The sequence below is a fragment of the Balneicella halophila genome (assembly GCF_003096835.1).
Classification (GTDB): Bacteria; Bacteroidota; Bacteroidia; order Bacteroidales; family Balneicellaceae; genus Balneicella; species Balneicella halophila.
Map to the genome: position 1 here is coordinate 403,700 of NZ_QENZ01000003.1, position 230,686 is coordinate 634,385.

At 36.2% G+C, this 230,686-nt stretch carries 196 protein-coding genes, 4 tRNA genes, 2 pseudogenes and 1 riboswitch (1 of these 203 only partly in view); of the genes and pseudogenes, 107 read left to right on the top strand and 95 right to left on the bottom strand.

What is annotated here, in order from left to right; translation table 11 throughout:
- A protein-coding gene (rfaE2, locus tag C7377_RS01875; RefSeq protein ID WP_116495644.1) for a D-glycero-beta-D-manno-heptose 1-phosphate adenylyltransferase crosses the window boundary here: on the bottom strand, window positions 1-119 show its 5' end (the start). The gene continues 382 nt to the left of window position 1, outside the view; 119 of the gene's 501 nt are visible here — the first part of the coding sequence; its start codon is at window positions 117-119; its stop codon lies beyond the left edge, outside the window.
- Window positions 120-258: 139 nt separating this feature from the next.
- Here rfaE2 and C7377_RS01880 point away from each other — a divergent pair, with 139 nt between their 5' ends.
- The 5 genes from C7377_RS01880 to C7377_RS01900 all read left to right on the top strand — a co-directional run bounded on the left by C7377_RS01880 (window position 259) and on the right by C7377_RS01900 (window position 4,238).
- Window positions 259-1,269 (top strand): NAD-dependent epimerase/dehydratase family protein, encoded by a 1,011-nt coding sequence (locus C7377_RS01880; RefSeq protein ID WP_116495645.1) that lies wholly within the window; start codon window positions 259-261, stop codon window positions 1,267-1,269.
- Between the two features lie 20 nt (window positions 1,270-1,289).
- Window positions 1,290-1,715, top strand: coding sequence for a DUF2141 domain-containing protein (locus C7377_RS01885; protein WP_116495646.1), 426 nt, complete (start codon window positions 1,290-1,292; stop codon window positions 1,713-1,715).
- A gap of 18 nt (window positions 1,716-1,733) precedes the next feature.
- Window positions 1,734-2,573 carry a DUF4349 domain-containing protein gene (locus C7377_RS01890; RefSeq protein WP_116495647.1) on the top strand — a complete coding sequence of 280 codons (840 nt, stop codon included), beginning with the start codon at window positions 1,734-1,736 and terminating at the stop codon, window positions 2,571-2,573.
- Window positions 2,574-2,665: 92 nt separating this feature from the next.
- On the top strand, window positions 2,666-3,004 hold the full coding sequence (rbfA, locus tag C7377_RS01895) for a 30S ribosome-binding factor RbfA (protein WP_116495648.1): 339 nt from the start codon (window positions 2,666-2,668) through the stop codon (window positions 3,002-3,004).
- Window positions 3,005-3,017: 13 nt separating this feature from the next.
- Window positions 3,018-4,238, top strand: a complete 1,221-nt coding sequence (locus C7377_RS01900) for an FtsX-like permease family protein (protein WP_116495649.1) — start codon at window positions 3,018-3,020, stop codon at window positions 4,236-4,238.
- 1 nt (window position 4,239) lies between these two features.
- Here C7377_RS01900 and C7377_RS01905 read toward each other — a convergent pair whose 3' ends face one another.
- From C7377_RS01905 to C7377_RS01915, 3 genes are all read right to left on the bottom strand, one after another.
- Entirely contained in the window at window positions 4,240-4,812 is a 573-nt protein-coding gene (locus C7377_RS01905; protein ID WP_207778383.1) for a pyridoxamine 5'-phosphate oxidase family protein, read from the bottom strand.
- 76 nt (window positions 4,813-4,888) lie between these two features.
- Window positions 4,889-5,680 (bottom strand): ferredoxin--NADP reductase, encoded by a 792-nt coding sequence (locus C7377_RS01910; RefSeq protein WP_165806829.1) that lies wholly within the window; start codon window positions 5,678-5,680, stop codon window positions 4,889-4,891.
- A 20-nt stretch (window positions 5,681-5,700) separates the two neighbouring features.
- A complete protein-coding gene (locus tag C7377_RS01915; RefSeq protein ID WP_207778384.1) occupies window positions 5,701-6,696 on the bottom strand; it encodes a dihydroorotate dehydrogenase-like protein in 996 nt (331 codons plus the stop codon).
- Between the two features lie 283 nt (window positions 6,697-6,979).
- Here C7377_RS01915 and C7377_RS01920 point away from each other — a divergent pair, with 283 nt between their 5' ends.
- From C7377_RS01920 to C7377_RS01935, 4 genes are all read left to right on the top strand, one after another.
- The gene (locus C7377_RS01920; RefSeq protein ID WP_116495651.1) at window positions 6,980-8,614 is read left to right on the top strand and encodes a S41 family peptidase; all 1,635 of its coding nucleotides are present in this window, start codon (window positions 6,980-6,982) and stop codon (window positions 8,612-8,614) included.
- 5 nt (window positions 8,615-8,619) lie between these two features.
- On the top strand, window positions 8,620-9,891 hold the full coding sequence (locus C7377_RS01925; protein ID WP_116495652.1) for a peptidase U32 family protein: 1,272 nt from the start codon (window positions 8,620-8,622) through the stop codon (window positions 9,889-9,891).
- 64 nt (window positions 9,892-9,955) lie between these two features.
- A complete protein-coding gene (locus C7377_RS01930) occupies window positions 9,956-12,940 on the top strand; it encodes a PEP/pyruvate-binding domain-containing protein (RefSeq protein WP_243408286.1) in 2,985 nt (994 codons plus the stop codon).
- Between the two features lie 112 nt (window positions 12,941-13,052).
- Window positions 13,053-13,988, top strand: coding sequence for a YeiH family protein (locus tag C7377_RS01935; RefSeq protein ID WP_116495654.1), 936 nt, complete (start codon window positions 13,053-13,055; stop codon window positions 13,986-13,988).
- Window positions 13,989-14,063: 75 nt separating this feature from the next.
- Here C7377_RS01935 and C7377_RS01940 read toward each other — a convergent pair.
- From C7377_RS01940 to C7377_RS01950, 3 genes are all read right to left on the bottom strand, one after another.
- Window positions 14,064-14,137: transfer RNA gene (locus C7377_RS01940), tRNA-Cys, on the bottom strand.
- 71 nt (window positions 14,138-14,208) lie between these two features.
- Window positions 14,209-15,663: a glyceraldehyde-3-phosphate dehydrogenase gene (locus tag C7377_RS01945; protein ID WP_116495655.1), complete on the bottom strand. Its 1,455-nt coding sequence runs from the start codon at window positions 15,661-15,663 to the stop codon at window positions 14,209-14,211.
- 79 nt (window positions 15,664-15,742) lie between these two features.
- Window positions 15,743-16,978, bottom strand: coding sequence for an ABC transporter permease (locus C7377_RS01950; RefSeq protein WP_116495656.1), 1,236 nt, complete (start codon window positions 16,976-16,978; stop codon window positions 15,743-15,745).
- A gap of 233 nt (window positions 16,979-17,211) precedes the next feature.
- Between C7377_RS01950 and ybeY the strand changes: the two genes are divergently transcribed.
- From ybeY to uvrC, 3 genes are read left to right on the top strand one after another with little or no spacing between them, the layout of a single operon-like run.
- The gene (gene ybeY, locus C7377_RS01955; RefSeq protein WP_116495657.1) at window positions 17,212-17,643 is read left to right on the top strand and encodes an rRNA maturation RNase YbeY; all 432 of its coding nucleotides are present in this window, start codon (window positions 17,212-17,214) and stop codon (window positions 17,641-17,643) included.
- Window positions 17,636-19,507 (top strand): tRNA uridine-5-carboxymethylaminomethyl(34) synthesis enzyme MnmG, encoded by a 1,872-nt coding sequence (mnmG, locus tag C7377_RS01960; RefSeq protein ID WP_116495658.1) that lies wholly within the window; start codon window positions 17,636-17,638, stop codon window positions 19,505-19,507. Before ybeY ends, mnmG begins: the two co-directional genes overlap by 8 nt.
- A gap of 27 nt (window positions 19,508-19,534) precedes the next feature.
- Window positions 19,535-21,346 carry an excinuclease ABC subunit UvrC gene (gene uvrC, locus C7377_RS01965; protein WP_116495659.1) on the top strand — a complete coding sequence of 604 codons (1,812 nt, stop codon included), beginning with the start codon at window positions 19,535-19,537 and terminating at the stop codon, window positions 21,344-21,346.
- Here the strand turns inward: uvrC and C7377_RS01970 are convergent.
- A complete protein-coding gene (locus C7377_RS01970; protein WP_165806830.1) occupies window positions 21,330-22,268 on the bottom strand; it encodes a lipoate--protein ligase family protein in 939 nt (312 codons plus the stop codon). The genes uvrC and C7377_RS01970 overlap by 17 nt on opposite strands.
- Before the next feature lie 123 nt (window positions 22,269-22,391).
- On the opposite strand from C7377_RS01970, the gene topA reads away from it, so the two are divergent.
- The 8 genes from topA (at window position 22,392) to C7377_RS02010 (ending at window position 32,779) form a co-directional block, all read left to right on the top strand.
- Window positions 22,392-24,677 (top strand): type I DNA topoisomerase, encoded by a 2,286-nt coding sequence (gene topA / locus C7377_RS01975; protein ID WP_116495661.1) that lies wholly within the window; start codon window positions 22,392-22,394, stop codon window positions 24,675-24,677.
- A 99-nt stretch (window positions 24,678-24,776) separates the two neighbouring features.
- Complete coding sequence (gene porK / locus C7377_RS01980) at window positions 24,777-26,129, top strand: T9SS ring complex lipoprotein PorK/GldK (protein ID WP_116495662.1); 1,353 nt, start codon at window positions 24,777-24,779, stop codon at window positions 26,127-26,129.
- Between the two features lie 12 nt (window positions 26,130-26,141).
- A complete protein-coding gene (gene porL / locus C7377_RS01985) occupies window positions 26,142-26,972 on the top strand; it encodes a type IX secretion system motor protein PorL/GldL (RefSeq protein WP_116495663.1) in 831 nt (276 codons plus the stop codon).
- A 4-nt stretch (window positions 26,973-26,976) separates the two neighbouring features.
- Window positions 26,977-28,503 carry a type IX secretion system motor protein PorM/GldM gene (gene porM / locus C7377_RS01990; RefSeq protein ID WP_116495664.1) on the top strand — a complete coding sequence of 509 codons (1,527 nt, stop codon included), beginning with the start codon at window positions 26,977-26,979 and terminating at the stop codon, window positions 28,501-28,503.
- 18 nt (window positions 28,504-28,521) lie between these two features.
- The gene (gene porN / locus C7377_RS01995) at window positions 28,522-29,460 is read left to right on the top strand and encodes a type IX secretion system ring subunit PorN/GldN (RefSeq protein WP_116495665.1); all 939 of its coding nucleotides are present in this window, start codon (window positions 28,522-28,524) and stop codon (window positions 29,458-29,460) included.
- 84 nt (window positions 29,461-29,544) lie between these two features.
- Window positions 29,545-31,341, top strand: a complete 1,797-nt coding sequence (gene ispG / locus C7377_RS02000) for a (E)-4-hydroxy-3-methylbut-2-enyl-diphosphate synthase (protein WP_116495666.1) — start codon at window positions 29,545-29,547, stop codon at window positions 31,339-31,341.
- Complete coding sequence (locus C7377_RS02005) at window positions 31,331-32,035, top strand: hypothetical protein (RefSeq protein WP_116495667.1); 705 nt, start codon at window positions 31,331-31,333, stop codon at window positions 32,033-32,035. Before ispG ends, C7377_RS02005 begins: the two co-directional genes overlap by 11 nt.
- 72 nt (window positions 32,036-32,107) lie before the next feature.
- Window positions 32,108-32,779 carry an META domain-containing protein gene (locus tag C7377_RS02010; protein WP_116495668.1) on the top strand — a complete coding sequence of 224 codons (672 nt, stop codon included), beginning with the start codon at window positions 32,108-32,110 and terminating at the stop codon, window positions 32,777-32,779.
- Between the two features lie 74 nt (window positions 32,780-32,853).
- Here C7377_RS02010 and priA read toward each other — a convergent pair whose 3' ends face one another.
- From priA to cmk, 4 genes are all read right to left on the bottom strand, one after another.
- Window positions 32,854-35,256: a replication restart helicase PriA gene (gene priA, locus C7377_RS02015; RefSeq protein WP_116495669.1), complete on the bottom strand. Its 2,403-nt coding sequence runs from the start codon at window positions 35,254-35,256 to the stop codon at window positions 32,854-32,856.
- A 166-nt stretch (window positions 35,257-35,422) separates the two neighbouring features.
- Window positions 35,423-36,400 (bottom strand): 6-phosphofructokinase, encoded by a 978-nt coding sequence (gene pfkA / locus C7377_RS02020; RefSeq protein WP_116496199.1) that lies wholly within the window; start codon window positions 36,398-36,400, stop codon window positions 35,423-35,425.
- Between the two features lie 8 nt (window positions 36,401-36,408).
- On the bottom strand, window positions 36,409-37,266 hold the full coding sequence (locus tag C7377_RS02025) for a 4-hydroxy-3-methylbut-2-enyl diphosphate reductase (RefSeq protein ID WP_116495670.1): 858 nt from the start codon (window positions 37,264-37,266) through the stop codon (window positions 36,409-36,411).
- Complete coding sequence (gene cmk, locus C7377_RS02030) at window positions 37,263-37,949, bottom strand: (d)CMP kinase (protein WP_207778416.1); 687 nt, start codon at window positions 37,947-37,949, stop codon at window positions 37,263-37,265. Before cmk ends, C7377_RS02025 begins: the two co-directional genes overlap by 4 nt.
- A gap of 97 nt (window positions 37,950-38,046) precedes the next feature.
- On the opposite strand from cmk, the gene ung reads away from it, so the two are divergent.
- Window positions 38,047-38,709: a uracil-DNA glycosylase gene (ung, locus tag C7377_RS02035; protein ID WP_116495672.1), complete on the top strand. Its 663-nt coding sequence runs from the start codon at window positions 38,047-38,049 to the stop codon at window positions 38,707-38,709.
- A 37-nt stretch (window positions 38,710-38,746) separates the two neighbouring features.
- Here the strand turns inward: ung and lpxA are convergent, their stop codons facing one another.
- From lpxA to rimP, 6 genes are read right to left on the bottom strand one after another with little or no spacing between them, the layout of a single operon-like run.
- A complete protein-coding gene (gene lpxA / locus C7377_RS02040; RefSeq protein ID WP_116495673.1) occupies window positions 38,747-39,544 on the bottom strand; it encodes an acyl-ACP--UDP-N-acetylglucosamine O-acyltransferase in 798 nt (265 codons plus the stop codon).
- A gap of 30 nt (window positions 39,545-39,574) precedes the next feature.
- Complete coding sequence (locus C7377_RS02045; RefSeq protein WP_116495674.1) at window positions 39,575-40,963, bottom strand: bifunctional UDP-3-O-[3-hydroxymyristoyl] N-acetylglucosamine deacetylase/3-hydroxyacyl-ACP dehydratase; 1,389 nt, start codon at window positions 40,961-40,963, stop codon at window positions 39,575-39,577.
- Between the two features lie 33 nt (window positions 40,964-40,996).
- Entirely contained in the window at window positions 40,997-42,034 is a 1,038-nt protein-coding gene (gene lpxD / locus C7377_RS02050; protein WP_116496200.1) for a UDP-3-O-(3-hydroxymyristoyl)glucosamine N-acyltransferase, read from the bottom strand.
- Between the two features lie 7 nt (window positions 42,035-42,041).
- Window positions 42,042-44,858: a translation initiation factor IF-2 gene (gene infB / locus C7377_RS02055; protein WP_116495675.1), complete on the bottom strand. Its 2,817-nt coding sequence runs from the start codon at window positions 44,856-44,858 to the stop codon at window positions 42,042-42,044.
- Window positions 44,859-44,896: 38 nt separating this feature from the next.
- Entirely contained in the window at window positions 44,897-46,156 is a 1,260-nt protein-coding gene (gene nusA / locus C7377_RS02060) for a transcription termination factor NusA (protein ID WP_116495676.1), read from the bottom strand.
- Between the two features lie 13 nt (window positions 46,157-46,169).
- Window positions 46,170-46,637: a ribosome assembly cofactor RimP gene (rimP, locus tag C7377_RS02065; RefSeq protein ID WP_116495677.1), complete on the bottom strand. Its 468-nt coding sequence runs from the start codon at window positions 46,635-46,637 to the stop codon at window positions 46,170-46,172.
- A gap of 243 nt (window positions 46,638-46,880) precedes the next feature.
- Between rimP and C7377_RS02070 the strand changes: the two genes are divergently transcribed.
- Both C7377_RS02070 and mutS read left to right on the top strand, forming a co-directional pair.
- Window positions 46,881-46,952 (top strand) — tRNA-Arg (locus C7377_RS02070).
- A 16-nt stretch (window positions 46,953-46,968) separates the two neighbouring features.
- Window positions 46,969-49,575: a DNA mismatch repair protein MutS gene (gene mutS, locus C7377_RS02075; RefSeq protein WP_116495678.1), complete on the top strand. Its 2,607-nt coding sequence runs from the start codon at window positions 46,969-46,971 to the stop codon at window positions 49,573-49,575.
- 3 nt (window positions 49,576-49,578) lie between these two features.
- On the opposite strand, the gene C7377_RS02080 is transcribed toward mutS, so the two are convergent.
- Window positions 49,579-50,943, bottom strand: a complete 1,365-nt coding sequence (locus C7377_RS02080) for an MATE family efflux transporter (RefSeq protein ID WP_116495679.1) — start codon at window positions 50,941-50,943, stop codon at window positions 49,579-49,581.
- Window positions 50,944-51,112: 169 nt separating this feature from the next.
- Here C7377_RS02080 and C7377_RS02085 point away from each other — a divergent pair, with 169 nt between their 5' ends.
- On the top strand, window positions 51,113-53,179 hold the full coding sequence (locus C7377_RS02085; protein ID WP_116495680.1) for a S9 family peptidase: 2,067 nt from the start codon (window positions 51,113-51,115) through the stop codon (window positions 53,177-53,179).
- A gap of 75 nt (window positions 53,180-53,254) precedes the next feature.
- Here C7377_RS02085 and C7377_RS02090 read toward each other — a convergent pair whose 3' ends face one another.
- The 10 genes and pseudogenes from C7377_RS02090 to C7377_RS02135 all read right to left on the bottom strand — a co-directional run bounded on the left by C7377_RS02090 (window position 53,255) and on the right by C7377_RS02135 (window position 64,230).
- Window positions 53,255-53,716 carry a DUF302 domain-containing protein gene (locus C7377_RS02090; RefSeq protein WP_116495681.1) on the bottom strand — a complete coding sequence of 154 codons (462 nt, stop codon included), beginning with the start codon at window positions 53,714-53,716 and terminating at the stop codon, window positions 53,255-53,257.
- Complete coding sequence (gene trxA / locus C7377_RS02095) at window positions 53,716-54,012, bottom strand: thioredoxin (protein WP_116495682.1); 297 nt, start codon at window positions 54,010-54,012, stop codon at window positions 53,716-53,718. The genes C7377_RS02090 and trxA overlap by 1 nt, the downstream gene beginning before the upstream one ends.
- A 27-nt stretch (window positions 54,013-54,039) precedes the next feature.
- The gene (locus C7377_RS02100; protein ID WP_116495683.1) at window positions 54,040-54,264 is read right to left on the bottom strand and encodes a YgaP family membrane protein; all 225 of its coding nucleotides are present in this window, start codon (window positions 54,262-54,264) and stop codon (window positions 54,040-54,042) included.
- A 16-nt stretch (window positions 54,265-54,280) separates the two neighbouring features.
- Window positions 54,281-54,586, bottom strand: coding sequence for a hypothetical protein (locus C7377_RS02105; RefSeq protein WP_116495684.1), 306 nt, complete (start codon window positions 54,584-54,586; stop codon window positions 54,281-54,283).
- Window positions 54,587-54,609: 23 nt separating this feature from the next.
- Entirely contained in the window at window positions 54,610-57,825 is a 3,216-nt protein-coding gene (locus C7377_RS02110; RefSeq protein WP_116495685.1) for an efflux RND transporter permease subunit, read from the bottom strand.
- 24 nt (window positions 57,826-57,849) lie between these two features.
- Window positions 57,850-58,923 (bottom strand): efflux RND transporter periplasmic adaptor subunit, encoded by a 1,074-nt coding sequence (locus C7377_RS02115; RefSeq protein ID WP_116496201.1) that lies wholly within the window; start codon window positions 58,921-58,923, stop codon window positions 57,850-57,852.
- 28 nt (window positions 58,924-58,951) lie between these two features.
- Window positions 58,952-60,271: a TolC family protein gene (locus C7377_RS02120; RefSeq protein WP_116495686.1), complete on the bottom strand. Its 1,320-nt coding sequence runs from the start codon at window positions 60,269-60,271 to the stop codon at window positions 58,952-58,954.
- A gap of 84 nt (window positions 60,272-60,355) precedes the next feature.
- The gene (locus tag C7377_RS02125) at window positions 60,356-60,982 is read right to left on the bottom strand and encodes a Crp/Fnr family transcriptional regulator (protein WP_116495687.1); all 627 of its coding nucleotides are present in this window, start codon (window positions 60,980-60,982) and stop codon (window positions 60,356-60,358) included.
- A gap of 38 nt (window positions 60,983-61,020) precedes the next feature.
- A pseudogene (gene feoB / locus C7377_RS02130) lies at window positions 61,021-63,215 on the bottom strand (ferrous iron transport protein B).
- Complete coding sequence (locus C7377_RS02135; protein ID WP_116495688.1) at window positions 63,208-64,230, bottom strand: metal-dependent transcriptional regulator; 1,023 nt, start codon at window positions 64,228-64,230, stop codon at window positions 63,208-63,210. The pseudogene feoB and the gene C7377_RS02135 overlap by 8 nt, the downstream one beginning before the upstream one ends.
- Before the next feature lie 165 nt (window positions 64,231-64,395).
- Here C7377_RS02135 and hutH point away from each other — a divergent pair, with 165 nt between their 5' ends.
- The 3 genes from hutH (at window position 64,396) to C7377_RS02150 (ending at window position 69,608) form a co-directional block, all read left to right on the top strand.
- Window positions 64,396-65,904: a histidine ammonia-lyase gene (hutH, locus tag C7377_RS02140; RefSeq protein WP_116495689.1), complete on the top strand. Its 1,509-nt coding sequence runs from the start codon at window positions 64,396-64,398 to the stop codon at window positions 65,902-65,904.
- A 21-nt stretch (window positions 65,905-65,925) separates the two neighbouring features.
- Window positions 65,926-67,158: an imidazolonepropionase gene (gene hutI, locus C7377_RS02145; protein WP_116495690.1), complete on the top strand. Its 1,233-nt coding sequence runs from the start codon at window positions 65,926-65,928 to the stop codon at window positions 67,156-67,158.
- Window positions 67,159-67,337: 179 nt separating this feature from the next.
- Window positions 67,338-69,608: an aconitate hydratase gene (locus C7377_RS02150; RefSeq protein ID WP_116495691.1), complete on the top strand. Its 2,271-nt coding sequence runs from the start codon at window positions 67,338-67,340 to the stop codon at window positions 69,606-69,608.
- A gap of 176 nt (window positions 69,609-69,784) precedes the next feature.
- On the opposite strand, the gene lgt is transcribed toward C7377_RS02150, so the two are convergent.
- The 3 genes from lgt to C7377_RS02165 all read right to left on the bottom strand — a co-directional run bounded on the left by lgt (window position 69,785) and on the right by C7377_RS02165 (window position 74,652).
- On the bottom strand, window positions 69,785-70,654 hold the full coding sequence (lgt, locus tag C7377_RS02155) for a prolipoprotein diacylglyceryl transferase (RefSeq protein ID WP_116495692.1): 870 nt from the start codon (window positions 70,652-70,654) through the stop codon (window positions 69,785-69,787).
- Window positions 70,655-70,678: 24 nt separating this feature from the next.
- On the bottom strand, window positions 70,679-73,966 hold the full coding sequence (gene secA, locus C7377_RS02160) for a preprotein translocase subunit SecA (RefSeq protein WP_116495693.1): 3,288 nt from the start codon (window positions 73,964-73,966) through the stop codon (window positions 70,679-70,681).
- 158 nt (window positions 73,967-74,124) lie between these two features.
- Complete coding sequence (locus C7377_RS02165; protein ID WP_116495694.1) at window positions 74,125-74,652, bottom strand: hypothetical protein; 528 nt, start codon at window positions 74,650-74,652, stop codon at window positions 74,125-74,127.
- 126 nt (window positions 74,653-74,778) lie between these two features.
- Here C7377_RS02165 and C7377_RS02170 point away from each other — a divergent pair, with 126 nt between their 5' ends.
- From C7377_RS02170 to C7377_RS02180, 3 genes are all read left to right on the top strand, one after another.
- Window positions 74,779-75,165, top strand: a complete 387-nt coding sequence (locus tag C7377_RS02170; protein WP_116495695.1) for a DUF805 domain-containing protein — start codon at window positions 74,779-74,781, stop codon at window positions 75,163-75,165.
- A gap of 108 nt (window positions 75,166-75,273) precedes the next feature.
- Window positions 75,274-76,389, top strand: coding sequence for an LOG family protein (locus C7377_RS02175; protein WP_116495696.1), 1,116 nt, complete (start codon window positions 75,274-75,276; stop codon window positions 76,387-76,389).
- A 3-nt stretch (window positions 76,390-76,392) separates the two neighbouring features.
- A complete protein-coding gene (locus tag C7377_RS02180; protein ID WP_116495697.1) occupies window positions 76,393-77,880 on the top strand; it encodes an oligosaccharide flippase family protein in 1,488 nt (495 codons plus the stop codon).
- 57 nt (window positions 77,881-77,937) lie between these two features.
- Here C7377_RS02180 and C7377_RS02185 read toward each other — a convergent pair whose 3' ends face one another.
- Entirely contained in the window at window positions 77,938-78,690 is a 753-nt protein-coding gene (locus C7377_RS02185) for a DUF3223 domain-containing protein (RefSeq protein WP_116496202.1), read from the bottom strand.
- A gap of 179 nt (window positions 78,691-78,869) precedes the next feature.
- Here C7377_RS02185 and C7377_RS02190 point away from each other — a divergent pair, with 179 nt between their 5' ends.
- The gene (locus C7377_RS02190; RefSeq protein WP_116495698.1) at window positions 78,870-79,805 is read left to right on the top strand and encodes an alpha/beta fold hydrolase; all 936 of its coding nucleotides are present in this window, start codon (window positions 78,870-78,872) and stop codon (window positions 79,803-79,805) included.
- 86 nt (window positions 79,806-79,891) lie between these two features.
- Here the strand turns inward: C7377_RS02190 and C7377_RS02195 are convergent, their stop codons facing one another.
- Window positions 79,892-80,731 (bottom strand): pirin family protein, encoded by an 840-nt coding sequence (locus tag C7377_RS02195; protein ID WP_116495699.1) that lies wholly within the window; start codon window positions 80,729-80,731, stop codon window positions 79,892-79,894.
- 217 nt (window positions 80,732-80,948) lie between these two features.
- Between C7377_RS02195 and C7377_RS02200 the strand changes: the two genes are divergently transcribed.
- The 11 genes from C7377_RS02200 to C7377_RS09775 all read left to right on the top strand — a co-directional run bounded on the left by C7377_RS02200 (window position 80,949) and on the right by C7377_RS09775 (window position 93,718).
- Window positions 80,949-83,393, top strand: coding sequence for an ABC transporter substrate binding protein (locus C7377_RS02200; RefSeq protein WP_165806831.1), 2,445 nt, complete (start codon window positions 80,949-80,951; stop codon window positions 83,391-83,393).
- 14 nt (window positions 83,394-83,407) lie between these two features.
- Entirely contained in the window at window positions 83,408-84,859 is a 1,452-nt protein-coding gene (locus C7377_RS02205) for a sigma-54-dependent transcriptional regulator (protein WP_116495701.1), read from the top strand.
- 235 nt (window positions 84,860-85,094) lie between these two features.
- Window positions 85,095-86,750 carry an L-lactate permease gene (locus tag C7377_RS02210; protein ID WP_116495702.1) on the top strand — a complete coding sequence of 552 codons (1,656 nt, stop codon included), beginning with the start codon at window positions 85,095-85,097 and terminating at the stop codon, window positions 86,748-86,750.
- 69 nt (window positions 86,751-86,819) lie between these two features.
- A complete protein-coding gene (locus C7377_RS02215; RefSeq protein ID WP_116495703.1) occupies window positions 86,820-88,055 on the top strand; it encodes a hypothetical protein in 1,236 nt (411 codons plus the stop codon).
- Between the two features lie 24 nt (window positions 88,056-88,079).
- A complete protein-coding gene (locus C7377_RS02220; RefSeq protein ID WP_116496203.1) occupies window positions 88,080-88,817 on the top strand; it encodes a (Fe-S)-binding protein in 738 nt (245 codons plus the stop codon).
- The gene (locus tag C7377_RS02225) at window positions 88,811-90,202 is read left to right on the top strand and encodes a lactate utilization protein B (RefSeq protein WP_116495704.1); all 1,392 of its coding nucleotides are present in this window, start codon (window positions 88,811-88,813) and stop codon (window positions 90,200-90,202) included. Before C7377_RS02220 ends, C7377_RS02225 begins: the two co-directional genes overlap by 7 nt.
- A gap of 5 nt (window positions 90,203-90,207) precedes the next feature.
- Entirely contained in the window at window positions 90,208-90,789 is a 582-nt protein-coding gene (locus C7377_RS02230) for a LutC/YkgG family protein (RefSeq protein WP_116495705.1), read from the top strand.
- 282 nt (window positions 90,790-91,071) lie between these two features.
- Window positions 91,072-91,284 carry an FAD-binding protein gene (locus C7377_RS09760; protein WP_317045652.1) on the top strand — a complete coding sequence of 71 codons (213 nt, stop codon included), beginning with the start codon at window positions 91,072-91,074 and terminating at the stop codon, window positions 91,282-91,284.
- Between the two features lie 29 nt (window positions 91,285-91,313).
- Entirely contained in the window at window positions 91,314-92,528 is a 1,215-nt protein-coding gene (locus tag C7377_RS09765) for an FAD-binding oxidoreductase (RefSeq protein WP_317045653.1), read from the top strand.
- Between the two features lie 126 nt (window positions 92,529-92,654).
- Window positions 92,655-93,188 (top strand): hypothetical protein, encoded by a 534-nt coding sequence (locus C7377_RS09770; protein WP_394336352.1) that lies wholly within the window; start codon window positions 92,655-92,657, stop codon window positions 93,186-93,188.
- A complete protein-coding gene (locus tag C7377_RS09775) occupies window positions 93,167-93,718 on the top strand; it encodes a hypothetical protein (protein WP_317045654.1) in 552 nt (183 codons plus the stop codon). Before C7377_RS09770 ends, C7377_RS09775 begins: the two co-directional genes overlap by 22 nt.
- A gap of 10 nt (window positions 93,719-93,728) precedes the next feature.
- Here the strand turns inward: C7377_RS09775 and C7377_RS02240 are convergent, their stop codons facing one another.
- Window positions 93,729-95,027, bottom strand: coding sequence for a cobyrinate a,c-diamide synthase (locus C7377_RS02240; protein ID WP_116495706.1), 1,299 nt, complete (start codon window positions 95,025-95,027; stop codon window positions 93,729-93,731).
- Between the two features lie 116 nt (window positions 95,028-95,143).
- On the opposite strand from C7377_RS02240, the gene cbiE reads away from it, so the two are divergent.
- Window positions 95,144-96,334: a precorrin-6y C5,15-methyltransferase (decarboxylating) subunit CbiE gene (gene cbiE, locus C7377_RS02245; RefSeq protein ID WP_116495707.1), complete on the top strand. Its 1,191-nt coding sequence runs from the start codon at window positions 95,144-95,146 to the stop codon at window positions 96,332-96,334.
- A 26-nt stretch (window positions 96,335-96,360) separates the two neighbouring features.
- Window positions 96,361-98,181 (top strand): precorrin-4 C(11)-methyltransferase, encoded by a 1,821-nt coding sequence (gene cobM / locus C7377_RS02250; protein WP_116495708.1) that lies wholly within the window; start codon window positions 96,361-96,363, stop codon window positions 98,179-98,181.
- Between the two features lie 871 nt (window positions 98,182-99,052).
- Here the strand turns inward: cobM and cobJ are convergent.
- Genes cobJ through C7377_RS02265 form a run of 3 tightly spaced genes read right to left on the bottom strand, consistent with a single transcriptional unit; the run spans window position 99,053 to window position 103,016 of the window.
- Window positions 99,053-100,459, bottom strand: a complete 1,407-nt coding sequence (cobJ, locus tag C7377_RS02255) for a precorrin-3B C(17)-methyltransferase (RefSeq protein WP_116495709.1) — start codon at window positions 100,457-100,459, stop codon at window positions 99,053-99,055.
- The gene (cbiD, locus tag C7377_RS02260; RefSeq protein WP_116495710.1) at window positions 100,456-102,300 is read right to left on the bottom strand and encodes a cobalt-precorrin-5B (C(1))-methyltransferase CbiD; all 1,845 of its coding nucleotides are present in this window, start codon (window positions 102,298-102,300) and stop codon (window positions 100,456-100,458) included. The genes cobJ and cbiD overlap by 4 nt, the downstream gene beginning before the upstream one ends.
- Window positions 102,300-103,016, bottom strand: a complete 717-nt coding sequence (locus C7377_RS02265; protein ID WP_116495711.1) for a precorrin-2 C(20)-methyltransferase — start codon at window positions 103,014-103,016, stop codon at window positions 102,300-102,302. Before C7377_RS02265 ends, cbiD begins: the two co-directional genes overlap by 1 nt.
- 573 nt (window positions 103,017-103,589) lie before the next feature.
- Window positions 103,590-103,781: riboswitch (cobalamin riboswitch) on the top strand.
- A gap of 21 nt (window positions 103,782-103,802) precedes the next feature.
- On the opposite strand from C7377_RS02265, the gene C7377_RS02270 reads away from it, so the two are divergent.
- Genes C7377_RS02270 through C7377_RS02300 form a run of 7 tightly spaced genes read left to right on the top strand, consistent with a single transcriptional unit; the run spans window position 103,803 to window position 108,626 of the window.
- Window positions 103,803-104,390, top strand: a complete 588-nt coding sequence (locus tag C7377_RS02270; protein ID WP_116495712.1) for a precorrin-2 dehydrogenase/sirohydrochlorin ferrochelatase family protein — start codon at window positions 103,803-103,805, stop codon at window positions 104,388-104,390.
- Complete coding sequence (gene cobA / locus C7377_RS02275; RefSeq protein ID WP_116495713.1) at window positions 104,391-105,161, top strand: uroporphyrinogen-III C-methyltransferase; 771 nt, start codon at window positions 104,391-104,393, stop codon at window positions 105,159-105,161.
- A 1-nt stretch (window position 105,162) separates the two neighbouring features.
- Window positions 105,163-106,080, top strand: coding sequence for a sirohydrochlorin chelatase (locus tag C7377_RS02280; RefSeq protein WP_116495714.1), 918 nt, complete (start codon window positions 105,163-105,165; stop codon window positions 106,078-106,080).
- 1 nt (window position 106,081) lies between these two features.
- Entirely contained in the window at window positions 106,082-106,855 is a 774-nt protein-coding gene (locus tag C7377_RS02285; protein WP_116496204.1) for an energy-coupling factor ABC transporter permease, read from the top strand.
- 12 nt (window positions 106,856-106,867) lie between these two features.
- Window positions 106,868-107,158 carry an energy-coupling factor ABC transporter substrate-binding protein gene (locus tag C7377_RS02290; protein ID WP_116495715.1) on the top strand — a complete coding sequence of 97 codons (291 nt, stop codon included), beginning with the start codon at window positions 106,868-106,870 and terminating at the stop codon, window positions 107,156-107,158.
- Complete coding sequence (locus C7377_RS02295; RefSeq protein ID WP_116495716.1) at window positions 107,142-107,909, top strand: CbiQ family ECF transporter T component; 768 nt, start codon at window positions 107,142-107,144, stop codon at window positions 107,907-107,909. The genes C7377_RS02290 and C7377_RS02295 overlap by 17 nt, the downstream gene beginning before the upstream one ends.
- Before the next feature lie 3 nt (window positions 107,910-107,912).
- Window positions 107,913-108,626, top strand: coding sequence for an energy-coupling factor ABC transporter ATP-binding protein (locus C7377_RS02300; protein WP_116495717.1), 714 nt, complete (start codon window positions 107,913-107,915; stop codon window positions 108,624-108,626).
- Between the two features lie 145 nt (window positions 108,627-108,771).
- On the opposite strand, the gene C7377_RS09470 is transcribed toward C7377_RS02300, so the two are convergent.
- From C7377_RS09470 to C7377_RS02310, 3 genes are all read right to left on the bottom strand, one after another.
- Window positions 108,772-109,203 (bottom strand): alkaline phosphatase family protein, encoded by a 432-nt coding sequence (locus tag C7377_RS09470; RefSeq protein ID WP_207778385.1) that lies wholly within the window; start codon window positions 109,201-109,203, stop codon window positions 108,772-108,774.
- 102 nt (window positions 109,204-109,305) lie between these two features.
- Window positions 109,306-109,575 (bottom strand): hypothetical protein, encoded by a 270-nt coding sequence (locus C7377_RS09475; protein ID WP_207778386.1) that lies wholly within the window; start codon window positions 109,573-109,575, stop codon window positions 109,306-109,308.
- A gap of 517 nt (window positions 109,576-110,092) precedes the next feature.
- Window positions 110,093-110,166, bottom strand: a tRNA-Met gene (locus tag C7377_RS02310).
- A gap of 100 nt (window positions 110,167-110,266) precedes the next feature.
- Here C7377_RS02310 and C7377_RS02315 point away from each other — a divergent pair.
- The 3 genes from C7377_RS02315 to fmt are packed head-to-tail and all read left to right on the top strand — an operon-like array spanning window position 110,267 to window position 113,141.
- On the top strand, window positions 110,267-110,653 hold the full coding sequence (locus C7377_RS02315; RefSeq protein WP_116495718.1) for an START-like domain-containing protein: 387 nt from the start codon (window positions 110,267-110,269) through the stop codon (window positions 110,651-110,653).
- Between the two features lie 43 nt (window positions 110,654-110,696).
- Entirely contained in the window at window positions 110,697-112,163 is a 1,467-nt protein-coding gene (locus C7377_RS02320; protein ID WP_116495719.1) for an LptF/LptG family permease, read from the top strand.
- A gap of 24 nt (window positions 112,164-112,187) precedes the next feature.
- Complete coding sequence (gene fmt / locus C7377_RS02325) at window positions 112,188-113,141, top strand: methionyl-tRNA formyltransferase (RefSeq protein WP_116495720.1); 954 nt, start codon at window positions 112,188-112,190, stop codon at window positions 113,139-113,141.
- Here the strand turns inward: fmt and C7377_RS02330 are convergent.
- The 5 genes from C7377_RS02330 to C7377_RS02350 are packed head-to-tail and all read right to left on the bottom strand — an operon-like array spanning window position 113,133 to window position 117,895.
- Complete coding sequence (locus C7377_RS02330) at window positions 113,133-114,044, bottom strand: glycoside hydrolase family 73 protein (RefSeq protein ID WP_116496205.1); 912 nt, start codon at window positions 114,042-114,044, stop codon at window positions 113,133-113,135. The two genes, fmt and C7377_RS02330, sit on opposite strands and share 9 nt — an antisense overlap.
- A gap of 5 nt (window positions 114,045-114,049) precedes the next feature.
- On the bottom strand, window positions 114,050-114,499 hold the full coding sequence (locus C7377_RS02335; RefSeq protein WP_207778387.1) for a 6-pyruvoyl trahydropterin synthase family protein: 450 nt from the start codon (window positions 114,497-114,499) through the stop codon (window positions 114,050-114,052).
- An 18-nt stretch (window positions 114,500-114,517) separates the two neighbouring features.
- Window positions 114,518-115,411, bottom strand: coding sequence for a deoxyribose-phosphate aldolase (gene deoC / locus C7377_RS02340; RefSeq protein ID WP_116495722.1), 894 nt, complete (start codon window positions 115,409-115,411; stop codon window positions 114,518-114,520).
- 40 nt (window positions 115,412-115,451) lie between these two features.
- Window positions 115,452-117,296, bottom strand: a complete 1,845-nt coding sequence (locus C7377_RS02345; RefSeq protein ID WP_243408288.1) for a NupC/NupG family nucleoside CNT transporter — start codon at window positions 117,294-117,296, stop codon at window positions 115,452-115,454.
- A gap of 5 nt (window positions 117,297-117,301) precedes the next feature.
- A complete protein-coding gene (locus tag C7377_RS02350; RefSeq protein WP_116496207.1) occupies window positions 117,302-117,895 on the bottom strand; it encodes a bifunctional nuclease family protein in 594 nt (197 codons plus the stop codon).
- A gap of 203 nt (window positions 117,896-118,098) precedes the next feature.
- Here C7377_RS02350 and C7377_RS02355 point away from each other — a divergent pair, with 203 nt between their 5' ends.
- Both C7377_RS02355 and C7377_RS09355 read left to right on the top strand, forming a co-directional pair.
- Complete coding sequence (locus C7377_RS02355; protein WP_116495723.1) at window positions 118,099-119,088, top strand: aspartate-semialdehyde dehydrogenase; 990 nt, start codon at window positions 118,099-118,101, stop codon at window positions 119,086-119,088.
- Window positions 119,089-119,142: 54 nt separating this feature from the next.
- Window positions 119,143-119,295, top strand: coding sequence for a hypothetical protein (locus tag C7377_RS09355; RefSeq protein WP_165806832.1), 153 nt, complete (start codon window positions 119,143-119,145; stop codon window positions 119,293-119,295).
- 1,187 nt (window positions 119,296-120,482) lie between these two features.
- Here C7377_RS09355 and C7377_RS02365 read toward each other — a convergent pair.
- The 15 genes from C7377_RS02365 to C7377_RS09360 form a co-directional block, all read right to left on the bottom strand.
- On the bottom strand, window positions 120,483-120,905 hold the full coding sequence (locus tag C7377_RS02365) for a DoxX family protein (RefSeq protein WP_116495724.1): 423 nt from the start codon (window positions 120,903-120,905) through the stop codon (window positions 120,483-120,485).
- A 107-nt stretch (window positions 120,906-121,012) separates the two neighbouring features.
- On the bottom strand, window positions 121,013-121,342 hold the full coding sequence (locus tag C7377_RS02370) for a translation initiation factor (protein ID WP_116495725.1): 330 nt from the start codon (window positions 121,340-121,342) through the stop codon (window positions 121,013-121,015).
- Window positions 121,335-122,210, bottom strand: a complete 876-nt coding sequence (locus tag C7377_RS02375) for a nucleoside phosphorylase (RefSeq protein ID WP_116495726.1) — start codon at window positions 122,208-122,210, stop codon at window positions 121,335-121,337. Before C7377_RS02375 ends, C7377_RS02370 begins: the two co-directional genes overlap by 8 nt.
- A 12-nt stretch (window positions 122,211-122,222) precedes the next feature.
- Window positions 122,223-123,275, bottom strand: coding sequence for a tRNA preQ1(34) S-adenosylmethionine ribosyltransferase-isomerase QueA (gene queA, locus C7377_RS02380; protein WP_116495727.1), 1,053 nt, complete (start codon window positions 123,273-123,275; stop codon window positions 122,223-122,225).
- Between the two features lie 42 nt (window positions 123,276-123,317).
- On the bottom strand, window positions 123,318-124,031 hold the full coding sequence (gene truB / locus C7377_RS02385; RefSeq protein WP_116495728.1) for a tRNA pseudouridine(55) synthase TruB: 714 nt from the start codon (window positions 124,029-124,031) through the stop codon (window positions 123,318-123,320).
- 5 nt (window positions 124,032-124,036) lie between these two features.
- Entirely contained in the window at window positions 124,037-124,831 is a 795-nt protein-coding gene (locus C7377_RS02390) for an undecaprenyl-diphosphate phosphatase (RefSeq protein ID WP_116495729.1), read from the bottom strand.
- Between the two features lie 3 nt (window positions 124,832-124,834).
- The gene (locus C7377_RS02395) at window positions 124,835-125,086 is read right to left on the bottom strand and encodes a DUF3098 domain-containing protein (protein WP_116495730.1); all 252 of its coding nucleotides are present in this window, start codon (window positions 125,084-125,086) and stop codon (window positions 124,835-124,837) included.
- 166 nt (window positions 125,087-125,252) lie between these two features.
- Window positions 125,253-126,269, bottom strand: a complete 1,017-nt coding sequence (locus tag C7377_RS02400) for a dihydroorotate dehydrogenase-like protein (protein ID WP_116495731.1) — start codon at window positions 126,267-126,269, stop codon at window positions 125,253-125,255.
- Between the two features lie 113 nt (window positions 126,270-126,382).
- Window positions 126,383-127,648: a dicarboxylate/amino acid:cation symporter gene (locus C7377_RS02405; RefSeq protein ID WP_116495732.1), complete on the bottom strand. Its 1,266-nt coding sequence runs from the start codon at window positions 127,646-127,648 to the stop codon at window positions 126,383-126,385.
- A gap of 32 nt (window positions 127,649-127,680) precedes the next feature.
- Window positions 127,681-129,195, bottom strand: a complete 1,515-nt coding sequence (locus C7377_RS02410; RefSeq protein ID WP_116495733.1) for a GH3 auxin-responsive promoter family protein — start codon at window positions 129,193-129,195, stop codon at window positions 127,681-127,683.
- A 47-nt stretch (window positions 129,196-129,242) separates the two neighbouring features.
- Window positions 129,243-131,240 (bottom strand): HD family phosphohydrolase, encoded by a 1,998-nt coding sequence (locus C7377_RS02415; protein WP_116495734.1) that lies wholly within the window; start codon window positions 131,238-131,240, stop codon window positions 129,243-129,245.
- A gap of 200 nt (window positions 131,241-131,440) precedes the next feature.
- Window positions 131,441-132,019: a TMEM175 family protein gene (locus tag C7377_RS02420; protein ID WP_116495735.1), complete on the bottom strand. Its 579-nt coding sequence runs from the start codon at window positions 132,017-132,019 to the stop codon at window positions 131,441-131,443.
- Between the two features lie 156 nt (window positions 132,020-132,175).
- Entirely contained in the window at window positions 132,176-132,475 is a 300-nt protein-coding gene (locus C7377_RS02425) for a GNAT family N-acetyltransferase (RefSeq protein ID WP_116496208.1), read from the bottom strand.
- A 50-nt stretch (window positions 132,476-132,525) separates the two neighbouring features.
- Window positions 132,526-133,128 carry a nitroreductase family protein gene (locus C7377_RS02430; protein ID WP_116496209.1) on the bottom strand — a complete coding sequence of 201 codons (603 nt, stop codon included), beginning with the start codon at window positions 133,126-133,128 and terminating at the stop codon, window positions 132,526-132,528.
- 171 nt (window positions 133,129-133,299) lie between these two features.
- Window positions 133,300-133,437 carry a hypothetical protein gene (locus C7377_RS09360; protein ID WP_165806833.1) on the bottom strand — a complete coding sequence of 46 codons (138 nt, stop codon included), beginning with the start codon at window positions 133,435-133,437 and terminating at the stop codon, window positions 133,300-133,302.
- Window positions 133,438-133,578: 141 nt separating this feature from the next.
- Here C7377_RS09360 and C7377_RS02435 point away from each other — a divergent pair, with 141 nt between their 5' ends.
- Window positions 133,579-135,108 (top strand): PepSY domain-containing protein, encoded by a 1,530-nt coding sequence (locus C7377_RS02435; RefSeq protein ID WP_116495736.1) that lies wholly within the window; start codon window positions 133,579-133,581, stop codon window positions 135,106-135,108.
- 42 nt (window positions 135,109-135,150) lie between these two features.
- Here C7377_RS02435 and C7377_RS02440 read toward each other — a convergent pair whose 3' ends face one another.
- The 5 genes from C7377_RS02440 to C7377_RS02455 all read right to left on the bottom strand — a co-directional run bounded on the left by C7377_RS02440 (window position 135,151) and on the right by C7377_RS02455 (window position 140,305).
- Window positions 135,151-135,693, bottom strand: coding sequence for a type 1 glutamine amidotransferase domain-containing protein (locus tag C7377_RS02440; protein ID WP_116495737.1), 543 nt, complete (start codon window positions 135,691-135,693; stop codon window positions 135,151-135,153).
- A gap of 178 nt (window positions 135,694-135,871) precedes the next feature.
- Window positions 135,872-139,060, bottom strand: a complete 3,189-nt coding sequence (locus C7377_RS02445; protein ID WP_116495738.1) for an Eco57I restriction-modification methylase domain-containing protein — start codon at window positions 139,058-139,060, stop codon at window positions 135,872-135,874.
- Window positions 139,061-139,125: 65 nt separating this feature from the next.
- A complete protein-coding gene (locus C7377_RS09820) occupies window positions 139,126-139,296 on the bottom strand; it encodes a hypothetical protein (RefSeq protein WP_207778388.1) in 171 nt (56 codons plus the stop codon).
- Window positions 139,244-139,660, bottom strand: coding sequence for a DUF488 domain-containing protein (locus C7377_RS02450; protein ID WP_207778389.1), 417 nt, complete (start codon window positions 139,658-139,660; stop codon window positions 139,244-139,246). Before C7377_RS02450 ends, C7377_RS09820 begins: the two co-directional genes overlap by 53 nt.
- Before the next feature lie 12 nt (window positions 139,661-139,672).
- Window positions 139,673-140,305 carry a uracil-DNA glycosylase family protein gene (locus C7377_RS02455; protein ID WP_116495739.1) on the bottom strand — a complete coding sequence of 211 codons (633 nt, stop codon included), beginning with the start codon at window positions 140,303-140,305 and terminating at the stop codon, window positions 139,673-139,675.
- A gap of 72 nt (window positions 140,306-140,377) precedes the next feature.
- On the opposite strand from C7377_RS02455, the gene C7377_RS02460 reads away from it, so the two are divergent.
- The 3 genes from C7377_RS02460 to C7377_RS02470 all read left to right on the top strand — a co-directional run bounded on the left by C7377_RS02460 (window position 140,378) and on the right by C7377_RS02470 (window position 142,387).
- A complete protein-coding gene (locus C7377_RS02460; RefSeq protein ID WP_243408289.1) occupies window positions 140,378-141,001 on the top strand; it encodes a type I restriction endonuclease subunit R, EcoR124 family in 624 nt (207 codons plus the stop codon).
- Window positions 141,002-141,315: 314 nt separating this feature from the next.
- Window positions 141,316-141,849 carry a hypothetical protein gene (locus C7377_RS02465; RefSeq protein ID WP_133241449.1) on the top strand — a complete coding sequence of 178 codons (534 nt, stop codon included), beginning with the start codon at window positions 141,316-141,318 and terminating at the stop codon, window positions 141,847-141,849.
- On the top strand, window positions 141,833-142,387 hold the full coding sequence (locus tag C7377_RS02470; RefSeq protein WP_116495741.1) for a PepSY-associated TM helix domain-containing protein: 555 nt from the start codon (window positions 141,833-141,835) through the stop codon (window positions 142,385-142,387). Before C7377_RS02465 ends, C7377_RS02470 begins: the two co-directional genes overlap by 17 nt.
- Window positions 142,388-142,550: 163 nt before the next feature.
- Here the strand turns inward: C7377_RS02470 and C7377_RS02475 are convergent.
- Window positions 142,551-142,624: transfer RNA gene (locus C7377_RS02475), tRNA-Ile, on the bottom strand.
- A gap of 89 nt (window positions 142,625-142,713) precedes the next feature.
- Between C7377_RS02475 and C7377_RS02480 the strand changes: the two genes are divergently transcribed.
- From C7377_RS02480 to rsgA, 3 genes are read left to right on the top strand one after another with little or no spacing between them, the layout of a single operon-like run.
- Window positions 142,714-143,325 carry an HAD family hydrolase gene (locus tag C7377_RS02480; protein WP_116495742.1) on the top strand — a complete coding sequence of 204 codons (612 nt, stop codon included), beginning with the start codon at window positions 142,714-142,716 and terminating at the stop codon, window positions 143,323-143,325.
- Window positions 143,322-144,020 (top strand): ComF family protein, encoded by a 699-nt coding sequence (locus C7377_RS02485; RefSeq protein WP_116495743.1) that lies wholly within the window; start codon window positions 143,322-143,324, stop codon window positions 144,018-144,020. Before C7377_RS02480 ends, C7377_RS02485 begins: the two co-directional genes overlap by 4 nt.
- A 10-nt stretch (window positions 144,021-144,030) precedes the next feature.
- Window positions 144,031-144,963 (top strand): ribosome small subunit-dependent GTPase A, encoded by a 933-nt coding sequence (gene rsgA / locus C7377_RS02490; protein WP_116495744.1) that lies wholly within the window; start codon window positions 144,031-144,033, stop codon window positions 144,961-144,963.
- Window positions 144,964-145,016: 53 nt separating this feature from the next.
- Here the strand turns inward: rsgA and C7377_RS02495 are convergent, their stop codons facing one another.
- The 4 genes from C7377_RS02495 to C7377_RS02510 form a co-directional block, all read right to left on the bottom strand.
- Window positions 145,017-145,610, bottom strand: coding sequence for a DUF937 domain-containing protein (locus tag C7377_RS02495; protein ID WP_116495745.1), 594 nt, complete (start codon window positions 145,608-145,610; stop codon window positions 145,017-145,019).
- Between the two features lie 41 nt (window positions 145,611-145,651).
- Window positions 145,652-146,338 carry a zinc metallopeptidase gene (locus C7377_RS02500; protein ID WP_116495746.1) on the bottom strand — a complete coding sequence of 229 codons (687 nt, stop codon included), beginning with the start codon at window positions 146,336-146,338 and terminating at the stop codon, window positions 145,652-145,654.
- 69 nt (window positions 146,339-146,407) lie between these two features.
- Complete coding sequence (locus tag C7377_RS02505; RefSeq protein ID WP_116495747.1) at window positions 146,408-147,052, bottom strand: YiiX/YebB-like N1pC/P60 family cysteine hydrolase; 645 nt, start codon at window positions 147,050-147,052, stop codon at window positions 146,408-146,410.
- Window positions 147,053-147,132: 80 nt separating this feature from the next.
- On the bottom strand, window positions 147,133-148,008 hold the full coding sequence (locus tag C7377_RS02510; protein WP_116495748.1) for a hypothetical protein: 876 nt from the start codon (window positions 148,006-148,008) through the stop codon (window positions 147,133-147,135).
- Window positions 148,009-148,233: 225 nt separating this feature from the next.
- On the opposite strand from C7377_RS02510, the gene folB reads away from it, so the two are divergent.
- From folB to C7377_RS02525, 3 genes are read left to right on the top strand one after another with little or no spacing between them, the layout of a single operon-like run.
- On the top strand, window positions 148,234-148,593 hold the full coding sequence (gene folB / locus C7377_RS02515) for a dihydroneopterin aldolase (RefSeq protein ID WP_116495749.1): 360 nt from the start codon (window positions 148,234-148,236) through the stop codon (window positions 148,591-148,593).
- Between the two features lie 5 nt (window positions 148,594-148,598).
- Window positions 148,599-149,126, top strand: coding sequence for a PH domain-containing protein (locus tag C7377_RS02520; protein ID WP_116495750.1), 528 nt, complete (start codon window positions 148,599-148,601; stop codon window positions 149,124-149,126).
- Window positions 149,113-150,591 carry a PH domain-containing protein gene (locus C7377_RS02525; RefSeq protein ID WP_116495751.1) on the top strand — a complete coding sequence of 493 codons (1,479 nt, stop codon included), beginning with the start codon at window positions 149,113-149,115 and terminating at the stop codon, window positions 150,589-150,591. Before C7377_RS02520 ends, C7377_RS02525 begins: the two co-directional genes overlap by 14 nt.
- Before the next feature lie 7 nt (window positions 150,592-150,598).
- Here the strand turns inward: C7377_RS02525 and C7377_RS02530 are convergent, their stop codons facing one another.
- Window positions 150,599-151,834 carry a hypothetical protein gene (locus tag C7377_RS02530; RefSeq protein WP_116495752.1) on the bottom strand — a complete coding sequence of 412 codons (1,236 nt, stop codon included), beginning with the start codon at window positions 151,832-151,834 and terminating at the stop codon, window positions 150,599-150,601.
- Window positions 151,835-152,101: 267 nt separating this feature from the next.
- On the opposite strand from C7377_RS02530, the gene C7377_RS02535 reads away from it, so the two are divergent.
- A complete protein-coding gene (locus tag C7377_RS02535; RefSeq protein ID WP_116495753.1) occupies window positions 152,102-153,790 on the top strand; it encodes a S41 family peptidase in 1,689 nt (562 codons plus the stop codon).
- On the opposite strand, the gene C7377_RS02540 is transcribed toward C7377_RS02535, so the two are convergent.
- The 3 genes from C7377_RS02540 to C7377_RS02550 are packed head-to-tail and all read right to left on the bottom strand — an operon-like array spanning window position 153,787 to window position 156,941.
- The gene (locus C7377_RS02540) at window positions 153,787-154,365 is read right to left on the bottom strand and encodes a non-canonical purine NTP diphosphatase (RefSeq protein WP_116495754.1); all 579 of its coding nucleotides are present in this window, start codon (window positions 154,363-154,365) and stop codon (window positions 153,787-153,789) included. The genes C7377_RS02535 and C7377_RS02540 overlap by 4 nt on opposite strands.
- A 6-nt stretch (window positions 154,366-154,371) precedes the next feature.
- Window positions 154,372-155,205: a DUF3108 domain-containing protein gene (locus C7377_RS02545; RefSeq protein ID WP_116495755.1), complete on the bottom strand. Its 834-nt coding sequence runs from the start codon at window positions 155,203-155,205 to the stop codon at window positions 154,372-154,374.
- An 11-nt stretch (window positions 155,206-155,216) separates the two neighbouring features.
- Complete coding sequence (locus tag C7377_RS02550; RefSeq protein ID WP_116495756.1) at window positions 155,217-156,941, bottom strand: Ig-like domain-containing protein; 1,725 nt, start codon at window positions 156,939-156,941, stop codon at window positions 155,217-155,219.
- A gap of 226 nt (window positions 156,942-157,167) precedes the next feature.
- On the opposite strand from C7377_RS02550, the gene C7377_RS02555 reads away from it, so the two are divergent.
- The 3 genes from C7377_RS02555 to dcm all read left to right on the top strand — a co-directional run bounded on the left by C7377_RS02555 (window position 157,168) and on the right by dcm (window position 162,219).
- Window positions 157,168-158,853, top strand: a complete 1,686-nt coding sequence (locus C7377_RS02555) for a glutamine--tRNA ligase/YqeY domain fusion protein (RefSeq protein ID WP_116495757.1) — start codon at window positions 157,168-157,170, stop codon at window positions 158,851-158,853.
- 157 nt (window positions 158,854-159,010) lie between these two features.
- Window positions 159,011-161,035, top strand: a complete 2,025-nt coding sequence (locus C7377_RS02560) for a dipeptidyl-peptidase 3 family protein (protein WP_116495758.1) — start codon at window positions 159,011-159,013, stop codon at window positions 161,033-161,035.
- A 131-nt stretch (window positions 161,036-161,166) separates the two neighbouring features.
- Complete coding sequence (gene dcm, locus C7377_RS02565; protein ID WP_207778392.1) at window positions 161,167-162,219, top strand: DNA cytosine methyltransferase; 1,053 nt, start codon at window positions 161,167-161,169, stop codon at window positions 162,217-162,219.
- Window positions 162,220-162,294: 75 nt separating this feature from the next.
- On the opposite strand, the gene C7377_RS02570 is transcribed toward dcm, so the two are convergent.
- Entirely contained in the window at window positions 162,295-163,008 is a 714-nt protein-coding gene (locus C7377_RS02570; RefSeq protein ID WP_116495759.1) for a peroxiredoxin, read from the bottom strand.
- A 305-nt stretch (window positions 163,009-163,313) separates the two neighbouring features.
- On the opposite strand from C7377_RS02570, the gene C7377_RS02575 reads away from it, so the two are divergent.
- A complete protein-coding gene (locus C7377_RS02575) occupies window positions 163,314-164,729 on the top strand; it encodes an MFS transporter (protein WP_116495760.1) in 1,416 nt (471 codons plus the stop codon).
- A gap of 75 nt (window positions 164,730-164,804) precedes the next feature.
- Here the strand turns inward: C7377_RS02575 and C7377_RS02580 are convergent, their stop codons facing one another.
- Window positions 164,805-167,183 (bottom strand): TonB-dependent receptor, encoded by a 2,379-nt coding sequence (locus C7377_RS02580; RefSeq protein ID WP_116495761.1) that lies wholly within the window; start codon window positions 167,181-167,183, stop codon window positions 164,805-164,807.
- A 117-nt stretch (window positions 167,184-167,300) separates the two neighbouring features.
- Between C7377_RS02580 and C7377_RS02585 the strand changes: the two genes are divergently transcribed.
- From C7377_RS02585 to C7377_RS02600, 3 genes are all read left to right on the top strand, one after another.
- The gene (locus C7377_RS02585) at window positions 167,301-167,963 is read left to right on the top strand and encodes a metal-dependent transcriptional regulator (RefSeq protein ID WP_116495762.1); all 663 of its coding nucleotides are present in this window, start codon (window positions 167,301-167,303) and stop codon (window positions 167,961-167,963) included.
- A 30-nt stretch (window positions 167,964-167,993) separates the two neighbouring features.
- Window positions 167,994-169,025 (top strand): Holliday junction branch migration DNA helicase RuvB, encoded by a 1,032-nt coding sequence (gene ruvB / locus C7377_RS02590; RefSeq protein WP_116495763.1) that lies wholly within the window; start codon window positions 167,994-167,996, stop codon window positions 169,023-169,025.
- 465 nt (window positions 169,026-169,490) lie between these two features.
- Entirely contained in the window at window positions 169,491-169,892 is a 402-nt protein-coding gene (locus C7377_RS02600) for a DoxX family protein (RefSeq protein WP_116495765.1), read from the top strand.
- Here the strand turns inward: C7377_RS02600 and C7377_RS02605 are convergent.
- Window positions 169,889-170,860 carry a GSCFA domain-containing protein gene (locus C7377_RS02605; protein WP_116495766.1) on the bottom strand — a complete coding sequence of 324 codons (972 nt, stop codon included), beginning with the start codon at window positions 170,858-170,860 and terminating at the stop codon, window positions 169,889-169,891. The two genes, C7377_RS02600 and C7377_RS02605, sit on opposite strands and share 4 nt — an antisense overlap.
- Window positions 170,838-171,779 carry a tRNA epoxyqueuosine(34) reductase QueG gene (gene queG / locus C7377_RS02610; RefSeq protein WP_116495767.1) on the bottom strand — a complete coding sequence of 314 codons (942 nt, stop codon included), beginning with the start codon at window positions 171,777-171,779 and terminating at the stop codon, window positions 170,838-170,840. Before queG ends, C7377_RS02605 begins: the two co-directional genes overlap by 23 nt.
- 83 nt (window positions 171,780-171,862) lie before the next feature.
- Here queG and C7377_RS02615 point away from each other — a divergent pair, with 83 nt between their 5' ends.
- Together C7377_RS02615 and C7377_RS02620 are read left to right on the top strand one after the other, a co-directional pair.
- Window positions 171,863-172,660, top strand: a complete 798-nt coding sequence (locus C7377_RS02615; protein WP_116495768.1) for a C40 family peptidase — start codon at window positions 171,863-171,865, stop codon at window positions 172,658-172,660.
- A complete protein-coding gene (locus C7377_RS02620; RefSeq protein WP_116495769.1) occupies window positions 172,660-173,103 on the top strand; it encodes an NUDIX domain-containing protein in 444 nt (147 codons plus the stop codon). The genes C7377_RS02615 and C7377_RS02620 overlap by 1 nt, the downstream gene beginning before the upstream one ends.
- 81 nt (window positions 173,104-173,184) lie before the next feature.
- On the opposite strand, the gene C7377_RS02625 is transcribed toward C7377_RS02620, so the two are convergent.
- The 3 genes from C7377_RS02625 to dtd all read right to left on the bottom strand — a co-directional run bounded on the left by C7377_RS02625 (window position 173,185) and on the right by dtd (window position 176,733).
- Window positions 173,185-175,173: an OmpA family protein gene (locus C7377_RS02625; protein WP_116495770.1), complete on the bottom strand. Its 1,989-nt coding sequence runs from the start codon at window positions 175,171-175,173 to the stop codon at window positions 173,185-173,187.
- A gap of 29 nt (window positions 175,174-175,202) precedes the next feature.
- A complete protein-coding gene (locus C7377_RS02630; RefSeq protein ID WP_116495771.1) occupies window positions 175,203-176,117 on the bottom strand; it encodes a PorP/SprF family type IX secretion system membrane protein in 915 nt (304 codons plus the stop codon).
- A gap of 163 nt (window positions 176,118-176,280) precedes the next feature.
- Window positions 176,281-176,733 (bottom strand): D-aminoacyl-tRNA deacylase, encoded by a 453-nt coding sequence (gene dtd, locus C7377_RS02635; RefSeq protein WP_116495772.1) that lies wholly within the window; start codon window positions 176,731-176,733, stop codon window positions 176,281-176,283.
- Window positions 176,734-176,879: 146 nt separating this feature from the next.
- Here dtd and ileS point away from each other — a divergent pair, with 146 nt between their 5' ends.
- From ileS to C7377_RS02700, 13 genes are all read left to right on the top strand, one after another.
- On the top strand, window positions 176,880-180,221 hold the full coding sequence (gene ileS / locus C7377_RS02640; RefSeq protein WP_116495773.1) for an isoleucine--tRNA ligase: 3,342 nt from the start codon (window positions 176,880-176,882) through the stop codon (window positions 180,219-180,221).
- Between the two features lie 102 nt (window positions 180,222-180,323).
- Window positions 180,324-181,352 carry a glycosyltransferase family 9 protein gene (locus tag C7377_RS02645; RefSeq protein ID WP_116495774.1) on the top strand — a complete coding sequence of 343 codons (1,029 nt, stop codon included), beginning with the start codon at window positions 180,324-180,326 and terminating at the stop codon, window positions 181,350-181,352.
- 55 nt (window positions 181,353-181,407) lie between these two features.
- Window positions 181,408-181,785 carry a TraR/DksA family transcriptional regulator gene (locus C7377_RS02650; RefSeq protein ID WP_116495775.1) on the top strand — a complete coding sequence of 126 codons (378 nt, stop codon included), beginning with the start codon at window positions 181,408-181,410 and terminating at the stop codon, window positions 181,783-181,785.
- 6 nt (window positions 181,786-181,791) lie between these two features.
- Entirely contained in the window at window positions 181,792-182,400 is a 609-nt protein-coding gene (locus tag C7377_RS02655) for a lipoprotein signal peptidase (protein ID WP_116495776.1), read from the top strand.
- Window positions 182,401-182,465: 65 nt separating this feature from the next.
- A complete protein-coding gene (locus C7377_RS02660; RefSeq protein ID WP_116495777.1) occupies window positions 182,466-183,611 on the top strand; it encodes a PSP1 domain-containing protein in 1,146 nt (381 codons plus the stop codon).
- Complete coding sequence (locus tag C7377_RS02665; protein ID WP_116495778.1) at window positions 183,601-184,077, top strand: gliding motility lipoprotein GldH; 477 nt, start codon at window positions 183,601-183,603, stop codon at window positions 184,075-184,077. The genes C7377_RS02660 and C7377_RS02665 overlap by 11 nt, the downstream gene beginning before the upstream one ends.
- An 11-nt stretch (window positions 184,078-184,088) precedes the next feature.
- Complete coding sequence (gene trmB, locus C7377_RS02670; protein WP_116495779.1) at window positions 184,089-184,811, top strand: tRNA (guanosine(46)-N7)-methyltransferase TrmB; 723 nt, start codon at window positions 184,089-184,091, stop codon at window positions 184,809-184,811.
- Window positions 184,812-184,822: 11 nt separating this feature from the next.
- Window positions 184,823-185,149: an MGMT family protein gene (locus C7377_RS02675; RefSeq protein WP_116495780.1), complete on the top strand. Its 327-nt coding sequence runs from the start codon at window positions 184,823-184,825 to the stop codon at window positions 185,147-185,149.
- Between the two features lie 7 nt (window positions 185,150-185,156).
- On the top strand, window positions 185,157-186,248 hold the full coding sequence (locus tag C7377_RS02680) for an Mrp/NBP35 family ATP-binding protein (protein WP_116495781.1): 1,092 nt from the start codon (window positions 185,157-185,159) through the stop codon (window positions 186,246-186,248).
- Between the two features lie 63 nt (window positions 186,249-186,311).
- Window positions 186,312-189,452, top strand: coding sequence for a type IX secretion system periplasmic lipoprotein PorW/SprE (gene porW / locus C7377_RS02685; RefSeq protein WP_116495782.1), 3,141 nt, complete (start codon window positions 186,312-186,314; stop codon window positions 189,450-189,452).
- A 5-nt stretch (window positions 189,453-189,457) separates the two neighbouring features.
- Complete coding sequence (porX, locus tag C7377_RS02690; protein WP_116495783.1) at window positions 189,458-191,020, top strand: T9SS response regulator signal transducer PorX; 1,563 nt, start codon at window positions 189,458-189,460, stop codon at window positions 191,018-191,020.
- Window positions 191,021-191,455 (top strand): tRNA (adenosine(37)-N6)-threonylcarbamoyltransferase complex ATPase subunit type 1 TsaE, encoded by a 435-nt coding sequence (gene tsaE / locus C7377_RS02695; protein WP_116495784.1) that lies wholly within the window; start codon window positions 191,021-191,023, stop codon window positions 191,453-191,455.
- A gap of 9 nt (window positions 191,456-191,464) precedes the next feature.
- Complete coding sequence (locus C7377_RS02700) at window positions 191,465-192,496, top strand: endonuclease/exonuclease/phosphatase family protein (RefSeq protein ID WP_116495785.1); 1,032 nt, start codon at window positions 191,465-191,467, stop codon at window positions 192,494-192,496.
- A gap of 1 nt (window position 192,497) precedes the next feature.
- On the opposite strand, the gene C7377_RS02705 is transcribed toward C7377_RS02700, so the two are convergent.
- Window positions 192,498-193,196 carry a 3'-5' exonuclease gene (locus C7377_RS02705; protein WP_116495786.1) on the bottom strand — a complete coding sequence of 233 codons (699 nt, stop codon included), beginning with the start codon at window positions 193,194-193,196 and terminating at the stop codon, window positions 192,498-192,500.
- 3 nt (window positions 193,197-193,199) lie between these two features.
- On the bottom strand, window positions 193,200-193,808 hold the full coding sequence (udk, locus tag C7377_RS02710) for a uridine kinase (protein WP_116496212.1): 609 nt from the start codon (window positions 193,806-193,808) through the stop codon (window positions 193,200-193,202).
- 72 nt (window positions 193,809-193,880) lie between these two features.
- Between udk and C7377_RS02715 the strand changes: the two genes are divergently transcribed.
- From C7377_RS02715 to pth, 5 genes are all read left to right on the top strand, one after another.
- On the top strand, window positions 193,881-194,858 hold the full coding sequence (locus C7377_RS02715; protein ID WP_116495787.1) for a type I phosphomannose isomerase catalytic subunit: 978 nt from the start codon (window positions 193,881-193,883) through the stop codon (window positions 194,856-194,858).
- A gap of 1 nt (window position 194,859) precedes the next feature.
- A complete protein-coding gene (gene yihA, locus C7377_RS02720) occupies window positions 194,860-195,456 on the top strand; it encodes a ribosome biogenesis GTP-binding protein YihA/YsxC (protein WP_116495788.1) in 597 nt (198 codons plus the stop codon).
- A gap of 81 nt (window positions 195,457-195,537) precedes the next feature.
- Complete coding sequence (locus C7377_RS02725; protein WP_116495789.1) at window positions 195,538-196,482, top strand: ribose-phosphate diphosphokinase; 945 nt, start codon at window positions 195,538-195,540, stop codon at window positions 196,480-196,482.
- Between the two features lie 102 nt (window positions 196,483-196,584).
- Window positions 196,585-197,223: a 50S ribosomal protein L25/general stress protein Ctc gene (locus C7377_RS02730; RefSeq protein WP_116495790.1), complete on the top strand. Its 639-nt coding sequence runs from the start codon at window positions 196,585-196,587 to the stop codon at window positions 197,221-197,223.
- Between the two features lie 85 nt (window positions 197,224-197,308).
- Window positions 197,309-197,893: an aminoacyl-tRNA hydrolase gene (gene pth / locus C7377_RS02735; protein WP_116495791.1), complete on the top strand. Its 585-nt coding sequence runs from the start codon at window positions 197,309-197,311 to the stop codon at window positions 197,891-197,893.
- A 5-nt stretch (window positions 197,894-197,898) separates the two neighbouring features.
- Here the strand turns inward: pth and C7377_RS02740 are convergent, their stop codons facing one another.
- Window positions 197,899-198,426: a gamma carbonic anhydrase family protein gene (locus tag C7377_RS02740; RefSeq protein WP_116495792.1), complete on the bottom strand. Its 528-nt coding sequence runs from the start codon at window positions 198,424-198,426 to the stop codon at window positions 197,899-197,901.
- Window positions 198,427-198,592: 166 nt separating this feature from the next.
- Between C7377_RS02740 and ftsY the strand changes: the two genes are divergently transcribed.
- Window positions 198,593-199,540: a signal recognition particle-docking protein FtsY gene (gene ftsY, locus C7377_RS02745; protein WP_116495793.1), complete on the top strand. Its 948-nt coding sequence runs from the start codon at window positions 198,593-198,595 to the stop codon at window positions 199,538-199,540.
- A gap of 8 nt (window positions 199,541-199,548) precedes the next feature.
- On the top strand, window positions 199,549-200,853 hold the full coding sequence (gene rimO, locus C7377_RS02750) for a 30S ribosomal protein S12 methylthiotransferase RimO (protein WP_116495794.1): 1,305 nt from the start codon (window positions 199,549-199,551) through the stop codon (window positions 200,851-200,853).
- 2 nt (window positions 200,854-200,855) lie between these two features.
- Here rimO and C7377_RS02755 read toward each other — a convergent pair whose 3' ends face one another.
- Genes C7377_RS02755 through C7377_RS02770 form a run of 4 tightly spaced genes read right to left on the bottom strand, consistent with a single transcriptional unit; the run spans window position 200,856 to window position 207,923 of the window.
- Window positions 200,856-203,300: an SLBB domain-containing protein gene (locus tag C7377_RS02755; protein WP_116495795.1), complete on the bottom strand. Its 2,445-nt coding sequence runs from the start codon at window positions 203,298-203,300 to the stop codon at window positions 200,856-200,858.
- A 21-nt stretch (window positions 203,301-203,321) separates the two neighbouring features.
- Window positions 203,322-204,599, bottom strand: coding sequence for a cation:proton antiporter domain-containing protein (locus tag C7377_RS02760; RefSeq protein ID WP_116495796.1), 1,278 nt, complete (start codon window positions 204,597-204,599; stop codon window positions 203,322-203,324).
- A gap of 10 nt (window positions 204,600-204,609) precedes the next feature.
- Window positions 204,610-204,987 (bottom strand): RidA family protein, encoded by a 378-nt coding sequence (locus tag C7377_RS02765; protein WP_116495797.1) that lies wholly within the window; start codon window positions 204,985-204,987, stop codon window positions 204,610-204,612.
- 53 nt (window positions 204,988-205,040) lie between these two features.
- Entirely contained in the window at window positions 205,041-207,923 is a 2,883-nt protein-coding gene (locus tag C7377_RS02770; protein WP_116495798.1) for a putative LPS assembly protein LptD, read from the bottom strand.
- A 258-nt stretch (window positions 207,924-208,181) separates the two neighbouring features.
- On the opposite strand from C7377_RS02770, the gene C7377_RS02775 reads away from it, so the two are divergent.
- The 8 genes and pseudogenes from C7377_RS02775 (at window position 208,182) to C7377_RS02810 (ending at window position 217,623) form a co-directional block, all read left to right on the top strand.
- Window positions 208,182-209,237, top strand: a complete 1,056-nt coding sequence (locus tag C7377_RS02775) for an N-acetylmuramoyl-L-alanine amidase family protein (RefSeq protein ID WP_165806834.1) — start codon at window positions 208,182-208,184, stop codon at window positions 209,235-209,237.
- A gap of 79 nt (window positions 209,238-209,316) precedes the next feature.
- Complete coding sequence (locus C7377_RS02780) at window positions 209,317-210,528, top strand: MlaD family protein (protein ID WP_116495800.1); 1,212 nt, start codon at window positions 209,317-209,319, stop codon at window positions 210,526-210,528.
- A gap of 78 nt (window positions 210,529-210,606) precedes the next feature.
- Window positions 210,607-212,394 (top strand): translation elongation factor 4, encoded by a 1,788-nt coding sequence (gene lepA, locus C7377_RS02785; RefSeq protein WP_116496213.1) that lies wholly within the window; start codon window positions 210,607-210,609, stop codon window positions 212,392-212,394.
- 465 nt (window positions 212,395-212,859) lie between these two features.
- Window positions 212,860-214,266, top strand: a complete 1,407-nt coding sequence (locus C7377_RS02790) for an Ig-like domain-containing protein (protein ID WP_116495801.1) — start codon at window positions 212,860-212,862, stop codon at window positions 214,264-214,266.
- A gap of 60 nt (window positions 214,267-214,326) precedes the next feature.
- Window positions 214,327-214,437 (top strand): annotated as a pseudogene (locus C7377_RS09825) (hypothetical protein); the annotation flags it as partial.
- A gap of 168 nt (window positions 214,438-214,605) precedes the next feature.
- Window positions 214,606-214,941 carry a T9SS type B sorting domain-containing protein gene (locus C7377_RS02800; RefSeq protein ID WP_116495803.1) on the top strand — a complete coding sequence of 112 codons (336 nt, stop codon included), beginning with the start codon at window positions 214,606-214,608 and terminating at the stop codon, window positions 214,939-214,941.
- Window positions 214,942-215,075: 134 nt separating this feature from the next.
- Window positions 215,076-216,551, top strand: coding sequence for a cysteine--tRNA ligase (gene cysS, locus C7377_RS02805; RefSeq protein ID WP_116495804.1), 1,476 nt, complete (start codon window positions 215,076-215,078; stop codon window positions 216,549-216,551).
- A 31-nt stretch (window positions 216,552-216,582) separates the two neighbouring features.
- Window positions 216,583-217,623, top strand: coding sequence for a glutaminyl-peptide cyclotransferase (locus C7377_RS02810; protein WP_116495805.1), 1,041 nt, complete (start codon window positions 216,583-216,585; stop codon window positions 217,621-217,623).
- Between the two features lie 1,844 nt (window positions 217,624-219,467).
- Here C7377_RS02810 and C7377_RS02825 read toward each other — a convergent pair.
- The gene (locus C7377_RS02825; protein WP_116495808.1) at window positions 219,468-220,349 is read right to left on the bottom strand and encodes an ATP-binding cassette domain-containing protein; all 882 of its coding nucleotides are present in this window, start codon (window positions 220,347-220,349) and stop codon (window positions 219,468-219,470) included.
- 67 nt (window positions 220,350-220,416) lie between these two features.
- On the opposite strand from C7377_RS02825, the gene C7377_RS02830 reads away from it, so the two are divergent.
- Window positions 220,417-221,838 carry a CCA tRNA nucleotidyltransferase gene (locus tag C7377_RS02830; RefSeq protein ID WP_116495809.1) on the top strand — a complete coding sequence of 474 codons (1,422 nt, stop codon included), beginning with the start codon at window positions 220,417-220,419 and terminating at the stop codon, window positions 221,836-221,838.
- A 338-nt stretch (window positions 221,839-222,176) separates the two neighbouring features.
- Here C7377_RS02830 and C7377_RS02835 read toward each other — a convergent pair whose 3' ends face one another.
- On the bottom strand, window positions 222,177-223,715 hold the full coding sequence (locus C7377_RS02835; protein ID WP_116495810.1) for a YifB family Mg chelatase-like AAA ATPase: 1,539 nt from the start codon (window positions 223,713-223,715) through the stop codon (window positions 222,177-222,179).
- 91 nt (window positions 223,716-223,806) lie between these two features.
- On the opposite strand from C7377_RS02835, the gene C7377_RS02840 reads away from it, so the two are divergent.
- A complete protein-coding gene (locus tag C7377_RS02840; protein WP_116495811.1) occupies window positions 223,807-224,817 on the top strand; it encodes a lysylphosphatidylglycerol synthase transmembrane domain-containing protein in 1,011 nt (336 codons plus the stop codon).
- Window positions 224,814-225,995: a hypothetical protein gene (locus C7377_RS02845; RefSeq protein ID WP_116495812.1), complete on the top strand. Its 1,182-nt coding sequence runs from the start codon at window positions 224,814-224,816 to the stop codon at window positions 225,993-225,995. Before C7377_RS02840 ends, C7377_RS02845 begins: the two co-directional genes overlap by 4 nt.
- Window positions 225,996-225,998: 3 nt before the next feature.
- Here the strand turns inward: C7377_RS02845 and C7377_RS02850 are convergent, their stop codons facing one another.
- The 4 genes from C7377_RS02850 to C7377_RS02865 form a co-directional block, all read right to left on the bottom strand.
- A complete protein-coding gene (locus C7377_RS02850) occupies window positions 225,999-226,829 on the bottom strand; it encodes a mechanosensitive ion channel family protein (RefSeq protein WP_116495813.1) in 831 nt (276 codons plus the stop codon).
- Between the two features lie 94 nt (window positions 226,830-226,923).
- Window positions 226,924-227,688, bottom strand: a complete 765-nt coding sequence (locus tag C7377_RS02855) for a succinate dehydrogenase/fumarate reductase iron-sulfur subunit (RefSeq protein ID WP_116495814.1) — start codon at window positions 227,686-227,688, stop codon at window positions 226,924-226,926.
- Between the two features lie 4 nt (window positions 227,689-227,692).
- The gene (locus tag C7377_RS02860; RefSeq protein WP_116495815.1) at window positions 227,693-229,633 is read right to left on the bottom strand and encodes a fumarate reductase/succinate dehydrogenase flavoprotein subunit; all 1,941 of its coding nucleotides are present in this window, start codon (window positions 229,631-229,633) and stop codon (window positions 227,693-227,695) included.
- Between the two features lie 20 nt (window positions 229,634-229,653).
- Window positions 229,654-230,337, bottom strand: a complete 684-nt coding sequence (locus tag C7377_RS02865) for a succinate dehydrogenase cytochrome b subunit (protein ID WP_116495816.1) — start codon at window positions 230,335-230,337, stop codon at window positions 229,654-229,656.
- Window positions 230,338-230,686 lie beyond the last annotated feature (349 nt).

Sequence of the window (230,686 nt, forward strand, 5' to 3'; positions counted from 1 at the left end):
AAACATCCGTTAGTAAATACAATTTTTTTGTCATTAGATTTCCAGCCTTTTACAATTGATTTTGCTGATTCTGACGAGTCAAATATCTTAGCTTGAAGTTTAGTTAAAGGAGTTTTCATAAATTGGGACTTAATCGTTGTATAGCTACAAAAATACGAATATCTAAAGGATTTCTACCACTTTGTTAAAAAGTGTTGTTTTTCAATCATTTACGTTAGGTGGCATTACTTTTGTTTTTTTTAATTGAAAAAAGATAAAATGGAGAAAGAGAAAATACTCATAACTGGAGCATCAGGAACAGTTGGATCGCAGGTTTTGGATCAATTAGTTGCTAAAAATCAATATGCAATTACGGTGTTTGATGTAAACTCTGCCAAGGCTGAAAAACGTTTTGCACCTTACTCTGATAAGATTGAAATTATTTATGGTGATATCAGAAACAAAGCGGATGTTGCTAAAGCCACTAAGGGGAGAAAGAAGATTATTCACTTAGCGGCGATTATACCTCCATTGGCTGATGAAAAACCAGAATTGGCTCAGGCAGTCAATGTTCATGGAACAAAGAATATTTTAGAAACAATGGATAAAGATGCTTTCTTCCTCTATTCATCATCAATTTCAGTGTATGGCGATAGGATTGAAACTCCTTATATTACAATCGAAGATCCATTACTCCCCTCTCCACACGACGAGTATGCTGTCACTAAAATTGCTACAGAGAAATTGATAAGAGAGAGCAATTTAAATTGGACGATTTTCCGTTTAGCAGCAATTATGGGCTATGGTAATCATAAAATTTCTGCCTTAATGTTTCATATGCCACTAAATACTCCCATGGAGGTTTGCACTCCCGAAGATACAGCAAGAGCGTTTGTGAATGGAATAGAACATCAGGAGGAGTTGTTGCATAAAACGTTTAACTTAGGAGGCGGAAAGCAAAATAGAATACTTTATAAAGACTTTTTACAACGTTCTTTTGATGCATATGGCTTAGGAAGTGTTGATGTTTTTCCTGACCATTCCTTTGCTGAGAAAAATTTTCATTGCGGTTATTATGCCGACGGTGATAAATTAGAGAATATTGTACACTTTAGAAAAGAAACACTCGACACTTATTTTGCAAAAGTTAGGGCTGGAATTTCTCCGATAAAGCGTTTTTTTGCCAGTTTATTTAAAGGAATAGTAAAAAGAGTGCTTTTAAAGAAATCAGAGCCTTATGAGGCTTATAAGAAACAAGATGCAGCCTTAATGGTTCGCTTTTTTAAATAATTAATTAGGAAATAGATACAATGAAAATTAAATTAATAACATTTTTTATTTTTTGTGCACTGGGCTTTACTGTGCAAACACAAAATCATAAAATTACGCTAAAAATAACCAATATAGAGTCAACCGAGGGAAAAGTTTTTGTCTCTTTATTTAATAAAGAAAAAGGCTTTCTTGAAGATGGTGGTTCTATAAGTAAAGAACTCATCAATATTAATGGTAGCAAAGCATCACATGTTTTTGAAAATCTACCTGACGGTGATTATGCCATTGCTATATATCATGATGAAAACATGGATGGTAAATGTAACAAAAACTGGATGGGAATTCCTAAAGAGGGTTATGGTTTTTCAACGAATTTTAAGCCAAAGTTAGCCGCCCCTTCATTTGATCAGATAAAAGTAAAAGTTGTTGGTGACACTGTTGTTGAAATAAAAATGTTAAATTAACAGCTTAAAATCGAATCTATGAAGCCCATTATCTTATCATTTTTAGTGAGTTGCTTAGCCATGTGCAGTAACCCAAAATCAGAATTCATATCTGTTGAGGATAAAGAAGTCTATGAAACAAGTGTTGCTGAAGCTGATCAATCATATCCTGAAAGTAGTGTAGATGCTGAGGTGCAACCTAGCAACCAGAAGCTAATTAAGAACGGAGATCTTTATCTGGAAACAGATGCTCTTGATAATACAAAATCACATTTAGACAGTTTAGTCAAAAAGTTTGATGGTTATTCTTCTAATGAGGATTTTAAAGATACAGATTATCAATCTTCACTCAACTATACGGTGCGTATTCCTTCCGCAACTTTTGATAATTTTCTTCGTAGCCTTGATAAAATTGAAGCCACAGTAGTTCGTAAACAAATCAATACACAAGATGTAACCGCTAAGTTTGTTGATTTAGAGATGCGCCTGGCAAATAAGGAACGCTATCTTGAACGGTATAAAGAACTGCTGAATAGGGCAAATTCAATTAAAGATATTTTAGAGATTGAAAATCATATTAGAACCATTGAAGAGGAGCTTGAAAGCACAAAAGGACAGTTGAAGTATTTGTCAAGCCAAGTGAATTACAGTACTTTAAATATCCACATAACACAAGATAAAAATTATCAGTACACACCGAAAAGAGATAGCTTTGTAAAGCGTCTTTTTAACTCTATAAGTAAAGGGTGGTATGTTTTTGTTGAGTTCCTTTTAGCCATTATTGTATTATGGCCTTTTTGGATTGTTTTAATCGTGTTTCTTTATTTTCTTATTAGGCATAATAGACGTAGAAGACGTAAAAGAGTTCAAAATTATTAATCATTTAGCTTTTAGGAAGAATTTTCTTCCTAACTTAAATGCTTAAAGTCAGTGAAATGTTTTGTACTTTTGGATTTAGAAAGCAGATACTAATGGAATCAAATAGACAAGAAAAAATATCAAGATTATTGCAAAGAGAGCTTAGTGAATTATTTCGTAAGGATGGATATGTTTATGCCCCAGGACGAATGATTACGGTTTCTAAGGTGAATGTATCACCTGATTTAGGTTTAGCAAAAGCTTATTTGAGTATTTTCCCTTCACAGACTTCCGAAGAAGATTTGAAGAAAATTCAGGAAAATACGAAGACTATACGCTACAATTTAGGAAAAATAGTCGGTAAGCAGTTGCGTATTGTTCCTGATTTGGCTTTCTACTTAGATGATACCTTAGATTATTTAGAAAATATCGATTCGCTTTTAAAAGAATAATTAGACTCTTGAATTGAAACTTCCTTTACAAATCGCCAAGCGTTATTTGTTTTCCGAGAAGAAGACGAATGTTATCAATATTTTATCCTTATTATCGGTGATTGGAGTATTGCTGAGTACTGCGGCGCTCGTTATTGTCTTATCAGTTTTTAATGGCTTTGAAGAGCAGATTTTAGATGCTTACAATCCTGTAAGTCCAGACGTACGAATAACTCCGAAAGAGGGAAAAAGATTTATACCTTCGCAGGAATTACTCCAAAAAATTAAATATACCGAAGGGGTTGAATTGGTAGTCCCCATAATTACAGAACGGGGTGTTTTGCAATTAGAAGAGCGCACGGCTATTGCTACATTTATCGGTTTGCCTGATGAAGGTACTGCTATTTACAATTTTGATACACTGATGGTTGCAGGAAGTTTTTATACCCAACACGACGAACAAGAATTTATTGTTTTGGGTTATCCTATCGCAGCACAGTTACAAGCTAACTTATTTTCTTTAGAGCCTATTGGCATTTATGCAACGAAAAGGGGAAGACGTTCTACCACACAACTTTCTCAATCATTCAAAAAGGAGCTCATTCGCCCGGCGGGTATCTATGAGGGGATTGCAAAATTCAGTTCAGAGTACGTGATTGTAAGTTATGATTTTGCGAAGGAGCTGTTTTCCATGGGGGAAAGTGTTTCCATGTTAGAGATTAAAACCTCAGCCAATGAGTCCCACACAAAAGTACGTGATCGTTTACAACGTTTATTGGGAGATGCATTTGTCGTAAAAGGGCGCTATCAATTAGATGATACTTTATTCAAAATGCTAAAGATGGAGAAGTTTTTCGTCTTTGCGACTTTGGCTATTATCCTTTTAATCGCGGCATTTAATATTGTGGGGTCGCTTTCCATGATCATCATCGACAAAAAAGAGGATATCGCAGTTCTTAAGAGCATGGGAGCTACAAGAACACTCATAAAGCGAATATTTGTCTTAGAATCGCTGATGATTAGTCTATTTGGTGCATTCATTGGACTTTTGATAGGGCTAGGTGTCAGTTGGCTACAATGGCAATACGGTTTGGTGCGTATGCAAGGCAGTTATGGATCTATCCCATTCCCAATTTCGGTTCAATGGAAGGATATCGGATTGATTGCTCTCGTAGTGCTCGTTATCGGTTTTCTTATTGCAATGTTTACCGTACGCAGTATTCCCAAAGAGCTTAGGATTGAGAATATGCATTAAATTATTTTTCGAATAATACCGATGGAGGTTCCCAAGTAGTCGTTTCACCTAATAGTTTATGTGGATAACTTACGACTTCCATTTTCTTGGGAGTTACTTTTATCAATAAATAGTCCTCTTTTTGGTTTGGATAAAAGTCTGTCCATTCTTCTTTCCAATATTTCTGTTTCAAATCCTCGTCGTTAATAAGTTCTGCAACACCTTGTAGCGATACATATCCCTCATTATTCTTAGCCACATAATACAATGTTACATTAGCGTTATTCCTTATTTGGCTCACTTTTCTGCTGTTAGGATTTGTCCCAAACCATACCGTAAAATCTTTTTCAGGTTCAAAAGCATCCATTTCCCTTACTCTTGGTTGATTATATCCATCTACAGTTATCAATGCACAATTAGGTGCTTTACGCATGATGTCTCTAGCAACTTCATAGATAAGTGAATCATTTTCTGGAGACCTCTTGTCAATATTTTCATTTAGAGTATCCTTAGTTTGATTGGTACAAGCCATTAGAAAAACAATTGAGATTATACTGTATCGAAATAGTTTCTTTAGTTGCATTTTAATACTCATTTATAGTGTTGGTTGTAAGTACAAAAATCCCCTTACTCTGATAAGCAAGGGGAGCTATATTTAAAATTGAAATTTATTAGAAAGATTCAATATGGATTTGACCAGGAGTTTTCGGCTTATGTTTTACAAATCCTTCACCCTCTAAGATACCTTGCATGGTTTCTATCATTTTAGGATTACCGCAGATGAAAACGTGCGTATTTTCAGGCGTTGGCTTATATCCCATTTTCTTTTCAATAGTCCGATCTGTCCATAAGTCTTGAATGAATTTTGTTTCGCCTTTCCATTCGACAGGTTCCTTGTCTGGCTCCGTAATCGTTGGAATATAAGTAAGCTTTCCGGTAACACTTTCCAATAAACGCAACTCGGATGAGTAGCCCAAGTCCCAGGAGTTTGCCGCACCATGGATTACAGTGATTTTTCCTTTACGAGTAAGCGCATCAGTACGAAGCATACTCATATAAGGAGCTACACCTGTACCTGTCGCTATCAATATAATATTTTGGTCAGGAGAGATAGAATCTAAAGTAAACATACCTACAAAACGCTTTCCTACTTGGATAGAGTCTCCTACATTTAGATTAAACAAACGTGGTGTTAATGCACCAGAGTGTACTAAAGTGATATAAAACTCTAACTCATCAGCAGATGTAGCTGAAGCAATAGAATATGCTCTTTTTAACATTTTGTCTGGAGCAAATTCTTCATAGTCTTCAGTAGAATCTGCACATCGTGGACTAGATGCAGGTAAGCCTAATGCACAAAACTGACCTGGTTTAAATTCTGGAAGTTCCCAACCCACAGGCTTTATTTTAAAGATTTTCATAATAGGAGAAATCTGTTGTACCTGTGTTATTATTCCATTCATTTCATTCATGTTATAAAATTTTATATGTTTTTGTTGTCGCTAAAATATTTCAAGAACTGAAGACGCTCAAAAACCGTAGCGTCATATGATTTTGTGTAATGCAATTTGCCTCTAAACTGATCTACTGATTCAAAATTATGGCGTTTCATCCAATCTTTCAGACCATCTAAAACTTCTGTTAAGTAATCAGGACCTTTTTTATACAATGCTGAAACCATTTGGACAGCCTGTGCACCCACCCAGAGTTGTTTGATGACAGCAGCGCTATCATGTATTCCTGTAGAGGCAACAATTGGAACTTCAACTTGTGGAGCCATTATAGTCACCCATCGCAAAGATGTGCCAAACTCATCAGGTGTGCTTAAAACATTCGTAGATAGCGGTTTCCCGGTTTCAATATCAAAATCAGGACTATAAAATCGATTGAATAAAACAAGACCAGCCACCTTTTCTGTCCAAGCAATGCGCTGTATAAGATTTGCCAGTGAAGCTGAATATTGCCCTAATTTAATAATTAGTGGCAATTCAACAGTTTTGCTAACAGCATCAATGATTTTAAAATAATTCTGTTCAATCTCCTCGCTTGTGCGTTGCATATCTGAGGCGAGTAGCGCAATGTTCAACTCAAGAGCATCAGCACCAGCATCTTCAATTTGATTTGCAAAATTCGTCCACTCGTTAGCATCAATACAGTTAATACTTGCTATCACAGGAATATCTACCGCAGCTTTAGCATCTTTTATTAGCTTTAGATACTTAGCTATGGAGTTCTGTTTCGTATAGTTTCTCACATACTCATCCAGCTCGGGTGCATCCATAGAGTTCTGTGAATGAGTCTCACGAATATCCTCTAGGATCTGCTCTTCGAAGAGAGATTTTAATACTACGGCTCCCGCCCCATTGGCTGCAAGTTGCTTGATTTTGCTCACTGAGTCTGTAAGTCCGGAACTTCCAACAATTATTGGCGTTTTTAGCTGTAAACCTGCAAAGGTAGTTTCTAATCGTATCATACTCATAACGTTAAACTTAGCAGTATATTTTAGTAGATAGCAAATGTACTAATTATCACAATTATCATAAGAATTTTCGCAACTTCTAAAACTATTTGCTTGTTCCTAATGCTTTGATTAGTAGAATGTTTGCGTGTATTTTGAGAGTTGTATAAATTTGTAATTTAGAATGATTTTTAATAATTTATATAATGAACTACTTAGTCTTTTTTTATTGTACTCTAATTCTTTAGTATCTTTGTAGCCTATTTAGGCTATATCTGCCTAGGGATATATAAAAATAAAGAAGATGAATACAAAGACGAAGATATGGCTTCCTTTAATAATTGCCATAGCTATATTGGGAGGATATGCATTACATTATTTTACAGCATCTCCAAGAAAAAACTACATGGTTTTTCCTCAAAAAGATGAGGTCTCAGGTAAATTAAATGCAATTCTTCAGCGTTTAGATAATTCCTATTATAAGCCTTTAGCTATTGACTCTATCGAGGAGGCTGTAATCAATGATATGCTCAAAGGCTTGGATCCGCATACAGCCTATATTTCTGCAGAGTATATGCAACAGGTTCGTGAGGATATGCAAGGACATTTTAGTGGTATTGGAGTACAGTTTATTGAATATGAAGATACCGTGATGGTTGTACGACCTATCCCTGGAGGACCTTCTGAGCGAGTAGGGATTATGGCAGGTGACCGTATTGTCACTGTAGATGGTGATACTATTGCAGGCCGACAAGATGTGAGCACCGACAGTATTATGAAACTGCTCAAAGGAAAAGCAGGTACATTGGTAGATCTAGGAATCAAGAAACCCACTAGCGATGAATTAAAAGTAGTACAGGTTACCCGAGGCGATGTGAATGTTTCTACTATTGATGTTGCTTATATGCTCGATGAACAAACAGGATATATTAAAATTAATCAATTTGGAGGGCAAACTTATAATGAATTTTTAGCTGCTTTGTCTGAACTTAAAGACCAACATGCTGATCGGTTTATTATTGATTTAAGAGGCAATGCAGGCGGTTTACTAGATGTATGCGTAGGTATGGTGAATGAGTTTTTGGATAAAAATGATTTAATTGTTTATACGAAAGGATATAACACCTCCCGACTAGATCGAAGAGCCAATGGGAAAGGCAATTTTAAGGATGTTCCTTTAGTGATATTGATAGATTCTTATTCAGCCTCTGCAAGTGAGATTTTTGCAGGAGCTATTCAAGACCACGATAGAGGAATTGTGGTTGGGCGTCGTTCTTTTGGAAAAGGCTTAGTACAGGAACAAGTAGAGTATGGAGATGGTTCTGCACTTCGATTAACTGTGGCGGAATATTTCACACCCTCTGGTAGAAATATTCAAAAGCCTTTCAAAATGGGCGATAGAGATGCTTATGACCAAGATTTAAATGACCGCTGGGAGCATGGTGAATTTGCTATTGCTGACAGTATCCAATTTGTGGACTCGCTAAAATATGAGACAGACAACGGACGTACTGTTTACGGAGGTGGAGGAATTATGCCTGATGTTTTCGTTCCTTTAGACACTACGGCTTACAGTACTTATTTTGAAGAGTTGCAACGAAAAGCTGTTGTTCGTGATTTTGCTTACTATTTCACAGATCATCATCGGGCAGAATTAGCAGCCTTAGCAAACTACAAAGCGATGGCAGAATACATTGAAAACCAAAACTATATGGAACAATTTGTAGATTATGCTGTAAAAAAGGGAGTTGCAAAGGATGCTAAAGGTTACGAAGTGTCAAAGAAAATTTTAGCCAATTCTGTCAAAGCACTCATTGTACGAAACATGATAGATAACGAGGGATTTTACCCTATTTATCATCAAAATGATGAAATATTGAAGGCTGGTCTTAAGGCTTTTGATAAGGAATACAAAGAACTAACGACACAATTAAGATAGCAAAGATGAGCGATGTAAACTTTACACGAGAAGATATAGAAATAATGGCGCCGGTAGGCTCTTACGAGTCTCTGATGGCTGCTGTAAATGCTGGCGCTAATTCTATTTATTTTGGAGCTTCCAATTTAAATATGCGTGCCCGCTCTGCCAATAATTTCGACTTGGATGATGTCCGAAAAATAGTTGGTATTTGCAATGAGAATAATGTGAAAAGTTATCTTACCGTCAATACGATATTATATGATAATGACTTGAATAAAATTCATAAATTAATAGATGTAGCTAAAGAGGCAGGAATTACTGCTATTATTGCATCAGACATTAGTCCTATTCTATATGCTCGGCAGAATGATGTAGAAGTACATATATCTACACAATGCAATATCAGCAATATCGGTGCTGTAAAGTTCTATGCGCAATATGCTGATGTTATTGTTTTAGCCAGAGAGTTAACGATGCGACAAGTCGCAAAGATTTATCGACAAATTCAAGAGGAAGACATCCGCGGACCCAAGGGAGATTTGATTAAGATTGAAATGTTTTGCCACGGTGCTCTATGTATGGCAGTTTCCGGGAAATGCTATATCAGTTTACACGAGCAAAATTCTTCAGCCAATCGGGGGGCTTGCTTACAATCGTGCCGTAAAGCCTACACCGTTACTGAAAAGGAATCAGGCAATCAACTTGAAGTAGATAATGAATATATCATGTCACCAAAAGACTTATGCACGATCGACTTCTTAGATTTGTTGTTGAAATCAGGTGTCAGGGTGCTTAAGATTGAAGGTAGAGCGAGACCTGCTGAGTATGTAAAAACAGTTGTTGAGGCTTATGATAAAGCAGTACACGCTGTTATAGACGGAACCTACAATGAAGAGTTTGCTTTAGCTCAGAAAGTAAAATTAGAGAATGTATTCAATCGTGGCTTTTGGGATGGTTATTATCTTGGAAGACGTGCAGGAGAATGGGCTACAGCCTATGGTTCACAAGCGAAGAAGCGTAAAGTATATATTGGAAAAGGCACGAATTATTTCTCAAAATTGAAAGTCGCGGAGTTTTTGGTAGAAAGTCATGATTTGTCGGTAGGTGATGAGATTCTTATCACTGGTCCTACCACGGGGGCAGTACAAACTACTGTTAAGGAAATTCGGGTTGATTTGAAACCTGTACAAACCGCAGTAAAAGGAGAGTCCTTTTCAATGCCTTTAGATATCGTCGTCAGACGTTCAGATAAACTGTATAAACTAGTAAAAGCGACACCAGATTTCTTACAATAGTTTTCTTTTTTGAATTTGATAATGGTTTCATAGATATTTTTAACTTTGTTGTACTGATAAAACAATGTCTATGAACCGAATCGAACTTTCTAAGCTCTATAAAAGAACAAAGAGCGACCGTGATATCTTTCATGAGTTAATGCCTTATAAAGTAAAAGATATCTTATTGGTCGCCACCTATTACGATGCCTATTCTATTGTACGTGAAGGACAATTTTCTGATAAAATTAACGGTGAATACCTCCAGTTAAATCTATATTCAGCACCTCGTTTTGTAAATGCAACGACAAATGAAGAGGCAATGGAACTCTTAAAAGAACGCCATTTTGATATGATTATCATAATGACAGGGATGGATAAAGAGCAACCACTATCACTAAGCCAAAAAATTCGTAAATTCAAGCCTGAGATTCCACTTGTTCTTCTGGTTAATAATAATAGCGATTTAGCATACTTCTCTCAAGCATCAGATATTGTCAAAAATAATATTGATCAGGTATTCGTGTGGAATGGATCTACACGTATTTTCATGGCAATGATAAAGTATATTGAAGATAAAATGAATATCGAAGCAGATGTAAAGCTGGGTGACGTGAGAGTTATCCTTCTTGTTGAAGATTCTGTTAGGTATTACTCTAGATACTTACCGATGCTTTACACGATGATTATGAAACAAACACAAAATATTATCGATGATGAGGATGATAATATTAGTGAAACCCAAAAAATCATCAAAGTACGAGCACGACCAAAGATTATACTCGTAAGCAATTATGAAGCTGCTCAAGAAGTCATTGATAAATACGATGAAAATTTACTTTGTCTTATTTCAGATGTTCGTTTCCCTCACAATGGAGTAGAGGACGACCAGGCTGGCGTGAAGTTGATAGAATATCTAAGGGAGCAACAAGTTGATGTACCTGTAATGATGCAGTCAACAGAAGTTGCTAATGCACTAAAAGCCAGTAAACTAAATGCACATTTTATCAATAAAAATTCTGACACATTAGCGACAGATGTTACCAACTTTTTAATTGATAATTTGGGTTTTGGAAATTTTATTTTTAGAAACCCAAGTGGTACTAAGATAGCTGAAGCTCATTCTATTGAGGAGTTTGAAGAGATGCTGAGAACGATACCTGATGAATCATTGATATATCATGCTCAGAAAAATGCGCTATCCACGTGGTTGATGGTAAGGGGTGAAGTCTATGCCGCGAAACTATTGCGTAAACATAACGTGGAGGATTATAAGACGGTAGCTGAAATGAGACAATATATCATGGCGGTTTTCGAAAGATCACGATTGAAGCAGCTGAATGGACGTATTATTCCCTTTAGAAAAAACTTGATACCTTCCAATCATTATATTCTCCGCTTGGGTAAAGGCTCTTTGGGTGGCAAAGGGAGAGGTTTAGCTTTTATATCAAATTTTATTTCCAATGTCAATTTCAGCAATCTAATTCCTGAGATGAAAGTAAGAATCCCTAGAACTGCAGTTATTGGGATCGAAGAATTTAGGAACTTTCTAGAAATTAATGATTTTGAAGCTAAGGTGTATTTAGAACAGAGCTATGAAGAAATTGAGGAATTATTTTTAGCAGCACCCCTTCCAGAAAAACTGAGTAGCAAGCTTTATCATTTCTTGGAAACTACAAAAGTTCCCATTGCTGTTCGTTCTAGCGGTTTGTTTGAGGATTCCCTTAAACAACCTTTTGCAGGAGTCTATCGCACTTATCTGCTTTCCAATAACCAGATGATGATAGAAGAACGTTTGGAGAAACTGGAAGAAGCCATTAAGTTGGTCTATGCGTCTATATTTACTGATACTGCTCGCTCTTACTTTAAAGCGGTTGATTACAAAATTGAAGAAGAGCAAATGGCTGTTGTTATTCAGGAGGTAGTTGGTAATAACTATAATGGAAAATTTTATCCAACTATCAGCGGTGTTGCTCAATCTTACAATTACTATCCATTTTCCTATATGAAACCTGACGATGGTTTTGCTGTGATGGCAGTAGGTCTTGGTATGGCTGTAGTGGGGGGTGAGCCTGCTCATCGTTTTTGTCCTAAATATCCTAAGCTTGATAATAAATCTCTGAAGGATCAGATAAGAGACTCTCAAAAGTATTTTTATGCAATAGATATGAACAGAACTTCTTTTAATCTAGAAAGAGATGGAGAAAATGCCTGTATTGGTAAATATACGATCAAAGAAGCTGAGGAAGATGGAAATTTGAGATTAATCGCCTCGACTTATGACGCACAAAATGATAGATTAGAGCCTGGTATTACAGCTAAATATGGTCCTAGAGTTATCGATTTTGCTAATATCTTGAAATATAATGCTCTTCCTGTAGCTAAATCGCTTGAACTGTTGTTGCATATCTTTAAACAGGCTATGGGAACACCTATCGAGATAGAGTTTTCTATTGATTTGGATACAAAAGATAGACCTACTATTTACTTGCTACAGATAAAACCGCTATTGAGACAGAATGATATTCTTGAGATAGATTTAGATAGCGTCAGTAGGGATAATATTATGATGCATGCTTCTAATGGTATGGGTAATGGTGAGATCGAAGACATAAAAGACGTTATTTATGTGGATTTAGCTAAATTTGATAAGTTAAAAACTGAGGATATGGCTCAAGAAATTAGCCAGCTCAATGATAAGATGAAAAAGTTGGATAGAAATTACATCCTTGTCGGTCCAGGACGTTGGGGTACCCGTGACAAAACCACGGGGATTCCTGTAAGCTGGGCTTCTATTTCCAATGCCAAAGTTATCGTAGAGCAAGGTCTCGAAAACTTTCCACTAGATGCATCTTTAGGTTCACATTTTTTTCATAATGTTATCTCAATGAATGTTGGTTACTATTCTATGCAACCCAATTCCGACGAAGGCGATTTCGATTATGACACTTTAGATAATATGCAGGCTGAGGAAACAATAACTTATTTTAGACATATTCACTTTGATAAACCATTGCGTGTATTGATGGACGGCAGATCACAAAAAATGCTGGTAACTTATCCTGATTAAAGTGTTACTTAAAGATTTTACCATAACTTTATGTTATGGTTTATAATTATTTCGTATTTGGTTTGGTTATGCTGGAGTCTTATTTTTGTCACCAAATTTAATTGGTACGATAATGAAACACAGATTGGCAGTAAATCAAAAACAGTTGGGCTTTATTTATGGAGCATTAATGGTCTTCTGTATGTTCCCATTTATTTCTCCCGCCATTGCTTTATTTATAGGTATTGGCTTATCTTTAGTTGGACTTAAGCATAAGAAAATAACCAATTACACATCATTTGCATTGAAAGCTTCCATTGTTTTGATGGGTTTTGGGATGAGCCTTACTCAAGTAGTCAGTGTATCAAAAACAGGCTTTATTGATACGGCAATTTCAGTAATCAGTGTAATGATTGTTGGCTATTTTTTAGCCAGGTTAATGCGCATTGAAGGTAAGATAGGTACGCTTATCTCTGCAGGAACTGCTATATGTGGAGGTAGTGCTATAGCGGCTGTTGCATCAATAGTTAATCCCAAAAACTACCAAATTTCTTTTTCTTTGATTGTTATTTTTATTCTAAATGCATTGGCCCTTGTGTTATTCCCACTAATCGGTCACTATTTCAATTTAAGCCAAGAGATTTTTGGACAATGGGCTGCCATTGCCATTCATGATACGAGTTCTGTCGTAGGTGCTGGCGCTACATACGGACCGGAGGCTCTACAAGTTGCTACTACCGTAAAACTAATTCGTGCGTTGTGGATTATTCCCTTATCTCTTTTAATTGCTTTTGTGCAAACCGATAAATCTCAAGGAAAGGTTAAGATACCTTGGTTTATTCTCTTTTTTGTAGTGAGCATTATTATAGCCTATTTATTCCCTGCTGGTGAGACTTTGTATTCAGGACTTAGCTGGATGGGAAAGAAAGGAATGGTTATAGCACTATTTCTTATTGGATCTAATATTTCCGTCAAAGAAGCTCAAGAAGCAGGCTTAAAAAGCTTTATTTACGGTATTTTGCTATGGATATTCATTGGAGTTAGCTCTTTTCAACTCCTTACGATGTGATATTGAACCAGAGTTTAAGAATCTGGTAGAACCAAAAGTCCCGAAAGGAAATTAATCCTTTCGGGACTTTTAATTTGGAGGTCTCGAGCGGATTCGAACCGCTGTACAAGGTTTTGCAGACCTCTGCCTAACCGCTCGGCCACGAGACCATCTCTTGAGCTTTGCGGTTGCAAATATACATCATTTATTTTAAAATTCTAAAATCTTAAGCTATTTCCTGTTAATAATGGTGAAAGCGACGCACCTTACCTATATATTTTGCTAAGCGGATAACTTGTTGTGTATAACCATATTCATTATCATACCATACATACAGTATTGCATCCTCACCATCTTCGGTAACGATGCTTGCATTGCTATCGAAGATAGAAGCTGCAGAAACCCCAACAATATCTGACGATACTAGTTCATTGCTCACGGCATATTTTATTTGCTCTACGAGTTTACCATTTAGTGCAGCTTGTTTTACTGTATCTTTCAAATGTTCTAGATCAGTCTTTTTCTTAAGCTTGATATTTAAGATTACTAAAGACCCATTGGGGACTGGTACACGAATGGCATTTGAAGTAAATTTTCCTGCTAACTCAGGTATTGCTTTTGCAACGGCTTTGCCCGCTCCAGTTTCTGTAATTACCATATTCGTTGCAGCTCCTCTACCTCTACGATATTTCTTATGATAATTATCCACTAAATTTTGATCATTCGTATAGGCATGTATGGTTTCTATATGTCCTTTTTCAACCCCATAGGCGTCTTCTATGACTCTAAGAATAGGGATGATGGCATTGGTGGTACAGGAAGCTGCTGAAAAGATATCTGTATCATCAGGAGAGAAGTCTAAGTGGTTTACTCCATATACGATATTAGGAATGCTGTCTTTTCCTGGAGCAGTTAATATGACTTTAGCTACACCTTTCGATTTTAGATGTTGTGAAAGTCCCGTAGTATCTCTCCATACTCCAGTATTATCAATTACTATGGCATCATTAATTCCATACTCAGTATAGTCCACTTCATCAGGACTGTTAGCATTAATCAAATATACTGTCATACCATTGATAATCAATGCTCTTTGTTCTGGTACAGCGACAACAGTTCCTCTGAAATCACCATGAACGGAGTCATTTCTTAATAATGAGGCTCTTTTATGAATATTTTCGGGAGTTAATTCTCCTCGTATCACAATAGCACGCAGGCGCAGTTGATTTTGATTGTCAACTTTACTTGCTAAAATTCGGGCAGCTAAGCGACCGATACGTCCAAAACCGTACAATACGACATCTCTGGGAGTGGGCTTTGGGGTATCATGAATTCCTCTTAGCTCTTTTTTCACAAAATCAGCCATTTTTTCACCTCCTTTTTCTTGTTGCTCAAGATATTCGTAAGTGAGTTTTCCCACATCCAATCTTGCAGAAGGTAGGTTTAATTCTTTAATGGTCTTTGCCATATCCAACACATCTTGGATAGTAATTGGTTTACCAATGAATTTTGTGGAATAATCAATAAGTCCGTGGATTTCTGCAACACTCTTATCTATTAATTGGTTGCGAAAAAGGATGAGCTCCGTAGAGTCCTCGTACCATAAATCATTCACAATTTTAATAAACTCAACAGCTGCTTGGTTTTTCTTGCGCTGTGACTGAATCTCATTTTGTAACAGGTCTTTATCCATCATGATATTTGAGGTTTTTTGAAAACTATACAAATATAGCTTCATTTCGATGAGAATAGTAATTTTACTCGTTAAATTTTAATTATTCAAAACGAATAACCTTTGCGGGTGCTATACGAGTGATAAGTATAGTTGGAAAAATCATAATGCAGGTTGTTACTACCAAAACACCTATGTTAAGGAATAACCATGCAAAGAGGTCTATTTTAATCGGTACAGAAGTCAAATAATAGGTCTCAGGATTTAATCTGATAAAACCGAATTTTTGTTGTAAAACAGCTAAGCTGATACCGATAATATTTCCCCAAAACAATCCTTTCCCAATAATATAGGCGGCTTTATAAAGAAAAATCTTCCGAAGCATGTTATTATCTGTACCGAGAGCTTTTAAAACTCCTATATGTCTTGTTTTTTCTAAAATAATTACCAATAAAGCCGATATCATATTAAAAGCTGAAACTATGACAATCAAAAACAATACAATTTTCACATTCATATTCATTATATCTAACCAATCAAAAATATGAGCAAAACGTCTTTTGGCACTCACAGCTTTTAGATGGCTCTCATTTTTACTCAAAGCTATAGTAGCTTTTTGCTGTAATTTATTGGTAATTTCTTGCTGTTGGTCAAAATCTTTGAGCGTAAGGCTCACTCCCGAATATTGATTTTCATCCCATTTATTGAGTTTTTGCACATGCTTAATATCTCCCAAAATAAAAAGCTTATCGAAATCAGCAACTCCGGTATTATAGACACCTGCAATTTTAAAAGCTCTGGAGCGTGGTGGCTGTTGCAAGTAGTGTGTATAAAGTTTGTCGCCAACTGATAACTTTAATCTGTTGGCAAGTGTTTGTGAAATAAGAATTTCATTAGATTTTTTTTCGGAAATAAAATTAGGAGTAACACCTTCAACGATATGTTCTCTCATAAAAGTCCAGTCGTAGTTTTCATTAACACCTTTTAATACGATGGCTTCAGTTTCCTCGTCAGTACTTGCTACACCGCCAATGATGGCATAGGGTTCCTGTTTCATTATAGCTTTTATATTTTTGGTGATTGATTTTACATCGGTTGCTTTCACCGGTGTCGTTTGATAACTGGAATTATTATCAAAATTTACGATATCAATATGGCGATTAAACCCTAAAATTTTTGTATAAATGGCTTGCCGATAACCTAAGACGATAAAAATTGATAAGAGCATAATGCAAGTTCCTAAAATAATTCCGCCCGTTGCAATATCCACAATAGGAAGTTTCTTATGCTTTGAAGAGGATACCGATAATCGCTTAGCAATAAAATGTGGAAAACTCATAAAATGTAAAATTTAGGATAAAGATACGATATTTATAAACTGTAACTGCTCATTGTTAAATGTTGCTTTATTATTGTCTATAATCTTTGTATTTTTGCAAGCAAATATCTGTTAGGCTTTTCAATAAGTAAAGAAATCTCTAGATATTATGTTAAATTCTGCTTAAAAGCACTGGTATTTAAGCTATTATGAGTTTTGTTATGTATATCCTTTAAAAATGAAGTAGAACGAAAATGATAACATTTGAGCAAATAAATACTACAAATCCTCTTCAAAGTCCTAAATTGATTGAAATTTGGCTTACAGAGTTAGTTGAGTCAAGAAATCTTAAAATTGGAGAATTAACATATTATTTTTGTGATGATGAAAAAATTTTAGAGGCGAATCGTAAATATTTGTCACATGATTATTTCACAGATGTAATTACATTTGATGCTACTGTTGGAGAGATTATTGCAGCAGACATATTGATAAGTTTAGATACTGTAGAGTCCAATGCTAAAAAGTTTAATGTCTCATTTCAGGAAGAACTTTTCCGAGTAATGGCACATGCCGTTTTACATCTTATTGGATATAACGATAAAGATGACGAAGAGCAAAAAATGATGAGAGAGGCAGAGAATGAAGCATTAGCTTTATTGAAAAAAATTGAAAACGATGCGTAAAGAATATGATATTATAGTAGTTGGTGCAGGACATGCCGGGTGTGAAGCAAGTATGGTGGCTGCGAATTTAGGCTCTAAAGTTTTGTTAATCACTTTAGACCTAAATCGTATAGCACAGATGTCATGTAATCCTGCTGTGGGGGGTATTGCTAAAGGTCAAATTGTACGAGAAATTGATGCTCTCGGGGGTGAGATGGCTAAGATAACTGATGCATCTACTATTCAATTTAGAATGCTAAATCGTTCTAAGGGACCGGCAATGTGGAGTCCTAGAGCACAGTGCGATCGCTTTGTGTTCTCAACAAAGTGGCGTAAGGCTTTAGAAGACAATTCAAATGTCTCTCTATGGCAAGATAATGTAGTTTCATTACTTATTAATGAAACTGAAGTGGAAGGTGTTAAAACACAACTAGGGCTTGATTTTTTTGCACCAAAAGTTATTTTAACGACGGGGACTTTCTTGGATGGACTTATCCATATTGGTCAGCAAAAATACAAAGGAGGGCGTCTGGCTGAACCAATGTCCTTGGGCATTACAGGGCAACTTAGTGATCTTGGTTTTACGACAGGGAGGATGAAGACAGGGACTCCTCCACGTATTGATGCCCGTTCTGTAGATTTTTCACGATTGCAAAAGCAAGACGGAGATGCTGAAGAACGCAGTTTTTCGTTCGAGAAATCACAAGATAATGATTTGAAACGTCTGCCATGTTATATTTTGTACACAAATCAGGAAGCTCACGATGTGTTGATAAAGAGTTTTGATGCATCGCCTATGCATAATGGAACTATTGATTCTATAGGACCCCGATATTGCCCTAGTATTGAATCCAAATTGACGACTTTCCCTGATAAGGACTCGCATCTTTTGTTTTTAGAACCTGAGGGAGAAGACACTATTGAATATTATTTAAATGGTTTCTCATCAGCCCTGCCAGTAGAAGCACAATTTGGAGCTCTAAAAAAACTCCCGGGTTTTGAGAATGTTCAATTATTAAGACCTGGTTATGCTATCGAATATGACTTTTTTCAACCTACGCAGTTGCATCATACATTAGAAACAAAAAGGATTAATGGCTTGTTTTTGGCCGGACAGATTAATGGAACTACAGGTTATGAAGAAGCGGCTGCACAAGGAATTGTTGCTGCTATAAATGCACACCACCAATTAAATGACAAACCTGAATTTATTTTGAAAAGAGATGAAGCATATATTGGTGTTTTAATTGACGATTTGGTAACAAAAGGAACGGATGAACCCTATAGAATGTTTACTTCCCGTGCAGAATATCGTATTCTATTGCGTCAAGACAATGCCGATGAGCGTCTAACTCCCAAAGCTAGAGAATTGGGTTTGATTGATGATGATCGATGGAGTGCTTATTTACAAAAGTATGAGCGCATTAGTGAATTGATCTCTTTTTGTGAGCGCTTTAGTGTTAAGCCAAAACAATTAGAGTCATTCTTATTGTCTGTAAATTCTACCCCGATGAAACAAGGTGCTAAGCTTAAAGATGTTTTGGTTCGACCTCGTGTTTCGCTTCGTGCTTTGTCTGAACATTTAACCGGATTGGCTGATTTTTTGTACGAACATAATTACACTGATGTGGAAATTGAAGCCACTGAAATTCGTATTAAGTATTCTGGATACATTTTACGCGAACGTGAACTTGCTGATAAAATGAAGCGTTTAGAAGATTTGGTTATTGCTGATAAATTTAATTATGAAGACTTGTCATCGTTAACCATCGAAGCTCGTCAAAAACTAACTGCAATTCAGCCTCGAACTATCGGTCAAGCCTCTCGTATAGCTGGTGTTTCACCAGCCGATATAAACGTTCTTTTGGTACTTATGGGGCGTTAATGTTTCACGTGGAACAAAAGGGATTTTATGAGCACATCTGAAATTAATTTATCGCCAAAAGAACAAGCTAGACAGTTGCCGTTGTCTCCTGGAGTATATCAATTTTATGATGCCAAAGATATAATTATTTATGTCGGAAAGGCGAAAAGTCTTAGAAAGCGTGTCTTATCATATTTCACTAAAAAACCTGATAGTGGAAAGTTGCGTGTGCTTGTTTCAAAAATTGTTCAAATACAACATATAGTTGTGCAGTCCGAACAGGACGCGCTTCTGCTGGAAAATAGCTTAATTAAGGAGTATCAGCCACGTTATAATATTCAACTGCGTGATGATAAAACCTATCCGTGGATATGCATAAAAAATGAGCATTTCCCAAGGGTATTTATGACACGTAGAAAGGTCAATGATGGGTCGATCTATTATGGACCCTATACTTCGGTGAAAATGGTTCGTTCTATTATGGATGTGGTTCGTTCGCTATATAAATTGCGTACATGTAAGTTGGATTTGTCGCCACGTAAGATTGAACAAGGTCGCTACAAGGTTTGTTTGGAGTATCATATTGAAAACTGTAAAGGACCTTGCGTTGGTTTACAGTCTGAAGCTGATTACTTGAGTGCTATAGATGAAATTAAAAAGTTGCTTTCGGGAAATCTGCATAGTTTAATGTTAGAGGTGAAGCAACGTATGCTAAATTATGCTGAGAATTTCGACTTTGAGAAAGCACAATTGATGAAAGACAAATTAGACTTTTTAGAACGTTATCAAAGCAAGTCTGTAGTGGTAAGTTCACGATTGACCAATCTAGAAGTATATGCAATTGTAGATGATGAAAAGGTTGCTTACGTGAACAGACTTTTTGTTGTTGAAGGTCGGGTTTTGAGTTCTCATACTTTAGAGATAAAGAAAAAGTTAGATGAAACTAAGGAAGACTTGCTCATTTCTGCTATTGTTGAGTTTCGCTCACAAGCACAGCAAACTATGTCGGAAATTGTTTTGCCTTATCCAGTAGAGTACGAGTTGGACAATGTTAATATTACTGTTCCGCAAAGAGGAGAGAAAGTTAAGCTTTTAGAGTTTTCCAAAAGAAATGCACTCTATTTTAGAAGAGAAAAGTTAGAACAAGCAACAAAAAGGAGAGAAAATACACGGGATAATGCTCTTATGAAAAAGATGAAGCGGGACTTAAGGCTACCGGTTCAGCCAAGACATATTGAGTGTTTTGACAATTCAAATATTCATGGTACTAATCCTGTTGCTTCTTGTGTTGTATTCAAAAATGGGCGTCCATCGAAAAAGGATTATAGAAAGTTTCATATAAAAACTGTAGTAGGTGCTGATGATTTTGCATCTATGAATGAGGTTCTAAATAGAAGATATGGGAGAATGATTCAGGAGGGTGATGACTTGCCAGATTTGATAGTCGTAGATGGGGGTAAGGGGCAGTTGTCTTCTGCAGTTGAAGCGCTGAAAGCACTTGGAATCTTTGAAAAGGTTAGTGTAATTGGGATAGCAAAACGATTAGAAGAATTGTATTATCCTGGTGATAAAACACCGCTCTATTTAGATAAGAGATCAGAAACGTTACGCGTTTTGCAACATATGAGAAATGAAGCACATCGCTTTGCAATTTCTTTTCACCGTGATGTGAGGTCAAAGAATTCTGTGGGCTCAGAATTGGAGTCCATTGATGGAATTGGGTCGAAATCTGTGCAGGCATTGTTAGGGCGTTTTCATTCCGTGGAGGGTGTTAAGAGTGCATCATTAGAGTTGCTTGTAGATACGATTGGGAGATCAAGAGCTCTAAAAGTTCATGATTATTTTAAAAAAAGAAACTAAGGATTTCTCTACTGCTAAAATACGGTGATAGTGCTTTCGTGAAAGAAAATGTTTCATGTGGAACATTTTGTATAACTCTCTCAATATCTTTACATAAAGTGTGGTTTGTTTTTGCTGTTTCACAAACTCCTTTTTTAATTTCCAGTGTGATGTTTACTATTTTTCCGTTATGCAAAAATGAATTTGTGAAAGTGTAATTTGCGTTATAGCCCACGTTCCATTCTACTGACGAATATTTTTCTAATGCAAGATTTTGGATTGCACAGGTTGCTTCATCTGATAGTTCTTCTGAAGAGTTGATTGAGCCGAACTCATAGAGGTATTCAATAAATTTTTGAGTAAAATCACTGAAAGAAATAGCTGAATTTAGGTGTGTTTTTATATTGGTGACAATGCTACGTCGTGAGTTTACTACTTTCTTTTTATAACATGTCGGTCTGTTTTTTAAACAACTAGTAAGCTCATCTAGGGCAGTAGCAAAAAGAATGCTTCCATGATGCATCACTCTACTTTTAAAAATATGGGAAGCGTTTCCACTGATTTTTTTACCTGCCAAGCGAACGTCGCTCTTACTGCGAAGTTCTGGATGCAGATCTAAACTTTTCAAGAAATGAATAAATGGCTTGGTAAATTCATCAAAATTTACCCAAGCCTTATTTTCTGAGGTTATGATGCTATAGTTTAAATTCTGTTCATCATGATAAACACTGCCACCACCAGATATTCTTCGAATTACAGGGATGTTTTTTTCAACAATATGCGGAATATTTACCTCTAAATGATGGATTTGGTGTTTCCCAATAATAACTGAAGGAGCATTTTTATAAAGAAAGAGAATGTTTTCTTCTCTGTTTTTGAGTAAGTATTCTTCAGTAGCTATATTAAAATAAGGGTTTGTAGTTTTACTTTCAATCAGTAGCATAATGCAAAGAAATAAAAAGTTTAGCATAGTTCACTCAGGTCTAAATAATAAAGTGTAGTTAAAAACAAATTTGCTCATTGCATTTTTAATCTATTACTTTGCATCAAATTTTTATAAAAAGATATGGCAAAGAACCTGCTCATTGTAGAGTCTCCTGCGAAAGCAAAAACGATAGAGAAAATTCTTGGAAAAGATTTTATTGTAAAATCTAGTTTTGGTCACGTGCGTGACTTAGCAAAGAAGAACTTAGGAATTGATACTGAAAATGCATTTGAACCGAACTATGAAGTCTCAGCAGATAAAAAGAAGGTCGTTTCCGAATTGAAGAAGTTAGTAAAAGATGCAGAAGTTGTATGGCTTGCTACTGATGAAGACCGTGAAGGAGAAGCCATTGCCTGGCATTTGTACGAAGTGTTAAACCTACAGAAGAAAGAAACTAAGCGAATCGTATTTCATGAAATTACGAAAAATGCTATTCTAAATGCAGTAGAAAATCCTCGTGAAATAGATATAGATTTAGTTAACGCTCAACAAGCACGTCGGGTACTCGATCGCTTGGTGGGTTTCGAAGTTTCCCCAGTTCTTTGGAAAAAAGTAAAACCATCCCTGTCAGCTGGGAGGGTGCAGTCAGTAGCTGTGCGCCTTATTGTAGAGCGAGAGGAGGAAATAAAGAAATTCGAAAGAGAAGCATTTTATAAAGTATCAGGTGTTTTTGAAGTCGATGGTGAAAAAATTAATGCGACTTTAAACAGTAGATTAAACGATGAAAAAGAAGCTAAAAAATTCTTAGAGGCGTGTATAGGGAAGAGTTTTACTGTTGATGCAGTCACTAAAAAACCATTAAAGAGAAGTCCATCTGCACCGTTTACTACTTCTACATTGCAACAGGAGGCAAGTAGAAAGTTAGGATTTTCTGTTTCTAGAACAATGTCCGTAGCGCAGAAGCTTTATGAAGCTGGTCATATTACTTATATGAGAACTGACTCTGTGAACCTTTCTAATGATGCTTTGTCTGAGATTGCCAATACCATTAAGTCCACAAAAGGTGAAGAATATCTTAAAGTAAGAAAATTCAAAACAAAAGATAAGTCTGCACAGGAAGCTCATGAAGCTATTCGTCCTACGAGTATCCAAAAAGAGAGCGTTGGTGGAGATGCTGGCCAGAAGCGATTGTATGATTTAATTTGGAAGCGTACCCTTGCAAGTCAGATGGCAGAGGCAAAGTTAGAAAAGACTACTATAAATATAGAAGCTCCTGATAATAAGAAGTTTATAGCTACAGGAGAGGTGGTTTTATTTGATGGTTTCCTTTCTGTATATCGTGAATCTTCTGATGATGAAACACCAAAAGAAATTGATGGATTGCTCCCCCCAGTAAAGCAGGGGATGGTATTGCCTCTACTAAAGGCAGAAGCTCTGCAAGGATTTACATTGCATCCACCTCGCTACAATGAAGCTTCGCTAGTTCGAAAGCTAGAGGAATTAGGGATTGGTCGTCCGTCAACCTATGCCCCAACGATTACTACAGTACAGACTCGTGGCTATGTTGTTAAAGAAACGAGAGAAGGTGAGAAGGTAAAAACAGCTGTATTTACACTAGAAGATGAACATGTTAAAGAGTCATCGAAGACGATAAATGTAGGGGCTGAGAAAAATAAATTATTCCCAACAGATATTGGTAAAGTTGTAACTGAATTTCTTTCGGAGAATTTTAATCAGATTATGGATTATAATTTTACTGCAAAAGCTGAACAGGATTTTGATGAAATAGCAGAAGGAAAGATTGAATGGCAAAAAATGTTAGCTGATTTTTATAAACCATTTCATGAAAATGTAGAAAATACTTTAGAACATGCTGAAAGAACTACTGGAGAACGAATGTTGGGCGAAGACCCTAAGACAGGAAAGCCTGTGAGTGCGCGTATTGGTCGTTATGGACCTATGGTGCAATTAGGTTCAGCAGACGATGAAGAAAAGCCTAAGTTTGCAAGCTTGAAAAAAGGACAACAACTTGAGGATATAACTTTAGAAGAAGCTTTGGATTTGTTCAAATTGCCTCGAACATTAGGAGAGTACGAAGGGAAAGTTGTTACTGCAAATATTGGTCGTTTTGGCCCCTATGTTCGTCATGATAGCAAATTTGTCTCTTTGAAAAAGGAACAAGACCCTATGGATATAAATCTAGAAGAATCCATAGAATTAATAGAGGCGAAGCGAAAAGCTGATAAAGAAAAAATCGTTAAAACTTTTGAAGAGGATAAAGACCTGCAAATCTTGAAAGGTCGTTATGGCATATATATTGCTTACAAAAAAAAGAATTACCGTATTCCTAAGGGTGTTGATGGAGCTAAACTAACCTATGAAGAATCTAAAGAAATTGTAGATAAGGCAGTTGCGAAGAAGAAATAGGAATTTTTGATTTTTATTTTTTATGAAATGATATCCAAATAAATTTTGTAGTTTTGCCTTATAATATGGCTTTTACTAAACTGAAGACACATTTTTAATATGAAATTTCGACATATTTTATTCATTTTTTTATCACTTAGTTTATTCATCAGTTCTTGTGGTGGATTTGGAAGTAATAAGAGCGGGGAACTAAGAGGACAACGCAATAAAAAAAGAGGATGGGCAGAAAGCAAGCCCTACGGAATGGTAAAGGTAAAGGGAGCAAGTTTTGCAATGGGAATGAATGACGAAGACCCTTTTGGCGGACTGAATGCTAATACAATTCCTATTTCAGTAGAATCTTTTTGGATGGATGAAACTGAAATTACAAACGATGAATATAGACAATTCGTGCATTGGGTGATAGATTCTACAGCACGTACAATGTTAGCAGAAACTGATGATCGCTTTCTTATTATGGAAGATGATAATGGCAATCCTATCGATCCACCAATTCTTAATTGGGATGAGGATATAGACTATGGAGACCCTGAAGTTCAGAGTGCTTTAGAGGAACTCTATTATCCACCGCAAGAGCGATTTGACGGCAAACGCAAAATTGATGTTCGTAAACTAAAATATGGCTGGGCTGATGTGGATTTACTTCAGGCAGCTTTTGTCAATTATAATGCAGAAGAAGGTAAATACGAAGGGTTTATATACGATAATGAGGGAAATTATCGAGAAGTAGAAGATCGTTCGGACTTTATTCTTTCAAGCGGTACCTATATCTATCCAGATACTTTAGTGTGGCTTAGAGATTTCACATACTCCTATAATGAGCCTATGGCTAAGCGGTATTTTTCACATCCAGGTTATGATGACTATCCTGTAGTTGGAGTAACGTGGAAACAAGCAGAAGCATTTTGTAAGTGGAGAACACAATTACTTCAAAATTCAATAAAAGGAACAAAACGTCAAGATGTTTTTGAAGTCCAAGAGTTTCGTTTGCCTACTGAAGCAGAATGGGAATTGGCCGCAAGAGGTAAAATCAATTTAGGTATGTATCCTTGGGGAGGACCTTATACACGAAGCAATAAAGGTTGCTTTATGGCAAATTTTAAACCCTTGCGAGGCAACTACGCTGCTGATGGATTTACAATGACAGCGCCGGTCGGCTCATACAAACCCAATGATTATGGGCTAAATGATATGGCAGGGAATGTTGCAGAGTGGACATCTTCAGCCTACAGCGAAGTGGCTTATGATGTTGTTCATGATTTGAATCCAAACTATCAATACAATGCGATAGAAGGTGAAGACGATGCCATGAAAATGAAGGTGGTAAGAGGAGGTTCATGGAAAGATGTGAAAACATATCTGCAAGTAGGAACACGAACATACGAATATCAAGACGAACCCCGTTCGTACATAGGATTTAGATGTGTAAAAACTTATATTGGAAAAAATTAATACTTTAAAAATATGACAGGTTTCTTTGGAACAAAAAAATGGAAGCGCCTATCACACATTATTTATAGTGTTGGAGCAGCAATCGTTATTTTAGGTGCTTTATTTAAACTGAATCACTATAGTTTTGGACCTTTTACTGGGGAAACAATGCTATTAGTAGGACTTGGAACAGAGGCAATTATTTTCTTTATCTCAGCATTTGAAACCCCACATAAAGAATATGATTGGAGTTTAGTATATCCTGAATTAGTTGGCTTAGAAGCTGGATCAGCGAGACCAAAATTGCAAACAAACACTGATGGTTTTGCGCAATTGAATGAACTTTTTGCCAGTGCCAATATAGACTCAGGCGTCATGGAAAAGCTGGGTGCCGGAATTAATAAACTGGAAGTAACAGCGTCTAGACTCAATGATATGTCTGATGCCTCTATTGCAACAAATAATTATGTTCAAAGCATGAATACTGCAACGGAAGCAGTTAAGTCTCTAGCAGAGAATCACAATTTAAATTTGGAGTCTTACAAAAAGATGTCTGAAACTTTTAATACTTCAATTTCTAAGATGGAGGAGAACAGTGGAGAATATAACAACCAAATGAACTCATTCAATAAAAATCTGTCTTCACTCAACTCGATGTATGAGATACAATTAAAAGCTACTAAAGAGCGGTTAGACAACCAAGAAAGAGTAGGTAAAGGAATGAATGATGTGATGGAGAATCTTTCTGTAAGTCTTGAGAACTCTAAGAAATTCAAAGAACAATCAGATGAATTAGCACAAAACCTAACCGCACTAAATAAAGTGTATGGAAATATGTTGAGTGCAATGAATGTAAGCAAGTAATAATATGGCAACAAGTAATTGTCCCGAAACTCCTAGGCAGAAGATGATAGGTATGATGTACCTGGTATTGACTGCGATGTTAGCACTCAATGTTTCCAGCGAAGTACTTGACGCTTTTGCTAAAGTAGATAAGGGATTACACAAGACCAATCAGGTCACAAAATTAAAGAATAAAGAAATCATTATGGCTTTGGAAAAAGCCTATAGTGACAATCCTGTTAAGGTAAAACCTTTTCTAGAAAAGGCAAACCAAGTTACACGTGTTACGAGTGATATTATTGAAAATATTCGAAAAAATAAAGAAGATATAGTTAAATATAAAGACGGAGAAGATTTCGATATCCTGAATATTGAAAACAAGGGAAATAGAGAAGCTGCCGCTTTGGTTATGCTAAACAGTGGAAAAGCTACTGCATTAAAGAATGATGTGCATGACTATAGAGACCAATTACTTAATATGCTTACTAATGCACCTACATCTTTAAGAAACTCTATTGATGAGAATTTGACACTTTCTGATGTGAAGAAGAACGGTAAAACAATCTCTTGGGAGAAAGCAACCTTTGAAGAAATGCCTTTGATAAGCTCTGTGACTTTATTATCACAATTAGAGGCAAATGTTCGTAATGCTGAAACAGATGTACTGAATTATCTATCGCGCCAAGTTGATGCAGATTCATATAAAGTAACTGATGTCATTGCATCTATTACGGGACCTACAAATACCATTTCTGGCAGTAATGTTACTTTTCAAATTTTTCCAACAGCCATAGATGCTACTCAAGAATTTGAAGGAGAAGTAAATGGAAAACCATTTAAATTGGAAGGTGGAAAATATGAATATTCATTCCCTGCTAATAGAGTAGGAACAACTTTAATTAAAGGGTTTATCAATATCCTGAGTCCATCTGGAGAGATTGAGAAGAAGGAATTTGAACATAAGTTAGAAGTATCCTCACCAAGTGCGGTGGTTTCTCCATCAGCAATGAATGTGTTTTATGCGGGAATTAAGAACCCGATTACTGTAACAGCTGCAGGAGTTAAGCAATCAGATATCAGTATTAGCGTGGCTGGTGCTAGACATCAGCGGACTAATGATGGTTACGACATCACACCCACTGTGGCGCCAGGACAGAAAGTTAATATCACTGTTACTGTGAATGGAAAGAATATGGGGACTTCAGAATTTCGTGTGAAAAGTGTTCCCCCACCTACACCAATGGTAGGTAGTAAAAGAGGTGGTCGTGTCTCCATAGCCGAATTGAAAGCTAATGGCGGTGTTGATGCTATTTTAGAAAACTTTCCTTTTGATGGGTTGAAATATAAAATCTCAGGATTTACTGTAACAACAACGGGTAAAGGAGGATTTTCCAATGAAATGAGAAGTAATAGTAGAAATTTTACTTCTGCCCAATTGAATGCGATTTCTTCAATGCGACAAGGCAGCCGTGTTATTATCGATGATATTGTTGCCGTTGGACCTGATGGAAAATCAAGGACACTGCCTTCTTTGGTTTTTAGAATTAGATAATTTGAAAATAAAATTTGTATGAAAAAGATATTAGCTGTTATATTATTCTTTGGAGTTGCCACTTCTATGCTGAGTGCGCAAGCAAATGCTCCATGGAATACTAATAACTATAAAAAACTAATTCTTAATCCTAATAGTGCTTATACTAAAGATAATATTAAGAAGCGTAAGCCAGTAGTACTACCCCCTATTCGTGAGGCAGATGCTGTTTGGAGTAAGTTAGTTTGGCGTGTAATAGATGTAAGAGAAAAAATGAATCAGCATTTTTATTTTCCTCAATCGCCGACTACACAGCGTAAAAATTTGATGAATATCCTTTTAGAAGGCATTCAAAATCAAGGTTTAACTGCCTATGATGTCAATGATGATGAGTTTACCACGCCTATTTCTTATCAAGATATTATGAAGAAGTTAGATGCTGGTGAGCAAACCATTCAGGTACGTAATCAGCTAACTGGTGAATTGGAAGAGCAGACTGTTGCTAGTCAAGGGACTGGAACCTCAGAAGTACTTCAGTTTATGTTGAAAGAGCAGTGGTATTTTGATAAAAACAGTTCAAGACTACAAGTTAGAATTATCGGGATTTGCCCAATTCGTGTTTATGAGAAGCAAGCAGACTATGTACAACCGCTTGATGAAGATCCTGAATCAACGATTGCCTACGAGGACGAACTGCAAGATGCGAAGCTGAGGCAACAATTATTCTGGGTGTATTTCAATGAAGCACGTCCGATTTTAGCTACGCAGGAAGCCTTTAATAGGAAGAATGATTCACATCGCTTATCTTATGATGATATATTTATAAAACGTTATTTCAGCAGTTTTATTACGCAGTATAGTAATGTATATGATAATAGAGCTATTGCTGATTATACAACAGGTATAGATCAGATTATAGAATCAGAACGAATCAAAGAAGAAATTTTGAGATTTGAAAATGATCTCTGGGAGTACTAAAAGACTTTTAACTATTAGAAAATCAGAATAGCGACTAGGCAGGTCGCTATTTTTTTTATCTTTGCTTTGCATCAATGATTACTTATGAAATACACAACTACACAAACTAAAGTCGGAGATATTCTTATTGGGGGAGACTCCCCTATCGTGATCCAATCTATGACTACCACCACTACCACTGATGTAGATGCTACTGTTGATGAAGCCATCCGTATTCACAAAGCAGGAGCCAAATTGGTAAGGATAACTGCTCAAGGTGTGAAAGAAGCAGAAGCTTTGAAAGATATTAAAGAAAAGCTGAAAGAAAGAGGCTACAATTTTCCGATTTCAGCTGATATTCATTTTAATTATAAAGCCGCTTATACTGCAGCAAAATATGTGGATAAAGTGCGAATCAATCCAGGAAACTTTATCAAACATGGAAAAACTGAAAGTTTTGAGGAAGGAGTGGACAAGATCAAAGAGCGCTTTATTCCACTTTTGGATTTATTAAAAGAAAATCATGTAGCTCTACGTATTGGCGTCAATCATGGTTCTCTTTCTGAAAGGATGATGGTGAAATATGGGGATACCCCAAAAGGTATCGTTGCTTCATGTATGGAATATCTTAACATTTGCCGGGAGGAGAATTTTCACAATTTGGTGATTTCCATCAAATCGAGCAATACTGTTTTAATGATTAAAGCTGTTCGTCTATTAGTCACAGAGATGCGTAAAGCAGATATGGCTTATCCGTTACACTTAGGCGTTACAGAAGCGGGAGAAGGTGAAGACGGTAGATTGAAATCAGCCGTTGGGACAGGTACTTTGCTCAACCAAGGAATAGGGGATACTATACGGGTGTCATTGACTGAGGATCCTGAATGCGAACCACCTGTAGCACAAAAATTAATCGACTTTACAGAGAAAGGCGACCTCTCAGAGAACCTCAAATTAGATTTTGAACCTAGAAAAATCCTAAAAAGAGGCGATTTTAGCAATGCTAATGCTCCTAGGGTGCTAGTTGATGCAAGAGGGAAGAAAAGCTTCTCTACAGAGGATTTAGGCTATAAACATGGAGAAAAAGGAATTCGTGCCTGCGATTACGTTATCGTAGAAAAGTATAGTGATGACCTGCCAAAGACATTGAAACAAATAATTCCTATTGAGGAGTATGAAGAAGGTAAAGGATTTGCATTATATAATGAGGGAAATTACCAAAAAACTTCAGAAACTGAAGACCTATTCTTTATAGAAGTTGATGTAGTAGAAAGCCTCGATATGGTCAACAAGCTAAACAATGATGATAGTATTGTGCTTATAGCAAAATTGAATGAGAACAAACCATTTCAAAAAATAGAAAATTTCTTTAAAGTGCTAAATAATCTTAATCTGCAATTACCAGTAGTTGTAAACTTACAGAGTACTGCAGATAGTTTAGAAGACCTACAAATACAGGCTGCAGCTAACTTAGGTAACAGCTTTGTTGATGGTTTAGCATCAGGAATTCTTTTAACAAATAGCAACTTGCCTCTGTCACACGTAAGGGAAACAGCATTTGGGGTGCTTCAAGCCTCACGTGCTCGCACAACTAAGACAGAGTTTATTTCCTGCCCTGGGTGCGGACGTACCTTGTTTAGTCTTCAAGAAGTTACGGCAAAAGTAAAAGCACACTTCAATCATCTGAATCATCTAAAAATCGGGGTGATGGGATGTATTGTGAATGGACCCGGGGAGATGGGTGATGCACACTATGGATACGTGGGAGCAGGACCAGGAAAAATAAATCTCTACAAAGGGACAGAGGTAATGAAACGAAACATCCCTTCAGGGAATGCTATTGAAGCACTAGAGGAATTAATTAAAGAACATGGAGATTGGGTAGAGCCAAATGAATCTTAAACCGCATCAATATTGGGCTATTAATGTTACATTGTTTTTCCATGTAATTCTATTTTGGTTTCTTTTTTTTGTAGAAATGAGGAAGTCTGCAGAAAGATTAGAATATGAACTTGAATTGGCTCCAGAACCCAACAAAGAATCAGAGCTTGAAGAAAAAATTAAAATTGAAGAAAGAGCAGATGCTGAACTTAAAGAAATGATGACAAGTGAAGCATCGAAAAGACTAGTACGAGGAGAGCAAACGCACGAAGAAGTTACGACAGAAGTCTTACAAGAAGAATTTGCAGAGCTCAAAAAAGAACAATTAAAAGTCTCGAAAGAGGAGAAACCCCAACTAACGTTTGAGAAAACACAAGATACGATAGAGCGTAAAACAGAACAAAAGGAAGAAAGACAAACGATATTCTATGTTGGAAAAAGTCGGGTAGAATATTTTTTAGCAGAACGATATCGGGTCAAATTACCTATACCTGTATATCAGTGTGAAGGAGGAGGTACGGTAGAGGTTGCTATTGCTGTAAATAGAAAGGGAGTAGTTGTAGGTGCTGAAGTCGTTAAACATCGTTCTCGTTCAGCATCTGATTGTATGCATGCAGCGGCGTTGCATGCAGCTTTGGCATCAGTATTTAGTGAACGACCAGAAGCTCCAGTATCACAACAAGGCAGAATTGTTTATAAATTCGCACCTCAATAATGTTTTTTATAAATATCTTATAGGCAAGGTTTTTGTTTTACTTATAAAAGTTACATTTAAAAAATTTCAGATATGATAAAAAATACTAGATTGTTTGGAATTGCAACTATTGTCTCACTTTTGTTTCTAATTGTTGCATGTACGCCAGAGGAAAAAACAGAAACCTTTTGGGTAAATAGTTACAAAACGACTGTAGATAATGATGATAATTATCAGTTATTAGTTTCCGAGAGTGATAATTTGGAAGATGCTAACTGGGATAAATTTGAAAATTCTATTGAAGGATTTACATTTAAACCTGGGTATTTTCAAAAAATTGAAGTGAAAGTTGAGGATGTAGAAGGTCAAGAAACAAAGAAATACACTCTAAAAGATGTATTGGAAGAAAAATTGGATATGCGTTATCGTTTAAACGATACTTGGGTAGTTGTAGCTATCGATGGCAAAGATGTAGAGAAAAAAGAAGATCAAGAACTTCCACAACTTGAAATGAACCTTTCAAAAGGTCAGGTTTCTGGTACTGATGGATGTAACCGCATATTTGGTCAAATTACAGAAATTAAAGAGAATACAATTAAGTTTGACAAAATGGGTTCTACTCGTATGGCATGTCCTGATATGGAAACTCCAGATGCTTTTATGAGTGCATTTGCAAAAGTAAAACAGTATAAACTAAATGATTTAGAATTAGTACTTCTTGATGAAAATAATAACGAAGTATTGAAGTTTAAGAAAGTGGACTAAATAAGAGAAAGGTCTTTTAAAAACAAAATATTAGATTACAGCAAGAGCCGAACAAATCGTTCGGCTCTCTGCTTTTAGAAAACATCTACATCTGCACCTATATGGATACTGCTAAAACCCTTAGTTTGCTTTACGCGACTGATGGCCTCAGATGTTAATTGTTTCGCTTTAGCGTAGGAGCTTTTTCGTTCAATCTTAAGTATTATCTCTTGCAAATAGAAATTTTTAACACGAGAGACAAGAGGAGTATGGGCTCCGTAGGTTCTTGCGCCAAAGATGTTTTTCAAATCCTCTCCTAGTAAGTACGCGGCTTCTTCTACTTTTTGTTTGTTCTTATGTTTGAGCTTAATTTTCATCATATAATAAACCGGCGGATAATGGAAGGCATTTCTTTCTCTTATTTGTTGATTATAGAGAGGGGTGTAGGCACTTTCTTTCACGAGTTTTAGAACAGGGTGCTTAGGTTTATAAGTCTGAATAAGAACTTTTCCCTGTTTTTTCTTTCTCCCTGCACGCCCACTTACTTGTAGTAGCAACTGAAAACTCCGTTCATAAGCTCTAAAATCTGGATAATGCAATAATAAGTCAGCGTTGAGAATAGCAACCAAACCTACATTATCAAAATCTAATCCTTTAGCAAGCATTTGCGTACCTATTAGAATTTTAGTTTCTCCATTTTTAAATTTTGAAAGAATTTTTTCATAACTATGTTTGCCTGTCGTAGTATCCCAGTCAATGCGGTCGCTGAGGTAATTTGGGAAAAGCGCTGTTGTTTGCTCTTCTATTTGTTCTGTCCCAATACCAATCGTTGAAAAATCCTCTCCTTGGCATTCTCCACATTTATGCTTTGCATATGAGATGGAGTAATTGCAGTAATGACAATCTAAGGTGTTCGCGTATTTATGAAGGCTTAAACTCACATCACAATTTGGGCAGTGTGGAATGGTGTCACAATTCTCGCATTTCACAAAATAGGAGTAGCCCCTTCTGTTTTGGAAAAGAATGACCTGTTCACCATTCTCTAAAGTTTCATTCATTGCTTTGATGAGCTCAGGCGTAAATAATCCCTTCATTCGTTTTTTACGACTTGCCTCTGTACTATCAATGAGAATGATTTCCGGTGGTAGAATATCTTGATACCGTTGGAATAACTCCACTAAGCCATATTTGCCAAGCTGTACATTGAAATAACTTTCTAAAGATGGCGTTGCTGAACCCAAGAGAACTTTACTGTTTTGTAAATAAGCTAGGTATATAGCTGCATCTCTGCCATGATAACGTGGTGCTGGATCTTGCTGTTTAAAGCTCGGCTCGTGCTCTTCGTCAACAACTATGAGTCCTAAGTCGTGAAAAGGCAAGAAAATCGCTGAGCGGGCTCCTATGACCACGTAAGGTTTATCTTTAGCTTGTAATTTCCTCCAAACTTCAACACGTTCGTTTGTACTGTATTTAGAATGATAGACTAAAAGTTGTTTTCCGAAAAATATGGCTAAGCGCTCTGCAAGTTGTGTTGTCAATGCAATTTCTGGTAACAGAAATAAGACAAACCTTCCTTTCTCTAGTTCTTTAGCAATAAGATGTGTATAAATCTCTGTTTTTCCACTTGAGGTAATTCCATGTAGTAAAACTGTAGAATGTGTTTCGAATTGCTTTTTGATTTCTCCATATTTTTGTTGCTGTATCTCAGAAAGTTCATAAAGAGGTTTTGTTTCTTTTGGATATTTAAAACTGTGTCTATAAACTTTTTCTTTTTGACTAATAATGAACTCTTTTTTTATCAATGTCTTTATGGGAGATTCAGTTACACCCTCTTCTTCTAAGAATTTTGATTTGCTAACTTTTTCTGTTTTAGATAAATCTATGAGTCTAAGTAAAACATGACTTTGTAGTTCCGAGAGCTTATTAATTTCTTCTGTGGTAATATTCTCTCTTGGGTAAAGAAAAACGACTTCTTTCGGCTTAAATCTTTGATTGTGTTGCGTATGTATTTGTACAACTTCTTTCTCTAATAATGCTTTAAGAACCTCTAATTTCCCTCCTAATGATTCATCTAAGGTTTTTAAATCTAATGCACCATGTTGCAAAGCGTCTATTATTAATCTTTCTGTTTCTGAATCAGGGATATAGTCCGTTTTTGTAAGATGCACTTTATGTTCACTTTCAATGCGAAAACCTGCAGGGAGAGCTGCTGTCATAACTTCCCCAAGAGCACACATATAGTAGCTAGCCATCCATTTCCAAAAAGCGATTTGTTCACTGCTTACAATAGGTTTCTTATCCCATATTGAGATGATTGATTTGGTTGGATATGAGGGTTTATCTTCACTAAGTTTTAAAACAATGCCACCATAAAATTTTCTCCCGAGAGGCACCACAACTTGCTGACCTATCTGTATTTCTTTCTGAAAAGAGACAGGAACTTCATAGGTATAACATGATTGCTGGGCTATGGGCAAGACTATAATTGCATAGGGCATATTTTAGAGATCTTTAGTAAGTGGTTATTCAAATGTAGAGAAATATTTATAAAAAACAGTCTTTCTTACTTGGCAGATTTTAGAGTTTTTGGAAAAGAGAATGCTTGCATAAAAAAACCTCTATAGTAACTGTAGAGGTTTTTTCTAAGAATTTGCAGAGATGTTCTTATATTGACAAAATATCGACGATACGTAATAAATTTTTATTTAACGCCTTATCTTCTTTTATAGAGTCGCTCAGGGGAACATACACTACTTGATTGTTTCGAATTCCAACCATTTCATTACTTCTGTCAGTCAATAACGCCTCTACAGCAGCTACTCCCAATTGGCTGGCAATAACACGGTCGTAAGCTGATGGAGAACCACCACGTTGCAAGTGCCCTAATATACTTAAGCGGACATCGTATTCGGGGTGTTCTTTCGTTATCTCTTTATAAATATCATACGCCTTTATCTTTGAACCTTCAGAAACAATAATAATCCCGTTTTGTTTACTTCTCTTATGTTTTTGCTCCAAATACTCCCGAAGTTTGGTCTGATATTCTTCAAACTCAGGTAGAAGTATTGATTCTGCACCAGTGGCAATACCTGCACGCAGAGCGATAAATCCCGCATCGCGTCCCATCACCTCTATGAGAAATAGGCGATTGTGTGCACTTGCAGTATCTCGGATTTTGTCAACAGCTTCAACAATAGTATTCAAAGCTGTATCAAAACCAATCGTAGCATCAGTACCAAATATATCGTTGTCTATGGTTGCAGGAATACCAATAACAGGAATATTGTATTCATCAGAGAAAATGGAAGCACCAGTGAAGGTGCCATCACCACCGATTACCACTAATCCATCCAGCCCGATTTCTTGTATATAGTCGTATGCTTTCTTCCTGCCTTCTGCTGTCTCAAATTCTTTGCACCTAGCTGAACGTAATAGCGTACCGCCTCGTTGTATTAAATGTCCTACGGTACGGCTTCCCAATTCGAATGTGTCTTTTTGCAATAGTCCTTGGTATCCTTCATGAATACCAACTACTTTCAATCCATTATATATTGCGGTACGCGTTACAGCTCTTACCGCTGCATTCATACCGGGGGCATCACCTCCAGAAGTTAAGACTCCTATTTTTTTTATTTCTTTCATTCGTTTTGTTATTTGGTATTCGTTTCGATATGTTTTGCAACCTCTTCCATTAACCATTGGGGGGTGGATGTTGCTCCACAAATCCCAACACTTTCACAACCTTGAAACCATGTCATGTCAACTTCATCTGCTTCTGATACGAAATAGCTATGCTCATTGTGTTTTTTGCAAACAGAGTATAGCCATTTACCATTAGAGCTTTTCTTTCCGCCAACGAAAATAATTACATCGTGTTTCTGAGCAAATTCTGTCAATATAGGCACTCGGTTTGATACTTTTCTACAAATAGTATCATTATCTTTTATAACGTTATAACCATTTTCTTTTAAGGTGTTAACAAGTTTATGAAAACCATCTATAGTTTTTGTGGTTTGAGAAAAAACGACAACAGGGTAGTCTTTATCAATCTTGTAAATGTCGTCACAACTTTCACAAACTATAGCGTTACCCTCTGTTTGTCCAACCAAACCGTTTACTTCTGCATGACCTAATTTCCCATAAATCACAATTTGAGTTCCTTGATCTTTACCTTTTTCATAGGCTTTCTTGATGCGTTTTTGTAAATTGAGCACAACAGGACATGAGGCATCCACTAAAGTAATATTGTTATTATTTGCCATTTCATAAGTCGATGGTGGCTCACCATGTGCACGCAATAAGACTTTTACGTCTTTCAGTTTGCTAAACTCTTCATGGTCTATAGACTTAAGTCCCAGTTTATTTAAACGTTCAACTTCTTTATTATTATGTACAATATCTCCTATAACAAATAAATTATCATCTTCTTTTAATTCCCTCTCAGCATGCTCAATAGCATATGTAACGCCAAAGCAGTAACCAGAGTTTGGATCAATAGTTATCTTCATAAGTTTGTAGTATTTCTAATTTCGTGGACTTTTTGTAGTACAACATCTAATTGTTCTTGACGGTTCAGCTGGCTATTATCTAAAACAACTGCATCAGAAGCTTTTCGTAAAGGACTTTCTTTTCTATTTTCATCAATATAATCTCGTTCCCTCAAGTTCTCTAAAATCTCCTCCATGCTTACATCTTTCCCCTTAGCACGCATTTCATCATATCGACGTTGCGCTCTGATGCTTTGGTTAGCTGTCAAGAATATCTTTAGTTCTGCATCGGGAAAAACAACTGTGCCTATATCTCTTCCATCCATCACTATTGACCCGTTTTTTGCATAATTTCGTTGTTGAGCCACCAAGAAACACCTAACCTCTTTTATCTTAGCATAGTAGCTTACACTTCTAGAAACCTCCATTCCTCTGATTTCTTTTGAAACATCCTCTCCATTTAACAAAATGATTTGTTTCCCTTCAGCATCTTTATCAAAAGTTATTTTGATATTATCTAGCAAAGGAATAATATCCTCTTCTTTTCCCACAGTAACGCCATTTCTAAGACCATACAATGTGACAGCACGATACATGGCTCCGCTATCAATGTAAGTAAAATCGAGAGCCTGAGCCAAGTCCTTTGCCAAGGTGCTTTTCCCACAAGAGGAATATCCATCTACTGCTATGATCATTTTTCTAATATTTAAAGTATTCTTTCCTTACAAAAGTACAAAAAGACTAACACTTCTTTTACTATTTGAATAAATTGTATCTTAGTGCAAGAAAAAACGATTGCCTATGGATGTAAAAATAGCTGAAGGATGGAAAGATTTATTATCTGAGGAATTTGAAAAAAACTATTTCAAAAACTTAGTTGCTTTTGTTAAGGATGAATATAAACACCATAAAATTTACCCTCCAGGGAAGAAGATATTTGCAGCATTTGACTTTTGCAGTTTGAAAGATCTAAAGGTTGTTATTATAGGTCAAGATCCTTATCATGGTGAGGGACAAGCTCATGGATTGTGTTTTTCTGTCGCTAATGATGTGCGTATTCCTCCATCTCTTCAAAATATCTTTAAAGAATTGAACACGGATGTAGGGAAACCGATTCCAACTACAGGAAATTTGGAATCGTGGGCAAAACAGGGTATCCTGATGCTAAATGCAACACTAACTGTTCGCGCTAATTCCCCAAGGTCGCATCAAAATAAAGGCTGGGAACAGTTTACGGATGCTGTTATTGAGAAAATCTCAGAAGAGAAAGAAGGTGTCGTTTTTTTGCTTTGGGGAGCTTATGCTCAAAGAAAAGGGGCAGTTATTGATAGGACTAAGCATTTGGTACTTGAATCGGCACATCCGTCTCCCTTTGCTGCCCACAGGGGATTTTTTGGGAACAGGCATTTCAGCCAAACGAATACCTACCTTAAAAGCAAAGAAAAAACGCCTATCGTTTGGTAGGCGTTTACACATTTTTAATGATAGAAAGATTTGGATTTTACTCTCCGAAATCTTTTGGATTGATATATCCTTTCATGATTCCACGCTTAGAATTACGAACAAAAAGAATGATTTCATCACGTTCTCCTGATGCAGTCATCTGCGCTTCAATAGCTTCAGTGGCATCACTATTATTCATTCCTTTTTGATACAAATAGCGATAGATATCTTGAATCTCGCGTATTTTTTCGTTGTTAAAATTTCTACGACGCAGTCCGATAGAATTCACACCAACATATGAAAGTGGTGAACGAGCGGCCTTTACATAAGGCGGTACATCTTTACCTACTAAAGATCCTCCGGATATCATGACATGTTTACCAATATTTACAAACTGGTGTACAGCAACCAGACCACTTAGAATAGCCCAGTCATCAATTACAACTTCTCCAGCTATCTGTGACGCATTACCAATGATTACGTTATCTCCAACACAACAATCATGGGCAATATGTACATAGGCCATAAGCAGACAGTTGCTGCCAACGATGGTTTTGCCTTTGGCAACTGTACCACGGTTGATGGTTACACACTCTCTGATTGTAGTATTATCACCAATTTCTACTGTAGTTTTTTCTCCACGAAATTTTAAATCTTGCGGTATTGCTGAGATTACGGCTCCAGGAAAGATTTTACAATTTTTGCCAATTCGAGCACCTTCTAATATGGTTGCATTAGATCCAATACGTGTACCCTCTTCTATAATTACGTTCTTGTCAATCGTTACGAAAGGATCGATAACGACATTATCTGCGATTTGCGCCTCGGGGTGTACGTATGCTAGAGGTTGTTTCATCTGTTGTTTGTTTTTTGGTTCGGAGGTTTTTTATTTGTTTCTAATAATCTGAGCCATTAGGTCACCTTCTGCAACGAGCTCAGAACCTACATATGCATATCCGTGTATGCATATGATACCTCTTTTTAAGACTTTATTTATATATATATCAAACAAAATAGTATCGCCAGGAACTACTTTCTTTCTAAATTTAAAATTATCTATTTTCATAAAATAGGTGGAATGTTTTTGCGGTTCTTCAATCCTGTTCAAAATCATCAATCCACCACATTGTGCCATAGACTCTACAATTAAAACACCAGGCATTATTGGTTCATCCGGGAAATGTCCCAAAAACTGCATTTCATTGTAAGTTATGTTCTTAATCCCGATTACTCTATCGTTAGAGATTTCCAAAACTTTATCTATCAGTAGGAAAGGATATCGATGTGGGAGTAGTTTTTTTATTTGCTGAGTTGTAAGTGCGGGTTTCGTATTTGGATCATAAATTGGAGCAGCTTGTCTAGAACTAATACTTAGAATTTTTTTAGCCATCTTTGTATTAATCTTATGACCCGGACGTGTAGCGATAACACGACCTTTTATGAAACTGCCACAAAGTGCTAAATCTCCTATTACGTCCAGTAATTTATGGCGTGCGGGCTCATTACTATACCGTAGAGGCTCATTACTGATAGAGCCTAAAGTTGAAACTAATTTTGTTTCCTTCCCAAACAATTCTGCAAGCCGATCAATTTCCGCTTGGGGTACTTCCTTGTCTAAAATGACAATGGCATTGTCTAAATCACCGCCTTTTACTAAATTGTTTTGTAGTAGGATTTCTAATTCCCTAAAGAAAACAAAGGTGCGACAGTGAGCTATTTCTTCCGCATAGTCATCGATGTCTCTCAGTTGAGCAAATTGATTAGAAAGGAGTGGTGATCCATCATAAGCTATGTGTGTATCGATTTTAAAGTCATTGTCAGGCAAAAGAGTAACTTCTGCACCTGTGTCTTTGTCATATACAGAAATAGGTTCTCTTACTTTAAAGAATTTTCTTGGAGCATCTTGTTCTTCAATCCCAACCCTTAGGATTTCATCTACGAATGGTTTTGAACTTCCATCTAAAATAGGTGGCTCTTCACTATCCAATTCAATTCTGCAGTTATCAATTTGGCAACCGTAAAGTGCGGAGAGTACATGCTCAATAGTCTGTAATTTAGCACCATCTTTTTCAAGAATCGTACTTCTTGCTGTATCTGCAACGAACTTTGCGAGGGCAGGAATCTCTATGTTCTCGTCGAAATCAGTTCTAACAAACCGGTATCCGTAATTTTCTTTAGCAGGATGGAAACTAATAGTAGCTTCAGCTCCAGTATGAAGTCCTCTTCCACATAAGGTAAAGGATTCTTTTAGGGTTTGTTGCTTATTGTTTAACATCTTAGATTATATTTAATTAGTTAAAGATGGTATTTATTTTTCAGATGTTAAATCTTTTAACTTCTGTTTCAGCTCTTTTATTTCTTTGGCTAAATTAGGTAATTTCTTGAAATAGGCATAAGATTTATAATACTTAGAAACATTCATTGATGGACTCCCCATAACAACACTTCCTTCATCTAAGCTTGAACTTATTCCTGTTTGTGCCACGATCTGCACTTTGTCGGCTATCTTAAGGTGTCCGGATATTCCAACTTGACCGCCAATCATACAATTTTCACCAATTTCCACACTGCCTGCAATTCCCGTTTGTGCTGCAATCACTGTGTTTTCACCTACAGTGCAGTTATGTCCTACTTGAATAAGATTATCCAGTTTTACTCCTTGTTTTATGGTCGTTGCGTTGAGCATTGCACGGTCTATACAGGTATTCGCACCAATTTCAACATTATCTTCTAAAATAACATGTCCTACTTGGGGTATTTTCTCAAAGGTACCGTCTTTTTGAGGAGCAAATCCAAAACCATCAGCTCCAATCACTGCACCTGAATGAATAATGCAGCCTTTACCAATCTTTGTGTGAGGATAAATTTTTACTCCCGCAAATAATTCTGAGTTGTTGTCTATACTTACTTTATCCCCGATATAAGTATTCGGGTAAATTTTAACATTATCCCCGATTATAGCATTGTCGCCTATATAAGCAAAGGCACCAATGTAAACATCTTTACCTATCGTTGCTGATTTACTGACGTAGGAAGGCTCTTCGATACCGATTTTTTTAGGCTTACTTTGCTCATACAATTGTAGCAGATTAGCCATAGCACCATATGGGTCTTTTACTCGGAGCAAAGTTGTTTTTACAGACTCTTTTGGAGTAAAATTATTGCTAACTAATACAATTGAGGCCTCAGTCGTATAAATATATTTTTCGTATTTGGGATTAGCCAAAAATGTTAAAGTTTTGGGCTTACCTGCATCTATCTCTGAGACGCCAGAAACTACACAATTTTTATCTCCATCGACGGTGCCTTCTAATGCTTCGGCTATTTGTTCAGCTGTAAATTCCATGCATGTATTATAATGTTCTTGAGAATTCTTTATTCTCGTAAGCTTCAATAATATCTCCAACCTTAATGTCGTTAAAGTTGGCAATGTTTAATCCACATTCGAAACCTTTTGCAACTTCTTTCACGTCGTCTTTGAAACGCTTAAGCGAACCTAACTCTCCGGTGTAAACTACAATACCATCACGGATGACACGCACCTTTGAGTTTCTGTGAATCTTTCCGCTACGCACAATACAACCGGCAATAGTACCTACTTTGCTCACCTTAAATGTTTCCATGATCTCTAATGTCGCGGTAACTTCTTCCTTAATCTCAGGAGAAAGCATACCCTCCATAGCTTGTTTCACTTCTTCAATAGCATCGTATATGATAGAATATAGACGTATGTCAATTTCTTCTTTTTCAGCTAAGGCTCTTGCTCCTAATGAAGGGCGCACTTGGAAACCGATAATGATGGCTTCAGACGCAGTGGCAAGCATCACATCAGACTCTGAAATCTGTCCCACAGCTTTATGGATTACATTTAACTGAATTTCCTCCGTAGAGAGTTTCATTAATGAGTCTGATAAAGCTTCAATAGAACCATCAACGTCACCTTTTACGATAATATTTAATTCTTGGAAATTACCCACAGCAATACGGCGACCAATTTCGTCAAGCGTAATATGCTTCTGAGTACGTAAAGATTGTTCTCTCTGTAGTTGTTCTCTTTTGTGTGCAATATTTCGAGCCTCTTTATCAGAAGTCATAATATTGAATTTATCACCTGCTGTAGGGGCTCCATTTAATCCCAGCATGGTCACAGGTTCTGCGGGTCTTACGCTTTCTATGGTAGTACCACGTTCATTGAACATGGCTTTTACATTACCTGTATAGCTGCCTGCCAGCATAATGTCTCCTACGTGCAAGGTTCCTGATTCTACTAAAACAGTCGTTACATATCCACGACCTTTGTCTAATGAAGATTCTATAACTGTACCTGAAGCTCGTTTGTCAGGATTCGCTTTGAGTTCTAACAATTCAGCTTCTAAAAGTATTTTCTCTAATAATTCGTCAACTCCAGTTCCTTTTTTAGCAGAAATCTCTTGACTTTGGTATTTACCTCCCCAGTCTTCAACAAGGTAGTTCATATTAGCCAATTCACTCTTGATGCGCTCTGGGTCAGCACCTTGTGTGTCTATTTTATTTAATGCAAATACAATAGGTACACCTGCTGCCGAAGCGTGACTAATCGCTTCCTTAGTTTGAGGCATCACATTATCATCAGTTGCAATTATGATGACTGCAATATCTGTAACTTGAGCACCACGAGCACGCATGGCGGTAAACGCCTCGTGACCCGGAGTATCTAAGAATGTGATATGTTTTCCACTTTCTAAGGTTACGTTGTATGCACCGATATGTTGTGTAATTCCACCGGCTTCACCGGCAATTACATTCGTATTTCTAATATAGTCAAGTAAAGAGGTCTTACCATGGTCAACATGTCCCATTACCGTTACGATTGGTGGACGTGGGATTAAATCTTCAGGACTATCTTCTTCCTCTTCGTTTATGGCTTCTTGAATTTCTGCACTTACAAACTCTACATTGTAATTGAATTCACTGGCAACAAGGGAAATCGTTTCTGCATCAAGACGTTGGTTAAGGTTAACCATAAGTCCTAATGACATACATGCAGAGATAACTTCGTTAACAGGAACATCCATCATCGTAGCAACTTCACTTACTGTAACAAACTCAGTAAGTTGAATCGTTTGCTTTTGTTGCTCCATCTGCTTTGCCTCCTCTTCCTGCTTTTGGCTGGCAAGGTCTCTTTTTTCACGACGGTGTTTTGCTCCTTTCGATTTTCCTTTTGTTAATTTTGCTAAAGTTTCCCTAATTTGCTTTTGAACATCCTCCTCATTAACCTCTTGTTTTACAATCGGCTTTCTGCCTTTACGTTTGTTCGCAGCATTAGCTCTGCTTCTATTGGCGTTATTGTTGTTAGTTCTATTACCGGGTTTTTGGTTTTTGGCAACATCCTTAACATCAACTTTAGATTTTTGAATGCGCTTACGTTTCTTTTTTGCAGGTCTTGTTGGTTGGTCTTTTAGTTCTATCTTCCCAACAACGGTAAGTCCATCTAATTTTTTTACTTTAGTTTCTAAGAAGTCCTCAGAGCTCTTATTTTCTTCTTTTTTAGGAGCTTCCTCTGTCTTTTTAGGTTCTTCTTTAGTCTTCTGGGTATCTTTTATTGTCTTAGTTACCTTATCTTCAGCTTTTTTTATTGCTTCCTTCTCTGCTCGTGTTTTTTTCGTAGGACGTGTCTTTTGGTTCAGTTCGTCAAGATTTATTTTTCCTACAACTTTTGGTTCGTCACCTTTTTTAATAGGTTCAGCTACTTCCTTCTCCGATTTTTCTTCAGTTTTTTCAACTTTTTCAGGTTCTTTCTCCTCTTTTAGCTCTTTCTCGGGAGTTTTCTCTTTTTTAGGTGGATTCAAGTCAATTTCACCAACAATTTTAAGACCTTTTGCTTCTTTCTTGTGAGAAATTTCTTCTTCCTTCTCCTCAGGCAATACTGTCTCTCCGGTAGTATTCACATCATCTATAGAGACTGCCTCTGCTTTGTTGGGTTTTAGAGCAATTTCCTGTGCTCTTTGTTTTAATTGTACATCAGAACTGTACTCATTGACTAGTAAACTGTATGCTTTATCATCCAATTTAGTATTTGGATTGGCATCAATTTCTACACCTTTGGTGCGTAAAAATTCTACGATAGTAGAAATACCCACATTAAATTCGCGGGCTGCTTTACTTAGTCTCGTTGTTTTGTTTATTGGCATATAACTGAACCTTTATTCTTCTGTCTTTGTTAATATAATTACTCTTCTTCTTTTTCGTCGTCAAATTCGGAACTTAAGATATCGAGCACTTCTTGTATCGTCTCAACTTCTAAATCCGTTCGGTGTTCTAATTCTTCAGCACTTAAATCCAATACGTTGCGTGCTGTATCACAGCCGATACGCTTAAGCTCATCGATTATCCATCCGTCAATTTCATCAGAAAACTCTTCCAAGTTTACGTCTTCCTCAATCTCGTCAGTAGATAGCTCACGGAAAACTTCTATTTCATAACCTGTTAATCGGCTGGCCAATTTGATATTTAATCCTCCCTTACCGATAGCTAATGAAACTTCTTCAGGATCTAAGTGTACGGCTACGGTTTTCTCTTCTTCGTTAATATCCATGGAATTAATTCGTGCAGGATTTAAAGCACGAGTAATATACAACTGTGTATTGTCTGTATAATTAATAACATCAATATTTTCATTGCGTAATTCTCGTACGATACCGTGAATTCTAGAGCCTTTCATCCCCACGCAAGCTCCCACAGGATCTATACGTTCATCGTAAGACTGAACGGCTACTTTAGCACGTTGTCCTGGCGTGCGTACAATTTTCTTTATCGTTATTAATCCGTCAAAAATCTCTGGAACTTCTAATTCAAAAAGGCGTTCCAAGAATAATGGGGAAGTTCGAGAAATGTAAATAATTGGATTGTTATTTTTCATTTCTACTTTAGAAACAATTGCACGAATCGTATCACCTTTACGGAAAAAGTCCGAAGGAATCTGCTCCGTTCGTGGCAGTATCAATTCATTATCATAGTCGTCTAATACTAAAATTTCACGTTTCCATATCTGGTAAACTTCTCCTGTAATAATCTCACCAACACGGTCTTTGTATCTATTGTAGATACTTCCTTTCTCCATATCCATGATACGTGAAGCCAAATTTTGACGCAATGATAATATGGCACGACGTCCGAAATCTGCAATTTTTACGGCATCTGTTACTTCCTCGCCAACTTCATAATCACTTTCAATCTTTTGGGCATCAGAAAGAGAAATTTGTAAGTTTTCATCTTCAACTTCATCGTCAGGAACGATTTCTCTATTTCTCCATATCTCTAAGTCTCCTTTGTCAGGATTAATGATGACATCAAAGTTCTCGTCAGTTCCAAAACGCTTTTCTAAAGTATTTCGGAAAACATCTTCGAGTACTCTCATCATTGTTTCTCTATCAATGTTTTTCAGTTCCTTAAATTCTGAAAATGATTCTATCAGATTGATGCTATCCATTGCAATGCTATGATTAAAATGTAATTACTTCTTTTGTTGTATTTATTTCACTTGTTGGAATTTCTTCCAATTCTTGTACTTCTTGTTTCTTCTTTTTTCCTTTGACAACTACCTTCTTGGCGACCTCAAGTGTCAGGGTATTATCTCCGTATGCTGTAAGTTTACCATGTAGTTTTCTGCCATCTTTTACAGCAACTTCTACTTGTTTTCCAATCGCTTTTTGATATTGCTTTTCTACTTTGAAAGGATTGCCAATACCTGCCGAAGATACTTGAAGCTCAAAGTCTTCAACCTCTCTATCCAATTGTGACTCTAGCCATCGGCTTGTATTCATGCATTCTTCTATAGAGAGTGAAGTTAAACTATCTAAGAAAACTTTGATTCTATTATCTGGTGTCGTTTTCACTTCCACCAAAAATACATCTTGTTTATCAGTTAAGTAACTGCTTAATAATTCTTCTATCTTTTCTTTTGCAATCATATTTGGTAATATAAAAATTGGGGACTTCTGTCCCCAATCCTATCCCTCGCTATTTAAATCCAGTGCAAATATACGTCTTTTATTCTGAAAACTCAAAATTATTGACATGTAGATAGTTATCTTTAATTATTTTTCACTTAGGGAGGAAGATTTTTAAGTGTAGTTGTTTATATATAGGATCTAGTTATTTTTAGAGATTATTCTCGATAAAAATCCTTATTTTTGTGGTGAAATAATTGCGATGGCCCCATAGTTCAACGGATAGAATAGTAGTTTCCTAAACTGTAGATACAGGTTCGATTCCTGTTGGGGCTACTAAAAAACCAAATACGTGGCAAAAAAAGTAGCAGAAACTCCGCTGATGAAACAATACAATAAGATGAAGGCTCAGCATCCTGATGCCATCTTACTGTTTCGTGTTGGAGATTTTTATGAAACTTTCTCTGATGATGCCATAAAAACTGCTGATATTCTTGGAATTACTTTAACGAAACGTGCCAACGGTGCAGCTGCATACATCGAGTTGGCAGGATTTCCTCATCATGCTATTGATACGTATTTGCCGAAATTGGTAAGAGCAGGACAGCGTGTTGCCATTTGTGAACAGTTGGAAGACCCGAAGAAAACCAAAAAGATCGTAAAGCGAGGGATAATAGAACTTGTAACGCCGGGAGTTTCTTTCAATGATAATGTTTTAGAACATAAAGAAAATAATTTCCTCGCTGCGGTTTTTTTTGAAAAGCAACAAGCTGGCGTGGCTTTTTTAGATGTATCGACCGGAGAGTTTTATACTTCACAAGGGAACTTCTCTTATATTGATAAGTTACTTTCTAATTTGCAACCTAAAGAAGTATTATTTGAAAGAGGTAAGGAGAAGTTGTTCCGAGAAACTTTTGGAAAGTATTATACGTTCCCCATGGAAGATTGGGCTTTTCATTACCAAGGAGCAGAGGATAAGCTATTACAGCACTTCCAAACTGCCTCTCTAAAAGGTTTTGGAATCTCTGATTATCCACTTGGAGTTGTTGCCTCCGGAGCTATTCTGCATTATTTAGAGTTGACCAAGCACGAACAAATACGACATATTACCAGTATTTCTCGGATAGAAGAAGGAGAATATGTTTGGCTAGACCGTTTTACGGTTCGAAATTTAGAGTTGTTTTCTTCCCTGCACGAAGGAGCAAAAACGCTGGTTCAAGTGTTGGATAAAACAGCTTGCCCAATGGGAGCACGTTTGCTAAAACGCTGGGTTGCATTGCCACTAAAAGAAGTAAAGAAGATTCAAAGTCGCCAAGCCGTTGTTACAGCATTACTGAACAATCCGTATGTTTCCGAAGAATTGTTTGAGACCATACACCAAGTTGGAGATATGGAGCGTATTGCTTCAAAAGCTGCTGTGGGAAGAATCAATCCCAGAGAGATTGTACAACTCAAAAATGCACTGCAAGCAATTCAGCATATTAAAGATTTGTGTACCAGTGATGGTGCTGAAGCATTGACTAACATTTCAGACCAACTCAATCCTTGCAGTAAGCTTTGTGAGAGAATTGGCAGTAGTATTGTGGATAATCCGCCGGCATTATTAAATAAAGGAAATGTAATAAAAGAAGGAGTTTCGGAAGAATTAGATGAACTTCGCAATATTTCCTTTAAAGGGAAAGATTATTTGGTTGATTTACAGCAACGCGAATGTGAGCGTACGGGAATTCCGTCACTGAAAATAGCTTTTAATAATGTTTTTGGGTATTATCTTGAAGTTCGAAATACTCATAAAGATAAAGTTCCGGAGGAATGGATTCGCAAACAAACTTTGGTAAGTGCCGAACGCTACATTACAGAAGAATTAAAAGAATACGAGAATAAAATATTAGGAGCAGAGGAGAAAATTCAGGTTTTGGAACAGCAACTTTATGAGTCTTTGGTTTTAGAAATTGCTGATTTTCTTCCTTCATTGCAATTAGATGCTCAGTTAGTGGCTCGTTTAGATTGTTTGCTTTCTTTTGCTCAATGTGCACAGCAAAATAATTATGTGCTTCCTCAAGTAAATGATACAAAAGTTCTCGATATCAAAGAGGGCAGGCATCCCGTGATAGAACAACAATTGCCTGTGGGAGAGGAGTATATTGCCAATGATGTATATTTGGACAATGATTCTCAACAAATAATTATTATTACAGGACCTAATATGTCGGGTAAGTCAGCATTATTGCGACAAACCGCATTGATTACGTTAATGGCTCAGATAGGAAGTTATGTTCCTGCAAAAGAGGCGAACATTGGTGTAGTGGATAAAATATTCACTCGTGTAGGAGCTTCCGATAATATTTCTATGGGAGAATCGACTTTTATGGTAGAGATGAATGAGGCGGCAAGTATTTTGAATAATCTTTCAGATAGAAGTTTGGTGCTTTTTGATGAATTAGGACGAGGAACAAGTACTTATGACGGTATCTCAATCGCTTGGTCTATTGTAGAATACATTCACGAACAGCCTAAAAATAGAGCCAAAACATTATTTGCGACGCATTATCATGAACTCAACGAAATGCAAGACTCGTTCTCTCGCGTAAAAAATTATAATGTTTCTGTAAAAGAAGTCAAAGACAAAGTCATTTTTCTTCGAAAGTTAGTGAGGGGAGGCTCCAACCACAGTTTTGGTATTCATGTTGCACGTATGGCAGGAATGCCGGCATCAGTAGTGCAACGTGCCAATGTAATTTTGGAACAATTAGAAGGAAAAACTGATAAAAGCAATTTAGGAAAACCCGTGAAAGAATTAGCACAAAGTCGTGAAGGCTACCAAATGAGCTTTTTTCAGTTGGATGATCCTGTGCTAACCCAGATAAGAGACCAAATAGCAGGTTTGGATGTAAATAATCTCACACCAGTTGAAGCGCTCAATATTCTCAATGAAATAAAAAAGTTAACAGGGAAATAGTCATTATTCTTCCAACATCTCTTCCTTTGGAAAATGTTTAACGACTCCTTTTGTTCTCCATTTGCCAGAGAAGAAGTAAAGCGTAGAGAATGTAGCCCCCACAGCCCAGCCAGCTGGTACAGACCACCAAACACCAGTTTCTCCCATAAACCCTGCTAAATAATAGGCTACAGGGATACGAACAATCCAAAGAGCAACGATAGTTACAAACATTGGAATCAATGTATCACCAGCACCACGCAAAACCCCGTTTGAGTTAAACAATATTACAAATAATGCATAGAATGAGCTTACGATTACTAAGTATTCTTTACCTATTCGGATGATTTCAGGATCCTCAGTAAAAATACCCATTAGATTTTCTCCAAAGATGACGATTACGGCAGTCATTATTACACAAATAATCAAGGACTGACTTAAACTCGTCTTGTATCCAGACATTACTCGTGAAAATTTTCCTGCCCCCATGTTTTGTCCTGTAAAGGATGCCACAGCTTGGCTATATGCCATAGCAGGCATCACGGCAAGAGAATCAATACGCATCGCAACACTGTAGGCGGCGATAACTTCGGTGCCAAAACCATTGACTAATCGCGAAATAATAACCATTCCCACGGAGACGGCAACCATCTGTATTCCACTTGGCAGCCCAATACGGATTGCCTTTTTAAAGATGTCGAAATCAAACTTTAGCGAAGAGAAATTAATGCGTAAATGTACATTTTTGTGATGCACATATATACTGATTGCAATAAAAGCAATACCTTGAGCGATGATGGTGGCATACGCTACACCTTCTACGCCATAGCCAAGGACATAGACGAACAAAAGATCTAAGGAGATATTAAGGAGTGTAGAAAATATCAAGAAATAGAGAGGTGTTTTGGAGTCTCCAAGACCACGAAGTATTGCAGTGGTTGCAGCGTATCCAAAAAATAAAATAATACCACTCATGTAAATATTAATGTATCTTGTGGCTAAGTCAAGTAACTCGATAGGTAAATCTAATAGAAGAAATATTTCCTTGCTAAATATAAGGGCTAATATAGATGCTAAGGCTGAGAAAAAGAAGATAAAGAAATACATCGTAGTTATCGTTGCCTTTACATTATCATATTGTCTGGCACCAAAGTATTGAGATACTACAATGGTAAATCCTCCGGCGATACCGGAAATCAACGAAATGATAGCAAAAATCACTGGATAGGATGCACCGACAGCTCCTAAAGCGTCGTTTCCAATAAGACGTCCCACAACAGCACTATCTACGATGTTATAAAATTGCTGGAAGACATTTCCTAATAAAATAGGGACTGCAAACCAAAAAAGTTGTCTTGACGGTTTTCCTGTGGTGAAATTATTTGCCATAATCTAAATGTAGTGCAAAGCTACTGTTATTTTACTGAAAACAGGATAAAATCTACATTTTTGTCGTATTTTTGAACACATAAATATCGACTATTTTTTTCAAAATAAATTCAAGAACGTTACTAACGAGCGATAGACTTTTTAGCTATTGCTTCGTACTATAAGAGCTATGAAGATAAGAGATGTAAAAGCACAGCCACCTGTGGCAAAAAAAATTAAAAAGAAATTAACAATACACGAAGATACGCGTATCGACAACTACTTTTGGTTAAATCAAAGAGAAGATCCTGAGGTAATTGAGCATTTGAAAGCGGAGAATGCATACACTGATGCGATAATGGAGCACACTGAGGAATTTCAGCAAAATCTGTATGATGAAATGGTTGCTCGTATCAAGAAAGACGATGAATCTGTGCCTTATAAGAAAAACGGTTATTATTACTATACCCGTACTGAGGGTGAAGCGGAATATCCTTTGTTTTGCAGGAAGAAAGGGAGTCTCGATGCTGAGGAGGAAATCTTATTGAATATCCCGGAGTTGGCTGAGGGGGAAGCGTACTATAGTGTAGGAGCTTCTGAGGTAAGCCCAAACAATAAACTATTAGCTTATTCTGTAGATAATGTAAGTCGTAGAAAATATACGATTTATATAAAGAATTTAAAAACTGGTGAGATCTATCCTGATAAAATAGAGAATACCTCGGGAAGTATCACTTGGGCTAATGATAATAAAACCATATTCTATACTAAAAAAGATGAACAAACTTTGTTGCCATACCAAGTCTACACTCACAAAATAGGAAAAGATGTTGCCAAGGATAAACTGGTTTACGAAGAGAAGGACAATACCTTTTATACTCATTGCTATAAAACGAAATCGGAAAAATATATTATCATTGGTAATAGTTCCACATTGACTTCTGAGATGAGATATATTGATGCGGATAAACCTGATAGTGAGTTTCAACTCATTGCACCGCGTGAGCGTGGCGTGGAATACAACGTGGCTCATTATGGAGAAAGTTTTTATATCTATACGAATTGGAATGCACAGAACTTTTGTTTGATGAAAACTCCGGTTACAGCTACGGATAAAAGACATTGGAAGATGGTTATTGCCCCACGAAAAGATGTGATGCTTACAGGTATTGATATTTTTAAAGAGTATTTGGTCACCTCAGAGAGAGAAAAAGGATTAAATAATATTCGTATTCAAACTTGGGATGGAGCACAAGATTATTATATCGATTTCAAAGAAGAAGTCTATGATGCGTGGGTTTCTACCAATGTTGATTTTGATGCCGAGGTATTGCGCTATGGCTATACCTCTTTGACAACACCAACTTCTGTATTTGATATAAATATGAGAACCAAGGAACCCCAGTTGCTAAAACAACAAGAAGTTTTAGGAGACTTCAATAAAGATAACTATAAAAGTAAGCGTATTTGGGTAGAAGCGAGAGATGGAACCCAAGTTCCTGTATCTTTAGTATATAATAAAAACAACGCAAAGTTAGACGGAAAGTCTCCATTGTATATTTATGCCTATGGCTCTTATGGTAATAGTATAGATGCTTACTTTAGTTCGGTTCGTTTGAGCATGCTGGATAGAGGAATAATTTATGCCATTGCACATATCCGTGGAGGCGAGGAATTAGGTCGTCCTTGGTATGAGGATGGTAAATTGTTGAAGAAGAAAAATACATTTACCGACTTTATTGACTGTACCGAATATTTCGTTAAAAATAATTTGGTAGCTAAGGATAAAGTTTTTGCTTGTGGCGGAAGTGCGGGTGGTTTATTGATGGGAGCTGTTGCGAATATGCGACCTGATTTATATACGGGAATTATTGCCCAAGTACCCTTTGTAGATGTGGTTACAACGATGTTGGATGAAACCATTCCTTTAACTACCGGCGAGTTCGACGAATGGGGCAATCCTAAAGACAAAACCTATTATGACTATATGTTGTCGTATTCTCCTTACGATCAAGTAAAAGCACAAGATTATCCTGCGATGTTGGTAACAACAGGACTGCACGATTCCCAAGTGCAATATTGGGAGCCAGCAAAATGGGTAGCTAAACTTCGTGAAATGAAAACGGATAATAATCCAGTATTGTTGAAAATAGAAATGGACTACGGACACGGAGGAGCATCCGGTCGTTTTGCCAAACTAAAAGAAGTTGCATTGGAATATGCCTTTATGTTTGACCTTCTTGATATTCATGAATAGTAGGACGAAGAACTTTCAATAAAAACGCCAATAGACCTCGGTTTAGTGGCGTTTTTATTGAAAAGGGGAGGCTTATTAGTTCAAGTCAATAAATCTTTTTTGTGATTTATAGACTGGTCCTCCCATGACTTCTTTTACAGTACCGCCGAACATCCAACTCATAGGTTTGATATTCATTGTGGCGATAATGACTTTTTTGTCCTCGGTTTCATAGACTGAAATAGTGCAAGGCATCATCACAGAAATATGAGTGCTCTTAGGATCATTTATCATCTTTGAGGCATGTTCCGGATGACATATTTCAATAAGAGCCACTTTCGCTTTCGCTTCTAAATTAGCCTTCTCTATAGATTCATCTATTCTTTTAATTCCTTGTAAGCCCCAGCCTTCTTTTTCAGCATTTGCTACAATTTTTGCAACAGTCGTATCAAAGTCATAAAGGCTTTCTTGGGTATTGATCATTTTGCGGGGTACTAACCAATACACTATGAGTAAAGCGATAAAAACACCCAGTAATAGAAAGAGTAGTTCCGCCATTATGAATGTTTTTTGATGATTTCAACAAGATCTTGCTTTTGCAATAAACCGGAATGACTCCATAATTTCTCTCCATTTTTAAAAAGAATTAATGTAGGAACTCCCATAATTTGGAAATCACGAGCCATTTCTTGGTTTTTATCTACATCTATTTTGATGATGTTGGCACTATCGCCTAACTCATCTTTTACCTCTTCTAGGATGGGACTCATCATTTTGCAAGGGCCACACCATTCTGCAAAGAAATCTACCAGCGTTGGTTTTGATTGATTGATGATTTCTGAAAAATTCTTCATTTCTAAATTTTTTAAAAAGTTATGATTTTAATTGTCTTTAATTTTTAACCATCTTAAAATGTCATTCAATAAGCACCATTTTGTAAGTGATGATTGTATAAGGTTTAATGCCACGAAGAGTGCCAAGGCTAACCAATAGATATGCACAAAATATCCAAGGAGAACACTCAACAGCACGAAAGTTCCTGCAATAAATCGCACGATGCGTTCGTGTTTCGTTACTTTGTGACAATATGGTTTATTATTTTCCATTGTTTTAATATTTTGCTTAAATGTATTTATCCACAGGAACAGTGCCAACTTTTATACAAAAGTTTTTGTTTTCCACGGTGCACTGGTTAAATTCAGTTACGATATTTATTAGATTTTCTGCTTGTTTACTTGTTGTAAAAGCAAAAAACATATGAGAGTCTATACCTTCTTTGGCACCGGGAAACCAGCTGAAAGAAGAACTTTCTGAATGACTGTAGCCGTCCATCTCTGCACCACTGTATGAGTCTATTTTAGCCTTTTTCAAGAGTTTTATAATATCTTCTCGAAAAGATGCTACTGCTGTTATGATTACTAATTTCATTTTGTTAGGGTTTAAAGAAATAGTTATTTATCTGATTTTTCTCTATCCTCATATTTTTTGCGTTCCATTAGGTAATAAACCAATGGCACGACAAGCAATGTGAGAATGGTAGAACCTATCGTTCCACCCATCAGTGAGATTGCCAAACCTTGGAAAATTGGGTCAAAAAGAATGACGAACGCACCGATAACCACCGTACCTGCTGTCAATAGAATAGGAGTGGTTCGGATAGCTCCTGCCTCCAATACGGCTTGTTTCAAAGGAATACCTTCTGCCAAACGCAGATTGATAAAGTCAATCAGCAAGACAGAGTTCCGCACCATAATACCTGCTAGAGCAATCATTCCAATAAAGGATGTGGCAGTAAAGAATGCTCCCAGTATCCAGTGTCCTAAAACAATACCCACTAAGGAAAGAGGAATGGCAACCATCATCACAAAAGGAACTTTAAAATCTTGGAACCAACCGACTATCAGCATATAAATAATGATGAGTACACCCAAGAATGCAATTCCCAAATCAAGGAATACCTCGAGGGTTATTTGCCACTCGCCATCCCATTTTACGGTATAGTCATCTTCTAAGGCGGGTTGTTCCATGTAAGTTTCATTGATTTCGTATCCTGCCGGTAAATCAATAGCTTTTAGTTTATCGGTCATTCCCAGTATTGCATACACAGGACTTTCCAGCTCGCCTGCCATATCGGCTAAAATATAAACTACGCGTTTTTGATTTTTTCGATAAATGCTCTTAGGCTTGATATTCTTTTTTACCTCTATAAGGTCGGCAATAGGAACCATATTTCCTTGTTTGCTTTTTATTTTCAATTGAGCAATATCATTGATAGACGTTTTTTCTTTTTCATCTAATTGAAGAACAATTTCAACTTGATGGTTTGAATTTTCACTGTAAATAGATGCTACAGCTTTGTTGCTCAATGCCATATTCATCGTATAGACAATTTGTTGAGGAGCGACACCGTAAAGCATCGCTTTTTCTTTGTTTATTTCAAAGTTAAACTGTTCTTGGTCAGCCTCTACCATCCAGTCGATATCCACGACGTCTTGGGTGTTGTGTAAAATTTGCTGTATGCTGTCTGCAATGGCGATTTGCTGATTGTAATCAGGGCCATAAACTTCAGCAACAATTGTAGAAAGCACAGGAGGTCCCGGAGGTACTTCCACTACCTTTACATTAGCACCGTATTTCTTGGCTACCGCCTGAATACCCGGGCGATATTTTTTTGCTAAATCATGACTTTGCAGGCTTCGTTTTTTCTTGTCGGTAAGGTTTACTTGAATATCTGCAACATTACTGCCATGGCGGATGTCATAGTGGCGTACTAAACCGTTGAAAGTAATCGGGGCTGAAGTACCTATATAGCTTTGGTAATTTACCACCTCATCTTGTTGTCTGAGGTATTGACCAATTTCTTTCGCTACCACCGCAGTACGTTCCAGTGTTGTGCCCTCCGGCATATCAATAACCACTTGAAATTCGTTCTTATTATCAAAAGGCAACATTTTTACAGCTACTGTTTTTGTAAAGAACAACGCAACAGACCCTAAGAGCAACAGAAAAGTAACTCCGAGGAAGATGTTTCGCTTCATTTTATTTTCAAGAACAGGACGCTCTAATTTTTCATACAATTTATAGATAAATGTTTCTTCTAATTTCTTGGCTTCTTTCTTCTTTTGACCTTTTTTATCCTTTTCTCTCAAGAAAATAAAACCTAAATAAGGCGTTATCGTCAAGGCAACGAATAGTGAAAGTATCATGGCAATAGATGCACCAATAGGCATTGGAGACATATAAGGCCCCATCATTCCTGATACAAAAGCCATAGGAAGCACAGAGGCAATTACCGTAAAGGTCGCCAAGATAGTTGGGTTACCAACCTCGTTGATAGCATAAAGTGCTGCTTGCTTGAAAGGCAGTTTTTTCATTTTAAAATGCCGGTGCATATTCTCCGCAATAATAATAGAGTCATCGACGACAATGCCTGTTACGAACACCAATGCAAACAGCGTAATGCGGTTGAGTGTATAGTCAAGCATATAATAGCTCAACAGCGTCAATGCAAAAGTGATGGGAACTGATAGAAACACTACCAACCCGCCACGCCAACCCATGGCTAACATAACCACGATGGTTACGGCAATAATCGCTCCGATAAGGTGCATCAATAGTTCAGAGACTTTTTGCGAAGCCGTTTCTCCGTAGTTACGCGTTACCGATACATGAACATCATCAGGAATAAGTGTTTTGCGTAAATGCTCCACTTTATTCAATATTTTATCGGAAATCTTCATTGCATCTGCACCTTTGCGTTTAGCAACAGAGATGGTAACAGCAGGATATTCTGCTTGGTATTCCTTCATTTCATCGCTGGCTACTCCAAATCCCATAGAAACGTAGTTTTTTGGTAATTCCGGACCATCTTTTATTTCAGCGATTTGTTTTAAATAAACAGCTTGATTCTGATAAACTCCAATGACTAAGTTTTTCACATCATCGGAGGTTTCCAAGAAATTGCCTGTTTTGATATTGTATTCTGTATCTCCCTTCTTAAAAGCTCCTGCGACTAATTGATGGTTGTTGGCTTTTAGCATCTCTGCAACATTCAAAAAGTCTAAATGACTTTCAGCCATTTTTGCTTTGTCAAGAATTACGCTGAGCTCGCGACTGCGCCCGCCAATTATTTTAGTAATAGCTACATCATTGACTTTTTCTATTTCAGTAGCCAATTCATTCGCCATTTTCTTTAATTGATAATCATCATAATTAGGGCTCCATAGCGTTAATCCCAGCATGGGCACATCATCAATGGCACGTGATTTTATTAAAGGCATGGTAACACCTTCCGGCATGGTATCCATGTGCTTATTGATTTCATTGTAGAGTTTTACCAAAGAGCGTTCTATATCTTCGCCCACGTAAAATTGTACGATAACCATTGCCTGTTCCTCCATAGATGTTGTATATACGTACTCTACACCTTTTATATTGGAGATTAATTTTTCAAGAGGTTTTGCTACACGTGATTCTACCTCTTTGGGGCTGGCTCCGGGATAACCGACGAAGATATCTGCCATAGGCACGTCAATTTGTGGCTCTTCCTCTCGGGGAATCAAAAACGAACTATATACTCCAATGACCATAAATACAATCATCAGCAGTATCGTTAGTTTTGACCCGATAAATAACTTTGCTATTTTTCCTGCTAATCCTTCTTTCATTTTTTTTCTTTTACTTGATTGTAATTACTGTATCGGATTTACTTTTACACCGTTGTATAACTTTCCTTCTGCAGAAATAATGTAGCTTTCATCTGCTGATAGACCGGAAAGTACTTCTACGTTATCACCTAACTGTTGCCCTAAGCGTAACCATCTTAAAATAGCGGTATTGCTTTGGCTTACGGTATAGATTCCTGTAAGTTCTCCTTGTTTCACCAAGGCTGATGTAGGAACTGCAATCATTTGAGTAGTTGCTCCACTTTTAATGGGGAAATAAATTGTTGCATACATTCCTGAACGTAAAGCTTCAGGCTTTTCTTTCAAAGCTACTTTCACAAGATATTGTCCACCGGTATTTTGTGCAGAACTGCTCACTACGGATACCTTTCCTTTAGTTTTTTGATTAATTGATTTTATCAAGATTTCGACCTCTTGGTCTTTTTTTACCTTAGCCACTTCACTTTCCGGAATCATCGCAATAATCTCAAACTTTGAAGGGTTTTCCATTGTAATCAAGGGCATTCCCGGATTGGCTAAATCACCGGCATTTACATTTTTTTGTGTAATAACACCGCTGAAAGGTGCACGTATATTACTGTAAGAAAATTGAGCGTTTACCCCTTCTTTCATTTGTTGTGCCGCATATAGTCGTGCTTTAGCCATATTATATTGTGCCGTTACATCATCAAGTTCTTTCTGTGATGCACTTTTGTTTTCAAATAAATTTTTAAAACGCTTATAGTCTTTTTCAGCATTTTGAAATGCGGCTTTTGCTTCAGAGATACCTGCTTCGGCTTGGGCTTTTTGTGCATTTAGGTCCGCATTATTTATACTTAATAAGAGTTTTCCTTTTGCAACTCTTTCGCCGACTTTTACATATACTTTCTGCACGTGTCCCATGCTTCGTGTACTAAGTGTTGCATACTCTACGGGCATTACTTTTCCACTTACTGATAAAAGGTTATTTTTAGCCTCATTGCTTACTTTTTGGATTTTCACTACAACCGCATTATTTTGGTCTGTAGCTTTTTCTTTTTTATCTGAACAGCTTGTGATAAATAGTCCCAGAAAACTGATGATTAAAATAAGATGCTTCATATTATTTAGATTAAATGTTTTTTTCAATTTATTTCGTTGAGGTTAAAAATTCGATGTAATACACAGCTACTTTTAGCTGAAATAATTCTTGTAAATAGTTGAGGTGTTTTTCTTCAACTGCACTATCGTCTTTGAGTAGGTCTGTGGTTTTCTCCAGACCTTCTTCAAACCTGTTTTTACGGATTCTATAACTTTCTTTTGCTTGATTCAATGCTTTTTCAGCTAATGCAATCTTTGCCAATGCGTTTTCAACATCACGATGAGCTTTGTTTAGTTCAGCTTGACTTTTCGTAAGGTAATCCTCATAAGCAACCTCTGCTTTTTCTAAGGCAACCTTGTTTTTTTGTATATCTTTAATGTTTTGTGTTCCGTTGAAAAGATTCCAAGATAATCGCATACCTACCATGTAGTTGTCTGCATCACCTTGAAACAATTTGTGATTGTTGATTTCATATTGTCCAAAAGCATTTACACGAGGTGAAAATTTTGAGCGACTTGCTTTTAGCATATTCTTCTGTGCATCAATACCTGCTCGATAAGCCAGCAAATCATCTCTTTCTGTTTCCAAATTACTTTGAGGAAGTAAACCTACAGTAGAAGGAATTTCTTTAATTTCAGTCGTCGGCTTTAAGGTTTCTTTCGCATCTTGTCCCATGATATAATACAGCTGGTCAGAGAGATTTTGAATATTGATTTTATTATTCAATATTTTATTTTCCATATCCGTTAAGCGTACGTTGACTTCCAATTCGTCAGAGGGTTTGGTATAGCCTTGCTTACTTAGGTTTTCTACCAAATTTACATTTGCTTCTACCGTTTTTTTGGCTTTCTCCAATACATCATTTGCCGCATAGAGTAGTTGTAATTGAGCAAAAAGTTGCTTCACCTGAAAAGTTAAATACTCTTTGCCGTATGCCAGTTGATGCTTTGATGCTAAGGCTTTTGCTCTTGCTGCACTTCGCATGTAAATACCATCCAAATTAAAGATAGGTTGCTCGACTTTTACCAAAGCATTATAAGAGTTCATCCCGTCAGGATTGTTCAGTAAATCCGGAGCAAAGTCTGCTTGCTGAATAATCTTTTGCTTTAATTTTGTCCCGAATACGTTAAGCGGGTCGTTGGTTCGACCAAAAGAATAACTTGCATTTACGCGGGGAAGAAATACAGCATTACTCTTCTCTGCATCTAACTGTTCAATATCGGCTTGCAAAGCTTGTTGTTGCAGTCCCATATTGTTTGCCAATGCTTTACTCAACAATTCCTCTAAGCTGATGGTTTGTTGTGCTTGACTGAGCGACAAAAAGCCACAAAGGAGGATTAGGCTAATAAAAAGTCTTTTTGAAAACATACTTTCATCTTTTATTTAGGATTCCAAGACAAAAGTAGTTGTCGGCAAAACCACTTACAGTGACTAAAGTCACATAACGAAAAATTAAAGCATTTTAATAGAATTTCGACCTAACTGAACCAGGCCTTTGCTTTCTAAAGCTTTGAGTAATCGTGAAATAACTTCTCGGGAAGTGTTGAGATCTCGGGCTATCTCGTGATGTGTTATTTGAATTTGAGAATCATTTGACATTTCCTCCTTCTTTTTCAGGTAAGAAAGCAATCGTTCATCAACTTTTTGGAATGCAATACTATCAAGAGCTTCCAATAGTTGATTGAATTTTTCTTTGAAGGAAAGCATCACGAATTCTTTCCAACTTTTGTATTTCGAAGACCAGCTGTTTACATTTAATATACTTACAAGAATAACTTCTGTTTCTTCTTCTGCAATGGCATTTATTTGGCTTTTTTTGTTGGTATAGCAACACTGCAGGGTGTCGGCACAAGTATCTCCTTGTTTTAGATAATAGAGAAAGACTTCCTTGCCGTCCTCATTGATACGTGAAACTCTAATATTTCCGGATAGTACTAAAGGAGCAAAAGTAATATAGTCCCCAACGTTTATAATATTATCACCTTCCGAAAAAACACGATATATTCCTTCTTTAGCAATTTCATCAAGTAATGCTATTTCTGTGATTCCGGGTAATGCTTTCCGAATTTTTGTCTTCATTTTCAGTAATAAATATATTCACAATATTACAAAAAAAATCACAGTCTCCAGAAAAAAGCGACTAAGAAACATACCACAATACCCATGATGATAGGAAGAATTGCTGCTACAGTGGTCCATTTTACACTATTTGTTTCTTTATATATGGTATATATCGTTGTACTGCAAGGGTTATGAAGCAAACTAAATAGCATTAAGTTGACTGCAGTGAGTAGTGTCCATCCTCCTGCCTCTAATATCGTTGAAATTTGAGCTTCAGAACCTTCAAACATAACTCCTGCACCTTCACCCATATTTAAATCTTTTGTGACTAGCACTGTGAGCATTAAGATAGTAGGTATTACAATTTCATTGGCAGGAATCGCTAAAATATAAGCAAGAAGAATCACACCGTTTAGTCCGATAGCCACTCCAAACGGATCCAGCCAATCAATAGTCCAAAATGCTAGACTTTCACCGCCTACGTTTATATTTGAAATGAGCCAAATAGCTGCTCCTGCTGGTGCCGCAAACATTACCGCTCTCCACAAAACGATAAGCGTACGGTCTATCAATGACGTATATAAAGTTTTCCAAAACTGTGGCGGTCGGTAGGGAGGAAGTTCTAGGGTAAATGAAGATACTTCACCCTTTAGCATTACTCTAGAGAGAAACCAATTGGTTCCGAACATAAAAGCAATACCAATAAGTGCTATCAGGATAACCGAACCCGTAGCAACAAAACTTGTAAATTCATTAGGAACAACCGCTCCTAGAAAGATAGTGGCGAGTAATATCTGGGTAGGCCATCGTCCGTTACATAGCGAAAAGTTATTCGTAATTATAGCTATTAAGCGCTCACGCGGGCTATCAATTATACGTGTTGCCACAACACCCGCAGCATTACATCCAAATCCCATAGTCATGGTTAAAGCTTGCTTTCCATGTGCACCGGTTTTTTGGAATATTTTATCGAGATTAAATGCGACTCTAGGCAGATAACCAAAATCCTCTAACAGTGTAAATAATGGAAAAAATATGGCCATCGGGGGCAGCATCACAGCAATCACCCAGGCTACAGCCAAATAAACACCATCTACAAGAAATCCACTCAACCACCATGGAAAGTTTAGTGCATTAGCTCCATCTTTCAGCAGCGGGTAGAGCCAGCCCATGAGAAGATCCGAAAGCATTTGCGAAGGGTAGTTGGCTCCTATAATAGTAATCCATAAAACTACAGCTAATATCAGAAGCATAATAGGGAATCCCCATTTTTTGCTTGTAACTATTTGGTCAAGTTTCTGTTCAAAATTGAAAACACTTTCTTTACCTTTTTGCTGTACCGTTTTTCTAGTTATGGCAGCTGCATCTGTATAAATACTTTCTGTCAGGTAATCATGATAGTTATCACCAAGTTCCCAGCGTAGCTTGTCAGCTTTGTTCAGGATGTTATCTATATTTGTCTGTTTGCTCATTTCTTTATCTCCAAATCTCCTAAAGTTCCTTGTTTTACTGCGTCAATAATACTTCTATCTCCTTCAAGTAGACGTAGAGCTATCCATCGGCTATTAGGCAACTGTGGATATTGTTCCTCAATTTCTTTACTTAATTCTGCCACTGCTGTTTCAATTTTTGGTGGGATACTGCTAATTTTATGAGGTTTTGTATTTATGTTCCCAGTAGCCATATCATCAATCGTTTTTAATAACAGTGGCAAGCCCTTTCCATAGCGTGCACTTGTTGGCACTACTGGAATTCCTAATTCTCTTGCCAAAGAACGCTCATCTACCTTAATTCCATGTCTTTCAGCTTCATCAATTAGATTAAGACAGAGAATAGTGTTAGGTGTTATTTCTAATATTTGTAGGATAAGATTTAGGTTACGTTCTAACCTTGCAGAATCTGCAACAACAACGGTAACATTGGGCTTTCCAAATAGGATGAAATTGCGAGCAATCTCTTCATCTTCCGATGTGGAAAGCAACGAATAGGTTCCTGGTAAATCTACCAATTTAAATTTTTTGTCATTGTAGCTGAAAGCTCCTTCAGCACGCACTACCGTTTTGCCCGGCCAGTTTCCTGTGTGCTGTCGTAGTCCTGTGAGTGCATTAAACACTGTGCTTTTCCCAGTATTTGGATTTCCTGCCAAAGCTACTACATAGTCACTTTTAGTAGCATCAACACCTAATTTTTTCAGTGCGGCATGGTTATAAAGATCACAATTCTCACAAGCAGCATTCTTTTTATCACTCATCGTTTCCCTCCTTTTGAATTAGAATATATTGAGCTTGATCTTCTCGTAAAGCTATAAGTGTTTCTCTTACTTGGTAGGCAATAGGGTCACCCAAAGGACTGATATTAGAAATTTTAATCTCTGTGCCATTAACGAAGCCTAAGTCTAGCAATCTACGTCTATTCTCACCTCTGCATTCTCTTGAAATACCTTTAACAACTGCTTTTTCTTTCTTTTTTAATTGTGAAAGTCTGCTGATATTCTCAGTGATTTCTTCTTTTTCTAAAGGGATAATAGTAAGGGCATCGGCTACTATTGGTTGTAAATCATGCAATCTGCCTTCTGAAGAAAAACGAACCATTTCCGGAGTTATTTTCAAAATTTTTACTTGAGAACCAATGTGTATATTCTCAGCTAAGATTTGCTGATAAATGGATTCTGGTTCATCTTGAATGTGTACAATTCTGCCAATGGTTCCTTCCGGGAAAGATGCTAAAACTTTTCCTGAGATTTCAGGCATTTCTCCTTCTCCATAGGGAATAGGATCTCCGTGAGGATCGAAAAGTGGTCTTCTTAATTCTTTTGATAGTTCCTCAAGATGCTCGTCAGTGAGTCTATGTTCTGCTTTTTCAGCTAATTTATGCCAATCTTTTTTATCATATCCTGTCTTTTCAGCAAGAAACTGCTCCCAAAGTCTATGAGCGCGTACAATTCGCAGTGCATAGGTTTCTCCTTTAGGACTCAAACGGACTTTATTTTCTAGTACTTGAACCAAGTCCTTTTTTTCCATTTCACTCAATATCTTAAGTGTTTGTTGTTCTCTAAATGGAAGCTTTTTTACAAGCGATTTAATATTTGGTGTTATTTTTTCTAGTTGAGACTGGTATAGTGTTTTTAGGATATCCTCCAAAATAATTCTATCTCGCGATACCTTGGTTTCCTTAAGTCGATACCACCATCCATCCTGTGGTTTGAAGAACAGAATGAGCAAGATTATAGCTATTATGCCAAATATAATATTGAAAATAAGAGTCATCTAACTTATTTGGTATTTATTGTCTTACAAAGATAGGTTTTTTCAATAAACTTCTGATGAATTTGATTAAAATATCTTAGTGCTCTTATTAAAAAAATCAATATTTGCAGCAAGAATATAATTTCAGTATTTTTACATCAAATAAATTTTTTAAAAAAATATACTATGTTTCATTTTGGGAAAGATAAACTGACAGTTGACATAGCGATTGCTATGATAAATAAAAAAGAACAAGGTGTTTTGTCTGATGAGATAAAACAACAGATTACTAAAAGTCAAAAAAATGTTGAGGAAATTGTAGCTAGCGATAGGACAGTGTATGGAGTCAATACAGGTTTTGGTCCGTTATGCACAGTTAAAATTTCAGCAGAAGAGACCCGAAAGTTGCAGGAAAACATTTTGCAAAGTCATGCGGTAGGCGTTGGAGAGCCAATAGAAGATGATTTAGTACGGTTGATGCTTTTGACAAAACTACATGCTTTAGCACAAGGTTTCTCAGGTATCAAATTAGATACTTACGAGCGCATTCTTTATTTTTTCGAAAATGATATTCTTCCTTTGGTTCCGGAGCAGGGCTCTGTTGGTGCTTCTGGTGATTTAGCTCCTCTTTCACATTTGTTTTTACCATTAATTGGAATGGGACAGGTTAAATATAATGAAAAAATCTACGAAACAGCGGATTTGTATAAGGAGTTGAACTTAGAGCCTGTACAATTAGGAGCGAAAGAGGGATTAGCATTGATTAACGGAACACAATTTATATTAGCACACGCAACCATGGCAGTGTACCGTATGCAAAAAGCCTTACGACACGCTGACATTATTGGTGCTGTCACATTAGATGCTCTAAAAGGTTCAATCCGTCCGTTTAAGAAAGAATTACATGAGATACGTCCTTATGAAGGGACACAACGTGTTGCAGAAAATCTTCGCAATATGTTAGATGGATCAGAAATACCTGCTTCTCATGCTGATTGTGATAGAGTACAGGATCCATATTCACTTCGTTGTATGCCACAAGTACATGGAGCTTCACGTAATGCGTGGAAACATTTGAATGAATTGGTAGAAATAGAGCTGAATTCTGTGACTGACAATCCTATTGTTTTAGGAGATGGTGATGCAATAAGTGGAGGTAATTTCCACGGTCAACCTTTAGCTATGGTAATAGATTACGCAACATTAGCATGTGCTGAATTAGGCAATATTGCAGACAGACGAGTATATTTGAGCTTAGAAGGAGAGAAATTTAGTTTACCTAAATTATTATTGAAAGAAACGGGCTTGAATTCCGGTTTTATGATTCTTCAGTACACAACTGCAGCATTGGTTACAGAAAACAAGACACAGTGTTTCCCCGCTTCAGCTGATAGCGTGCCTACATCGATGGGACAAGAAGATCATGTGAGTATGGGCTCTATCAGTGGAAGAAAATGCTTGAGAGTCATTAATAATTTAGAAAAGATACAAGCGATTGAGTTGCTTTGTGCTACACAAGCCTTAGAATTTGCGCGTCCATTGAAGAGTTCTAAAACTATTGAAGCAATACAAGAATATGTGCGTAAAGAAATTCCTCATTTCGAGAAAGATGAAATATTCTCTACAGCTATTAATAAATCTATCGACATTATAAAAAGCGGAGATTTGTTAGATATTGCTAGTCAGGTAAAATAAGACAATAAAATATTCAGACTCATGCAAAAAATAATAGGGCCATTTTATCAATTATTGACCATGGCAAATCTTCCAGAAAGAGGAGCTTTGCAAGACGAACAATTAGAAATAATTGCCAATGCGGGAATAGTTGTTGAAGGAGGTAAAATAAAAGATTTAGGTAGTTGGGAGTCACTTAAGACTGCTTATCCTGATGCAGAACGTGAAGAAATTGACGAACCGATGGTGTTATTACCCGGTTTTGTGGATACCCATACACATATTTGTTCTGCCGGAAATAGAGCAACTGACTACGCTATGCGGTTAGCAGGTAAAAGCTATTTAGAAATAGCTGAAGCTGGCGGCGGTATTTGGCATACAGTTACTGCAACACGGAGTGCCAGTTTGGAAGAGCTTACAGAAGCTACGATAGAGCGGGCTAAGGTACAACTTTCAGAAGGAGTCACAACTTGCGAAGTGAAAAGCGGATATGGACTTACAGTTGAAAGCGAACTGAAAATGCTTCGTGCCATTCAAAATGCGAATAAAGCACTTCCGATAGACTTAGTCGGTACTTGTTTAGCGGCTCATATGAAACCGAAAGATTTTGAAGGAACCGCGTCTGAATATCTGCAACTGATGGCGGATGAATTACTTCCTAAGGTGTGGAAAGAAGGATTAGCATGTCGTGTTGACGCTTTTGTGGAGCAATCTGCATTTTCTGTAGAGGAAACTTTACCTTATTTGCAAAAAGCAAAAGAATTAGGTTTTGATATCACCGTTCACGGCGACCAATTTACACCGGGTGGAAGTCAATTAGCTATTGATTTAGAAGCCATCAGCACAGACCATTTGGAAGCTAGTACCGACAAAGAAGTTGAAGCTCTTGCGAAGAGTAATGTAACTGCTGTTGCATTGCCTGGAGCAACTATTGGTTTAGGAGATCGTTTTACTCCTGCACGTGCTATCCTAGACAAAGGTGGTAAATTAGCCATAGCAACCGACTGGAATCCAGGTTCAGCACCTATGGGTAAATTATTACTTCCGGCTTCAATTTTAGGAGCTTTTGAACACTTGACGATGGCAGAAACCTTAGCTGGATTAACAATACGTGCAGCAGCGGCTCTAAATGTGAGTAGCAGGGTAGGTTCCCTTGAAGAAGGAAAATTAGCAGATTTCATTGCATTTCCATTTAAAGATTTTAGAAATATCATCTATAGGCAAGGAGCTGTACTGCCTAAAAAAGTATGGAAACGAGGAGAAATGGTGTTATAACCTTACATAGAGAATAAATAGTTATTTAGAATGATTCTGTTTTAAGTTTTAAGTTTTAGGTGTAAGTGTCTGATAATAAGAGGTTTAAATAGCGATTGTGCTTTAAAGCAAGAACCTATCAGACTTTTAAATATTTATCTTTACACTTTGAAACACAAAGTCCTTAAAAACAAAAAATTATGATGTTTGATTTAGATTTAATTCAACGAGTTTATAAACAAATGCCAGAGCGTATTGCAAAGGCAAGAGAACTTAAAGGCGGACCACTTACTTTGAGTGAAAAAATCTTGTATTCTCACCTTTCTCAAGGCATGCCTACAGAAGCCTATTCTGGAGGAGAAGATTATGTAGATTTTGCTCCTGACCGTATTGCCTGTCAAGATGCTACCGCGCAGATGGCTCTTTTGCAGTTTATGCAAGCCGGAAAGCCAAAAGTGGCTGTACCAACTACAGTGCATTGTGACCACTTAATCCAAGCTAAAGAGGGGTATGAAAAAGACCTCCCTCGAGCTAAGGATACAAACAATGAAGTGTATGATTTCTTGGCTTCTGTGTCTAATAAATATGGTATTGGATTCTGGAAACCCGGAGCAGGTATCATTCACCAAGTTGTTTTGGAGAATTATGCATTCCCAGGTGGTATGATGATTGGTACTGACTCTCATACTGTGAATGCCGGTGGACTCGGAATGGTTGCTATTGGTGTTGGTGGTGCTGATGCTGTAGATGTGATGGCAGGGATGCCTTGGGAGCTGAAGTTTCCTAAGTTGATTGGTGTAAAATTAACAGGAAACCTGAATGGTTGGACTGCAGCTAAAGATGTTATTTTGAAAGTAGCGGGTGTATTGACTGTAAAAGGTGGTACTGGATGCATCATAGAATACTTTGGAGAAGGTGCTAAAAACCTTTCTTGTACCGGTAAAGGAAGTATCTGTAATATGGGTGCTGAGGTAGGTGCTACTACTTCTACGTTCGGTTATGACGAGAGTATGGAGCGTTACTTGAGAGCCACAGGACGTGCTGAGGTTGCTGATGCTGCAAATGAGATAAAAGAACATTTAACCGGAGATAAAGAGGTTTACGAAAATCCGGAAAAATATTTTGATCAAGTTATTGAAATTAATCTAGATACATTAGAGCCACACTTGAACGGTCCATTTACTCCTGATAAAGCGACTCCCATCTCTGAGATGAAGGAAGAAGCTAAAAAGAATGATTGGCCAGTAGAAGTAGAGTGGGGATTGATTGGTTCTTGTACGAACTCTTCTTATGAAGATATTTCAGGAGCTGTTTCTATTGCTCAACAAGCATTAGATAATAATATTAAGCCAAAAGCAGAATTTGGTATTAACCCAGGTTCAGAGCAGGTACGTTATACGATGGAGCGTGATGGCTTAATCGAAGTATTTGAAGAAGTAGGAGCTAAGGTTTTTGCAAATGCTTGTGGTCCTTGTATTGGACAGTGGGCACGCTACAGCGATCCTAAAAATGCACCAAAGAACTCAATTGTACATTCATTCAACCGAAACTTTGCTAAACGTGCTGATGGTAACCCAAACACTCACGCTTTTGTAGGTTCGCCTGATATGGTGGCAGCTATCGCTATAGCAGGACGTCTCGATTTTAACCCACTGACGGATACATTGACTAACGAAGATGGCGAAGAAATCAAATTAGCTCCACCAACACGTTACGAACTTCCTGTCAAAGGATTTGAGGTAGAAGATCCAGGATATGAAGCACCAGCTAAGGATGGCTCTAACGTAACAGTAGATGTTGCTGAGGATTCAGAAAGATTGCAATTATTAACACCTTTTGAACCTTGGGATGGTGAAAATATCGAAGGTGCTAAGTTATTGATAAAAGCTTACGGAAAATGTACCACTGACCATATCTCTATGGCAGGACCGTGGTTGCGCTACAGAGGACACCTAGATAATATCTCTAATAACTGCTTGATTGGTGCCGTTAATGCTTTCAATAAGGAAACCAATAAGGTGAAGAATCAAATCACAGGAGAATATGGCGAAGTGCCTGACGTACAACGTGAGTACAAAGCTAAGGACATTCCAACGGTTGTAGTCGGCGATCATAACTACGGTGAGGGGTCATCACGTGAGCATGCAGCTATGGAGCCACGTCATCTCGGAGTAAGAGCGGTATTGGTGAAGTCATTTGCTCGCATCCATGAGACAAACCTTAAAAAGCAAGGGATGTTAGCGGTTACGTTCGATAACGAAGCTGATTATGATCTCATTCAAGAAGATGATACATTCAACTTCATCGATTTGAAAGATTTTGCTCCAGGAAAACAGCTTGCAGTTGAGATTGTACACGCAGATGGAAGTAAAGATACTATCAAAGTAAATCATACTTATAATTTGAGTCAAATCAATTGGTTCCGTGAAGGAAGTGCATTGAATATGATTAAAAAGCAAAATAAGGCTTAGATACTTACAAAAACTATGAAATAAGAAAGGGAAGACTTAGGTCTTCCCTTTTTGTTATTTGTTTAAAATGCTAGTTGTCGATGTAGTCAGTGGAAATAATTGTGTTACTCATCACACTTTTGTACTGCTTTCAAAAGAAAATTTGGTATTTCTCCTCTACAAAAAAGGAATAATCGTTAAACAACTTTTTCTTTTTTCCAATTTTTTATAATGAAATAGGCTCCCACAAGAATAAATGGAATGCTTAGCCACTGTCCCATGTTTAGAGTCATGCTTTCTTCAAAGGCCTCTTGATTTTCTTTTACAAATTCGATAAAGAAGCGTGCGGTGAATATCATCACTAAGAAAACTCCAAATAATAAACCTAACTTATCTTTAGCTTCTGTTTTCCAGTACATATACATCAATGCAATAAATGTAGCTAAATAGCATAGCGCTTCATAGATTTGTGAAGGATGTCTCGGGATTTCAGGGTTTTCAATACTAGCTAAGTGAAAACGAAATCCCCAAGGTAAATCAGTTGGGGCACCTATAATTTCAGAATTCATTAAATTTCCTGTGCGGATAAATACTGCTACCAGTGCTGTAGGAACAACAATTCTGTCTAAAATCCAAAGCATTGGTTTTTTACTTACCTTTTTTGAGAATATCCAAAGTGCGATTAAAATACCGATAGCCCCACCATGAGAGGCTAAGCCTGCATAACCAATCAACTTCCAGCCTTTAATGAGCCCGAAGAACATAGAAGCTCCTTCTTGTTCTCTAATAGGTAAGAGTATTTCTAATAAATGATTTTGGAAATATGCCCAATCATAAAAAAAAACATGTCCTAAACGAGCACCAAGCAGAGTGGCTATAATCATATACATAAAGAGCGGATCTAACCATTCTTTATTTATATTCTCATTGGCAAACATTTTCTCCATAATTTTAAGACCAATGAGAAATCCACCTACGAACAGTAAACCATACCAGCGGATAGAAATTCCAAATATATTAAAGATCTCAGGATCCGGACTCCAATCGATATAGTTGAATAGGTGCATAGTTATTTTTTATTTATAAATATCTTAATTTTTACCGTGACAATGTTTGTATTTTTTACCGCTACCACATGGGCATGGCTCATTACGACCAATCTTTTCTGCTACACGTACTGGTTGTAACTTTTGCTCTTCCTTCTCTGGAGAACCTCCATCACCATCAGCACTTTCTTTTTGAGTTTGTGTCTTGCTATAGTCCGTATGCTTTTGTTCTGCACGTTTCACCTCATCTGGAGTATTTAAGTATATCTGACCTTTCATTAGCGTATTGATAATGTCAGAATTTACTTTATTCATCATCGATTTGAAAAGGTTAAACGATTCAAACTTATAAATCACTAAAGGGTCTTTTTGTTCGTAGCTGGCATTTTGTACCGATTGTTTCAAATCGTCCAAATCACGAAGGTGTGTTTTCCATGCATCATCGATATGTGCTAAAACGACTGATTTCTCATAAGAACGCATCAATTCTTCACCCTTCGATTCATAAGCTTTTTCTAAGTTAGTGATGATGTTATAGACCTTTTGGCCATCAGTAATAGGCACTGCAATATTTTGGTAGGTTTCCTTTTTGTGCTCGTAAACGTGATTGATTACAGGTTGTGCCTGTTCTTTAATCTTTTCAACTTTTCGCTCATAAGCGTCACGAACTGCATCATAGAGTTTATCAGAAAGTTGACTTACATTTAATGATTTGTATTCATCTTCAGTAATAGTACACTCTATGGCTAGGTCACTGAGTACATCCATACTAAAGCTCTCATAACTGTTGGTATTATGGTACTTCTCTACCAAGTCTGCACAGACATCGTACATCGTATTGGCTACATCTACTTGTAAACGTTCACCATATAATGCATGACGGCGTTTTTTATAAATAGCCTCACGTTGTGTGTTCATGACATCGTCAAACTCCAAAAGACGCTTACGAACTCCGAAGTGATTCTCCTCAACCTTACGCTGTGCTTTTTCGATTTGTTTGGTCATCATTCCGGCTTGAATATCCTCACCTTCTTTCAATCCGGCACGGTCTAGCCATTTTATCATTCTATCAGAACCAAAAAGACGCATTAGGTTATCTTCTAGCGAAACAAAGAATACAGAAGATCCAGGGTCACCTTGACGACCCGCACGTCCACGCAACTGCCTGTCAACACGGCGAGATTCGTGACGTTCTGTACCTACAATTGCTAAACCGCCTGCTGCTTTTACTTCATCAGAGAGTTTAATGTCGGTACCACGACCTGCCATATTGGTCGCTATGGTCACCTGTGCTTTTCTACCTGCATCAGCTACAATATCTGCCTCTTTCTGGTGCAGTTTTGCATTCAGGACGTTGTGTTCGATTCCCTTCATCTTCAGCATTCTGCTCAATAATTCAGAAATTTCAACAGAGGTTGTACCTACCAATACGGGACGACCTGCATTGACTAACTCTTCGATTTTATCAATAATAGCAGTGTATTTTTCACGCTTCGTTTTATAGATAATATCATTTTGGTCATCACGTGCAATAGGTCGGTTTGTTGGAATAACAACGACATCAAGCTTATAGATGTCCCAAAGTTCTTTAGCTTCAGTCTCCGCAGTACCCGTCATACCAGCCAGCTTATTATACATACGGAAATAATTCTGTAAAGTTACCGTAGCATAAGTTTGTGTAGCTGCCTCTATCTTTACATTTTCTTTTGCCTCTATAGCTTGGTGCAATCCGTCAGAATAACGGCGACCATCCATGATACGACCTGTTTGCTCATCAACAATCATTACTTTGTTGTCCATAACCACATATTCCACATCACGTTCAAATAATGAGTATGCTTTGAGTAATTGATTTACAGTATGAACACGTTCAGCTTTGGTTGAGTAATCTTGTAAAATAGCATCTTTAGCCTCTACTTTTTCTTGAGTGCTCATCTCGCTATTCTTCTCGATACTATCTAAATCGGTACTAATGTCTGGTAAGATGAAGAAATTTTCATCATCGTCATCTTTAGAAATAAGGTCGAGACCTTTATCAGTCAGTTCTATCGTATTTTGCTTCTCATCTATAACGTAAAACAACTCGTCGGTTGCGATGTGCATATTCCGATTGTTATCGGCCATATAGAAGTTTTCCGTCTTTAAAAGTTGGGCTTTATTTCCTTGCTCACTCAAGTATTTAATTAGAGGTTTGTATTTTGGAGCCCCTTTAAACACTCTGAATATTAGTAATTCTCCTTCTTCTCTTTCCTTTTTGTTATCACTTGCAACAAGTTTTTTCCCCTTAGTGAATAACTCTCTAATCAAAGTGTTTTGAGCACGAACGATGCGTTCCACTCGAGGTTTCATCTCATCAAACTCTTGATTTTCACCTTTAGGAGTTGGTCCTGAAATAATCAGAGGTGTACGTGCATCATCAATCAATACGGAGTCAACCTCATCAATGATGGCGTAGTTGTGTTTGCGTTGCACCATATCCTCAGGATTGATTGCCATGTTATCACGCAAGTAGTCGAAACCAAATTCATTATTGGTACCATAGGTCACATCTGAATTGTAAGCTTTGCGACGTTCTTCTGAGTTCGGGCGGTGCTTATCAATACAGTCCACTGAAAGTCCATGGAATTGGAAAATAGGGCCGTTCCATTCAGCATCACGTTTTGCTAAATAATCATTGACAGTAACCACATGCACGCCTCTGCCGGTTAGTGCATTTAGGAATATTGGTAGAGTAGATGAAAGAGTTTTACCTTCACCCGTTGCCATCTCTGCAATCTTACCTTTATGCAATACGGTACCTCCAATAAGCTGTACATCATAAGGAATCATATTCCATTCTATTTCCGTACCTCCGGCTTGCCAGCGATTTGCATAAATAGCTTGGTCTCCCTCTATGGTTACAAAATCTTTTGTAGCGGCAAGGTCTTTATCAAAATCATTAGCGGTTACCCGTAATTCTTTATTTTCTGAAAGACGACGTTCCGTTTCTTTAACGATAGCAAATACCTCTGCATGGATGTTATTAAGTTCTTTTTCAAGCTTTTCAGTAATATCCTCTTCTATCTTATCTATTTCGTTGTAGATATCTTCACGCTCATCTATAGGAGAATTTTCCGCTTTTGTCTTTAAGTCAGCGATTTGCTTGTATTCATCCAGAACAGCTTTCTGTAATTGCTTCTTATGCTGTACTACTTTTTCACGGAGCTCATCATCAGATAAACTTTGTAGTGTGCTATAATGCTTGTTGATGGTTTTTACGTAGGGAGACAATTCTTTCATGTCTCTATCTTCTTTACTGCCGAATAATGTCTTCAGTATTTTATCAAATGCCATAATTTTTGCTTAAATTATATATAACCTTGCAAAGATAACGCTTTTGTATGATTTTAGATAATAGAAACAGAAACGTAAACTTCTTTTAATGAGAAATTACGTAATACTAAATTATTAATACTTGAGTTATCTCTATTAGTCTATATGTTTAAAACTTATTATTTAGATCTTTCACCTACAAAATGGTCTTCTTTTTCCTTGAATAATACGTTGAAAGTAGTAAGACTACCATAAATTCGAGTGATATATTGCTGTAAGTCTATTTTTTCTTGATCATCCAAATTTTTACTAGCGTTTATTTTTTGCTCCATCACTCTGATGCGATCACGTACCATGACGATTTTGTGAAAGAAAGTGTCGATAGGAATTTCTTTATTAGATAGCGTTTCGTCTTTCGGTTGCAAAATAATATTTCCCCCTCTCCATTTGTCAGCGATACGAACTACCTCAGAAACATCGCTCCATTTCTTTAATAATTTACGAAGACTGCTTTCCACTTCAAAGAAACTTACAACATCTAGCTCATCTCTTATAATTTCAATAATTTCGAAATCACTATTTATATCTATCGTTTCCAGTCCGCTATCTTGAAAGACAACCCAGTATTGCTTGCTGTCTGAATTGGTAACTACTCCAAACCCTAATTCTGGATGATTAATTCTTGAGCCTATTCCTAATAATTCCATTCTCTTTGCTTTTAAAGTTATAAAAATAATGATTTTAGTGTAGTAACAAAAAATTAATACGTATATTTAGAGGAGACCGAGAAGTTTTACGTATTATTGTATAATTTTAAAAAAAATAAAAATATTATGAATTTAGATTGGTTTTTACCTGTTATTAAAAATCATTACATTGATTTTTCAGGACGAACAAGCAAAAAAAGCTTTTGGATGTATATGTTATATTACATTGTTATAGCTATTGTACTTGGAATTATTGATAGAATCTTGGGATTAGGTTATGGTTTTCAAGGTCTGTTTGGATTGGCATTATTACTTCCTACTTTAGGAATTCAAGTAAGAAGGTTACAAGATACTGGACGGGATTGGTATTGGATTTTAATAGGATTAATTCCGTTGATTGGAATAATCGTATTGATTGTATTTTGGGTGCAAGATGGAGATGCAGGAGCTAACAAATTTGGACCTTCGCCAGTCGATGTTGTTGTAAATGATAACGAGATAAATCAAGCTTAATTTAATTTAAGTATTTCTTGTAAAAGCTACTCAATTTATATCTGGGTGGCTTTTTTTGTGCATATCTGCAAATGTTGTGTTATTTTGTATCGCAAAAATTGAAGAGTTATGAATATTGAAGTTGAAAATGCGGGGCAATTTGTTACGATAGCCAAAGAACATAATCCTATAAAAGGTTTAGCCTTTCAAGCTATAGATTTAAGAGATTATGAAGATATCATATTCAATAAAGAATTTAAAAATTGTGTCTTCCTTGGCTGTGATTTGTCAACGAAAGCACAAAATAAATTGATACAATCAGGGAATATGTTCTTCCCGAAGATGGATTTACCTTTTCAAGTGTATCGCAATAAATTATATAATCATAGTGATTTATATAATGGATTTTCTTTTACTAAACCAGAGTCATACGCTAGTACCAATGACTTTTTGATTTATAAGTACTACGAATCAAAAGGGAAAGGAGAACCGGAAAATATTCAGGATTCTTTGGCACAGCGCCTACACGACCATGCGATTACAGATGCTTTATATGATTATCTTTCGTTGTGGGATAGCCGTCGTATTGTTGCGATAATGGGGGGGCATAGTTTGCCCCGTGATGCTGAGGACTATCGTAAAATTGTGCTTATTTCTAAAGCACTGGCAGAAAAAGGTCACTTAATGATTTCCGGTGGCGGACCAGGAGGGATGGAAGCTACTCACCTAGGTGCTTGGATGGCATATAAAGATGAAAAGGCAGTGGATGAAGCTATCGAAATCTTATCAAAAGCACCTCTGTACAATGATAAATTATGGTTAAGTGCAGCATTTGAAGTGATGCAAGCATATCCAATGCAGACTATCGTAGAAAGTGTCGGTATTCCGACATGGTTTTACGGTCATGAACCACCAACGCCTTTTGCTACACATATTGCTAAGTATTTTGCCAATAGCGTACGAGAAGAAGGTCTTTTAGCCATTGCTAAAGGGGGAGTGATATTTGCTCCGGGTAGTGCAGGTACTGTTCAAGAGATATTCCAAGAAGCAGCCCAAAACCACTATGAGACGTTTGGCAACGTTAGTCCAATGGTATTTTTGAATAAAAAGTATTGGGAAGAGGAGAAACCCGTTTATCCTTTGGTGAAAAAATTGGCTGACGGCTATAAATATAGTGAGCTCCTAGGAATAGCAGATAAACCTTCTGAGATTGTAAAAACTATCTGTAACTTTACAGGAAAATAAAACGTGGCAACACTTCGAAAATTAGCGGGCGATACCGTATTGTACGGAATCAGTAGCATCCTAGGACGTTTTGTAAACTGGATGCTAGTGCCGTTGTACACAATGGTTTTCCAAGAACCTAATTATCCCAAAGCAGAATACGGCATACAAACACAAATCATGGCGTATGTTGCGGTAGTGATGGTTTTGCTGACTTATGGAATGGAAACCAGTTTTTTTAGATTTGCTTCTGACCCAAAGAATGATAAAAATCGGGTCTATTCTACTACGCAAACTTCACTAGCTATTACTTCACTGTTTTTTGTCGCTTTAGTGGTTGTCTTTTTGCCAAATTTAGCAAGTACTTTGAGTGTTGAAGAAAGGAGTTATATCATTCTTCTGTTGGCATTTACTGTTGCAATAGATGCCTACAGCAGTATCCCATTTGCAAAACTGCGATTAGATAATCGACCAATACGTTTTGTAACCATTAAATTGATAAATATTGGTGTTAATGTAGTTTCTAATCTTTTCTTTTATTTGTTCTGTCCGTATTGGTTGAGTAAATATCCTGATTCTTGGCTGCAAAATATTTACCATCATGATATTGGTGTGGGATATGTCTTTATTTCCTACTTTCTTGCCGCCCTTGTTACTTTGATTTTATTGTTCCCGACTCAAAAGGGAGTACGCTTTACCATTCAAAAGCCTTTATTCAAGAAGATGTTAAAGTATGCATTGCCTGTTATGCTGGTGGGAATTGCGAGTATGCTCAATCTTAATTTTGATAAGATGGCAATGGAGCGTTTACTTCCAGATCCTGATGCTTTAGGCAAGTTGGGAGAGTATGGTGCCGCTTTTAAACTGGGAGTTCTAATGACGATATTTACGCAAGCGTACCGATATGCATTTGAACCTTTTTTCTTTTCCAATAAAACACAAAAGAATGCAAAAGAAATCTATGCTGATGCTTTGAAATTCTTCACTGTTGTTGGTTTGGTTGGTTTTTTAGGTGTAACTTTTTATATTGATATTATTGGAGTAATTATAGGGAAAAGCTACCACGATGCTTTTATTGTAGTTCCATACATTCTATTGGCGAACTTATTTCTCGGAATGTATTATTCGTTATCACTTTGGTACAAATTGACGGACAAGACACATTACGGCGCGTATATGGCATTTGGAGGCGTAGCCATTACGATTGTGCTAAATATCATTCTCGTGCCTAGGGTTGGCTATATCGGTGCGGCTTATGCTTTTTTAGCCTCTGCATTTGCGATGTTTTTGGTTTCGTTTCTTTGGGGGCAGAAGTATTATCCTATTCCGTATGATGTAAAGAAAATATTCATGTATTTCGGTTTAGCAATTGTTTTATTCTTCACGTCAATTTGGCTTACGATTCCAAACGAGTGGTTAAATTATGGCTTTAGAACATTGCTCTTAGTTATTTTTGTGGGTGTCGTTTGGTGGCAAGAACCTCAGTTGAGGAAAGTTTTGAAAAGGGAGTAATGTAAGAGAAGTTATTACGTTTAATCTAAAAATGATAAGTTCAGATAACTTAAACGTCTATTTAATTTTTAAGTCCTTTTTTTGTTTTTTTATTCGACCTTGATGTGCACGGCTAGAATTACACTCCTTTCGTACAATTCGAAGTAATGCTTTTTCTTTATGATAATTTCTAAAATTCTCTGTTAATTCATCATATTTGAATATATAGAGATTATTCTCATCTATTTTATATTCTACCGATTCTAGGTCTATCTTGAATAATTCTACAAATCTATCTACAATTACAGAAAATGTATTTGGTTGTCTATGATCGACAACTAATTCTGTCCATTTAGATTGGACTCCTGTTTCTTGACATGGCACAAAACCTTTTTTAGAAAATTTATCAAAATAGTCTTGTTTAACATTTAAAATATCCTCATAAACAATGTTTCTAGCTGTTTTTCTAAAGATGTTTAATACATTTTCTTTTGGTTGAGTAATTCTAAGCCGATAAGAAATAATGTCTGTTTCTCCATTTCGATACATTAATTCAAAACATTTTGTGTTGAATTGAACTTTACCAATCCTAATATCTTTAATTATATAATTATCACTTTCTGTATTCTCTATTTTAGATTGTTTTTCTTGAAGTTCAGGGATATTATCCGTATATGAAGTATCATAATTTAATAAGTCAATGATGTCATTGTAATGTTCATCAGATAAGATTTCACCAAAATCATAAGAGTTAAGAATATTTTTATAATAATTAAGAGCATCCTTCTTGAATTTAAATTCTTTATCTCCAATTTTAATTAACTTTCTCATGATTGTGCTATTCTTTGTGTAGATATTCCATAATGAACAAATATACATAACTCAGATTTAGTGCAAAAACTTCATAAATAGAACTTTCTGAATATCTATAACATCACAATAAAAATAGAAATTTTTTATTTTGTACATTTGGTTTATCGTAAACCATACATTTTCCAAATTTCTATATTATGAAAAGCAAAACTATGCAAATCAAAGCCAATGATGGCTTACCCTTATACGCCTATAAATGGATGCCAGATAATGATGCTGAGTTAAAGGGAATTTTATTGTTGATACACGGTTCGGTAGAACACGCAAAAAGATATGAGCGATTTGGCGAATTTCTAACTACAAACGGTATTGGTGTTTATACGTTTGATATGCGAGGACATGGGGAAACAACCGATTTGAATAGTCCTGAGTTTGCCCATATCGCCTACAAAACGGGCTGGGAACAACTTTTAGATGATGTTCTTGTAGTACATAATCAGTTGAAAAAGGACTATCCTCAGCAACCAAGGTTTCTATTTGGTCACAGCATGGGTTCGTTTTTAGTTAGGGATTATATAGCAAACCGCTCTGCAGATTTTAATGGTTTGATATTGAATGGAACAACTATTGGTGAAGCTGGACCTATTAAATTACTATTGAAGATCACAAAATTTATGACGTTATTTCATAAACCTACGTATAAGAGTAAATTTATTCATAACCAAGTTTACGGTAATTTGACCAAGTCGGTTGAGAATCCGGAAACCCCCGTTGATTTTATCTCTACAGATAAAAAGGAAGTACAAAAATATATGGATGATGAATTGTCAGGAGCACGAATATCTATCGGATATGCCCATGAAATGGGAAAAGGACTTTTAAGGACTCGAAAAGATGAAACGATTAATAAAATTCCTAAAGAGCTCCCGGTATTGATTGCTTCTGGTAAGAAAGATCCATTAGGAGGAAAAGATGGAGAACAAGTAAAAGCTCTATATGATAAATACATAGACGCTGGAATTAATAATGTTACTTTTAAACTATATGAAGGAGCTCGTCATGAAATATTAAACGAGGTAAACCGAGATGAAGTAATGGATGATATTCTATTTTGGATGAATAAAAATAGCTAAGAAAAGCTACAGGTCATTAAAAACCCCATATTACATTTAAAATATGAGGTTTGACGTTTTACAATATGTGTTTGTAAAATCAATTATTAATAATCTACCCTTTCTTTGATGAAAGTTCCGTTATCAAGCTCATCAAAAGTATCTTGTAATTCCTTTCTGGTGTTCATAACGATAGGTCCTGCCCACGCGATAGGTTCATTTAATGCTCTAGATTTTATGTAAAGAACTTGTGCTTTATTACCCTTGTTTTTTATAGAAATGCTGTCACCATTGGTCAATTTTACGGCAGTTTTTTCTTCAATCAATTCATCTCCGACATAAACATCACCTAGAAGAGTAAACAGCATTAACGAATCGTCCTCTTCCATATTTAAAGTAATTTCAGATCCGGACTTAAGATGTATATCGTAATAATCAAGTGGTAAGAAGTCTCCTTTATAGCCTTGAGTATCTTTATAAGATCCAGCTAAGACTCTTATTTTTCCACCATCGATAGGTACTTCTTTAATATCTTCTTTTTTAATACTGTTATAGGTTGGAGTACTCATTTTATCCTTTGTAGGAAGATTTAACCAGAGTTGCACTCCTAGCAATCGATCAGCGGCTGGAACTAATTCTTCGTGCAGAATTCCTGAGCCTGAGTTCATCCACTGTACTTCTCCGTCAGTAATACCATCTTCATTTCCAAGGCTGTCTCTATGAACCATCTTTCCTCGAGAGAGGTAGCTTATCGTCTCAATTCCCCTGTGGGGATGCATTGGAAAACCTGCAGTATAATCTTCAGGATTGAGGCTGTCAAAAGAGTCAAGCATTAAAATAGGATCAAACTCTTTTGTTGTTTCGCCACCTAAGACCCGTATTAAGTTTACTCCTGCACCGTCTACTGTTTTGTAACCTTTAGCCTTTGTCTTTATTCTTCTTTTCATAATAAATTAACTCCTTCTAATAAGTTAGATTAAATATAATATGACAAAAAGTATGCTAGACTTTTATGATAGAAATTTTATGTCAAAATGTCTTATAAATGTATTTTATTATAAATTGGCAAGCTGTTATTGCAACTGTTTAATCTGGTTTATTCATATTTCTCTCTCAAATGTGTATTTTCGTAAAAAAAAGATTTATTTCTCGTTAATAAATTTTATGAAAAGAAAACTTGCTAAATATGTGATACTCACTTTTCCCCTATTCCTTTTGAATTGGGTGTTATTGTATGGAGAGGATTTCTCCTTAAAAAAGAACGTGAAAAGTATATTAGTTCTCCATTCTTATCATCAGGGGATGCAATGGACTGATAGTATTACTAAGGGTATACAGCAGGTGATAAAATCGCAGCCTGAAGAAATTGATGTTTTTTTTGAATATCTAGATAGTAAACGCTATTTAGATGTAAACCATGCAGGACAAGGACAGATTTTTAATCAAAAGTATAAAGATCGGAATCCATTTGACGTAATTATAAGTGTTGACGACGATGCTTTAAATTTTTTAGCTCAAAATAGGAATTCGCTTTTTGCTAATACACCGATTGTGTTTTGCGGTGTTAATCAGCCTCTTATTGAGAAGGTTCTCAGAGATACTCTGATTACAGGAGTTCAAGAGATTCCTGATATCAAAGAAACATTCAGTCTGATAAGAAAATTACATCCAAACGCCAATAAGATTCATATTGTTAACGATATTTACTCGGAAACAGCAAAAACCAATAGAAAAGTCACTGATAGTTTGAAAAATCAATATCCAAAGGAAATTGCATATCTTGATACTTTGTCTTCAGAAGAATTGAAAGAAAAAGTGTCAATGATTCCTGAAGATGACGTCATTCTTCTATTAACCTTTAATCAAGATAGGAATAAGAACTTCATCTCGTACAAAGACGAGCGTCGTATCGTGTTGAGTAATGCAAGTGCCCCAGTATATGCCGTTTGGGATTTTTTTTTAGGTAAGGGAGTTGTCGGAGGTAAAATTATTAAAGGGAAAGAACAAGGGATTTTAGCTGCAAAGATGAGTTTGCGTGTCTTAGAAGGCATACAGCCAAGTAAAATACCAATTGTCTCACATTCTCAGTCTTCATTTATATTTGATTATAGGCAGCTAAAAAAGTTTGGAATTGCTAATACTGCATTGCCGACAGGATCAATTGTTCTTGAAAAACCTAATTCAGGATATGAATTTAATGAAAGAGAATTGTTTTGGGTGATTTTTATTTTTGCATTGCTATTAACCTTGGTTATAATCTTAATTCAATTAGTTAATAAGAACAAAGAGGCCAGGGAGGCTTTACTTATTAAACAAGATTATTTAGAGATTACATTAGGACAAAATATTTTAATTTCAAAAATCGTAACATTTCTAAATTCTACTAATGATTTATCGGAAGTCGTCAATGATGTACTAAACACAATAACGGGGAGTGGACATGCAGACAAAGCTTTTGTGTTCTCGCTTCGAGAAGAAAATAAGATTGATAAAGCTATCGGTTTACGCTACTCTGAAAATGGTGAAATTGTAACTGATAAGGAAAAAGAATATTGGAATTTTAATATCCATAGGCAACTTCGTTTGATTTTTAACAAAAAAAATGTTGTTAGTAGTAATTTACATGAATTCTCACATAATGAACAAAAGTTTTTTCAGGCTAATGGGATTAAATCTATAATGTTATTACCGATTGAGGTAAGAAGCAAAGTTAATGGGGTTGTTGGATTTGCATTTGCTTCGGAACACAATTGGACTCCAGCTGAAATGCGTATTTTTTCAACGCTAACAAGAGTAATGGCAAATGCTTGGGAGCGGAACTTTCAGATGAACCAATATCTTAGCATTGAGAAACAACATGGAGTTGCATTACGCCTTATGGAACGTACCTCTCGGTTAGCTTCTATTGGGGTTATAACTGGAGGCATTTCTCATGAAATTAATCAGCCCCTCAATGCAATTAAAATAAATACAAGCTTATTGCTAAGGCAGCTTAAAGGAGAAAAAAATCCCTTACTCAAAAAGTTGAAATCAATTGATAAAGGAATAAATAGAATAGACCAGATAATCCTTCAGATGAGAGACTATTGGGTAAAACCCGGATTAGTTGAGGAAGACCAAGTATGGGTGGATTTGAATAAAGCATTACAACGAAGTTGTTCTCTAGTTGAGCGAAATTTAAAAAAGGAAAATGTTAGGTTACATACTCAATTAGCTGGAACACATTTATTAATTGAGGGGAATAAGATACAAGTTGAGCAAATCATTATTAACTTGCTGATGAATGCAATACAAGCAGTGAAACGAACAGATAAAAAGGATAAAATAATACTTGTGAAAACATTTAAACAGTATAAATCAGCTCTATTAATTATTGAAGATAATGGTCCTGGAATCCCCAAAGAAATAGGAGAATATCTGTTCGATCCATTCTTTACAACAAAAGAGAAAGAAGAAGGTACAGGGTTGGGGCTTGCTATTGTAAAAGCATTTGTCGTTCGGATGAAAGGACATATTCGCTATGAGAATATAAATGGTGGAGGCGTGAGGTTTGTCGTGGATTTTAATGCTCTAGAAGATGAGAAAGTGAGCATAACACCTAATTTTTAAAAAAATAAAGATAAATGAGAGTATTGGTTGTAGAAGATAACAAGTTGAGCAGAGAAGCCATTATTAGTTTCTTAACAGAAGAATTAGAAGTGCAAGTTGCTGAGGCAGAGGATGGATATGAAGCAATGGCTATTTTAACAGAAAAATCTTTCGATTTAGTAATTTCAGATATCAGGATGCCTAAAATCGGAGGCTTGGAACTTCTAAAAAATATAAAAAAGCTCTACCCACAAACAGAAGTTATCTTAATAACAGGTTTTGCAGAGATTGAAGATTCTATTACTGCATTGCGATGTGGTGCCTTAGATTATTTGATGAAGCCTATCAGTATTGAGGAGCTTGGTATTATTATTCAGAACCTTCAGGAACGCAATAATCTGCGTTCTGAGAATCGGAATCTTCGAGCTTCAGTACGAGCTATAAATGATGATGTAACGGAAGCAAAGAAAAGAATACAGGGATTGCAACAGAAGATACAGGAAGTTCAGTTCTCTGAAAACATGGCTATTTTTTCCACTCATATGAAGAAGGTTGTTAATCTCGCTTTGGAATTTCATAAAAGCAGAGATATTCCTGTTTTAATAGAAGGAGAGACAGGAACAGGAAAAGAAATGGTTGCTCGCTTAGTTCATTCAGGAAAGGATGGAGTCACTGCTCCATTTATTGCAGTGAATTGCGCTGCAATATCTTCACAATTATTTGAAAGTGAACTCTTTGGTTATGAAAAAGGAGCATTTACGGGAGCTAACCAAACCGGAAATATAGGAAAATTAGAGTTAGCTCAAGGAGGAACTATTTTTTTAGATGAAATAAGTGAATTGCCTCTTGATCTGCAGACAAAGTTATTAAGAGTAATTCAGCAGAGGGAGTTTTTCCGTGTCGGTGGTACGTCATTAATCAAATTGAATGTGCGTTTTATTTTTGCTACCAACAAAAGATTACAAGATTTAGTTACTCAGAATTTATTCCGGGCTGACTTATTTTATCGAATAGATATAGGTAAAATTGAAATAAAGCCTTTGAGAGAACGGAAGGAGGAAATACTACCCTTGACACAATATTTCTTAGAAATATTTTCTAGAAAAAGGAATAAGAATTTCAAACAGATAGGTCAAGATGCTCGTTATATAATAGAAAATCATGAATGGAAAGGCAATATTAGAGAGTTGCAAAATGCAATTGAAAGGATAGTGTTGTTGTATGATGAAGAAATTCTTGAAGGTTGGCATCTAAGTCACATTACGACCGAAAATGTAAAAATGAAGAAAAAATTAGGAAGTCTAATTGTGCCTGGACAACTTCTCTTGCCAGATACTCCATTTTCAATAGAAGATTTGGAGATAGAGATTGTTGCGAAAGCTTTAGAGCGTTTTGACGGGAATAAGAGTAAAACTGCAGACTATCTTAATCTTACACGTTCTTCTCTTCGTAGTAGAATTAGAAAAATAAAAGAGAGAGGTTCTTGAATTAAGCTGTTCATAATCGCACTGTTGTTCATAATCGCACACTTCGTTTTGTGTTATTGGGCATCATTGCACTATCCCGGTATTTAGATTCAAAAAAAACAGTGTGCGTGCTGTTGTTTAAAGCACTGATAATTAGTGCTTTATTTTTACTGCAATCGTTTTAGTGTTGTTTGGTGTTTTATGGCATTCGTATTGATAAATATGGAGCTGGTAACGTTAACTAAAAAATAAAACTATGAGTGCTTTACTAGCTTTTTTACCCATTCTCGTAACAATTATTTTAATGGCAGGTTTCAATTGGCCTGCTAAAAAGGCCTTACCTCTTTCATGGATTTTAGCTGTAGCTGTTGCTTTGTTCTATTGGAAGATGGATTTTCTAAATGTAATAGGGGATTCTCTTTTTGGAGCATTAAAGGCTTTTGATATACTTATTATCATCTTTGGTGCAATTCTCATTCTAAACACATTGAAAATATCAGGAGCTATGGCGACTATAAACAATGGATTTAACGGAATTACACAAGATAGACGAATTCAAGCTATCATTATTGGCTTTATGTTTGGTGCGTTTATTGAAGGAGCTGCAGGTTTTGGTACTCCAGCGGCTTTAGCAGGTCCATTGCTTGTTGGTCTAGGTTTTCCTCCATTGGCTGCTGCTATGGTGGCATTAATTTTTAACTCTGTGCCGGTTCCTTATGGAGCTGTTGGAACTCCAATCCTGGGAGGAGCAATGAAGACGTTAGAGGGTAATTTAAGCGGTGTCGTAGCTCCCGAGAGATTTATGATGTCTTTAACAGAATGGGTTGCAATTCCAAATGCTTTGGTTGGTATTTTTGTGCCTCTTTTAGGTATTTGTATAATGACTAAATTTTTTGGTAAAGAACGTTCAATAAAACCAGGATTAGCAGTAGCTCCCTTTGCTATCTTTGCTGGTTTGTCTTTTACAATACCTTATGTGTTAATAGCGTCTATACTGGGGCCAGAGCTTCCATCATTATTAGGTGCATTTATTGGCTTAGGCATTGTCGTGTTTGCGGCGAAAAAAGGGTTCTTGGTTCCTAAAAAAATATGGTCTTTCCCTCCAAGAGAAGATTGGGAGTCAAGTTGGAAATCAAAAGATTATACTGGGGATACAGGGGAGGCAAAAATGAGCCTATTAAAGGCTTGGACTCCTTACGCTCTTATCGCTATTATTCTGGTAGTTACTCGTATACCCTCATTAGGATTAAAACAAATATTAGCATCACAAACAATGAGTTTGCCTGATATTTTTGGAATTAAAGGTTTGGGATATGTTTTACAATGGGCATACTTACCAGGAACAATCCCATTTATTTTAGTTGCGATTATTACCAATTTCATGTATCGAATGAAGAAAAAAGATGTTGTAAAAACATGGAAAATGACTTTTAAACAGATAACAGGTGCTGCAATTGCTTTAGTTGCTGGTGTGGCAATGGTGCAGTTGATGTTAAAATCAAATATAAATGAAGCTGGTTTTGACTCAATGTTAACTGTAATGGCAACATCAATAGCAGACTTATCAGGTAATTCTTATCCTGTTATTTCTCCACTTATAGGAGTTCTCGGATCCTTTATGAGTGGATCTGCAACAGTTTCTAATTTATTGTTTTCATCTCTGCAGTTTGAAACAGCTACCATTTTAGACCTTCCAGAAATATTAATAGTTTCACTTCAAGCTACAGGAGCCGCTTTTGGAAATATGATTTGTGTTAATAATGTTGTGGCTGTTTGTGCTACCGTTGGTTGTATTGGAACAGAAGGGACTATAATAAGAAGAAATGCTATACCTGCTTTCATTTATTATATAGCAGTGACATTGATTGTTGGGTTAATCCTATTATCTGGATATGATCCTTTACCCCTTTAGTCTTAAATAAGATATTAAGGATAAGAATTAGAATAAATCAGATTATAAATCCAAAAAGGAATTAAAAAAATGATAAAAAAAACAATAATATTATCCGTATGTATACTTTGTGCAAGTATTTTATTTGCTCAACAAGAAGAAAAAGTTAAACTGAAAATTAGTGGATTTGTTTCTGCTGAAGCAGTGTTTGATACACGAAAAGTAGTTGCTGCTCGTGATGGAGATGTGTTATTATATCCTGCTCCTGAAGTATTAGATGACAATGGGAAAGATATAAATGAAGATGGAGGGTTCAGCTTTTTCAGTATTCATAGTCGCCTTCGTGCAAGAACGACTCCATATAAATTATGGGGAGGGTTACTTACAGCATTAGTTGAGGTTGATTTTGTAGGGACAACTGATGATAAGATAAGTATGGTTAGAATGCGTCATGCTATGATGCAATATAAGAAGGGTAAAAATTCCATTATTGCAGGACAATATTGGCATCCAATGTTTGTTACCAGTTGTTTTCCTGAAATTTCATCATGGGGAGCCGCGGTTCCAGTAAGCATTCTTTCTAGAAATCCTCAGATTCGTTTTACACGTGAATTTACTAAATATTTTAGAGGAAGTATTACAGCACTATCTCAGGTAGATTTTAAATCAAACGGACCTAAAGGTGCTAGTTCTGATTATCTCAGAAATACAAGTATTCCAGAATTTGATGTACACTTAGAGTATGGAAATCCCAATGATTTTGTTTTCGGTGTTGTTGCTGGTTCAAAAGAACTAAAGCCAAGAGAACTCAATGAGAAGGGAAACAAGGTTGAGGAATCTATCCGGACATATCATGCATTAGCTTATGCAAGCCTTAAAACTTCAAAAATGCAATATAAACTACAAGGTATTTATGCAGAGGATGGTTATAATATGTTGCTTTTAGGAGGCTATGGTGTGAGTGATGTAGATGCAAAAATCAATGAATATTCATACGAATCTATAGCTTCATCCACAATTTGGGGAGAAGTTGTGTCTCATTATGATTCTCCGGTTAATTTTGGTCTCTTTGCGGGATATGCCAAAAATATGGGAGCTGATAAAGAGATTTTGACAGATAAAGGTATTTATGCAAGAGGTGCAAATATTGATAATGTTTTAAGGATAGCACCTAGAATTATTTGGGGATATAATAACTTTAAGATAATGGCGGAGGTAAACCAAACCTTTGCCAGTTATGGGACGCCCAATAGCAAAATGGAGGTGCAAGATACAAAACGAGTAGGAAACACAAGATTACAATTACATTTTAAATATTCTTTTTAGATTATGATGAAAGATTTAAAGAACATGAAAATAGGGCTATTTATTCCCTGTTATATTAATGCAGTATATCCAAATGTAGGTGTCGCAAGTTATAAGTTGCTAACCTCAGTTGGATTGGATGTGGATTATCCTTTGGATCAAACTTGTTGTGGGCAACCTATGGCAAATGGAGGATTTGAAAAAGATTCAACAAAACTTGCCCATAGGATGGATGATTTATTTGAGAAATATGATTATGTGGTAGGACCATCTGCAAGTTGTGTTTGTTTCGTAAAAGAAACATACCCACGATTATTAGAAAAAGAAGAACATGAGTGCTTAAGTAGCAAGATTTACGAAATCTGTGAGTTTTTACATGATATTGTTAAGGTTAATCATATAGATTCATATTTCCCTCATAAAGTAAGTATTCATAATAGTTGCCATGGAGTACGATTAATGAAATTATCTTCTCCAAGCGAACTTAATATTCCAAAATATTCTAAACTGCATAATTTATTATCCCTAGTAAAAGGAATAGAAATATATGAACCTAAACGAGTTGATGAATGTTGTGGTTTTGGAGGTTTATTCTCAATAGAAGAGCCTGAAACATCTACTTGCATGGGAGAAGATAAAATTTCAGATCACATGGCAACAACTGCAGAATACATTACTGGAGCAGATAGTTCTTGCTTAATGCATATGGAGGGAGTAATTAAGAGAAAAAAATTACCAATAAAGACAAAACACATTGTAGAAATTTTAAGTGCATCATTATGAGTTCACACGCAAAAGCAGCAGCACAATTTATAAAAAATACTGAGCGTACAGCTTGGCATGATCAAGCATTATTTTTCGTACGTCAAAAGCGAGATAATGTAGCAAAAAATATTGATGAGTGGGAAGTTCTAAGAACTAAAGCAAGTCAAATAAAAGAACATACTGTTAGTAATTTGGAGCACTATCTGACGACTTTTGAAAAGAATGCCAAAGCTAACGGGATTCAGGTTCATTGGGCAAGTGATGCCGATGAACATAATAAAATAGTAGCTGAGATTATTGAAAATCATAAAGCTAAAAAATTGGTAAAAAGTAAGTCTATGCTTACTGAAGAATGTGAGTTGAATCATTTTTTGGAGGAGAATGGAACAGAGGTAGTTGAGACTGACTTAGGAGAAAGGATTATGCAGTTTTTAAAATTGCCTCCAAGTCATATTGTATTGCCAGCTATTCATGTTAAAAGACAAGAAGTTGCAGAAATCTTTAATAAAGAGATTCATACAGATGCTAATAATAGTGATCCCGCATATTTGACACAAGCAGCACGAATGCATTTACGCGAAAAGTTTATCGAAGCTGATATTTCAATGACGGGAGTTAATTTTGCTGTGGCAGAAGAAGGTGCATTTGTGGTTTGTACTAATGAAGGAAATGCAGATATGGGAACATCATTTGCAAACGTGCATATTGCAAGTATGGGAATAGAAAAACTAGTTCCTAACTATGAATCTTTAGGAATATTTACTCGTTTATTAGCACGTTCAGCTACGGGACAGCCTATTACTACCTATACGGCACATTACAAAAAACCGGCAAAAGGGAAAGAGATTCATATTATTCTGGTTGATAATAATCGTACTGAAATCTTAAAAGATAAAGACCATAGTAATATGCTAAAATGTATACGTTGTGGTGCTTGTATGAATACCTGTCCGGTATATAGACGTACGGGAGGTTATTCATATTCATATTTTATCCCAGGACCATTAGGTATTAACCTAAGTATGTTGAAGGAACCTAAAAAACATTCAGGTAATGTGTCTGCTTGTTCTCTTTGTTATTCTTGCTCTAATGTTTGTCCTGCTAAAATTGATTTAGCAGAACAAATTTATAAATGGAGACAAGACCTTGATAAATATGGAGAAGCAGACCCGATGAAAAAGATGGTTGTAAAAGGTATGAAAAAAGTTATGGGTAGTCCTGGATTATTCTATGCAGCTATAAAGTCAGGCAGATTAATCAATCATATGCCACGTTTTATGGTTTACAATGGCTTGAATGACTGGGGAAAAGGCAGGGAGATGCCAGTAATAGCACTTAAAACATTTAATGAAATGTGGAAGAAAGGTGAGGTTCGTTCAAATGAATCATCAAAAAATAAGTAGAAGTAATGAATAGTAGAGAGAAAATATTGAAGAAAATAAAGTCTTTTCCTATAGAGAAGACACCGATGCCGAAATTTGATGTAAAAGCTATAGCTTCTGAAGATAGAATAGAAGCTTTCAAACAATCAGTTAAAGTTGTCGGAGGACAAGCTGTAATGTTGAAAGATTACGGAACAATTGATAATTTAGTAACAGTGTTATTTCCTGATGTTAAAAGAATAGCAACTAATCTAGAGGGAATAAATTGTGCTACTGAAAATCCTGATAATTTCAGTATGGCATCAATGCTTAATGGGGTTGATGTCGGAATTGTAGAGGGACACTTTGGAGTAGTTGAGAACGGAGCAGTTTGGGTTACACAAGCCATGAAACATAAAGCACTCTATTTTATTTCAGAAGCACTTATTGTTATACTTGACGCTGACCAACTAGTGGAAACCATGCATGAAGCATACAAACGAGAAGAAGTCTACGGCGATTATGAATATGGATGTTTTATTTCAGGACCATCTAAAACAGCTGATATAGAACAAGCCCTGGTTATTGGAGCCCATGGAGCAAAAGCTGTGACTATTGTCTTGACATAACTATTATAATAAAGAATAAAATTTACTAAATAGTGAAGAAAGATTGCTAAAATAAAATTGATTTTTATCACAATCTTTTGTATTTTAACGAATCAAACATTTGCAACTATGCTTACACCTATCTAACAGAATTTATATGAAACATTAAGTAGAATTATTTCAAAAGATAGGATTTTTCACGATCCTCTCCATACGCTAGCTTATGGTACTGATGCTAGTTTCTACAGACTTATTCCTTAGATTGTTATTTTTGCTAAAGATGTAAATGAAGTTTCTTTTATCATGCAAGAAGCACAGAAACAAAAATTACCTGTTACTTTTCGTGTAGCTGGAACTAGTCTGGCAGGACAGGCTGTTTCGGATTCTTTATTAGTTATTACTGGTGATCATTGGAAAGCTTATGAAATTCTAGATGATGCAAAAAAGATAAGATTACAACCTGGAGTTATTGGAGGTAGAGCCAATATCTATTTAGCTCCGTATCATAAAAAATAGGACCAGATCCTGCCTCTATCAACTCTGCTATGATTGGAGGTATTGCTGCAAATAATGCCAGCGGAATGTGCTGTGGCGTGAGTGATAACTCATATAAAACGGTGGAGAGTATGAAGATTGTTTTTGCAGATGGTGCATTTCTTGATACCGGTGATGAAGAAAGCAAAAGGGCTTTTCGAAATTCTCATTCTGAGTTGCTAAATGAAATCGAAAAACTTGCCAAGGAAACAAAGAACAATGAAGTGTTGGCAGAACGTATCCGCCACAAGTTTAAGATGAAAAATACTACCGGTTATAGTCTTAATGCTTTCGTTGATTATTCCGATCCTTTCGATATTATTAATCACATCATGATTGGTTCGGAAGGAACTTTGGGCTTTATTGCAGAGATAACTTACCGAACGGTAGAGGATTTGCCGAACAAGGCGAGTGCATTAATGATATTTCCAACAATTGAAGATGCTAGTAATGCAGTAACCATATTAAAAAACCAAGATGTTTCAGCTGTAGAATTGATAGATAGAGCAGGCTTGCGTTCAGCAGAAGATGAAAAAGGAATGCCTCTATATCTTAAAGACTTATCTGACACGGCAACGGCGATTCTTGTAGAAACTCGAGCAGATAATCCAGAAACTTTGAATAAGAATATCGATCATATTTTAGAAGCAATCAAAGATATTACTCCAGAGATACCTATAGAGTTTACGGATAAACCCTCAGAGTATGCAGTTTATTGGAAAATAAGAAAAGGTCTGTATCCATCTGTTGGAGCAGTAAGAAAGTTGGGAACCACTGTAATTATAGAAGATGTAGCTTTTCCTGTATCAAGATTGGCTGAAGCTACGTTAGACTTACAAGCTCTATTCAAAAAACATGATTATACAGAAGCAGTGATCTTTGGTCATGCCCTTGATGGAAATTTACATTTCGTATTTACCCAAAATTTTGACGAACAGGATCAAGTTAATCGATATGAGCGTTTTATTAATGATCTTGTTAATCTTGTAGTAGAGAAATATGATGGTGCTCTGAAAGCAGAACATGGAACAGGTCGTAACATGGCTCCTTTTGTGCAGAAAGAATGGGGAAAGGCTGTATATGTAATGATGCAAAAGATTAAAAAAATATTTGATCCGAATAATCTCCTGAACCCTGGAGTGATTATCAATGATGATAAGCAAGCCCATCTTAAAAATTTAAAACCGCTGCCTGTTGCTAATGAATTAATTGATAAATGTATTTAGTGTGGTTTTTGTGAATCAAATTGCGTTTCACATGGACTTACCTTATCACCTCGTCAACGAATTGTTGCTTATCGCCACATATCGGCTTTACGAAACAGTGGCAGTAAAAAAGAGGAGTTAGGAACAATGTTATCCTCTTACCAATATCAGGGTAAAGATACCTGTGCTGCTGATGGACTTTGTGCTTTAGCTTGTCCTGTTAAAATTGATACAGGTAAATTTATTAAGGAATTACGATTTGTAGATATTTCTGAAAAGGATAATAAAATAGCTTCTTGGATTGCAAATCATATGGGATTTGTGACTGCGACTATGCGGGTCATGTTAACGATTGTTGGTTTCTTTCATGATATTTTAGGAGATAAATTGATGCATAAAATAGCTATAGGTCTTAGGTGGATTTCCGGAAATAGAATTCCTTTGTGGAATAAATATATGCCAAGAGGTGCTAAGAGGTTGAAAATCATTCCGATAAGCGAAGCTAATCCTAAGAAGGTTGTGTATTTCCCATCATGGATTAATAGGTCTATGGGAGTTTCTAAGAAGGATAAGGAAAAACAACAACTTACACAGGTTATGCAAAATTTATTGAAAAAAGCAGGCTACGAAATTGTTTATCCTGAAGGACTCAATAGTTTATGCTGTGGAATGCCTTTTTAAGCAAAGGATTTAAGGAGCAGGGTAAACAAAAATCAGATGAGCTTGAAGTTACTTTGCTTAAAGCTAGTAAAAATAATAAATATCCTGTTCTTTGTGATATGAGCCCATGTCTTTATACTATGAAAGAAAATATGCAAGATTCACTGCATGTCTACGAACCCGCAGAATTCATTCTGGAATATCTGAAAGATGAACTAAAATTTACTCCTATTCAGGAAACGGTATCTATATTCCCAGTATGCAGTTCTAAGAAAATGGAAGTTGATACACTACTTGTCGAGTTAGGAGAGCTCTGTGCAAAAGACGTAATAGTTCCGGAAACTAATTGTTGTGGATTTGCAGGAGACCGAGGGTTTACACATCCTGAGTTAAATGCTCATGGACTGCGAAACTTGAAAGAGCAAATATTTGACAATACACAAAGAGCTTATGCAACTTCCAGAACATGCGAGATAGGTCTGTCAAAACATAGTGAAATAAACCATGAATCCATAGTTTATTTAGTTGACGAAGTTACAGAGCCTAAGTAATGACGAATTATTAATCAAATATCTTTAAGAAATCTTTATGAGATTTCCAATAAATGTGAGTATAGCCAGCAATAACGTTCTTATATCGAAAGAGTTTCGTAGGAACCGGTTTATTTTTAGCACTGTAGAGTTGTGCAATGCTCGGTTCGTGATTCTCTGTAAGTGATGAATAGTGGAATTCATGACCTTTCAGAGGTATGCCATTGTGTTCAAATTGACGATAGCCAAGCTTTAGCTTCATTTCCTCTAGAGTTCCTTGGAGGTTTAAGATATTCGCAAGAGGATAAGTATTTCCGCTTTCATCACTCATCTGTTGGCAGAGGTAGAGCATGCCACCACATTCTGCCCAGATGTATCCACCTCGTTCGGCAAACTCCTTTATAGCAGTTTTCATAGAGGTATTTTGACTTAATTCTTCCAGAAAAAATTCAGGATAGCCGCCCGGCAAATAAATATGTGTAAGTTTTTCAGGCAATGCTTGGTCTCTGATTGGACTAAAAAATGAAACTTCTCCTAAAGAGGCTAATTTTCGAACGTTTTCTGGGTACATAAAGTTGAAAGCTTCGTCTTTTGCAATGCCAATTTTGAGGTTTTGAGATTTCGGAATTCTGAACTTGTTTGTTGACAATATTTCTTTCTTTGTAGATTTTAGAAGTAAATCAATATCAACATGATTCTGTACATGATTGGCTAATTCATCAGCGTAAGAAGTCAACCTGTATTTTTCATCTATATTTAATCCTAAATGACGAGAAGGTACGGATATGTTTTTATTTACAGGCACATAGCCAAAGCTCTTTAATCCAACAGACTCAGCTGCATCCTTTAAAATTTTATAATGGCTTTCTGTAGATACATTATTAAAGATAACACCTGCAATGCGGATGTCTTTATCGAAATTTTTGTATCCGTAGAGCAGTGCAGCCATTGAGTAGGCGACAGATTTTCCATTTACTACCAGAACGACAGGAATATCTAAGAGCTTAGCAATGGCGGAGCTGCTCCCTTTTTGTCGGTCATAGCCATCAAATAGTCCCATGACTCCTTCAATAATTGCAACATCTTTATCTTTAGCATAGTAGTTAAAGAGTTGTTGTATTTCATCATCTTCACAGAAAAACATATCTAAATTGATAGATGGCTTTTGCGTAGCCAGCTCATGAAATTTTGTGTCTATATAATCAGGACCGCTTTTGAATGCTTGTACTTTCATCTCTCTGTTGTGTAATGCCCTAAGAAGACCAAGTGTAAGAGTCGTTTTTCCTGCTCCTGATGATGGAGCTGCTATGAGAAATGCAGAAGTCGTCATGCTTTTAATTTTAGTTGCTAAAGATACGAAAATAGAGAAAAAGACTTAAAACTATTTTTCTTACTTGAAAAAACTTTACCTTTATCATTTTAGAAAATAAGACAACTTTAATTAGGATGAAATTTACCGTAATTGGGATTGATGATAACCAAGAACAACATTTTCAGCAAGACGTTTTAGCTATTATTGCCAATACATCCGTTTTTAGTGGTGGCAAAAGGCATTATGAGATTGTAAAAAAATACTTGCCATCGGAGCATGCTTGGGTTGAAATAAAAGTACCCTTATTGCAAGTGTTTGAAGCATACAAGGCGTATGATGAAATTGTCGTTTTTGCTTCCGGAGATCCGCTTTTCAATGGTTTTGGCAATACGATTTTACGAGAATGTCCTGATGCTGAGGTTAAGGTTTTCCCTTATTTTAATTCGCTTCAACTGTTAGCACACCGCATGTTGTTGCCTTACCAAGATATGCATACCGTTACGCTTACGGGGCGTCCTTGGGCAAAGTTTGATGAGGCTTTGATAAAAGGCTGTGGTTTAATTGGTGTCTTGACGGACAGGAAGTTACACACCCCTCAAACCATTGCAGAACGAATGTTGACCTATGGTTTTGATAACTATATGATGACAGTCGGCGAATTGTTGGGAAATAACGAACGGGAAAAATACACGACTTTGTCGTTGGAAGACGTGGGAAAACATACATTCCAATTTCCGAACAATATCATTTTACAGAAAACGCACAGTTTGCCTCGTCCTTTTGGCATTCCTAAAACGGATTTCCATTTGTTGAATGGCAGAGCCAAGATGATAACCAAGATGCCCATTCGTTTGTTATCCTTACATCTTTTGGATTTGAGGAATAGATCAGTTTTTTGGGACGTCGGCTTTTGCACTGGCTCGGTTTCCATAGAGGCTAAAATGCAATTTCCTCATTTGCAAATATTTTCTTTTGAAATAAGAGAAGAAGGAACAGCCTTGATGCGAGACAATAGTCGGAAATTCCATACGCCAGGCATTGAATCGTTTATTGGGGATTTTTTAGCACAAGATGTGGAAGAATTACCACGACCTGAGGCTGTTTTTATAGGAGGATACGGAGGAAAATTGAAAGAATTTATGATTAAAATCAACAATTATCTTTTGCCTAACGGAGTAATCGTCTTTAATTCGGTATCTGAAAAATCCTTGGAAACCTTTAAGAGTAGTGTACAAGAATTGGGAATGGAATTGGCGGAGAACATTAGAATCAGAATAGATGATTTTAATGAAATAACAGCATTAAAAGCAATAAAAACGAGATAGTATAACAACATAAACAATAATATATAGTGGAGAATACAGCGATAATTTTAATATCAGAAGTTGGCTTGCCTCTTGCAGAAACAATAAAGAGAGACTATCCTGAGGCAAAGATATTTTCGAAGAATAAGTTTGACGGAGTTGAGGAGATTGATTCTATCAGTGAATTCTTAAAGGAAAATCATTCAAAATATGATGCATATATTTTCATCGGGGCGATGGGAATTTGTATTCGCAGTATTGCACCGTATGTAACTCATAAGTACTCTGACCCTGCAATTATCAATATAGACAGCACAGGAAAGTTCGTCATTTCCGTGATGAGCGGGCACGTAGGAGGTGCTAATGCCTTGACTAAAGATTTAGCTTTGTTGTTGGGAGCAACTCCTGTTATTACTACGCAAAGTGATAATTTAAATGTATGGAGTTTGGATATTTTAGGCGAGCGATTTGGTTGGAAAACGCAGACGAATTGCTCCAACTTTAATGAACCACTTACGCTTTTCGTCAATGGTAAAAAAACGGCTCTTCTCTTAGAATGTCGAGATAAAGGAACGGCATACTTAGAACAAAATTTACCAAATTATACCACTGTGTTTTATAAGTTTGAGGACATTAATCTTGCTGATTTTGAATTGCTTTTGCTTGTTTCCCCATTTCTGTATCCTGACGTAGCGATTCCTTGTATTCAATATATTCCTAAGGTATTGCATTTAGGCGTAGGTTGTCGCAGACAATGCAAAAAAGAAGGAATTGCAGATTATGTTGAGAATGAATTACGAAAACAAAACATTTCAGCTGATGCCATTGCAGACCTTTCCACGATTACATTGAAGAAAGACGAGCCGTTAATGGCAGAAATACAAACACATTTTGGAGATATTCCGATGAATATTTATACTTCTGAAGATTTGCAGAAAATAGATGTTCCCAATCCTTCCGAAAAAGTGAAACAAGTTACACAATCGGTAAGCGTTTCGGAAGCCTCAGCAATAGCAAGTGCTGAAGGAGGTCCATTAATTATTGAAAAACAAAAAGGGAAATTGAGCGAGGGCAATGATTTTACCTTTGCAGTTGCTTTTTCTCAAAGATACATTCGCCAAGGTCATGTTGAAATTGTAGGTGCCGGACCCGGCGACCCTGAATTGGTGTCGGTAAAAGGGAAGCACTTTTTAGAAATGGCTGATTTGATTTTGTATGCAGGCAGTTTGGTTCCTAAGGAGTTGACGTACTATGCAAAAGACGGTGCTACAGTTCGTAGTTCTGCAGATATGGATTTGGAGGAGCAATTTCAGACAATGAAGACCTTTTATGATAAAGGTTTATTAGTTGTTCGTTTACATACAGGCGACCCGTGCATTTATGGAGCTATTCAGGAGCAAATGGCATACTTTGACGAATACAATATGTCGTATCATATTACGCCGGGGATTTCTTCATTTCAAGCTGCAGCTGCTGAATTGAAGTCGCAATTTACCATTCCTGAGAAGGTGCAGACTATTATTTTGACACGAGGAAGCGGACGTACACCGATGCCTGAAAAAGAACAGTTAGCGAAGTTGGCGAAGTCACAAAGTACGATGTGTATTTATCTGAGTGCCGGTATTGCCGAGAAGGTGCAGCAAGAATTATTGGAGCATTATCCACCGACAACACCGGTAGCCGTTTGCTATAAATTGACTTGGAAAGAGCAGAAAATTTTTAGAGGAACATTAGAGAATTTGGCAAAGTTAGTGAATGATAACAATCTGAAATTAACGACTTTAATGGTTGTGGGCGTGGCTATTGACAACCGCAAAGGTTTGTCGAGACTTTACGCTCACGAGTTTAAGCATATTTTCAGAAAGTAACAAAGTTTATTCTTAAAGATGCCTAACTAGCAAAAAGACTCTTCATTTAATTCAGAGTGACAATATGATTTGTTGTCATGCTGAACGAAGTGAAATATCTCAACCTACTATTATTACGTAGTGAATATGTTCTCCCTTGGCAAAGGGAGTTAGAGGGATTGAAAAAGTCAATCTTCCTGCCCTCTTCTCCAAGAGGGAAAACACGAAATTGACGAGCACTTTTCTGTCACTCTGATGAAAGGAAGAGTCTCATGCAATAATGAAAAATTAAAAATTATCTGTTACCATTATCGCGTAATGAGGACAGACATTGAAAGCGTTGCGTAAAAAAACAAAGTTTTGTTGTCGTGAAGAAAGTATCACGAGGCTGTTCGGAAAGCATTTTCGACAGACTCTGTGGTACTTTTAGACAGCGAAACATTTGTTTTAGCATAAGCTTTCACAGTCTTGAGTTTTTGGTTCGTTTTGGGTCAAGCCAAAATGAATAGAAAGAAAAAGTTTCTTAGCGTGGGTTTTTTCATTGCATTCAGAAAGACATATTAATCGGTGTCGTTCTGAGCAAAGCGAAGAATCTCACATTTCTATTATCCGATACCATTATCACGTTGTGAGCAATTTCTCCCTTGGCGAAGGGATTTAGAAGGATTGAAAAGAAATATCAATCTCACTACCCTCTTCTCCGTGAGGGAAGAAGAATATGTAGTTATTTCAAGTGTTTTTCTTTTGAAAAAAAGAAAAATGTATCGAGAAATTCAATACAAGTTCTTCTTGAAACAATTTTTCACTCCTTATACTCGTAAAACCCGCTCAAACAAAGAAGCGGAAAGTTATTTAACCTCTAAAAGCTAACTCCTAATAGCTAAAAGCTAATCTAAACATCTCTACCTGGACGAAGTTTTTCTGCATCATCAAAAGTCAATATCGTATTAACCAGTGTAGCTGCAAGATTACTTCCACCCTTACGTCCCTCTATGATTATCTTCGGTGTATCGGTGAATACTTTTACTCTATGTTTTGATTCACGTACATTTACAAAGCCAACAGGAGCAGCAATAATTCCTGCAGGTTTAATGTTTTTCTTTCGGATAATATCGCACAACTCAATCAATGCCGTAGGAGCATTCCCGAAAGCATAAAGTGCATCAGGGTGTTCTTTTGTAGCCAATCGTATTCCCGCCTGCGTACGTGTAATTCCTTCTTTTTTTGCCAACTCTGCCACTCTCGGGTCATGCAGATAGCATTTCACTTCAATGCCTAATCGTTCTAAAGCACCTTTGCGAATCCCCGAAGCTACCATCGTTACGTCAGTGATTACTGTCGTTAGCTTTTTGTCTTTCACTGCTTGGTAAAGTTGCTCTACTGCGTCATCATCTGTGTAAACAAGGTCTTCCATTTCAAAGTCAGCAGTGGTATGAATAGCGTGAATCATAGCCCATTTTTTTCCTAAAGGAATATCAGGATTTTTTAATTCTCCGGCGATAGTTCTAAAGCTTTCTATCATAATAGATTGCCCTAAGTTTTTACCATCACCCTCAGCATTGGTGTAGTACCCACGTGGTGTAGCCATATGTTTACCGATGAAGTGCGTTTGTGAGTTCCCAATGATGACGATTGTAAACATATCAACCTGCTCAGGGTCAAAATCCTGAAGCGTTGTGAGTGCTATTTCTTGTTCTTCTCTTCCAGCTTGCCTTACGATGCCAACAGTTCTATTTTCTTGACATTCTTGTAGAAAAATTTCTCTTAGTCGATACAGTTGCCAATAGCGTCCTTTACTTTTAGGATTATATATTGCGGTCACAAAATCACCATTAGCAGCAGCGAAAATACGCTTTTCTATCTTTTCCCAAGGAGTTAATAAATCAGATAGGGAAATAATGCAAAAATCGTGACCAATCGGTGCTCCTAACAAAGCCGAAGCTTTTTGAAAAGCACTAATTCCCGGAACGACTTCGATACTTACCTCTTTATCAAATTCTTTTTGCATTTCGAAAAGCAAAGGAGACATTCCATAAATGTTGGCATCCCCGGAACTAATCACGCAAACAGTTTTTCCTTCTATAGCCAACTCAAATGCTTGTCTTGCTCGCTGTCTTTCTTGACGCATTCCTGTATCGATACATTGTGCATCTTCACGAAGATAAGCTTCTATAAATTGAAAATAATATTTATAACCAACAACTACGTCAGCTTTTTTTACTGCGTCTAATGCTTCTGCAGTTATATCTCCTATTGAGCCCGGACCTATACCGACCACAATGATTTTTCCTTCTTTCATGATATTTTATTGTCTGTTATTTCTATTATGTTTCCAGAGTTGTCAATCAGCAAAACTTCTAAAGTTCCAGTCTGAAATAACGGCTGACAGACCTCTTGGCATTTTCTAAGTAATTCTTGATAGAATTTATTAGTTCTTTCGGGAATAATATCCCAAAGTTCACGAGCCATATTCATTGTTGCTATCTTTTCAATAACCTCCTCAGAAGCGTTGGCTTCTTTAGCGAGCGAAGTAATGAATTTTTTGTTCATTACGACCTTTTTACTGTGCGTGTCTAAGAATCCTTCTGCTAATTTTACCGCCTTTCCAATCATTATTCCCAAAGATAATTTTTTGATACCTATTTTATCAGCAACCTTAATTGTTTTGCCTATAAAATTGCCATAGTGTATAAATGACTGGCTTGGCAAATCTGGATAATGTGATTTTATATAAGCTTCACTCTTAGCACCGGAATTAATAACAATGTGCGTAGCTCCTAAGGCTTTTGCTACTTGCATCTCTCTGTGAATAGCGGCGACAAATGCTTCTGATGAAAACGGCTTTACAACACCAGAGGTGCCAATGATGGAGATACCATCAACAATTCCAATTTTAGGATTAAATGTCTTTGTTGCTAACTCTTTACCGTCAGGCACAGAAATAGTTACATCAATTCCGATAGACAATTTTCTATTCGGAATCTTCTCTTGATGATGGCGAAGCACCTTAAAAACCTCTCGTTTCATCATCGTTTGCGGTGTTTTGTTTATCGCAGGAGCACCGATTGGTAAGCCAACTCCTGGCAATGTCACACGACCTACGCCTTCTCCTTGCAAAAACGTAACGCCTTTGTGGTTAGGATTTAGTTTAATTGTCGATTGTATCCTCGTTCCATTTGTCACATCTGGGTCGTCGCCGGCATCTTTTATGACGGTAGCACTTGCTTCATCCTCATGGACTTCAATCTTTGAAATAGGAATAAACACCCACTCTCCATTAGGTAAAGTTATGCTTACTTTTTCTTGGTTCTCTTTTGTAAAGTAGGCAAGAAGGGCTGCTTTTGTTGCCGCGGTAGCACAAGTACCTGTCGTAAATCCTGTTTTTAGTTTGAAAAAGCCATCAGTGAGCCGGTCTATTTCTTTTCTTAATCCATGTTCTCCATATACATTTATAAAATGTTCAGAAAGTTTTGGACGCTTGATGACTAAAAAAGGAATATTTAATTCGCGAGCTGCCGAAAGTTTCTTTGTAAACCCACCAGACTCTCCACTTTCTTTGGTAACTATAGCGTCAGGTTTGAGCCTTTTGAATAAACGACTCTCATCTTCATCTTTGTGATAATAGAGAATTTGCTCTTTAGGGAAACCGTTGGCTGAGGCTACTTCTCTAGATTCATTTCTGTCCAAAATTCGAAACCAACAGAAAGTGTTTTGCCAAAGTTTTTTGAGCTTTTCAATAGTGTTAACGCCCGTGAGTGCTAAAATATTATTTTTGTTCGTTCGTAAAAGATATTCCGTTGCCTCGTCATAATTGTCGAACCATAAAGCATTTTTATAAGATTTTGGATATTGTCTTTCTAAACGAACTACTGGAATGTTTGTTTCTTTGGAGACGTTAGCTATGTTTTGGTGTAGGTTTTCTGCAAAAGGATGTGCTGCATCGATGATTAACTGTATCGCTTTTTCTTGACAAAATTTAATTATCTGTTTGTCATCCATCCCTCCTGTTAGATGTATGGAGTGAGCACTCTCAATCATTTGCTGATTCCCTTTGGTAGCATAGTAGAAAGGTGTGCCTGCTTGGTCACAAACCTTTACCGCTTTTCTCCCCTCTGTAGTACCGCCAAAGATGAGAATCATTAGTTATTGCTTTTTTGAATAATCATTAATGAAAAATAAGGAAATTTACGTGCTAATATTTCGTTTTTGCTTTTGGTATAATATTCTTTTTCTTCTACTCCAACATTTTCGAAATAATGAAATGTTGTGTTTGCAAAGTCTTGTATAGCCGTTTTTATAATCTCTTCACTCTGTGACATTTTCATAATCACAACGGTATTTTTAGCCTCGCATTCTTGTCTTAATTCTTCCATAGTGAAAACCCCGGGTAGTACCCTTAAGCGTTCTTCTTGTTTTACAATATGGATATTAGCTAAAGTTCCCGCTGCAATAAAAGCAGGAACGCCTGCAATTCGCTTTATCGGCAGATTTTTAGCGGTCAATAACTCACTGATGTAATATACTGATGAATAAAAGCTTGCATCACCTTGTGCACATACGACAATATCTTTTTCGGCTTTTTCGAAATACGAAGCAATCTTTTCAGCGGTTGTTTCGTAATCTTTCTTGGTCAGTGAACGTTCTTTGCTCATAGGAACATCAAACGGATGAATCTTCCCCTCATCAATTCCTAAAGTCTTCATAATTTTTAAAGCTCTTGAGATAGTTTTGCCTGATTTTGTAGTCGTTGAGGGACAAAAAATAGCTTCGGCATTTTCTAAGCATCTTAGTGCTTTTATAGTGACTAATTCAGCATCTCCTGGTCCTAAAGAAACGAAAAAAATTGCTTTGTTCATACTTTCATTAAATTTCTATTCAGAAATGTCCCTTAAAAAAAGACTTGCTTATCCTTTACAAAGATATATTAAATGAATTAAAGATTTCTGTTCTCTGTTTATTTCTTTGCTTTCTCAAAGAGACTTACCAAAAAAACTCAAGACTGTGAAAACAGTCTAAAATAAAGCACCGTAGCCTAAAACAGCAAAACTGCTCAAACATTTCCTGTTTCTTGACGGTCACTAACAATCTGTATAGTGCATAGGGCGGAAAGCGAGTATCTGAGGCTTCGGCTACTTAACGACTTGAAAAGTTATTGATTTCTAATGCCCTACGAAATCATACACTCACCGTTTGGACGATAATGCCTATGGCACACAAAAAACACTCTGACATTTTCTAAAGCCTAACAGTTAATTCCTACGCCTAACAATTAGCCCCGATTGTAGTGATTATCTTTTTTTTATGGTTGGGGAATAGGTGTGAAGGTGAAAAGATAAAAACGGAAAGCGGGACTTCGTTCCACAAATATCGTAAAACGTAGCGCTACAAAATCAGAATATTCTGTTAAAACTGGAAAATAATACTAATTTTGTAATTGTTGAAAAAATGGTGTTTGCAGAGAGTGCAAAAAAGGAAATTTGGTGAGAATCCAAAACTGTACCCGCAGCTGTAAATTCTATGCTAACTGAGCTACGTAATAGCCACTGTCTTTAGTTAAAGATGGGAAGGGGTAGTGAGGGATGAGAATAAGTCAGAATGCCTGCCTTTTTTTAATAAAACAAACTTTCGGGGTTAAAAGTTTTATGAGTTTTTACAATTTATCGATAGATATCAGGAAACAAAAATGTGTTGTAGTAGGCGGTGGTAGAGTTGCTCTACGCAAGGTGAGGAAACTTTGTGAAGCTGATGCTCATGTTGTTGTGAATGCCTTAGACTATCTTCCCGAATTTTATGAAAAGCCTTTAGCGTCTCAAATTTCAATAGAGCAGTCTGAGTATTCTAAAGAATTACTAAAAGGAGCGACTTTAGTCTTTGCAGCTACTTCGGATTTCCAACTAAATCAACAAGTATGTGCGGATGCAAAAGAGTTAGGGATTTTAGTGAATTCTGTAAACGGTGAAGAATATGGTTCTTTCATTATTCCTGCGACTTATTCGAATTCCATTTTGACTTTAGCGATTACAACTGACGGACAAGCACCACTTTTATCCAAAGAATTGAGAAAATATTTCCAAGAAAAGATAGAGAATGTTTCCACTGAATTGTTAGAGGAAATAGTACTTCTACGTAAGGAAATGGTGAGTGAAGATGATGAAAAAGAGAAGCAGGGTTTGGAAGAAAAATTACATAAAAAAATAAAACAAATAATCAATCAAATAGAAAGAGTTTAGATGAAGAAAGGGAAGGTATATTTAGTAGGAGCAGGACCCGGAGATGCAGACCTTATCAGCGTGAAAGCTGTTAAGCTACTTAAGCAAGCGGATATAGTACTGTATGACTATTTGGTTAATGTAGAACTGTTGGACTATTGTTCTGATGATTGTGAGAAGGTTTATGTAGGGAAAAGAGACAAACAACACACTTATCCCCAAGAAGAAATCAACAGAATGCTGGCAGATTATACTGAAAAATATAACTGTGTTGTAAGATTGAAGGGTGGAGACCCATTTGTTTTTGGTCGCGGAGTAGAAGAAATTCAGACGATGGTAGCAAACGAGATAGACTATGAAGTAGTGCCGGGAATTACTTCAGGTGTGGCGGTGCCTGCATATATGGGCATTCCCGTTACCGCACGTAATGTTGCATCATCAGTGGCTTTTGTAACAGGACATTCGGCTAAAGGGTCTTACACTCACGTTGATTTTCAAGCCTTAGCTAAAGCAGTCGATACTTTAGTTGTATATATGGGGGTTACGAATACCAGTAGAATTATGAAAGAGTTAAAGGCAGGCGGTAAGAGTGGGGATACTCCTGTGGCATTAATCCGCTGGGGCACGTATCCCGAACAAGAAATGGTAAAAGGGACTATAGGCACAATAGTTTCAACATTGAAAGGGTCTGGATTTAAACCTCCTGCATTGATGGTTGTTGGTGAAGTTGTTAATTTTTCAGATAAATTAAATCCTATTGTATTTGAAGCAAAAGAAAAAATGACGAAATAAAATGGAAAAAAAAGGAATAATGCTTTGCGGACACGGCACACGACTGAAAACAGGAGTGGAGGCGTTCAATCAATTTGCAGAAGAGTTTCAAAATCAGATAGATGGTTATGAAACTACTTCGGCATTCATGGAGTTTGCACAACCAGATTTTGAGGCTGGTGTCAAGAAATTAGCTGATAAAGGTATTAAAGAAATTATCGCTTTACCGTTATTTTTGTTTACCGGAGTGCATACTGAAAAGGATATTCCTTGTATGCTTTATCAGTTGGGCAAAAAGTATGATGTTTCTATAAAATTAGGAAATTATATGGGAGTTTGTGAGGAAATGGTTACTGTATGCGAAAATTTGATACGAGAAGCTGCACCTGAAGAATTTATAAACGATATTGGTAGCACTACCTTGGTAATTGCGGGTGTTGGTTCATCTAGAGTCAAGGCAAATGCTGATTTAGCATCAATAACAAGATACGTACAGGAACGGTTTCGCTTTCCATCTGCCACGGTAGGCTATTTGAGCCGAATGACTTTCCCTCCTATTCAAGAGGTTATAGATGATGTTTGTTTATTACCGTATAAAAATATTATCGTGTTGCCTTATTTCTTTTTTGATGGAATATATATGAGAAGAGCTAAAGTGGCTATGGAGAGAGGGCAGCAATCGCATCCTGAAAAGAATTTTGTATTTACAGATTTATTGGCTTCTGAAAACACCTTGTTCGAACTGTTAAAAAAACGCTTAAATGAGGTTATTTCCGGAAAAGTTGATGCTATTCAGGATATTCCAAAAGAGGAATTAGAAAATTATCATGGTCATCACCATCATCATGGACACGGTCACCACCACGATCATAGTCATCACCATCATCACGGGCATGACAACCACCACTCAGAAGAATGTAACCATAAAAAAGACAACTAAAATGAAAGATTTAAAACTATTTATACAGAATAATTTTACTCATTATTTATTCTTGTCTATATTGGTAGCTTTCCCATACTTCGCTTACAGTATGCATATTATGGAAGGTTATCTGCCATGGGAATGGTGCTTGGTTTGGAGTTTAGTCTATCTCCCTTTCTTCTTTTGGGGATTTAAAAATTTGAAACATTATTTAAAAGGAGATACAGACATCAAAATGCTCTTAGCTATGGCAGTTGCTTTTGCCTTTTTGCTTTCGTCGTTAAAGTTGCCCTCAGTATCAGGAAGCAGTTCACACGCTACAGGCGTAGGATTTGGAACAGTCTTGTTTGGACCTATGGTAATGGCAGTTTTAGGAATTATTGTATTAATTTTTCAAGTATTTCTATTGGCACATGGCGGACTAACGACCTTAGGTGCTAACGCGACGTCTATGTGTGTGGCGGGACCATTGGTGACTTGGGGATTGTATATATTGTTAAAGAGAATGAATGTAAAATGGCAGTGGGCTGTTTTCTTAGCTGTAATGATTGGCGACTGGGCAACATATCTCGTGACTTCGATTCAGTTAGCTCTTGCTCATCCTGATTTACATGAGGGATTCTGGGGAGCTGTTGTGAAATTTATAAGTGTTTTTGGTGTTACACAAATACCCATTGCAATTATTGAAGGAATCTTAACAGTAATGTTGATGAATGTTTTGGTAAAGACCAATCTGTTTGATATTACTAGCGGATATCCAAAATTGAAGAAAAACGATGTTGAAATAGCTTAATATTTAAGAATTATGAAAAATAGAAATTGGAATATCATTTTATTGCTCCTTGCTATTGGTGTAGTCATCGTTTCGTTATTATGGGGTGGTAATGCAGAGTTTGGAGGAACAGATAACAAAGCTGTAGATATTATAGAAGCCTCAAATTACAGACCTTGGTTCGATTATATTCTTGCGCCCTCAAGTCCCGTAGTTGAGAGTTTTTTGTTTTCACTACAGGCCGCTATCGGTGCAGGAATACTTTTTTATTGTGTTGGTTACTTTGTAGGCAGTAAATCCAAGATGGATGAACGTCGAAAGTGATAACAGGAAATCATCACTCAAACTAAGCATAGTAGAACGTTTTACATTTACCGTAGGACTGTTAACTATGAGTTTAGTAATGACGGAAACTCCTATTGCACCTATACTATCAATTGTTCTTATTCTATTCCTGAAAGCTGAAAGAATAGGCTGGTTACAAATACTCCGTTTTTTACTGATTCCTCTTGTATTTATCGCAGTGGGTTTAATTAGTATTGTTTTAGTTTTAGGAGTTGATGAACCGGATACCGTTTTTGTGATTTCGAAGAAATATATTCCTTTATCAATTACGCTGGAAAGCCTTCGTATGGGAGAGGTTGTGCTATGGAGGTCTTTTAATGCTTTGCTATCACTTTATTTTCTCATTGCAACCACCACACCAAAAGAGAAGAATTTGTTAGCAATAAAACTGCACTTGCCTCAGGAAATGGTAGAACTGGGCATCTTATCTTATCGATACATCCAAGTATTGCAGAAAAAAAAGGAAGAGATACGTTTGGCTCAGCAATTAAGATTAGGTTATACGTCTTATCGGAAGTCGTTTCGTTCCACAGCATTACTATTGTCAACGGTTTTTATTTATAGTGCATATGCTTTCAGATTAAATCATCAAGCTTTACTTACCAGAGGCTATAATGGACAACTTTATTTTAATTCGGAAAATAATGCTACGGTTGAGCGTTGGTGGCTTATTGTTCTTTTTATCTTACTCGGAGCTACACTTATTCTTACTTATAATTACTATTTTTAAAAGATGGAAAGTATTTTAGAATTGAAGAATGTTTGTTTTACTTATCCAAGAAGCTCGAAAGGACTTTATAATGTTTCTGTTTGTATTCCTGAGAAACAAAGAATCGCTGTTTTAGGACTCAATGGAGCTGGAAAATCGACACTTTTTCTCACTCTTTGTGGCGTTCTTAAACCTAAGTCAGGAGAGTACTATATTGATGGAAAGCAATTTAAATTTACCAAGAAAGAACGTTTATTATTAGGCAAGCAAATTGGTTATGTTTTCCAAGATCCTGAAGTGCAGCTTTTTGCCGTTACTGTTTATGATGATATCGCTTTTGGATTACAAAATATGGGGGTGACAGAGAGTGAAGTGAAACAGCGAGTGGAGAAATACATGCAGTTCTTGAATATTACTCATCTAAAAGACAATGCACCTCACGAATTGAGCTACGGACAGAAAAAATTAGTGGCAATCGCTGGCGTTTTGGTAATGGAACCGAAAGTAGTCATTCTTGACGAACCTTTTGCTTGGCTTGATGTAGTGCAAGAAGAAAATATGAAAAGCATGTTAGAAAAGCTTTCCCCGCAAGGAATGACTATCGTTATGAGTACACACAATTTAGATTTTGCCAAAGAGTGGGCAGATTATGGCATTGTGTTGAATGAAGGAGAGTGTGTAGAAGAAGGTGAAATGAAGCAACTTAATATTGAGGAGCTAATACATGCTAATCATTAAAAATCAGAAAAGCAGTTATGAAATCTCACAACTGCTTAATACTTAGAATATAAAAGTTAAATCTTTGTTAATTATTCTTCCAATATTGATTTTCCTATTCTTTCATCTTTTGTCTCAAAATTTAACAGATGAGCAATAGTGTTAGCTATTTGGTTGGTGTAGTAAGTTTACCATCATTTATCTCACCTTTAGCATCGATACCTTTTCCTAGCATTGCGATCCAAGTATATTCAGAGTCTTTGTATTTAGTGCCGTGATGCCTCCATGACTGTTTGCCGGAATCAGGATCAATACCACGTCCGTGATCAGTAGTTATAATTAACGTAGTATAATCCCTGTAAAATGGGTCGCTTTGTAAAAACTCCCATATCTCTTGTATCATTTTATCGGTATTGTGAGCAGACTTTAAGTAGTGCTCATACCTGCCATCATGAGCAAAATCATCAGTTTCTCCATAGCTTAAATAAACCATTTGAGGATGTTCTTTTTTTAGTGTTTCCAGTGCATAGTTATGAGTGAAAACGTCAAAACGAACGCCAGCCCATCGTCTGGGTGTTTTGTCTTGGATTTTATTCAAAAACAGGTCTTTCTCCGACGGATTTTTTGCCAAGCTATGACTATAGCCTGCATTTACAGGAATTTCACTTCGTTTATCATTGATTATATACGGGAATACGTCCTAACTGGCAAATGCATAAACACTTCCACGGAATAGGTCATCATTATTAAGTTTTTCTAAAATGGTGATGTTTTTATTGTAAATTTTATCATTGCTATTAATATTCTTATCATCTGCATATCCTGTTAATATCTCGTTATAACCGGGATAAGAGAAGCGCATTGTGTTTGTTAGTTTTACTTGAGAGTTTTTATACATATTTCCAAGAATAGTTCCATCTTCAACGATCTTACTCCAAAAGAATGGCATCAGTTTTTCTCTTCTTTCCATTTTGTCAGCTCCTGCAAATAAAGAGTCGAGTTCATTTTTATTTTCTACAAATTCTTTATTGGCTATTAGTGAGGAGTCTGCACCGGCAAATAATTCTTGCCAACGTAAGCCATCTATGGTTATTAGAACTACCTTTGGCTTTTCATTTGGTGACGTGTTTTAGCTTCAGTAGACTGTGATTTGCATGTAAGACTCCAAAATAAAGTTAGGACTATTAATGTAAATTTAATTGTTTTCATATTGATTTAACTATTTGTTTGAAACAAAAGCACTTATAAATACAAGTTTTAGGGTTACTTAATTCTTATCAATAAGTATAGATATCATTAAGATTTTAAGGATATTTCGTTATGACCTAAAATTAAGTTTCACAAAAAACTATTAAAATTACATTCGTTGTGCAAATAAAATCCGGGAAATAATCTTCTTAGAAATCAATAAGAATTGAGTTTGTTTGCTGGCTGGCAATAAAAAAGCGATTAGGAGTTGAATCTCCTAACCGCTTATTTATGGTTTGTAGCGAGAGGCGGGCTTGAACCGCCGACCTCATGATTATGAATCATGCGCTCTAACCAGCTGAGCTACCTCGCCAAAACGATGGGCAAAGATATAATATTATTGCTAAAAATGCACCTGTTTTCGTATTTTTTTACGAAAAAAGTAGTATATTGTCAGTCAAATTTAGTAACAAATGCCTGTGAAGACCAAATTCGAAATAGAATACCCGTTACGCGCTTCAGCCGAGATGATTTATAAAAGAATAAGTAATTCTGCGGGACTCTCAGAGTGGTTTGCAGATAATGTCACACAACAGGGCTCAATGTTCACATTTGATTGGAATGGAAACAAACAGAGAGCTAAACAAATTGAAAACGAAAGATTACGGCACGTCACTTACCAGTGGATTGATGAATGTGATGAAGAAGGTTCTGTTTTCAAATTTCTATTGAGAGAAGATGAATTAACAAAAAGTTTATCGCTTATTATTGAGGATTTTGCAGATGAAGATGAAGCTGATGAAACTATTGAACTTTGGGACAAGCAAATTGGAGTATTAAAAAGGAAATTGGGCATTTGAGAGAATTCTTCTACTTTTGTAACTCATCTACAAAAGAGCTTTCATGAAGCGACTACATCTTTATATAATTAAAAGTTTTACAGGACCTTTCTTGTTTACGCTTTTTATTTCAGTATTTGTCTTGTTAATGGCAAGTATTTGGAGATATGTAGATAATCTAGCTGGTCGGGATTTGCCAATTTCAGTTCTTATTGAATTTTTTGGTTATTATTCCATTACTACATTATTTATGGCTATCCCTTTAGCCATATTGCTTGCTTCCATCATGACTTTAGGTAATTTAGGTGAGCGTTATGAGCTTATTGCAATGAAGGCTGCAGGTATTTCATTATTTAGAATATTACAACCACTTATTATTGTAGTTGTTTTTCTATCTTTTCTTACTTTCTATATCTCTAACTATATCGTTCCGATATCTATGTTTAAATCTAAAACATTGCTATCAGACATGGTGGATAAAAACCCTGAGTTTTTATTGAAAGAGGGAACGTTTATCTCCGATATGCCCGGTGCTACTATTAAAGTTGAGGGAGTGAGTAAAGATGAAGCAGGACTATTTTATGACGCTATAATCTATGAAAGAGCACCTAGCGGGCGAATAGCCAGAACCATAACTGCACAGTCCGGTAAGATGCTTGCCTCTAAGGATATGAGTTTTATGACAATATGGCTTTATAAAGGGAGAATGTATGAAGAAGATAATCAATCGAAAGGTGTTCCATTTACTCGCACATCATTTGATGAGTATATGGTTATCACACCAATGGAATCCTCTGACCTGGAGCGTACAGAAAAGGAGGTTAACAAACAAGACTATAGAATGTTAACCTACCAACAATTAGATACATTAATAAGCAAGACTAAAACACAAAGACAAGATGAATATGCTAGGACATATAATCATTTAAGTGACTACAGGTTCTTTAAAAAGTTGCCTAAGGATAGTGTTGAAATAGCTAAGGTTAACAATGCTGTAAATGTGGATAGTATCGTAGAAGCATTGCCAAGCAGTGAGAAAGCAATCATCTTTTCATCTGCACTTGGAGAAGCAAAATCGATGCAAAGCTATTTGTTATCTAAGGAAGAAAGTTATAGCCAATATCAAACTTATATTGCTAAAGCTGAGGAATATTGGCATCAGAAATTTAGCTGGCCTTTTGCGTGTATTATTTTCTTTTTAGTAGGTGCATCTTTGGGTGCCATTGTAAGACAGGGTGGTTTTGGAATGCCGGTATTGATTTCTATAGTGCTATTTATTTCTTACTATATGATTACTAAATATGGAGCTAACTACTTTGTGTCTAGAGGTTATCTTCCAGCCTACATTGGTAATTGGATTGCCACTGTTTTATTCCTAATTCTCGGAATTTGGTTGATGATTAAAGCAGCGACGGACTCTGCATTGATGGATTCAGATGTTTATGAAAAGTTTATTAAGAAGATTTTCAGAGGTAGATTGCCGAAACAAATTAGTAGGTTTATACCATTTACGAGAGATCGTATCGATTAGTCTATTTTTTTAACGTAAATAAATATGAAAGAACAACTTAGGATTGTATATATGGGTACGCCGGACTTTGCGGTAGCACCATTAGTAAAATTGTTAAATGCGGGATGCAATATTGTGGGAGTTGTAACGAATCTTGATAAACCAGCAGGTAGGGGGCAGCGTATAGTTTCTTCGCCCGTAAAACAATTTGCAGAAAAAAAAGGACTGCCAATTCTTCAACCTCATAAGTTCCGCGATGAACAGTTTTTAAGAGATTTGAGAGCATGGAATGCAGACTTACAAATTGTAGTAGCATTCAAGATGCTTCCTGAAGTTGTTTGGTCTATGCCTACATTCGGAACTGTAAATCTTCATGCATCGCTCTTACCTCAGTATAGAGGAGCTGCGCCGATAAATCATGCTATTATCAATGGAGAAAAGACCACAGGAGTTACTACATTCCTATTGCAGAAAGAAATTGATACAGGAAATATCTTGTTGCAAAAGGAAGTTGCTATAGATGTGGATGAGACTGCAGGTACATTACATGACAAATTAATGGATGCTGGTTCTGATTTGTTAGTAGAAACCGTAGACTTGATAACTTCTGGGAAATATGAAGCAAAGCCACAGCCTAAGGTAACAAACCTAAAAACGGCCCCTAAGATTTTTAAAGAAGATTGTCGCATTGATTGGGATGTAGAAGGACAGTTTATTTCTAATTTTATTAGAGGATTATCTCCATATCCGGGTGCATGGACTACTTTGAACTCTGATAATAAAACCGTTAATTTGAAAATTTACGAATGTAAGTTTGAAAGTGCTGTTCATCAACATGGAGTAGGGGATGTAGTATCTGATGGGAAAACGAATATGAAAGTTGCAGTGAAAGGTGGCTTTATAGCCATACTGAAGTTGCAACAGGCAGGCAAAAAGGCTCTGGATATAGAGGCTTTTCTTCGTGGTTTTAAGCTAAGTAATAATGCCGTATTAGCGTAATAGAATGTATTGCCCCTCATAAGGAATACGTACATCTTGCATCCCATTTCTTTCCTCAAGAATCTTGAAACGTATAGCGTATCGCTGTGCAATATCATGCAAAGTTTCTTTACCGTCAGCTATGTGAATCGGGTATTTTCGTGGAGTAGATTTCTTCTTCTTTTTCAAATAAATAGGCTCACCTAATACCAAGGGCTTGTACTTTTCAAAATCATTGTACTTAGCTATGCGTTTACGCTTTAATCCTAATTCTTGCTCTATAGAGCGGTAGGTATCACCCTCCATCACAATAAAATAAGGTACTCCATTACGGTAACGAATTCGTTTTTCAATAGAGACATTATTCTTGAGCTTTGCAGAAGGACTTACTTCTGCATATTCCACCATTTTCTGTGTAGAAATCTCATCATATTGATGAAGGGAATATCTTTCTATCAATGAAATCAATCGGTGAGCATAGTCTGGTGCAGTAGCATATCCTGCTTTTTTGAGTCCTTTAGCCCAACTTCTGTAATCCTTAGGGTGTAATGAGAATAATGGCGCATACCGTTTTTTCCCGGTGAGAAAATCAGAATGGTCAATAAATGATTCATCAGCAGTTCGGTATTTCCGGAAACACTCATTTCTTAAATCATCGTCTTCAAAAATACGTCTGCCAGTCCAATTATGACACTTTATTCCAAAATGATTATTCCCTTTTTTGGCTAATCTGGAGTTGCCGCTGGCTGATTCTAAAATTCCTTGGGCAAGGGTAATGCTAGCGGGAATTCCTGTGCGTTGCATCTCTCTGATAGCCATATTTTTATATTGAGAAGCATATTGCTCAGGCGTTTGGCGCTGTGCAAATGCCAAAACTGGTAATAAAAGTATTGCTATGTAAAGGAACAATGATCTTCTGTGCATAATTCTTAGCTATTGTCTGAGGCGTACCATTCTGAGTATGAAGTTGGTGTTTCATACATTTTTAAAGAAAATAGTTTCACATCTTCTGGCAAATGTTTTTTTATACGCGAGGCAAAATCGGCAATCATATTTTCACAAGTAGGTTGATAGGGTAGCAGATAATAGCGCTCAAAAAGAGCAGAACCCTCGACCTTAATAATCTCTTCTTTTTGTGATTCGTTTAAAACAAGAGAATGATCAAACTTATCTACAATCTCTCGATTCACAATCTCTTTTAAATCTCCAAAATCAATAACCATTCCTAATTTTTTGTTGGAGATGTCAGTAATTGGCTCTCCGATAACGGTTACAAAAAGATGATACGAATGCCCGTGGATGTTTTTGCATAAGCCATCATAACCATGGAGTGCATGTCCCATATCAAAACGAAATTCTTTGGTAACTCGAATCTTCATTATCTGTTATTTTATAAATTAAAAATAAGATGCTTTGGCTTTTAATTCTTTACGTGTGACTAATTCTTTTAATACACTATTTGCAAGTCTTGAAGCTCCAAATCTAAAATAATCTTTATCAATTCTATCTTCTCCTAAGATATAAGAAACAACAGATGCATAATCTAAGGCTTCATCTAAAGTAGATATTCCCCCAGCAGGTTTGAAACCCACCTTTCTGTTGTGTTTGGCTTCGAATTCCTTGATTGCGGTACACATTACGTAACTTGCTTCTAATGTAGCATTTTCTTTCACCTTGCCTGTAGAGGTTTTGGTAAAATCAGCACCAGCCTCCATCGATAGAATCGATGCAATTTTTACATTCGTCAATGTATTTAATTCACCTGTTTCCAATATCACTTTCAGATGTTTACGACCTACGGCTTCCTTCATCGCTCTTACTTCATTGAAAACCTTCTCGTAATTCGCATCTAATAAAGCGCCTACCGGAATAACAACATCGACCTCATCAGCTCCCTTTTCAATAGCCATCTTGCATTCAGCTGTTTTTATTTCTAAAAAAGATTGAGAAGATGGGAATACACCTGCCACTACAGCTAAACTCACCCCTTTTGCGACTAATGTTTTTCGTGCCAATTCCGTAAAAGACGGATAAAGACAAATAGCGGCAACGGGAGAAATATCCGGATAGATTTCCTCAAACTTATTCACTTTATCTATAAAGTTAGTGATATTCGTTCTAGAATCAGAAGTGTTCAATGAAGTTAAATCAATACAAGAAAATATTTTCTCAATAATTGAAGTGTTTGAGGCGAGCTTTTCTTTTAATTCAGCAAGAATAGTTTGTACTTCTCCCTCCACGTAGTCACGTGAAACAGCTGTGTTATAACTTTCTAATATATTAATGTCCATATTTATCCTTAAATATTTAATTCAAAGGTACAATTTTTTTCTATCCTAAAATCATTCCAACTAATGTTGCTGAAAGAAGAGACGCTAAAGTTCCTGCAAGTAAAGCACGCATCCCAAACTCGGAGAGTAACTTCCGTTTCGTGGGGGCTAAAGTACCAATTCCTCCAATTTGGATACCAATAGAAGCAAAGTTTGCGAAGCCACATAGCATATAGGTTGCAATCAAAATTGATTTGGAAGATACAAAGGCTCCTGCTGATTTGAGCGATGCCAAACTTACATAGCCGATAAACTCTGTCATAATCACTTTCTCTCCTAACAATCTTCCTACAAGAGTAATATCTTCGGTGCTAACGCCAATAATCCACATTAGTGGAGCAAAGATATAACCTAAAAGCATTTCTAAAGAAAGTTGATTATACTGTCCTCCAGTCCAATCTGCCACGAAACTATTTAGTGTAGTGATATCTCCAAACCATCCTAAAATATGATTCGCCATTGCTATCAGTGCTACAAAAACGAGCAACATTGCAGCAACATTAGCGGCTAGTTTTAATCCTTCACTAGTTCCGTTAGAGATAGCATCTAATACGTTAGATCCAATTTTGTCTTTAGGAACGTCAACATCGGTATTTATATCTTCTGTTTCAGGAACAAGGATTTTGGATATAATAATAGCACCAGGAGCTGCCATAAAAGAGGCAGCCAATAGATGTTTTGCAAAGAACAAGCGTTGTACAGGATCATCTCCTCCCAAGAATGCAATATATGCAGCCAATACACCACCAGCTAAAGTTGCCATGCCACCTGTCATTACAAGCATGATTTCGGAGCGAGTCATCTTTTCCAAATAGGCTTTTATCATTAATGGAGATTCTGTTTGCCCAAGGAAGATATTTCCTGCTACAGAGAGGCTCTCCGGACCAGAAATACCAAGTAATTTTGTCATCACCCAAGCAAGTCCGTAAACGATTTTTTGGATAATTCCCAAGTAAAAAAGTAATGATGTAAGTGCTGCAAAGAAGATAATGGTAGGTAAAACCTGGAAAGCAAATATAAAGCCCATAGTATCTACATCCATAAATCCTCCGAAAAGAAAGGTGCTACCTTCTTTAGTAAAGTCTAAAATGACAACGAAAAAACTACCAATTGCTTCGAAAAAGCTTTGCACGAATCCTACTTTCAATATACCAATAGCTAGTAGAACTTGAAGTATCAACCCAATACCTACGGTGCGCCATGATATTTTTTTTCTATTTGTACTAAAGAGGAAAGCGATAGCTATCAATGCGATAATTCCTAATAGTCCTCTTAATATTGAGATAAATGAAAATGTAGTTTCTAAAGAAGGAGGTTGGTAAGATAACTCCCAAGTATCTGTATCACTTTGAAGAACCAGGTTTTCCAAATCCAATTGCTTGATGACTAAACTTAGTTCTTTTTGACTGATGGCGAGTTTAAAATCTTTAGGATTTATTTCATGTTGATTACCCTGCTCGTCACTTAGAACAAAATGTTGCTGTCCTTTTTCTGCGACTATGCTCATAGAATCTATGCCTAATACGGTGTCTGCGAGATAGGTCAGTTTTAGTAAGCCTTGAGAATCTCCCCTTTCAATAAATTCCCAGTCTCCATTGATTTCATGTGTTCCAAATAGTCCTCCTGTAGCGGTAAATTTTTGATGCATTTCTTTCTTTACTGCCATACCACCTCCGTCAACGAACTGCAGGTATTTAGACTCGCTTTTTGTGAGATGCAAAACACTTCCATCTAGAGCCGTCCATCTTTTTTGAAGTTGGGTGAAATCATCAATTTCTTCTGCTTTCTTATTGCCACAGGAAATAAGAAGCAGTAAACTGATGGTTATATAAAAGATATTTTTCATAGTACTTAGTCGTTAGATTCCTGTCTTTTTTCTATTTCTTTCTTTAGACGTGCTGCTCGTTCATAATTCTCCTCTTTTACAGCTTCATTCATCATCATTTCTAATTGTTTTTGCGTGTAGTCGCTAAATGATTTCGTGTCGCTGGACGTTGGCTCGTCGTTCTCACCATCCTGCATTTCTTGAGCATGCTCTTCCATGATAAAACTCGCCATCTGCATTACCTCTTCAGCACAGTAGATAGGGGCATCAAAACGAAGAGCAACAGCAACTGCATCAGAGACACGAGCATCTATTTTGAAGACATGCGTGTCTTTTACTAAGCAAATTTCAGCATAAAAGACGCCTGCTACCAATTTCGTAATATCTACTTCTATTACTTCACCTTGTAAAGTTTCAGTGATCACTTTTATTAAGTCATGAGTAAGCGGTCTTGGTGATTCTAAATGCTCCAGATAAATGGCGATAGCTTGTGCTTCGCTCTTTCCAATGATGATTGGCAATCTTCGATCACTGTCTTCTTCTGCTAATATAAGAGCATAGGCTTCAGTTTGACTATGACTATACGTTAATCCTGTTATATTTAATTTTACTCTACCCATACAATGCTATTTTAACTCTGTGTATATAAGAATATCATTCAAAAAGAATGTCCTCTTGAACAACTTAATCTAACATGCACGATGAGTTATTTTACTAAACAAATATAAGTTTTTCCTGAAAGCTTAACCATAAATACTCGAAAATATTTATTTTTATCGTATAAATGCTTTTTAGATTTAACAATAGATAAAATTAATAAACGATGAAAGTAGCGGTAGTAGGAGCCACGGGAATGGTTGGAAGAAAAATATTAACCCTATTAGAAGAGCGTAATTTTCCTGTTGAGGAGTTGCTTCCTGTAGGGAGTAAAAGCTCTGTGGGAAAGCAGGTTCTATTTAAGGATAAAGAATATGTAGTGCTATCTGTAGAGGAAGCAATAGAAGCTGAACCAAACTTAGCGATTTTTTCTGCTGGTGGATCACTTTCATTAAAGGAAGCACCTCGTTTTGTAGCCACAGGGACAACTGTGGTTGATAATTCTTCTGCATGGAGAATGCATGTAACTACTCCTTTGATTATTCCGGAAATTAATGCGAAGGTACTGAAACCTACAGATAAAATAATTGCTAATCCGAATTGTTCTACGATTCAAATGCTGATGGCTCTTGCTCCTATACATAAAGAATACGGAATAAAGCGAATTATTGTTTCAACTTATCAATCAATAACAGGGACTGGCGTTAAAGCTGTGGAACAAATGGAAGCTGAGCGTAGAGGAGAAGATGCAGAGAAAGTCTATCCCTATGAGATTGATAAAAATTGCTTGCCTCATTGTGATGTGTTTTTAGAGAATGATTATACCAAAGAAGAAATGAAACTGGTAGAAGAAACACAAAAGATATTAGATGCTCCTGAAATGCGGATAACTGCTACTGCAGTGCGTGTTCCTGTTGTGGGTGGACACTCTGAGAGTATTAATGTGGAGCTAGAAAAAGCGTTTACCATTGAGGGAATTAGAGAAGTCCTTGGAAGTGCTGATGGGGTGGTGGTGCAAGATGATGTGGCAAACTTGCTATACCCCATGCCTTTACTAGCACATGATAAAGATGAAGTTTTTGTAGGGCGTATTCGCCGAGATACTTCCTGCCACCAAGCATTAAATCTTTGGGTAGTAGCAGACAATATCCGAAAAGGAGCTGCTACCAATGCCGTTCAGATAGCCGAGTACCTTTTGAAGAAGGACTGGTTGTAGTAAGTCAAAAATATTTTCTAACTTTATAAACTGTAATCCCCAAAATATATTGTTATGAAAACAAAAATCTTTTTGATTACAATCTTTGCTTTATGCTTTTCTTTAGGAGTAATAAGCTGTGATGATGATAAAAATGGGAGAGAAGATAAAATATTGTCAGTAAAGGATTTTATAAAATCAAAATCAGGAAAAGCGATTTTCCGTTAAATATAGTTTTGAGTAATAATAAATCAAAGAAAGAATTTGAATTCCAGTATAAAGACGGAACTGATTGGATGAATACTGATTTCTTAATAAACTCTGATAATGATTTTTCAATTTTGGGGTATTCCTAGATATCTCCTATAAGCTCATTTATAAAGAGTATCAATGTTGTTAAATTTTCTATATCTCTGTTTATTTATACTTGACTCAAAACGAACCAAAAACTCACTTTCGTTCAAACAGTTGATGTTTTCGGAACGGTTACATTACACTATTTCTTAACGCTTTATTTTCAAGGTTTCTCTTAAACTACTTGATAATCGTAGCGTGATATGCCTTCTCTCTTCAGCATGTCAGCAAAACAGTTTTAGTCAGTTCGATTTCTATGACAAAAGCAATATTCCCCCTTGTAGAAGAGGGACAGGGAGATTGACTATTATATTTCAATTCCTCTAACTCCATTCGCCAAGGGAGAATTTACTCACTATTGGATAATACTAACGTGGGACTCTTCACTGTGTTCAGAGGACAAAAAACAAGGATAAAATAGGCTGCATGACAAACCATGAAATATAGCCCCGATTGTAGTGGTTATCCTTTTTTGTAAAAAATATAGTGTAAGCGCAAAAAAGATAAAAACGAAAAGCGGGACTTTGATTACAAAATAGGATAACCTACCGCTACGAAAAAAACAGTTACAACTAGAGTTCTGTAACTTAATTTATGTTGAGAAAACACTAATAGAAGATATGCTTGCTATATCGTGAGTGAATTCTAATATTTCTTAGAATTAAAAACATTTGTTGACCAAAGTGCCCAAAGTATTAATAATGGCTGAAAAAACAGACGTATTAGTCTTTTAGTGTCAGTATTAAGAACAAATGCATTTATTTCATTCATATATTGAGATAAGTTTCCGAAGAATACTAACACTAGAAATATAGCCAAAGCTATTCCCACAGCTTTTCGCTTGCGAACAATGAATAGAATTGCCAATCCAAATAATATTTCTACGATTCCTGACGAGACAACCATGAAATCTAGAAATTCAGGATTTTATGGTAGCCACAGAGGAACTAACTTTTGAAATTCTACTCGTTGAGAGGTAAGATGTGCCACTCCTGCGTAAATCATGAAAATAGCGAGGAGAATACGCATTATCCGCTTAAATAACTGCATTACTGTATTCGTTAATTATTTGATTTATTAAATAGGTATTTTAAGGCACCAGTAGACCATAAAGCCCATAAAATTAACACGGGCTGAAAAAACAATCTGACTAATCTTTTAGTATCAGTATCTAAACCAAATGCATCAATACCGTTTGTGTATTGAGAAATGTTTCCAGGGAAAACTAAGACAAAGAATATGGCTAGCGCAATACCAACTTTGATTTTGTGCTTCACTAAGAATATCATAGCTAAACCAAAAAGGATTTCCACGATACCTGAAGATACAACAACAAAATCTATAAATGCAGGGTCAGAGGGTAACCATCTTGGTACCTGTGCTTGAAATTCTTCTCTCTGAAAGGTTAGGTGCCCTATTCCTGCTAAGGTCATAAAACCGCCTAAAATGATTCTTGCAGTGTTTTGAAAAATATTTGTTTTCATATAGCTATAGTTGTTTTGTATGGAATGTAATTCCACAAAAATACAGGCACAGGGTAAATAATTTGTCGTTCAGTTTAAAGATTTAATAAAATAGAAAGCTAAGTCTTTTATACTTTTTTGCTACTATAGCCTTTATCAGTAAGTATTTTATGAACCTTTTCTTTATTGTCTCCTTGTATGATGATTTCGCCGTCTTTAGCATTTCCGCCTACGCCACATTGTCGTTTAAGTTGCTTGGCAAGTTCAGCCAAATCTTCATCAGAACCTACAAAACCTTGAACTAAAGTTACAACTTTCCCTCTACGTTGCTTTCTGTCAAGAACTATTTTTAAGTGTTGCTCTTCGGGGACAAGGGTTGTTTCTTCCTCAAATTCATCTTCTATTTGGAAATTAGGATTGGTCGAATAGACGATATTTCGTTCTTTTTTCTTACTCATCGCTAGTAAGTTTGTTCAATACGAGTTCGATCAATTCCTGTACCTTAGGATGGTAATCAGAATTAGCTTCTTTAAGCACTCTATTAGCAATAATAAGACAACAACAAGCTGCTTGGTGTCCTAAGAGTTTTGAGAGTCCAAAAATTGCAGAACTTTCCATCTCATAGTTCGTAATATGGAAATTTTTATACTCAAAAGATGCTAACTTATCATTCAATTCCGGGTCAGCTGTTTTTAATCTCACTACTCGCCCTTGCGGTCCATAGAATCCATTTGCTGAGACAGTTACGCCTTTCATCATGCTCTCGTCCATTAATTTGTCGAGTAGTTTTGTACTAGCATCGACAATATAGGGTGAGGCTAAATTAGGCATCCAATCCATATGCTTTTTGAATGCTTTTTCAAATTCCAAATCTGCTACCTTATCGCGGTCTGCATAGAAATTTAACATTCCATCAAAACCTATAGATTTTTCAGATAATAAAAATGAATTCACAGGAATATCTGCTCGTAATCCCCCAGAAGTACCAACTCGAACTATGTTAAGTTCTGTGTGTTGTTCTTTCGGTTTTAAGGTTTCAAAATCCATATTCACCAAAGCATCTAACTCTGTGATGACTATATCAATATTGTCAGTGCCGATTCCTGTAGAAACTACACTTAAGCGTTTGCCATTATAGTATCCAGTTTTGGTTACAAACTCACGGCTGCTTACATGGTGTTCTACACTTTCGAAAAAACTTGCTACTAGGTCGACTCTCCCGGGATCACCAACGAGAATCACAGTTTCAGCCAATTGCTCTGGACGTAGGTGAAGATGGAATATACTTCCGTCTTTATTGATAATCAATTCAGAATTTGTTTCCATGAGAGTTGTTTGTTAGCGTATCATTAGCATTGCATCACCGTAAGTACCAAATCGGTATTTTTCTTTGATAGCCACTTGGTAGGCATCCATAATCAATTCATGACCTCCAAAAGCCGTTGCTGTCATCAGCATTGTAGAATAAGGCATGTGGAAGTTGGTAATCATTGCATTAGGAATTACCACATCATAAGGAGGGAATATAAATCGGTTTGTCCATCCTTGAAATGGTTTTAATAAACCTTCAGAAGTTATTGTGCTTTCAAGGGTACGCATAACGGTTGTTCCCACTGCACAAACTTTATGATTGGTTTTTTTTGCTTTATTCACAATCTCACAAGCCTCTTCACTTACAAATATCTTTTCAGAATCTACTTTGTGTTTTGCCAAAGCTTCCACATCTACGCTACGGAAGTTGCCGAGACCTACATGCAAGGTCACAAAAGCTGAGTTAACACCTTTTATCTCCATTCGTTTTAACAGCTCACGGCTAAAGTGTAAACCTGCAGTAGGTGTTGCTACCGCACCTTCATGCTTAGAATAGATTGTTTGATAACGTTCTCGATCTTCCTCATCTGGTTCACGCTTGATGAATATTGGGAGTGGTGTCTCGCCGAGTGAATACAGCGTTTCACGAAACTCCTCATAACTGCCATCATAAAGGAATCGTAACGTGCGCCCTCTTGAGGTTGTATTATCAATAACCTCAGCTACAAGAGCTTCATTTTCACCAAAATACAATTTGTTGCCAATACGGATTTTTCTTGCTGGAGAAACGAGAACATCCCATAATTTCATTTCGTTGTTGAGCTCTCGTAATAAAAAGACCTCAATCTTAGCTCCTGTTTTCTCTTTATTTCCGAATAGTCTTGCAGGAAAAACTTTAGTATCGTTAAAGACAAATACGTCGTCTTCTTCGAAATAGTCTAAAACCTCCTTAAAAACACGATGTTCAATATCACCTGTTTTGGTATTGATAACCATCAAGCGTGATTCATCACGATGCTCTGCTGGACGTTGTGCTATAAGTTTCTCTGGTAAGTTGTATTTAAAATTTGATAATTTCATGTAAGGAAAGTATATTTTATGCGCAAAAATAAGTGAACAAAGTTAGTGATAATTTTTGATTTTTTCAAGACAGCTTTCAATATCACTCGCCTTGGATAAATCGTAGCTTCCTATGCGAGAGCGAATTAATCCGGTAAGATAAGCTCCACTTCCTAATGCTTCGCCAAGGTCTCTCGCGATAGAGCGAATATAAGTTCCTTTCCCGCAAACAATCTTTAGTCGGAGTTCTTGTCCTTCAAATGAGAGGAATTCAATGGATTCTATCTTCACAGGGCGAGATTTCAACTCAAAATCCTGTCCGGCGCGCGCGCAATCATAAGCACGTTTACCTTTTATTCTCAAAGCAGAAAAGTTTGGAGGAATTTGGGAAATCTCACCGACAAATTGCTTCAGTTGTTCTTCGATAAGTTCCTTGGTAATATGTGAAAACGGATAGGTCTTATCCTCAGGCTGTTCGGCATCGTAGCAAGGCGTTGTTGCACCAACTTTCAAAGTCGCAATATATTCTTTATCCAATCCTTGGAAATCTTCAATTCGTTTTGTATATCTTCCGGTACAGACAATGACAACACCTGTAGCTAATGGATCAAGGGTGCCTGCATGTCCTATTTTTATTTTTTTGAACTTTCCTCGAAATTGATGTAGCAAACCAAATTTGAGTTTGTTGACTACTTGAAAAGACGTCCACCCTAAAGGTTTATCAACTACGAAAAATGCTCCTTCTTGAAAATTTTCTTCTTCTTTAAATTCGATCATTTGATTTAAAATAAGGTATATACAACAGCAATAGTTCCAATAATTGCACAGTAAATAGAAAAGTACCAAAGTTTAGCATTCCGAACCAGTGCAACCATCCAACGGCATGCAATAATACCAAAAATAAAAGCACCAATGAAACCTGCACTTAAAGAGGATAGCATTTCATTTGAAAAATGAAGTGTATCAGCATCAAGCAGGTCTTTTGCCATAGCTCCGAAGATAAGAGGAATCACCATAAGAAAAGAGAACATCGCCGTTTTGGAACGGTCATTCCCAAGAATAACGGAAGTAGCAATTGTAGCCCCTGAACGTGACACTCCTGGAAGGATTGCCACAGCTTGTGATAGACCAATGATAAAAGAGTCTATAAAGCCAATATCTTTCTTGGTTTTCTTTGCACGTCCTGCCAGAAGTAACAATAATGCAGTAAGTAACAACATGCAACCTACCAGCAGAATATTGCCGGAGAATAATTTCTCTATGGTATCTTTCATAAAATATCCGACTAAAGCTGCAGGAATCATGGAAACGATGATTTTTAAAGTGAAATCTATAGCCTCATTTTTTCCTTTAACTAATCCGACTAAAATTTCTCCGACTTCTTTGCGAAAAACCACTAGCGTACTCAATGCAGTAGCCGTATGTAAGGTGAGCGTAAAGAGTAGGTTTTGATCACCTTCCAAGTCAAGACCCAGCATCACTTTGAAAAGTTCAATATGTCCACTCGAGGAAACAGGTAAAAACTCGGTAAGTCCTTGAACTATTCCTATAATTAAGGCTTTAAAAATTTCGTACATGGATTATTTTTTGCGAGGTTTTTTGATGATGGCATAAAATACCGTTGCAAAACCAGCTATCACGATAAAAGGGGCTAAGGTTATTCTGCGAAAGCTAAAAATGCTATCATCAAAAACCGCAGGGTCTTGTGAGCCTGAGCCTGTCATCAAACTAAAGCCTAATACTACAACCCCAAATCCTATAGCAATAAGAATATAGTTTTTTGCAGATAGCGGATATCCCTTTTCGTTATTTTCTTTGTCTGTTTGTTTCATTTTACTAACAATTTGAACTACAAATTACGTCAAAATTTTAGAGAGTTTAGACAGAAACGTTAAAAAAGTAAGTTTTTATCCTTGCTTACTACTGATTCTGTTATAAACGAAAAGCTCTTTTACACATAGCAAAAGAGCTTTCTTTTTTTTAAAAGGCAAATAAAACCTATGCAGGAGTTTGCATATGTTTGAGCACAAAATGTCTAAATTCTTTCATAAATTGTACACGCTCCCATGAAGCGGTATCACCTTCTCCTTTGTGATTAAGTTTACCTCTAAAATCCTCAATAGACTTATATTCTTTTTCTTTCATCCACTTTTCAATGAATTCAAGCATTTCTCCGACAACTGTGAAGTTATTTTTGTAAAGTGCTGTTGCTATTTGTACTAAAGGCGCTCCAGCTAATAATAATTTTACAACATCTTCACCAGTATGAATACCAGTAGTTGCAGCCATATCTGCATCAATCTTATCAGACATTAATCCGACCCAACGCATAGGCAGTGCAATTTCATTATTATGACTGAGGACAAATGCAGAATCCAATGTTTCGTCATGAATGTTTATATCTCCGGAGTAGTATCTGTTGAAAACAACAATACCCTTTGCACCTGCTTCTGAGAATCTTTGAATCATGTGTCCCATAGCAGTGAAATAGTGACTAATCTTCACAGTTACCGGGATATTCTTTACTTCAGAAATCACTTGTTTAACGATAGAAATATAAGTGTCCTCAATTTCTTGAGATGTTTTATTGATATCAGATGGTAATGCAAACATATTCAATTCGATAGCATCAGCACCTGCTTTTTCAATTTCTGAAGCCAAGTATGTCCATTTCTGATTGCTTACTGCATTTATACTGGCAATAATAGGAATATCAACCGCTTTTTTACATTCTGAGATTAAACTTAAATACGTACGAATAATATCTTCGTGTTGATCTTCTTCCATATAGTCTAGGGTCTCAGGATAGACAAATGGACGTGCAGTCATTTTCTGCATCAACTCTTCCATCTCAATAAGAATTTCTTCCTCAAAGATAGACTTTAGTACCACTGCACCTACGCCTGCCTCAGCTAGTTTTTTAACTCTTGGCAATGAATCTGTGACACCAGAGCTAGATGCTATGATTGGATTTTTTAATTTTAATCCTGCATATTGTGTTTCTAAATTTGCCATGTATGTATTTTTTTAAGGTTTGTTTTTTATTACTAACAAAGATAAAAATATTTTATGAGTTTTGTAACGATTGCGTGCTTCTTTAGATTATTTTTAGATAACTAGTAATGAGGTTATTTGCCAAACTTTCCTAAAATAGAAGCTATAGTCATATCACCTGTTACATTAACCACTGTTCGGCACATATCTAAAAGTCTGTCAACGCCCAATATGAGAGCGATACCTTCCATAGGTATTCCCGCAGAACTCAAAATTACGGTAAGCATAATAATACTTCCTCCAGGGATTCCCGGTGTTCCAATAGACGATGCCAGTGCGGTGAGGACGATCGCTATTTGGTCTGCTAAAGTCAAATCTATGCCCATCACTTGTGCAATAAATACAGCGGCTATGGCTTGGTAGCAACCAGTTCCATCCATATTTATAGTTACTCCTACAGGCAATACAAACTCCGCAACATTTTCTGGAATGTCCAATTTCTCGGTGGCTTGGGAAAGCGTAAGAGGTAATGTGGCTGCACTTGAACTTGTGGAGAAAGCTGTTAGTTGCACAGGAAGCATATGCCTAAAGAATTGTCTGATATCGACAGTTTTTAAGAGCATAATAAGTGTAGGATAAAATATCAAGATGAGTGCAAGCAGAGAGCCAGCAACGCATAGCACATACCAACCAAGCGCTTTAAATAATGCAATATCTCCTGAAAAATCGATGATTAGGGCTGCTAATAAAGCAAAAGTACCGTAGGGTGCTAACAACATGATGATATCTATTATTTTAATAATGACAGCATCAGTAGCATCTATCACTTTTTTCAGTGGTTTTACTTTTTTCCTCCCAACTAGCACCATGCTAATGCCAAATAAGAATGCAAAGAAGATTACTTGTAGCATTTGCTTATTATCCATTGAGGCTTTAAAAATATTATCAGGAACAAGATCAACTAAAGGTTGCAGTTTAGGCTGTTCTTTCACCTCACTGGCTTGTAGTTTGAGTGTTGCCGCATTGCCCCCGTATTGTTCAAGCAATTCGTTTCGCTGTTGTTGCGGGAAGGTATCGCCTGGTTGGAAAGCATTGGCAACAAATAATCCTAAGCTAATGGATACGATGGTCGTAAGGGTATATAAAAGAATTGTTTTCCCTCCTATGGAAGACAGTTTTGCCATGTCTGACATACTCGTAATCCCTTTGATGAGGGAAAGAAAAACTAAGGGAACGGCGACTAGTTTTAGTGCTTTTATGAAAATGGTTCCCCAGGGTCTTATCCAATCATTTGTGAAGTCAATAAAATTGTATTCAACTGCAATAAGTCCCCAAATAACTCCAAATACCATTCCTAATAGGATTTGTACATACAGAGGTATTTTTAGTTTCCTTTTCATATTGCTAAATGGTTCAGTAGGGCAACAAAATTTTATGTGTTTTCATTATTTAATTTGACTAGTTCTTCTACAAACTTCCGCTCATTAGATAGGCGAGGAACTTTATTTTGTCCTCCTAGTTTGTTGCGTGATGCCATCCAATCATAAAACAATCCATGACGTGCTTTATGAAAAGTAGGATACCTTAAGGTGATATCTTTGTAGCGTTTGGCCGCATAGTCAGAATTAACAGCTTGCAATTCTTTATCTAAGATTTTACAAAATTCATCAAAATCAGTAGGTTCTTGCTCAAACTCTATCACCCATTCGTGAGTTCCCTGCTCATTATTACCCATGAAAACAGGAGCAGCAGTATATTCTTTAACAATCGCTTTTGTAGCATCACATGCCACTTTCAAAGCGTTCTCTGCATTATCAATAATAACTTCTTCGCCAAATGCGTTGATAAATAATTTTGTGCGTCCGGTGATTTTTATTTTATGGGGATATAATGATGTAAATGTGATAGTATCACCAATCATATATCGCCAGAGTCCGGCATTGGTTGTTATGATTATTGCATAATTTTTATCTTTTTCTACTTCCCCGATGGTATAAGTTTTAGGAAGTTCTTTGCCGAGCTCGTCTAATGGCATGAATTCATAGAAAATACCATAGTCTAACATCAAAAGCAGGCTGTCATCCGTCAAGTCATCTTGTATAGCAAAGAATCCTTCAGAAGCATTATAGGTTTCTAAATAAGTCATATTGTCAGAAGGAATCAACTCCTGGTATTGTTTTTTGTAAGGAGTAAAGCTGACACCTCCATGTATAAATAATTCAAGGTTAGGCCATACTTCTAATAGGTTTGAGGCACCCGATTCCTTCAAGATATTTTTGATAAGGACTAAGTTCCACGATGGAACGCCTAAAAAAGAGGTAACGTTGGTTTGCAATGCTACTTTTGTGATTTCAGCAAGTTTCGTTTCCCAATCATCAATTAAAGCCACGTCTGCTTTGGGTGTACGTATAAAATTAGTCCAATAGGGTGCATTTTCAATCAAAATAGCAGATAAATCACCGTAGTAGGAAACATCACTACTCCCATGATAAGTTCCACCTAGAGTAAGTCCTTTGCCCGAAAAGATATTAGATTCAGGTCGCTGGGCAGCAAAGAAGGCAATAATATCTTTTCCACCGCGATAATGGCAATCGTCTAGAGCCTCTCTGCTCACGGGTATAAATTTGCTAACGTCGCTCGTAGTGCCTGATGACTTGGCAAACCATCGTATAGGACTTGGCCACAAAATGTTTTCCTCACCTTTTCGTGTTCTATCTATATCGGCCTTTAGCGTATCATAATTTTGAACTGGAACACGTTCTGCAAAGGTCTTCGCATTATTTATTGAAGAGAAGTCATAGCGCTTACCCCATTCTGTATTTTTGGCTATTTGCAGTAAGTCCTGTAAAGTTTCTGCTTGAACTTCCTCGGGCTTTTGTCTGAATACGTCTATTTTTTCTAATCGTTTGTTGTAAAACAAATTGATTAGTGAATTTAGTAAAGGCATATTTTTAATTTAGAAACTCAAATGTAGCTTTATTTTTTTGAAAATTTTTATTCAGCCTCAGTTTTTTCAGGATAGGCTATGCGAGAATGATAAATATCTGTTAGTTTCTTGATAAATATTTTTTTTGTGAGTTCAATCTCTGCAAAGGTAATTGGTGCATTGTCAAACCTGCCCTCGCTTTTCTGAAAGTCTATGATGTCAGAAACCATCTTAGAAATATTAGTTTCGTTTTTCTTTTTTAGGCTTCGGGTTGCCGCTTCGCAGGCATCAGCCATCATTAGGATTGCTTGCTCTTTCGTAAAAGGATCAGGTCCAGGATAGGAAAAATACGATGGATTCACTTCTTCATCAGGATTTTCTTTGATATATGAGCGGTAAAAATATTCTGTTTTGCCTTTCCCATGGTGCGTAGCGATAAAATCAATCAATTGCGAAGGCAAATTATGTTTTTTTGCCATTTTTATGCCATCTGTCACATGGTTGATGATGATTTGAGCACTTTCTTCATTAGACAGTTTACTGTGCGGACTGATGTCTCCATATTGATTTTCCGTAAAATACATGGGGTTTTCCATTTTCCCAATATCATGATACAGAGCACCGGCTCTTACTAAAAGTGGATTTCCTTCTAGTTTTCGGACTGCTTCTTCTGCCAGATTCGCCATCTGCATAGAGTGCTGGAACGTTCCGGGTGCCACCTGTGATAGTTCGCGGAGGAGTTTATTGTTTGTGTTACTTAACTCTATTAAAGTAACATCAGATAGGAATTTGAATGTTTTCTCGAGCAGATATAATAGAGGATAGGCGACTGTTAAGAATATGGCATTAAGTCCTAAACGAACAAAAATCATCGGATTCAAGGTTTCTATTTTCCCTTCTCCAGTTGTATATATGGCAAGATAAATAATTGTATAGGAACAAAATACGATGAGCGCAGTGCTTAGAAGTTGTGAGCGTCTATCGAGCTGTTTTAAATAAAGCACGGCTATTGTACCCGTAATAAAATGCATTGTGACAAACTCATAGCCTTGGGGTACTATAAAACTGCAAATGAGTATGGTGGCTAAAAACGTGAAAAGTGCGGTTCTGCTATCAATAAAGGTACGGATAATTACCGCAAGCAAGGTATAGGGAATAAGTAAAATTTCAAAGCGCCCAAAATATAATAAGGCTCGAGTAAGTGCTACAGATACGATAATGCTGAGAAGGATAAAGCTAAGTTCCAATGGCTTATCAAGTAATCTTACCCTATAATTTCGTAGAAATAAATATAAGAAAGACAGACAGAGTGCGACAAATAGGAATTGTCCCAAAAGCACATAACCGATATTAGATGTTTTGCCTACTAATTTGGAGTATTGGCTCTTTAGGGATTCTAATATTAGGTAAGTCCGCGGTGTTACAATTTCCCCACGTGAGATAATCAGCTCGTTCGCTTGAACTTCCCCCATATAGGCAGAAATATTATCAACATTATTTAAGGCTTCTGTTTGTTGTTTGTCAAACCTTAAGTTTGGAGCGATATACTTCCTCATTGCAGCCTTTTCTTCTTCGCTAAAAGCTTGCTGATCTATTAAGTTTAGAACAGAGGTTATGGTGCGAACCTCAGATACATCCATCTTTGTGGAAATATGATCTTTGATAATAAATACAGACTCGCTTTTTGTAGCCAGACTATCTAGCGCCAAAATAGGTTGTGCATAAATATTTTTTAAAAAATCTATTTGTTTAGTATGCAATTGGGCATCCTTTTTTGCCTCTATAATTTGTTTTTCTCCTGTAGCTGACTCATAACGATAGTAGGGAACCGATGAGGCTAAGAGTTGCTCTTTCTCACTGGCAATTTGCTCAACTGATTTTCTAACAGGAAATTGGAAAGGAGCATAAAGTGTTTCATACTGCCAAGGCTTTCCGGCTTGATAGCTGTATCGAAAATGCTTAATGTTTGGATACAAAAGCAAAATAATCAATAAGGTCAAGAGAAATAAACTGACAGCCATTCCTCTGCGAAACTTCGTATGGGGTGTATTTCTTCCGTATTTCATTATTCACAAAAATAACGAAATTTAAGTTATGAACTTATTTAAATCTTGATTATAAATATTTGCCACCATACGTATAGTGGCTTTGAATGATAAAATAGGTTCATTCTTTTTGCGGAAACGGTATGTAGAGATTGGATTTTCTATGGGGTTGTTATAGAAAACATTCTTTCCCGAAAGAGTTTGAACTCCTCATTTTTGGCTTAGCATTCTTCTACCTCTCTTTCAAGTTCTTTGCTCGGCATTACCCACCAACAAGCCATCGCGAAGTAGATAGCTATACAAATCCATACTGAAACGAAAGATAGAGGAATAGCAATGAAATAGAAGAATATCGAAAGCTTTTCTTTGCGTCCCTCTCGGTGCAGTTTTCTTAAAGGGAACGATTTATCATGAGATTTTATTAAAGCCCCTTCGAGGATACGGAAAGCAATGGCTGACATAAGTAGCACGCCACCATAAAAAGCAATAGGAATAGGGGCTAGATGATTTTTCCCTACCCATGCAGTAGTAAAGGGAATAAGAGATAACCAAAAGAGCAAGTGTAGATTTGCCCATAATATTTCACCATTGATACGGCGGGTCACTTGCATAATGTGGTGGTGATTGATCCAATAAATACCTACGTAGATATAGCTCAATAGGTAACTTACAAACACTGGCAACACAGGGTATAGGGCTTTCAGGCTCACTTCTTCTGGAGTATCCATGGCGAGAACCATTATCGTAATGATAATTGCCAATACACCGTCACTAAATGCCTCAAGTCTGCCTTTGTTCATTAAGTTGTTTTTTTAATTTGTTTTTCCAACTAAACTTAAAAGAGAATTGACACGACCTCTATTAGAAATAGGTGTCGTGTAAAAACTATCTAAGAGTAAGCATGTTAGTTGTATTTTGAATCCTAAAAAAGACTTTCTTTGAGATTTTATGTCAAGTTATACATTAATACCTCGAAGAATAATTTCTCTCCATTCAGGATGCCTCTTTATATAAGTAGCTACAAAAGTACATAATGGTACCAATCGTAAATTTTGTTTTTTAATATCGATAAGTGCTTTCTCAACAAGCTGTGTCCCAATTCCTCTGCCTTCAAGTGCTGAAGGAACTTCGGTATGCGTCAAATATATCTCGTCATTCTTGGATTTAATATATTCTATCCTTGGGGTGTAGCCATCAATATGAAATTCATACTGTTTCTTCTCTTTATTATCGATAAGTTCAAGATCAGTTTCCATCATCATCCTTTTTTAACTTATTCTATATTCTTCTTGACTAAAAGTGGCTCTTATTTATGTACGAAAAGTCTTTCGTCAATAGGTTTCATATCTTTATCACCAGGCTCACCAGTTGGAACACCAAATGGCATTTGTGCCACTAATTCCCAGTTTGGATTCAAATCCCACTCATTTCTTACTGCCTCATCAATGATAGGATTGTAGTGTTGCAATGATGCTCCAAAGCCTTCATCTTCCAGCATTGTCCAAATCGTAAGTTGATGCATAGCAGAAGTGTGCTGTGACCATACAGGGAAACGATCTTTGTAAGTTGGGAAAGATTCTTGCAATCCGTTTACCACTTCATTATCTTCATAGAAAAGAACGGTACCATATCCTGAAGCAAAGCTTCCATCAATTTTTTCTTCTGTTTTAGAAAATGCCTCTGCAGGTACCATCTCTTTAAGAATCCCCTTAGTGATATCCCATAATTTTTTGTGGTTTTCACCTAATAATAATACTAAACGGGTTGATTGTGAGTTGAATGCAGAAGGAACATGAGTAAGTGCTGTTTTAAGAATTCCTTCAATTTGCTCATCTGAGATAGGAGACTTTGCTGATAGTTGATAGTAACTCCTTCTGTTCTTTAATGCTTCTTCAAGATTTCTTGACATACCGTTTTTATTTAAATAGTTATTATGCTCTATTTCTAAAAAATTCAGATTCAAAAAAAGGCTGAGCTTTTTAATCCTTATTTTGAAAAGCCTATTTTTCTTATGTTACAAATATAACAATTCTAAGGCTAAAAGTCCAGAGCGATTTTTCAATATTGATATAGATTTTGTCTATATTTTATAGTTTAATATTGGCATCGTTTTGATGATGTAATGGTGCTTCCCAATGGTATTGTGAAAAGTATCTTGCAAATCGAGTTTATCCATAGATTTCTGAAGAATAATATAGTTTGTTTTGTCTATACTCATAATCTACACAAATTCTCAAATGATTTTTGTACTCCTTAGTTTTTACATCTCAATATCACTAAAACAGGGTATTGTAATAATAAAATACTTTTTGTTCTTTTGTTGAGTTGGAAGTTTTTAATGACACTGAATGAACTCTAAATGATAAAACTCCTTAGAAAGTATCACAAATGGATTGGTCTTATATCAATACTGTTTGTGCTCCATTTTGCTATTTCTGGAATCTTGCTCAATCATCGCAAAGCCATATCAGGAATTGATGTGTCAAGAAACTTATTGCCTAAATCATATCATTTTGAGAATTGGAATAATGGAGCAGTTATAGGAACCTTAAAAATCAACGCTGACAGTATTTTGATGTATGGAAATAGTGGGATTTGGCTCACAGATTCTTTATGCTCCAAAGTGGAGCCATACCACACAGGCATTAGCAAAGGAATTGATAATCGGAGTTTCCGAGCGGTGAAAAAACTTGGCGATAATGCTGTTTTTGGAGTCAGCACTTATGAGCTTTATCGGCTTGATATCACAACCAATTCTTGGGAGAATCAAACTTCAAAATTAGATGTAGAAGGAGAAAGGCTTTCAAACTTAGCCCTAAAAGGAGATACTTTATTTGTGGTAAGTCGTTCTCATGTTTTTAGGTCTGTGCCACCTTATGATACTTTTGAGAAAATACAACTGTTGCCGCCATCAGATTATTCTCCTAAAGTTTCGCTTTTCAAGATGATATGGATACTCCATAGCGGTGAAGCCTATGGCTTATTCGGAAGACTTTTGGTAGATGCTTTGGGGTTAATCATCATTATTATTACACTTTTAGGACTTGCTCTCACGCTATTCCGTATTCCTATTCGTAAACGAATAAAAAAGAAAAGAGATGCTGAGCGTTTAAAAGACGCTTGGAAATTTTCACTAAAATGGCACAATAAACTCGGTTTTGGGTTGTTTTATTTGTTGCTTTTTGTAGTTGTCACTGGAACTTTCTTACGACCTCCTTTATTAATTCCTATTGTGCGAGCGAAAGTAAATCCCATTCCATTCTCCACATTAGATAGTGATAATCCATGGAATGAAAAACTACGTGTTCTTCGTTACAATGAGCATACTGATAGTTGGCTTTTATACTCCTCAGATGGTTTTTATCAATTCCCAGACTTTAACACCACACCAAAACCCTTGGCTAATAAACCTCCTATAAGTGTAATGGGAGTGACTGTTTTAGAACCCCAATCAGAAGAAGTTTGGCTTGTAGGCTCATTTTCAGGCTTGTATCTATGGAATAAGAAGACTGGAGCCTCTTATGATGCATTTACAAAAGAACTTTATGTGCCGGAGAAGACTTTTGGACCTCCGGTACTATCCGACCCTATCAGTGGTTATTCTGATGATTTTTCGATGGGCGAGGTAGCTTTTAATTATGACAAAGGAGCTGTAGGCTTGTCTCAGCAATCTTTTGTAGAGATGCCTGCCATTGTAAAAGCTGCACCAATGTCGCTTTGGCACTTTGCCTTGGAACTGCACGTGGGTAGAATGTATAGTCCGTTTTTAGGTGCTCTATCACCGTTTTTCGTCTTCTTTTCGGGCTTGTTGTTCTTTTTTATCTTGTTTTCAGGCTATAAAGTCTATAAAAAACGACACAAAAAGCGCAAAAAGAAAAGAGTGAGATAGAATTTCTAGCTCACTCTTTTTTTATAATGGTTTGGTAAGTTTTTAGTGCTTACCTTCTTCTATTTCTTCGACCATTTTATCCATAAATGCTGGAAGATCGTCAGGAGTTCTGCTTGTTACCAAGCCTTGGTCAACTACAACTTCCTCATCTACCCAATTTGCTCCAGCATTTTCTAAGTCTTTACGGATTGAACTATATGAAGTCATATTCTTTCCTTTAACTGCTTCTGCATTTATCAATGTCCATGGGCCATGGCATATTGCTGCTATTGGTTTTTTTACGTCGCTAAAGTGTTTTACAAACTTTACAGCATCTTCATTATTTCTAAGGGTGTCCGGATTTACAACACCACCCGGTAAAACTACCGCATTGTATTCTTCAGGAGACACCTCATCAAAGGTTTTATCTACTGCAATGGTCTTAGTCCACTCTTTACCCTTCATCGCCTGAATTTCTCCTTTTTTAGAAGAAACAATATGTACCTCAGCACCTTCTTTTTTTAATCTATTATACGGCTCAAATAATTCAGACTCTTCAAATCCGTTTTCTGCTACTACTGCTACTTTTTTATTCTTCAATTCCATAATAATTATTTTTTTAATTAGTACTGTTTAGACTTGTATTAAAGTCATAAATAAAGGCACATAAATCATTCCACGAATAGGCAAAAATACAGTTGATTGAGATTTTTTATATAGATTTAACATTTGAAAAGAATTGCTATTTAAACATGATAAGTTCGTTCTTGTCAACCTCTTTTTATCATTTCGTTGAGTTCTCAATAATTTCTATTTCTTGGGGAGTTAAATCATAAAGCTCATACACCATTTGGTCTATTTCTTTGTCTGTTTTATCAATTTCTGCTTTTAATTTGGCTGCTTTTGTTTTTTCTGCAAGGAAATAATCTTCCCACTCAGTTTCTTCTGAAAGGCTTAGTTTTACTTTTTTCCTACTCAACTCTTTTGTGAATTCCTTGTAAGATAAAGAATGCCACTCTTCTAACTTCTTGCTGAGTTTCTCTATTTCAAACTTCCTGTGAAGTGTACGTAGAAATTTATCAGTAATTTGTTGCAAGTATTTGTTCAACGATAACATTTGGTTTACATTATCTATTATCGCATTAGGATTGTCAGGTATTTCAGGTAGAGGAAATGGTTTTAAATAATTGGTTTTGAATCTAAAATAACCACCTCTTAACTCTGTGCCTGTATTTTTTAAGAAAAACCACAGAACTTTAGAGTTCATAATACCTAAATAAAACTTTTCATCTACATCAAAGCTATCATTTTTTACAAATGAATAAATTGTTGTAGGATGATAAAATTCTCCATTTTCATCATAAGTCATATTACAACCAGAGGATATTTCTTGTGTCATTATTTTAGGATGATGAAATTTATTTAAATTCTTGGGGTATATGTATAAATACCAGTCTTCCTCAATATCCATTTTCCCACGTTCCCTACCTCTAATTTCTGATTCGAAGTGTTTTAAATATTCATATGTCTTAGGAAGATTATTTAGAATATAATCCTCTTTCACTGAAATACCTTCTTCTGTATAAGGGAAAAAAACATAGTGAGTATTATTTAAATCTCGAAACTTTGAAATTTCATTGCCCTTTATAAAAGGCTTAACAATTTCCTTTTCAATTTCAAAATGATAATTATATTTACTGTTATATCCTTTAATAATATTACCTTCTTCTACACCTTCAAATACATATATAGCATCCAAACTAGTTTGTAGTCCTACAAATATTTTATCAAATACTGTTTCTATTTTATATGGTTGTGTATTCAATTTTTCAATTAATTCAAAAACCTTTTGACTTTGTAAGTTCCAATTAGTTTCATCTAAATTTTCATATAATATATAATCCCATTTAAAAGGATTATTAATTTCCATAGGTTCTAGTTTTTTAAAAAGAAGCCTTTCCTTAGAATGCTTATTTAGGTTAATTATACATGTATAAGTTGAAGCATCTGCAAAAACCATATGAGAACCAAAATGGATAAGCTCACTTACTGCGTTACGTTCTTTAAAAAATGCTCTGATACCTTCTCCAAAATCAGCAACCAAGAACTTATGGGGCAAAATAAATGATACAATACCATGATTTTTAATCAATCCAAAACTTCTTTCCATAAATAAAGCATAGATATCATAATTACCAGTAGCGGATTGAAATCTATCCTCGTAGAAAATAGTTAATTCAGGATAATTTTCCATTAATCCTTGTTTTCGGATATAAGGCGGATTCCCTATCACCACATCAAAGCCCCCTTTGGCAAAAATATGGGGAAATTCCTCTTGCCAGTTGAAAGCTTTATCTCCGGCTACCTCTGGTTCATCTATTAACGAATTACCACATTTTATGTTATTGCTCAATGTATTTAGCTTCCTGCCTTTTTGGGCAGTTTTCAACCAAAGGGAGAGTTTGGCAATCTCTACAGATTCCTCATTAAGGTCAACACCATAGATATTTTTCTCCAAAATGTCATTTGTAATATCAGCGAAAACCAAACCACCACCAAAGAGCTGTGCCCTAAGTTGATCTATTTTTTTATGCTCTTGTATCAAAAAGTCCAAAGCTTGGTTGAGAAAAGCTCCTGAGCCACAAGCAGGGTCAAGGATAGTAAGTGTAAGTAGCCAATCTCTATAATCTGTAAGCTTTTGGTCAAGCGTTTTTATAGTATCTTTCTTTCTGTTTTTACGTCCTTTGCCATATTCTTCATCTACAATATCAAACTCTTTACGTTTTTCTTCACAGAGCTTGCCTACCGTATTTTCAACAATGTATTTAGTAATGTACTTTGGCGTATAGAAAATGCCATCTTTCTTACGCTTGGTCTTTTGAGTATCTACTTGCTCACCTTTTATCTCAGCCTGTACATTTTCAATCTCACCCAAAGAGTGTTCAAAGATATGTCCTAAGATATTTACATCTACATCTGTTTCAAAGTCATATTGGCTCAACTTTAAGGTATGGGTGTATAGTAATTCATCATCAATAGTAATAGCATCAAGCACCTCATCAGGTGCAAACAGTCCACCATTATAGGCATAAATGTCATAATTCTTACCTTTATAGCCGGTATTCATATATCCAAAATATTTTTTGAACCTGTTATATAAAGGTACATAGGCATCTAATTCTTCTTTGAGAGTCTTCCACTTTTTAATAATATCTCCAATAGAATTTGGAGGAAGCAGGAGTCTGTCCTCAGCAAAAAATATAAAAAGAAAACGGTCTAATAATTTTTGTGTTTTCTTAAAAAGTAACAGTTTATCAGTATTAGGATTATTCTTTACAAGGTTACTGTAAATCTCTGTACGGAACTTGGAATAATCAGCATAAAGTTCTTTAGTGATATTCTCTTCTTGTATTAATGATGATTCCTTTATTTTTAAAGGAATATCCCTCAATAAATTTTCCTTTGCCAAGCACAACCAAAGGAGTGCAAATTGCTCTTTAGTTAAGTTAAAGAGGTCAAATTCCAAATATTCAATAGCATTGTGTATATAAAAGCGAAGCTTCTCAAAGTTAGAGGTAATAACATACACACATTTAGGATGATGATTTTTATAGCCAAATGCTTGAGCTTCTACCTTATCTAAGTCCGGTGTATTAGTTCCTTTTAGTTCAATGACAGCTACTGCATTATCATCTTTTATAATTGCACCATCAGCTTTCTTACTGTTGGCTATATTCTTGAGTTCTGTAGTAAGATTAAAATCAGGCTGAGGGTTAGGGGTGTATCCTAAAATATTCACAAACAACTCCCTTAAAAATCCTTCTTGAAATTGTTCCTCTTTGGCATTTCTGATGTTTTCCTGAATTTCAGGATTTCCAAAATACATTTGGAAGATGCTATATTTTTCTTGGACTAACTCAGCATCTAATTGACTTAGGTATTTTTTCTCTACTGACTTTTGAAATAAACTCATACTTAAATTCTAAAAAACCAAAACCTGCAAGATTCAAAGATAATGAAAATAGGTTTAAACAAACTTTACTCTTCATGATAAAAAACTTGATTATCAACAATTCTCGCTGGGGAGGTGTAAGGATGTTCTTTTGGTTCGTTTTGATTGATAATATGTAAAACTTCCCAACCTCTGACTTTTAAGCTATCGGAAATCATTGAGCGATGGCATCGCCACCAGACGGCTTCCGCACACATTATTGTAGTTCTTTTTTTTTGAGGCAATTGACATTAATCTTTCTAAGACTTCTCGGTATTCTTCTGTGCCCATATAGTCAGCATAGCCCTGAAAAGATTTATTCCTCCAACTTGTATTTATCGAGTTCTTCAATACTTGTCGTCGACCTCCTAATTCTTTCATATATATGTACTCAATATCCTCATTCTTTAGCGTTTCTGAGAGTACCTCTTGGTTGTACTGAGGAAATTTATTAGAGCCGGGTAAACTTCTTACATCTACCAAAGTTTTCATCTTATTTGTATGCAACAAGTCTATGAATTCCTCAATGGGACGAGTGGAATGACCTATAGTATAAATCGTCTGCTTTTTTACATTCTTCATAAACTTGCCTTTTTAGATCTCACTTGTTAGAGCATTTACGTATTTGTCAATATAAAGTTCTCGCTCTTTGTATTTATATTGTTGGATATAGCGAGGATGCTCTAAGACTACCATTTTGTTGAATAAATTGGCTTCATCATTTAGTTTTTGAATGAATTTCGCATTTTTCACTCCCAAGATATACACTTCAGAGGTGTACACTCCCATTTCAATATGTTTTCTCAAACTATCAATCATATACTCTTTTGTAGAATCAAAGAGAGCTTTGCTATCATAGTAATTCGCGTTTAACCAATTACCACTTTTCGCTAACATTGTAATAGCAAGAGTGAATGGGGAGTTTACATAGAAGTCAGAATAAAAACGTTGCGGACCGCCATAGGCTTTTACCACATCATAAAAGAATACCGATGATACTTCATGGGTACGTATGCTTTTCATCTTAATGCCACAAACGCTCTCTAAACGTTTCGTGTCCGTGAAAGGAATGCCTGTAACACCTGCACCATGACGACTCGGATTGATACCGATGATGAATTTTCTTTTTTTGGTGTCGTTGTAGTATTTAGTATAAAACCTATCCATGACTACTTGAGTTTCTGGAAGTTCCATAAACGGATTAATTACCTTAAAATTCTCAGGCATAGCACCGTTGTATTCAAGGTTTTTATTGAATTCAAAGAAACCTACTTTTTATCAGATGATGATATAGGTAAGATGAAAGCCATTGATGTGCCAGCAGAGAGAACAATTCAAGATTATCGTTCTACCTATAATGACATACGCGATTGGTTGCGAAGACAAAAAGAAGGTAACCAGCCAGAGGAATCCAATATTGATTGGGATGATGTGGTTTTTGAAATCGATTTATTAAAATCTCAGGAGATTAATTTAGATTATATTCTCGAATTGCTTTTTGAACACAATAAAAAGACACGCAATAAATCGGATTTGGTAGAAGAAATTCGCCGTGTAATACGTTCCAGCGTTGGCAATAGAGCCAAAGAAAGTTTGGTGGTAGATTTTATTAACGAAACAGATTTAGACAAGATTAAAGATAAAACCAGCATTATAGAATCTTTCTTTTCATTTGCGCAAGAAAAACTAAAAGAAGAAGCGACTGAACTTATTGAGGAAGAAGAATTAAACGAAGAAGCCGCCAAGAGATATATTTTATCCTCCTTAAAGCGAGAATATGCCAGTGAAAACGGCACAGAACTTAATGCTGTATTACCTAAAATGAGCCCACTCAACCCAAAATATCTAACTTTAAAACAACAGGTTTTTGAAAGGATATCTTCTTTTGTAGAGAAATTTAAAGGTGTTGGTGGTAATGTATAGTATATTGACTATATTTATGCTATTAATTACATCATTTTGGAAAGATTATTGTGGCTTTTGGGAATGATTTTATTCTGATTTAAAGGATTTAATATTCATCTAAAAAAGAATAATCTCTTGGGGCTTTTGGCAAGTGCTTGTGGTTAATATATTTTTTGCTCTTTGTTTTTACTTTGTTGTTAAGCGTAAAACTACGGCAAAAGCAAAAATAGCAGAAACAGTATGGATAGTTTTAACAGGAATATTTGGACCTATAGCTGTTCTTGCTTTGGAGAAGAGAAAATAGATGTTTAATAGTATAAAAAATGAATAAAATGAAAAAAACAGTATTCTTATTAGGATTGGTGATGGTATTTTTTGCTTGCAATAGTAAGACAGATTCATCTAAAGAAAACGAGAATGTAAATGAAGAATTGAAAGTTCAGACAATTGATGAAGTCGTTGCAAATACAGAACGAAATGTTGGTAATACCATATTCGTGAAAGGCTTAGTAACCCATACATGTGAGCATTCTGGGCGACGTTGCTTTATTGAAAATGACGATGAATCGTTATCACTACGAATCGATGCGGGGGGTGACATAAAAAGTTTTAGCAAGGAATTAGCAGGTTCAATCATAGCGGTTAAGGGTACATTGGAAGAGAATAGGTTAACTAATGAGTATATTGATGAATATGAGGCAAAAGTAAAAGCTAAAGAAAAGGAGGAAGATATCGAAGAAGGAGGAGAACACTGTAGTGCTGAAATAAGCAATATTATAAAGATGCGTAAGTGGATGAAGGACAATAATAAAGATTATTATCCCGTTTATTATATAACTGGAGAATCATATGAAGTGGTGGAGTAAAAAAAGTCTGAATAAGCTAAATAGAACATTACATCGTGACTTGGGCTATTTGTTTATTGGATTGACTGTTATTTATGCTTTTTCTGGAATTGCGTTAGTATTAAAGCAATATAATATTGATATAGAATATAGCGAAGAAACAATAAAGAATGAGTTTTCGCCAAATCTATCTAAGGATGAGTTTAAACTTGACTGGAGTAAGCAGGATGAACTTCCTAGACTTACTCGAGTCAAAATAGATAATCATTCAAATTATAGACTACTTGTAAAGGGCGGTGAGGGTGTTTATAATATAACTACAGGGGAAGTTAAACTCTCAATTTTTAAGACGAATAAGTTGATCAAATTTGCCAATGATATTCATTATAATATTGGTAAACGGTTTACTTGGCTAGCCATTTTATACTGCTGTATGTTGATTTTCTTTGCTATATCCGGAGCTATTATAGTAAAAGGTAAAAAAGGATTTAAAAGACGTGGAGTTTGGTTTGCCCTTATCGGAATTGGAATTCCAGTTATTTACTATTTTATAGTGTAATGTTTTTTGTAAAAGATGAATTTGGTCTAGTTATTTAAAAATCATTTTATTTAGAATGAATAAATCTCCTATGTTGGATATTGAGGAAAAACTGTAAAGAATAAGCTCTGTTCTTGTAAACAAAAAAGCCACCTACATTTTCGTAAGTGGCTGATATCTAGTGTGGTCCCACTTGGGCTTGAACCAAGGACTCCCTGATTATGAGTCAGGTGCTCTAACCAACTGAGCTATAGGACCCGAAAAATCAAAAGAAAAGTTTTACTATCTTTGATTTGGTTTGCAAAGCTACATTATTCTTAGCAATTTTCAAATAAAATGCCGTAAAAATGTCGAAATATGATGAATATGAAGTGTTAATTTTTGATTTAGGTAATACCATTTTGCCTATTGCTCCGGAATTAACCATTCAATCTTTCCAATCATTAGGATTTGAAGGAGATATTCTGAAACCTCATGTGAAACTAAAGAGGTTGCTCTCGAATTATCAAAAAGGAGAAGTTTCTACGACATATTTTCTTTCCTTTTTGCAAAATGAGCTTTCAAAGGAAGTCGCTGAATATGAAGTAGTTGAAGCATGGAACGCTATGTTGCTTGATTTCCCTAAAGAACATATTGCCTTAATTAAGCAACTGAAAGAAACGCATCAGTTGATATTATTGAGCAATACAAATGAGTTGCATACGCAGTGTTTTCAAGCAAAAGCAGCATCCTTGTATTTTCGTCTCAGTGATTATTTTCATAAAGTATATTATTCTCAGGAATTAGGGATGAGTAAGCCTGATAAGGAAATCTTTGATTTTGTGCATAAGGAGAATCTACTAGATGGGAAGAAAGTGTTATTTTTAGATGATTTGGAAGAGAATTTAGTATATCCTCAAGAAATAGGTTGGAACGTAGGGCAAGTATCAACAACGAAAACAATATTAGAGTGGGTATGAGGCATATTCATAGATATATAGAGGGTTTCACTCACCTGTTTTTCCCAGATGTTTGTCTAACATGTTCACATCCGTTACTGTATGGAGAACGTACGGTATGTTATCGGTGCATTTCAAGATTAGAACCAAGCAGATATAACGAGTATTTCGACAATGAAATCACTCACGTATTTGATGGGCAAGTGCAAATTCAATATGCATTTGCCGGCTTCCATTATCATAAAGAAGGACTTTTACAGCGACTTATTTTTCAATTGAAATATCATCATCATAAAGAGATCGGAGTGATATTGGGCAGAGAAATAGGCTATCGCTTAAAAGACACAGTTTTTGAAAATGTAGATTATTTAATTCCTGTACCTTTGCACTTGAAGAAAAAACGTAAACGAGGCTATAATCAATCGGAGCATATCGCACGGGGGATAGGTGAAGGATTGGAGAAGGAAGTGCTTACAGATGTGTTGATAAGAAAAGTACATGGTGTATCCCAAACTCGAAAGAGCAGAATGGAGCGCTTTGAAAATATGGAGAAAACATTTGCTGTAAAAGCTGGGGAGGTGCTTAGAGGGAAGCATGTTTTGCTTATAGATGATGTTGTAACCACCGGAAGTACATTAATAAATTGTGTGAGAACCTTGCAAGAAAGTAGCCAAGACCTCACAGTTAGCATCGCATGTTTGGCTAAAGCAGATTAAATATTCGACTATGGAATTAAACAAAGGATTAGTGCTGAAATCGACAGGGAGTTTCTACCAAGTGGTCTTGGAAAATAATCGAAAAATCACTGCAACTCTCAAAGGTAAGTTGCGGACTAAGGGAATTCGTACAACGAATCCTGTTGCTGTTGGGGATTATGTGCAGGTTGAAGTAGGTGAAAATGACACAGGAGTCATTAAATCAGTCATAGAGCGAAAGAACTACATTATTCGAAAAGCTACGAATCTCTCTAAAGAAAGCCATATTTTAGCAGCAAATATAGACCAAGCTTTGTTGCTCATCACTCTAACTTCACCGGTGACTACAACGATGTTTATCGATCGATTTTTGGTTTCGGCTGAGGCATATCGTATTCCTGTGATTCTTATTTTTAATAAGATAGATCTGCATTCCAATGATGAAGAAAAATACTTGCAAGAGCTTCGTACAATTTATGAGAAGGTAGGATATCCTTGTTATGCCATAAGTGCACATAATGAAGCCGATGTAGCCACAGTAAGGGAATTGCTGAAAAATAAAGTGTCTATGGTAGCAGGGCATTCCGGAGTGGGGAAATCAACTTTGATAAATGCTGTAGATTCACGTTTCGATTTGAAAACCGGCAAGATCTCAACATCGCACAACAGTGGAAAGCACACGACCACTTTTGCAGAAATGTTCGAATTGGCATTTGAAGGTTATATTATTGACACGCCCGGCATCAGAGGTTTTGGTTTGGTGGATATTGACAGAGAGGAATTAGCCCATTTTTTTAAGGAGATATTCAAATATTCTCATGGATGTAAATACAACAACTGCAAGCATGTTTATGAGCCTGAGTGTGCTGTAAGAGAGGCAGTTCAAGATGGTCTTATTAGTGAATCTCGTTACGAAAACTACTTACGTCTTTTCTTAGATGAGGATACCAAACATCGGCAATAAAAAAAGAGCAGAACTTCAAATTTCTGCTCTCTTCTGTACTAGTGTTTCTAAGATTATTTCTTAAACATATTTCCCAGTAAAGATTTTCCAATATCAGCAACATCGTCCATGATGCTACCATCATTATCTTGGTCTAGAAGCTTTTCAATAATTGTTTGTTCTTTACTACTGGTTCTCGTATGCATTTCACCTGTAATACTATCTAAAATATTCCCTACATTGGTATTAGAATTTTGTTTCTTTCCAGCTAATGCTCCCATAATTACAGGTGCCGCTGCACTCAAAAGCTTATCCACAATGCCTGAAGAAATTCCACTGTCTTTACTTACAAATTGCTCTACGGTACTGCGTTTTCCTCCTAAGACATGATCCAGAATTTTACTCCCCTCAGAGGTGTTAGGTTGTTCTAAATAATCCGTAATATTTTCTAAGATAGAAGGGCTGTGGTCTTTTTGTAATGCATTTTCCAAGGCTCTTTCGCCTTCTGGTGTTGATGCATTGCGTTTCATCGCTTGCATTATAATAGGAAGAGCTGTAGCCAATGCACTTTGTGCTTGTGACTTTTCAACTCCAAACTTTGAAGCCATTTTTTCTGTTGCTTGATCTTGCATTAATGTGCCGAGCACGTTGTCTAGTAATCCTGACATATTGTGATTGTTTTTTAGTGATTTATAATGATTTTGATAGTCTATCTTCTTGCTGCAATATTAAATACCAAGTATAGCAAAGTAGCGATAGAACCAATTGCTGCGACTAAATAGGTGCGTGCTGCCCATTTTAAGGAATCTTTTGCTCCGCTATGTTCCTGGTCAGTCACTATATGCTCTCTTTGCATCCACTTTAGTGCCCTATTGCTAGCATCATACTCCACAGGTAGTGTTATCAGGCTGAATAAAGTAGTTGTTGCAAATAATGCGACTCCGAGCCAAGCGACTAATGGATTTCCTGTAGTGGCAAGAATACCAATCCCTACCATAATAACAATATTAAATGCTTTTGCACCTATATTAACCACAGGTACCAATTTAGAACGCAACGTAAGCCATTGATAAGCTTGAGCGTGCTGTACTGCATGCCCGCATTCGTGAGCTGCCACTGCCGCAGCCGCTGCATTGCGTTGCATATAGACTGGCTCACTAAGGTTTACGGTTTTATTTCTAGGATTGTAATGATCTGTTAATTGACCACTAACGGATATAACCTTTACATCAGTGATGCCATGATCATGCAACATCTTTTCTGCAATTTCTTTCCCGCTCATGCCATTTCGCAATGATACTTGGGAGTAATATCTAAATTTTGATTTGAGTTTGGCACCGACCCAACTGCTGATAGCAGCGAATATCACACCAATAATTACATAACCTATATACATTTTTCAATTTAAAATATAATTATATAGCTTCTACAATACAAATAGTATGCCTAAGATTGTTACTGACAATTAAGGTAATTCAAATAACAAATCGATGCTTTTAGATGTAGCCATCGCGTTAGGATTTATTCCTAATTCTCCTTCTGGTATAGCCACTTGCAACTCGTTGTAATATTTTATCCAAGTAGGATGAAAATGATCCTTTCCTTCTTCTTTGAATGTCATCGGTTTCGGTGTAAATGCGTGATTTTGTCCTGCATAGCTAAACATTTTATAGCTTAATTCTGAGCAATAAAATGCTTCGTCGTTCCAAGAAAAGGGGTTGTCATAGGGTTTTCCAAGTTGCTTTTTCCCATATTCTATGAGTTTTTCGAGATCAAAAGGATAGTTCGTCTTTAATCTTCCTACAACTATTATCACTTCTTCTCCTTTTGCATATGAGGAAAAACCAGGAAGTGTTGATATGCGCACACCATATTCGGGAACAGCTTCCAAGACTTTCCATTCATTATTTTCAAAAAATAGGACTCCTACATGTGAAAAGCTAAAATTACTAGCTGAGGGTGTTACATCTTTTATCGCTTGCGAAATAGCGTTGTTTCGTGTGTCTTTGAACAGTAAGTCCCCTTCTTTGAGAACATAATTTTGAGAGAATGCTGTTAAGCAGTTTGCCGAAACAATTACGAGCAAGAGTATTTTTAAGAGTTTGTACATTATGTAAATCTGTGACTAAAAAAGAAAGCTATCTATTTTTAGTTAGATAGCTTTTCTATATTTTAATATTTTCTAATTCATTATTTAATCCTAAAACTTGTAGAGCCGATAACTTTTCCGTCTAATACGATATCTGCTTTGTATTGTCCTTTTATTAGGCTCTTGTCATTATCCCAAAATAATGAAACAGGAAGTACTTCGTTTTCGTAATATATAGTACGCTTCATGGTGTACGTCATTTGCTCGTCGTTGTATTCGAAAGTTTCTCCGAGAGGATTGCTTACAATAACATCGTCAGGACGAGTGATAACGACATACACGTCTTTAGCACCTTTTTCTACAGTTGGGTTTTTAGGGAATGTGAAATCAACTTTTATCTTACGCGTCCAGCCTAATCTGCGTACTGGTTTATTCCGTCTATTTGCAGGATATGCCTCTAAATTCATAGGCTCTAAGATAGATGCACGGCTTACGATTTTCTGTAATTCTTCATTAGTCATTGATAAACTATCAACAACAGCCGTTTTCTTTTCTGCCTCTTCTTTGTAAAGGTCTTTCTCTTCTGCTAATTGCAATGAAAGCATATTAAGAGAATCAACTTGGAATGAATATTCTTTTACAAGAGCCTTTAGAGAAGCGATTTCGTCTTTATATTTTTTGATTTGAGCATACGAACTGTTTTTTGTTTGTTTTAGCTCTGTAATCATCTTCTCAATTTTAGCTTTCTCTATTTCAAGCTCATAACTCAAAGTGTCGTTAGTTGTTTTTAGTTTGTCATACTCTGCCGAGAGTGACTCTAACTCTGTAGTTAATTCTTGTTTTTCATCTTCTAATACTTGTTGGATCTCATTATTTTTGTTTCGCTCTTGAAAATACATAACCGATCCTCCGATAAGTAATAAAGCTAAAACGACAATAGCTGCAATATACCCAGCGTTATTCCTCTTCTTTTCCATGTTCTTAGGTGTTTATTAATTTAATTACCTATGTGCAACAATAATTGTACCACTTAAACGAAAAGTAGGGATTCAATTCTATGGGACTTCGAATATAGAAATAAACTGACTGTGTATTGTATTGAAAACAAATCATTTATGTCTCTTTTTTAATGAAGAAATAATTATCTAATAAACTTACTAAAGCATTTTTGTATTTTTGTGGAATAGATATTTATAAAAAGGATGATGAAAAAAGGGATAATTAGGATAGAGGATATGAAGTTTTACGCCTATCATGGGTGTTTTGATAAGGAAAAAGTCGTGGGAACTCCTTTTGCAGTTTCGGTGCGAATGGAATATGATGCTAGTAAAGCTATGGAATCAGATGATATTGATGATGCCCTCAATTATCAAAAAGCGTATGAACTTATTGCTGAAGAAATGCAAGAAACTTCTAACTTGTTAGAGCATGTGGCTCAGCGAATCTTGAATTGCTTGTATGATAACTTTTCAGAGTTGTGTTTTGCCAGAGTGCAAGTTAAAAAAATTGCTCCACCAATGGGTGGTGAGATGAGTAATGTTAGTTTGACTTTAGAACGATAATTGTGATGGATAACGATGCAACATACGAACAGATATTTTCTGAGAGCATTCCGAAGTCTGAAACAATTATTTTTGAATCACTTTTGCCGAAATATAGAAAATTAAAAGCGATAGAATGGGGCATTTTCTTTGGTATTTTATTAATAGGGGCGATTGCAGCGTATATTTTTATTGATGAGATTCCTAGTTGGATATTTATTTTATTTATTTCACTTTATGTGCTGACTCTTAATTTTGTTTACCTTTCTATTTATCGTGGATTTAGACATAAAGGTTTTGCTATCCGAGAAAAAGATGTGCATTACAAAACAGGGTGGATCACTCGGAGTATAACCACAGTTCCAATGAGTCGCATACAGCACATGAAGGTACAACAAAGCGCCATAGAAAAGCTTATGAACTTGGCTAAGCTAAATATTTATACTGCAGGTGATTCTTCTAATGATATGACCATAAGAGGAATATCTTTCGAAAAGGCACAGCAACTCAAAGCCTTATTGTCTGGGAAAATTGAAGAGAATGACCAAGATTGACTTTAGCATACCACAACGGAAAGATGTGCTTGGAGTTATTCTATCCATAGGATTTTTTTTGAGGAAATCCTTTGAAGCTTTCTGGGCATTTTTTGCCTACCTATTGTTGAATAGCCAATTAGATATTTTCACAGATTACAAAACCTACATCGTTTTTTTTATTATAATTGTTATGATTGCCATACATAGCTATTTGTCATGGAGGTATTTCTATTTTTATATTAAAGATGATGAGTTTGTCATTGAAAAAGGATATTTGAAAAAGAGTATCACAACCTTGCCTTTAGAAAAAATCATTTCTGTAAATACCAATCAGAAATTGTTACATCAGTTACTTGGTGTGGTCGAAGTAAAGGTGGATTCTGCAGGTACTGACAACAAGGAAGTTAGTATCAGTGCTGTGAAAAGAAAGTTTGCTATGGCTCTCGAAGAAGCACTTAGTTATGCATCAAAAAGTAGTATAGAGGATAAAGAAGAGGCAGAAGTTGATAGGAATTGTGAAGAAATCATTTCATTGTCACCGTCTAATTTGCTCAAAATAGGTATTGCTAGAAATCATATTTACGGACTGATGTTGTTGTTGGTTTTTGGCAATCAAATTTATTATCAGATTAAAGATTTTTTTGATGATGAGATTGATAAGGTCTTGTCTGAGACTGCTTATACGCTGGAGCATGCCAGTCTAATGATATGGGTTAGCGTAATCATTTTTATTGTCATTGGGGCAATTATTATTTCATTTGTAAGAACATTTTTAGCTTATTATGATTTTAAGTTTTTGAAAGTAAACAAGGTATTTTTGCTCCAATCAGGTTTGTTGAAGCGAAAGAAGATTACAGTTCCATTTTCAAGAGTGCAAGCTTATCAGCAGTCTGCAAATCCTTTACAGAGATTACTCAAAATAAAAACAGTGCGATTAATACAGGCGAGTAGTGGAAATGTGACAAAAGATGCAGAGAAAGTCTTAATTCCTGGTTGTGAAAACGTTCAAACTGACCGCATTAAATCAGCAATATTCTCTAAAAAATTAGATGCTGGACTGGTCATAAAACCTCATTGGGCATTACGCAATAGATTGTTTTTTGAAAAATGTTTTCTTCTGCCTCTTCTAGTGATTCCAGCATTCTTATACCCATGGTTCTGGGTGTTGACTTTTATTTATTTGGTTTGCATTCTACTGCTTTCTCATTATGAATATAAAAGGCGCGAGTATCGAATTGATAACACACTGCTGCATGTAAGGTCTGGAGGTATAGTCCATGCTAACAGTTTCATAGAGCATTATAAAGTACAAGCTGTTCGTATTTCTCAAAGTTATTTTCAAAGGAGACGAAATACAGCCTCTTTACATCTTGGCTTGGCAGGTGTTGAAGTTTCTTTGAGCTATATACCTTATGAAACAGCTGTGAAAATCAAAGACTTCTTATTGCATGAGGTTATAAATACCAAGAAAGATTGGATCTAAGTTACAGCTAAAAATTATAAAGCACATGCAACTGGAAACGGGTCAATCCCACTCTGTTTGTATCTTTCACCTTCATTTTAACATTTGGAGTTCCATAATCGGCATATATCTGAGTAATTTCTGCGATAATTTTAAATGTTTTGTGTTGTAACGAGATGCGTGGCGCTACTTTAAAAAGCTGGTTAATGTCTTTACCTCTTGTATAAACGCCGTTTTCTGCTATCACTTCTTCTGATGCTCCTAAATTCTTTGAATAAGCAGCAAAAAGCCCAAAATTAACAAGAGAGGGATAATGAGAAACTATTTCTCCCCAACTTGATAATGAAGCAATTGGGGTATAATTATATTCTCCCTTTGCTTGATTAATACCACTTACCGCATAGCCTCCAAGTAATCTCATATTATTGCCATTTTCAGCATATATTCCCTGTAGCTTATATTCCATTTTGGAAGTTTTCACAGCGCTATATACAGCGAGATGGTAACTCTGAATGCTTTCATCAACCTTATTATTTTCGTCATTTACCGTACGGGGCACTAACTTTTTGGTTCCACCGACAGCTCCGATTGTCCATTGTGATAACGGTTTTGCTTCTATATGAAGATTAAATTCAGGGATACCGGAATTAGAGATGTAGTCTGCACTTGCACCTTGAGGGCCATCAGATTTGAAATTTAGTTGAGAAAGAGCAGTAATGGAAGCCTTAATGTCTTTAGTAAAATGGTATGTATAACGTATTTGCGGGTTTCGAGAAAGCACGCCTCCCGGGGTCCCTAAGCTAATTAAAGAAGTTGTGGGATAACAACTTGTAACAAACATAGGGTGCCAATATTGTCCAACAATTAAATTAGATTTGTTTCTTTTATAATCTAAATATGCATGCCTTATTCGGAATTGTCCAATATCTCCTTGACTGATACCATAAAAATCGGCCTCTAAATATGAAGAGAGACTCCCACCCCATAATGAAAAAGATGTTGTTTTGACTCTAAGTCGGCTATGGAGTGTATTGAAATGGAATTTTGAGACATCATTCAGATCATTGCCATTATCATCAATAATTTCAGGTGCAGGGTAAAAGAGAAAATCTCCGTTGCGACTGCTAATGCCTTCACGCGTATCGTAGAAAAATTTAGCAGATATAAAACCGCTAAGTTCCACTTTAACTTTGTCATCTGTTTGTCCGAAACTGCCATTTATTGCACTAAGGCTCGCAATGATAAATAATATAAATTTTTTCATAGTACTAATAATTTATGCTTCTGCTTTAAGGGGAAAAATAGTTTACAGGTAATAAAAACGAATGCAAATGTAAGTCAAGTTGTATAGATTACTTGCCTGCTTGTTTATGTTATATACCATTTTGTAATCTTTTTCTAAGATGAATTTTCTTAAAGTAGAGGTTTGTAAGAATCGAAGCTGGATTCACTGTTTTTCTTAAATAAGGTTAAGAGTGGTGCTATTTTTGTCAATTCCTATAACTTTGTATTTGTAAAAATTATAATCATCATGAAGAAAATTTATATCATCAATTTATTTTGTGTCTTTTTATGCACAAGTACTTTTACACATGCGCAGGAAACAGATAAAGCCGCTTTTGATCTTTCTAAGAATTTAACCATCTATCATAATATCCTAAAAGAATTAAACCTTCTTTATGTGGACAGCTTAGATAATGAAAAGCTCATTAATAAAGGAATTGAAAGTATGCTGGAGGAATTAGATCCTTATACTATCTATCTGAATGAGAAGGATATGGTTGACTTTAAAACACAAACTACTGGAGAATATGGGGGAATCGGAACTCTTATTGGAAAACGTGATGAGCATGTTTTTATTTCTCAAGTTTATGAGGGATTGCCTGCTGACAAAGCCGGACTGAAGGCTGGTGATAAAATTATCTCTATAAATGGGGAAAACACCGTTGGTATGGATATGCAAGAGGCTACCGATATTATGAAAGGCAGACCAAACACTTCATTTACTATGACAGTGGAGCGCCCCTATTCGGATCAAAAGGTACAAACATTTACGATACATAGAGAAAAAATCCAGTTAGACTGTGTTCCTTATGATACTTTGTTGAACAACAATGTTGGTTACTTATTGTTTACCAATTTTACCAATAAGGCAGAGCAAAGAGTGAAAGAAACAGTCAAAAAGCTTAAGAAAGAAGGAGCAACTTCTTTGATTATTGACCTAAGAGGTAATCCCGGGGGCTTGTTAGACCAAGCAGTAAAGGTTGTGAATTTATTTATCCCTAAAAATGAAACTGTTGTAGCAACTAAAGGGCGTATTTCACAGTGGGACAGAAGCTATCAGACCACAAAAAACGCATTAGATGAAGAGATTCCTATTGTAATATTGATTAACAGGGGGTCTGCTTCGGCTTCAGAGATTGTTGCAGGAACTATCCAAGATCTAGACAGAGGGGTAATTATGGGAACGCATTCTTTTGGAAAGGGGTTAGTACAGACGACTCGAGAAGTTGGTTATAATAGCAAATTGAAAGTGACCACTTCAAAATATTACATACCTAGTGGTCGTTGTATTCAGGCTTTAGATTACACGCACAGAAATGACGACGGAAGTGTAGGACACATACCTGATTCCTTGATCAGTGCTTATAAAACTCGTAATGGTCGCACAGTGTATGATGGAGGAGGTATTATGCCGGATATAAAGGTAGAGAGCGAAGACTTTAGCAATTTAACAAAACAGTTGTCAAGAACTTATCAGATTTTTGATTTTGCAACTTGGTATGCAAACACACAGCCTAAACCGAGTAGTTTAGTTACAGTAGATGATAATTTATTCGAAAAATTTGTTTCGTTCGTCGATACCTCTGACTTTGATTATGAATCTGAGAGCTATTCAATGCTGAAGAAACTCAAAGAGGCTGTAGCTAAAGAAAAACACGAGCACGCTCCAGATTTATCAGCTGTTGAAACATTGCTAAAACCAAAGTTAAATACTGACTTGTGGTTGTATAAAGATGAGATTGAAGATTTAATCGAATTTGAAATTAACAAACGATTTTTCTATCAAAAAGGAGGCTATGCCCAAGCCGTTCATACTGACGAAACTGTTGAAGAAGCTGTAGAGTTACTCAATGATGGAGAGAAATATAAGGGGATGCTAGATGGAACTATTCCAGTAGATAGTAGTATAAAACAAAAGCAAGAGAAAGATGACTAGAGCGTCTTTCTCAGAAATGAGGCAAGGGCTCTTACAGCCTTGCCTCTATGGCTAATTTTGTTTTTCTCACTGCTAGCCATTGTTGCGAAAGAATCTTCATACCCATCAGGTAAGAAAACTGGGTCATAACCAAAGCCCTCATTTCCTTGTTTGCTCTCTAAGATTTTACCAGTTACTTCACCTTCAAATAAATGCTCATGCCCATCGATGATTAAAGCAACAACAGTACGAAAACGAGCTTTTCGATTTTCAATACCCTTTAACTCTCTTAATAATTTTTGAATGTTGTCTTCAAAACTGCAATCATCACCTGCATAACGAGCAGAATAGACACCGGGAGCATTATCAAGAGCCTCCACTTCTAAGCCAGTGTCATCAGCAAAGCAGTTCTTAGAATATTTATCGTAGATATACCTGGCTTTTTGTAATGCATTTCCCTCAAGGGTATCTTGCGTCTCGGGAATTTCTTCTACGATACCAATCTCCCTCAATGATTTTACATCAATATTTGCAGGTAAGATTTCTTTTATCTCTTCAACTTTATGGGAGTTATTGGTTGCGATGATTAGTTCCATAACTAATTACTCTTCATTCTCAAACACACCGTTGGTGTTATTAAAAACATTGTTTGAATGCTTTAAACCACTATAGTTTTTAAGAACACCTTTCACAGAACCTACACGAATTTTTGCTTCTACCATAACAGGAACTTTATTTTCATCTTGAGTTAGCCAAACACTCATTCCATCACCGTCCTCAAACATAGCACCGTTTGGAAGCACTGGTGTTATACGGTAGCATTTAACTTTTAATCCGCTCTTTGTCTTAATTTCTTCTTTGCCACGGTAGCGAATTTCAACATTGCTTATTTCTGCATCTACCAACATTTTAATAGGTATTCTATCTCCTTTGTTAAGAGCTTCATAATCAATATTCCGTGCATAATAAAGAACGTTCATTAGATTAGTCACGCATCCATTAAAAGGAATGCTTGAGTTTTTTTGTTTGCCTTTTTTATTAATAAAAGCATTTATTGTATTGTTAGAATAATTGTAGGTATAGACATGTCTGGCTTTATAACTTCCTTCATTAGTAATTCTATCTAATGAATAGGGAATAAGGGTTTCCTTATCAACAACCGAAGTTAAAGTGTCTCGTAATGAAAAAAACATATCAAAGGCTTTTGCATTACGACCAATGCCTTTTAACTCATAGGCTGGTTTCCCTAGAAACTCCGTTTTTTTTACATTCATTGTTATTTTACCCGCATTCACCCAGAGAAGTCCCCAGTTGTAATATCCGGTAAATTCTAATTTTTCTCCTGCAGTAAATGCGTTGTTTTCTATACATTGTGCATTCAGATGAGATACGCTAAAAGCACTTAGTGCAATTAATAATATGACAGTCTTTTTCATTTTTTCCTTTTTTAATTATTTAGATTCCAATCAACTTCTAATTCCCAATTGGATCTTAACTCTATTTCTTTAGAAAAGATTTTTGTTCGTTCAGGCTGGCGTTGAGTTTCATAATCTCCAACATCCCATTTACCGTTACCGTTGGTGTCCCATAGCGCTTTTAGCTGATAGGTTGCTGGGGGTAGATTTTCAAAAGTAATTACTTCGCCCTCTGTCCAATTTTGTTGTGCTATGACTACATTCGGATTACTTTTCTTCACCAGTTGTATGAGAACATTTTCTTCTCCTCCTGCAATCATTACAAAGAGTTTGCCATAAAATGAATTATCATAAGTAGAGAAAGAGTTTTCTAGCTTTTTATTCGGTCTTCCTCCGCTGTCATAGACAGCCATTGAATCTATTCTAATAGTATATTCTTCATTAGGTTCTATTTGGAATATGACATGATACTTTCTGTGTGGTAAGATACTGTCAGGTGTTAATGTTAATTCAATAGGAGAACTGATAGTATCCTTTTTTGTAAAAAGAGCGACATGCTCTTGATTTAAAGTTGTGACTGGTCGTTCAAATGTCAAAATAAGCGGATCGAAATAATTTATTTGACCTGACATATTTGTCTGAATATCCATAAACTCTATATTGGCCCCTTCTTCTTCCTCTTTTTGTTCTTTTTTGCTTTTTTTCGGTTCTTTGTAAACCAATTTTAATGTGTCATCATAAGGGCTGAGATAACCTAAAGTGTCAGTTTTTAGATAAGATAATTTTGCTAATAGTGTGTCTTTTTGTGCTATATCTTTATCCGCAATCCAATAAATTAAACTGTCATTAGTTTCATTACTTTCAGTATAGAATGGAACGTCTTTTGAACTATTTAGTATTTCTATAGATAGAGAATCTTTAAGTGGCGCATTAAAAAGGAAATTCAGTTGTTCAGGCAACGGGCGAGTATAATCTTCTAGATATTGCAGACTCTTTACTGGAGTATACATGCGTAGTTGTAAACTGATGTTTTTGAATAAAGTATATTTATCCAACTGTAGAGAATCTTGATCTCCTCGGTCGGTTTCTGAGGTATGCACATTCTCTTTTAGAAAAGCTATAGGTTCATCATAATCAAGCATGCTATTGCTGTTCTCATCTTGAAAAGCGATTATTTTGTATTCTCTGTCCACAATATTGTTAAACATAAAAAAACCTAAAGTATCAGTTTGGGCAATGTAGTCAGGCAATTTTTGAAAAGGATTTAGGGTGTCAGTAGGAATATACAGTGCTACAGTAGCACTTTGTGCAACAGTATCTACTTGTGCCCCTTTCACATAACCTGCAATACCCATTCGGTCAATTTGATCACCAGTGGAGAACACATAACGATATTCGCCAAGCGGATTTCCTTCATTATTATCTACAATGGCTTTCCCAAAGTCTAGAGTGTAAGTTGTATTCTCTCGTAACGTATCTCTTAAATCTACCACAATTTGCTTTTCTTTGAGCCGTAACTTAGGTTTTTTCTTTTGTGGTGGTGAAATCATGACATTTTGAGAAGCATTTTCCAGTTTTACAAATTCATTAAAGTCAATTACAATCTTGTTTCTATCAAAATAAAGTGTATAGTTTTCTGGGTATGTTCGAGTGATTCTTGGTGGTTCTTCATCTTTTTCTCCGCCTGTAGGGATGCCTGGATTAGCACAAGATAGCAGGAGGAAGGTAAAAAATATGATGATTTGATATTTTCTCATAAAATAAAAAGTTCAAAGGTTTTTCCTTTCGTTTTTTGAAGTAAACAAAGATACAAACTTTTATTACTATTAATAGCTAAGCTCTTATCGCTTTTTTACGCAGTAACGAAATTAAATAAATAATTTAGAGTTTCATCTGTACTGGAAAAACAGAAGGAGCAATTCGCTAATATATTTTCGTTATTTTTGTAAATTACAATTAAAAAAATAAATACGAATTAGCTATATGGCAGTAGAGAAAAAATCACTCAATTTTATTGAGGCTATCATCGAAGAATATTTAGAAGAAAAGGGAGAAGGTGCAAAGATACACACACGTTTTCCTCCTGAGCCTAATGGATACTTACATATTGGGCATGCAAAGTCAATTTGTTTAAATTTTGGATTGGCTGAGCAATATAATGGCCTGTGTAATTTACGTTTTGATGATACAAATCCTGCCAAAGAAGAACAAGAGTATGTAGATTCTATTAAAGAAGATATTAAGTGGTTGGGCTTTATGTGGGATAACGAATGTTTTACCTCAGATTATTTCCAGCAACTATATGATTGGGCTGTACAAATGATAAAAGACGGTACCGCTTATGTAGATGACCAATCTCCTGCTGAGATTGCAGAGCAAAAGAAAACTCCCACAGAGCCAGGAATTAAAAGTCCCTATAGAGATAGAAGTGTCGAGGAGAATCTAGACCTTTTTGAGCGAATGAAGAATGGAGAGTTCCCTGACGGATCTAAAGTGTTGAGAGCTAAAATAGATATGAGTTCTCCAAATATGCATATGCGCGATCCAATTATGTATAGGATTTTAAGAAAAGCGCATCATCGGACTGCAGATAACTGGTGTATCTACCCAATGTATGATTATGCACATGGTGAGAGCGACTACATCGAAGGTATTACTCATTCTATCTGTACACTAGAGTTTGAGGTGCATCGACCTTTGTATAATTGGTTTTTAGAGCAAATCAAAGATGGAGAATATGCGCCTGTACAGAGGGAATTTGCACGCCTAAACCTTTCGTATACCATAATGAGTAAAAGAAAGTTATTGCAATTAGTCAATGAAAGGCATGTAGCAGGCTGGGATGACCCAAGGATGCCAACCATTTCGGGAATGCGTCGTAGAGGATATACACCAGCTGCCATACGAAAGTTTGCAGATACTATCGGGGTTGCTAAACGTGAAAACGTTATCGATGTAGCATTACTTGAGCATCACGTGCGTGAAGATTTGAATAAGATAACACCTCGCATGATGGTAGTAACCGATCCTGTAAAAATCATATTAACAAATTATCCTGAAGGGATAACAGAAAAAGTGTATGCGGATAACAACCCAGAAGACGAGAGTGCAGGAAAACGAGAGATGACTTTTTCAAGAGAACTTTATATTGAACGCAGTGACTTTATGGAAGATGCTCCAAAAAAATATTTTCGTCTTTCTTTAGGTAATGAAGTGCGATTGAAGCATGGGTACATTATTAAAGCTGAAAGTGTCGTAAAAGATGAAAATGGAGACATTACAGAGATACATTGCTCCTATGATGCTGATAGCAAGAGCGGTAGCGGTACTGAAGCAAGCAAGCGTCGGGTGAAAGGAACGCTCCATTGGGTGTCTGCGGAGGTTGCCCTTCCAGTGGAAATACGTTATTATGATCGTTTATTTACTGATGAAGCTCCAGATGGTCATAAAGACAAAGACTTTTTAGACTTTATCAATGAACATTCCTTAGAGGTTTCCCACAAGGCCTTGGCTGAACCTGCTTTAAAGGACGCTAAGCCAGAAGACAAGTTTCAGTTCCAGCGCATTGGGTATTTTTGTGTAGATAAAGATAGTACGCCTGAACACCTAGTTTTTAATAGAACTCTAACGTTGAGAGATACTTGGGCAAAAATGCAGAAGAAGAAATAAGCAGATTCATTGAAAAAAAATAATTTGTATTAAAAAACCATGAAGGGTTATCGAATTATCGATAACCCTTTTTTCGTGAATCTATATCATTTTCTAGTTTAAAAATGATAAATTTGTAGGTTATAAAAACAAATATTTTTTATCAAAACCAAATACAATGAAGATATTAAAGTCTATGAGTTTATTATTAATTGGCGTGGCTATGGCTACGGCATCATGTGACAAGAAGGCTGAAGACCAACCTCAAGATCAGCAAGATTTTGAGTGGTTAGCAGAAAAGTTTGCAGACCTCAAAATTATTAGATACCAAATTCCACAATGGAACAAACTTTCATTGAAACAAAAGGAACTGGTTTATTACCTTACTGAAGCTGCGTATAGTGGTAGAGAGATTATCTATCAGCAAAATTACCGTTATGGTTTGGAAATCAAACGTGCTTTGGAAAATATCTATACAACCTATGAAGGCGATAAGTCGACTGAAGATTGGAAAAATTTCCAGACATACGTAAAACGTATGTGGTTTTCCAGTGGTATTTTTCATCACTATGCGAATGTAAAGTTTGAACCTAAGTTTTCCAAAGAATATCTTACTCAATTAGTAGAAGAAACTAACACAGAAATTTCTGATGATGCGTTTGATGCTATATTCGACAGATCTGATGCTAAGAAAGTAAGCTTAGACGCAAACAAAGATTTGTTGCTATCATCAGCTGTGAATTTTTATGGAACTGATGTAACTGCTGAGGAGGCAGAACAGTTCTATGCAGAACAAAAAAAGAACGAGAAAGATCACGACCGTCCTAATGAGTTAGGATTGAATACCAGATTAGTAAAAGAGAATGGCGAACTGAAAGAGCAAGTATATAAAGTTGGAGGACTTTATAGTGAAGCTATCGAGGAGATTGTTTATTGGCTAGAGAAAGCAGTAACTGTTGCAGAAAATGAAAAGCAAGCGAAAGCCTTGAGGATATTGATTGAATATTTCCAAACAGGTGATCTTGACAAATGGACTGAATATAACATTGCTTGGGCAGAAGCTACGGATGGTGATGTGGACCATATTTTAGGTTTTGTAGAGGTGTACAATGACCCAATGGGGTATAAAGGTTCTTTTGAGTCTATCGTGCAAATCAAAGATTTCGATATGACGGAAAAGATGAAGGTGGTAGCTGAAAATGCACAATATTTCGAGGACAATTCTCCAATCATGGATGAACACAAGAAAGAAAATGTGGTAGGGGTTTCATATAAGGTAGTTAACGTTGCTGGTGAGGCAGGTGATGCTTCTCCTTCCACACCTATTGGAGTGAATTTGCCTAACAATAACTGGATACGTGCAGAGCATGGTTCTAAATCAGTTTCTTTAGGAAATATTGTCTATGCATACTCACAGGCTGGAGGAGAAAGTATCTTGAAGGAATTTGCTTATGATAATGATGAAATAGAACGCTCTAAGAAATACGAAGGAGTTTCTGACAAAATGCACACAGCATTGCATGAGGTTATCGGTCATGCATCAGGTAAGTTAAATCCAGGAGTTGGAACTCCAAAGGAAACCTTGAAAAATTATGCTTCTACACTGGAGGAGGCTCGTGCAGACTTGGTGGCTTTGTATTATATGCCAGATACTATTTTATTGAACTTGGGATTGTTTGAGAATGAAGAAGCTGCTAAAGCTCAATATGATGGTTATTTGCGAAATGGATTGATTTCTCAATTAATTCGTATAGAATTGGGGCATGATATCGAAGAAGCACATATGCGTAACCGTCAATTAGTATCTAAATGGGTCTTGGAAAAAGGCTCAAAAGACAAAGTGGTAGAATTGGTGAAGAAAGATGATAAAACTTACGTTAAGATAAACGATTATGCTAAACTTAGAACTTTATTTGGAGAGTTATTAAGAGAAATCCAACGCGTAAAATCTGAAGGAGACTATGAAGCGGGGCGTGCGTTAGTTGAAAACTATGGAGTGAAGGTAGATCAAGAACTTCATAAAGAAGTTTTAGCTCGTGTAGAGAAGTTAAATATTGCTCCTTATGGTGGATTTATCAATCCAAGATTAGAAGCCGTTATGGATGCCGATACAGTTTCTGATGTTAAGGTGCATTATGACGAAACTTTCGAAGAACAAATGCTACGCTACTCAAAAGAGTACAGCTTTTTGCCCACGAAATAGTGGAGCGTTAGCATATTAATTTTTGAAAAAACGTTCGGGGCAAAGCTTCGGACGTTTTTTCATTTCAAAATAATATTCAATACAATCTGGAGAGATATTGAAATTCAGAATTTGACTACCTTTACAAAAATATGGCGAGTAAGAAAATACATAAAGGAGACTTAGAAATGAATAATACAGCAAGGTTTTTACAGTCTCAAATTTCTAAAATTCCTTTTCCCACACCAGAAAACCATACATTCCAGTTTATAGATTTATTTGCAGGTGTTGGCGGTTTTCGCCTGGCTATGCAGAGTGTTGGGGGAAGGTGCGTCTATTCCAGTGAATGGAACAAGGATGCCCAACAGACGTATTATACTAACTTTGGAGAACTTCCTTTTGGTGATATTACCAAAGATGAGACAAAAGATTCAATTCCTCAAGGATTTGATGTTCTATGTGCAGGATTTCCTTGTCAAGCATTTTCTATAGCAGGGCATAGGAAAGGATTTTCTGATACACGAGGAACGCTGTTTTTTGATATAGAGCAGATTATAGAGAAGCATAGACCCAAAGCCGTATTCCTTGAAAATGTAAAAAATCTTGTTTCTCACGATAAAGGAAAAACATTTAAAGTAATTCTTGAGATCTTATATGAAAAGTTAGGCTACACAGTGTTTTATCAGGTTCTAAATTCCATGACTCACGCTAATATCCCACAAAACAGAGAACGAATATTTATTGTCGCTTTTGATCCCAAACAAGTGCCTAATTACGAGAATTTTGTCTTTCCAGAATCCATTCCTCTGACTCATTCTATTCAAGATTTTTTAGGTAAAGGGAAACAAGAAGATAAATATTATTACACGAAAGCACATAAGTATTACCAGGAGTTGGAGAAAGCAATGACGAATAAAAATAACGTTTATCAATGGCGTAGAGTGTATGTCCGGGAGAACAAAAGTAATGTATGCCCAACACTTACAGCCAATATGGGGACAGGCGGTCATAATGTTCCTCTAATAATAGATGATTTTGGATTTAGAAAGTTAACACCTAAAGAATGTTTTGCTTTTCAAGGCTACCCAATGGAGAGATACGTATTGCCGGATATTGCTAATGGAAAACTCTATATGCAAGCCGGTAATTCTGTAACAGTACCGCTAATAGAGCGTATCAGCAACCAAATTTTAAAAGTTTTGTAAAAGTAGAATGATTGTTTAAATAAAAAAACCGAATACGTGGTGTATCCGGTTTTGCTATAACTTTATGGATTTTAATTATTTTTTTAGAATCTTGTCTAGTACAGTGTCTTTATCTAATTTTTTTGTACAGAAGAACCAATCTTTACAATCTAATTCTTCTTTACCAGACATGCGCTCCTCAGCTAGATCTGACGTTTTTGCAGGTGGTACGATTACGTCATCTCCTGGTCTCCAGTCTGCTGGGGTAGCAATTCCGAACTCATCAGTAGCTTGAAGAGCAATCAGTGTTCTGTAAATCTCATCGAAATTACGTCCGGTACTTAGTGGGTAATACATTAATGTACGAATGATTCCTTCAGGATCAATGAAGAAAACCGCACGAACAGCTTGTGTGGTGCTTTCACCAGGCTGAACCATTCCATATTTCTTTGCCACGTTCATAGACACATCATCAATTAGAGGGAATTTAACCTCTACATTCTTCATGCCGTTATATTCTATCTTTTCTTTGATTGTTCTCAACCATGCAATGTGACTGTGTATTCCATCAATTGATAGACCTATGAGTTCACAGTTCGCTTTTTTGAATTGCTCATGCATCACTCCGAAAGTCATAAACTCTGAGGTACATACAGGAGTAAAGTCAGCTGGATGACTGAACAGAATTGTCCACTGTCCTTTGTAGTCACTTGGAAAGTTAATTTCACCTTGAGTAGTTACTGCTTTAAATTCAGGTGCTTTGTCACCTATTCTTGGTAATGTTACCATTTCTATTTCTTGATTTTCCATGTCGTAATACATTTTTAATGAGTTAATTAACGGTTTTGTCTATACATACAAATCTAAGATTTATAATCGATAATAAAAAATAAATGCAGAGGATTTCGTATTGATAAAATCAATGTAATAAACAAGGTTTATTATATATGAAAAATAAAACTTTAAGTGCTAAAAAAATGCTTTTTCAAACTGACGTTAACTACTTCTATAAATATAAGTTCATTATGCTTTAATTAAGAAAGATGAATAAATTTTGTGAGTCATCAAATACGTGATAATTTTGCATCTATTCTAAAATGTAAAGGAGTAAGAGGATGACAGAATATAGTGAGGAGCGGGAGGCTAAGGTTAAACGATATATGCCTTATATTTTAGCCACAGCTATTTTTATGCAGATGTTGGATTCTACAATCCTGAATACAGCCATTCCAGCTATTGCTAGTGATTTAGGAGAATCCCCATTGAATATGCAAGGAGCTATTATTAGTTATGTGCTTACATTGGCTCTTTTTATTCCAATAAGCGGGTATTTTGCTGATAAGTTTGGTACTCAGAAAACCTTTTTGGTATCCTTAGTGATATTTATCATAGGTTCTGTTTTATGTGCATCATCACAAAGTCTCAATTTTTTAATCTTTGCGCGTTTTGTGCAAGGTCTTGGTGGTGCTTTGATGACGCCAGTGGCGAGATTGGCATTAATCAAAACTTATCCGAGAAACGAATATGTACAGGCGATGAATTATGCCATTATTCCTGCTCTATTAGGACCTATTGCAGGACCATTAGTTGGTGGATATCTAGTGGAATATATCAGTTGGCATTGGATATTTTTAATAAATATACCTTTTGGTTTGTTAGGCTTTTACATGGCATTGAAATATCTGCCCAATTTTGAGGGCGTAAATACAAAGCTTGATTACAAAGGATTTTTAATTTTTGGTACAGCTTGTCTTTTGCTCTCTGTGGCACTGGAATATTTAAGTGAACTTGATAGGATTGTTATTGTTTCACTTTTAATTCTTGCGGGTGTGATTTTGTTGTATTTGTATTACTTGCATGCTAAAAAGGTGGGTAGATCAGCTATTTTCCCTTTACATTTGTTTCAGGTTAGAACTTTTAGAGTAGGTATCGTAGGGAATCTTGTATGTCGCTTAGGAGTAAGCAGTATTCCGTTGTTAATCCCTCTTTTGATTCAAGTGGCTTACGGAAGGTCTGCAAGTACTGCAGGCTGGATTATTGCCCCTATGTCAATCTCAGTAATGGCTACAAAGTCAGTGGTAGTGCCTATATTAGATTATTTTGGGTATAGGAATATTTTAAAAATTAATACATTGATCATTGGTGTTATAATTATTATCATTGGTTTTGTTCCACAGAACTGGAATATCTTATGGTATGTGGGTATATTGATTATTCTTGGTTTTTTCAATTCTATACAATTTACAACAATGAATGCCATCTCCATAGCTGATTTGAGAGATCATCAGACAAGTAGCGGTAATAGTTTACTCTCGGTTAACCAACAACTTTCTATGGGATTCGGAATTGGAATAGGACTAGCCATATTGCGTGTTTTCAAGAGCTCAGAAGTTATTACAAACAACGATGTTTACTTTGCCTTCAAATATACCTTTATTTTTATTGGATTACTGACTATTCTTTCCAGTTTTGTATTCTCTCGATTGAATTACAGAGATGGCGATAATCTAAAAACTAAGAAAGCAAAGTAAAAAAGCACCGCCAGTATTGGCAGTGCTTCCGCTTTTCAAGATAAAAATGAGCTTTGTTAAACGTATATGAAAGATTTATCTTGTAAAACTATATTTTAACCCCATAAAGATGGTGCGGGGCTTTCTTGGTCCATAAATGTAACCGGCGTCACGGTCAGCACCTTTGTCGAAGTCATCTTGGAAGCTATTAAAAGCATTTTGTATTCCGGCAAATAGTTCTAAACAATTATCTTCGTTAAAGTCCCAGTCATATGATATTTTAAAGTTATTCTCAAGGAAAGTGGGTGTTTCTTTAACCACCGTAAACTCGGTGTCTGGTTCTATAATATGAGGAACATGCATCTTACCAGTGTACACTCCCGACCAAGAAAGACTAAGTGGCTCTATAGGGTTGTACGTGAAAGAAAAGAACCCATATGCATCTGTAGTCCGTAATATTTTGTCTGTAAAAACTGCACTTCTTTGGTCGTTTGCATCGGGCTCCCAAACTAATTCGGGCGTGTTGTATTCTGATTTTTGTAACGTAAATCCTAGCTGTGCTTGGAATTTTTTAGTGTAGGCAACGTTTAGTTCAATATTTCCCCCGGCTACTTTCACAGCATCTCCATTTTCTTTTCTTTTTACTTTTACTCCTGAAGGTAGAGTCTCCACCTCAAGGCTCGTAAATGGATCATTAATTTTTGTATAAAAACCTTCAAGGACAAAATTTGCTTGAAAATCTCCTAAGCTTTTCGTATAGTTTAATGATCCTGTGAAATTATGAGATTTCTCTTCTTTTAAATCTGGAGATAGTTGTACAAAAACAGCATCGCCTCCTACGGTTTCAATATGTAGGTCTTCATCAAAAGCTTGAGGACCTCTATACCCTTGTGCATAGGAAAATCTTAGTTTCATTTCTTTGTTAATATCATACATTGCTGTCGCTCTTGGTACAAAAACATCAAGAGTTTTGTCTGTATCAAAATTTTCTCCGCTAAAACGATATTCACCATCAATATTTACATGATCATACCGTCCTCCTAGTAGGAATGTTAAAGGTTCAATAGGTTTTATTTCTAATTGAATATAGGAACCCAACGTATTTACTGTTTGGTTGATACTTCTATTGTAACCACCCATTTCATCATTTACGTCATTGTGTTGATATTCTCCTCCTGCCGACACTGTAAATTTGTCATTGATATCATAACTATATTGTACGCCTGATGCAGAAGATATAACTTTAGAACGACCGTAAGAATTCAGTGCTAATAAATCATCTTCAGTGAAGGTGTCTCCATCGGAAAGCACTCTGCCTCCACCTCCATAATAACTCTTACGTTTCGTATCTTGAACAGAGGTATAAATAGAGAATTTATGTTTGTAATCATTTGAGTACTGTTCAAAAGAGAGCCCCCCTGCAATAATCTTATGATCCAGTTGTTCTGTTAGGTCAGTTTGATGAGGTTCTAAGTCTAATTTATTTCCTCCGCGACGAAATTCATTGATGCTATGCATATTGAGTTTTAACTTTCCTTTTTCTGAGGTATTCCAAAATGCGTCCATCCCAAAGGTATTATTTTCTAATTTCGTTAACTCTGTGTATCCATCATCATTTGCGTCCCAAGGCTTTCTGTTTCTGTTAGAAGCAAAAATGCTGATCCCTTTGTCTAAGTCATCACTCACGATATTTCCATTCAAGGTTATTATTCTGTCTGAACGATTCATGTCTGTGAACCCTTGGTTAAGACCAAATTGAAAAGAATCATTTATCGGATCCTTGGTAATGATATTCACAGTACCTCCGATAGCGCTACCGTCGTATAGTGCCGAACCTCCGCCTTTTACCACTTCTACACGGTCTATCATATTGGCAGGAATCATATCCAAGCCATAAACACCTACAAGTGCAGAGTAGATAGGGGGACTATTAATAAGTATTTGAGAATAAGCACCTTCTAACCCATTCATTCTCAGCTGAGAAAATCCGCAGTTCTGACAATTTGTTTCCACACACAGTCCAGGTGAGAAAGCAAGACCTTCAGATAATCTTAAGGATTGTGTAGATTGAAATAATTTAGGAGAGATTCTGCTTACGATAACAGGAGCTTCGTACGTAGCTACTCCATTTCGAGTTCCCGTTACGACTACCTCATCAATATTCAACAAGTCCTCTTCTAAATTTACATTTGCAGTAATAGCTTCACCTGCACTTACATTTACATTTTTTGTTGCTGTATGAAAACCTAAGCACGACACCGATAAACTGTATTCTCCAACAGGAACTTTTTGAATAATATAATTACCTGAAGAATCTGTTACGGCACCATTTCCCTTGAGTCCTTTTATTTCTACTAGACAACCAGGCACTGGTTCTCCATGGGATGTGACCATTCCCTTTACAACTCCTGTGTTAGCATAACTCACTACTGCCAATAGGAGTAAAGAAATTAATAGTATTGTTTTCTTTTTCATTTTACAAGTCTTTATTTTTATTCTTGTGTTGCAAATACAATAAGTTAGATTAGCCTAACAATAAAATTCAAAACAATTTCTTATTTTTGTGTTGAAAACTATAAATGAGAGTTCATTATGCCGTCCGATACGAAAGAGAATTACCTTAAAGCTATATACAGTTTAGAAGAGAATGGAGAAAAAATATCACTATCTGCCTTGAGTAAACGTATTGATGTGAGTATTCCTACGGTAAATAATATGGTAAAGCGTCTGCAAGAAGAAGGCTGGGTTATTTATGAGAAATATAAGCCTATTATCTTAACTGACGAAGGACGCAAGGTAGCCTCTCATATAGTTCGTAAGCATCGCTTAGCAGAGATGTTTTTAGTGGAGACTATGGGGCTAGGCTGGGAGGAAGTTCATGATATTGCTGAGGATTTGGAACATATTAATTCTGAGACTTTCTTTAATAGAATAGATGAAATGTTAGATTATCCTAAGTTTGATCCCCACGGTACCCCGATACCTGATAAAAATGGAAAAACGGTTTCTCAAAACTACGAAAGTCTGTCTGCAATAGAACCAGGTCAAAGTGCAGTTTTAAGAGCGTTGGATCATGAACAAAAAGAATTCTTAGTTTTTCTGAATAAAAAGAACATTGCTCTGGGAACTGAGATAAAAATAGAGGAAAAAGAACCCTTTGATGAAAGTGTGGTAGTCGCTTATGACCAATTTAAAAATGTAGTCTTAACGAAAGATGTTTGTGATAAACTTCTTGTTGAAAAGGTTCACAAATAGCAGTAATTTTATATCTTGCACAGAATTCATATGGACGATTTTTTAAATATACAGCATTTAGCAACAACGAATAAGGAAGAAGAGTTTGAAAACAAACTTCGTCCTATTTCTTTTGCTGATTTTCAAGGTCAACCTCGAATAGTAGAAAATCTTCAGGTATTTGTTGCTGCAGCTATTCAACGAGGCGATGCACTTGATCATGTATTGCTACATGGACCTCCAGGCTTAGGAAAAACTACCCTTTCTAATATTATTGCAAATGAATTGGGAGTTGGTATAAAAGTCACTTCTGGTCCTGTTTTGGACAAACCGGGGGATTTAGCCGGATTATTGACTAATTTGGAACCGAATGATGTCCTGTTTATTGATGAAATCCATCGATTGAGCCCTATCGTAGAAGAATATTTATACTCTGCTATGGAGGACTATAAAATCGATATTATGATAGATAAGGGGCCTGCAGCCCGTTCCATACAGATAGAGTTAAATCCTTTTACACTTATTGGTGCTACTACACGTTCGGGATTACTTACGAGTCCATTGAGAGCAAGATTTGGTATTAATTCTCACATGGAATATTATGATGCCCAAACGATAAAGTCTATTATTGAACGTTCTGCTAATATTCTTCAAGTACCTATAGATGAAAAAGCATCTTGGGAGATTGCATCACGTTCCAGAGGAACACCACGTATTGCTAATGCATTATTGCGACGCGTTCGTGATTTTGCTCAAGTAAAAGGTACAGGTACTATTGAAATTGAAATAACAAAGTATGGGTTAGAAGCTTTAGATATTGATAAGCATGGATTGGATATTATGGATAATAAAATCCTAACCGTTATTATTGATAAATTTAAAGGCGGACCTGTCGGTATCTCTACTATAGCTACGGCGGTAGGTGAGGATGCCGGAACGATTGAGGAAGTTTATGAACCATTTTTAATTAAAGAAGGATTTATAAAACGCACTCCAAGAGGCAGGGAAGTTACTGATAGAGCCTATAATCATTTAGGAAAATCAAATCCTAATGCTATGAATCCGCAACAAACATTATTGTAAAAATTAAAACATTCTATAACATAGTAGTTTCTCTAGCACTAATTCTTGTCGTATTAGGAATAGTATTATTCTTTGGTATGTATCCTTTTAGTATGGCTGTTATTATACTTGGTTTTTTACTTTTGAGCATTCATACATTAAGTACCATACGCTTTCAAAAACCTAAGCTTAGAGATTTTATTAAAATAGTTACTGTGCTAATGTTTGTAGCTGTTGCTGTATGTTTTGCACTTGATTTCAGTTGGTTTTATTGGCTATTGATTTTAGGTGTTTTATTGCAGATTGTTGTTTCAATTTCGGGTCTGCTCATAAAGGATTAAATACTATAATTATTTCTCTGTATATTTTCTAAACCTATAGGTTATTTAAATAACTTATTCCTGCATTTTGCTGAAAACAAGAAAAAATATTGTAATTTTAGCTACATATTAGACTATGATAACTTAACTTTTAAAAACAGATATAATGAAAAAACAAGTAAATTTAGGATTGTTAATTTTGAGACTTGCAGTTGGTTGCTTGATGTTATTGCATGGAATAGCAAAATTAAAGCACGGCATTCCCGGAATCGAAGGAATGGTAGAGAGCCATGGTTTACCAACGTTTTTAGCGTATGGTGTTTATGTAGGAGAGGTTGTAGCGCCTCTTTTGATTATCGTGGGTTACAAAACAAGATTAGCAGCTTTAGTTCTTTTCTTTAATTGTATAGTAGCTACTTCATTAGCACATGGAGGGCAAATTTTTTCTCTCAATGAAACAGGAGGATGGGCACTAGAACTTCTAGGGCTTTATGGATTTGGAGCTTTGGCACTATTTTTTACTGGTGCAGGTAGTTATGCTGTAGCCAGTAGAGGTCGTTGGGATTAATTTAATTGCTCTTTCTCTTTCGTGAAATTGATAAAAGGAAGTTTGTATTCTAAACTTTCTATTTGACTAAGAACTTTTGCCTTGAACTTTTGATAGGCAGAAGTTTCTTTATTTATAGCTCGATGATGTAGTGCCTTATGTAACTTTTCTAAGGCAGGAAACAAGGCTTGACTCTCTTTTTTAATGTATGTTTCGCAGAAACGCTCCCATATATAATTTGTGCCTAATTCGTTTAGGTGAGTAAAGTCTTGTGCATAAAATCGATAATCTCTTAATTCATCCATGGCTATCTCGTATGCAGGGAAATAACCAATAGTTTTATCTACTTGCTGTAGCTTTTCTATACCCAATAATAGCGTAGCTTTGCTTAATTGGTTTTTATGTAAACCGTCTTTTAAGTGCCTTACGGGACTTACAGTAAATATAATTTCAGCAGTAGAATTCAGCTCACGTATTTGATGAATTGCCGTCTGCAATGCGTTAGTTACTTCTTGAATACTTAGCTTCCTTCGCCTAAAATGCTTAGCCGGTAGCTTGTGACAATTAGTTACAACCTGTTCTGTTGCTATGTGTTCGAAAACCCACGAAGTCCCGAGCGTTAAAAAGATATGAGAAGCCACGACTATTTGGTTATATCCTTGTTTTATTTCTTCAGCTATCAACGTCTTTGTTTTATCCAGTTCTTGCTGTGAAAACCTCCCATGATGATGTAAACTATGCCATAGGTCATCATTAAAAACAAAGTCATTTTCTTTTAAACACTTATTTTTTGAAATTAGTGCAATAGTATTAGTTGCGGAAATGGGATTATAGGCTATCCCACAAGGGTTTATAACAGTTTTAAATTTGTAGGCTAATGTTTTGTTCCCGATATTTTCAGCAAAACAAGAGCCAATAAATAATAGGGAGTCCAAGTGTGATATCCGGCTCTTTGGCTGTTGTATGTCAACAGTTGTCTGTAGGTTCATCTTTTTTATTTAAATGCATTAACGTTCGCTTTATTCCGGTATATTTTGCTCTTTTCATGGGTGAGCCTTTAAATTTCTCTCCAAACTCATGTGCGGTTAGCTTATTCCAATCCTCTCGGTTCATTTTCATAAGGTTTGCTAAAGGCTTAAATCCTGAAGTAGTATGTTCTCTCGCTTTCCTATTCCACGGGCAGACATCTTGACAAATATCACATCCAAATAGTCGATTTTTTATATCCACATCATCAGGAATATGACCTTTTTTCTCAATGGTAAAATAAGAAATACACTTTGAGGCATTGATGATTTTACTGGGAAGGATGGCATTGGTGGGACAAGCATCTATACATCTTGTGCATTTTCCACAAGGATCTATGGTTTTTGATGCATCATAATCCAATGCCATGTTAAGTAATATTTCACCTATAAAAACATAGGATCCTATTGGAGTGAGTAACAAGGAGTTCTTACCAATCCAACCTAATCCAGCGCGTTCAGCCCAAACTTGCTCTAATACCGGAGCACTATCCACAAAATAGCGACCTTTAGCTTGGGGGGCTAATTCTTGGATGTATGAAAGCAATAGGTTTAACTTGTCCTTCATGATAAAATGATAGTCCTTGCCAAAGGCATATTTTGAAACTACAGGAGCACATTCAGGCTGTTTCTTATCAGTATAATAATTGAGCATAACGACAATTACAGACTTAGTGCCTTCTTCCAGTTTTCGGGGATCTAACCGTTTCTCAATATTACGCTCCATATATGATAAATCACCATGGTAATTAGCGTCGAGCCATTGAGTAAAAGGTTGAACTTGTTCTTCTAAAAAATCGGCACGAGCTATTCCACATCCATCAAAACCAAGTTTGTGGGCTTGTTGCTTTATAAGGTGTGTTATCTCAACTTTATCAGTCATTCTATTTTGCAAAATAAGCCTTTATTCAGGAAATAAAAAATGAGCACATTGTTTTAAAGGATTAACATTTGTATATTTGAAGTATGATGACACTGGATTTTTTATATGGCATAGTTCTTCTTAGTATGATTCCTGTACGTTATGAACCAGCTGAGCAGAGTGAAATGGTTACACAATTGATGTTTGGAGATACCTTTAGGGTTATTGAAGAAGATGGCAATTGGTTGCACATTCGTAATGATTTTGATAATTACGAAGGCTGGGTCTATAACCGAACCGTTTTCCAGTTAGATGAAGAAACTTACAGAGAAATTACCGAGAGTAGACCGGCTATTGTTGCTTCTTTTCAAGCAACAGTCCAGGAAGAGGATAAACCCTTAACACATATAGTTCAAGGTAGTTCTCTTCCCAATTATAATCATGAAACTCAAACTTTTAGGGTAGGAGATAGGGTTTTCCATTTTGATGGTGAAGTTGCAACAACACCAGAAAATTGCAGAACACAATTAATTGAAAATGCAAAGACATATCTTAATGCTCCGTACCTATGGGGTGGGAAAAGTGCTTACGGAATTGATTGTTCGGGATTTGTGCAACAAGTAAGTAAAGTAGTTGGCATAAAGCTACCTCGAGATGCTTCACAGCAAGTACTATTAGGCGATGATGTAAGTTTCTTAGAAAATGTAAAGCCTGGTGATTTAGCTTTTTTTGATAACGAAGAAGGACGAATCATTCATGTGGGAATTCTATTGAGTAAAGATAGAATAATACACGCCTCTGGTCAAGTAAGAATTGATAGTATTGACCAAGAAGGTATATATAATTTGGAATTGGGTGAATATACTCACAATCTTAGAACGATTAAAAAAATTATTGAGTAATGACCACTTTCTGTTATAAATATCCTCGTCCAGCAGTAACTGTAGATGCTGTTGTTTTTTCATTGCTTCCGATACCACACACGCAGGTATTACTGGTCCAACGTAAGAATTCACCTTTTGAAAATCAATGGGCACTGCCAGGCGGGTTTTTAGATATGAATGAAACCGTTGAGGAGGCAGTGAAAAGAGAACTTCAAGAGGAAACGGGATTACTAGTCAAAAACTTGAAACATTTCAAAGTGTTCAGTTCGCTAGATCGTGATCCTAGGGCTAGAACTATTTCAGTAGCTTTTGTTTCAACCTTAACTATGGAGCCATTGCCATTAGTGGCTGGTGATGATGCAGAAGATGCGCAATGGTTCCCAATTGACAAACTCCCAGAACTAGCATTTGATCATAAACAGATTATTGAAGAAGCTATTAAAATGTATATTGATTACTAATCATTATCCTCATAGGAATACATTAAAAAAGCTCGGCTAAAATTAGCCGAGCTTTTTTAATGTATTCCTATCTTAGTTAATTTATTCTTTAATAAGATATTTATTTAATCTCTTATTCACTTCTACACAGTCAGAAGAAATAATTTCAACCGTGGTTCTTCTATTTACTTGATGCTCTACCTCAGAACATTTAACGCCGTCAGCACAACCGTTGAGTAATTGTGTCTCACCAGCACCACGTGCGGTCAATCTTTCTCTAGCAATACCTCTTTCAACCAAGTAATTAACTGCAGATTCGGCACGTTTTTGAGACAACCATTCGTTGTACTTATGTGTTCCTCTACTATCTGTATGAGATACTAAATTAACACGTATTTCTGGATATTCTTTTAAGAATGAAAGCAAGTCATCTAATGAAGCACTCGCATCATCTCTGATATAATATTTGTCAAAGTCATAGAATATGTCTTCTAAAGTGATTTCGGGGCAGTTTATTTCCTTAGGTTCAGGCTCTGGAGTCTTTTCGAGCTCTATTACAGCAGTTACGAACTTGCCTTTTGGAAGTACAACTTTTGTTTCACCAGGCTCATATCCATCAGCATTTGCACAAACAAGATAAGTCTTAGCTGTTAATTCACGATTGAACTTCGCTTGATCATTTAGTTTGATGTCTTGTTCAATGAAATCACCAAATTCAGATTTAAAACATCCATTTGCGGCTAATATAGGTTGCTTGGTGTCTTTGTCTATTACCTGAACTTCTAGCATTGATACCAATTTCTCAAAAGCAAAAATATCATCAGCTCCTTTATCTCCTACCACACCTTTTCTTCCTGAGTTAAAATAACCGGTTGCATCATCACTGTTATATATAAAACCGAAATCGTCAGCTTCACTATTGATAGGAGCTCCTAAATTATAAACATCGTCTTTACCATCTAAAAATCCTGGAATCCAAAATACATCATAACCTCCAAAACCGTGTATACCACCGTCAGATGCAAAATATAAATTACCATCTTTATCAAGATGCGGGAAATTATCCCTGCGAGCCGTATTAATCTTTTCTCCTAGATGAACAGGAGAGCCCCATGCGGCATTTTCTCTTTTACTCATCCATAAGTCTGTTTCACCCACACCACCAGGCATGTCTGAAGCAAATACCATAAAATTACCATCATGAGAAATAGTAGCACAACCTATAGAATACTCTGAACTGTTGTATTGGAATGGCGCCAATTCTGACCATTCACCATTTTGATTCTTTTTACTTAAATATAGGTTAATTTCTACAATGCCTTCTGCACTTTTTTCTAATCTCCCTTTTGGGGAATAATTACTTCGAGTTACATATGCTTCTGTAAAATCAGAATTGAAAGCGACAGGACCATCATGGTATTTATTCTTTTTTGCAAAAGTAAACTTTTCAGGCTCACCATACTTTCCATCATTTATAGGAACATAATAAAGTTGAAGAAAATTCGTATTATCCCAAGCAAATTTACGCTTTACATCTACTCGCTCTCCACGCTTTTCTGGTGAAGCGAATAAGATTCCATCTTTATAATATGTTGCACCAAAATCATGTTCTGGACTATTGAAATTCAGCTTAGTAATTTTATATTTACCAGCATTCTTTTTTTGTAAATCTTGCAAATAATTTGGATTTTCTTTCAAATATTTAATAAAATCAGTAGCAAAGCCACCATTTTCAAGATAATCATTCATTACTATTAATGATTTTTCATAGCTTCCATTTTTTCTTAATAATAAGAAGTATTCATATTTGTCATTAGTAGTTGCCCAGCCTTTAGTATAAAGCACTTCGTACCACTTAACTGCATTTTTTGTATCTCCAATTTTGTTAAAACTATCTGCAGTTTTTCTAACAATTTCATCGTTTGCTTTTTTACTTTCAGCCAATTCAACGTAGTAAGGAATTGCTTTCTTGTAAGCTAGGTTTTCATAATACGAATCAGCTACCTTTTCTTTTATCCCCTTTGCATTTGCTTCGCTATAAATTGAGAATAAGCAAAATAGAGATATTGTGTATATAATCGTTCTTTTCATTGTTGTTCTGTCTTTATGTTAGGTTACTTTTAGAAGTATCTAGGACTTTTAAACCTCTTCTTGTCAAACTCGAAATCATAACTTAGCATAAATTCATGAGTACCACCTGTATATTTTGTTAAATCGTTAAAGATATAATCATAATTATAACCTAACCTAAGCTGAGGAGTAATGTTAGCCGCTAAATAACCCCTTACAGACTCATCATGACGGTAGCCAACACCTATCCATAGTCTGTCATATAACAATCCTGCTAACTCTGCATCGAATTCTAGAGGAGAACCTGCTACAGCTTTAATTAAACCAGAAGGTTTTAATTTTAATGAAGCGTTGATGTCAAATACATAACCTCCCATTAAATAGAAATGACGTTTCTGTTCCAATGCATTGATGTCATCATTGTCTAAAACTGACGCTTCTAATAATGTTAACGAAGACAGACCTAGATAATGTTTTTCTCCATAATAATAAATACCAGCACCGAAGTTTCCTCTCATCTTATTTTCAATATCATATTGCAAAGGATCTCCAGAGTCTGTAGCATCTAGATCAGACAAAGGAGCGTCAAACATATTGATACCTCCTTTCAAACCAAAAGACAATCTGTGTCCTTTATCATTCAATTGAACGTAATATGAAACATCTAGATAAGCACTCGTAGCTTTTGATATTCCAATTTCATCATAAGTTAAATCAGCACCAATTGAGAGCTGAGTATCATTAATAGGTGAGTGAATGGATAAAAAAGTGGTGTTAGGAGCACCATCAATTCCAGTCCATTGGATACGGTGAATAGCATTAATCGAAAGTGCATCTCTTGAGCCAGCATATGCTGGGTTGTAATTCAAGGGATTAAAATAATACAATGAATTTTGCGCTTGTTGCTGTGCCCAGCTAGTTCCTATTGTAATACATAGAAACAATAAAAGTACAATTTTTTTCATAAGTCGCTTGATGAAATTAGTAAATTATTTAGTTTTTTTAATTTATTTTTATAGTTATGTGCTAAAAACAAAAACTAAGCCACAAATATCGTAATAAATTTCTTAAAAAAAAATACCTTAATAATTTAATTTTAGTATCGTTCTATTTTTAATGAGATTATATTTATTTATTTGCTTTGGTGTCAATAATAATTGTCACAGGACCGTCATTAATCATATTGATTTGCATGTATGAACCAAATATACCAGTCATTATTTTTTTATTGATTTCTTGTTGCAATTTCTTAACAAAAAGTTCATATAAAGGTTTTGAGATATCTGGATGAGCAGCATCTATATACGCTGGCCTATTCCCTTTTTTTGTTCGAGCATATAGCGTGAATTGAGAAACTACAAGAATTTCTCCATTAACATCTATTACAGAAAGATCTTTAACGCCTTCATCATTATAAAATATTCGAAGATTTGCTATTTTTTTTGCTAACCAACTTGCGTCTTCTTCAGTATCTTCATGTTCTATTCCCAGTAAAACCACCAATCCTAATTCGATACTGCACTTAGGTATGTGTTCAACACTCAATATTGCTTCGCTAACTCGCTGAATAACTGCTCGCATGATTTACTCTAATTATTTAGACTCAAAAATACTAAAACTCGTTGAAGTATTGAAATCCTTATTTTTCATTATCCATTCGTTTCTTGTATATTTGTACGTTTTTTTAATGAAGTAAAAAAGATCTTTAACGTAAAAGAGTAGTACATATGAAGTTTCCCGAGTACAAGAAATTTAACCTCTCAAATGTGGCTAAAGAGGTTTTGGAGCAATGGAAAACCGAGAATACATTTGAGAAAAGTCTAGAAAATAACAAAGGTGCAAAAGAATTCGTTTTTTATGATGGTCCACCTTCAGCGAATGGAATGCCTGGTATTCATCATGTTATTTCACGCTCATTAAAAGACATTGTTTGCAGATACAAAACATTACAGGGATTTCATGTAGAGCGTAAAGCAGGTTGGGATACTCACGGACTACCTGTAGAGTTAGGAGTAGAGAAAGCGTTAGGTATTACAAAAGACGACATTGGTGAAAGTATTTCTATAGAAGATTATAACAAAGAATGTCGTACCAGTGTGATGAAATATACGGATTCTTGGAAGGAGTTAACAGAGCAGATGGGTTATTGGGCTGATATGGATAATCCTTACATTACCTATGACAATAAATACATTGAAACCCTTTGGTGGCTTTTAAAGCAGTTGTTTGAGAAAGGTTATTTGTATAAAGGGTTTTCGATTCAGCCATATTCACCAACTGATGGTACTGGTTTGTCTTCTCATGAATTAAATCTTCCTGGTTGCTACAAAGATGTTAAGGATACTACAATAGTGGCACAATTTAAAATTGTTAAAGATGCAATTTCTGAGAAGTTCTTCTCTGATGTTGATACAGATTTGCATTTCATTGCTTGGACTACTACACCATGGACATTGCCATCTAATACCGCTTTAGCTGTTGGCCCTAAAATTGACTATGTTAAAATTCGCACATTTAATCCTTACACAGGAGAACCAACCACAATTATTTGTGCAAAAGCATTATACCAGAATTACTTCAGAAAAGAAGACGCGGAGCTTTCATTAACTGAGTATGAAAAAGGAGGTAAAGCTTTACCCTATAAGATATTAGATACCTTTAAAGGAGCTGAGTTGGAAGGTGTGCGTTATGAGCAGTTAATGCCTTATCAACAACCATTAGTGGGTGATGCTTTCCGTGTTCTTGTAGCTGATTTTGTTACGACAGAGGACGGTACCGGTGTCGTACATATTGCTCCAAGTTTTGGTGCTGATGACTACAGAGTAGCACAACAAAATGGAATAGGAGCATTAACTTTAGTCAATAAGCAAGGGAAGTTTATTGAAGGAACTGGAGACTTAGAAGGACGCTATGTAAAGAATGATTACGATAGTGAACTTACGGATAAAGATGAAACGGTAGATGTATACATTGCTGTAAAATTGAAAAACGAGGGCAAAGCTTTCAAAATAGAAAAATATGTCCACTCTTATCCACATAGCTGGCGTACAGACAAGCCAATTTTATATTATCCTTTAGATTCTTGGTTCATTAAAACCACTGCGTCTAAGGAACGTATGATGGAGCTGAACGAGACAATCAATTGGAAACCTAAGAGTACCGGGGAAGGTCGATTTGGCAAGTGGCTTGAAAACCTAGTGGATTGGAACTTGTCACGTTCTCGCTATTGGGGAACTCCTTTGCCAATATGGGTAACAGAAGATGGTAAAGAGATGAAGTGTATCGGTTCGGTTGCTGAACTTAAAACGGAGATTCAAAAAGCAATAGTTGCTGGATTCGTACAGGAAAATCCCTTGAAAGATTTTGTAGAAAATGATATGAGTAAAGAAAACTATAATAGTTTTGATTTACACCGTCCTTATGTGGATAACATCATTTTGGTAAGTGATTCCGGAAAACCTATGAAACGCGAGAGTGATTTGATAGATGTGTGGTTTGACTCAGGAGCGATGCCTTATGCTCAACAGCACTATCCGTTCGAAAACAAAGAGAATTTTGACAAATGTTTCCCTGCAGACTTTATCGCTGAGGGGGTTGACCAAACGCGTGGATGGTTTTTTACGCTTCATGCTATTGCAACCATGTTATTTGATTCTGTAGCATTTAAAAATATCATTTCTAATGGATTGGTACTTGATGCAAAAGGCAACAAGATGTCTAAGCGTTTAGGTAATGGCGTAGATCCTTTCGAAACGCTTGATAAATACGGAGCAGATCCCGTACGCTGGTATATGATTACCAATGCACAACCTTGGGATAATTTAAAGTTTGATGTAGCAGGGATTGATGAAGTGCGTCGAAAATTCTTTGGAACTTTATATAATACGTATAGCTTTTTTGCATTATATGCAAACATCGATGGATTTAAAGCTGCTGACGAACAAGTTCCATTTGAAGAACGTCCAGAGTTAGATAGATGGATACTCTCACTATTAAATACATTAGTGGAAGAAGTTACGGAACATTATGATAATTATGAATTGACTAGAGCAGGTCGAGCCATTCAGCATTTTGTTACCGAAAATCTTTCCAACTGGTACGTACGATTGTGTCGTAAGCGCTACTGGGGTGGCGAGTATAATACTGATAAGATTTCTGCGTATCAAACATTATACGAATGCTTAAAAACCCTTTCAATTTTAGGTTCGCCAATAGCACCATTTTATATGGATAGATTATACCGAGACTTAATGAAAATACAAGGCGTTGATGAGTCAGTACATTTAACTACTTTCCCAAAACCAAATATGGAGTTTGTGGATAAGGAATTGGAAGCAAGAATGGACTTGGCACAACAAATATCCTCAATGATATTAAGTTTGCGTCGAAAAGTACAAATCAAGGTGCGCCAGCCATTACAAAAAGTATTAATACCTATTTTAGATCAGAAGGTTCAGGAGCGTATTGAGGGCGTTGAAGATATCATTCTATCAGAAGTTAATGTAAAAGAGATAGAATATCTTACAGATGCTTCAAATATCTTAGTAAAGAGTATTAAGCCAAACTTTAAGACTTTAGGTCCAAAGTATGGAAAGATGATGAAACAAATTGCTGGAGCTATTGCTAAATTAACACAAGAAGAAATTGCAGCATTCGAGAAGAATTCAAAATTTGATCTAGAGGTTGAAACTGAAAATCTTCCATTAACATTAGAGGATGTAGAGATTGTTTCTGAAGATATTCCAGGATGGTTAGTTGCTAATGAAGGAGCATTGACAGTAGCTTTAGATATCACAATTACAGATGATTTACGCAATGAGGGAATCGCTCGTGAGTTAGTTAATCGTATTCAAAACATACGTAAAGAAAGTGGCTTTGATGTGACAGACAAGGTAAATATTAGTATTTCAACCCATGAGGTTACTGATAAAGCCGTGAATGAATACAAACATTTTATAGCCTCACAGACATTAGGAAATGAAGTGATGCTTGTCGCAAATTTGCAAGAAGGGAGAGAGCAGGACATTGAGGATGGAGTTGTTTTGAAAATTGATGTGAAAAAATTGTAACAACTTATGATGGCATCATATGTTGGCTATTTATTAATCTAAATAGAGAATTAGAAGATGTTTTAATTTCCCTAAACTATAAATACTAAAACTGAGAAGTAGATGCCTAAGCAAATAATCATGCGAACATCAAATTATATTGGTGATACCATTATGATGTTGCCAGCTTTAGAATTGGTGCAGAGAGAATATCCAGATGCGTCTATTACAATTGTATGTAAAGCTAAATCAAGAGACATTTTTCGGGGTAAAGGCATCAAAGACATAATTATCGATGACACCAAAGGCAAAGGACGTTTTTTTCGGACTTTACAATTTGTAAGAAAGTTACGAAAGAATAAGTATGATTTAGGAATATTATTTCATAATTCATTTCTTACCGCATTGCTTTTTCGTTTAGCAAAAGTCAAAACATTGATTGGTTATCAAAAGGAAGGACGTAAGTTTTTACTTGATTTTTCTTTACCTATTGACAGGAGTTGGCATTACTCCAATCATTATGCTAATTTGGTAAATATATACTGGAATAGTAAGTATGATTATTTGCCACCAATGATTCTAGAATTTAAAAAAACAGAATTGTTTGATAAAGCCGGAAGACCTTTAGTTGGCTTTTTGTTAGGCGAAGAGTGCGCAAAAGCACAAAATCATAAGGATAGTTATGCTTACAGAATAAAAAAAGGAGCAAGAAGATACCCTCTTAATTTAGGAGAAAAATTGTTTGAATATTTAAGTAAAGAGGATATAGATTTTGTTTTGTTAGGAGATTCAAAAGATTGTAAAAATCATAGAATTTACACTAATTTACTCAAAAAAAATATGAAACACGTAGTTGATTTGACAGGTAAAACTTCTGTAGGAGAATGCATAGATGCTATTGGAACTCTGGATTTATTAGTAACAATTGACACTTCAGCAATGCATATGGCTGCAGCTACAAATACAGAATTTATTTTACTGCAAGGCAAAGGCACTAGTCCGCTATCTGTAGTATTTCCTATAGATGGGGAGGGACATGTTTTAAATAAAGGGCAACATTGTTTAAGAGGGGAGGATATGATAAGTGCTATCAAACCTGATGATATTTATCATAAAATAATGGAACTACTTGAGAAAAAAAGTTATCTTTGACAACTTATTATTCTTAAACAAAGAATTTTACATAACAAATTTAAAATAGAGCGTTATGGAAATAAAAAAAAGATATAGTGACGAGGAGTTACAAGAATTTAAAGAATTGATCTTAGAGAAACTAGAAACGGCTAAGAGAGATTATGAAATGCTAAAGGAAGGTATTTCTAATACTTCAAATAATGGAATAGAAGATACTTCACCTACTTTCAAAGTTTTGGAAGAAGGAGCAGCTACATTATCAAAAGAAGAGGTTGGGCTATTAGCTCACCGCATGGCAAAATTTATATCGCACCTAGAGGCCGCTCTTGTACGTATCGAGAATAAGACCTATGGAATATGCCGAGTGACCGGTAATTTAATTGCTAAAGAGAGATTGCGTTTAGTTCCACATGCTACGCTAAGTATGGAAGCTAAAATGAAGCAGGACTAAAAACTTATGTGGAAAAAATACATTCCCATACTGTTTCTACTATTACTTGCTGACCAGGCGTTGAAGATATGGGTGAAAACTCACATGCAACTTGGAGAGGAGTTTTCGGTGATAGGAGACTGGTTTTATATCCATTTCTTAGAAAATCCGGGAATAGCGTTTGGCGGGAAGATTGATCATCCCTATTGGAAGCCTATTCTTACCATTTTCCGATTGTTGGCAGTTATTGGCATTGGCTGGTATATTAGTAGGTTAATCATGAAGAAAAACTTCACTAAAGGGTTCATTTTTTGTACAATCTTAATTTTTGCAGGAGCAATTGGTAACGTGATTGATAGTGTGTTTTATGGAGTGGTGTTTGGAGACAGTTACTATCAGGTTGCGCAGTTTCTGCCCGATGGAGGTGGATATGCACCGCTTCTATTTGGTAAAGTGGTAGATATGTTTTATTTTCCCTTGATAGAAATTGCTGAAATGCCGAGTTGGATACCTATATTAGGAGGCAAGCCCTTTGTTTTCTTTGCTCCAGTTTTTAACTTAGCAGACAGTTATATTACAGTTGGTATCTTGTTGCTTTTGTTATTTTATCGTAAAGAGCTTAATAAGAAATTATAGTATCTTTAAGCTTAGTTTTCCTTGTGTAAATCATTTTTGCACAGACAATATAAATTCATAATATTATGGAATCTAAAGGATGTTGTTCTGGCTGTAGTGCCAATAAAAATATAGATTATAGATCACGTTCATCAAAATTAAAAGTATATGACTGGTTAGAGAATCTCCCTGTCTCTTCATTATTTCCTCCAATTGTGGAGATACATTTCAAAAATACACGTAAAGGCTATTTCATTAATGAGAATGGTATTCCTTTGTTTAAGGATGACATTGTAGCTGTAGAGGGTACACCTGGTCATGACATTGGCATCGTTTCTTTAACTGGTGATTTGGTGTTTGAAAAAATGCGTGAAGAGGGCATAGATTATAAAAAAGAAGAATTCAAAAAAGTATATCGACAGGCTAGACCAAATGATTTGGATAAATGGCATCAAGCTATGGAGCGAGAAAAGCCGACGATTATACAAACACGCAAAATCATAGAACGCATGGGCTTAGATATGAAGCTAAGTGATGTGGAGTATCAAGGAGATAATACGAAAGCTATTTTTTATTATATTGCAGATAAGCGTGTGGATTTTAGGCAACTGATAAAAGTGTTAGCTGATGAATTTCAGATTCGTGTAGAGATGAAGCAAATTGGCTCTAGGCAAGAGGCTGGTTTAGTAGGTGGTATTGGTCCTTGTGGTCGTGAACTTTGCTGTTCATCATGGTTGACTAATTTTTCATCAGTATCAACAGGGGCTGCTCGTAAGCAAGAGTTGTCCCTGAACCCACAAAAGCTTGCTGGTCAGTGTGGAAAATTGAAATGTTGCTTGAATTATGAATTGGATGTTTATGAAGAAGCTCGTTCCGAGTTTCCGCGTACTGATACTATTCTTAAAACTGAGCAAGGCGATATGCGATGCATTAAAACTGACGTTTTAAGACAAAAGATGTGGTACGTATATACTGATCCTAAAAAAATAGGAATGGTAGAAATCACCGTTGAAAGGGCTATTGAAATTCAAAAACTTAATAATGAAGGCAAGCTTGTCGAAGATATCCAAATGAAAGACAGTCAAGAAATTGAAAAGTCACTTTCAAACTATGGAGGTGATTTAGTTGGGCAAGATAGCTTGAACCGTTTTGACGGTAAGAAACCTGCTAAAAAACGCAGAAAGAAGCGTTATCGTAATCCTAAAGGAAAAAAGAATACTAATGGAAATTAATCTCAGAAATAGTAAGCACCTGTTTTTAGTTTTTTTCGGATTCTTGTATTTTAGCTGTGACACCTCACTGTCTTATGAGACTTTTAGAGAAGTTGACGAAAATGCCTGGAACTATAGCAACGAAAAAAAGTTTCTAATTCCAATAAAAGATGTACAACCGCTAGAACTGAGCCTTGCAGTGCGGAATACGAACAAATATCAGAAGGCTAATCTTTGGTTGTTTTTATCCTTACGCTCTCCATCAGGCAATTTACAAAGAGATACACTCAATTGTTTATTGGCTGATGATTACGGCTATTGGTTAGGTGATGGATTTTCAGGACTTTATCTCACAGAACATAAGATGCCTCATTCTATTTCCTTTGACGAAATAGGTGACTGGGAACTGACCGTGACACATGGTATGCGCGAAGAACGTATAAAAGGGATAAGAGAAGTGGGTGTTTTACTTAGGAAAAAAGAATAAAAGATAGCGTTTTGGGTAAAGGAAAGTTAGAAAGGTTCGAAGAGAACAAACACTTAGACAATGTGTATCAACCTACGATAGACGAATTGAAGTCTGGATATTTGCTAAAAGGAAATTGGAAGCAGAAAGTCTTTAGGAATGAGGGAGATATCATTTTGGAATTAGGTTGTGGCAAAGGAGAATACAGCGTTGGTTTGGGAAAACAGTATCCTGATAAGAATTTTATAGGTGTTGATGTAAAAGGAGCAAGACTTTGGCGTGGTGCGAAAACCGCTATTGAAAAAAAACTTACTAATGTGGCATTCTTGCGAACACATATTGGTAATTTGCCAGATGCTTTCGCACCTAATGAAGTGTCAGAACTGTGGTTGCCCTGCCCTGATCCGCAGATGAAAAGAGCACGAAAAAGACTTACAGGTTCATTCATGCTCAATCGGTATCAAAACTTTCTCGTTGATGGAGGTTTGGTACATCTGAAGACCGACAGTAATTTTATGTTCCAATATACTAAGGCACTTATTGAATACAATGAACTGCCTCTGTTGGTTTTAGAGGAAGATATTTATTCGTCAGAGTTCATAAAACCAGAATTAGAAATAAAGACGTTCTACGAACGACAATTCCTTTCACGAGGCATTACCTCCAAGTATATATGCTTTACTCTTCCACATAAAACAATTGAAGAACCTGATGTAGAAATACCTAGAGACAGCTATCGCTCGTTCGGAAGATAGCTGATTTTATTATGAAAATCTCACAAGAAAATATTTTTGAAATTGTTCGAAAAATTCCTAAAGGTAGAGTGACTTCTTATGGTGCTATAGCTAAGTATTTTGGGACTGTACGTTCAGCACGAATGGTAGGGTGGATTATGAATACTGCACATGGATATAGTCCATACGTACCAGCTCATAGAGTGGTCAATAGAAATGGATTGCTGACGGGTAAAGCCCATTTTGGTGGTGAAAATACAATGAAAGAATTATTAGAGTCTGAAGGAATAGTGATAATAAACGATAAGATTGTTAACTTTGAGGCTGTGTTTTGGAATCCAATTGAAGAATTAAAATAATGAATAGATGATAACTAAAGAGCAAATAAGACAAATTCTAGCTCAAGTAAGCTATGCAGACACAGGGAGAGATATCATTTCTCTTAAAATGGTTCAAGATCTAAAGGTAGAAGGAGATAAGGTATCCTTCAGCCTAATATTTCAACGTGCAGATGACCCCAATATCGTTCCAACAAAAAAAGCTTGTGTACAGCAACTAGAAGCTAATTTTGATAAAATTGATATCAGGGGAAATATAGCTGTAAAAATTTTAGATTTAAAAGCGAACCCACCCATCTTTGCTGACGTTAAAAATATTGTAGCTATTGCTTCTGGTAAAGGGGGAGTTGGTAAATCTACTGTAGCGGCAAACTTAGCAGTTACCTTAGCAAAACAAGGGTATAAAGTGGGACTGTTGGATGCAGATATCTTTGGCCCTTCTATGCCTAAAATGTTTGGCGTAGAACAAGAAAATGTCTCTATACGCACTGTAGGTGAAAGAGACTTGATAGAACCTGTTGAGAAGTATGGCGTAAAAATGTTGTCGATAGGATTTTTTGTAAATCCTAATCAAGCTACTGTATGGAGAGGTCCAATGGCAGGAAATGCCTTAAAGCAAATGATGCAAGATGGTGATTGGGGGGAGTTAGACTATTTGCTAATAGATTTACCTCCAGGAACAAGTGATATTCATTTAACAATGGTTCAAGGCGTATCAGTTACCGGTGCTGTAATTGTGAGTACTCCACAAGACGTCGCTCTAGCAGATGCTATAAAAGGTATTGATATGTTTGAAAGTGACGCCGTAAACGTCCCTGTGTTAGGTTTGGTTGAAAATATGGCTTGGTTTACACCTGAAGAATTACCAGAAAATAAGTATTACATCTTCGGTGAAGGCGGTGCAAAACGTTTGGCGCAAGACAAAAATGTAAGCCTATTGGGCGAAATCCCTATTGTGCAAAGCATTCGAGAGTCTGGGGATATGGGAGCGCCTATAGCTTTGAAAGATGAGCATCCTGTAGCTGAGGCATTCGCTACGGTTGCACATAATATAGTAGCAGCAATTAACAGACGTAACCAAGATTTACCTCCAACTCAAGTTGTGGAAATGAATAATTAAACTATAATAGTGCACTTTCGATTTTTGTAATTAACTTTGACTGTTTCACAAGTACTGAAATACATGATGTCATTAAAAAATAAATTAGCAATTACTCTTTGTTTTATTATTGTTGTTGGGGTGATTAGTAGTTGTTCCAATCAAGTAAATACTTGGGGTTCCCGGCAATATCACATGGCAACAACGCGTTGGAATGTATATTTTAATGGAAAAGAGAGTTTAAGAAAAGGTCAAGAGATTATTGAACAATCTCACCAAGAAAATTTCGACAAACTATTACCTGTTTATTTTGAGAATGATATCCAAGCTCGGGAAAGTGCTTCTGCTGAGATGGAGCGTGTTGTTAGTAAGGCAGTCAAGGCTATAGAGTTGCACTCTATCACCGCAAAGCCAAAGCGTAAAAAAGGAAAGCGGGAGTCTGAAAAATACCGAGAATTTCGTCGAAAAAAGGAGTATAATAACTTGATTGATGAATGCTATTTACTTCTAGGGAAAGGACAATTTTATCGAAGAGAATATTACAGTACAGAGCGGACTTTCCGTTACATTTTGAGAGAATTCAATGATATGCCGATCTATTATGAATCGGCTATATGGTATGCTCGCTCCCTCGCTGAACAGGATAAATATTTTCGTGCACTGCGTACCGTAGATGATGTTATGGCAGAAGAAGGTTTTCCTGAAGAGTTAATTCCTATGGCACGTATAGCTAAAGCTGATATGTATATCCGAAGAGGACTATACGATAATGCAATCGAAGAGTTAACATTTTTAAAAAATAATACCAAGAAAAAAGATGGACAAACTCGTTATTATTATATCCTAGCTCAACTATACCAAATGCAGGGTGAGATTGAAAAAGCACAAGCAACATATGCAGAATTAGTAGATACTCATCCGGAATATGAATATTCTTTTCATGCAAAGTTGAGCAAAGCTTTATTATATGGAGAGTATGACCTGGCTTCAGGAGATACTAAGGTGAAACAAGAGTTGAGAAAGCTGATCAGAGATTCTCGAAACAAGGAATATTTAGACCAAGTGTATTATACATTGGCTAGAATACATGAGAATGAAAGAGAATTTGAAAAAGCTGAAGAAAATTACTTGCTCTCAATAGAAAATTCAATGGGGGATCAAAAGCAACTAGCTAAGTCCTATCTGGCTTTGGGTGATTTATATTTTAATGAGAATAAAAATTATAATTTAGCTCTTGAAAACTACCAACAAGCAACGCCTTTGCTTTCAGAAGATTATCCTGACTATGAAGAAGTAAAATTGCGATTAGACGGATTGACGCAACTTGCACAGAATCTTAACACGGTATACGAGCAAGATAGCTTGCGCAAAATAGCACAAATGCCTACTTTAGAAAGAGAAAACTTTATCAAGAGTTTAATGTTAGCCGAACGTGATGCAGTGATTGATAAAGATCGAAAGTTGAAGAAGGTCTTAAAAAGTAGTATTAAAGAGATAGATCGTCCTATAGGCGAATGGTATTTTTATAATCCTAAAGCTGTTGCACAGGGTAAAAAAGAGTTTCAGAAGAAATGGGGCGTTCTAAATCTTACAGATAATTGGCGAAGCAATCCTGAAAAATTTCAACTTTCAGCAGAAGAAAGAAGTAAGTTAAGTAAAGATACGCTCTCTTTTAGGACTTATGAAGATTATGTAGCAGATTTGCCTCTGACACCAGAATTAATGGAAGCTTCTGAAGAGAAAAGCATCAATGCACTCTATGATGCAGGAGTTATTTATGAGGACGAAATGGATGATTATATTCAAGCAAAATCAAGCTTCGAACAAGTGCTGGAGCGTAATCCTAAGAGTGATGAAAAACGTTTACGAGCCAATTATCATCTCTATATGCTCCACAGTTTGTTGGATAATGATATTGAAGCCAATCGGTATAAAAATATTGTATTAAATGAATATCCTGATAGCGATCTAGCAAAAGTGCTCCAAGATCCTGCTTATTATAGTAAAATGGAACAAAGAGCAAAAGATGCATCGCTGTTATATGAAAAGGCTTATACCGCATATAGTGCAAATAACTTTGAAGAAACAAAAGCCTTGACGCAACAAGGAATGTCAAAATATAAAGGTACCACAACTTATCAGCGTTTTGCTTTTCTGAATGCGATGACTAAGGCATATACAGAATCTCCTGAGAACTTTAAAAAAGCGTTGCAAGAGGTAAATGCTGTGGCTACGGACAGAAAAATCTTAGCTACGAGCCAGGAATTATTAGCAAGATTGGAAAAAGGAGATGTTCCTAATAAAAATGTAAGAGATATAAAGAGAACTTATACAGCAGAAGATTTTGAAAAACCAGAGACGATTAATAAAACTGTTGAAGTTCCTTTACTTTCAGAAATAGAAATTCCTGGAAATTATACAATGGAGGTGGATGCTAAGCATCTTGTAGCATTGATTCTTCCTCGAGATTTGAGAGGAGACATTGTTAAGGCGATAGAAGATTTTAACAGCAAGAAATTTGCAGGTGAAGATTTACGAGTGCGTCGTCGTAATTTTAGTTTAAATACTGATATTATTTTGGTAGAATCATTTAAAGGTAAAGAGGATGCACTAAACTACTTTGGACAACTCATCATTGCACAGAAAGAGTTCCTAAAGAGAATCAACGAAGTTGATTATACGAATCTAATTATCTCTGAAAACAACCTTTTGAAATTAACTACAGATAGAGATGTCACACCATATTTAGACTTCTATGCTTACCATTATTTTGGCGAAGGAAAACCTGTTGGTGAGGAGGAAGTTGAAGATCAAGAAATTAACAACGAAATCAATACTTCAAAAGTAAATATTGAGAACTTGCAACCAGAAGTTGGCTTTACAGAACACTCAAGAGGCGCTCACAACTTCGTTTTAATTGTGCCTTCAAAAGGTGTTGATGTGAATTATTTATGGACAGCATTACATAATTTTAATAAAGATTTTAGGGTCAAAAAAGAAAAGCTAGGCGATAAGCGTATGCTTATAGTTCAAAATGTGGGAACAAGCGGAGAAGCCATGAGCTATCTGAAAGAAGTCGTCACCGTCGATTATATTTATGAGAATCTGCAACAGGTAGAATACCGTAACTTTGTAATAACCAATGAGAATTTAAAGCTGTTGCGTTCCACGAATGCAGTAGACAATTATGTTCAGTTTTTTAAAGATAATTATTTAACAAAATAAACAGTATGATTAAAGGTAAACTTTTGTGGGTGGATGATGAGATAGATTTGTTAAAAGCCTACATTATCTTCTTGGAGGAAAAAGGCTATGAGCTTACTCTTATCAATAATGGTGCAGATGCTATCGATAGAGTGAGAGAGGAAAAGTTTGACTTAGTGCTACTAGATGAAAGCATGCCTGGACTTTCTGGATTGGAAGTCTTGGAGGAGCTTAAAAAAATACGTACAGGGATGCCTGTGGTCATGATTACCAAAAATGAGGAGGAGGGACTCATGGACGAAGCAATAGGGTCAAAAATAGCCGATTATCTCTTAAAACCAGTTAATCCTAAGCAAATACTGCATTCCATAAAAAAGCAACTCGACGGTAAGCGTTTGGTCTCAGAACGGACCACTTCAAGTTACCAAAAAGAGTTTACCCAATTAGGTATGAAAATCAATGACTGTAGAACTTTTGATGATTGGACCAAAGTATATCGTGATTTAGTTTACTGGGAGTTAGAGTTGCAACGCTCTGGTGTCTCGGAAATGGAAGAAATTCTCTCTATGCAACGCACAGAAGCAAATAGATTGTATGGTCGTTTCATTAAAGAAAACTATTTAGAATGGATGAGTGGACGTGCTGAAGATGCTCCTTTAACATCTGCTAATATCTTTAAAGAGAAGCTCTTTCCACGTATCAACGACGGAGAGAAGTGTGTGGTAGTCCTTCTTGATAATCTGCGTTTTGATCAGTGGAGAACTTTATATAGAGATGTCATCAATGAATATTATTCGATAGAAGAGGAAGTAGTTTTTTCGAGCATCTTGCCAACTGCAACACACTATGCGCGTAATGCTATGTTTGCAGGGCTTATGCCACGTGATATTGAAGGTATCATGCCTGACTTTTGGGTGAATGATGATGAGGACGAAGGGAAAAACCTCTATGAAGACAGACTTTTGGAAACACAGGTCAATAGATTAGCACCAGGCAAAACATTGAATTACCAAAAGGTGCTCAATATGAAGAAAGAAAAGCAAGTTTACGATAATTTGACACAAATCTTAGATGATGATGTCGTAATTTTAGTGTATAACTTTATTGATATACTATCACACTCACGTACTGAGAATAATACTTTAAGGGAATTATCAAAAGATGAAAAAGGCTATCGAGATATTGTGAAATCATGGTTTAAAAATTCACAATTGCTAGAGACGATAAAGGAACTGGCATCTCAAAAAATAAAACTAATTATCACAACCGACCATGGTAGTGTGAAGGTGGACAAGCCCCAAATAGTTCAAGGACTCAAAGAAGTGAACACCAACTTACGATACAAGCAAGGGAAACATCTAAAATATGACCCTAAAAAAGTATTTGCAGTAACGGATCCAATAGAGGCTAAATTGCCTCAAGTAAATGTTAGTTCAAAATATTTATTTGCTTTAGATGATGACTTTTTTGCTTATCCTAATAATATGAATCATTATGTCGGGTATTATAAAGATACTTTCCAGCATGGTGGCGTCTCATTAGAAGAAATGCTTGTACCTTTTGTTGTGTTAGAACCAAATCGTAAATAAATGTCTGTTGTATCTAAAACATATCGGGCAAACTCTTTAGAAGGGCTTTTAGAAGTTGCTGATAAATTCTTACAGGATTGGGGAGAGCACAAGTTGGTCACATTAATTGGAGAAATGGGGGCAGGAAAGACCACATTTGTAAAAGCTATTTGTGATGTCTTAGGAGTTGAAGATGCCGTGAGCAGTCCTACGTTTTCGATTATCAATGAATATACTACCGCTAATGGTGAGACCCTTTTCCATTTTGATTTTTACAGAATAAATGATGAACAGGAAGCCTTAGATTTTGGGGTGGAAGAGTACTGGGAGTCCGATGCCTATTGCTATATGGAATGGCCAGAGAAAGTTGAAAATATATTGCCAGAGGATATCTTAGAAGTGAGAATTAAGGAAGAAACAGACGGCACCAGGCTCATTTCAGTCTTCAAACATTAACAAAAACTCATGAAAAGGATTTTTATAGTTTGTTTCAGTGTTTTATTACTTAGCTCTACAGTTGCACAGAATGCTGAAGACAGAGGCGATTATCGTATTGTATTCTATAATGTAGAGAATCTTTTTGATGTCGAAAACGACAGCCTTACGGTAGATGATGATTTTACGCGAGAAGGCAGAATGTATTGGAGTTTCAATAAATATAAGAAAAAGATCAATCGAATAGCTCAAGTAATTATGGCAGTTGGCGGTTGGGAGATTCCAGAGATTGTTGGACTTTGTGAGGTAGAGAATCGATACGTTTTAGAAGGTCTTACACGATATACAGCGTTGGCTCGTTTCCATTATGACATTATACATTACGATTCTCCTGATAGAAGAGGAATAGATGTGGCTATGCTATATCAAAAGGATAAATTTACACCATTGTATACAGAAGCTCTCAAGGTTGATTTAAAAGACTTAGATGGAGGAACTACGCGTGATATCCTCTATGTAAAAGGAGAAACCACTACGCAGGATACGTTACATATTTTTGTCAACCATTGGCCTTCAAAATATGGTGGAGCTTTACAAACTGTCCCTAAAAGAAATAAGGCTGCACTTACACTAAAAGCCAAAACAGACAGTTTACTTCAAAACGACCCTCTCGCAAAAATCATTATTATGGGCGATTTGAATACAGAAGCTGACCGTACTCCCATTGTAAAAACCTTAGGAGCAAGAATAAAGTGGGAAAACACTGATGAACTCGGCTTGTACAACCTGAGTGCAAGGTGGAATAAAATCTCTGGCTACGGTTCGCATAAATACCATGGCGTTTGGGGTTCGCTTGACCATATTATTGTTTCTAATGGTATGTTTAAAGGACGAGGTTCCTTATTTGTTTACGAAAATGATGCAAAAGTGTATTGTCCGGCTTTTCTTTTAGAAGATGATAAAGAAGGAGGACAGAAACCTTTTCGCACAAATATTGGAATGAAATATAATGATGGATTCAGTGACCACCTACCTGTGTATTTAGATTTGTGGAGAGAATGATTTATTCCGATATAAAACGGATATTTTCTTCTTTAAGTAAATCCATACCTTGCATTTTGAGGTAGAGCTGGGTAAGAGCAACTACATCTGCTTCACAATAGTTTACAATTCTGTCAAGGCCATTCTCCTGCCAATAAATATTCCCAACTTGACTACCGTTAATATCTTGCTTAGGAGTTGGGATGTCAAAGATGTGGCAGAGTAAATCCAACGAAGTATAGTTTTTATAATCTCCAAAGCGCCATAAATCAAGCGTGTCTAAGAATGGAATTTCCCAAGGTTTTTTGCCCTGTATCTGAAGGAGTTTAGGTAAACCAATACCATTGATTAGCATTCTTCTGCATAGATAAGGGAAGTCAAATTCCTTACCATTGTGTGCACAGAGCCGGGCATTTCTGTTACTGGAAAACTTAGTAAGGCTCTCTTTGAATTGTTTAAGTACCACGACTTCTTCATCTCCGTAAAATGATTTGATATGCAATGTCCCTTTTACGATAGTGCCCACCGAAATACAAATGATTTTCCCAAATTCTGCGTAAATTCCAGCTCTCTCATATGAATCTTCTACGCTAGTTTCTTTACGCCATTGGTTTGATTTCTTTTCCCATAGTGTTTTGCTGCGTTCTGATAAATTTTCGTAGTCTGCCTCTTGGGCAACGGTTTCAATATCTAAAAAAAGGATATTTGCTAATGTATTCATACTTTATAAAGTTAAAAGGTACTGTAATCGGGAAGCAACCATATCAATGCCGACATTGTTGCCTCCGCCTCTTGGAATAATAACATCTGCATAGCGTTTGCTAGGCTCTACAAATTCGAGATGCATAGGCTTTACCGTTTTTCGATATTGCTCTTGCACACTTTCAAAGCTACGTCCTCTTTCTTCCATATCTCTGGAAATACGGCGAAGTAGTCGCTCATCATCATCAGTATCTACAAATATCTTCATGTCAAAAAGTTCCCGTAATTCCGGGATAGCAAAGATCAAAATTCCTTCAACAATCAAGATACGAGCAGGTTTTACTGTTGTTGTTTCTTTTTTACGAAGATGATTCGTAAAATCGTAAATCGGTTGTGCGATAGGGAGTCCCTTTTTTAAGGTTTTAATATGTTGGATGAGTAAGGAAAACTCAATAGCATCAGGGTGGTCATAGTTTACCTTAGCTCGTTCATCTAAACTAAGTTCGGGCATATCTCTGTAGTATGCATCTTGCTCTAAAAGGGAGGTGTGTGCATTTACTTTTTCTAAAATGGCTCCTGTTACAGTAGTTTTTCCTGAACCCGTTCCACCAGCTATTCCTAAAACAATCATAGTTTCCAAGTGATTTATTCGTACTTTTGTGAAATATACAACAAAATAAAGAGAAATTTAAAAAGAGCCAAAATGAATAAGCTATATCCTCTGAAGTTTAGTCCAATATTTAAGGAAAAAATATGGGGTGGAGAAAAACTCAGAAATTTGCTAAATAAAGATGTGGAAGGAAATAATATAGGTGAGAGTTGGGAGATTTCGGGTGTTCAGGACAATGTCTCAGTAGTTTCTAATGGATTTCTTGCTGGAAATAATATAGAGGAATTGGTAGAGGTTTATATGGGCGACCTTGTAGGAGATAGCGTTTATGAAAAGTTTGGTATTGAGTTTCCTTTATTAGTAAAATTTATTGATGCCAAAGAAAGGCTTTCCTTGCAAGTGCATCCTAATGATGAGATGGCGAGAGAACGCCATCATTCTTATGGAAAGACAGAAGTTTGGTACATCACACAAGCAGATAAAGGAGCAGAACTCATTAGTGGCTTTAATCGTCCGATAAGTAGAGAAGAGTATCTTCAGCTTATGCGAGATGGGAAAATTGAGGAAATTATCAATAAAGAAACAGTTAAAGAGGGCGATTGTTTATATATGCCTTCAGGACGCATTCATTCTATTGGAGCAGGAGTTTTGCTCGCAGAAATTCAACAAACATCTGACATAACTTATCGGATATTTGATTGGAATAGAGTAGATGCTGAGGGAAATAAAAGGGAGTTGCATACAGATTTAGCACTAGATGCTATAGATTTTTCCTTTCATAAGGATTATATGACACGCTATGATGCTCTGAAAAATAAGGCTACTACCTTAGTTCAATGTCCTTACTTCACTACTAATTTAATCTATTTTTCCGACGAGATGTCGCAAGACTTTCATCAATTAGATAGTTTTGTGATTTATATGTGCGTAGATGGAAAGCTATCGTTGCTCTGGGAAGAAGGTGAGATTTCTTTAATAAAAGGAGAGACAGTGTTAGTTCCAGCTTCTATTGACGAAGTTACACTCGAACCGGATGGGGAATCCAAAGTTTTAGAAATTTACATATCATAAGATGAATATTAAGAGCGCAGAATTTTTAATGAGTAATAGTAAGGTGCATTTATGTCCTGAACCAAATCTTCCTGAGTTTGCCTTCATCGGTCGGTCTAACGTAGGAAAATCATCTCTGATTAATATGCTGACAGAGCGTAAAAGTCTGGCAAAAACGTCATCTACTCCTGGGAAAACTCAGTTAATCAATCATTTCATTATAAATGACGAATGGTATTTGGTTGATTTACCTGGTTATGGTTATGCTAAGATGCCTGAGAAACCTCGAAAGAAATTGAAGGCGATTATCGAAAACTATATTTTAGGAAGAGAAAATTTGACGAATATATTTGTTTTGATAGATAGCAGGCATAGCCCACAACAAATAGATTTAGAGTTTATGGAGTGGTTAGGAGAATCTCAAATTCCATTTTCAATCATTTTTACAAAAACAGATAAACTGTCAAAAGGGGCATTACTAAAAAATATAGAAACATATCGTCAAGAAATGTTGAAAGTTTGGGAAGATATGCCTCCATATTTTACTTCTTCATCCACGAAACGAGAGGGGCGTGACGAAATATTAGATTATTTAGATACTATTTTAAAACAAATCTAAATGTAATTATATCTCTTAAATAACTTCGTAAAAAAATATAAAAGCGGTACTTTTGTATCAAAATCTAACAACCTAAAAACAATGAAACTATCTACGTCAACGAAACTTAAAATTTTTTCAGGAACAGCTTCAGAATATTTTGCAGAGGGAATAGCTAAGAGCATTGGACTTTCTGTTGGAAAATCTACCTTACAACGCTTTAGCGACGGTGAAATACAGCCTTATTTTGAAGAGTCTGTACGTGGTGATAATGTATTTATTGTACAATCAACGTTTTCTCCTGCTGAAAACATTATGGAGTTGCTTTTGATGATAGATGCAGCAAAGCGTGCATCTGCATACAAAGTTATAGCTGTAATTCCTTATTACGGTTATGCGCGTCAAGACCGAAAAGACAAACCACGTGTAGCGATTGGAGCAAAAATGGTAGCTAATCTTTTACAGGCTGCCGGGGTAGATAGAATTATGACAATGGACTTGCATGCTCCTCAAATACAGGGATTTATTGATGTGCCAGTGGATCATTTATATGCATCAAGTATGATAGTGCCATATATCAGAAATCTAAATTTACCTGATTTACTCATAGCATCTCCTGACATGGGAGGTTCTAAACGTGCAAATGTGTATGCTAAGTTTTTGGATGCCGAAATGGCTATTTGCCATAAGTCAAGACTAAAAGCCAATGTGGTAAGTGATATGAAAGTCATAGGTGAGGTCGAAGGTAAAAACGTAGTCATTGTTGATGATATGATTGATACTGCCGGGACTATTGTAAAGGCCGCAGAAATGCTAAAAGAAAAAGGAGCAAAGACAGTGAGAGCCGTGGCAACACATCCGGTGCTTTCTGGGCAAGCTCACGAGCGCATAGAAAATTCAGCATTGGAGGAAGTCATCTTTACAGACTCAATACCTTTAAGAAAGAAGAATTCTAAGATCAAAATCCTTTCTGCAGCAGAGCTTTTCGGGAATGCAATTTTAAATGTACACCAAAGTCGATCAATTAGTAAAGGATTTTTAGAATAATTGATTATCTTTGCACCCTCGTTTTCATTACCGCAGTGTAATGGGAATTCTCCGCAATGGTTGTGGACGAATTTGAGTAGCACATTTTAATTTTAAAAAATTATGAAAACATTTGATTTAGCCGGTGAGTCTAGAGAGACTACTGGAAAAAAAGCCGCAAAGGCATTTCGCGCAGAAGGTAAAGTACCTTGTGTTGTTTATGGAAAAGGAGACAATGTACATTTTGTAGCTGAGGCTAAGAGCTTTACAAAATTAATTTACACTCCAAATTCCTACATCGTTAATCTTTCCATTGATGGGAAAGAGGAAACTGCTATTGTAAAAGATGTTCAGTTTCATCCAGTTTCTGATGAAATTCTTCATGTGGATTTTGCCCGTGTAGATACTAAAAATCCTATTGTTATTGAAGTGCCAGTAAAAACTGAAGGTCTAGCAAAAGGTGTAAAAGCTGGTGGTAAATTACATTTATCAACACGCAAATTAAGAGTAAAAGCATTGATGGAAAATCTTCCTGATGTGCTAACTGTGAACGTTACGAATCTTACTTTAGGAAAGAGTATTTTAGTTGAAGATTTAGAGTTTGATAATATTGAATTGGTAAACTCTCCAAAAGCCGTTGTCGCTCAAGTGAAATTAACAAGAGCTGCAAAATCTGCAGATGATGATTTCGATGATGAAGATGAGGATGAAGAAGAGTCTTCTGGAGAAGGAGAAGAGAATAAAGAAGAAGCTGCTGAATAGCATTTCAACTTTTATATTTTAAAAAAATAAGATTCCCTCACAGTTTGCTCTGTAGAGGGTTTCTTTTTAGTTATATATTTGTAGTATGAAATATCTAGTTGTTGGCATTGGGAATATTGGTTATGAGTATATGAATACTCGTCACAATATTGGTTTTGAAGTCTTGGATACTCTTGCAGAAAAAGCAGGATTAGAATTTAAATCAGAACGATACGGTGCACGTGCACAATATCGATTTAAAGGACGTATTTATGAACTGTTGAAACCTAATACATTTGTGAACCTTAGTGGTAAGGCTGTTAACTATTGGCTACAAAAAGAAAAAATTCCTCAAAGCAATTTACTTATTATTGTTGATGATTTAGCCTTGCCGTTTGGAACATTACGTTTAAAGCTGAAAGGTAGCGATGCCGGGCATAATGGCTTGAAAGATATTAATGCAGTATTAGGAAATCAAAACTATGCAAGATTAAGGTTTGGAATAGGAGACAGTTTTTCTCGTGGACATCAGGTCGATTATGTACTTGGTAAGTGGGAAAAACAAGAGCAAGAACATTTGCCCTTGCTCATAGATAAATGTATTGAAGTTATTCGCTCTTTTGGGACAATAGGTGCTTCACGCACTATGAATACTTTTAACAAAGATTATTTACCCAAAGAGGAAGAATAAAATAATTATTTTTCTTCATCTTCGGTGTACCAACTAGCATACATACTATAACTGTTTGCAATTCTATTGATCTCACCTTCTAACAAATCCGGGCTCAACTCTTTTATTTTTTTTGCAGGAGTTCCCGCAAATACACTTCCTGACTTCACTACCGTTCCCTTAGTCACTACGGCACCTGCAGCTATGATGCTGTTACTTTCTACCACTGCGTCATCTAAGACAACAGCATTCATGCCTATAAGTACATTATCATGAATTGTGCAACCATGCACTATAGCGTTGTGTGCGATTGAAACATTATTACCAATATTGGTTGGAGATTTTTTATATGTAGCATGTATCGTTGCATTGTCTTGAACGTTTACATTATTTCCAAGTCTGATGCTGTGTACATCACCACGGATGACAGCTCCGTACCAAATACTACAATCATTTCCCATAACTACATCACCAAGGACTGTAGCATTTTCTGCGAGAAAACAATTCTTACCAAACTGGGGAGAAATTCCTTTTACTTTTCTTACTAATGCCATATTTTATAAATTTTTAGTCTAATTTTAACCTTGTTATTTCAAGTACAAAAATACGATAGTTTTGTATGTTTACCAATAAACAGAAGATGTCCTTTTATTTTTATACTTTTGTATGGATTATGGCAAAATGCTATAGAGTAACTTAACTACTTATTTATTGATAATCATGGCATTATTTGGACTGTTTAAGAAGAAAGAAAAAGAAAATTTAGATAAAGGCTTAGAAAAGACAAAAGAGAGCGTTTTCTCCAAACTTTCTCGGGCTGTTGCCGGGAAAAGTACGATTGATGATGCTGTTTTAGATAACTTAGAGGAAGTATTAATTTCGTCTGATGTAGGTGTTGATACTACCTTAAAAATAATTGATAGAATTACAGAACGAGTTGCAAAAGACAAATACGTCGGAACTAGTGAATTGCAAAAGTTGTTGCAAGAAGAAATAGTCGGACTTTTGGCTGAGAATCCTTTAAAAGTAGATTATAGTTTAGATGGGAAAGGAGATCCTTATGTAATAATGGTTGTAGGAATCAACGGAGTTGGTAAAACAACAACTATAGGGAAGATATCCTATCAATTGAAGAAGGACGGAAAAAAGGTTGTGATTGGTGCCGCTGATACATTTAGAGCTGCGGCGATTGAGCAACTGGAAGCTTGGGCTGAACGCGCTGATGTGCCTTTAGTAAAACAGAAGACCGGATCTGATCCAGCTTCTGTTGCGTTTGACACCTTGAGTAAGGCAAAGAATGACCAAGCAGATGTTGTAATAATAGACACAGCAGGTCGTTTACATAACAATGTGAATTTAATGAATGAATTGACTAAAATAAAACGTGTGATGCAAAAGGTTGTTCCTGCTGCTCCTCACGAAATATTACTTGTACTTGATGGTTCTACTGGACAAAATGCATTTGAACAAGCTAAGCAATTTACCAAAGCAACGGAAGTGAATGCTCTAGCCATTACTAAGTTAGATGGCACTGCAAAAGGGGGAGTAGTTATTGGTGTCTCAGATCAATTTCAAGTTCCCGTAAAATACATTGGAATCGGGGAAGGTGTAGAAGATTTACAGGTATTCAATCGGGAAGAATTTGTCGATTCTTTATTTTCTATTTAAACTCAAATATGCAGGTTGAAAAAAAAGAAAGGATAAACCTAATTAGTTTAGGTTGTTCCAAAAACTTGGTGGACAGCGAATTATTAATGGGTCAATTGTTAGCTAATGATTATGAGGTAGTCTGCGATGATGAAAACCTTAATGCTGACACTTTAATTGTAAATACATGTGGTTTTATCGGAGATGCTAAGGAAGAGTCTGTTAATACGATTTTACAGTGCATTGAGGCAAAGAAAAGAGGAATGACCAAGCAAGTCTTTGTAATGGGATGCATGACAGAGAAATACAAAGATGAAATGCTTAAAGAGCTTCCAGAAGTAGATGCTTTTTTCGGAAAATTCCAAGGTAAGGATATTGTTACACGTTTAGGTAAAAATTACAAGCAGGATATTTTAGGAATTCGAATGTTGACTACACCTAGTCATTACGCATATTTAAAGATTTCTGAAGGTTGTGATAGAAAATGTTCTTTTTGCGCTATCCCTTCTATGACTGGAAAACACACCTCTAAAACTATAGAAGCTCTCGTTCAAGAAGCTGAATTGTTAGCACAGAAAGGGGTAAAAGAACTTCTTGTAATAGCACAAGATTTGTCATCTTATGGTCTGGATATTTATGGCAAGCAGAGCTTAGCTGACTTACTTGAAGAGTTAGTTAGGATAGATGGTATAGAATGGATAAAACTCCATTACGCTTATCCAACCGCTTTTCCCTACGATATTCTACCTTTAATGGCAAAACATGAAAAAATTTGTAATTATCTAGATATCGCGCTACAACATTCTAGTGATAATATGTTGAAAATGATGCGTAGAGGAATTACTCTTGAGAAAACAGAACGACTGATTGAAAGGATAAGGGAAGAGGTACCGGGAATTGCAATTAGAACGACCTTAATGGTCGGACATCCTGGTGAAACGGAAAAAGACTTTGAGAATTTAATGAATTTTGTACGAAAAATGCGCTTTGAGCGTATGGGTGCTTTTGCTTATTCAAATGAGGAAGGAACTTATGCGTATGATAAATATGAAGATATTATACCTTCACAAGTGAAAATGCAACGTTTAGATGAACTTATGGAACTCCAAGAACAAATTGCTGAGGAAATAGCGAATAGTTTTGTAGGCAAGCATCTAAAGGTTATTATTGATAAGGAAGATAAAAATTATTTTGTGGGTCGTACGGAATATGACTCCCCAGAAGTTGATCCAGAAGTATTCATAAAAAAAGAGAAAAGCATTAACGTGGGTGAATTCTATACTGTTAAAATCACTTCTGCTAATGCTTTTGAATTATTTGGACGTTTAGTATAGTTCTATTTTGTGATGCTAATTATTGCAGCTAAAGAGGCTGCAATTCCTGCAATTCCACTTCCGATACCAATCCAACGCTGGGCCTGTCCTGTTCTGTCAATCTGTGGTTTTTCAGGAACAATAATTTCAGCTCCAGGTACAACCTTTGGAGAATTTCTAAAAATGAAACATCGCGTAGCATGTGCTTCTCCATTAGGATAAACCACATAAACTTTATTTTTCTTTGCATTGTTAGCGAAACCACCACTCAAACGAATATAGTCATAAGCACTCAGTTTTTTGTCGTATGTTAAAGATACTTCGTTTAAAACAGCTCCTTTTATTGCTATAGTTTGCATTTTTGCAGGAACAAAGATTTGGTCTCCATCTTGCAACATCAAATCTGTACCACTTCTTTTATCAGACATAATGTCTTTGAGGTTTATAGCAACTGTTTTATATTCTTCTCTTGTTATTTCTTTTACATTCATTGTAGAATCTTGCTCTGCAATTTTTACTTTGGATTGATATTGAGCATCAGAAAGTATTTCTCTTCGTTGTAATGAAATGCCTTGAATATAAGCTTCAGGAGTTAATCCACCTGCACGCTCAATTATATCAGAAATACGTTCCTGTTTATTAGAAATACTATAACTTCCTGTGTACTTTACCTCTCCATTTATAGTTACACTGCCCTGTCCTTGATTTAATCCTGGTGCATTTCTAACATATACGTGATCAAATGGCATTAAGACCATGTCTTTATCTTCTGAAATCAACTGTAAGTTTCTATCTACTGATATAGTATAAGTATGAATCAAATTGTCTGAATACTCTTCTGCCTCATCGTAGTTTAGTCTTCTTGCAATTTCAATGTTAGAAATGGAGGCTTTTTCTTTAAATCCGCCAGCTAGAAAAATTAAATCCTGAACTGTCATATTTTCTGAGTATGAAAAAGTTCCTGGAGACTGTACAGCACCAACAATCTCAACAGTGCGATCTTCACGCATATCAAAAATAGATGATATAATTACATTATCTTCTTTACGAAGTGTGATATTTTCTTTTCCTTCGAGTATATCCTTAACAGAAAACGAAATTGTTTTTAATTCAAGATTGTCTAGTTTGCGAGTTATGATCGCTCTTTCTACGAAAGCATCATCTCTAAGACCTTCGGCATTTTCTATGAGTTGCTTCAATGTAAGTCCATCTGTTAGCTCATAGTTTCCAGGTCTGTATACGGCTCCTGATATTGAAACTCTATTCTCATAAAGTTCAACAACTTTTCCTGATTCAATTTGGTCACCATTTAAAATTGGAGTAGATTCATACTGTTCTGCAGTTATAGTTTTGAAACTAAGCGTGCGAGAATTATTTCTTGTTAGACTAACCTGTTTGTTGTATGCATTTGCAGTAAATCCTCCTGCAAAACGAATCACATCTGCTACTGTTTCGCCAGGTTTTGCCTCAAAAATCCCTTGACGCTTAAACGCACCTTCAACAAAAACTCTGTGTAAATAAGGCTTTATTAGGATAACATCATTGTTTCTAAGCTGAATATTACCACGTGTATCACCATTTATTAAGTAGTGGTATACATCAGTGGTTGCAACTGTTTTTCCGTCACGGACAATGTCAATTTCTCTAAAAGAACCATTAGCTCCTGGACCACCAGCTAAATATAATGCATTAAATACGTTAGCTGTAGCAGGTAATGTATAGGTGCCAGGTCTGTTTGCTTCTCCAATAACATTAACATTAATTCCTGAAATATCAACAACATTTATAGAGACAAACGTATTTGGGTGATTTCCCTGCATTCCATTATAAATAGAGGAAAGGCGCGTTTTTATTAATTTTTTAGCTTCTGCTATTGATAATCCACCTATATAAACTGGACCTATGTTAGGAATATTTATGGCTCTGTTTTTTCCTACTTGTAAGGCATAATCACGTTGGGAAACCCCATATACATTAATATGAATGTTATCACCGACACCAATAATATAATCCTCAGACAGAGGGGTGTTTAGATTGGAAGCAAAATTAAGGTTCTCCGTATTGAAAAATTGAAAGCCGAAGGGTTGCTTCTCTATATCTAGCGAGTCTATATTAACTTTTTGAGAAAATAATGTTGAGTCAATAATAGCATCTATGGTATTAGAACCTTCAAGTAACTGTTTTTCATTTTGTTCCTCTTCCTTCTTTTCAAGAAAATCTTTTATTCTAGCCTCTAAATCTCTTAGTTGTGTTTGCGTTGCACCTTTAGTTCTAGCTATATTTAATACTTCGTCAAGTGATAAGCCGTTTTCCTCCATTTGTGAAACAAGTTTCTCAATTTGAGAATCGGAAACTTCTTCGATGGATTGTAGGTTGGAATGGTTTAGGTTAAATATTCCTTGGGCTTTTACGTGAAGAGGGCTAAGTAAGAGTAAGAGTAAAGTAATGAATAATGATAATTTTCTCATTATATTTTATATTTAGATCGTTTATTCTGTTTTCTCTATTTCATCAGGTGATGGTAACGGGCTTTCATCAACAACAGGCGAAACTGCTATGTCATCCTTTTCAACATCAGGTGCTTTGGGTCCTTTTTTATACTTTATTAATGCACCTGCCATAATCAAACTTGTAGCAATAATCATAAAAAGAAGGGTTCCCGTCTCGAAATCAAATAGAGCATATTCTTCAGGTATAGAGAAGAATAAAAGAATCGAAATTAAACCTCTAGGTGAAATGTATAACTCAGGTATAACATCTTTACTGACAAAGATTCTTAAAAGCATAAAGCGACTACCATATAAAAGCAATAAAGCAAAAAGACTAATAATCCAAACCTGTGCAGTAAAAATTGAAGCTAAAGTGATACTAAATCCAAAAACGACAAAAAAGAAAGTTCTTAAAATGAAGGAGCTTTCTAGTGTAATGAGGTTAAAGTTTGAAAACACCTCTACAAAATCATCGTTTTCTATTTGTTTACGAATAAATTTAGGCAGTAGAAATTGATTTCTGAGCATCAGTCCAAAAATTAAGATAAGGAGTAGTGTTGACAGATGAAAAAGTTTTCCTACCGAAGTAAAAAGCATCAATATAGCGATAAGGAGAAAGAGTTTTACTTCTCCTTTTAATCGATGGAATATCAATAAAATTAAATAAGATGCAACAACCGATACTATTAAAGTCAATACCAGATTACTTCCTATTGACCAACTCGCTTCTGCAAAACTCGTTGCATTAATATTATCTCTAGCTGCGTAGAATATCATGATACCTAATATGTCGGAAAAGGTACTCTCGTATATCATGAATTCTTTTTTTTCATCTTCTAAGTCTGCTACACTTGGAATTACAATGGCACTACTCATTATTGAGATTGGAATTGCATAAATGAGTCCGACTGAAAATGTGATACCTCCAACAACCCATTGGATGAGGAATGCCAAAAAAACAGCATTAATAACAATTCCCAGCAAGGCAACAAGGAATGAGTTGGTTATGAGTTTCTTCTTGTTTTTCCGAATCTTTAAGTCTAAAGCTGCCTCAAGGACAATAAGTATTAAACCTACGGTGCCCAATATCCCTAAATATGGCATTACATCAAAATTTGACAAACCGAGAATTGGAGCAACATATTTTAATATTATCCCTAGTGCGATTAATAAAAGGACGCTAGGAATACCCGTTCGCTTGCTTATCCCATTAAAGAAGTAGGATGCAATAACGATTAGTGAAGCAACAATAATAATGTAATAATCAGATCCGTGCATAAAACAATCTTTATTTTACAGCAATAGTTTCAATTTCTACTAATACACCCATCGGTAAATCTTTAACAGCAAAAGCAGCTCTAGCTGGAGGGTTTTCAGTGTAGTATGAAGCATAAATATCATTGAAATCTTTGAAATTGACAATATCGCTTAATAAACAAGTGGACTTAACGACATCATCAAAACTATAACCAGCCTCCGAAAGTATTGCTTTTATGTTTTCCATTACCTGTGTGGTCTGCTCCCTTACTCCGCCATCGACTATCTTGCCTGTTTTCGGACTTAGCGGTATCTGACCTGAGATATAAAGTGTACCATTAGCTTCTACTGCTTGGCTATATGCTCCTACAGCTGCAGGTGCTTTATCTGTTGAAATAATCTTTTTCATAAAGTTTTTTATTTATGCTAAAATTTGAACTCAAGTTAATTTAGTCAAAAATATTAAAAATTATCGTACCATGAGTCTCTTTTCTGTAATTTTAAATCTTTCAAAAGAGTAGACTTAACACCAATATGGAAGCTGAAGCTTTGTCTTTGTCCAAAAGGAATTGCAGAGAACCTCATTTCCCAACAATGTAAATCTCTAAAAACTGAGAAGCTAGTAGTCGTTACTTCACTTTGGCTAAAGTCGTATCCTGTACTTACTGAAACTTTCCATTTAGGCGTTATACTTACATCACCAGATAATCTTAAATATTGTGAGGTATTGGCTTTGTCTCTTGGTTTTGTATATTGGAAATTGTAGTCTAAACGAACAGACCATGGAATGTCAAAATCAACATATTCATTAATGTCGTTAAATGTTTCAACATCATTGAGGTCTCCGAATACCTCGTCGCCACCGATTACCCCATCATTTACAGCATCTACATCATTCGGAGGTGTATTGTTATCAGTTCCTTTTGATTTAAATGTATCTCCATTAAATGCAGTTCCGACAGAAAAACCAGCGCTTGTCAAGCGTCCTAAACCTCCTGCAAATTTATTAATTCGTACACCTGCTTCATCTATAGCATACGGATCAATGGATCCAGACATTTGTACATTTACTTTATTATTAAAGAGAGAAGTTCTTCCTGATAAACTAATATTGCTAAAATTCATAGAATCTCTAAAAACATCATAGCTAGTACTAAGTCGGAAACTTTCAAGAAGCTTAATTTTTTTCAGATCTTCATTGCTAGTGGTATCATCTGTGTTGCGAACTTTCATTTCAATATTATTATCCAAACTAAAGTTGATATAACCAGACTGCATAGCCTTCTGTGGCACACCATACACCCCTTGTGACAAAATATTGTATCGAATAAGCTCATCACTTACATTATTATCAAATGAACGGAATAATCTATCATTTTCAATTCCCAGGTCAGGAGTATAACTGAACGACAATGATGGACTTAGTACGTGGCGTATTGCCTGAACTTTGCTGTCTTTCTTGAAATTATACATACCAAAGTATTTTGGAGTATAAGAGACAGATGTGTTAGTAGTAAAATTGTGTGCATACTGCAGTCCGTCGATAGTGTCATTAACGACCTTGTCCAGCATGGGGTCATAACTTTTTCGTATAGAGTTTATATATGCGACCGCACTATATCTTACATTGGCAGAGAACGTTAAATCTTTAGCTAGCTTATAGGAAGCGCCTATGGGTATATCATGCTTGAAACCGTTTCTCCAATCACGCTTAAGATCTGATTTAAAAAGTTTATCTTCATGCGTGCGAATGGTGTTAGTGAGTCTGGCATTATAGCTTACACTAATCATATCATACCACTTTAATTCTCCTACTCTCTCTTTCGATCGGAATGGATATTGGGTTTGCATAGAAAAACTCACATTGGGCAGAGTAAGACTAATCGTTGTGTCTCTTCTATTTTGCGAATGTTGTAGAGCAACACTCAGGTTGAAAGGACTATCAGGCCATCTGCGACTATAGGAGACACTAGACTGTTTTGTACTATTTACAATGTTTTCAATAGAGCGAGCATTTCTATAATCATTTTCAGAAGTTGAAATGTTTACTGAAGCGCTCAAGGTTCTATAGGGATGTGCTTTACTGTCCTGTGAGTGTGTCCACCTCAAGGAAAAGTCTTTAGTTTTTCTATAATCATCTAATCCTTTATCACCAAATTGATTCATTGCGTAGGAAAAATTAAATCGACCATTATATCGATATCTTTTTTTGTAGGTTGTGTTGGTATTTACTTCCCAAGAACCATTTGTATAAATACTACCATTCAGCCTGAGGTCATAATAGTCATTTATGGCCCAATAATAGCCGAAGTCACGAAAGTAAAATCCTCTTGTTTTCTCCTCTCCAAAAGAAGGAATAATAATCCCAGAAGAATATCTTTTTTTCAGTGGGAATAAACCAAAAGGTAAGCCTAAAGGAGTGGGCACACCTTCAATAACAAGATTTGCTGGTCCTGTGATAACTTTATCATCCTTTATCATTTTTGCCTTCTTTAGCTTAATGTAATAATGTGGATGATCATGATTGTCACAAGTTGTATAGCGCCCGTCTTTAAGGAAAAAAGTGTCTTCTGCAATACGTTTAGAAACATCGCTTCGTATATAGCCTTCTCCTTCTTTAGTAAGTATATCCTTGACCACCGCTTTTTTGGATTTTATATTGTAAGACATCTTTTGAACTTCATATTCGCTTTGCCTGTCCTTAAAAACAGGATAGCCAATTTCATTATCAGCTGTGTCTAATCCATAGTTTGCATGTACCAGATTTTTTTGGATATCTACCTCAATATAGTATGCATTTATTTGTTGTTCTTGGGTTTTTACTTGTGATTCATTGAACATTTGCATTTTTTCAGACTCTAAGTTTATTTTAATAGAGTCTGTTGCTTGATAATCAATAGGAGAGCTAAAGCTGGTATTCTTGTTAGAATCTGCACTCAAAGTAGAGCTTGCAGTCGATGATGCGGTACTAGAAACAGCGGAGCCATCTATAGCAAGTTCATTGGTCTCAGAAGTAGTAATTGTCTTTAAGTCTTGGTCGCCAGTTTCTGGGATGACGAATGTAGTGTCGACAGATACAGTACTGGTCTGTGAGCTTGTAGTTTTGGAATAAACATCCGAGAGTTCAGTTGTATTGGTTGATAAATCGTTATCACTAGTGGTTTCAGAGACTTGTTGTGTGTTTTGAGTGAAAGCGCCATTTTCGATCTTGGTGCTATCAATACTCACAGTACTCGAATATAGAGCTGAAGGAGGTGCTATACTTATGTTTGCATCAACTAATGTGTCTGTTCCCAATTTGGTACTATCAATATTAGATAGTTTATCCTTGGAAATTTGAGTCATAGCTTTTTTGTTTGTTGTAGAACAACAGATTAATGTCAAACAACAAGCAATAACTAGCAAGAAAATATGTACGCTTTTCAAAAACAATGCTAAATTCGTATTTTTGTGTACAAATATTTGCCAAAACTACATAAAATTTCTCGTGTGGCGGGATTTTTGGTGTTAAAAGAGCAAAAACTTTAGAGGATTTAAAAATCGGAGTAAGTGGAGATGGTATATAAAAAAATCGGAATAGTTCTATTGTTCTGTTGCTTATTTATGGAGTTTTCTTTTGCACAAGCAGTCCGGAAGGTTGTTATCGATGCAGGGCATGGTGGTAAGGACTCTGGAACAGTTGCTAGAACACGTAAACATCAGCATGAAAAAGTGATTGCATTGGCTATAGCTAAGAAAGTAGGACATTATATTGAAAAGAATTTCTCCGATGTAGAAGTTATTTATACCCGAACAAAAGATGTATACTTAACACTGAATCAGCGTGCAAAAGTAGCCAACAAGGCAGATGCTGATTTGTTTATTTCCATACACGTAGATGCTGTCGGAAGTAGAAGTGTGAGCGGTGCTTCAGTCTATGTTTTGGGGCTTCATCGCTCTGAAGACAACTTAAAAGTAGCTATGCGAGAAAACGCAGTGATGTTGCAAGAGGAGGATTACAAAACAAAGTATGCAGGGTTTGACCCTAAAGATGCAGAATCTTATATAATTTTTAGCTTGATGCAAAATCAGTATTTGAATAATAGCATGACCATGGCTTCGTTTGTGGATAAGCATCTAAAAACAAAGACTAAGCGACATACAAAAGGGGTAAAACAAGCTGGGTTCTATGTGTTGCGTGAGGTAGGAATGCCATCAGTTCTGATAGAGACCGGATACATCACAAACAGTTCTGATGCAGATTATCTTTGTTCTGCAACAGGTCAAGATAAAACAGCCTATGCAATATATAATGCATTCAGAGATTATAAATCTTTTGTGGAAAATCATACTACTGATTTAGGCAAAGAAAACATGAGTCAGGAAAAAGTTACTGAAGCAACTATAGGAGATGATGATACTTATTTTACCATACAGTTAGCCTACTCAGGAAAAAATCTGACAGAGAATGATCCATATTTCAAAGGACTATCTCCTATTTTCAAGTATAAAAAAGGCAATGGCTATCGATATACCTATGGTCGAACTAAGAGCTATACTAAGGCACTGTCGTTACAGCAGGAGGCTCGTGCTAAAATCTCCGATGCATATTTGGTTGGCTTTCATCAAGGAGAATTAAATATGGCCTCAGTGGTAAGAACAATTTTAAACGGGAAATAAAAAATCCAATAGCTTCATTATCTTTGTAAGATATTAGTAAAGTATTTATACAAAATAGTACCTACGAAAAAATAGTTTTATGAAAAAGAATGTCATAACAGGAATAGTTGTAGTAGTTGCTTTAGTCTTGTTTTTCTTCGGATTTAATTTTCTGAAAGGTAAAAACATTTTCTTTAGTGATAATATTTTCCATGCAATTTATACCCATGTAGATGGATTGAAAAAATCAAGTAAGGTTACCATTCGCGGTTATAAGGTAGGAGAAGTTCAAGAAGTTGCTTTCACAAGCGAGAGAGCAGATTTATTAATGGTTTCTTTCTCTGTATCAAGCGACTATAAGATACCTAAAGGCACAATCGCACAAATTATAACAACAGACATAATGGGTTCACGCTCTCTAGAGTTGCGTTTACCTCCTGAGGCTGAATTTGGGTATCTAGTTTCTGGGGACACTTTGGATGGAGGAATGTCAAAAGGACTCAAAGAAGAAGTGAGTGCACAGGTACGTCCGTTGAAGGCGAAAGCCCAAGAATTGATGGGCTCATTAGATTCTATCTTAAATGCAACCCAAGCTGTTTTAGGTAAGGATTCTCAAAGAAGTCTTATTGCAAGTATTGAAAATATGGAGAAAACATTTCGGAATCTTAAAAATGCTACAGGAAGTTTAGAGGAAGTAATGACAGGTGAAGAGCAGAATATGAGAAGTATTTTGCAGAATCTTTCGGATATTACCCAAAATCTAAATCAAAATCAGGATAGAATAAATCGCATACTTTCGAATGTGTCGTCATTTACGGACACTTTGGCACAAGCTGATTTCACAGGGACTTTATTAGAAGCACAGACTGCAATAAAACAATTTACCGGATTAGTGAGAAAAATTGAAGCAGGAGAAGGTACTGTTGGTGCATTGCTGAATGACAAACAGTTGTATGATGAGTTGGAAACAGCGGCAGCCAGTCTCGGTCGCCTAACTACAGACTTGAGAATGAATCCTAAAAAGTATGTGCAATTCTCGTTACTAAATACAGGTCGTACGGTTTATTGTGAGGGGCAAGGTCCTAACAGCAGTGATAAAATTTATCGCATACAATTATATCATTCCTCAACTCCAGTAAATCTGAATAACCCGATATTTAAGGGGCGTGATGATGTTATGCAAATTCAAAATAAAAAAGGCGATTATCTTTATACTATTGGTTACACCTCAGACTATGAACAGTTGCAGGATATCTTAAAGAAATTACGAAAAGATTTTCCTGATGCTTTTATTATTGAGGATAAGCAGTAATTGATATCTTTGCATCTTCAAAAATGACGATACTTTAGTTAGTAAGTAGCTGAAATACGAAAAGATAGGAGTATGACGATGAACGAGATAAGAAATTTTTGCATAATTGCGCATATTGATCATGGCAAAAGTACCTTGGCAGATCGCCTGTTAGAAATCACTGAGACTGTTTCTGAGAGAGACCAAAAAGAACAGGTGCTCGACAATATGGATTTAGAGCGTGAGCGTGGAATTACTATAAAAAGTCACGCTATTCAGATGGATTATAAGCAAAATGGTAAAAAGTATACGCTCAACCTCATAGACACTCCAGGGCACGTCGATTTTTCTTATGAGGTGTCTCGTTCTATTGCGGCCTGTGAAGGAGCCTTACTCATTGTTGATGCTACTCAAGGAATACAAGCGCAAACCATCTCCAATCTCTACCTTGCAATGGAAAATGATTTGGAAATTATCCCGGTGATGAATAAAATGGATATGCCCAATGCCATGCCGGAAGAGGTTCGCGAACAAATTATCGATTTAATTGGTTGTGAAGAGGACGATATCATAGAGGCGAGTGGAAAGACAGGTCTCGGAGTACAAAAAATATTGGAAGCCATTGTAGAAAAAGTACCGTCACCAACAGGTGATACTAAAGCGCCTTTACAAGCACTCATTTTCGATTCAGAATTTAATTCATTTAGAGGAATCATCGCTTACATACGAGTCATCAACGGAGAAATACACAAAGGTGATAAAGTCAAGTTCGTAAATACAGGGAAAGAATACACTGCTGATGAAATTGGGGTGTTACGACTCATACAGGAGCCACGCAAAGTGCTTCGCACTGGCGACGTGGGCTATATTATATCTGGAATAAAAACTTCGTCTGAGGTAAAAGTGGGTGATACCGTGACGCATCTGGAAAGACCTTGTGAAAAAGCCATTGAAGGTTTTGAAGAAGTAAAACCTATGGTATATGCAGGTATTTATCCAATCGATGCTGAGGATTATGAAGATTTACGTGCCTCTATTGAAAAATTACAGTTAAATGATGCTTCCCTTACTTTTGAGCCTGAGTCATCTCTAGCTTTAGGTTTTGGTTTCCGTTGTGGATTTTTAGGAATGTTGCATATGGAGATTATCCAAGAACGCTTAGATAGAGAGTTTGATATGAGTGTAATCACTACCGTGCCAAACGTTATGTACATTGCACACACCAAAAAAGGTGATACTTTTGAGATGCACAATCCCTCAGATATGCCGGGGCCTAATGAGTTGGATTACATCGAGGAGCCTTACATCAAAGCGCAAATCATTACCAGAGCTGATTTTATTGGACAAGTTATGACATTATGCCTAAGTAAGCGTGGCGTATTAAAAAATCAGCACTACCTCACAAGCGATCGGGTTGAACTCACCTTCGAATTACCATTGGGTGAAATTGTTTTTGACTTTTATGATAAATTAAAAAGCATCTCTAAAGGTTATGCTTCTTTTGATTATTATACCATTGGCTATCGGAATGCAAATCTTATTAAATTAGATATACTATTGAATGGTGAAAGTGTTGATGCACTCTCTACTTTGATTCATTTTGACAATGCGTATAGTTTTGGTCGCAGAATGTGTGAGAAATTAAAGGAGCTTATCCCACGTCAACAATTTGATATTGCAATACAGGCAGCTATTGGTGCGAAAGTTATCGCTCGTGAAACGGTGAAGGCTGTCCGTAAAGACGTAACTGCTAAGTGTTATGGTGGAGACATTACCCGTAAGCGTAAGTTGCTGGAGAAGCAGAAAAAAGGGAAGAAACGCATGAAGCAAGTCGGCAATGTAGAAGTCCCACAAAAAGCATTTTTAGCTGTATTGAAATTAGATTAAGCTTTATTTGCATAGTTACGAAAGTGATGCCCCACATTACTCTTTATTCGTAATGTAAGTTCTCTCATAAGTGATTTACGGGAAGTAACAACGTTGCTAAAACTCTTTTTACAAGAATAGGTAAAGGAGTTGGCTGAAAGATTACTGAATCCATGTAGGGAATTTTGCAATGGCGATGCGGTTTCGATAGCGATAGCTAACGAAAATTCATTCGAAAAAATTAGCTTTTCTTTTATTTCTTGTCTTTCTGAATGCTATGAAGAAAATCTCGCTGTCTTTGTCTTATCACTACGTGAAAATAGTAGCGTGAGACTCTTCCTACAATTTATCCTGAGCAAAGCCGAAGGAGCAGAGAGGCAAGAGGATTTATTCCACTGACGACCGAAAACATCCCATACAATTAGTTAGTTAGCTTACAATCTATATGTTATGTTTGCATTAAATTTAAATTTTTAGGTATTAATAATGGATGCTCAAACAACTAGTAACGACTTTACAGGTATTAGTGAAGACTTAATTTTTAAAACATCGGGTACGCCTTTTGCTCTTTTTGAAGAATTAGGAGGTACAGCAGGAGACAGCGATGCCATTCTTGGAGAAGGTACTCATATGATAGAATATGTTAATTCATATAGTGCTGATAATAGTATGAACAACAGGAATGCTATATTTAGTACAAGTGGTAAAAATATTGTTATTAATACCTATGCTTCACGGTTAACAGGTAATGATGATACACAAGGTGCATCTTTTGCTGTGGTATTATATTGTGATACTGCTGATGATGGAATACCAAATTATTTAGATTTAGATTCAGATAACGATGAATGTCCAGATGCTATTGAAGGAGGAACGAATGATGAGACAGACCCAATCAGAAGTAACTTGGCAAAAGCAACCGGAATTGTAAACGATGGCAATAATGATATTGTAACTGAAAACTTATGCGGAGGTACAGATTGTGTAACTACTGATGGTATTCCTTTAAATAACTCACAACCTATAAGTCAAATTGTAGGTGGTTCACAAGAATCAGCAAGCTTTACAGTTGCTAATGATCTTCAAAATCAAACAGTTTGCGAAGGAAGTGAAGCTACATTTACAGCAACTATAAGTGTGAGTAGTGACTTTATTACTACCTATGATTACCAGTTACAAGTATCTGCAGATTCCGGAAGCACGTGGACAGATGTTGCTGGTCAATCAGGAACTGACGAAATAAGTGTTTTTACTCTAGACGTAAGCATCCCATCTGTAACAGCTGATATGAATAACAACCTTTATCGCATCTTCTATAATAATTCTGCTAATACTTGTGGTGGCTATACTAATGCAGCAAAATTAACAGTGAAAGATTTGCCTGCTACACCTACATTAAGCACTGCTGTGCAGCCAAGTTGTGATAATGTTAGCGGTACATTTACTATTGATATGAGTGCTTATGCAGGAGAAAAGTTTAAATTCAACATCCAACCTTCTGATGGAGCGAGAATTGATATTACTACAGGAGCCTTTACAGATTATACTGTAGGTACTACGTATTCAATTACAGCAACTACGCATAATTGTATAAGTGATGCATTTGAGTTTACAGTGAATCAAATAACAAATAAAGATTGTAAGTCAGATGAACCAACGATAGATGATCCAACAGAGGGAGATGATACAGTAACAGGAGGAGGAAATCCAGGTTCAGAGATTGTGGTAACCTTCCCAGACGGAGGCGTTGTCACAACAACAGTAGATGAAGATGGAAATTGGGAGGTAGATGTACCGGATGGAGAAGATTTAACACCAGGAGAAACTGTAACAGCAACGCAAACAGATCCAGGTAAAGATCCGAGTGATGAAGTTACAGGAACAGTACAGTAGCCTGAAGATCCTTGTGATATTGATCCAACAAGACCAGAGTGTGATTTTGATGGTGATGGAATTCCAAATAATGAAGATCCTGATGATGACAATGACGGAGTCAGTGATGCTGATGAAGATATCATTGGAACAGATCCATTTAATCCTGATACTGATGGTGATGGAGTCTCCGACGGAGATGAAGATGCTGATGGAGATGGAACTTCAAATGCTGATGAATCTGATGAAACATTAGACGAGCCAACTGATGAAAATGGAGATGGAGTACCTGATATTATTGATCCATGTTATCCAAATGCTTTTGGACCTGATTGTGAATGTACGAAATTGCAACAAACGATGATGGACAATATACCACAAATCATATCACAAAATAATGATGGTAAGAATGATGAGTGGAACTTAGAAGATCTGAAAACGTATTATGAAAAATGCTTAGTAGGTGATGAAATTCTAAGAAATAAGGTAATTGTCTTCAACAGATGGGGAGCAAAAGTGTATGAGAAAGAAAACTATATGTTAGACTCAGAACGCTTTCGTGGGGAATCTGATAACAGTATAGATTTCAAAGATGACAAGCTATTGCCAGCAGGTACTTACTTCTATATTTTGAAAGTGGAAGGCTTTAATGACAAGACTGGTTACTTATATATTCTAAGTGAAGAAGATAAGTAGATAATCAATATTTAGATTAGATAATGTCAGGGTTGCTCTTAATGAGTAGCCCTGTCTTATTTGGTTGCTGTCAATAATATAAATGATTACTTTTGATAAAAGTTTATCTTTGTAGTTCAAAATAGTAGACAGTTATGAATAAACCACTTTATATTTATAATACATTATCGCGAAAGAAAGAGGAATTTAAACCTTTAGTTGAGGGGCATGTCGGTTTATACGTATGTGGACCCACAGTGTATAGTAACTCACACTTAGGTCATGCTCGTCCATATATTACATTCGATTTATTGTATCGCTATCTTACATTTTTAGGAAATAAAGTGAGATATGTTCGTAACATTACCGATGTGGGGCATTTGGAAGATGAAGTTGAAGGTGTTGGCGAAGATCGCATAGCAAAGAAAGCTCGTTTAGAACAGTTAGAACCTATGGAGGTGGTACAAAAATATATGAATACTTTTCAGCATAATATGGATCAACTCAATATTATTCGTCCAAGCATAGAGCCACGTGCTTCTGGTCATATTATTGAGCAGATTCAAATGATTGAAGAAATACTCGAGCAGGGATATGCTTATGAAATCAACGGTTCTGTATATTTTGATGTAGAGAAATACAATAAGGATTATCACTATGGAAAGTTGTCAGGGCGGAATTTAGAAGATACGCTAACCAATACGCGTAAACTTGACGGTCAGGATGAAAAGAAGAATCCATTCGATTTTGCATTGTGGAAAAAAGCATCACCGGAGCACATTATGCGTTGGCCTTCTAAGTGGAGTGACGGCTTTCCGGGTTGGCACTTAGAATGCTCTACGATGAGTACAAAATATCTTGGTGAGCAGTTTGATATACACGGAGGTGGCATGGATTTGACTTTCCCGCACCACGAGTGTGAAATTGCACAAAATACAGCAAGCAAAGGAAAAGAAGCTGTAAAATATTGGATGCACAACAATATGATTACTATCAATGGGCAAAAAATGGCTCGTTCGCTAGGTAATTTCATCACCTTGGATGAATTATTCAGCGGAACGCATGAAATACTAGAGCAACCGTATTCCCCAATGACTATACGCTTCTTTATTTTACAAGCACATTATCGCAGTACGGTAAATTTCTCCAATGAAGCATTACAGGCGTCACAGAAAGGCTTAGAGAGACTCATGAGTGCAGTAGATGTACTGGGTGAGTTAAAGTCATCAGAGGCTTCGACAGTTGAGATAAAGGGTTTACAAGAGAAATGCTTTGAAGCGTTAAGTGATGATTTAAACAGCCCTATCGCTATTGCGCATCTTTTTGACGGAGTCAAGATGATTAACTCTATAAAAGCAGAAAAAGAAACAATTTCAGCAGATGATTTACAAGAATTAAAGGAATTTTATCATACGATGGTGTTCGATATCTTGGGTTTGAAAAAAGAAGATGAAACAGCCTCTGCTGATAATGAAACGGTAGCTGGTTTGATGCAATTAGTCATAAGTTTGAGGCAAAATGCCAAAACAGCAAAAGACTGGGCTACCGCAGATAAGATTCGTGATAAATTAAAGGAGATTGGGATTATAGTAAAAGATACCAAAGACGGTGCTGAGTGGGAGAAAGAATAAGTGAATACCACTTATATTTAAAATTTTAAATATGAACAGAATATTTCAAACTTTTTGTCTTATCTTCTTGCTTTCTTGTGGCAGTTCTAAAGATACTGCTATTGAATTCGAAAGTCCTAAAAAGAGCATTCAATATATGGATAATGAGAATGTGGAAGTTAAACTTAATGTTATTGGGAATGTGGACTCAATAAGCCTTTTGCTAAATAATGAAATCACAATATCTGTAAAAGATAATTCTGCTAATATATCATCAGATAAGCTTATTTTAGGTGAAAATATATTGGTTGCTAAAGCTTTTAAAAGCGGAGAAAATATAGCAAAGAAATATTTATTGTTTGAGGTAGCCACGAAACATGTTCCTAATATTTGGAAGCCTAAAGTTCTCCGCAAAATTCCACATGACGAGAAAGCGTTTACTCAAGGGTTATTCTTCTATAATGATAAGTTGTATGAAACAACTGGAGAGCGAACCCACTCACGCTTAATGATGATAAACCCTGAAGATGGAAAAGTTTTAAATAGAAAGCGTTTGCCCGACCAATATTTTGGAGAAGGCTCGACCGTTTGGAACAATAAAATTTATCATATAACTTGGACTTCCGGGAAAGGGTTTATATTCAATCCTGAAACATTAGAGCAGACCGGTACTTTTAACTACGGCAAGCATTCCAAAGAAGGTTGGGGATTGACTACAGTTGATAATAATTTAGTAATGAGTAACGGATCTGATAAATTATTGTTTTTCCTCCCTAAAGCGATGCAATTTTATAAGACCCTGACAGTTGTCGGTGACAGGGGAAATCAAACGCAGCTTAATGAGTTGGAGTACGACGGCACTTATATCTATGCTAACGTGTGGATGACTAACGAAATATTGGCAATTAGTCCAAAGACAGGACGTGTAGAGGCTATTATTGACTGCTCCGAATTACTTGCTTTGGAGAAAAAGGCACAAAACAACCCGATGTCTGATGTTCTCAACGGCATCGCTTATCAGCCTAAAACAAAAACGTTTTTCCTTACAGGAAAGAATTGGGAACATATCTACGAGGTTGAGTTGAAGAAATAATAATTAGTCTGTTAAAAGCTTTTGTAGCGGTACATTTTCCCTATTTTGTTACCAAAGTCCCGCTTTCCGTTCCTATCTTTTTTCACACGCACTCATTCCAACCCACAAAAAAGGATAACCACTCCAATCGGGGCTATTTATTGGGGGGGCTGTCTTTCTGAACGCAGTGAAGAGTCTCATGCTACTATTTGTCTAAGTGAAAAGTTTAAAATAGAAAAGTAAAAATTATCAGTTCGTGATATTACCATTAATATAGTCACGTAGCGTTGACAGACATTGAAAGCATAGCGTTAAAAAACGGCGTGCTGTAGTCGTAAAGAAACAGGAAGTGTTTGGGCATAGCGAGCTTTCCTGTTTTAGGCTACGTTGTTTCGTTTTAGCTTATGTTTTCACAGTATTGAGTTTTTAGTTCGTTTTGGGTCAAGCCAAAATGAATAGAAAGAAAAGAAAAGAAAAACAAAAATCAAAGGCAAGGATATTGATTTGTTGTTAAAAAAATGCTCTATGTTAACCGTGAAAGCACTTTTTTAAGCCTCTTTGATCTTAGAATTTTCCTCAACTAAAAATAAATTAACCTTACTTAAAGAGGCTTACATGAGGTTACTTTTATGAACTCTTGGTATTTTTAGGTGGTTGTGCAACAGTTACCAATTTTATGCACTGGCTTTCTCATTCCCAAAATCGACAATACTTTCGGTTATGACATTTTTGTTAATAACCAATTTTTTTAAATTTCAAACGCTCCTCGTATTACGATTATACAATTTTCTCAGCTATCTTTCCAGTTCGAATTTTCTTTTGAATTTATCCATTCTTGCCCAATCTTTTCTATAGAATTAGATATATAGATTATATTCTCATAGAAAGTAGTGACTTGATCTTTATCAAAAATATCGGATTTACCAATTACTATTCTAAATAGAGCTTTCTCATTTTTTGAATCTGTTTTTGTTGCATCAAAATGTTTATCACTAAAATGAATATAACCACATAAGTAATTATATAAATCTAGAGTCTGGGGAACTTTTTTATCCAATTCCGTTGCTAAGAATTTATCCGTAAATCTTTGCTTTTTTACCTTGAATGTGTTTATCGGTTTCCCACTTTAAAAATGTTCTAAAAAATCATCAATATTATCTACAATATTGATCGCATTTAATCTCAATAAATTATCCAGTTGCATTCTTAAGATAGAAACTGCAGTAAGTGAATTTTTATTCTCTATTAAAAGAATAAATGCTTTATTCAGAGAAATCGCCCTATTAATAATTGAGAGGATATAGAAGTCGTTTTTCTTAACTGAAGAATTTCCAGCCTTCATTATATTTGATGCAATTTTTAGAAGGTCTTTATTCTTCTTTCGTAAACTTTTCTTATTTACTATTATCTTGAAATATTGTTGCCAATGGCTCAGCGGATAAGGCGAGTAGCGTTAAAATGTTTAAGCACTTTAAAAAGCTACGGTATGCCTTTAGACGATATTCGCACTTATCCGAAGTTGACGATTGTGTCGTTAACGACACCGCATTGCCTGTTGTTAAATTCAGAGTAAATATAGTTAATTTCCCCGAAAAGATAATAAGATACTTCTCTGCCGTTCAGTATGACAATTTTCTAATAGCTAATTTTTACTTTTTAACTCTTGCGTGAGACTCTTCCTACCGTCAGAGTGACAAAATAGATGCAGATAAACCAAGCAGAATAGCCCCGATTGGAGTGGTTATCCTTTTTTGTGGGTGGATTGAGGCGTGGGAGAAAAAAGATAGTAACGGAAAGCGGGATTTTGGTTGCAAAATGAGACAAACCTACTGCTCAAAATAATTTTATCAAAGCGAAACGTTGAATTATTTCGTGCTTTCTTTGAAAATTAAGGTTGGCTCTTGTTTCTCCTTGCTTAAATGTACTAAAGTGAGATTTTGCTCTTTGGCATAAGCAAAAAGAAGCTTGCGGATGTCCTCTTTTATCTCGGAATAGACGAGGAATTCAGAGGGAGTAAGGCGTTGAGTTTTACACTTGAACGGAAGCTGTAAATCTGTAATAGTTTCTGCAAATGCTATCTTTACCACTTGTGAGGAGATTTGTGTCTGACTATCACTCACTATTTTTCCTTTGTTAATAATCAAAGTTCTGTCGCAAAGCGCCTCAACTTCTTGCATGATATGTGTAGAAAGCAATACTGTTTTGTTTTTGCCTTCTGTTCGGATAAGTTGCCGTATCAATTCCAACTGGTTGGGGTCTAAGCCTGTTGTGGGCTCGTCGAGAATGAGGACTTTGGGCTCGTGAATCAGGGCTTGTGCTAATCCCACGCGTTGTTTGTACCCTTTGGATAATTGCCCAATCTTTTTGTGTTGCTCTTTGCCTAAATCTACTTTCTCAATGACTTCTTTTACAGCTTTGTGTACTTTATTTTTTGGTAAATAGATTTTTGCCACATAATCCAAATATTCTTTAACATAGAGCTGTTCATTTATTGGATTGTGTTCTGGCAGATAACCAATAGATTTACGTAGGTGGAAAGAGTTTGCTCTTAAATCTTTACCTAAAATAGAAACATTTCCAGACCATTCTTGCAAATAGCCTGTGATGATATTCATAGTAGTGGTTTTTCCTGCACCGTTGGGTCCTAAGAAACCAGTAATCTCACCTTCTTTTAAGATAAAGCTGACTTTATCTAAGACACATTGTGTACCGTAATATTTCGTAATGTTTTCAGCCTTCAGCGACATTCTTCAAATATAGGTTTTTATCTCTAAAACAAGAGAATCAAAATAGTTTTTTTACTTTTGTCCCTCTATGAATTTAAGTAGTGAGTTAGATAGCAATTTGTTCAGAAGGCTTTCAGAAATTGTAACAGAAGGTGATTGGGAAGCTTATGTAGTGGGAGGTTTTGTAAGAGATTTGTTCTTAGGCAGAGCATCCAAGGATGTTGATATTGTAGTAGTCGGTAGTGGAATAGCATTCGCCAAAGAGGTTGCGAGGAAGTTAGAGTTGAAATCTCCAACAGTTTTTAAAAATTTTGGCACAGCGATGCTACGTTTCGATGGTTGGGAGCTGGAATTCGTAGGAGCTCGCAAGGAATCGTACGAACGCAATTCTCGGAAACCTATTGTAGAAGATGGCACATTAGAAGACGACCAAAATCGCAGAGATTTTACAATAAATGCTTTAGCATTAAGTTTGCACAAAGAATCGTTTGGAGAATTATTGGATTCATTTGGTGGTGTTGAGGATTTGAAGAGTAGAATTATCAAGACCCCGTTAGACCCTAAAATTACATTTTCTGACGACCCTTTGAGAATGATGCGAGCGATTCGTTTTGCGACTCAATTAAATTTTACGATTGAGAAGCAAACCTTCGATGCATTGACAGCTATGGCTGAACGAATTAAGATTATCTCCGAAGAACGGATTGTCGATGAGCTGAACAAAATCATTATGTCTCCAAAACCTTCTATCGGTTTTAAGTTACTTAGCAAAGCAGGAATTTTACCAATAATATTTCCCGAATTAGAGAACTTACGAGGTCGAGAGGTTATTAATGGAATTGGGCATAAAGATAATTTTTATCATACACTAGAAGTCTTGGACCGATTAGCACCTCATTCTGATGATTTGTGGTTGCGATGGGCTGCTTTATTGCATGATATTGCGAAACCGCAGACTAAGAAATTTGTAGAAGGCATCGGTTGGACTTTCTATGCACATAATTTTGTAGGTGCAAAGATGGTTCCTCGTATTTTTCGTAGAATGCGTTTGCCTTTGAACGATAAAATGAAATTTGTTCAAAAAATGGTCGATTTACACATGCGGCCTATTGCTCTTGTAGAAGAAGGAGTTTCGGACTCTGCAATCCGCCGTTTACTCTCAGAAGCAGGTGATGATATTGATAAACTGATGACGCTTTGCGAAGCAGATATTACTTCTAAAAATGAGGAGAAAGTAAAACGCTATATGCGTAACTTTAAAAAAGTACGCAGAAAGTTGCAAGAAGTTGAAGAAAAAGATGCTGTACGTAATTTCCAACCGCCTGTAAGTGGAGAAATTATCATGGAGACTTTTAATTTAAAACCATGCAGAGCTGTTGGAGATATAAAGGCAGCTATAAAAGAGGCTATTCTCGATGGAGAGATTCCTAATGAATACGAAGCAGCCTATCAGTTTATGCTTGAAAAAGGCAAAGAATTAGGTTTAGAAGTCGTTAAAGATCTTAACTAAATAATAATCAAAATTTAGTAAATAAAAAGAGAGATGATTTTTCTAAAATCATCTCTCTAATACCATTAAATACTTTAAACTATGAAAAAACTTTACTACTTTTTTCTATGGTTCAAAATTAAATACTTCTTGTGTTAATGCTTACGAACAAGTGTTAATCAATGTTATAAATGATAAAAGAGCAACTCATTTGAGTTGCTCTTTCTAATTGTTAACCTAAAATCTTAAACTATGAAAAACTATTATTTTTTCAATAAGATAGATACAAATTTGAGACCAAACTCACAGCAGAGAATGTTAATAGATGTTAAAAATATGATTTCTCACATTTATTTGATTTAATTCCCCCAATTATCTCGATCCAAATTCCGAAATTGTATCGCTTCACCTATATGTTGGTCAGTTATGGTTTCTTGGTTATTTAAATCTGCGATAGTCCTCGCTACTTTTAGTATACGATCATAAGCACGTGCAGAAAGTCCTCGCTTTTCCATAGCAATTTTAAGTAATTTAGCTCCAGAACTATCTACTGTACAGTAGGTTCTTAGTTGCTTGGAGTTCATTTGTGCATTAGAATATATTCCTTCGACATCTTTAAATCTTTCTTCTTGAATATTCCGTGCATTGATGACACGTTTTTGGATTTCAATGCTTTTTTCAGCTAATTGTTGCGTATTCATTTCTGCAAATGAAACAGGCACTACTTCTATATGAATATCTATACGATCGAGCAGTGGTCCTGATATTTTATTCAGGTATTTGTGAACTGCACCGGGAGGACAGGTACACTCTCGTTCTGGATGATTGTAAAATCCACAAGGACATGGATTCATGGAGGCAATGAGCATAAACCCCGCAGGATAGCTTACCGTAAACTTAGCTCTAGAAATAGTGATTTGCCTATCTTCTAAAGGTTGACGCATTACTTCCAAAACTTGACGCTTAAATTCAGGAAGTTCATCCATAAATAAAACCCCATTGTGTGCTAGCGAAATCTCCCCAGGCTGTGGATATGCACCGCCTCCAACTAATGCTACATCAGAAATAGTATGATGAGGAGAACGATACGGACGTGTGTGCATCAGTGAAGTATCTTTATTGATGTTGCCTGCAACAGAATGAATTTTGGTCGTCTCTAGTGCTTCGTATAAACTTAATGGGGGTAAAATTGTTGGAAGTCGTTTGGCCAACATGGTCTTTCCAGCACCCGGAGGTCCTATCATAAGTAGATTATGACCGCCAGCTGCAGCAATTTCTAGAGCTCTTTTTACACTTTCCTGTCCTTTTACATCCGCAAAGTCATGCAGATAATTAGTGCTTTGTGCTAGAAAATCGGCTCTAGTATCTACCTCGGTAGCTTGCAGGTCATTTTTACTCTCTAAGAAAGCGATTACTTCTGCAATAGAATCTACTCCATATACTTTGAGATTATTAACTACGGCTGCTTCTTTAGCATTAGCTTTAGGCACAATAAATCCTTCAAAACCCTCTTCACGTGCTTTTATAGCCATAGGAAGTACTCCTTTAACACTTTGTAGTGTGCCGTCAAGTGAGAGTTCACCCATGAGCATATATTTGTCTATCTTGTCGGTTTTAATTTGTTCTGACGCCACAAGAATGCCGATAGCTAAAGGTAAATCATAAGCTGCACCTTCTTTTCGAATGTCAGCAGGAGCCATATTGATAATGATTTTCTTTCCGGGAACGCGATAGCCTGTTTCTCGGAGTGCTGACTCTATACGTTGCTGACTTTCTTTCACAGCATTGTCAGGCAATCCCACTAAGTGAAATTTCACTCCGGAAAATACGTTTACTTCTACGGTTATTGTTATTGCATCAATACCGTGAACTGCAGCTGCAAAGACTTTAGTTAACATATCGGCGTACAAGATACGAAAAATAAAACTAAACACTTTATAGCAGTTGTTCTCTCATTTTTTAGCTACTTTTGCCTTAAAATAGTGAACTATGTTTCAAGGAAAATTTAAAGAGGTTGTGAAGTTTATCCTCTTTCTTTCTTTTGGTGTTGGTATTTTCTGGCTTGTTTATCGAAAACAAGATCCTGAAAAATTGTGGGGAGCTTTTAAGGATGTCAATCTTTTTTGGCTTGCAATGACGGTGATTGTGATGCTGATTAGTCATGTAAGTCGCTCTATTCGCTGGATGATGTTAGTAGAACCTTTGGGTAAAAAAGTGTCATTTTGGAATGCAACATTCTCCACATTTTTAGGTTATTTTGCCAATATGGCTTTACCGCGTATGGGAGAAGTTATGCGTTGTGCAGTTCTTGGAAAGTATGAAGATATTCCTACCTCAAAATTACTGGGAACTGTTGTGGTTGAGCGTGCTATAGATGTCGTTTTATTTTTATTGTGTCTTATCCTTGCAATTGCTTTACAATTTGATGTCTTCACTCATTTGGGTTCAGAATACCTAACAAAATCTAACAACGAGGAGGAGACGTCTTATCTTTGGGTGTATATAACAGTTGGAGTCGTCGCAGTTTTGTTACTTTTATATTTCATTTTCAGACGTAAGATTCATAAAACTAAAATATATTGTTCCGTAAAGAAATTCTTGAAGAATATCATCAAAGGCTTCAGAACAATATGGCAGTTAAAAAGCTTTAACGCTTTTCTGTTTCACTCTCTCTTGATATGGGTATGCTATTATTTAATGATGTATTTTGGATTCCAAGTATTTGAGTTTACTTCTGAACTTTCTGGAGTAGTGGCACTTAGTATTTTCGTGTTGGGTAGTTTGGGGATGATATTGCCTGCTCCGGGAGGGATAGGAGCTTTTCACTTTTTTGTAATCAGTGGCTTAGTGCTTTATTTACCGGCCGAGTCAAACATCAATGAAAAAGCAGCAGCATTTGCGTTATTAATACATGGTGTACAAACGCTATTTATTATTATTTCAGGAGTTGTGTCTTTAGTTTTATTACCAATAATCAATACCAAAAAGAAAACCCTATGAGTCGATATAATCTAGTTCCTGTTACTAATGAGGAAGAATCAAAGGAGTTTATTCAATTGACCAAAACCCTTTATAAAGGTGTTAAAAATTATGTACAACCTATTGATGATGATATTGCCCACGTATTTGATCCTGCTAAGAATGAATTTTTCAAACATGGTGAATGCACCCGATGGATATTGCAAGATGCTCAAGGGAAAACCGTTGGGCGAGTAGCTGCATTTATCGATAGGAATATTTTGGATGTCTATGGACAACCTACGGGCGGAATGGGTTTTTTCGAGTGTATCAATGATCAAGATGCAGCGTTTCGATTGTTTGATGCGTGTAAAGAATGGTTACAGGTTAGAAATATAGAAGCCATGGATGGACCTGTAAACTTTGGGCCGCGCTTGCAATGGTGGGGGTTGCACACTGAAGGTGATCAGAGACCCGTTTACGGAATGTTTTATCATCATTCATATTACAAGACTTTTTTTGAAGATTACGGTTTCCAAGTTTTCTTCAAACAATTTAACTACAGGACCGAACTGTGTGAGAAAAGTTTAAATAGGATTGTATTGCTAAAAGCCAAAAGAGTTTATCGTGATAAGAAATTTCATACAGAGTTTTTCGATAAAAAGAATATTGATAAATACATTCAGGATTTTACTACGGTTTATAATAATACTTGGGTGGGTGAAATTCCCGGTGTCGAGGAAATGACTGTAGAGGAAGTCCGTGAGACTTTCGAAGCAATGAAACCTTTACTGGAGGAGAGGTATGTGATCTTTGCTTATTATGATAATAAACCAGTAGGTTTCTTTGTTATGGTGCCTGATGCTAATGAAATTATTAAACATGTTAATGGTAAGTTTAATTTGAAGGCGAAACTCTATTTTTTATGGTATAAATATTTCCAAAGAGATAAAACAGTTATTGGTCAAATCTTTGGAGTAGATAGGGCTTTTCAAGGCAGGGGAGTAGAAGCAATACTGATTGAAAAATTCAGTCAAGTCATTTTTACAGGGAAAGAAAAATATAAATACTTAGAATTCAATTGGATTGGTGACTTTAACCCACGAATGCAACACATGATGGAAGAGCATTTGAATGCCAAAATCTATAAAACCTATATCACTTATCGATACTTATTTGATAGGACTAAGGAGTTTAAAAGAGCTGAAATCTTAAAGTAGGGTTTATTCTTCCTTAGCGGTTTTAACCCATAAATCGCGCTGAGGAAATGGTATTTCGATACCTTCCTTTTTAAAGCTCTTAAAAATCTTCTTTCTGATGTCACTTTTAATAATTCTCACATCAAAGAAACTTCTAGAATAAAAGAACAGCCTGAAATCAACCGAAGAATCGCCATAATTCATAAGTTGTACAGATGGACGAGGGATACGCTCCACCCCATTCTGACCAGATAGAGAGTCTAGGAGTATTTTCTCGACTTGGTCGATGTCTGAACCGTAGGAAACGCCGACATCTACATGGAAACGTGCCGCTTTTCTGCTATGGCTCCAATTTATCACTTTATTGGTGACTAAATTAGAGTTGGGTATGATAATACTAATATTATCTATAGTGGTTACTTGCGTCGTACGCACACCTATCTTATCCACTTGACAGACGATATCATCTACAATTAATTTATCATTGACCTTTACGCTACCTTCAAGTAGTAGTAGAATACCTGAAAATATATCATTGAACGTTTGTTGCAGTCCAATACCAACACCGACTAATAAAGCTCCAGAACTGATGAGTAAGCCTGATGAGCCTAAGTGTAGCGAGTTAATAATAAATATGACTGCAAGGAAATAAATCAGGTATTTAATGATTTGGAAGATGGAATGCTGACGCCCTAAATCTATTCTTTTCCTTTCAGAATATTTTTTAAAAGCTTTAGAAAATAGCCACACTATCAACTTTGTTATGAGTAGGGTTATGGCAACAGTAACTATGTGAGATACAGTTACATGTACCTTTCCAACCGATATAATAACAAAATTGAGTATATCATCCATAGTTGATACGAAGATACAACTTTTTTAAATCCGTCATATAAAAAAATAGCTACCTTCTAAAAGATAGCTATTTTCATATATTCGTTTGAAAGATCTAATCCTTAATCTTTGCTGAGAGGAACTCTCTATTAAGTCGTGCAATGTGTGCAATGGATATACTTTTTGGACATTCTGCTTCACAAGCACCTGTGTTGGTACAGTTTCCGAAACCTAATTCATCCATTTTAGCCACCATAGCTTTCGCACGGTTTTCGCGCTCAACCTGTCCTTGTGGTAGTTTTGCTAAGTGTGACACTTTTGCAGCAACAAATAGCATAGCAGAAGAGTTTTTACAACTAGCAGCGCAAGCGCCACAACCGATACATGCCGCAGCATCCATTGCTTCTTCATAATCCTCATAAGGAATAAGGATATTATTAGCATCAGGAAGGTTACCCAAAGTATTTACATTAATATAACCGCCAGCATGTAAAATCTTGTCATAAGATCTTCTATCTACAATCAAGTCTTTGATTACAGGAAATGCTCCTACACGCCAAGGCTCAATAGTGATTGTTTCGCCATCTTCAAATCTACGCATATGAAGCTGGCAAGTGGTAATTTCAGTATCAGGTCCGTGTGCACGTCCATTAATGTAAAGGCTACACATTCCACAAATTCCTTCACGACAATCATGATCAAATGCTACAGGCTCTATGCCTTTCGCTACTAATGATTCGTTCATGATGTCCATCATCTCCAAGAAAGATGAACCTTGAGAAATGTTCTCAATCTCATAGGTCTCAAACTTCCCTTTAGTGTTGGCATTTTTTTGACGCCACACTTTTATGTATAATTTTTTTAATATTTTGTCTGCCATGATATTACTTATAAGAACGTTGAGTTAATTTAACATTTTCGAACTTGAATTCTTCTTTATGAAGAATCGGTTCTTTTCCTTCTCCCGTATATTCCCAGACAGCACCATATGCAAAGTTTTCATCATCGCGTTTTGCCTCGCCATCTTCAGTGACAGATTCTTCACGATAATGTCCTCCACATGATTCGTTACGATTTAGTGCATCATAAGCCATCAACTCTCCAAGGTCAATAAACTCTGCAACACGTACTGCTTTTTCAAGCTCTGTGTTCATACCTGTCTTATCTCCTGGGATACGTAAATCACTCCAGAACTCTTTACGTAATTTCTGGATTTTTTCAATAGCTGTTTTCAATCCAGCCTCATTACGTGCCATACCTACATATTCCCACATAATGTGTCCCAATTCCTTATGGAAGTGGTCAACAGTTTGTGTTCCGTTTATGCTAAATAGTTTTTCGATACGTGCCTTAGTTTCTTCTTCCGCTTGTAAGAATGCTGCGCTATTTACATCTGGAGTTGGTGTTTGAATCTCATCAGCCAAATAATCTCCAACAGTGTAAGGGATAACAAAGTATCCATCAGCTAAACCTTGCATTAAAGCTGAAGCTCCAAGACGGTTAGCACCGTGGTCAGAGAAATTAGCCTCACCAAGACAATATAGACCTGGAACGGTAGTCATTAGGTTATAATCGACCCAAACACCACCCATTGTGTAATGAATTGCTGGGTATATCATCATTGGATATTCATAAGGATCTACATCTGTAATCTTCTCATACATTTGGAAAAGGTTTCCATAGCGAGCCTTGATTACATCTAATCCATATTCATCAATAGCATATTTGAAGTCAAGGAATACTGCTTGTCCTGTATCATTAACTCCGTATCCTGCATCACAACGCTCCTTAGCTGCACGTGATGCAACATCACGGGGAACCAAGTTACCATATGATGGATAACGACGCTCTAAATAGAAATCTCTATCTTCTTCAGGAATATCAGTAGCTTTCATTTCGCCACGTCTCAATTTCTCTGCATCTTCTTTCTTCTTTGGTACCCATACACGTCCATCATTACGTAATGACTCTGACATCAACGTTAATTTAGACTGTTGGTCTCCGTGAACTGGGATACAGGTTGGGTGAATCTGAACGAAACAAGGGTTCGCAAAGTGTGCACCTTTTTTGTAGATACGCATAGCAGCACCACCATTACATCCCATAGCATTTGTAGAAAGGAAGAATACATTTCCATAACCACCTGTTGCTACTAATACGGCATGTCCTCCATGTCGCTCTAGTTCACCGGTAACTAAGTTCCTTGTGATAATACCAACAGCTTTGCCGTTTTCGATCACAACCTCCATCATCTCTTGGCGGTCATACATCTTTATATGTCCTCGTCCGATCTCACGATTCATTGCAGCATAAGCACCTAATAATAATTGTTGTCCGGTTTGCCCGCGAGCATAGAATGTACGTGATACTAATACACCACCAAATGAGCGGTTCGCTAAAGTACCACCATATTCTCTTGCAAATGGAACACCTTGAGCAACACATTGGTCGATAATTGCTGGAGATACTTCTGCAAGACGATAAGTATTAGCCTCACGTCCTCTATAGTCACCTCCTTTAATAGTATCATAGAATAATCTGAAGATACTGTCATTATCATTTTGATAATTCTTTGCAGCATTGATACCTCCCTGTGCAGCAATAGAGTGTGCTCTACGTGCAGAATCTTGATAGCAGAATGCTTTTACATTGTAGCCTAAGTTTGCTAAACTGGCAGCGGCAGCGCCACCTGCAAGTCCTGTACCCACTACAATAATATCTAATTTTTTCTTATTTGCCGGACTAACGACTTTAATCTTTGCTTTGTGGTTTGTCCACTTCTGTGCCAAAGGTCCTTCCGGTATTTTTGCATCTAATATAGCCATAATTCAAATGTTTTTCTGTTTTATAAAAAGAAGGTCATATAAAGAGGAAGGATGCTATAGCCTATTGCAATAACCCATGCAAAGATAGTTGCTAAGGTGAATAGACGTGATTTCCAAGTATAGTTGTTCCAACCAATAGTTTGGAAAGCAGACCAAAATCCATGACGAATATGCAAGCCTAAAAGAATGCCCGCAAGTACATACACTGCACAATAAACATAGCTAAGTGTGCCGTGTTGCGTAAAAAGATCAGTTACCAACTTGTATCCATCGTGTCCACCAGTTGCTTCAACGATAGGAGCAGTATCAGTAATTTTCATTTTCACATAAAATTGAATAATATGTAACACAAGGAATGCAAGTACAGCAAATCCTAAGATGTACATATTTTTTGAAGCCCAAGAAAATGTTTTCGTTTTTTGAGTAACATTGTACTTTGTAGGAGTGGCTTTTTGGTTTTGCAATGTAAGTATTGTGGCATAAACAATATGCACAATAAAACCAATAGCCAATACAGGCTCCATTACTTTAATTAGAGGGTTGGTACCCATAAAGTGGACAGCTTCGTTGTAAAGTCCTCCTGTACTATCAAATAAAATAAGTAAATTGATACTTAGGTGAACCAACAAAAAAACCACCAAGAAAAGACCTGATAAACTCATTATCAACTTCTTTCCAATCGATGAACTTAAAAAGTTTGACATAAAAAGATATTTTGAAGGTTAATTAAAATAAAGTTTTAAATAAAATATGTTACAAAGTTAGGCAAAACGTAGGTTTTGGGCAAAAAAGTCAAAATATCGTTAATATTCAGATTGTCAATGAGTTGGTATTGTTTCGACTGTTAGAATTGTTCTAAATTATGTTTTGATTGCTTGTAATTAGTTTATGGATATTTCTTAGACATAAGAAAAATCACTGTAATTATAATTTTGGTTCTAACGAAATTTGATCTATTTTTGCTTACTATACTAAATCGCTTTTAATACTAAACAAACTAAATGGACAAACATCTACACACTAACCGTTATGTTATCTTAACATCTTCTGTGA

Bases quoted from the DNA above. Each gene is read 5' to 3' on its own strand.
- C7377_RS02410 (WP_116495733.1), bottom strand. From the start codon at position 129,195: ATGCCTTTACTAAATTCACTAATCAATTTGTTTTACAACAAACGATTA.
- C7377_RS02850 (WP_116495813.1), bottom strand. From the start codon at position 226,829: ATGGATGATATACTCAATTTTGTTATTATATCGGTTGGAAAGGTACAT.
- rimP (WP_116495677.1), bottom strand. From the start codon at position 46,637: ATGATTGCAAAAGAAAAGATAGAAGAATTATTAAGCAGTTACTTAACT.
- C7377_RS02300 (WP_116495717.1), top strand. From the start codon at position 107,913: ATGGAAAGTATTTTAGAATTGAAGAATGTTTGTTTTACTTATCCAAGA.
- C7377_RS09355 (WP_165806832.1), top strand. From the start codon at position 119,143: ATGAAAACAAAAATCTTTTTGATTACAATCTTTGCTTTATGCTTTTCT.
- trxA (WP_116495682.1), bottom strand. From the start codon at position 54,012: ATGAAGAATTTTTCAGAAATCATCAATCAATCAAAACCAACGCTGGTA.
- C7377_RS02645 (WP_116495774.1), top strand. From the start codon at position 180,324: ATGCCTAAGCAAATAATCATGCGAACATCAAATTATATTGGTGATACC.
- rbfA (WP_116495648.1), top strand. From the start codon at position 2,666: ATGGAATCAAATAGACAAGAAAAAATATCAAGATTATTGCAAAGAGAG.
- C7377_RS02580 (WP_116495761.1), bottom strand. From the start codon at position 167,183: ATGAAAAAGAAAACAATACTATTAATTTCTTTACTCCTATTGGCAGTA.
- ftsY (WP_116495793.1), top strand. From the start codon at position 198,593: ATGGCATTATTTGGACTGTTTAAGAAGAAAGAAAAAGAAAATTTAGAT.
- C7377_RS02810 (WP_116495805.1), top strand. From the start codon at position 216,583: ATGAACAGAATATTTCAAACTTTTTGTCTTATCTTCTTGCTTTCTTGT.
- C7377_RS02825 (WP_116495808.1), bottom strand. From the start codon at position 220,349: ATGTCGCTGAAGGCTGAAAACATTACGAAATATTACGGTACACAATGT.
- lgt (WP_116495692.1), bottom strand. From the start codon at position 70,654: ATGCACCTATTCAACTATATCGATTGGAGTCCGGATCCTGAGATCTTT.
- porM (WP_116495664.1), top strand. From the start codon at position 26,977: ATGGCAACAAGTAATTGTCCCGAAACTCCTAGGCAGAAGATGATAGGT.
- C7377_RS09765 (WP_317045653.1), top strand. From the start codon at position 91,314: ATGATTGGAGGTATTGCTGCAAATAATGCCAGCGGAATGTGCTGTGGC.
- C7377_RS02105 (WP_116495684.1), bottom strand. From the start codon at position 54,586: ATGAAATTAGTAATCATAACAGCAGTAGCATCTTTTCGAGAAGATATT.
- C7377_RS09775 (WP_317045654.1), top strand. From the start codon at position 93,167: ATGCTGTGGAATGCCTTTTTAAGCAAAGGATTTAAGGAGCAGGGTAAA.
- C7377_RS02370 (WP_116495725.1), bottom strand. From the start codon at position 121,342: ATGAGTAAGAAAAAAGAACGAAATATCGTCTATTCGACCAATCCTAAT.
- C7377_RS02405 (WP_116495732.1), bottom strand. From the start codon at position 127,648: ATGAAAAGGAAACTAAAAATACCTCTGTATGTACAAATCCTATTAGGA.
- C7377_RS02290 (WP_116495715.1), top strand. From the start codon at position 106,868: ATGAAAAATAGAAATTGGAATATCATTTTATTGCTCCTTGCTATTGGT.
- C7377_RS02550 (WP_116495756.1), bottom strand. From the start codon at position 156,941: ATGAGAAAATATCAAATCATCATATTTTTTACCTTCCTCCTGCTATCT.
- C7377_RS01915 (WP_207778384.1), bottom strand. From the start codon at position 6,696: ATGAGTATGATACGATTAGAAACTACCTTTGCAGGTTTACAGCTAAAA.
- C7377_RS02455 (WP_116495739.1), bottom strand. From the start codon at position 140,305: ATGCCTGAGAATTTTAAGGTAATTAATCCGTTTATGGAACTTCCAGAA.
- C7377_RS02120 (WP_116495686.1), bottom strand. From the start codon at position 60,271: ATGTTTTCAAAAAGACTTTTTATTAGCCTAATCCTCCTTTGTGGCTTT.
- C7377_RS02330 (WP_116496205.1), bottom strand. From the start codon at position 114,044: ATGCACAGAAGATCATTGTTCCTTTACATAGCAATACTTTTATTACCA.
- pth (WP_116495791.1), top strand. From the start codon at position 197,309: ATGAAATATCTAGTTGTTGGCATTGGGAATATTGGTTATGAGTATATG.
- C7377_RS02510 (WP_116495748.1), bottom strand. From the start codon at position 148,008: ATGGAAAAGAAGAGGAATAACGCTGGGTATATTGCAGCTATTGTCGTT.
- C7377_RS02355 (WP_116495723.1), top strand. From the start codon at position 118,099: ATGAAAGTAGCGGTAGTAGGAGCCACGGGAATGGTTGGAAGAAAAATA.
- C7377_RS01920 (WP_116495651.1), top strand. From the start codon at position 6,980: ATGAATACAAAGACGAAGATATGGCTTCCTTTAATAATTGCCATAGCT.
- porW (WP_116495782.1), top strand. From the start codon at position 186,312: ATGATGTCATTAAAAAATAAATTAGCAATTACTCTTTGTTTTATTATT.
- C7377_RS02520 (WP_116495750.1), top strand. From the start codon at position 148,599: ATGGATAACGATGCAACATACGAACAGATATTTTCTGAGAGCATTCCG.
- lpxD (WP_116496200.1), bottom strand. From the start codon at position 42,034: ATGGAATTTACAGCTGAACAAATAGCCGAAGCATTAGAAGGCACCGTC.
- C7377_RS02230 (WP_116495705.1), top strand. From the start codon at position 90,208: ATGAATAGTAGAGAGAAAATATTGAAGAAAATAAAGTCTTTTCCTATA.
- priA (WP_116495669.1), bottom strand. From the start codon at position 35,256: ATGCCCTATGCAATTATAGTCTTGCCCATAGCCCAGCAATCATGTTAT.
- udk (WP_116496212.1), bottom strand. From the start codon at position 193,808: ATGATTGTTTTAGGAATAGCTGGTGGAACGGGTTCAGGAAAAACTACT.
- C7377_RS02240 (WP_116495706.1), bottom strand. From the start codon at position 95,027: ATGACGACTTCTGCATTTCTCATAGCAGCTCCATCATCAGGAGCAGGA.
- C7377_RS02400 (WP_116495731.1), bottom strand. From the start codon at position 126,269: ATGGCAAATTTAGAAACACAATATGCAGGATTAAAATTAAAAAATCCA.
- C7377_RS02530 (WP_116495752.1), bottom strand. From the start codon at position 151,834: ATGAAAAAATTTATATTATTTATCATTGCGAGCCTTAGTGCAATAAAT.
- ruvB (WP_116495763.1), top strand. From the start codon at position 167,994: ATGGACGATTTTTTAAATATACAGCATTTAGCAACAACGAATAAGGAA.
- queG (WP_116495767.1), bottom strand. From the start codon at position 171,779: ATGACTGATAAAGTTGAGATAACACACCTTATAAAGCAACAAGCCCAC.
- cbiE (WP_116495707.1), top strand. From the start codon at position 95,144: ATGAAATTTACCGTAATTGGGATTGATGATAACCAAGAACAACATTTT.
- C7377_RS02775 (WP_165806834.1), top strand. From the start codon at position 208,182: ATGGAGTTTTCTTTTGCACAAGCAGTCCGGAAGGTTGTTATCGATGCA.
- C7377_RS02770 (WP_116495798.1), bottom strand. From the start codon at position 207,923: ATGACTCAAATTTCCAAGGATAAACTATCTAATATTGATAGTACCAAA.
- C7377_RS02630 (WP_116495771.1), bottom strand. From the start codon at position 176,117: ATGAAAAAAATTGTACTTTTATTGTTTCTATGTATTACAATAGGAACT.
- C7377_RS02215 (WP_116495703.1), top strand. From the start codon at position 86,820: ATGATAAAAAAAACAATAATATTATCCGTATGTATACTTTGTGCAAGT.
- C7377_RS02210 (WP_116495702.1), top strand. From the start codon at position 85,095: ATGAGTGCTTTACTAGCTTTTTTACCCATTCTCGTAACAATTATTTTA.
- C7377_RS02725 (WP_116495789.1), top strand. From the start codon at position 195,538: ATGAAACTATCTACGTCAACGAAACTTAAAATTTTTTCAGGAACAGCT.
- C7377_RS02505 (WP_116495747.1), bottom strand. From the start codon at position 147,052: ATGTACAAACTCTTAAAAATACTCTTGCTCGTAATTGTTTCGGCAAAC.
- C7377_RS02675 (WP_116495780.1), top strand. From the start codon at position 184,823: ATGAAAATCTCACAAGAAAATATTTTTGAAATTGTTCGAAAAATTCCT.
- C7377_RS02285 (WP_116496204.1), top strand. From the start codon at position 106,082: ATGAAAGATTTAAAACTATTTATACAGAATAATTTTACTCATTATTTA.
- C7377_RS02575 (WP_116495760.1), top strand. From the start codon at position 163,314: ATGACAGAATATAGTGAGGAGCGGGAGGCTAAGGTTAAACGATATATG.
- C7377_RS02390 (WP_116495729.1), bottom strand. From the start codon at position 124,831: ATGTACGAAATTTTTAAAGCCTTAATTATAGGAATAGTTCAAGGACTT.
- C7377_RS02660 (WP_116495777.1), top strand. From the start codon at position 182,466: ATGGAATCTAAAGGATGTTGTTCTGGCTGTAGTGCCAATAAAAATATA.
- cobJ (WP_116495709.1), bottom strand. From the start codon at position 100,459: ATGAAAGAAGGAAAAATCATTGTGGTCGGTATAGGTCCGGGCTCAATA.
- porK (WP_116495662.1), top strand. From the start codon at position 24,777: ATGAAATTTCGACATATTTTATTCATTTTTTTATCACTTAGTTTATTC.
- C7377_RS02840 (WP_116495811.1), top strand. From the start codon at position 223,807: ATGTTTCAAGGAAAATTTAAAGAGGTTGTGAAGTTTATCCTCTTTCTT.
- C7377_RS01885 (WP_116495646.1), top strand. From the start codon at position 1,290: ATGAAAATTAAATTAATAACATTTTTTATTTTTTGTGCACTGGGCTTT.
- C7377_RS02755 (WP_116495795.1), bottom strand. From the start codon at position 203,300: ATGAGAAAATTATCATTATTCATTACTTTACTCTTACTCTTACTTAGC.
- C7377_RS02335 (WP_207778387.1), bottom strand. From the start codon at position 114,499: ATGAAGATTCGAGTTACCAAAGAATTTCGTTTTGATATGGGACATGCA.
- C7377_RS02865 (WP_116495816.1), bottom strand. From the start codon at position 230,337: ATGTCAAACTTTTTAAGTTCATCGATTGGAAAGAAGTTGATAATGAGT.
- porL (WP_116495663.1), top strand. From the start codon at position 26,142: ATGACAGGTTTCTTTGGAACAAAAAAATGGAAGCGCCTATCACACATT.
- C7377_RS02600 (WP_116495765.1), top strand. From the start codon at position 169,491: ATGAAAAAACAAGTAAATTTAGGATTGTTAATTTTGAGACTTGCAGTT.
- C7377_RS02715 (WP_116495787.1), top strand. From the start codon at position 193,881: ATGAATAAGCTATATCCTCTGAAGTTTAGTCCAATATTTAAGGAAAAA.
- ispG (WP_116495666.1), top strand. From the start codon at position 29,545: ATGAAATACACAACTACACAAACTAAAGTCGGAGATATTCTTATTGGG.
- C7377_RS02465 (WP_133241449.1), top strand. From the start codon at position 141,316: ATGAAAAAAACAGTATTCTTATTAGGATTGGTGATGGTATTTTTTGCT.
- C7377_RS02395 (WP_116495730.1), bottom strand. From the start codon at position 125,086: ATGAAACAAACAGACAAAGAAAATAACGAAAAGGGATATCCGCTATCT.
- C7377_RS02100 (WP_116495683.1), bottom strand. From the start codon at position 54,264: ATGGAAAATAATAAACCATATTGTCACAAAGTAACGAAACACGAACGC.
- C7377_RS09760 (WP_317045652.1), top strand. From the start codon at position 91,072: ATGCAAGAAGCACAGAAACAAAAATTACCTGTTACTTTTCGTGTAGCT.
- truB (WP_116495728.1), bottom strand. From the start codon at position 124,031: ATGATCGAATTTAAAGAAGAAGAAAATTTTCAAGAAGGAGCATTTTTC.
- fmt (WP_116495720.1), top strand. From the start codon at position 112,188: ATGAAAGAACAACTTAGGATTGTATATATGGGTACGCCGGACTTTGCG.
- C7377_RS02005 (WP_116495667.1), top strand. From the start codon at position 31,331: ATGAATCTTAAACCGCATCAATATTGGGCTATTAATGTTACATTGTTT.
- C7377_RS02500 (WP_116495746.1), bottom strand. From the start codon at position 146,338: ATGTATATAGGTTATGTAATTATTGGTGTGATATTCGCTGCTATCAGC.
- C7377_RS09820 (WP_207778388.1), bottom strand. From the start codon at position 139,296: ATGTGTGCGGAAGCCGTCTGGTGGCGATGCCATCGCTCAATGATTTCC.
- C7377_RS02110 (WP_116495685.1), bottom strand. From the start codon at position 57,825: ATGAAAGAAGGATTAGCAGGAAAAATAGCAAAGTTATTTATCGGGTCA.
- C7377_RS01910 (WP_165806829.1), bottom strand. From the start codon at position 5,680: ATGAATGGAATAATAACACAGGTACAACAGATTTCTCCTATTATGAAA.
- C7377_RS02605 (WP_116495766.1), bottom strand. From the start codon at position 170,860: ATGAACCTACAGACAACTGTTGACATACAACAGCCAAAGAGCCGGATA.
- C7377_RS02765 (WP_116495797.1), bottom strand. From the start codon at position 204,987: ATGAAAAAGATTATTTCAACAGATAAAGCACCTGCAGCTGTAGGAGCA.
- C7377_RS02855 (WP_116495814.1), bottom strand. From the start codon at position 227,688: ATGGCAGACAAAATATTAAAAAAATTATACATAAAAGTGTGGCGTCAA.
- C7377_RS02185 (WP_116496202.1), bottom strand. From the start codon at position 78,690: ATGAGAAAGTTAATTAAAATTGGAGATAAAGAATTTAAATTCAAGAAG.
- C7377_RS02480 (WP_116495742.1), top strand. From the start codon at position 142,714: ATGTCGAAATATGATGAATATGAAGTGTTAATTTTTGATTTAGGTAAT.
- C7377_RS09360 (WP_165806833.1), bottom strand. From the start codon at position 133,437: ATGAGTATAGACAAAACAAACTATATTATTCTTCAGAAATCTATGGAT.
- C7377_RS09475 (WP_207778386.1), bottom strand. From the start codon at position 109,575: ATGGAAAGAAGAGAAAAACTGATGCCATTCTTTTGGAGTAAGATCGTT.
- C7377_RS02080 (WP_116495679.1), bottom strand. From the start codon at position 50,943: ATGGCAAATAATTTCACCACAGGAAAACCGTCAAGACAACTTTTTTGG.
- secA (WP_116495693.1), bottom strand. From the start codon at position 73,966: ATGGCATTTGATAAAATACTGAAGACATTATTCGGCAGTAAAGAAGAT.
- C7377_RS02835 (WP_116495810.1), bottom strand. From the start codon at position 223,715: ATGTTAACTAAAGTCTTTGCAGCTGCAGTTCACGGTATTGATGCAATA.
- C7377_RS02620 (WP_116495769.1), top strand. From the start codon at position 172,660: ATGACCACTTTCTGTTATAAATATCCTCGTCCAGCAGTAACTGTAGAT.
- hutI (WP_116495690.1), top strand. From the start codon at position 65,926: ATGCAAAAAATAATAGGGCCATTTTATCAATTATTGACCATGGCAAAT.
- C7377_RS02560 (WP_116495758.1), top strand. From the start codon at position 159,011: ATGAAGATATTAAAGTCTATGAGTTTATTATTAATTGGCGTGGCTATG.
- C7377_RS02615 (WP_116495768.1), top strand. From the start codon at position 171,863: ATGATGACACTGGATTTTTTATATGGCATAGTTCTTCTTAGTATGATT.
- yihA (WP_116495788.1), top strand. From the start codon at position 194,860: ATGAATATTAAGAGCGCAGAATTTTTAATGAGTAATAGTAAGGTGCAT.
- C7377_RS02115 (WP_116496201.1), bottom strand. From the start codon at position 58,923: ATGAAGCATCTTATTTTAATCATCAGTTTTCTGGGACTATTTATCACA.
- C7377_RS02045 (WP_116495674.1), bottom strand. From the start codon at position 40,963: ATGTTAAACAATAAGCAACAAACCCTAAAAGAATCCTTTACCTTATGT.
- C7377_RS02495 (WP_116495745.1), bottom strand. From the start codon at position 145,610: ATGTCAGGATTACTAGACAACGTGCTCGGCACATTAATGCAAGATCAA.
- cbiD (WP_116495710.1), bottom strand. From the start codon at position 102,300: ATGATTCTCATCTTTGGCGGTACTACAGAGGGGAGAAAAGCGGTAAAG.
- C7377_RS02440 (WP_116495737.1), bottom strand. From the start codon at position 135,693: ATGGAATTGAAGAATAAAAAAGTAGCAGTAGTAGCAGAAAACGGATTT.
- C7377_RS02320 (WP_116495719.1), top strand. From the start codon at position 110,697: ATGAAGCGACTACATCTTTATATAATTAAAAGTTTTACAGGACCTTTC.
- ileS (WP_116495773.1), top strand. From the start codon at position 176,880: ATGAAGTTTCCCGAGTACAAGAAATTTAACCTCTCAAATGTGGCTAAA.
- C7377_RS09770 (WP_394336352.1), top strand. From the start codon at position 92,655: ATGTTATCCTCTTACCAATATCAGGGTAAAGATACCTGTGCTGCTGAT.
- uvrC (WP_116495659.1), top strand. From the start codon at position 19,535: ATGAGCACATCTGAAATTAATTTATCGCCAAAAGAACAAGCTAGACAG.
- C7377_RS02150 (WP_116495691.1), top strand. From the start codon at position 67,338: ATGATGTTTGATTTAGATTTAATTCAACGAGTTTATAAACAAATGCCA.
- C7377_RS02200 (WP_165806831.1), top strand. From the start codon at position 80,949: ATGAAAAGAAAACTTGCTAAATATGTGATACTCACTTTTCCCCTATTC.
- C7377_RS02135 (WP_116495688.1), bottom strand. From the start codon at position 64,230: ATGACTCTTATTTTCAATATTATATTTGGCATAATAGCTATAATCTTG.
- C7377_RS02165 (WP_116495694.1), bottom strand. From the start codon at position 74,652: ATGGAATTATTAGGAATAGGCTCAAGAATTAATCATCCAGAATTAGGG.
- lepA (WP_116496213.1), top strand. From the start codon at position 210,607: ATGAACGAGATAAGAAATTTTTGCATAATTGCGCATATTGATCATGGC.
- porN (WP_116495665.1), top strand. From the start codon at position 28,522: ATGAAAAAGATATTAGCTGTTATATTATTCTTTGGAGTTGCCACTTCT.
- C7377_RS02830 (WP_116495809.1), top strand. From the start codon at position 220,417: ATGAATTTAAGTAGTGAGTTAGATAGCAATTTGTTCAGAAGGCTTTCA.
- C7377_RS02420 (WP_116495735.1), bottom strand. From the start codon at position 132,019: ATGAACAAAGGCAGACTTGAGGCATTTAGTGACGGTGTATTGGCAATT.
- C7377_RS01935 (WP_116495654.1), top strand. From the start codon at position 13,053: ATGAAACACAGATTGGCAGTAAATCAAAAACAGTTGGGCTTTATTTAT.
- folB (WP_116495749.1), top strand. From the start codon at position 148,234: ATGATGAAAAAAGGGATAATTAGGATAGAGGATATGAAGTTTTACGCC.
- C7377_RS01950 (WP_116495656.1), bottom strand. From the start codon at position 16,978: ATGAGTTTTCCACATTTTATTGCTAAGCGATTATCGGTATCCTCTTCA.
- C7377_RS02270 (WP_116495712.1), top strand. From the start codon at position 103,803: ATGAGTTTTTACAATTTATCGATAGATATCAGGAAACAAAAATGTGTT.
- cysS (WP_116495804.1), top strand. From the start codon at position 215,076: ATGAATAAACCACTTTATATTTATAATACATTATCGCGAAAGAAAGAG.
- C7377_RS02415 (WP_116495734.1), bottom strand. From the start codon at position 131,240: ATGAAATACGGAAGAAATACACCCCATACGAAGTTTCGCAGAGGAATG.
- ybeY (WP_116495657.1), top strand. From the start codon at position 17,212: ATGATAACATTTGAGCAAATAAATACTACAAATCCTCTTCAAAGTCCT.
- C7377_RS02790 (WP_116495801.1), top strand. From the start codon at position 212,860: ATGGATGCTCAAACAACTAGTAACGACTTTACAGGTATTAGTGAAGAC.
- C7377_RS01930 (WP_243408286.1), top strand. From the start codon at position 9,956: ATGTCTATGAACCGAATCGAACTTTCTAAGCTCTATAAAAGAACAAAG.
- C7377_RS01905 (WP_207778383.1), bottom strand. From the start codon at position 4,812: ATGAGTATTAAAATGCAACTAAAGAAACTATTTCGATACAGTATAATC.
- ung (WP_116495672.1), top strand. From the start codon at position 38,047: ATGGATGTAAAAATAGCTGAAGGATGGAAAGATTTATTATCTGAGGAA.
- C7377_RS02705 (WP_116495786.1), bottom strand. From the start codon at position 193,196: ATGAATACATTAGCAAATATCCTTTTTTTAGATATTGAAACCGTTGCC.
- C7377_RS02470 (WP_116495741.1), top strand. From the start codon at position 141,833: ATGAAGTGGTGGAGTAAAAAAAGTCTGAATAAGCTAAATAGAACATTA.
- C7377_RS02525 (WP_116495751.1), top strand. From the start codon at position 149,113: ATGACCAAGATTGACTTTAGCATACCACAACGGAAAGATGTGCTTGGA.
- C7377_RS02650 (WP_116495775.1), top strand. From the start codon at position 181,408: ATGGAAATAAAAAAAAGATATAGTGACGAGGAGTTACAAGAATTTAAA.
- C7377_RS02125 (WP_116495687.1), bottom strand. From the start codon at position 60,982: ATGAAGACAAAAATTCGGAAAGCATTACCCGGAATCACAGAAATAGCA.
- C7377_RS02585 (WP_116495762.1), top strand. From the start codon at position 167,301: ATGCCGTCCGATACGAAAGAGAATTACCTTAAAGCTATATACAGTTTA.
- queA (WP_116495727.1), bottom strand. From the start codon at position 123,275: ATGAAATTATCAAATTTTAAATACAACTTACCAGAGAAACTTATAGCA.
- C7377_RS02375 (WP_116495726.1), bottom strand. From the start codon at position 122,210: ATGGAAACAAATTCTGAATTGATTATCAATAAAGACGGAAGTATATTC.
- C7377_RS02025 (WP_116495670.1), bottom strand. From the start codon at position 37,266: ATGAAGATAACTATTGATCCAAACTCTGGTTACTGCTTTGGCGTTACA.
- C7377_RS02220 (WP_116496203.1), top strand. From the start codon at position 88,080: ATGAAAATAGGGCTATTTATTCCCTGTTATATTAATGCAGTATATCCA.
- C7377_RS02570 (WP_116495759.1), bottom strand. From the start codon at position 163,008: ATGGAAAATCAAGAAATAGAAATGGTAACATTACCAAGAATAGGTGAC.
- C7377_RS02175 (WP_116495696.1), top strand. From the start codon at position 75,274: ATGAATATTGAAGTTGAAAATGCGGGGCAATTTGTTACGATAGCCAAA.
- C7377_RS02700 (WP_116495785.1), top strand. From the start codon at position 191,465: ATGAAAAGGATTTTTATAGTTTGTTTCAGTGTTTTATTACTTAGCTCT.
- C7377_RS01880 (WP_116495645.1), top strand. From the start codon at position 259: ATGGAGAAAGAGAAAATACTCATAACTGGAGCATCAGGAACAGTTGGA.
- C7377_RS02315 (WP_116495718.1), top strand. From the start codon at position 110,267: ATGCCTGTGAAGACCAAATTCGAAATAGAATACCCGTTACGCGCTTCA.
- C7377_RS02365 (WP_116495724.1), bottom strand. From the start codon at position 120,905: ATGAAAACAAATATTTTTCAAAACACTGCAAGAATCATTTTAGGCGGT.
- C7377_RS02205 (WP_116495701.1), top strand. From the start codon at position 83,408: ATGAGAGTATTGGTTGTAGAAGATAACAAGTTGAGCAGAGAAGCCATT.
- C7377_RS02445 (WP_116495738.1), bottom strand. From the start codon at position 139,060: ATGAGTTTATTTCAAAAGTCAGTAGAGAAAAAATACCTAAGTCAATTA.
- C7377_RS02435 (WP_116495736.1), top strand. From the start codon at position 133,579: ATGATAAAACTCCTTAGAAAGTATCACAAATGGATTGGTCTTATATCA.
- rsgA (WP_116495744.1), top strand. From the start codon at position 144,031: ATGGAATTAAACAAAGGATTAGTGCTGAAATCGACAGGGAGTTTCTAC.
- C7377_RS02295 (WP_116495716.1), top strand. From the start codon at position 107,142: ATGAACGTCGAAAGTGATAACAGGAAATCATCACTCAAACTAAGCATA.
- C7377_RS02350 (WP_116496207.1), bottom strand. From the start codon at position 117,895: ATGGGTAGAGTAAAATTAAATATAACAGGATTAACGTATAGTCATAGT.
- C7377_RS02485 (WP_116495743.1), top strand. From the start codon at position 143,322: ATGAGGCATATTCATAGATATATAGAGGGTTTCACTCACCTGTTTTTC.
- cobA (WP_116495713.1), top strand. From the start codon at position 104,391: ATGAAGAAAGGGAAGGTATATTTAGTAGGAGCAGGACCCGGAGATGCA.
- C7377_RS02010 (WP_116495668.1), top strand. From the start codon at position 32,108: ATGATAAAAAATACTAGATTGTTTGGAATTGCAACTATTGTCTCACTT.
- C7377_RS02085 (WP_116495680.1), top strand. From the start codon at position 51,113: ATGAAGATAAGAGATGTAAAAGCACAGCCACCTGTGGCAAAAAAAATT.
- nusA (WP_116495676.1), bottom strand. From the start codon at position 46,156: ATGGATAGCATCAATCTGATAGAATCATTTTCAGAATTTAAGGAACTG.
- C7377_RS02345 (WP_243408288.1), bottom strand. From the start codon at position 117,296: ATGAAAAATATCTTTTATATAACCATCAGTTTACTGCTTCTTATTTCC.
- mnmG (WP_116495658.1), top strand. From the start codon at position 17,636: ATGCGTAAAGAATATGATATTATAGTAGTTGGTGCAGGACATGCCGGG.
- hutH (WP_116495689.1), top strand. From the start codon at position 64,396: ATGTTTCATTTTGGGAAAGATAAACTGACAGTTGACATAGCGATTGCT.
- topA (WP_116495661.1), top strand. From the start codon at position 22,392: ATGGCAAAGAACCTGCTCATTGTAGAGTCTCCTGCGAAAGCAAAAACG.
- C7377_RS02545 (WP_116495755.1), bottom strand. From the start codon at position 155,205: ATGAAAAAGACTGTCATATTATTAATTGCACTAAGTGCTTTTAGCGTA.
- C7377_RS02860 (WP_116495815.1), bottom strand. From the start codon at position 229,633: ATGGCTATATTAGATGCAAAAATACCGGAAGGACCTTTGGCACAGAAG.
- C7377_RS02170 (WP_116495695.1), top strand. From the start codon at position 74,779: ATGAATTTAGATTGGTTTTTACCTGTTATTAAAAATCATTACATTGAT.
- C7377_RS02460 (WP_243408289.1), top strand. From the start codon at position 140,378: ATGAAAGCCATTGATGTGCCAGCAGAGAGAACAATTCAAGATTATCGT.
- C7377_RS02265 (WP_116495711.1), bottom strand. From the start codon at position 103,016: ATGAACAAAGCAATTTTTTTCGTTTCTTTAGGACCAGGAGATGCTGAA.
- C7377_RS02665 (WP_116495778.1), top strand. From the start codon at position 183,601: ATGGAAATTAATCTCAGAAATAGTAAGCACCTGTTTTTAGTTTTTTTC.
- C7377_RS01925 (WP_116495652.1), top strand. From the start codon at position 8,620: ATGAGCGATGTAAACTTTACACGAGAAGATATAGAAATAATGGCGCCG.
- C7377_RS02430 (WP_116496209.1), bottom strand. From the start codon at position 133,128: ATGTCAAGAAATCTTGAAGAAGCATTAAAGAACAGAAGGAGTTACTAT.
- C7377_RS02540 (WP_116495754.1), bottom strand. From the start codon at position 154,365: ATGGAACTAATCATCGCAACCAATAACTCCCATAAAGTTGAAGAGATA.
- C7377_RS02800 (WP_116495803.1), top strand. From the start codon at position 214,606: ATGATGGACAATATACCACAAATCATATCACAAAATAATGATGGTAAG.
- dcm (WP_207778392.1), top strand. From the start codon at position 161,167: ATGGCGAGTAAGAAAATACATAAAGGAGACTTAGAAATGAATAATACA.
- C7377_RS02555 (WP_116495757.1), top strand. From the start codon at position 157,168: ATGGCAGTAGAGAAAAAATCACTCAATTTTATTGAGGCTATCATCGAA.
- C7377_RS02450 (WP_207778389.1), bottom strand. From the start codon at position 139,660: ATGAAGAATGTAAAAAAGCAGACGATTTATACTATAGGTCATTCCACT.
- dtd (WP_116495772.1), bottom strand. From the start codon at position 176,733: ATGCGAGCAGTTATTCAGCGAGTTAGCGAAGCAATATTGAGTGTTGAA.
- C7377_RS01890 (WP_116495647.1), top strand. From the start codon at position 1,734: ATGAAGCCCATTATCTTATCATTTTTAGTGAGTTGCTTAGCCATGTGC.
- infB (WP_116495675.1), bottom strand. From the start codon at position 44,858: ATGCCAATAAACAAAACAACGAGACTAAGTAAAGCAGCCCGCGAATTT.
- porX (WP_116495783.1), top strand. From the start codon at position 189,458: ATGATTAAAGGTAAACTTTTGTGGGTGGATGATGAGATAGATTTGTTA.
- rimO (WP_116495794.1), top strand. From the start codon at position 199,549: ATGCAGGTTGAAAAAAAAGAAAGGATAAACCTAATTAGTTTAGGTTGT.
- pfkA (WP_116496199.1), bottom strand. From the start codon at position 36,400: ATGAAAGAAATAAAAAAAATAGGAGTCTTAACTTCTGGAGGTGATGCC.
- tsaE (WP_116495784.1), top strand. From the start codon at position 191,021: ATGTCTGTTGTATCTAAAACATATCGGGCAAACTCTTTAGAAGGGCTT.
- C7377_RS02195 (WP_116495699.1), bottom strand. From the start codon at position 80,731: ATGAAAAGAAGAATAAAGACAAAGGCTAAAGGTTACAAAACAGTAGAC.
- C7377_RS02625 (WP_116495770.1), bottom strand. From the start codon at position 175,173: ATGAAAAGAACGATTATATACACAATATCTCTATTTTGCTTATTCTCA.
- C7377_RS02845 (WP_116495812.1), top strand. From the start codon at position 224,814: ATGAGTCGATATAATCTAGTTCCTGTTACTAATGAGGAAGAATCAAAG.
- C7377_RS02655 (WP_116495776.1), top strand. From the start codon at position 181,792: ATGTGGAAAAAATACATTCCCATACTGTTTCTACTATTACTTGCTGAC.
- C7377_RS02190 (WP_116495698.1), top strand. From the start codon at position 78,870: ATGAAAAGCAAAACTATGCAAATCAAAGCCAATGATGGCTTACCCTTA.
- C7377_RS02280 (WP_116495714.1), top strand. From the start codon at position 105,163: ATGGAAAAAAAAGGAATAATGCTTTGCGGACACGGCACACGACTGAAA.
- C7377_RS02680 (WP_116495781.1), top strand. From the start codon at position 185,157: ATGATAACTAAAGAGCAAATAAGACAAATTCTAGCTCAAGTAAGCTAT.
- C7377_RS02535 (WP_116495753.1), top strand. From the start codon at position 152,102: ATGAAGAAAATTTATATCATCAATTTATTTTGTGTCTTTTTATGCACA.
- C7377_RS02740 (WP_116495792.1), bottom strand. From the start codon at position 198,426: ATGGCATTAGTAAGAAAAGTAAAAGGAATTTCTCCCCAGTTTGGTAAG.
- C7377_RS02780 (WP_116495800.1), top strand. From the start codon at position 209,317: ATGAAAAAGAATGTCATAACAGGAATAGTTGTAGTAGTTGCTTTAGTC.
- deoC (WP_116495722.1), bottom strand. From the start codon at position 115,411: ATGGACATTAATATATTAGAAAGTTATAACACAGCTGTTTCACGTGAC.
- C7377_RS02425 (WP_116496208.1), bottom strand. From the start codon at position 132,475: ATGGAAACTGATCTTGAACTTATCGATAATAAAGAGAAGAAACAGTAT.
- C7377_RS02760 (WP_116495796.1), bottom strand. From the start codon at position 204,599: ATGCACGGATCTGATTATTACATTATTATTGTTGCTTCACTAATCGTT.
- C7377_RS02090 (WP_116495681.1), bottom strand. From the start codon at position 53,716: ATGGCGGAACTACTCTTTCTATTACTGGGTGTTTTTATCGCTTTACTC.
- C7377_RS01945 (WP_116495655.1), bottom strand. From the start codon at position 15,663: ATGATGGATAAAGACCTGTTACAAAATGAGATTCAGTCACAGCGCAAG.
- C7377_RS02730 (WP_116495790.1), top strand. From the start codon at position 196,585: ATGAAAACATTTGATTTAGCCGGTGAGTCTAGAGAGACTACTGGAAAA.
- lpxA (WP_116495673.1), bottom strand. From the start codon at position 39,544: ATGAAACAACCTCTAGCATACGTACACCCCGAGGCGCAAATCGCAGAT.
- C7377_RS01970 (WP_165806830.1), bottom strand. From the start codon at position 22,268: ATGCTACTGATTGAAAGTAAAACTACAAACCCTTATTTTAATATAGCT.